General features: G+C 36.5%; 202 protein-coding genes, 2 pseudogenes, 4 riboswitches and 2 other annotated features (2 of these 210 cut by a window edge). Of the genes and pseudogenes, 151 read left to right on the top strand and 53 right to left on the bottom strand.

Translation table 11 applies throughout. From position 1 onward, the window contains the following. The 8 genes from KDN24_RS02405 to KDN24_RS02440 all read left to right on the top strand — a co-directional run. Positions 1 to 596 carry the 3' portion of a DUF418 domain-containing protein gene (locus KDN24_RS02405; RefSeq protein ID WP_409975104.1) on the top strand. It extends 613 nt beyond the left edge of the window, so 596 of the gene's 1,209 nt are visible here — the last part of the coding sequence; its start codon lies off the left edge, out of view; it ends in the stop codon at positions 594 to 596. A 121-nt stretch (positions 597 to 717) separates the two neighbouring features. Next, complete coding sequence (locus KDN24_RS02410) at positions 718 to 1,635, top strand: DMT family transporter (RefSeq protein ID WP_409975105.1); 918 nt, start codon at positions 718 to 720, stop codon at positions 1,633 to 1,635. A gap of 83 nt (positions 1,636 to 1,718) precedes the next feature. Beyond that, positions 1,719 to 2,210 carry a GyrI-like domain-containing protein gene (locus KDN24_RS02415; protein WP_409975106.1) on the top strand — a complete coding sequence of 164 codons (492 nt, stop codon included), beginning with the start codon at positions 1,719 to 1,721 and terminating at the stop codon, positions 2,208 to 2,210. A 455-nt stretch (positions 2,211 to 2,665) separates the two neighbouring features. After that, entirely contained in the window at positions 2,666 to 3,598 is a 933-nt protein-coding gene (locus tag KDN24_RS02420; protein WP_409975107.1) for a helix-turn-helix transcriptional regulator, read from the top strand. A 254-nt stretch (positions 3,599 to 3,852) separates the two neighbouring features. Next, on the top strand, positions 3,853 to 4,407 hold the full coding sequence (locus tag KDN24_RS02425; protein WP_409975108.1) for a sigma-70 family RNA polymerase sigma factor: 555 nt from the start codon (positions 3,853 to 3,855) through the stop codon (positions 4,405 to 4,407). Continuing rightward, complete coding sequence (locus KDN24_RS02430) at positions 4,394 to 5,680, top strand: DUF4179 domain-containing protein (protein WP_409975109.1); 1,287 nt, start codon at positions 4,394 to 4,396, stop codon at positions 5,678 to 5,680. Before KDN24_RS02425 ends, KDN24_RS02430 begins: the two co-directional genes overlap by 14 nt. 125 nt (positions 5,681 to 5,805) lie before the next feature. Continuing rightward, positions 5,806 to 7,410 carry an AraC family transcriptional regulator gene (locus tag KDN24_RS02435; RefSeq protein WP_409975110.1) on the top strand — a complete coding sequence of 535 codons (1,605 nt, stop codon included), beginning with the start codon at positions 5,806 to 5,808 and terminating at the stop codon, positions 7,408 to 7,410. Between the two features lie 97 nt (positions 7,411 to 7,507). Next, complete coding sequence (locus KDN24_RS02440) at positions 7,508 to 8,326, top strand: alpha/beta hydrolase (RefSeq protein ID WP_409975111.1); 819 nt, start codon at positions 7,508 to 7,510, stop codon at positions 8,324 to 8,326. Positions 8,327 to 8,681: 355 nt separating this feature from the next. Here the strand turns inward: KDN24_RS02440 and KDN24_RS02445 are convergent, their stop codons facing one another. The 3 genes from KDN24_RS02445 to KDN24_RS02455 are packed head-to-tail and all read right to left on the bottom strand — an operon-like array spanning position 8,682 to position 11,720. Continuing rightward, the gene (locus KDN24_RS02445) at positions 8,682 to 9,704 is read right to left on the bottom strand and encodes a FecCD family ABC transporter permease (protein WP_409975112.1); all 1,023 of its coding nucleotides are present in this window, start codon (positions 9,702 to 9,704) and stop codon (positions 8,682 to 8,684) included. Further along, positions 9,697 to 10,707 carry a FecCD family ABC transporter permease gene (locus tag KDN24_RS02450; protein ID WP_409975113.1) on the bottom strand — a complete coding sequence of 337 codons (1,011 nt, stop codon included), beginning with the start codon at positions 10,705 to 10,707 and terminating at the stop codon, positions 9,697 to 9,699. The genes KDN24_RS02445 and KDN24_RS02450 overlap by 8 nt, the downstream gene beginning before the upstream one ends. A 17-nt stretch (positions 10,708 to 10,724) precedes the next feature. Further along, the gene (locus KDN24_RS02455) at positions 10,725 to 11,720 is read right to left on the bottom strand and encodes an ABC transporter substrate-binding protein (protein WP_409975114.1); all 996 of its coding nucleotides are present in this window, start codon (positions 11,718 to 11,720) and stop codon (positions 10,725 to 10,727) included. Between the two features lie 295 nt (positions 11,721 to 12,015). Here KDN24_RS02455 and KDN24_RS02460 point away from each other — a divergent pair, with 295 nt between their 5' ends. The 3 genes from KDN24_RS02460 to KDN24_RS02470 all read left to right on the top strand — a co-directional run bounded on the left by KDN24_RS02460 (position 12,016) and on the right by KDN24_RS02470 (position 17,120). Then, positions 12,016 to 12,882 (top strand): DUF2167 domain-containing protein, encoded by an 867-nt coding sequence (locus tag KDN24_RS02460; protein ID WP_409975115.1) that lies wholly within the window; start codon positions 12,016 to 12,018, stop codon positions 12,880 to 12,882. A 762-nt stretch (positions 12,883 to 13,644) separates the two neighbouring features. Beyond that, positions 13,645 to 15,387, top strand: a complete 1,743-nt coding sequence (locus tag KDN24_RS02465) for an ABC transporter ATP-binding protein (RefSeq protein WP_409975116.1) — start codon at positions 13,645 to 13,647, stop codon at positions 15,385 to 15,387. Next, the gene (locus tag KDN24_RS02470; RefSeq protein ID WP_409975117.1) at positions 15,384 to 17,120 is read left to right on the top strand and encodes an ABC transporter ATP-binding protein; all 1,737 of its coding nucleotides are present in this window, start codon (positions 15,384 to 15,386) and stop codon (positions 17,118 to 17,120) included. The genes KDN24_RS02465 and KDN24_RS02470 overlap by 4 nt, the downstream gene beginning before the upstream one ends. Positions 17,121 to 17,469: 349 nt before the next feature. Here the strand turns inward: KDN24_RS02470 and KDN24_RS02475 are convergent, their stop codons facing one another. Then, positions 17,470 to 18,846, bottom strand: a complete 1,377-nt coding sequence (locus KDN24_RS02475) for an amino acid permease (RefSeq protein ID WP_409975118.1) — start codon at positions 18,844 to 18,846, stop codon at positions 17,470 to 17,472. A 481-nt stretch (positions 18,847 to 19,327) separates the two neighbouring features. Between KDN24_RS02475 and KDN24_RS02480 the strand changes: the two genes are divergently transcribed. The 6 genes from KDN24_RS02480 (at position 19,328) to KDN24_RS02505 (ending at position 24,989) form a co-directional block, all read left to right on the top strand. After that, on the top strand, positions 19,328 to 19,978 hold the full coding sequence (locus tag KDN24_RS02480) for a TetR/AcrR family transcriptional regulator (protein ID WP_409975119.1): 651 nt from the start codon (positions 19,328 to 19,330) through the stop codon (positions 19,976 to 19,978). 50 nt (positions 19,979 to 20,028) lie between these two features. Continuing rightward, the gene (locus KDN24_RS02485; RefSeq protein ID WP_409975120.1) at positions 20,029 to 20,943 is read left to right on the top strand and encodes an ABC transporter ATP-binding protein; all 915 of its coding nucleotides are present in this window, start codon (positions 20,029 to 20,031) and stop codon (positions 20,941 to 20,943) included. Between the two features lie 5 nt (positions 20,944 to 20,948). Then, positions 20,949 to 21,785, top strand: coding sequence for an ABC transporter permease (locus KDN24_RS02490; protein ID WP_409975121.1), 837 nt, complete (start codon positions 20,949 to 20,951; stop codon positions 21,783 to 21,785). Between the two features lie 175 nt (positions 21,786 to 21,960). Then, positions 21,961 to 22,608 carry a response regulator transcription factor gene (locus tag KDN24_RS02495; RefSeq protein WP_409975122.1) on the top strand — a complete coding sequence of 216 codons (648 nt, stop codon included), beginning with the start codon at positions 21,961 to 21,963 and terminating at the stop codon, positions 22,606 to 22,608. 2 nt (positions 22,609 to 22,610) lie between these two features. Then, positions 22,611 to 24,011: a sensor histidine kinase gene (locus KDN24_RS02500; RefSeq protein ID WP_409975123.1), complete on the top strand. Its 1,401-nt coding sequence runs from the start codon at positions 22,611 to 22,613 to the stop codon at positions 24,009 to 24,011. A 90-nt stretch (positions 24,012 to 24,101) separates the two neighbouring features. Beyond that, positions 24,102 to 24,989 carry a hypothetical protein gene (locus KDN24_RS02505; protein WP_409975124.1) on the top strand — a complete coding sequence of 296 codons (888 nt, stop codon included), beginning with the start codon at positions 24,102 to 24,104 and terminating at the stop codon, positions 24,987 to 24,989. A 45-nt stretch (positions 24,990 to 25,034) separates the two neighbouring features. Here KDN24_RS02505 and KDN24_RS02510 read toward each other — a convergent pair whose 3' ends face one another. Next, positions 25,035 to 25,751: a class I SAM-dependent methyltransferase gene (locus tag KDN24_RS02510; protein ID WP_409975125.1), complete on the bottom strand. Its 717-nt coding sequence runs from the start codon at positions 25,749 to 25,751 to the stop codon at positions 25,035 to 25,037. A gap of 292 nt (positions 25,752 to 26,043) precedes the next feature. Between KDN24_RS02510 and KDN24_RS02515 the strand changes: the two genes are divergently transcribed. The 9 genes from KDN24_RS02515 (at position 26,044) to KDN24_RS02555 (ending at position 37,254) form a co-directional block, all read left to right on the top strand. Next, the gene (locus KDN24_RS02515) at positions 26,044 to 26,787 is read left to right on the top strand and encodes an SDR family NAD(P)-dependent oxidoreductase (protein ID WP_409975126.1); all 744 of its coding nucleotides are present in this window, start codon (positions 26,044 to 26,046) and stop codon (positions 26,785 to 26,787) included. 300 nt (positions 26,788 to 27,087) lie between these two features. After that, on the top strand, positions 27,088 to 27,792 hold the full coding sequence (locus tag KDN24_RS02520; RefSeq protein ID WP_409975127.1) for a response regulator transcription factor: 705 nt from the start codon (positions 27,088 to 27,090) through the stop codon (positions 27,790 to 27,792). Positions 27,793 to 27,823: 31 nt separating this feature from the next. Further along, positions 27,824 to 29,245 carry a sensor histidine kinase gene (locus KDN24_RS02525; RefSeq protein ID WP_491348280.1) on the top strand — a complete coding sequence of 474 codons (1,422 nt, stop codon included), beginning with the start codon at positions 27,824 to 27,826 and terminating at the stop codon, positions 29,243 to 29,245. Between the two features lie 288 nt (positions 29,246 to 29,533). Next, positions 29,534 to 30,292 carry an ABC transporter ATP-binding protein gene (locus KDN24_RS02530; protein ID WP_409975130.1) on the top strand — a complete coding sequence of 253 codons (759 nt, stop codon included), beginning with the start codon at positions 29,534 to 29,536 and terminating at the stop codon, positions 30,290 to 30,292. Between the two features lie 5 nt (positions 30,293 to 30,297). Further along, complete coding sequence (locus tag KDN24_RS02535) at positions 30,298 to 32,706, top strand: ABC transporter permease (RefSeq protein ID WP_409975131.1); 2,409 nt, start codon at positions 30,298 to 30,300, stop codon at positions 32,704 to 32,706. A 78-nt stretch (positions 32,707 to 32,784) separates the two neighbouring features. Further along, complete coding sequence (locus tag KDN24_RS02540; protein WP_409975132.1) at positions 32,785 to 32,937, top strand: RAxF-45 family protein; 153 nt, start codon at positions 32,785 to 32,787, stop codon at positions 32,935 to 32,937. A 146-nt stretch (positions 32,938 to 33,083) separates the two neighbouring features. Continuing rightward, complete coding sequence (gene abc-f / locus KDN24_RS02545; protein WP_409975133.1) at positions 33,084 to 34,952, top strand: ribosomal protection-like ABC-F family protein; 1,869 nt, start codon at positions 33,084 to 33,086, stop codon at positions 34,950 to 34,952. A gap of 223 nt (positions 34,953 to 35,175) precedes the next feature. Then, positions 35,176 to 36,057 (top strand): MerR family transcriptional regulator, encoded by an 882-nt coding sequence (locus tag KDN24_RS02550; RefSeq protein ID WP_409975134.1) that lies wholly within the window; start codon positions 35,176 to 35,178, stop codon positions 36,055 to 36,057. A gap of 174 nt (positions 36,058 to 36,231) precedes the next feature. Further along, positions 36,232 to 37,254, top strand: a complete 1,023-nt coding sequence (locus KDN24_RS02555; RefSeq protein WP_409975135.1) for a serine hydrolase domain-containing protein — start codon at positions 36,232 to 36,234, stop codon at positions 37,252 to 37,254. Between the two features lie 135 nt (positions 37,255 to 37,389). Here KDN24_RS02555 and KDN24_RS02560 read toward each other — a convergent pair whose 3' ends face one another. Beyond that, positions 37,390 to 37,800, bottom strand: coding sequence for a ClpX C4-type zinc finger protein (locus KDN24_RS02560; protein ID WP_409975136.1), 411 nt, complete (start codon positions 37,798 to 37,800; stop codon positions 37,390 to 37,392). Between the two features lie 179 nt (positions 37,801 to 37,979). Then, positions 37,980 to 38,250 (top strand) — a binding site (T-box leader). 242 nt (positions 38,251 to 38,492) lie between these two features. Between KDN24_RS02560 and metG the strand changes: the two genes are divergently transcribed. Beyond that, the gene (gene metG, locus KDN24_RS02565; RefSeq protein WP_491348281.1) at positions 38,493 to 40,124 is read left to right on the top strand and encodes a methionine--tRNA ligase; all 1,632 of its coding nucleotides are present in this window, start codon (positions 38,493 to 38,495) and stop codon (positions 40,122 to 40,124) included. A 108-nt stretch (positions 40,125 to 40,232) separates the two neighbouring features. Here the strand turns inward: metG and KDN24_RS02570 are convergent, their stop codons facing one another. After that, positions 40,233 to 41,069, bottom strand: coding sequence for a TetR/AcrR family transcriptional regulator (locus KDN24_RS02570; RefSeq protein ID WP_409975138.1), 837 nt, complete (start codon positions 41,067 to 41,069; stop codon positions 40,233 to 40,235). Between the two features lie 100 nt (positions 41,070 to 41,169). Between KDN24_RS02570 and KDN24_RS02575 the strand changes: the two genes are divergently transcribed. From KDN24_RS02575 to KDN24_RS02590, 4 genes are all read left to right on the top strand, one after another. Beyond that, positions 41,170 to 44,253: an efflux RND transporter permease subunit gene (locus KDN24_RS02575; protein ID WP_409975139.1), complete on the top strand. Its 3,084-nt coding sequence runs from the start codon at positions 41,170 to 41,172 to the stop codon at positions 44,251 to 44,253. Positions 44,254 to 44,555: 302 nt separating this feature from the next. Next, positions 44,556 to 44,852 (top strand): hypothetical protein, encoded by a 297-nt coding sequence (locus tag KDN24_RS02580; RefSeq protein ID WP_409975140.1) that lies wholly within the window; start codon positions 44,556 to 44,558, stop codon positions 44,850 to 44,852. Then, positions 44,849 to 45,547 carry an ABC transporter ATP-binding protein gene (locus KDN24_RS02585; protein ID WP_409975141.1) on the top strand — a complete coding sequence of 233 codons (699 nt, stop codon included), beginning with the start codon at positions 44,849 to 44,851 and terminating at the stop codon, positions 45,545 to 45,547. Before KDN24_RS02580 ends, KDN24_RS02585 begins: the two co-directional genes overlap by 4 nt. A 6-nt stretch (positions 45,548 to 45,553) precedes the next feature. Continuing rightward, positions 45,554 to 47,275, top strand: a complete 1,722-nt coding sequence (locus KDN24_RS02590; RefSeq protein ID WP_409975142.1) for an FtsX-like permease family protein — start codon at positions 45,554 to 45,556, stop codon at positions 47,273 to 47,275. Positions 47,276 to 47,503: 228 nt separating this feature from the next. Here KDN24_RS02590 and allD (KDN24_RS02595) read toward each other — a convergent pair whose 3' ends face one another. Then, a complete protein-coding gene (allD, locus tag KDN24_RS02595) occupies positions 47,504 to 48,553 on the bottom strand; it encodes an ureidoglycolate dehydrogenase (RefSeq protein ID WP_409975143.1) in 1,050 nt (349 codons plus the stop codon). Between the two features lie 67 nt (positions 48,554 to 48,620). Beyond that, complete coding sequence (allE, locus tag KDN24_RS02600; protein WP_409975144.1) at positions 48,621 to 49,385, bottom strand: (S)-ureidoglycine aminohydrolase; 765 nt, start codon at positions 49,383 to 49,385, stop codon at positions 48,621 to 48,623. A 322-nt stretch (positions 49,386 to 49,707) separates the two neighbouring features. On the opposite strand from allE, the gene KDN24_RS02605 reads away from it, so the two are divergent. From KDN24_RS02605 to KDN24_RS02675, 15 genes are all read left to right on the top strand, one after another. Next, positions 49,708 to 49,956: an ATP-binding cassette domain-containing protein gene (locus KDN24_RS02605; RefSeq protein ID WP_409975145.1), complete on the top strand. Its 249-nt coding sequence runs from the start codon at positions 49,708 to 49,710 to the stop codon at positions 49,954 to 49,956. A 38-nt stretch (positions 49,957 to 49,994) separates the two neighbouring features. Further along, positions 49,995 to 50,450, top strand: a complete 456-nt coding sequence (locus KDN24_RS02610) for a hypothetical protein (RefSeq protein ID WP_409975146.1) — start codon at positions 49,995 to 49,997, stop codon at positions 50,448 to 50,450. Between the two features lie 117 nt (positions 50,451 to 50,567). Then, the gene (locus KDN24_RS02615) at positions 50,568 to 51,038 is read left to right on the top strand and encodes a DinB family protein (protein WP_409975147.1); all 471 of its coding nucleotides are present in this window, start codon (positions 50,568 to 50,570) and stop codon (positions 51,036 to 51,038) included. 144 nt (positions 51,039 to 51,182) lie between these two features. After that, on the top strand, positions 51,183 to 51,389 hold the full coding sequence (locus KDN24_RS02620) for a helix-turn-helix transcriptional regulator (protein ID WP_409975148.1): 207 nt from the start codon (positions 51,183 to 51,185) through the stop codon (positions 51,387 to 51,389). Beyond that, entirely contained in the window at positions 51,386 to 51,817 is a 432-nt protein-coding gene (locus KDN24_RS02625; protein WP_409975149.1) for a hypothetical protein, read from the top strand. Before KDN24_RS02620 ends, KDN24_RS02625 begins: the two co-directional genes overlap by 4 nt. Positions 51,818 to 52,110: 293 nt before the next feature. Further along, positions 52,111 to 52,482 (top strand): DUF2089 domain-containing protein, encoded by a 372-nt coding sequence (locus tag KDN24_RS02630; RefSeq protein WP_409975150.1) that lies wholly within the window; start codon positions 52,111 to 52,113, stop codon positions 52,480 to 52,482. 11 nt (positions 52,483 to 52,493) lie between these two features. After that, a complete protein-coding gene (locus KDN24_RS02635) occupies positions 52,494 to 52,871 on the top strand; it encodes an SHOCT-like domain-containing protein (RefSeq protein ID WP_409975151.1) in 378 nt (125 codons plus the stop codon). A gap of 9 nt (positions 52,872 to 52,880) precedes the next feature. Continuing rightward, complete coding sequence (locus KDN24_RS02640) at positions 52,881 to 53,171, top strand: hypothetical protein (RefSeq protein WP_409975152.1); 291 nt, start codon at positions 52,881 to 52,883, stop codon at positions 53,169 to 53,171. Between the two features lie 322 nt (positions 53,172 to 53,493). Continuing rightward, positions 53,494 to 53,814 (top strand): antibiotic biosynthesis monooxygenase, encoded by a 321-nt coding sequence (locus KDN24_RS02645; RefSeq protein WP_409975153.1) that lies wholly within the window; start codon positions 53,494 to 53,496, stop codon positions 53,812 to 53,814. Positions 53,815 to 54,038: 224 nt separating this feature from the next. Then, positions 54,039 to 55,313 (top strand): L-cysteine desulfidase family protein, encoded by a 1,275-nt coding sequence (locus KDN24_RS02650; protein WP_409975154.1) that lies wholly within the window; start codon positions 54,039 to 54,041, stop codon positions 55,311 to 55,313. Positions 55,314 to 55,688: 375 nt separating this feature from the next. Beyond that, on the top strand, positions 55,689 to 56,333 hold the full coding sequence (locus KDN24_RS02655; RefSeq protein ID WP_409975155.1) for a TetR/AcrR family transcriptional regulator: 645 nt from the start codon (positions 55,689 to 55,691) through the stop codon (positions 56,331 to 56,333). Next, the gene (locus KDN24_RS02660; protein WP_409975156.1) at positions 56,333 to 57,241 is read left to right on the top strand and encodes a class I SAM-dependent methyltransferase; all 909 of its coding nucleotides are present in this window, start codon (positions 56,333 to 56,335) and stop codon (positions 57,239 to 57,241) included. Before KDN24_RS02655 ends, KDN24_RS02660 begins: the two co-directional genes overlap by 1 nt. Positions 57,242 to 57,461: 220 nt before the next feature. Further along, positions 57,462 to 58,205 (top strand): MerR family transcriptional regulator, encoded by a 744-nt coding sequence (locus KDN24_RS02665; RefSeq protein ID WP_409975157.1) that lies wholly within the window; start codon positions 57,462 to 57,464, stop codon positions 58,203 to 58,205. A 50-nt stretch (positions 58,206 to 58,255) separates the two neighbouring features. Further along, entirely contained in the window at positions 58,256 to 59,209 is a 954-nt protein-coding gene (locus KDN24_RS02670; protein ID WP_409975158.1) for an ABC transporter ATP-binding protein, read from the top strand. After that, on the top strand, positions 59,187 to 59,918 hold the full coding sequence (locus tag KDN24_RS02675; protein WP_409975159.1) for an ABC transporter permease: 732 nt from the start codon (positions 59,187 to 59,189) through the stop codon (positions 59,916 to 59,918). Before KDN24_RS02670 ends, KDN24_RS02675 begins: the two co-directional genes overlap by 23 nt. An 81-nt stretch (positions 59,919 to 59,999) precedes the next feature. Here the strand turns inward: KDN24_RS02675 and KDN24_RS02680 are convergent, their stop codons facing one another. Beyond that, entirely contained in the window at positions 60,000 to 60,509 is a 510-nt protein-coding gene (locus tag KDN24_RS02680; RefSeq protein ID WP_409975160.1) for a DUF2165 family protein, read from the bottom strand. Positions 60,510 to 60,717: 208 nt separating this feature from the next. Between KDN24_RS02680 and KDN24_RS02685 the strand changes: the two genes are divergently transcribed. The 5 genes from KDN24_RS02685 to KDN24_RS02705 all read left to right on the top strand — a co-directional run bounded on the left by KDN24_RS02685 (position 60,718) and on the right by KDN24_RS02705 (position 64,192). Beyond that, positions 60,718 to 61,290 carry a TetR/AcrR family transcriptional regulator gene (locus KDN24_RS02685; RefSeq protein WP_409975161.1) on the top strand — a complete coding sequence of 191 codons (573 nt, stop codon included), beginning with the start codon at positions 60,718 to 60,720 and terminating at the stop codon, positions 61,288 to 61,290. Positions 61,291 to 61,508: 218 nt separating this feature from the next. Beyond that, on the top strand, positions 61,509 to 61,658 hold the full coding sequence (locus tag KDN24_RS02690; RefSeq protein WP_409975162.1) for a hypothetical protein: 150 nt from the start codon (positions 61,509 to 61,511) through the stop codon (positions 61,656 to 61,658). A 179-nt stretch (positions 61,659 to 61,837) separates the two neighbouring features. Further along, positions 61,838 to 62,344, top strand: coding sequence for a cupin domain-containing protein (locus KDN24_RS02695; RefSeq protein ID WP_409975423.1), 507 nt, complete (start codon positions 61,838 to 61,840; stop codon positions 62,342 to 62,344). Positions 62,345 to 62,369: 25 nt separating this feature from the next. Further along, entirely contained in the window at positions 62,370 to 62,978 is a 609-nt protein-coding gene (locus KDN24_RS02700) for a histidine phosphatase family protein (protein WP_409975163.1), read from the top strand. Between the two features lie 14 nt (positions 62,979 to 62,992). Next, positions 62,993 to 64,192, top strand: coding sequence for an MFS transporter (locus KDN24_RS02705; RefSeq protein ID WP_491348282.1), 1,200 nt, complete (start codon positions 62,993 to 62,995; stop codon positions 64,190 to 64,192). A 68-nt stretch (positions 64,193 to 64,260) separates the two neighbouring features. On the opposite strand, the gene KDN24_RS02710 is transcribed toward KDN24_RS02705, so the two are convergent. Continuing rightward, positions 64,261 to 65,046 (bottom strand): class I SAM-dependent methyltransferase, encoded by a 786-nt coding sequence (locus KDN24_RS02710; RefSeq protein WP_409975165.1) that lies wholly within the window; start codon positions 65,044 to 65,046, stop codon positions 64,261 to 64,263. Positions 65,047 to 65,206: 160 nt separating this feature from the next. Between KDN24_RS02710 and KDN24_RS02715 the strand changes: the two genes are divergently transcribed. Further along, positions 65,207 to 65,443, top strand: a complete 237-nt coding sequence (locus KDN24_RS02715) for a DUF1648 domain-containing protein (protein WP_409975166.1) — start codon at positions 65,207 to 65,209, stop codon at positions 65,441 to 65,443. Positions 65,444 to 65,823: 380 nt separating this feature from the next. Here the strand turns inward: KDN24_RS02715 and KDN24_RS02720 are convergent, their stop codons facing one another. Further along, positions 65,824 to 67,029, bottom strand: a complete 1,206-nt coding sequence (locus KDN24_RS02720) for a YhgE/Pip domain-containing protein (RefSeq protein ID WP_409975167.1) — start codon at positions 67,027 to 67,029, stop codon at positions 65,824 to 65,826. A 54-nt stretch (positions 67,030 to 67,083) separates the two neighbouring features. After that, the gene (locus tag KDN24_RS02725; RefSeq protein ID WP_409975168.1) at positions 67,084 to 67,665 is read right to left on the bottom strand and encodes a TetR/AcrR family transcriptional regulator; all 582 of its coding nucleotides are present in this window, start codon (positions 67,663 to 67,665) and stop codon (positions 67,084 to 67,086) included. Between the two features lie 200 nt (positions 67,666 to 67,865). Here KDN24_RS02725 and KDN24_RS02730 point away from each other — a divergent pair, with 200 nt between their 5' ends. The 3 genes from KDN24_RS02730 to KDN24_RS02740 all read left to right on the top strand — a co-directional run bounded on the left by KDN24_RS02730 (position 67,866) and on the right by KDN24_RS02740 (position 73,640). Then, positions 67,866 to 68,648 carry a cytochrome c oxidase assembly protein gene (locus tag KDN24_RS02730; protein ID WP_409975169.1) on the top strand — a complete coding sequence of 261 codons (783 nt, stop codon included), beginning with the start codon at positions 67,866 to 67,868 and terminating at the stop codon, positions 68,646 to 68,648. Positions 68,649 to 69,190: 542 nt separating this feature from the next. Further along, complete coding sequence (locus tag KDN24_RS02735) at positions 69,191 to 71,410, top strand: heavy metal translocating P-type ATPase (RefSeq protein ID WP_409975170.1); 2,220 nt, start codon at positions 69,191 to 69,193, stop codon at positions 71,408 to 71,410. 658 nt (positions 71,411 to 72,068) lie between these two features. Then, complete coding sequence (locus tag KDN24_RS02740; RefSeq protein WP_491348283.1) at positions 72,069 to 73,640, top strand: Vga family ABC-F type ribosomal protection protein; 1,572 nt, start codon at positions 72,069 to 72,071, stop codon at positions 73,638 to 73,640. Between the two features lie 128 nt (positions 73,641 to 73,768). Here the strand turns inward: KDN24_RS02740 and KDN24_RS02745 are convergent, their stop codons facing one another. Beyond that, a complete protein-coding gene (locus KDN24_RS02745) occupies positions 73,769 to 75,709 on the bottom strand; it encodes an endonuclease MutS2 (protein WP_491348284.1) in 1,941 nt (646 codons plus the stop codon). A gap of 588 nt (positions 75,710 to 76,297) precedes the next feature. Here KDN24_RS02745 and KDN24_RS02750 point away from each other — a divergent pair. From KDN24_RS02750 to KDN24_RS02785, 8 genes and pseudogenes are all read left to right on the top strand, one after another. Next, positions 76,298 to 77,983 carry a glycoside hydrolase family 13 protein gene (locus KDN24_RS02750; RefSeq protein WP_409975172.1) on the top strand — a complete coding sequence of 562 codons (1,686 nt, stop codon included), beginning with the start codon at positions 76,298 to 76,300 and terminating at the stop codon, positions 77,981 to 77,983. 11 nt (positions 77,984 to 77,994) lie between these two features. Next, a complete protein-coding gene (locus KDN24_RS02755; protein ID WP_409975173.1) occupies positions 77,995 to 78,879 on the top strand; it encodes an ROK family protein in 885 nt (294 codons plus the stop codon). Positions 78,880 to 79,160: 281 nt separating this feature from the next. Further along, positions 79,161 to 79,784, top strand: a pseudogene (locus KDN24_RS02760) (carbohydrate ABC transporter permease); the annotation flags it as partial. Further along, a complete protein-coding gene (locus KDN24_RS02765) occupies positions 79,784 to 80,599 on the top strand; it encodes a carbohydrate ABC transporter permease (RefSeq protein ID WP_409975174.1) in 816 nt (271 codons plus the stop codon). The pseudogene KDN24_RS02760 and the gene KDN24_RS02765, both read left to right, overlap by 1 nt. A 24-nt stretch (positions 80,600 to 80,623) precedes the next feature. Continuing rightward, positions 80,624 to 81,643 (top strand): LacI family DNA-binding transcriptional regulator, encoded by a 1,020-nt coding sequence (locus KDN24_RS02770; RefSeq protein WP_409975175.1) that lies wholly within the window; start codon positions 80,624 to 80,626, stop codon positions 81,641 to 81,643. Positions 81,644 to 81,671: 28 nt separating this feature from the next. Next, on the top strand, positions 81,672 to 83,339 hold the full coding sequence (locus KDN24_RS02775) for a glycoside hydrolase family 13 protein (RefSeq protein WP_409975176.1): 1,668 nt from the start codon (positions 81,672 to 81,674) through the stop codon (positions 83,337 to 83,339). A gap of 207 nt (positions 83,340 to 83,546) precedes the next feature. Continuing rightward, a complete protein-coding gene (locus KDN24_RS02780; protein WP_409975177.1) occupies positions 83,547 to 83,744 on the top strand; it encodes a helix-turn-helix transcriptional regulator in 198 nt (65 codons plus the stop codon). A gap of 3 nt (positions 83,745 to 83,747) precedes the next feature. After that, the gene (locus KDN24_RS02785) at positions 83,748 to 84,140 is read left to right on the top strand and encodes a hypothetical protein (protein WP_409975178.1); all 393 of its coding nucleotides are present in this window, start codon (positions 83,748 to 83,750) and stop codon (positions 84,138 to 84,140) included. Positions 84,141 to 84,261: 121 nt separating this feature from the next. On the opposite strand, the gene KDN24_RS26335 is transcribed toward KDN24_RS02785, so the two are convergent. Next, positions 84,262 to 86,010, bottom strand: a complete 1,749-nt coding sequence (locus KDN24_RS26335; protein WP_525931270.1) for a methyl-accepting chemotaxis protein — start codon at positions 86,008 to 86,010, stop codon at positions 84,262 to 84,264. Positions 86,011 to 86,123: 113 nt separating this feature from the next. On the opposite strand from KDN24_RS26335, the gene KDN24_RS02800 reads away from it, so the two are divergent. The 3 genes from KDN24_RS02800 (at position 86,124) to KDN24_RS02810 (ending at position 91,173) form a co-directional block, all read left to right on the top strand. Next, complete coding sequence (locus KDN24_RS02800; RefSeq protein WP_491348285.1) at positions 86,124 to 89,192, top strand: non-ribosomal peptide synthetase; 3,069 nt, start codon at positions 86,124 to 86,126, stop codon at positions 89,190 to 89,192. A 110-nt stretch (positions 89,193 to 89,302) separates the two neighbouring features. Next, the gene (locus tag KDN24_RS02805; protein WP_409975181.1) at positions 89,303 to 89,905 is read left to right on the top strand and encodes a 4'-phosphopantetheinyl transferase family protein; all 603 of its coding nucleotides are present in this window, start codon (positions 89,303 to 89,305) and stop codon (positions 89,903 to 89,905) included. A gap of 215 nt (positions 89,906 to 90,120) precedes the next feature. After that, a complete protein-coding gene (locus tag KDN24_RS02810; RefSeq protein ID WP_409975182.1) occupies positions 90,121 to 91,173 on the top strand; it encodes a beta-carotene 15,15'-monooxygenase in 1,053 nt (350 codons plus the stop codon). A gap of 422 nt (positions 91,174 to 91,595) precedes the next feature. On the opposite strand, the gene KDN24_RS02815 is transcribed toward KDN24_RS02810, so the two are convergent. Then, positions 91,596 to 92,480 (bottom strand): helix-turn-helix domain-containing protein, encoded by an 885-nt coding sequence (locus tag KDN24_RS02815; protein ID WP_409975183.1) that lies wholly within the window; start codon positions 92,478 to 92,480, stop codon positions 91,596 to 91,598. A 168-nt stretch (positions 92,481 to 92,648) separates the two neighbouring features. Between KDN24_RS02815 and KDN24_RS02820 the strand changes: the two genes are divergently transcribed. Beyond that, positions 92,649 to 92,771, top strand: a complete 123-nt coding sequence (locus KDN24_RS02820; protein WP_409975184.1) for a hypothetical protein — start codon at positions 92,649 to 92,651, stop codon at positions 92,769 to 92,771. 199 nt (positions 92,772 to 92,970) lie between these two features. Here KDN24_RS02820 and KDN24_RS02825 read toward each other — a convergent pair whose 3' ends face one another. After that, positions 92,971 to 94,143, bottom strand: coding sequence for a YbfB/YjiJ family MFS transporter (locus tag KDN24_RS02825; RefSeq protein ID WP_409975185.1), 1,173 nt, complete (start codon positions 94,141 to 94,143; stop codon positions 92,971 to 92,973). 142 nt (positions 94,144 to 94,285) lie between these two features. Here KDN24_RS02825 and KDN24_RS02830 point away from each other — a divergent pair, with 142 nt between their 5' ends. The 3 genes from KDN24_RS02830 (at position 94,286) to KDN24_RS02840 (ending at position 96,053) form a co-directional block, all read left to right on the top strand. After that, a complete protein-coding gene (locus KDN24_RS02830) occupies positions 94,286 to 95,155 on the top strand; it encodes a LysR family transcriptional regulator (RefSeq protein WP_409975186.1) in 870 nt (289 codons plus the stop codon). Positions 95,156 to 95,325: 170 nt separating this feature from the next. Beyond that, positions 95,326 to 95,733, top strand: coding sequence for a GNAT family N-acetyltransferase (locus tag KDN24_RS02835; RefSeq protein WP_409975187.1), 408 nt, complete (start codon positions 95,326 to 95,328; stop codon positions 95,731 to 95,733). Between the two features lie 86 nt (positions 95,734 to 95,819). Continuing rightward, the gene (locus tag KDN24_RS02840; protein ID WP_409975188.1) at positions 95,820 to 96,053 is read left to right on the top strand and encodes a class I SAM-dependent methyltransferase; all 234 of its coding nucleotides are present in this window, start codon (positions 95,820 to 95,822) and stop codon (positions 96,051 to 96,053) included. Between the two features lie 66 nt (positions 96,054 to 96,119). On the opposite strand, the gene KDN24_RS02845 is transcribed toward KDN24_RS02840, so the two are convergent. From KDN24_RS02845 to ileS, 4 genes are all read right to left on the bottom strand, one after another. Beyond that, complete coding sequence (locus tag KDN24_RS02845) at positions 96,120 to 96,857, bottom strand: cyclase family protein (protein ID WP_409975189.1); 738 nt, start codon at positions 96,855 to 96,857, stop codon at positions 96,120 to 96,122. A gap of 80 nt (positions 96,858 to 96,937) precedes the next feature. Then, positions 96,938 to 97,060: riboswitch (SAM riboswitch) on the bottom strand. Positions 97,061 to 97,241: 181 nt separating this feature from the next. After that, positions 97,242 to 97,877 carry a superoxide dismutase gene (locus KDN24_RS02850; protein ID WP_409975190.1) on the bottom strand — a complete coding sequence of 212 codons (636 nt, stop codon included), beginning with the start codon at positions 97,875 to 97,877 and terminating at the stop codon, positions 97,242 to 97,244. Positions 97,878 to 98,205: 328 nt separating this feature from the next. Next, positions 98,206 to 98,475: a VOC family protein gene (locus tag KDN24_RS02855; protein WP_409975425.1), complete on the bottom strand. Its 270-nt coding sequence runs from the start codon at positions 98,473 to 98,475 to the stop codon at positions 98,206 to 98,208. Then, positions 98,450 to 101,530 (bottom strand): isoleucine--tRNA ligase, encoded by a 3,081-nt coding sequence (gene ileS, locus KDN24_RS02860; RefSeq protein WP_491348286.1) that lies wholly within the window; start codon positions 101,528 to 101,530, stop codon positions 98,450 to 98,452. Before ileS ends, KDN24_RS02855 begins: the two co-directional genes overlap by 26 nt. 176 nt (positions 101,531 to 101,706) lie before the next feature. Further along, positions 101,707 to 102,006, bottom strand: a binding site (T-box leader). Positions 102,007 to 102,362: 356 nt separating this feature from the next. On the opposite strand from ileS, the gene KDN24_RS02865 reads away from it, so the two are divergent. Together KDN24_RS02865 and KDN24_RS02870 are read left to right on the top strand one after the other, a co-directional pair. Then, the gene (locus tag KDN24_RS02865; RefSeq protein WP_409975192.1) at positions 102,363 to 103,448 is read left to right on the top strand and encodes a metallophosphoesterase; all 1,086 of its coding nucleotides are present in this window, start codon (positions 102,363 to 102,365) and stop codon (positions 103,446 to 103,448) included. Positions 103,449 to 103,930: 482 nt separating this feature from the next. Further along, a complete protein-coding gene (locus tag KDN24_RS02870; protein WP_409975193.1) occupies positions 103,931 to 104,803 on the top strand; it encodes an NAD-dependent epimerase/dehydratase family protein in 873 nt (290 codons plus the stop codon). Positions 104,804 to 105,350: 547 nt separating this feature from the next. Here KDN24_RS02870 and KDN24_RS02875 read toward each other — a convergent pair. Beyond that, positions 105,351 to 106,796 (bottom strand): amino acid permease, encoded by a 1,446-nt coding sequence (locus tag KDN24_RS02875; RefSeq protein ID WP_409975194.1) that lies wholly within the window; start codon positions 106,794 to 106,796, stop codon positions 105,351 to 105,353. Between the two features lie 157 nt (positions 106,797 to 106,953). Beyond that, positions 106,954 to 107,133: riboswitch (Lysine riboswitch) on the bottom strand. Between the two features lie 232 nt (positions 107,134 to 107,365). Further along, positions 107,366 to 107,661, top strand: a riboswitch (cyclic di-AMP (ydaO/yuaA leader). Between the two features lie 229 nt (positions 107,662 to 107,890). Between KDN24_RS02875 and kimA the strand changes: the two genes are divergently transcribed. The 7 genes from kimA to ppdK all read left to right on the top strand — a co-directional run bounded on the left by kimA (position 107,891) and on the right by ppdK (position 118,616). Next, positions 107,891 to 109,717 carry a potassium transporter KimA gene (gene kimA, locus KDN24_RS02880; RefSeq protein WP_409975195.1) on the top strand — a complete coding sequence of 609 codons (1,827 nt, stop codon included), beginning with the start codon at positions 107,891 to 107,893 and terminating at the stop codon, positions 109,715 to 109,717. Between the two features lie 178 nt (positions 109,718 to 109,895). Beyond that, positions 109,896 to 110,426: a GNAT family N-acetyltransferase gene (locus tag KDN24_RS02885; protein WP_409975196.1), complete on the top strand. Its 531-nt coding sequence runs from the start codon at positions 109,896 to 109,898 to the stop codon at positions 110,424 to 110,426. A 79-nt stretch (positions 110,427 to 110,505) separates the two neighbouring features. Further along, positions 110,506 to 111,546, top strand: coding sequence for a DUF1835 domain-containing protein (locus KDN24_RS02890; RefSeq protein ID WP_409975197.1), 1,041 nt, complete (start codon positions 110,506 to 110,508; stop codon positions 111,544 to 111,546). A 459-nt stretch (positions 111,547 to 112,005) separates the two neighbouring features. Further along, entirely contained in the window at positions 112,006 to 114,219 is a 2,214-nt protein-coding gene (locus tag KDN24_RS02895) for an ATP-dependent helicase (RefSeq protein ID WP_409975426.1), read from the top strand. A gap of 250 nt (positions 114,220 to 114,469) precedes the next feature. Next, on the top strand, positions 114,470 to 115,105 hold the full coding sequence (gene ccpN, locus KDN24_RS02900) for a transcriptional regulator CcpN (protein WP_525931282.1): 636 nt from the start codon (positions 114,470 to 114,472) through the stop codon (positions 115,103 to 115,105). Positions 115,106 to 115,128: 23 nt separating this feature from the next. Beyond that, positions 115,129 to 115,944, top strand: coding sequence for a pyruvate, water dikinase regulatory protein (locus KDN24_RS02905; protein ID WP_409975199.1), 816 nt, complete (start codon positions 115,129 to 115,131; stop codon positions 115,942 to 115,944). Between the two features lie 2 nt (positions 115,945 to 115,946). After that, positions 115,947 to 118,616, top strand: coding sequence for a pyruvate, phosphate dikinase (gene ppdK, locus KDN24_RS02910; protein WP_409975200.1), 2,670 nt, complete (start codon positions 115,947 to 115,949; stop codon positions 118,614 to 118,616). A gap of 589 nt (positions 118,617 to 119,205) precedes the next feature. On the opposite strand, the gene KDN24_RS02915 is transcribed toward ppdK, so the two are convergent. Further along, a complete protein-coding gene (locus KDN24_RS02915; protein ID WP_409975201.1) occupies positions 119,206 to 119,595 on the bottom strand; it encodes a DUF2500 domain-containing protein in 390 nt (129 codons plus the stop codon). A gap of 204 nt (positions 119,596 to 119,799) precedes the next feature. On the opposite strand from KDN24_RS02915, the gene KDN24_RS02920 reads away from it, so the two are divergent. The 3 genes from KDN24_RS02920 (at position 119,800) to KDN24_RS02930 (ending at position 123,296) form a co-directional block, all read left to right on the top strand. Then, positions 119,800 to 120,252: a GNAT family N-acetyltransferase gene (locus KDN24_RS02920; RefSeq protein ID WP_409975202.1), complete on the top strand. Its 453-nt coding sequence runs from the start codon at positions 119,800 to 119,802 to the stop codon at positions 120,250 to 120,252. A gap of 146 nt (positions 120,253 to 120,398) precedes the next feature. Next, positions 120,399 to 120,905, top strand: a complete 507-nt coding sequence (locus tag KDN24_RS02925; protein ID WP_409975203.1) for a YcxB family protein — start codon at positions 120,399 to 120,401, stop codon at positions 120,903 to 120,905. Positions 120,906 to 121,133: 228 nt separating this feature from the next. Next, the gene (locus KDN24_RS02930) at positions 121,134 to 123,296 is read left to right on the top strand and encodes a bifunctional diguanylate cyclase/phosphodiesterase (protein ID WP_409975204.1); all 2,163 of its coding nucleotides are present in this window, start codon (positions 121,134 to 121,136) and stop codon (positions 123,294 to 123,296) included. 225 nt (positions 123,297 to 123,521) lie between these two features. Here KDN24_RS02930 and KDN24_RS02935 read toward each other — a convergent pair whose 3' ends face one another. Continuing rightward, the gene (locus tag KDN24_RS02935; RefSeq protein ID WP_409975205.1) at positions 123,522 to 123,842 is read right to left on the bottom strand and encodes a 2Fe-2S iron-sulfur cluster-binding protein; all 321 of its coding nucleotides are present in this window, start codon (positions 123,840 to 123,842) and stop codon (positions 123,522 to 123,524) included. Between the two features lie 194 nt (positions 123,843 to 124,036). Here KDN24_RS02935 and cdaS point away from each other — a divergent pair, with 194 nt between their 5' ends. Further along, entirely contained in the window at positions 124,037 to 124,657 is a 621-nt protein-coding gene (gene cdaS, locus KDN24_RS02940) for a sporulation-specific diadenylate cyclase CdaS (RefSeq protein WP_409975206.1), read from the top strand. Positions 124,658 to 124,789: 132 nt separating this feature from the next. Then, a complete protein-coding gene (locus KDN24_RS02945) occupies positions 124,790 to 125,212 on the top strand; it encodes a VanZ family protein (RefSeq protein WP_409975207.1) in 423 nt (140 codons plus the stop codon). On the opposite strand, the gene KDN24_RS02950 is transcribed toward KDN24_RS02945, so the two are convergent. Beyond that, entirely contained in the window at positions 125,165 to 126,805 is a 1,641-nt protein-coding gene (locus tag KDN24_RS02950; RefSeq protein ID WP_409975208.1) for a PucR family transcriptional regulator, read from the bottom strand. The two genes, KDN24_RS02945 and KDN24_RS02950, sit on opposite strands and share 48 nt — an antisense overlap. 199 nt (positions 126,806 to 127,004) lie before the next feature. Between KDN24_RS02950 and allD (KDN24_RS02955) the strand changes: the two genes are divergently transcribed. Both allD (KDN24_RS02955) and KDN24_RS02960 read left to right on the top strand, forming a co-directional pair. Continuing rightward, entirely contained in the window at positions 127,005 to 128,054 is a 1,050-nt protein-coding gene (gene allD, locus KDN24_RS02955) for an ureidoglycolate dehydrogenase (RefSeq protein WP_409975209.1), read from the top strand. 307 nt (positions 128,055 to 128,361) lie between these two features. Further along, on the top strand, positions 128,362 to 129,135 hold the full coding sequence (locus tag KDN24_RS02960; RefSeq protein WP_409975210.1) for an RluA family pseudouridine synthase: 774 nt from the start codon (positions 128,362 to 128,364) through the stop codon (positions 129,133 to 129,135). A 214-nt stretch (positions 129,136 to 129,349) separates the two neighbouring features. On the opposite strand, the gene KDN24_RS02965 is transcribed toward KDN24_RS02960, so the two are convergent. Together KDN24_RS02965 and KDN24_RS02970 are read right to left on the bottom strand one after the other, a co-directional pair. After that, positions 129,350 to 130,348, bottom strand: coding sequence for a nuclease-related domain-containing protein (locus KDN24_RS02965; protein WP_491348288.1), 999 nt, complete (start codon positions 130,346 to 130,348; stop codon positions 129,350 to 129,352). A gap of 227 nt (positions 130,349 to 130,575) precedes the next feature. After that, a complete protein-coding gene (locus KDN24_RS02970) occupies positions 130,576 to 131,061 on the bottom strand; it encodes a GNAT family N-acetyltransferase (RefSeq protein WP_409975212.1) in 486 nt (161 codons plus the stop codon). A gap of 115 nt (positions 131,062 to 131,176) precedes the next feature. Between KDN24_RS02970 and KDN24_RS02975 the strand changes: the two genes are divergently transcribed. From KDN24_RS02975 to KDN24_RS02985, 3 genes are all read left to right on the top strand, one after another. After that, positions 131,177 to 131,650 carry a DinB family protein gene (locus KDN24_RS02975; protein WP_409975213.1) on the top strand — a complete coding sequence of 158 codons (474 nt, stop codon included), beginning with the start codon at positions 131,177 to 131,179 and terminating at the stop codon, positions 131,648 to 131,650. Positions 131,651 to 131,718: 68 nt separating this feature from the next. Beyond that, positions 131,719 to 132,285, top strand: a complete 567-nt coding sequence (locus KDN24_RS02980; RefSeq protein ID WP_409975214.1) for a nucleotidyltransferase family protein — start codon at positions 131,719 to 131,721, stop codon at positions 132,283 to 132,285. A gap of 28 nt (positions 132,286 to 132,313) precedes the next feature. Further along, positions 132,314 to 132,559, top strand: a complete 246-nt coding sequence (locus tag KDN24_RS02985; protein WP_409975215.1) for a hypothetical protein — start codon at positions 132,314 to 132,316, stop codon at positions 132,557 to 132,559. 39 nt (positions 132,560 to 132,598) lie between these two features. Here the strand turns inward: KDN24_RS02985 and KDN24_RS02990 are convergent, their stop codons facing one another. Then, the gene (locus KDN24_RS02990; RefSeq protein ID WP_409975216.1) at positions 132,599 to 133,024 is read right to left on the bottom strand and encodes a hypothetical protein; all 426 of its coding nucleotides are present in this window, start codon (positions 133,022 to 133,024) and stop codon (positions 132,599 to 132,601) included. A 141-nt stretch (positions 133,025 to 133,165) separates the two neighbouring features. Then, positions 133,166 to 133,390 (bottom strand): hypothetical protein, encoded by a 225-nt coding sequence (locus KDN24_RS02995; protein ID WP_409975217.1) that lies wholly within the window; start codon positions 133,388 to 133,390, stop codon positions 133,166 to 133,168. A 435-nt stretch (positions 133,391 to 133,825) separates the two neighbouring features. Here KDN24_RS02995 and KDN24_RS03000 point away from each other — a divergent pair, with 435 nt between their 5' ends. The 4 genes from KDN24_RS03000 (at position 133,826) to KDN24_RS03015 (ending at position 138,722) form a co-directional block, all read left to right on the top strand. Next, positions 133,826 to 134,902 carry an endospore germination permease gene (locus KDN24_RS03000; protein ID WP_409975218.1) on the top strand — a complete coding sequence of 359 codons (1,077 nt, stop codon included), beginning with the start codon at positions 133,826 to 133,828 and terminating at the stop codon, positions 134,900 to 134,902. 18 nt (positions 134,903 to 134,920) lie between these two features. Next, complete coding sequence (locus KDN24_RS03005) at positions 134,921 to 136,405, top strand: spore germination protein (RefSeq protein ID WP_409975219.1); 1,485 nt, start codon at positions 134,921 to 134,923, stop codon at positions 136,403 to 136,405. After that, a complete protein-coding gene (locus KDN24_RS03010) occupies positions 136,402 to 137,547 on the top strand; it encodes a Ger(x)C family spore germination protein (RefSeq protein WP_409975220.1) in 1,146 nt (381 codons plus the stop codon). The genes KDN24_RS03005 and KDN24_RS03010 overlap by 4 nt, the downstream gene beginning before the upstream one ends. Before the next feature lie 257 nt (positions 137,548 to 137,804). Further along, entirely contained in the window at positions 137,805 to 138,722 is a 918-nt protein-coding gene (locus KDN24_RS03015; RefSeq protein ID WP_491348289.1) for a diguanylate cyclase domain-containing protein, read from the top strand. Positions 138,723 to 138,780: 58 nt separating this feature from the next. On the opposite strand, the gene KDN24_RS03020 is transcribed toward KDN24_RS03015, so the two are convergent. Next, positions 138,781 to 139,896 (bottom strand): BTAD domain-containing putative transcriptional regulator, encoded by a 1,116-nt coding sequence (locus KDN24_RS03020; protein ID WP_409975222.1) that lies wholly within the window; start codon positions 139,894 to 139,896, stop codon positions 138,781 to 138,783. Positions 139,897 to 140,061: 165 nt separating this feature from the next. On the opposite strand from KDN24_RS03020, the gene KDN24_RS03025 reads away from it, so the two are divergent. From KDN24_RS03025 to KDN24_RS03065, 9 genes are all read left to right on the top strand, one after another. Further along, the gene (locus tag KDN24_RS03025; protein WP_409975223.1) at positions 140,062 to 143,118 is read left to right on the top strand and encodes a hybrid sensor histidine kinase/response regulator; all 3,057 of its coding nucleotides are present in this window, start codon (positions 140,062 to 140,064) and stop codon (positions 143,116 to 143,118) included. Continuing rightward, a complete protein-coding gene (locus tag KDN24_RS03030; protein WP_409975224.1) occupies positions 143,115 to 144,239 on the top strand; it encodes a response regulator in 1,125 nt (374 codons plus the stop codon). Before KDN24_RS03025 ends, KDN24_RS03030 begins: the two co-directional genes overlap by 4 nt. A gap of 377 nt (positions 144,240 to 144,616) precedes the next feature. Further along, positions 144,617 to 145,540 carry a response regulator gene (locus KDN24_RS03035; RefSeq protein ID WP_409975225.1) on the top strand — a complete coding sequence of 308 codons (924 nt, stop codon included), beginning with the start codon at positions 144,617 to 144,619 and terminating at the stop codon, positions 145,538 to 145,540. A gap of 44 nt (positions 145,541 to 145,584) precedes the next feature. Beyond that, a complete protein-coding gene (locus KDN24_RS03040; RefSeq protein ID WP_409975226.1) occupies positions 145,585 to 146,583 on the top strand; it encodes a HEAT repeat domain-containing protein in 999 nt (332 codons plus the stop codon). Next, entirely contained in the window at positions 146,580 to 148,004 is a 1,425-nt protein-coding gene (locus tag KDN24_RS03045) for a glycosyltransferase family 2 protein (RefSeq protein WP_409975227.1), read from the top strand. The genes KDN24_RS03040 and KDN24_RS03045 overlap by 4 nt, the downstream gene beginning before the upstream one ends. Next, complete coding sequence (locus tag KDN24_RS03050) at positions 148,001 to 151,186, top strand: hypothetical protein (protein WP_409975228.1); 3,186 nt, start codon at positions 148,001 to 148,003, stop codon at positions 151,184 to 151,186. Before KDN24_RS03045 ends, KDN24_RS03050 begins: the two co-directional genes overlap by 4 nt. Positions 151,187 to 151,470: 284 nt before the next feature. Further along, positions 151,471 to 152,109, top strand: coding sequence for a class D sortase (locus KDN24_RS03055; protein WP_491348290.1), 639 nt, complete (start codon positions 151,471 to 151,473; stop codon positions 152,107 to 152,109). A 13-nt stretch (positions 152,110 to 152,122) separates the two neighbouring features. Next, complete coding sequence (locus KDN24_RS03060; protein WP_409975230.1) at positions 152,123 to 155,734, top strand: collagen binding domain-containing protein; 3,612 nt, start codon at positions 152,123 to 152,125, stop codon at positions 155,732 to 155,734. Positions 155,735 to 155,778: 44 nt separating this feature from the next. Continuing rightward, complete coding sequence (locus KDN24_RS03065; protein WP_491348458.1) at positions 155,779 to 156,618, top strand: SpaA isopeptide-forming pilin-related protein; 840 nt, start codon at positions 155,779 to 155,781, stop codon at positions 156,616 to 156,618. Positions 156,619 to 156,776: 158 nt separating this feature from the next. Here KDN24_RS03065 and KDN24_RS03070 read toward each other — a convergent pair whose 3' ends face one another. Then, positions 156,777 to 157,895: a transglutaminase domain-containing protein gene (locus KDN24_RS03070; RefSeq protein ID WP_409975231.1), complete on the bottom strand. Its 1,119-nt coding sequence runs from the start codon at positions 157,893 to 157,895 to the stop codon at positions 156,777 to 156,779. A gap of 41 nt (positions 157,896 to 157,936) precedes the next feature. Continuing rightward, a riboswitch (cyclic di-GMP riboswitch) is annotated at positions 157,937 to 158,023 on the bottom strand. A 160-nt stretch (positions 158,024 to 158,183) separates the two neighbouring features. Between KDN24_RS03070 and KDN24_RS03075 the strand changes: the two genes are divergently transcribed. Next, entirely contained in the window at positions 158,184 to 158,696 is a 513-nt protein-coding gene (locus tag KDN24_RS03075) for a YbaK/EbsC family protein (RefSeq protein ID WP_409975232.1), read from the top strand. A 37-nt stretch (positions 158,697 to 158,733) separates the two neighbouring features. Here KDN24_RS03075 and KDN24_RS03080 read toward each other — a convergent pair whose 3' ends face one another. Both KDN24_RS03080 and KDN24_RS03085 read right to left on the bottom strand, forming a co-directional pair. Next, entirely contained in the window at positions 158,734 to 159,198 is a 465-nt protein-coding gene (locus tag KDN24_RS03080) for a CD3072 family TudS-related putative desulfidase (RefSeq protein ID WP_409975233.1), read from the bottom strand. Continuing rightward, positions 159,188 to 159,763, bottom strand: coding sequence for a CD3073 family putative ECF transporter S component (locus KDN24_RS03085; RefSeq protein WP_409975234.1), 576 nt, complete (start codon positions 159,761 to 159,763; stop codon positions 159,188 to 159,190). The genes KDN24_RS03080 and KDN24_RS03085 overlap by 11 nt, the downstream gene beginning before the upstream one ends. Positions 159,764 to 160,027: 264 nt before the next feature. Here KDN24_RS03085 and KDN24_RS03090 point away from each other — a divergent pair, with 264 nt between their 5' ends. The 3 genes from KDN24_RS03090 (at position 160,028) to KDN24_RS03100 (ending at position 163,043) form a co-directional block, all read left to right on the top strand. Beyond that, positions 160,028 to 160,867 (top strand): YitT family protein, encoded by an 840-nt coding sequence (locus KDN24_RS03090; protein ID WP_409975235.1) that lies wholly within the window; start codon positions 160,028 to 160,030, stop codon positions 160,865 to 160,867. Between the two features lie 185 nt (positions 160,868 to 161,052). Continuing rightward, on the top strand, positions 161,053 to 161,853 hold the full coding sequence (locus KDN24_RS03095; protein ID WP_409975428.1) for a DUF2935 domain-containing protein: 801 nt from the start codon (positions 161,053 to 161,055) through the stop codon (positions 161,851 to 161,853). A gap of 260 nt (positions 161,854 to 162,113) precedes the next feature. Beyond that, positions 162,114 to 163,043 carry a C40 family peptidase gene (locus tag KDN24_RS03100; protein WP_409975236.1) on the top strand — a complete coding sequence of 310 codons (930 nt, stop codon included), beginning with the start codon at positions 162,114 to 162,116 and terminating at the stop codon, positions 163,041 to 163,043. Positions 163,044 to 163,274: 231 nt separating this feature from the next. Here the strand turns inward: KDN24_RS03100 and KDN24_RS03105 are convergent, their stop codons facing one another. From KDN24_RS03105 to KDN24_RS03125, 5 genes are all read right to left on the bottom strand, one after another. Beyond that, positions 163,275 to 164,663, bottom strand: coding sequence for a Mur ligase family protein (locus tag KDN24_RS03105; RefSeq protein ID WP_409975237.1), 1,389 nt, complete (start codon positions 164,661 to 164,663; stop codon positions 163,275 to 163,277). Positions 164,664 to 164,792: 129 nt separating this feature from the next. Beyond that, positions 164,793 to 165,257: a hypothetical protein gene (locus KDN24_RS03110; protein WP_491348291.1), complete on the bottom strand. Its 465-nt coding sequence runs from the start codon at positions 165,255 to 165,257 to the stop codon at positions 164,793 to 164,795. A gap of 18 nt (positions 165,258 to 165,275) precedes the next feature. Next, complete coding sequence (locus tag KDN24_RS03115) at positions 165,276 to 166,571, bottom strand: YheC/YheD family protein (protein ID WP_491348292.1); 1,296 nt, start codon at positions 166,569 to 166,571, stop codon at positions 165,276 to 165,278. 52 nt (positions 166,572 to 166,623) lie between these two features. Next, positions 166,624 to 167,061, bottom strand: coding sequence for a hypothetical protein (locus tag KDN24_RS03120; RefSeq protein WP_409975239.1), 438 nt, complete (start codon positions 167,059 to 167,061; stop codon positions 166,624 to 166,626). A 75-nt stretch (positions 167,062 to 167,136) separates the two neighbouring features. Further along, a complete protein-coding gene (locus KDN24_RS03125) occupies positions 167,137 to 168,516 on the bottom strand; it encodes a Mur ligase family protein (RefSeq protein ID WP_409975240.1) in 1,380 nt (459 codons plus the stop codon). 198 nt (positions 168,517 to 168,714) lie between these two features. Between KDN24_RS03125 and KDN24_RS03130 the strand changes: the two genes are divergently transcribed. After that, complete coding sequence (locus tag KDN24_RS03130; protein ID WP_409975429.1) at positions 168,715 to 169,938, top strand: ATP-grasp domain-containing protein; 1,224 nt, start codon at positions 168,715 to 168,717, stop codon at positions 169,936 to 169,938. 117 nt (positions 169,939 to 170,055) lie between these two features. On the opposite strand, the gene KDN24_RS03135 is transcribed toward KDN24_RS03130, so the two are convergent. Continuing rightward, on the bottom strand, positions 170,056 to 170,805 hold the full coding sequence (locus tag KDN24_RS03135) for a hypothetical protein (protein ID WP_409975241.1): 750 nt from the start codon (positions 170,803 to 170,805) through the stop codon (positions 170,056 to 170,058). A gap of 275 nt (positions 170,806 to 171,080) precedes the next feature. On the opposite strand from KDN24_RS03135, the gene KDN24_RS03140 reads away from it, so the two are divergent. Genes KDN24_RS03140 through KDN24_RS03155 form a run of 4 tightly spaced genes read left to right on the top strand, consistent with a single transcriptional unit; the run spans position 171,081 to position 172,780 of the window. After that, positions 171,081 to 171,752, top strand: a complete 672-nt coding sequence (locus KDN24_RS03140) for a BMQ_0737 family morphogenetic spore coat protein (RefSeq protein WP_409975242.1) — start codon at positions 171,081 to 171,083, stop codon at positions 171,750 to 171,752. A 29-nt stretch (positions 171,753 to 171,781) separates the two neighbouring features. Beyond that, positions 171,782 to 172,372, top strand: a complete 591-nt coding sequence (locus KDN24_RS03145) for a hypothetical protein (protein WP_409975243.1) — start codon at positions 171,782 to 171,784, stop codon at positions 172,370 to 172,372. A gap of 19 nt (positions 172,373 to 172,391) precedes the next feature. Beyond that, the gene (locus KDN24_RS03150) at positions 172,392 to 172,655 is read left to right on the top strand and encodes a hypothetical protein (RefSeq protein ID WP_409975244.1); all 264 of its coding nucleotides are present in this window, start codon (positions 172,392 to 172,394) and stop codon (positions 172,653 to 172,655) included. Further along, the gene (locus KDN24_RS03155; RefSeq protein ID WP_409975245.1) at positions 172,652 to 172,780 is read left to right on the top strand and encodes a hypothetical protein; all 129 of its coding nucleotides are present in this window, start codon (positions 172,652 to 172,654) and stop codon (positions 172,778 to 172,780) included. Before KDN24_RS03150 ends, KDN24_RS03155 begins: the two co-directional genes overlap by 4 nt. 65 nt (positions 172,781 to 172,845) lie before the next feature. Here KDN24_RS03155 and KDN24_RS03160 read toward each other — a convergent pair whose 3' ends face one another. From KDN24_RS03160 to KDN24_RS03170, 3 genes are all read right to left on the bottom strand, one after another. After that, positions 172,846 to 175,011, bottom strand: coding sequence for a YheC/YheD family protein (locus KDN24_RS03160; protein ID WP_491348293.1), 2,166 nt, complete (start codon positions 175,009 to 175,011; stop codon positions 172,846 to 172,848). Positions 175,012 to 175,197: 186 nt separating this feature from the next. Further along, complete coding sequence (locus tag KDN24_RS03165; protein WP_409975247.1) at positions 175,198 to 175,656, bottom strand: CotY/CotZ family spore coat protein; 459 nt, start codon at positions 175,654 to 175,656, stop codon at positions 175,198 to 175,200. 204 nt (positions 175,657 to 175,860) lie between these two features. Beyond that, a complete protein-coding gene (locus tag KDN24_RS03170) occupies positions 175,861 to 177,069 on the bottom strand; it encodes an ATP-grasp domain-containing protein (RefSeq protein ID WP_409975248.1) in 1,209 nt (402 codons plus the stop codon). Between the two features lie 448 nt (positions 177,070 to 177,517). Between KDN24_RS03170 and KDN24_RS03175 the strand changes: the two genes are divergently transcribed. Next, positions 177,518 to 180,628: a hybrid sensor histidine kinase/response regulator gene (locus KDN24_RS03175; protein WP_491348294.1), complete on the top strand. Its 3,111-nt coding sequence runs from the start codon at positions 177,518 to 177,520 to the stop codon at positions 180,626 to 180,628. A gap of 78 nt (positions 180,629 to 180,706) precedes the next feature. Here the strand turns inward: KDN24_RS03175 and KDN24_RS03180 are convergent, their stop codons facing one another. Next, a complete protein-coding gene (locus tag KDN24_RS03180; RefSeq protein WP_409975250.1) occupies positions 180,707 to 180,913 on the bottom strand; it encodes a twin-arginine translocase TatA/TatE family subunit in 207 nt (68 codons plus the stop codon). A 109-nt stretch (positions 180,914 to 181,022) separates the two neighbouring features. Further along, positions 181,023 to 181,391, bottom strand: a complete 369-nt coding sequence (locus KDN24_RS03185; RefSeq protein WP_409975251.1) for a rhodanese-like domain-containing protein — start codon at positions 181,389 to 181,391, stop codon at positions 181,023 to 181,025. Between the two features lie 284 nt (positions 181,392 to 181,675). Here KDN24_RS03185 and KDN24_RS03190 point away from each other — a divergent pair, with 284 nt between their 5' ends. The 4 genes from KDN24_RS03190 to KDN24_RS03205 are packed head-to-tail and all read left to right on the top strand — an operon-like array spanning position 181,676 to position 186,738. Next, positions 181,676 to 182,908 (top strand): methyltransferase domain-containing protein, encoded by a 1,233-nt coding sequence (locus tag KDN24_RS03190; RefSeq protein ID WP_409975252.1) that lies wholly within the window; start codon positions 181,676 to 181,678, stop codon positions 182,906 to 182,908. Between the two features lie 32 nt (positions 182,909 to 182,940). Then, positions 182,941 to 185,316 (top strand): molybdopterin-dependent oxidoreductase, encoded by a 2,376-nt coding sequence (locus KDN24_RS03195; RefSeq protein ID WP_409975253.1) that lies wholly within the window; start codon positions 182,941 to 182,943, stop codon positions 185,314 to 185,316. Between the two features lie 3 nt (positions 185,317 to 185,319). Beyond that, the gene (locus KDN24_RS03200) at positions 185,320 to 185,868 is read left to right on the top strand and encodes a 4Fe-4S dicluster domain-containing protein (protein ID WP_409975254.1); all 549 of its coding nucleotides are present in this window, start codon (positions 185,320 to 185,322) and stop codon (positions 185,866 to 185,868) included. 15 nt (positions 185,869 to 185,883) lie between these two features. Continuing rightward, a complete protein-coding gene (locus KDN24_RS03205) occupies positions 185,884 to 186,738 on the top strand; it encodes a dimethyl sulfoxide reductase anchor subunit family protein (protein ID WP_491348295.1) in 855 nt (284 codons plus the stop codon). A gap of 228 nt (positions 186,739 to 186,966) precedes the next feature. On the opposite strand, the gene KDN24_RS03210 is transcribed toward KDN24_RS03205, so the two are convergent. Further along, positions 186,967 to 187,398, bottom strand: coding sequence for a hypothetical protein (locus KDN24_RS03210; protein ID WP_409975257.1), 432 nt, complete (start codon positions 187,396 to 187,398; stop codon positions 186,967 to 186,969). Positions 187,399 to 187,660: 262 nt separating this feature from the next. On the opposite strand from KDN24_RS03210, the gene KDN24_RS03215 reads away from it, so the two are divergent. The 6 genes from KDN24_RS03215 to KDN24_RS03240 all read left to right on the top strand — a co-directional run bounded on the left by KDN24_RS03215 (position 187,661) and on the right by KDN24_RS03240 (position 194,971). Beyond that, positions 187,661 to 189,544 carry a sensor histidine kinase gene (locus tag KDN24_RS03215; protein WP_409975258.1) on the top strand — a complete coding sequence of 628 codons (1,884 nt, stop codon included), beginning with the start codon at positions 187,661 to 187,663 and terminating at the stop codon, positions 189,542 to 189,544. Continuing rightward, positions 189,541 to 190,233, top strand: coding sequence for a response regulator transcription factor (locus KDN24_RS03220; RefSeq protein ID WP_409975259.1), 693 nt, complete (start codon positions 189,541 to 189,543; stop codon positions 190,231 to 190,233). Before KDN24_RS03215 ends, KDN24_RS03220 begins: the two co-directional genes overlap by 4 nt. 538 nt (positions 190,234 to 190,771) lie before the next feature. Next, positions 190,772 to 192,325, top strand: coding sequence for a flavocytochrome c (locus KDN24_RS03225; protein ID WP_491348296.1), 1,554 nt, complete (start codon positions 190,772 to 190,774; stop codon positions 192,323 to 192,325). 15 nt (positions 192,326 to 192,340) lie between these two features. Beyond that, entirely contained in the window at positions 192,341 to 192,799 is a 459-nt protein-coding gene (locus KDN24_RS03230) for a cytochrome c3 family protein (protein ID WP_409975261.1), read from the top strand. 19 nt (positions 192,800 to 192,818) lie between these two features. Further along, entirely contained in the window at positions 192,819 to 193,433 is a 615-nt protein-coding gene (locus KDN24_RS03235; RefSeq protein ID WP_409975262.1) for a cytochrome c3 family protein, read from the top strand. Continuing rightward, complete coding sequence (locus KDN24_RS03240; RefSeq protein ID WP_491348297.1) at positions 193,430 to 194,971, top strand: flavocytochrome c; 1,542 nt, start codon at positions 193,430 to 193,432, stop codon at positions 194,969 to 194,971. The genes KDN24_RS03235 and KDN24_RS03240 overlap by 4 nt, the downstream gene beginning before the upstream one ends. A gap of 89 nt (positions 194,972 to 195,060) precedes the next feature. Here KDN24_RS03240 and KDN24_RS03245 read toward each other — a convergent pair whose 3' ends face one another. Together KDN24_RS03245 and KDN24_RS03250 are read right to left on the bottom strand one after the other, a co-directional pair. Further along, positions 195,061 to 195,978 carry a DsbA family protein gene (locus KDN24_RS03245; protein WP_409975264.1) on the bottom strand — a complete coding sequence of 306 codons (918 nt, stop codon included), beginning with the start codon at positions 195,976 to 195,978 and terminating at the stop codon, positions 195,061 to 195,063. Between the two features lie 8 nt (positions 195,979 to 195,986). Further along, positions 195,987 to 196,340: a winged helix-turn-helix transcriptional regulator gene (locus KDN24_RS03250; RefSeq protein WP_409975430.1), complete on the bottom strand. Its 354-nt coding sequence runs from the start codon at positions 196,338 to 196,340 to the stop codon at positions 195,987 to 195,989. Positions 196,341 to 196,935: 595 nt separating this feature from the next. Here KDN24_RS03250 and KDN24_RS03255 point away from each other — a divergent pair. Further along, positions 196,936 to 198,357, top strand: coding sequence for an NAD-dependent succinate-semialdehyde dehydrogenase (locus tag KDN24_RS03255; RefSeq protein WP_409975431.1), 1,422 nt, complete (start codon positions 196,936 to 196,938; stop codon positions 198,355 to 198,357). A gap of 617 nt (positions 198,358 to 198,974) precedes the next feature. Here KDN24_RS03255 and KDN24_RS03260 read toward each other — a convergent pair. Beyond that, complete coding sequence (locus tag KDN24_RS03260; RefSeq protein ID WP_409975265.1) at positions 198,975 to 201,200, bottom strand: MMPL family transporter; 2,226 nt, start codon at positions 201,198 to 201,200, stop codon at positions 198,975 to 198,977. Between the two features lie 186 nt (positions 201,201 to 201,386). Here KDN24_RS03260 and KDN24_RS03265 point away from each other — a divergent pair, with 186 nt between their 5' ends. The 5 genes from KDN24_RS03265 to KDN24_RS03285 all read left to right on the top strand — a co-directional run bounded on the left by KDN24_RS03265 (position 201,387) and on the right by KDN24_RS03285 (position 204,555). Then, the gene (locus KDN24_RS03265) at positions 201,387 to 201,965 is read left to right on the top strand and encodes a TetR/AcrR family transcriptional regulator (protein ID WP_409975432.1); all 579 of its coding nucleotides are present in this window, start codon (positions 201,387 to 201,389) and stop codon (positions 201,963 to 201,965) included. 65 nt (positions 201,966 to 202,030) lie between these two features. Then, complete coding sequence (locus tag KDN24_RS03270) at positions 202,031 to 202,378, top strand: DMT family transporter (RefSeq protein ID WP_409975266.1); 348 nt, start codon at positions 202,031 to 202,033, stop codon at positions 202,376 to 202,378. A gap of 1 nt (position 202,379) precedes the next feature. Then, a complete protein-coding gene (locus KDN24_RS03275) occupies positions 202,380 to 202,694 on the top strand; it encodes a DMT family transporter (RefSeq protein ID WP_409975267.1) in 315 nt (104 codons plus the stop codon). A gap of 91 nt (positions 202,695 to 202,785) precedes the next feature. After that, positions 202,786 to 203,922, top strand: coding sequence for a sensor histidine kinase (locus KDN24_RS03280; protein ID WP_409975268.1), 1,137 nt, complete (start codon positions 202,786 to 202,788; stop codon positions 203,920 to 203,922). Then, positions 203,923 to 204,555, top strand: a complete 633-nt coding sequence (locus KDN24_RS03285) for a response regulator transcription factor (protein WP_409975269.1) — start codon at positions 203,923 to 203,925, stop codon at positions 204,553 to 204,555. Between the two features lie 65 nt (positions 204,556 to 204,620). On the opposite strand, the pseudogene KDN24_RS03290 reads toward KDN24_RS03285, so the two are convergent. Further along, positions 204,621 to 204,674, bottom strand: a pseudogene (locus tag KDN24_RS03290) (hypothetical protein); the annotation flags it as partial. A gap of 214 nt (positions 204,675 to 204,888) precedes the next feature. On the opposite strand from KDN24_RS03290, the gene KDN24_RS03295 reads away from it, so the two are divergent. From KDN24_RS03295 to KDN24_RS03315, 5 genes are all read left to right on the top strand, one after another. Next, positions 204,889 to 205,821, top strand: coding sequence for an ABC transporter ATP-binding protein (locus tag KDN24_RS03295; RefSeq protein ID WP_409975270.1), 933 nt, complete (start codon positions 204,889 to 204,891; stop codon positions 205,819 to 205,821). 11 nt (positions 205,822 to 205,832) lie between these two features. Beyond that, positions 205,833 to 207,107, top strand: coding sequence for an ABC transporter permease (locus tag KDN24_RS03300; RefSeq protein ID WP_409975271.1), 1,275 nt, complete (start codon positions 205,833 to 205,835; stop codon positions 207,105 to 207,107). Then, a complete protein-coding gene (locus tag KDN24_RS03305) occupies positions 207,107 to 208,204 on the top strand; it encodes an ABC transporter permease (RefSeq protein ID WP_409975272.1) in 1,098 nt (365 codons plus the stop codon). Before KDN24_RS03300 ends, KDN24_RS03305 begins: the two co-directional genes overlap by 1 nt. 4 nt (positions 208,205 to 208,208) lie before the next feature. Next, entirely contained in the window at positions 208,209 to 209,141 is a 933-nt protein-coding gene (locus tag KDN24_RS03310) for an SDR family oxidoreductase (protein WP_409975273.1), read from the top strand. 147 nt (positions 209,142 to 209,288) lie between these two features. Continuing rightward, complete coding sequence (locus KDN24_RS03315) at positions 209,289 to 210,404, top strand: mechanosensitive ion channel family protein (RefSeq protein ID WP_409975274.1); 1,116 nt, start codon at positions 209,289 to 209,291, stop codon at positions 210,402 to 210,404. A gap of 422 nt (positions 210,405 to 210,826) precedes the next feature. Here KDN24_RS03315 and KDN24_RS03320 read toward each other — a convergent pair whose 3' ends face one another. Beyond that, entirely contained in the window at positions 210,827 to 211,984 is a 1,158-nt protein-coding gene (locus tag KDN24_RS03320) for a pyridoxal-phosphate-dependent aminotransferase family protein (protein ID WP_409975275.1), read from the bottom strand. 141 nt (positions 211,985 to 212,125) lie between these two features. Here KDN24_RS03320 and fosM point away from each other — a divergent pair, with 141 nt between their 5' ends. The 8 genes from fosM (at position 212,126) to KDN24_RS03360 (ending at position 217,056) form a co-directional block, all read left to right on the top strand. Then, entirely contained in the window at positions 212,126 to 212,545 is a 420-nt protein-coding gene (gene fosM, locus KDN24_RS03325) for a FosM family fosfomycin resistance protein (protein WP_409975276.1), read from the top strand. 24 nt (positions 212,546 to 212,569) lie between these two features. Then, positions 212,570 to 213,334, top strand: a complete 765-nt coding sequence (locus tag KDN24_RS03330) for a helix-turn-helix transcriptional regulator (protein ID WP_409975277.1) — start codon at positions 212,570 to 212,572, stop codon at positions 213,332 to 213,334. Between the two features lie 66 nt (positions 213,335 to 213,400). Next, positions 213,401 to 213,757, top strand: coding sequence for a VOC family protein (locus KDN24_RS03335; protein WP_409975278.1), 357 nt, complete (start codon positions 213,401 to 213,403; stop codon positions 213,755 to 213,757). A gap of 57 nt (positions 213,758 to 213,814) precedes the next feature. After that, on the top strand, positions 213,815 to 214,201 hold the full coding sequence (locus tag KDN24_RS03340; protein ID WP_409975279.1) for a VOC family protein: 387 nt from the start codon (positions 213,815 to 213,817) through the stop codon (positions 214,199 to 214,201). Positions 214,202 to 214,432: 231 nt separating this feature from the next. After that, positions 214,433 to 214,948: a DUF6773 family protein gene (locus KDN24_RS03345; protein WP_409975280.1), complete on the top strand. Its 516-nt coding sequence runs from the start codon at positions 214,433 to 214,435 to the stop codon at positions 214,946 to 214,948. Between the two features lie 12 nt (positions 214,949 to 214,960). Continuing rightward, positions 214,961 to 215,164 carry a helix-turn-helix transcriptional regulator gene (locus KDN24_RS03350; RefSeq protein WP_409975281.1) on the top strand — a complete coding sequence of 68 codons (204 nt, stop codon included), beginning with the start codon at positions 214,961 to 214,963 and terminating at the stop codon, positions 215,162 to 215,164. An 18-nt stretch (positions 215,165 to 215,182) separates the two neighbouring features. Then, on the top strand, positions 215,183 to 216,097 hold the full coding sequence (locus tag KDN24_RS03355) for an ABC transporter ATP-binding protein (RefSeq protein ID WP_409975282.1): 915 nt from the start codon (positions 215,183 to 215,185) through the stop codon (positions 216,095 to 216,097). 2 nt (positions 216,098 to 216,099) lie between these two features. After that, positions 216,100 to 217,056 (top strand): ABC transporter permease, encoded by a 957-nt coding sequence (locus KDN24_RS03360; protein ID WP_409975283.1) that lies wholly within the window; start codon positions 216,100 to 216,102, stop codon positions 217,054 to 217,056. Between the two features lie 246 nt (positions 217,057 to 217,302). Here the strand turns inward: KDN24_RS03360 and helD are convergent, their stop codons facing one another. Then, the gene (gene helD / locus KDN24_RS03365; protein WP_491348298.1) at positions 217,303 to 219,573 is read right to left on the bottom strand and encodes an RNA polymerase recycling motor HelD; all 2,271 of its coding nucleotides are present in this window, start codon (positions 219,571 to 219,573) and stop codon (positions 217,303 to 217,305) included. Positions 219,574 to 220,391: 818 nt separating this feature from the next. Between helD and KDN24_RS03370 the strand changes: the two genes are divergently transcribed. The 5 genes from KDN24_RS03370 (at position 220,392) to KDN24_RS03390 (ending at position 223,511) form a co-directional block, all read left to right on the top strand. Continuing rightward, on the top strand, positions 220,392 to 220,775 hold the full coding sequence (locus tag KDN24_RS03370) for a GntR family transcriptional regulator (protein WP_491348299.1): 384 nt from the start codon (positions 220,392 to 220,394) through the stop codon (positions 220,773 to 220,775). Continuing rightward, positions 220,772 to 221,674, top strand: coding sequence for an ATP-binding cassette domain-containing protein (locus KDN24_RS03375; RefSeq protein ID WP_409975285.1), 903 nt, complete (start codon positions 220,772 to 220,774; stop codon positions 221,672 to 221,674). The genes KDN24_RS03370 and KDN24_RS03375 overlap by 4 nt, the downstream gene beginning before the upstream one ends. Further along, a complete protein-coding gene (locus tag KDN24_RS03380; RefSeq protein ID WP_409975286.1) occupies positions 221,655 to 222,398 on the top strand; it encodes a hypothetical protein in 744 nt (247 codons plus the stop codon). Before KDN24_RS03375 ends, KDN24_RS03380 begins: the two co-directional genes overlap by 20 nt. Further along, positions 222,395 to 223,102 carry a hypothetical protein gene (locus KDN24_RS03385; protein WP_409975287.1) on the top strand — a complete coding sequence of 236 codons (708 nt, stop codon included), beginning with the start codon at positions 222,395 to 222,397 and terminating at the stop codon, positions 223,100 to 223,102. The genes KDN24_RS03380 and KDN24_RS03385 overlap by 4 nt, the downstream gene beginning before the upstream one ends. Positions 223,103 to 223,190: 88 nt before the next feature. Beyond that, positions 223,191 to 223,511 (top strand): ArsR/SmtB family transcription factor, encoded by a 321-nt coding sequence (locus KDN24_RS03390; protein ID WP_409975288.1) that lies wholly within the window; start codon positions 223,191 to 223,193, stop codon positions 223,509 to 223,511. Here the strand turns inward: KDN24_RS03390 and KDN24_RS03395 are convergent. Further along, positions 223,508 to 224,431 (bottom strand): cation diffusion facilitator family transporter, encoded by a 924-nt coding sequence (locus KDN24_RS03395; protein ID WP_409975289.1) that lies wholly within the window; start codon positions 224,429 to 224,431, stop codon positions 223,508 to 223,510. The two genes, KDN24_RS03390 and KDN24_RS03395, sit on opposite strands and share 4 nt — an antisense overlap. A 193-nt stretch (positions 224,432 to 224,624) precedes the next feature. Here KDN24_RS03395 and KDN24_RS03400 point away from each other — a divergent pair, with 193 nt between their 5' ends. Further along, positions 224,625 to 225,554, top strand: a complete 930-nt coding sequence (locus KDN24_RS03400; protein WP_409975290.1) for a nuclease-related domain-containing protein — start codon at positions 224,625 to 224,627, stop codon at positions 225,552 to 225,554. A 307-nt stretch (positions 225,555 to 225,861) separates the two neighbouring features. Here KDN24_RS03400 and KDN24_RS03405 read toward each other — a convergent pair whose 3' ends face one another. After that, a complete protein-coding gene (locus KDN24_RS03405) occupies positions 225,862 to 227,709 on the bottom strand; it encodes an LTA synthase family protein (protein ID WP_409975291.1) in 1,848 nt (615 codons plus the stop codon). Between the two features lie 266 nt (positions 227,710 to 227,975). Here KDN24_RS03405 and KDN24_RS03410 point away from each other — a divergent pair, with 266 nt between their 5' ends. From KDN24_RS03410 to KDN24_RS03425, 4 genes are all read left to right on the top strand, one after another. After that, positions 227,976 to 228,893: a DUF4003 family protein gene (locus KDN24_RS03410; protein WP_409975292.1), complete on the top strand. Its 918-nt coding sequence runs from the start codon at positions 227,976 to 227,978 to the stop codon at positions 228,891 to 228,893. Positions 228,894 to 229,089: 196 nt separating this feature from the next. Further along, positions 229,090 to 229,854, top strand: a complete 765-nt coding sequence (locus KDN24_RS03415; RefSeq protein WP_409975293.1) for a GntR family transcriptional regulator — start codon at positions 229,090 to 229,092, stop codon at positions 229,852 to 229,854. Positions 229,855 to 229,875: 21 nt separating this feature from the next. Beyond that, positions 229,876 to 230,394, top strand: coding sequence for an ECF transporter S component (locus KDN24_RS03420; RefSeq protein WP_409975294.1), 519 nt, complete (start codon positions 229,876 to 229,878; stop codon positions 230,392 to 230,394). Between the two features lie 20 nt (positions 230,395 to 230,414). After that, a protein-coding gene (locus tag KDN24_RS03425) for an AIR synthase related protein (RefSeq protein WP_409975295.1) crosses the window boundary here: on the top strand, positions 230,415 to 230,686 show its start. Its footprint extends 511 nt past the window's final position; only the first 272 of its 783 coding nucleotides appear in the window; the start codon lies at positions 230,415 to 230,417; the stop codon falls past the right edge of the window.

The raw sequence follows: 230,686 nt of genomic DNA on the forward strand, positions 1-230,686 counted from the left end.
AATTAAATGAAGTGGTATGGAATATTCCATTAACTTTGCCTGATATCCTTGGGATGTTTTTAGTTGGTTTATTTGCTGGAAAAATCAATTTGTTTCGAAGAGTAGCAGAGTTGAAGCGGAAACTTCGCATCACTCAGCTGATTACATTTATTATTAGTGTTCCTCCGCTAATAGCAATTGCCTGGGGCTATTCACAGCATGAAGAAGTTACGTTCATGTACAGTCTAGGAAACTATTTTTTCGTTCATTTTAGCGGCTTTACGCTATCAATATTTTATATTGTGACCATTGCACTTCTGCTAGAAAAAGAGACATGGCAGCGTATATTAAAGCCATTCCGTTATGTTGGACAAATGGCGCTTACGAATTATTTATGTCAAACATTTTTCGGTGTCATTGTATTTTATGGCTTCGGTTTGTTTGGTCAAGTATCCTTAGTAGAAGGACTCTTGTATGCCGTTATTTTCTATTGTGTGCAAGTTGTCTTCAGCTATCTTTGGTTAAAGAAGTTCCAGTTTGGCCCATTTGAATGGTTATGGCGAGTTATGACATATGGTAAGGTTCAGCAGTTCAAAAAAGAAACAAGTAGAGAATAACTCATTTTTAATAGCTTACTTACAAACATGAAAAAGACTAGACCTAATGGAGGGCTAGTCTTTTTTTCACATAGATTTTCTACAGATAAAGTTTAGCATTTTATTAAGAAGGAGGGAGATTTTGAGAGTAGCATATTTACAGTTAGCTTTATCCATGGCTTTTGTTGGAGCTAACGTAGCAGTTGGGAAAATCATTGTTGAAGAAGTTCCGATCTTTCTTTTTTCTGAAATACGCTTTTTAATCGCTTTATTATTTCTAGTTCCTATGTTAGTCATTAGTCGGCCACAAGTGGTGCGACTGGAGAAAAGACATGTTGGCTATTTATTTTTACAATCGTTTTTTGGTGTATTTTTATTTAGTGTTTTAATGCTTTATGGCGTTCGTTTCACGTCTGCTGCTGCCGCGGGAATTATTACAAGTACTGTGCCAGCCGTCATTGCTTTATTGTCATTTTTCTTTTTAAGAGAAAGGATGTCCAGTGCACAATCATTTTCTATATGTCTTGCTGTACTAGGAATATTGATTATTACATTGCAAAAGTCCCCATCAAATATTGATAGTTCTCCAATGGTAATCGGGAATATTCTTGTGTTCGGTGCAGTTGTATCGGAAGCACTATTTACCATTTTTGCCAAAAAACTATCGACAGTGTTTACTCCAATTCAAATGGCGACTGCTGTCAATGTCATTGGCTTTATCTTATTTCTTCCTTTTGCAATAAAGGAGGCACTATCTTTTGATTTTATAAATTTAAAATGGTCAATTTGGTTTCTTATTGTCTATTATGCGATTACTGCGAGTGTACTGTCGTTTATTCTATGGTATCAAGGAGTTAAAAAAGTAAATGCAAGTCTTGCTGGAATTTTTACGGGATTTATTCCAATAGCAGCAACATTAGTCGGCATTTTTTTATTAAAGGAATCTTTTGGATGGCATCAATTCTTAGGAATTTTGTGCGTATTAGGAGCGATCTTCCTTGGCACAAGAGGAAAGGCAATAAAAAAAGAGGAACCATTACAGCAACATATTTCTTCCTAAAAATAACAATAAACAAGCTTAATATATCAGAAAATTCTTGATATAATAGAGTACATGAGGAATTTTATAAAGGAGGATGTAATATGGAAAATTTCCACTATGAAATTGTAGAGATTCCTGCTTATCGTGGAATCGGATTAAGATGGGATGGAGCTTACACAGAAATTAGTAGTTTGAAGGAACTGATTAATCAGATGAGTAGTAGAGTAGGAGAGTTAGAAGATGCTGTAGATCCTAAGCTTCAATTAGGATTATCCTATCATGTAAGAAGTGATGGATTTGTTCATTATTCTGTTTATGAAGTTAGTGAAGAACAACAAATTCCAAATGAGATGATAGAAATAAACATACCAAAGATGACTTACTTAATGATCAAGCATAATAAGGGTCAGGACATTGGGGAAACGTACGGAAAGATTTATCAATGGTTTAAGGAAAATGATTATTTGCCATATAAAGAGACGAATGTTGAATATTACGATGATTTGCCAATCAAACACGAAAGATATCCGAATGATCGTGATCTAAATGATCCCCATTTTGATATATTCATTCCGATTACAAAGAAATCATAAGCTTGGAGACTTATCCAAGTATTGTCATAATGAAAAAAGGATTAAGCGGTAGCTTGGCGTATCATGGGTCGAGCCCCTCTTAATCCTTTTTATTAGTTTAAACTGACATAGTTTCGTTATATGTAAATTTATGGGACCGTTGGCTGATAAAAGCGTGAATTCGGCTGATAAATTGCTAATTTGGCTGATAAAAAGGCGAGGATGGCTGATAAACAAACGAATATGGCTGAAAAGTCAGTTTTTAGTTAGAAGACTAGGTTTCGCTTATTAACTATGTGTCTTAATCAATCGATTGAATGAAATCGGAAACTCTCAATAATAATGTTGAAAAGCAGCATTCTTAGGATGGCTGCTTTTTCTTTGGCTACTAGTCTATTTTCCTCTAATTATTATTACTGGATCAATTGATTGTTCCAAAAGTTTTCTGTAAGAAGAACCGCAAAAGAAATCAAAAAATGCCTTTTTCTATTTGTTATTCTATTCATGAGAGGAGGGAACAGGCTGTGGGCTATGAAATTATCCTTCAAAAAACAATTAGCTATATTGAAGAACGTTTGCATGAATCGGTGACGATGGAGGATATTGCGGGGCAGGCGGGTTTTTCAAAATTTCATTTTCATCGAATTTTTCAAGCGGAAATTGGGATGTCTGTAACAGAATATATTCGGATGAGAAGATTGGCCAATGCTTCAGCTACTTTGCTTTATACAAATGAGCGCATACTTGATATCGCCCTTCATTATCAGTTTGAGTCCCAGGAAGCTTTTACAAGAGTATTTAAAAAGTATTATCATTTGCCACCTGGCAAATACCGCAGACTGATGTCAACGGTACGAAAAAATAAGGAGGAGAATCATATGGATAATCAAATGAAAGGTTGGTTTTTAAGTGGTTCAGACCCATTTAATTATGAAATGGGGACTGATCGTGAAGTGGTTCATCAAGGGAAGGCATCAGGCTACCTGAAATCTAAAACAGTGCTTGACGCGACAAATTTTGCGACGATGATGCAACAATTTAAAGCAGATAAATTTATTGGTAAGCGTATTAGATTATCTTGTTTTCTGAAAACAAAAGATGTGGCTTTTTCTAGTATGTGGATGAGGGTTGATAATGCTTCAGATGATGTCTTGCAATTTGATAATATGAGTAACCGTCCAATCGTCGGGAATACGAACTGGAATCGTTACTCAATTGTTTTGGATGTTCCTACAGGAAGTTCAATGATTGCCTTCGGAGTTATTTTGTCGGGCCAAGGTCAAGTATGGGTCGATCAATTCACCTTTGAAGAAGTGGATAAGTCGGTTGAAACAACAAATTTGGAGATACAATCGGAGTTACTGGATGAACCAATTAATTTATCTTTTGAAGAAGAGATTGGGTCCTGACAGCTTAGTAGAAATAATGGACCACATCATAAATTGAAATCGGATAATTTCTTTGCATTACCGAGCTTCAATCAATTTAAGGATTAAGCGAAAATAGACGTTTCAGACGTTTGCTTCGCTTAGTCCTTTTTTTGCAAGGAGCCTGACCTGTTTTTAAGTAAAATAGAATTATCAAACAAAAAAAGCTAAACTTATTTCAAAAAACAATGAACTTTCTTCCACAGTCAATACTCTTATAGGAGAGAGGTGAGGGCATGAATGTTGTTCGGTTAGTGAAAAAGGCAAAAAAGGGCAGTAAGGAGGCGTTGCTTCAGTTAGTTATGGTTGAAAAGGATGCTTATTATAAGCTTGCTCTCACTTATATGGGGAATTCGCATGATGCGATGGACGCGATGGAGGATATGATTGTAAAGCTATATGAAAATATTGCTCTGTTGAAGAAGGAGGAAGCGTTTTACAGCTGGAGTAAAACGATTTTGGTAAATGGTTGTAAAACGCTGCTTCGAAAACAAAATAAATTAGTGCTTATGGAGCAATGGCATTCCGCGAATGAGAGCGGAAGTGATGTTGCTTTAGCTGGCAGTCTAAGCGACCCATATAAAAATAGTGAACAGCAAATGGATATTCAAGCAATGCTATTGCAGGTAAATGAGCAGCAAAGAGAGGCAATCCGACTAAAATATTTTCATGATCTGGATTATGAATCAATCGCAAATATGACGAATGTTTCGGTAGGAACTGTTAAATCAAGAATCTTTCAAGGATTAAAAAAGCTAAGAAAATACTATGGGGGTGATGACGGTGAATAATGTTGAGGAACGATTACTTGAAGAGAAGAAGCGTTTAGACTCTATATCAGCACCCGAGGAGTTAGAAGAAAGATTAAGAAATGCACTAAATACAGCTCCGAGAAAAACAAAACGAATAGCCGCCATTTGGAAGATAGCAGTGGTAGCCTTATTTTTTATCGGGATAGCGAGCTATCAATATAATGCCTTAGCTTTTTATGGCAAGAAACTATTTGGTTTTGATGATGTGATCACGGGTACGTTAAAAGAGCTAAATGATCAAGGAATGGGCCAAATGGTAGATAAAAAGATGAAGCTCAAGAATGGTGCTGAGTTGACGATTAACGGAATTTTGACAGATGCCAATCAATTAGTGATGTATTATACGTTATCGAATCTAAACGGGCTCGATGAAAGTTTTAGTTTGAACCCTTCAAGAATAACCGGTTTTTTAACAGAATCAAACGCCGTTAGTGGTACGTATTTAATGAATGAGGATAAAACGGAGATGAAAGGGATGCTGTCCTTTGAACCGGTGAGTCCATTTTCGAAAGAATTGACACTGCGTTTTTGGGAGAATCCACAGAGCAACTCGATGACAGAAGGAAGTATTTCATTCTCTTATAATCCAAATAAAGCGATGCAAACAGAGATTAAGCAGTCGATAAGAAAGACGCTTAGTGTTGACAAAGGTAAGATAACTTTCCAGACAATAACAGCTACACCAACATCGACAGTCATCACTGGTGTAATGAATGTGAAGAATTTTGATCGGGTTCGTCTTGGGTTAGATGGTATTCAGTTACTTGCAAATGGAAGCCCAGTTCCCATAATGGGCAGTGGCATTCACTCTTCTATTAGGGGTTCAAAGTTTGATATTCAATATGATTCATTACCAAAAAGGCTTGATTCACTTGAACTAGTCGTGAAAGAATTTGTCGGTTATGAAAAGCTTAACGAGAAGATCTCCCTCGCTTCAATTAGTGAAGAGTCCATTCATATAGGAGGGAAGGAATTGTGGGTAAAAACAGTAGCAAAAACGTCACAAGGAATGGAAATCACAATCGCTACAGATGAGGATGTCTTGCTTGATGGAGTATCGATAGCAGCGCAAAATAAGAAAACGCCTTTAAGAACGACTATTAATCAAATTGAAGCAAAGGGGAAAAATGGAAGGATCCTAAAGGAGCGCACCCTTTTATTCGATTCAATGGCTGAGCCAGAATACCTTTTGATTGAAGGGATGCACTATATGAAGCCTTATAATAAAAAAATTGTTATTCCCGTTCAATAAGAAAAAACAATGGTTATCTTGTTAAAGGACGTTACCAGTCAGTTAGACAAAGGGGTGTAAATATAGTAAGATGTTAATTGATAATGATTATCAATTCCGCTTCCTTTGAGGTAGTAAGATATGGGGTGAGTAGAATCCAATCTATAGCAATCTCCACTGACTGGTGGATCGATCAAATCACTGTTAAGCTACGTTCAATAGAATATTTGGAACAAGATAGTGAACAACAATCCGTTCATCAGCTCATTCAGTCCCATGCCTTTTTTATCATGATAGAAGGTGAAGCTCTTTTAGAAATTGATCAGGAGCGAATCGAAGTAGGAAAAGATATGGCGATTTCTTGTATGCCAGGTCAAACGATGGGACTTTTACAGGCAAGTGAAGATTTCAAAGGATATGTGTTTTTCTTCGGATTATTTGTAGAAGATAAAAATCACAGTTTACAATTGAGTGAAAATATTTGCCTTTTTTCAAATGAACATCGACTTACTATTTCAGAAAAGGTTGCTATTCTTTGTCATAAGCTTTATCAAGAATGGAAGTCTGATGAAAGCTTATGTAAATTTCGCTGTCAAATTGATTTTCAAGAGATGATGTTTTTAATTATTGCTCATTCTTCAATTGAAAAAGAAAAGATGTACTTATCATTAGTAGGTGTAAAGCAATATATAGAGGCAAATTATAAGAAAGACATAACGATCCAGCAGCTGGCTAAGCTGGTGAAACTGAGTCCGAAATATTTTGCAGATTTATTTAAAAAGAAATTCGGAAAGACTGTGATGGACTATGTTTCAGAGCTCCGTCTACAAGCAGCTAAGTGTTATATGCATAAAGGAAAGATGAAAATTCGTGAAATTGCACACGAAGTAGGATATACGGACGAATTTTATTTTAGTCGGAAATTTAAGAAAGAAATTGGTCTTACCCCTTCAAACTATATGAAGAATTCCAAGAGGCGGATTGTTGCTTATTCAACAAATGTGTTAGGTCATTTATTGCCAATGAATTTGATCCCGTATGCTGCACCACTTCATCCTAAATGGACGTCCTATTATTATCAATATTTTCGCAGGGAAATTCCAGTCCATTTAAGTGCGTATCGGATTGATGAGGATTGGCAAAAGAATATTACTTGTTTAGAGAGTTTTGATGCAGATATTATTATCGCCTCAGATACAATTCAAGCTTGCGAAAGGGAGGAGCTTGAGCAATTAGGAAGAATCATTTACATTCCCTCCAAAATGACATCTTGGAAGGATCAGTTTCTATATACTGCGAATCAGCTTCAAGAAACATGGTCGGCAGAGCAATGGTTACAATCATATGAATTAAAGGTTGAGGAAGCACGTGAAAAACTTCATCAAAGCAATGAGAATAATCGCATTGCAGTTGTCCGTATGGTTGGCAATCAACTTTATTTGCAATCAAACGACCGACTTGTCGATTTTTTATTCAAAGATTTGCAGCTCTCACCAGCTTGCTCGTTGAAAGTAGCGGATTATCAACAAGTTTCCTTAGACGATCTTTATGCTTTACGAGCAGATTGTTTATTTATTCTTATTCGACAGGATAATCTGACGAGATCATATTGGCGGGCATTACAAAAAGAAGATCGATGGAAAAGGCTTCATGCAGTTCAAAGACAAAATGTTAAAATCATTACGTCTGATCCGTGGCTGGAAAATTCCCCACATGCCTATTTAAGAAAACTCGAACAAATGATGTCCTAATATTCGCCGATCATCCAGTTAAATATCTGACATCGGTCCATGTTTCTTTCGTAAAGGAGTCGATACAATATAGTAAACGATTGCTGGAGGGAATAAAATGTCAGTGATAGAATGTCAGCCTTTTCAAATTCCAGGGGCTTCGCAAAGGGTCATTCGAAGTAAGGAAGGAGACACCTACCGCATTATGTTATGGAAGCCACAAGGGGAAGCCCCGCCAAATGGCTTCCCCGTATATTATATTCTAGACGCGAATGCCGTATTTGGAACGATAACGGAAACGATTCGTTTACAAGCAAATGGACCGAGAAAGCAAGAAGCCGCGGTTATCGTAGGGATTGGCTATGATTCGGATTTGCCACTAGTCACTGCTCGACGCTTCTATGATTACACGATAGAAGCAAGGAAGGAGGAGCTCCCTGAACGGAAGGATGGAACAGATTGGCCGAAAACTGGTGGGATAGAAGCTTTTCTAGCCTTTATTGAAGAGAATCTAAAACCATTTGTTGAGCAAGAGATTCACATTAATCAGGAGCGGCAAACTCTATTTGGTCATTCACTTGGTGGGCTCTTTGTCTTATATACATTGTTTACGAGGCCTAATTCTTTTCACTATTATGCGGCAGGAAGCCCTTCTGTCTGGTGGAAAAATGAGGTGATTTATCAGTTTTTAGAGCCATTTATTATGAATCATCAACTGGATCAAATCGGAGAAAAAAAGCTGTTTATCGGTGTAGGGAGTGAGGAGCGTCAAGATATGATTGAGGGAGCTGAAGCAATTTATAATCGTTTAAAGGCAGCGAATATAACGGGGCTAGATGTTCAGCACGAATGCTTCCAAAACGAAAATCATATCTCTGTATTATTGCCTTTTATCTCACGTGTAGTCCGAAGCTTTCGAATTGAAAAGAAATACTAAAAGAAGCTGACCAAAAAGATCGTGAAAAACGACTTTTTAGGGTCAGTCTTTTTATTTGGAATAATTACCCTTTTTGTCAAAGTCCATCCTAATTTTTGCACTGAGTTGATTGGAGTGAAAGACGCGAAGACTCCTCGAAAATGCATACGCTTTTTCTCGTGCGGAGTTAATTCCGAGATATTACTCAATGTCCTGCTGGAAAAGCGGACAGGTGAGACCCCGCAGGAGCGTGAGCAACGAGGGAGGCTCACCATTTGCCCCGCGGAAAGCGAAGCATCTAGAACAGAAATCAACGGGCAGGTTAATAAGAGTATACAAAACAGGGTGCCCCTATTTAAATTGGGACACCCTCTTTCTAAGCTTTCGCTTTAAATAGTAAGTAGACAAAATAAGGTACGCCAATAATGGCAATAACAATGCCAACAGGCATTTCTGCAGGTAAGACAATTGTTTTTGCGATTAAATCTGCCATAATGACAAGTGCTGAGCCAATGAGCCCGCTAATTGGCAAAATATATCGATGGTGAACACCGACAAGTCTGCGCGCAATATGGGGAGACATGAGCCCGATAAAGCCAATGCTGCCTGATACGGATACACAGGTTGCAACTAAGGCTACACTTGTTAATAGTAAAATAAGCTTCTGCTTCTCGGTTTGGACTCCAAGACTTTTTACGGCTGTTTCTTCAAGCTGAAAGATATCAAGTAAGTGTGACTTTAAAAATATAATCGGTACAAATAATAGAAACCAAGGTAGAATAGTCATAATAAAATACCAATTGGCATTCCAAATTGAACCGGTTATCCAAACGGTCGCCATTTCAAAGTCTGATGCTTTCATTTTCAAAGATAAGAAAAGTGAAATGGCTCCTAGTCCGGCTCCAACGGCAATTCCTATTAAAATGAGGCGCTGCGGGTCTAGTCTTCCATTTTCCCATGCTAATAAAAAAATAATTAGCGACGCACCGATACCACCAACAAAACCAAACAATGGCATTAGAATGGCTGCTGCCCAACCATTAACGGCCGTTTGTCCAAGGAAGAAAAACATGAAAACAACAATCGCGAGACCTGCCCCAGCATTAATTCCAAGGATGCCCGGGTCAGCAAGTCCGTTTTTGGAGATCGCTTGGATAACGGTTCCAGCAATTGCTAAGCCAAAGCCAACTAAAGCTCCTATTATGATTCGCGGCAAGCGAAATTCTAAGATAACAAGGTCAAGCTCAGCGTTTGTCTCTATTCTAAATAACGTATGCCAAACATCTGCTAAAGAAATGGAATATGTTCCACTAACAAGACTTATATAACTGAATAGGATGCAAAGAAGGAACAAGCTTGTGGCAATCCAATAAAATCGTGTGCGTTCACGTCTATACATGACTTTTCCCTCCGTTTCGTTTAATTAAATAAAGAAAGAAGGGAATCCCAATAAACGAAGTGACAACACCAATTGGTGTTTCAAATGGATAGTTTAAAAATCGGCTGCCTAAGTCAGAGAGTACGAGAAACAATCCTCCAATTATGCCAGAGCATGGAATAATCCATCTGTAATCTGAACCGACAAGAAACCGTGTCATATGTGGAACTAATAATCCGACAAAGGCAATTTTTCCAGCTAATGCGACCGCTATTCCCGTTAGAATAGAAACCGTTGCCATCGTTAAAATTTTGATCGTAAGTGTTTTCTCCCCTAAACCAATTGCAACTTGTTCCCCTAAAGAAAGAATCGTAATGGATTTAGATAAATACAAGGCAAGTAGAATCCCTACAATGGCAAAAGGAATGCTAAGCTTAATAAGTGTTGGATCGAGCTGATGAAGTCTAGCATTATACCAAAAGCTCACATTTTGTGAGGTTTGGAAATAAATTGAGAAAGCAGATGCCAAACTGCTTAAAAAAGTGCCAATAATCGTTCCAATAATCGCAAGGCGAACAGGTGACAGTCCATTTGGTAATAATGAGGCAAGCCCAAAAACGATTGAAACGCCAACTGCTGAACCGATTAAGGAGAAAAAGATTAGCTCTAGAGAAGAAGCATTTGGTAAAAAAACCATGCAAAGTGTAATAAAAAACGCCGACCCATCTGAAACCCCCATAATAGAGGGGGAGGCAAGATAGTTTCTTGTCATCCCCTGCATGAGTGAGCCAGAAATGGCTAGGAAAGCACCGATTAAAAATGTTCCGACGGCTCTTGGAATACGAGAGTGAACGATAATTTGCTGATCTGAATTATCACGATCAAATGAAAAAATAGCATGGACAATTGTTTCAATAGATATCGATTTTGCCCCGAATAATATTGACAATGCTGCAACAAGTAAAAAGGCGAAGGGCGAAAGAATGAGTATAAGTTTTGCAGTTGAAATCTTTGAAGCATTCATCTAAGATTCACCTTCAATTACTGTGCGAACTTTTCAACAATAGCTTTTAATAGGGCCTCTCTACTAAAGAGTGGACCGCCTTCAAGAATCGGGTCAATTGTATTAACATATACTTTATCTTCCTTCACGGCACGCAAGCTTTGCCAGATCGGATTATTTTGCAAATCTTCAAGTGCGTTTCCATCATCTGTATTAGATGAAGTTTCAAATTGTACAAAGATCCGGTCTGGATCCATTTCCGTAATTTTTTCAAGTGGAATCATTTCTTGAGCTGGTGCTGCTTTTACTTCTTCTGGTATGGTAAAGCCTAAATCATGATAGAAAACGGTATTTAGGAAAACATTATCTGGATAAATAAAGAGGTCCCCGCGGCGAATACGGATTGCCAATACTTTTTCATCCTGAATGGCATCACTAATTTTTTCTTTTGCTTCAGCTAAATTTTTTTCATATGTTTGTAGAGCTTCTTTTGCGATATCTTGTTTCCCAGTTAGATCAGCAAGTACCATTAAATTATCTACTCCATGCTCTGATATATGGGAGATCGGAATCATTGGAGCAAGCTTTTGCAATTTTTCTTTCGTTTCATCAGGGAACTTCGTGCTTACTAAAATAACATCTGGTTTTAACTGTAAAATCGATTCTAAATTTGGTTGCGTTTTTTCTCCAATGGGTGTGGCATCGCTCAAAACAGTGGAGAAAATCTCAGGGAATTCGCCTCCTGTCGTATTCGCCCCAATTGGTTTCACACCTAATACCATAGAATCTTCCATTGCCTCAATTGCCCCGACAATAACAATCTTTTCAACTTTTTCAGGTACGGTATATTCACTACCAAGATGGGTAATGACACGTGTTCCATCACCAGATGCTTCCTCTTTTCCTTGTTCTTCCGTCTTGACTGCTTCAGTCTCTTGTTCTTCCTCTTTTGCATTTTCTTTCTCTTTACTCTGGCATGCTGTTAGAGCAAGAAGGAAACAACAGACTAGAAATATTGAAAATAGCTTACGCATACGAATTAGAGCCCCTTTCACATGTTTAATTGATAATCTTTATCAATTAAGAGTATAACGAGATTTTACGGTGTGGAACATGGACAATTTCCTGTTTCTATACTGGACGAAAGGTGGGCATTGGATTGCTCTAAGCTCCGCCTTATTAATGGTTAAGCTATAATAAATTTGTCGATATTTAGGAAACTAAGTCGTAATACCTATTTAATTGTAAAAATAGTATGATAAAATCAGGAATGGATTCTTTTGGTAGATGATCCAATGAATAATAGGGATATTAGGAGGAACTTTTTGAATGAAACGTTTAGTATTAATGATGTTCGTACTATGCATGGTGTTTAGTACAACAGCAGCTGCGGAAGAAGCTGAATTTGAATGGATTGAAGGAGGACAAACGGTTGAACTAGGGGATATAGCTACCATCGACCTTGATCCAGAATTCATCTTTCTCGATGCAGAAAATACGCAGAAAATGAGTACATACTATGGAGATCCAGTTACGGGACTTGAAATCGGGACCATATTCCCGATGGATGAAAACGAAACTTGGGCGGTCTATTTTGAATATGAAGAGTCTGGTCATATTAAGGATGCTGAAAAGGAAAAAATAGATGCGAAAGCGATATTAAAAAGCTATAAAGAAGGTACAGAAGAAGCGAATAAGGAACGGGAGCCAGGAAATCATATTTTCGTAACTGGCTGGGATGTTGAACCGTTTTATAATGAAGAAACAAATAACCTAACTTGGTCTATGAAGGTTGAAGATGAGAACAAGGACATTTATTTAAATTACAATACACGAGTTCTGACAAGAGTCGGAAATATATCAGTTGTGCTTGTAACAAGTCCAGAACATCTTGAAGCAGATAAAAAGATGATGAATGACAAGATTATGCCGAAGTTAAACATAAAAGAAGGGAACAGATATGAGGACTTCGACAAATCCACTGATAAAGTAGCGGATTATGGGTTGTCTGCGCTTATTCTAGGTGGGGCTGGTCTAGCTGTTGCTAAAAAAGCAGGATTGTTAGCTGTTATTCTTACCGTAGGGAAGAAATTTGGTGTCTTTATTGTCGCAGGTATTGTGGCATTATGGGGCATTATTAGAAGGAAGAAGAAAAATAACCAACCAACTGAATCAAATGAAGAAATAAATCAGTAATAAATATAGACAATTAATAAAGTGAGACTGACTCAAAAGGTCGTTAATAACGATTTTTTTGTCAAAGTTCATCCTAATTTTTACGCAGAGTTGATTGGAGTGGAAGATGCGAAGACTCCTCGAAAATGCATACGCATTTTCTCGCGTGGAGTTAATTCGGAGATGATTACTCAACGTCCTGCGGGAAAAGCGGACAGGTGAGACCCCGCAGGAGAGCTCTTCGACGAGGAGTCTTACCGCTTGCTCCAAGGAAAGCGAAGCGTCTGGAACGGAAATCAACGGACAAGTTAATAAGAACATAAAAAATGAGAGTGGCCCTAAAAGTTATACTTTTGGGATACACTCTTTTTTTGAATATTTATTTATCAAACTGTTGACAATTATCCGAATAAAATGGTAATCTTCAATAACACTAAACAATTTTTTACAGGTAGATGAAAGGGGATGTGGACAATGCGAGATCTTGTTTTGAACGTTAATATAATAAATTCCATATATTGTCCATACCGATTGTCTGTCAAATAGTGAATTTCTAACATGATGAAAGGTATTGACGCGATTTCTATACCTTTTTCGAGATGATGCATGCTCCTTTATGGTATGCATCTTTTTTGTTGGAATCGTTTAGTGAAAGGGGGATCTTTCCCGAGGTAAAAGGAGTAGATGAAGGATGAGCATACAAAAAACATTAATTTTCAAAAAGGAATTGCTAGACAGTGGGTAGCAATGTTTTACAGATGGGAAAGAAAGAAGGTTTGATAGATGTTTGATGTATTAGGAAAATTGAGCTGGTTTTTTAAACAGTACTGGAAACAATATACAATTGCGATTTTTTTATTGATGGTTGCCAGTGTGTTGGAAGTCGTTCCACCTTATTTACTAGGATCTGTTATTGATATTTTAACAGCAGGTGAAATGACTAAAGCTGTATTGGGACAATATATCCTTATATTTATTGGGATTATAGTTTTCGGCTATTTATTAAATTTTGTTTGGCAATACCGTTTATTTCAAGGAGCTATTAATCTCGAAAGAATCATGCGCCGTAAATTAATGCTCCAATTTTTAAAAATGACTCCGACCTTTTATGAAAAAAATCGTACTGGTGACTTAATGGCACGAGCAACAAATGACTTAAATGCGGTTTCATTAACAGCAGGATTCGGGATTATGACGTTAATTGATTCCACATTATATATGAGTGCGATTATTTTTGCGATGGGTTTTATGATCTCATGGAAATTAACATTGTTTGCCATGCTGCCAGTTCCCATTATGGCTATTTTAATTCAGTATTTAGGCAAGCTTGTACATGAAAGGTATATGAAGGCACAGGATGCATTTGGAGAATTAAATGATAGTGTCTTAGAATCAGTTGCCGGTGTGCGGGTTATTCGCGCCTACGTGCAAGAGAAAAAGGATGAAGTGAATTTTGCTAATATGTGTGAGGAAGTTTATGAGAAAAACATGCATACAGCCAAAATAAATGCTTTATTCGGGCCAATTACAAAAGTAGGAACAGGGATAAGCTATGTTGTTGCTCTAGGTTATGGTGCATTTCTCGTATCAAACGGTGAAATGACTGTTGGACAGCTCGTTACCTTTAATGTGTATTTAGGGCTTGCTGTTTGGCCGATTTTTGCGATTGGTGAATTAATCAATGTGATGCAGCAAGGGAATGCTTCACTTGATCGTGTACAGGAAACCCTTAACTACGAGGCTGACGTTCAAAATACGGATAAACCGATTGCCATTGGAACACCAAATGCAATTGGCTTTGATGACTTAATGTTTCAATATCCAACGAGCCAAGTGAAAAACTTACAGCAAATCTCACTGAAACTAATAAAAGGGGAAACACTCGGGATCGTTGGAAAAACAGGTGCAGGTAAAACGACATTCCTTAGACAATTGTTACGGGAGTATCCACTCGGTGAGGGGCAATTGAATATTGATGGTATTGATATTGCTGCACAAACGAAGGAGCAAATTCTTGATTGGATCGGGTATGTACCTCAGGATCATGTGCTGTTTTCACGTACGATTCGTGAAAACATCTTATTTGGGAAAGAGGATGCAACAGCGGAGGATTTACATGAAGCTGTTCGCCTTGCTGATTTTGAAAAGGATTTGAAAAACTTGCCAATGGGGTTAGAAACCCTTGTAGGTGAAAAAGGGGTATCTTTATCTGGAGGACAAAAGCAGCGGGTATCCATTGCTCGTGCGTTAATTAAAGATCCGGAAATTTTAATTCTTGATGACTCTTTATCAGCAGTTGATGCGAAAACAGAAGCAAAGATTATTAAAAACATTCAAAAAGAGCGAAGCGGTAAAACAACGATTATTACAACACATCGTTTATCTGGTGTGCAGCATGCGAATCAAATTATTGTGCTAGACGAGGGCCAAATTACGGAACAAGGAACACATGAGCAGCTTCTCAAGTTAAATGGATGGTACAGAGAACAATTTGATCGTCAGCAGCTAGAGGGAGGTGTGTCATGAGTACGGGTAAAAGATTAACGAAATATGCTTTGTATTTTAAACGGCCAATTTTTCTTGGGTTATTTTTCTTATCAGCTGCTGTTTTTACAGAGCTTGCTGGTCCATTTATTGCAAAGTATATTATTGACGAGCATATGATAATTGGAAAAATTAAAATTGAGCCGATCGCTTGGTTGCTTTGTTTATATTTAATCTTAGCGATTGCCACAGCGATTTTACGCTACTTCATGTATATATATTTGCAAATGGGCGCGAACCGGGTTATCCAGAAGCTGCGTCAGGATGTGTTTGGTCATATTCAAACATTGCCAATTCAGTATTTTGATAATCTGCCAGCTGGTAAAATTGTTGCCCGTGTAACGAATGATACAGAAGCACTTAGAAATTTATATGTACAAGTGCTTGCTAACTTTGCGACAAGCTTTATTTCTATTGCTGGTGTATATATCGCATTGTTTATCTTAAATTGGAAAATGGCTATGATTGCATTAATCATGATTCCAGTTATTTATCTTTGGATGATCTTATATCGAAAATATGCTTCAAAATATAATCATGTGATTCGCAGGAAGATCGCGGATCTAAATGCGATGATAAATGAATCAATTCAAGGCATGACTATTATTCAAGCCTTTCGTCGTGAAAAGCAAATGACGAAGGAATTCGATGAAATGAATGAAGAACATTATGCCTATCAGCGGAAATTATTGTTTTTAGACTCGGCGACATCATTTAACTTAGTGAATGTGTTGCGTCTCATCATGTTTACGATTTTTATTGTTTATTTTGGAACAAGACAAATAGCGACAGTTGAAATTGTAACCGCAGGTACTTTATATGCTTTTGTCGATTATTTAACGAAGCTTTTCAACCCGATTACGAATGTCGTTAATCAGTTTTCACAGCTTGAACGCTCACTTGTTGCAGGAAGACGCGTATTTAAAGTATTAGATACAACCGGGGAACATGTGTCTGAAGAGACGATGCCGAGATATGACGGACATGTCATATTTGAGGATGTTTCATTCGCTTACAAAGACAATGAATATGTTTTGAAAAACTTGAATTTTACAGCAAATCGCGGGGAAACAGTGGCACTTGTTGGACATACGGGGTCTGGAAAAAGCTCCATTATGAATTTGCTATTCCGTTTCTATGATCCTTCTAAAGGAAAGATTTATATTGATGGTGTAGACGTAACGGACGTACCAAGACAGACAATCCGTCAGCATATGGGGATTGTTTTGCAAGATCCATATCTATTTACAGGTACAATTTGCTCGAATGTTAGCTTAAATGACCCTAGTATTACGCGGGAAAAAGTGAAGGAAGCATTGGAAGCAGTTGGTGCTGAACGTGTTCTTAAGAATTTAGAAAAAGGCATTGACGAGCCCGTTATTGAAAAAGGCAGTACATTATCCTCTGGTCAGCGTCAGCTTATTTCATTTGCTCGGGCACTCGCATTTGACCCTGCAATCTTAATATTAGATGAAGCAACATCTAATATTGATACGGAGACAGAAGAGATCATTCAGCATGCAATGGAAGTATTGAAGAAAGGACGTACGACGTTTATTATTGCTCATCGACTTTCGACGATTAAAAATGCTGATCGCATTCTTGTATTAGAACGCGGTGTTATTAAGGAACACGGTACTCACGATGAATTATTAGCACAAGGCGGTATTTACGAGCAGATGTATCAAATGCAAGCGAAATCACTGCAAATTTAAATTGGAAAAACTGGGCATTCGCTAAGTCAGAACGTTTATAACGATTTTTTTGTCAAAGTTCATATTAATTTTTGCGCTGAGTTGATTGATTGGATTGGAAGACGCGAAGACTCCTCAAAAATGCATACGCATTTTCTCGTGCAGAGTTAATTCGGAGATGATTACTCAACGTCCTGTGGGGAAAAGCGGACAGGTGAGACCCTGCAGGAGTGTTCGCGACGAGGAGGCTTACCGCTTGCTCCAAGGAAAGCGAAGCGTCTGGAACGGAAATCAACGGACAAGTTAATAAGAACATAAAGGGAAAGAGGGTGGCCCTAAAAGTTATACTTTTGGGATACCCTCTTTCTTTTTACGCGATTTCTTCGCTTTCGCTAGTTCGATTTATTCTTGTTTGACGTATTTTATAAATGACGATTAGCAATATAAACCAAACTGGAGTGATGAATAGGGAGACACGTGTATCTTCCGCAAGTGCAAGTACGACAAGAACGAATGCTAGGAAAACAAGAATTAAATAATTTGAGAATGGGTAGAGCGGCAATTTAAATTTATTCTTTTTCGCTAGTTCTGGTCTTGTTTTGCGATATTTCAAATGGCTAATAACTGTAATGCCCCAAATAAAGATGAAGCATACGGTAGAAACACTAGTAATTAACGTAAATACACCTTCAGGCATAACATAGTTCAAAATAACAGCAATTAAAATAACGACTGTTGAAAAGTATAATGCATTAGCAGGGACCTTGCCCTTTGTAAGTTTAGTCATTGGAATAGGCGCATTTTTTTCTTTGGCAAGAGAATATACCATCCGGCTCGTACTGAAGATCGCGCTATTACATGCAGAAGCAGCAGATGTGAGAACGACAAAATTGACAATACCAGCTGCGGCAGCAATCCCGACTGCCATGAACACTTGTACGAAAGGGCTTTCAGATGGGTTTATAGCATTCCAAGGATAAATACTCATAATGACAATAAGTGCGCCAATGTAGAAAATAATAATCCGAATTGGGATATTATTAATAGCCTTCGGAATAACTCTTTCTGGATCTTCTGTTTCACCGGCAGTAAGTCCAACAAGCTCAATTCCAACAAATGCAAATACGACCATTTGGAATGAGAGAATAAAGCCGTTTAAACCATTTGGAAACATGCCACCATGGCTCCATAGATTGGTGAAACTAGATGTACCCGAATCTGTAGAAATGCCTTTGATGATCATAAAAGTTCCGATAACGATTAGTGCCAGTATAGCAATAACTTTAATTAATGCGAACCAGAACTCCATTTCGCCGAACAGTTTTACAGTTGCAAGGTTCATGAATAGCAGGATGACTAATGCAATTAATCCTGGAACCCACTGTGGCACATTAGGCAGCCAAAACTGGGTATATAAACCAACTGCTGTTAAGTCGGCCATTGCAATTGAAATCCAGCAAAACCAGTAGGTCCAGCCTGTAATAAAGGCTGCCATATTACCTAAATAGTCTTGTACAAAGTCAACAAAAGAATGATAATTTAAATTGGATAAAAGCAGTTCTCCAAGTGAACGCATTATTAAAAAGCAAATAACACCTGTGATCATGTAGGCAAATAAAATGGATGGTCCTGTTAAATGAATAGATTTACCTGCCCCTAGAAATAATCCTGTACCAATTGCCCCCCCAATGGCAATTAACTGTACATGTCTGTTCTTTAATCCCCTTGATAGTTGTTGTTCCTGCATAAGATCTCCCACTTTCTACTAAGTTTAGGTTGCTTGCAGTTTTTTGTCGATTTAATATTTTAATAATATATTTAAATCAGACAATTTTAAATTCTTAAGTAAGCTTAACACATAATTTGTCGATTCGAAAAGTAGTAATTGCTATCTATTTTGGTAAATTGTTAGTATTTGTCGTTTATTCAGTTATTATGATAATAATATTGCAAAATAGTATTCACTTCTACATGTCTTTATGTACCAACATATTTAGCAGTTGAAAGGGATGGTTTCTGTTTTAGTTTAGGAATGTTGGCACGATTAATCGGAATAGGCATTTACTAGTTTTCGATAGGCTCAAAAAAATACCGTAACTTCTGTCATGAAGGGTTTACGGTATTTTTCTTTTTTGTTTGAAAATGGATAAAATTTCTTGACTTTGAATGTAAAGCAGTATTTAATAAAATTAAACCGACCGTCGGTCTAATTTTGAAGGAGGATATAAATGAGTGTCTCAAAAAAACATGAAGAACGTAGAAATGAAATTGTAAATATCGCAGAAATGCTTTTCAGTACGAAAGGATATACAAAAACAACAGTAAATGACATTTTAAAATCTGCAGAAATAGCAAAAGGGACATTCTATCATTATTTTCAGTCAAAAGAAGAGGTGATGGATGCAGTAGTTATGCGTTTTATTGCTAGTGGGGTAGAAGCTGCGCAAGTCATTGCGAGTGACCCATATCTCAATGCACCTGAAAAAATATTTCAGATCATTATGGCTCAAAACCCAGAGGCTAGCCGAAAGGAACAATTGATTGAACAGCTGCACCAAATAAACAATGCCGAAATGCATCAGAAGAGCTTAGTGGAAACGATTCTACAGCTAACGCCTGTTTTAACAGAGGTTATTGAACAAGGAATAGAAGAGGGCAAATTTAAAACCCCCTATCCAAAAGAAACGGTGGAATTTTTATTAGTGTCCTCCCAATTTTTATTTGATGAAGGTATTTTTCAATGGGAGCCACAGGAGCTTATGCAAAAAGCTATCGCCTTCACCCATATTTTTGAAACTTCGTTAGGAGCTGAGAAAGGAAGCTTTAACTTCTTGCTTCACAAGCTCATGCATAGTGAAGATGGAGAAATGTATGAGTGAACATATGATTTTTTGGAAATACAGATGGAAAAATTAAAAAGGGTGATGACATGGAAAAGATCATTGAAGTGAAAAATTTTGTGAAACAGTACGGTGAATTTACAGCTGTTGACCATGTTTCCTTTGAAGTAGAGCGAGGCAGCATTTTTGCTTTTTTAGGCCCTAATGGAGCAGGTAAAAGTACGACAATTAATACTTTATGTACGATCATAGACAAAACATCAGGTGTTTTACGAATTGATGGAAAAGATGTAAGTGAAGAGAAAGACGCTGTAAGAAGTGTCATAGGTGTTGTTTTTCAAGAATCGACTTTAGACAATAAAATGACAGTTGAAGAAAATTTGAACATGCATTGTACTTTTTATGGCTTGCCGAAGTCTATTTTTCAAGAGCGAATTCATTTTGTTCTAACATTAGTTGATATGTTGGCATGGAAGAAAGCGATGGTAAGCAATTTATCGGGTGGGATGAAAAGACGTATAGAAATAGCAAGAAGCTTGCTGCATTTTCCTAAAGTATTGTTTCTAGATGAACCGACAACAGGTCTTGATCCACAGACAAGAGCAAGTATATGGGCGTATATAGTAAAACTCCAAAAAGAAAAAAAGATGACGATTTTTTTAACAACCCATTATATGGAGGAAGCAGAAATTTGTGATCAAGTAGCCATTATGGATCAGGGAAAAATTATCGCATTTGATGAGCCGAATGTATTAAAGCAGCAATTTACAAAAGATAAAGCTCGTATCGTAAGTGAAGAAGGACATGAGCTAGAAGCGTTATTTAATAAGTATTCACTTCCTTATGAGCAAGAAGTTGGCGCCTATCTAGTGGAGTTCGCTGATTTAGCTTTATTGATGGAACTCCTTAGCGAGCATAAGTCAGCGATTAAGGAGTTGGAAATTAAAAAAGGAACATTAAATGATGTTTTTCTTGAGATTACCGGAAAGGACATAAGGGGGTAGAATAAATGCGAATCATCGGTGCACTTTGGTTAAGAAATGTAAAGCTTTTTGTCCGAAATCGAGTTCAGCTCGTTTTAATAATCATTATGCCATTTTTCTATTTGTATTTATTAAGCACCATTTTTAAAAGTACGGCTGTCAGTAATCCAATCAATTATGTATTAGCTGGGATCGTTATTATTGTTGTTTTTCAAACATCTTTAAATATTGCGACCTCGACGATTGAAGATATTGTTTCCGGCTATATGAAAGAGGTGCTTGTCAGCCCAGTAAAAAGAATCCATATTTCTTTAGGGCAAATACTCGCATCGACCACGATTGCTACTTTTCAAGGCATCATTATTCTTATCGTAGGCTATTTTATTGGAATGAAATATTCATCCGTGATTACTCCGTTTGCCATTATTGGTTTTATGATTTTTGTTGGTCTTGTCTTTTCAGCTTTTGGCTTATTTTTAGCAGCGGTCGTAAAGAATTCACAAACCTTCCAAATTACTTCAGTAGCAGTTACGACACCAATTACCTTTTTATGTGGCGTCTATGTACCTCTTAGTCTACTTCCAAATGGGTTACAATATTTAGCGCTATTAAATCCGATGACATATGCAACAGCGTTTTTTAGAACGATTAGCTTAGAAAAATTCTCATTATCGACTGATGAATTACTGGCAGAGCAGCTTGCATTTAAAATCAATCAGTTTATTATTACCCCGCAAATTAGTGTCCTCATCATTTTTCTTTTTGGAATCATCTGCCTATTCCTTGCTACATTTGCCTTTTCAAAGGTTGATTTTTCTAGAATGAACCGTACAAAAGCGGCGAAAGATATTTTTCAACAATAAGGGGCTGTCCGATAAGTGCCTGGCTCTCTCCACACAACACAATATATAGAGTAGCTTTAACTACTTTTTATCTATATAAAGTGTTGGAGGTGCCAGGCTCTTTGTTCGGACAGCCCCCTAAGATTTTTACAACTCTATTACATCCCGATGCTATGCTAATGATGAGGTGATTTTTGTGGCGACGATTTTGATTGTTGAGGATGAAATTCCAATTAATGAATTGATTAAAAGAAATCTCCAGTCGGTTGGACATATATGTATTTCTGCTTTTGATGGCTGGGCGGCAATTAATGAGCTCCGACAGCAAGCAATAGATCTCGTATTATTGGACATTATGCTGCCGGAGATGGATGGGTACGAGGTTTTTCAGCAGCTACGAGGGACGCCTACGATTTTCTTGACGGCACGAAGCAGTCTAACTGATAAGGTAAAGGGCTTAACCCTAGGTGCCGATGATTATTTAGTTAAGCCATTTGAGATGCTTGAGCTGTTGGCACGAGTAGATGCTTTGTTAAGACGCACTAAAAAGGATGATAAGGGATTTAAATTAGATGGGATCAAGATCGATTTTGAGAGCAGACAAGTTTACCTACATGAACATCCTGTTGAATGTACACCGAAGGAATTTGATTTGCTTGAAGTGCTGGTGAATAATCGCAATATTGCTTTATCACGAGACAAGCTGCTCGAACTTGCTTGGGGCTATGATTATCTAGGAGATACAAGAACGGTAGATGTTCATATTCAAAAACTAAGAAAGAAACTAAATTTGGAAACTAGAATTAAAACAGTCTATAAAATGGGCTACCGTTTGGAAGTGTAGAAATGAAATTACGGACTTTTTTACTCACACTTACTCTTTTTATTTTGTTTTTTTACAGCGGCATTTTACTCATTTCTTCGATGACGCTAATAAGCAATCTCGAAAGTTCTAAAGAGCGCAGTTTAAGAGAACATTATTTTATCGCATCATCGTATGCGAAGGATTTACATGCATTAGAAAATAGAGGCATTTCTATTGATAATGGAGTCGAATCTCTTTATCGATCTTATTTTAATTTTTATAACAAGCAAAAAGTAATATTGACGATTTCAAAGGATAGCAAGCAACTTTACACAAATGTAATCGGAGAGTCTAATAAGCTTCCTAAAATGCCAAATCATATGAAAGTAAATGAACGGCTTATTTCAATTGAGAAGTTTGCAGATAAGGATTACATCAGAGTGACTGGCGCCTTGCCAGCACCCTATGATTCATATACACTTGCCTATTATTATCATGTATCTGATATCATTTCTTCATGGAATAAAATGACGATTATGCTCTTTCTAATCGGGATGCTACTTTGTGGATTGTTGGCAGTAAGTTTGTTATTCGTGCTGAACCGTGTGTTTAAGCCCCTGCAGCTCATTTCTTCTGCTTCCAAAAGTATTGCCCAAGGTCAGTACCGAAATCGGATTGAGGTGAAAGGAAATGATGAGCTTGCTGAAATGGCACATAGCTTCAATCATATGGCTGAGGAAATCCAAAGTCAGATGCAGCAGCTAGCTATGGCAGCGGAACAGAAACAACAATTTGTAGATAATTTAGCACACGAACTTAGAACACCTTTAACATCGATTTATGGCTATGCAGAATATATTCAGAAGGTCGTTCGTACAGAAGAAGATCGGCTGTTTGCAACGAATTATATTATGTCAGAAAGCCGCAGACTGCAAAATATTGCGAATCGATTGCTGGAGATGGCAACTCTTCGCACAAGCGAAAGTGAGCGGAGAAAAGTTGAAATGAGCAAGCTAATTCATGATGTTGAGCAATCCTTATCGCTGAAAGCAAAGGAACAACAAATTGAGATTTCCTATGAATATCATTTTAATACTCTGTTCTGTGATCCAGACCTCATGCATATTTTACTCATTAATTTAATTGATAATGCACTCAAAGCTTGTCGTCCAGGCGGGTTTATAAAACTCATTGCCTACATAGAGAATGAACATAAAGTGATTGCCGTCCAAGATAATGGAAAAGGGATGTCAAAGGAGCATCTCCTTCATATAACAGAAGCATTTTACCGAGTAGATCCTTCTCGTAGTCGCTCAGGTGGAGGAGCGGGTTTAGGTTTAACACTCTGCCAGCAAATTGCAGTTAACCATCATGCAGAGCTAAGCTTTTTATCGGAAATAGGGAAAGGGACAACAGCTAAATTAACTTTTACAAGTTCATAATAAGTTCGTGATAGTTTGATAATCTTCTGTTTTTATACTAATAACGGTGAGAACACCATACAACTAAAAACGAAAAGGAGATTGAATGAGATGAAAATGGCAAAAGGAAATGAAATGAAGAAGCTTATCTTTGGTTCTGTAGGAGCAATTACTGTGACGACACTCGTATTTTGCGGAATAAGTCAAAGTGTTAAAGCGGTAGAAGTCAATAAAACACAGGTAGTTCCTACTAGCTACAGTATCCCTTATGCGAATACAGATAATAGCAGAGTACCGAAGGACTATGTCAAGAAAGATTATAAAGTTGAACTAGTTGGGGAAGACAAACCAACAGTGAACGATTTAAAAATGGAAGAGGCAGCTGAGCTTGCAAGTCAAAATTTGTGGGAGGTTTTCAAAGTTGATTTAAATGGTAAAACATTGAAAATGACTTATAATCCAGCTAGTTCAACACAGCAGCGTGCTATATGGGAGGCAAATGTTGAAATCAATGATATGCTGTCATACGCTTTTCAATTAGATGCCGTAACGGGAGAAAATCATATGATAGCAAAATGGATTTACCATAAGGAAAAAGATATTCGTGAAGGCATGGATATAAATCTATTGAAAAATAATGAAGAATATCAAAGTTTAGCAAAAGAAGCAGTCGAAAAATATCAATTATTATCAGGTAAAGTGACTTCTGTTGAGTATAGTGGACAAGGGTATCAAGAAAACAAACTAGGAGGCAAAAATACGGATATTTTCTTCCGTGTACGGTCAGATGAAGGTGAGGCTGTTCAAATCGGTTTCTCTAGATATAATAAAGAACTCCTTACGGTTGGGTATAACAGCTGGATGAAGGAAACGGAGCGACATGAAAAGCAAATAGAGCAAGAAATGAAAGAGAACACGTCAGATTTAATCCTGACAGACGAAATGATTAAGAAAATTGAAGAAAGTGGAACACCACTTCTAATAGAATTAAAGAACTAAGTAAGGGGATAGGTTCCCTAATCTCTAAACATTGGGACAAGGGACCTATCCCTTTGTCCCGAAAGCAACGATTATTAATGCCTGTGCATTCATTGAATAGTCATCACGTTTGAAGTTTCCATAAAGATAAACCGTTTGAAAGCCGACTTTATTAAGTAAAGGAATTAGTTGTTGGGACGTAATTGGATACAACGGTACAGTGTTGATGATCGAATCCTCGCTAGCAGCCAACTTTGTTGTAAAAAGGATTTTTTCGTCTTTCTTTTCATATTCCCTTGTAAATATGAAATCTTCTTTCTGTATGACAGGAAAGGAGAAATGTTGATTAGAAAGGACGTGATCATAATTCACAGTTTGCAGGATGAGCTTACCATTCTGATTTAGTTTTTTATAGCATTTGCTTAAAAAGCCTTCAATCTCCCCTAAATTTTGCAGGTGGGCGATTGTATTTCCAATACAGTATATGCCGTCATAATGCTCTTGTAATAAATCGATCTCTTCCATAGATGTTGTGTTAACAGCTATGTTAAGTCCGCTTGAAACGGCTTTTAAGCGGATTTGTTCTGCCATTGTTTCTTCAGGTTCTAGCGCTGTTACTTGTAACCCTTTATCAGCGAGGGCAATAGCCATACTTCCTGTACCAGCACCAATATCGAGGACAGCTTCTCCATTATGGAAATAACTTGATAAGAAGGAACATGCGAGCTGATTTAATGGAAAAATTCGATCATAGTAAGGTGATAAAGCTTCGTAAAAAGACATGACTTCTCCTCCTTGTTTTCCACACATTTCGGTCTCTTCATTTGAAAATGGTGTCTTCCAATTTCTATCATAATTCCCATCATGATGAGGGGCAAGCAATCCTGTCAATTTACTTTAAATATGTAAACGAATCATTTCAAACTTGATAAAAATGAAAGAAATTTGTCACTTATTTAAACGATGGAAGGAAGATTATTATGTATAATTTTATTTGAGAGGATCATTGTGAATATTTTCACAAACAGATTCTAGTTTGACTCAATTTCAACATAATTGACTGGAGGAATTGGCTATGCGTTTACATGAAAAAGTGGCAATTATTACAGGAGGAACGTTCGGAATTGGCGAAAGTACAGCACTATTATTTGCTAAGGAAGGGGCAAAGGTAGTTATTGCAGCCCGCAATATGGAAAAAGGAGAAAACGTTGTAAACCGAATCAAAGAGCAGGGCGGAGAAGCTATTTTTGTTCAAACAGATGTCTCGAACGAAGAAGATGTCGCAAATCTCGTTAGGGAAACAGTAGATACATATGGAAAATTAGATATTTTATTTGCCAATGCCGGTGTAGGCTCTATGGGTGATATTCATGAAACGAGTGTGGAAGATTGGAATAGAATGATTAGCATTGATCTTACAGGTGTATTCCTTTGCAGTAAATTTGCGATTCCTGAAATGCTAAGAAATGGTGGAGGATCTATTATTAACTGTGCATCCATTTTAGGACATGTTGGGCAACCATCAGTGTCGGCCTATGCAGCTGCCAAAGGTGGGGTTGTGAATATGACCCGTTCTGCAGCTGTCACTTATGCACATAAAGGAATTAGAATTAATGCTGTTTGCCCAGGTTATATTGATACACCAATGTTAAAGGATCTTGATGAAGCAACGAAAGAACATCTGATATCCTTACATCCAATCGGACGTCTTGGCAAACCGGAAGAAATCGCGAATGCCGTGTTATTCCTTGCGAGTGATGAGTCCTCTTTCATTACAGGTGCCAATTTATTAGTAGATGGAGGCTATACAGCGCAATAAGTAAATTTGCTTAGCGATTCAAGGTTGGAAAAAATATATTATCATCATATATAAGAGCGTGTATGAGGATTTTCTTTCAAGCACGCTCTTTTTTCGTGTTAAAATTCCGCATTTCTCCCTCGCATTCCCACTATTAAGCTTTATTTTCCTGAATTTATAAAAATTTGATACACTTTAATGTGTAAGCTAAAATTGAATCATTTTACATAAGCATAATACAATGCTACACGCTTGCATAACTGGATAAAAAATAATACTAAAAATAACAATACTCCTAAATGATGGGGACGGAGAGGTCATATGAACCGAAAAAGAAAATTATTGATGATTGAAGATGAGAAAGACATTGCTCGGATTGTTCAAGATTATTTGCATGTGAACGGGTTTGAAGTAGTGATTGCGGAAAGTGGCAAGGATGGGAAAAGGCTGATTAATGAAGTACAGCCTGACTTAATTATTCTAGATTTAACTCTTCCAGATATGGATGGTATTGAGCTTTGTCGTCAAATCCGCGATGAAAATGAAACACCCATCCTCATTCTTAGTGCAAGAAGCAGTGATACAGATAAGGTGTTAGGGCTTGGTTTCGGTGCGGATGATTATATGACAAAGCCATTTTCCTTTAGTGAGCTTGTTGCAAGAATTCATGCACATATTAGAAGAAGTGAGCGAACAGAGCAGCAAAAGATAAATAAGCATGTATTGAAGTTCAATCATATTGTCATTGATAAACAAGCTTATACCTTAACAGTTGACGGTGAAGAAATCTCATTATCTGCTAAAGAATTTGACCTGCTCTTTTTCTTAGCCGATCATAAGAACCAAGTATTTTCAAAGAGCCAGTTATTGGATGCGGTTTGGGGGTATGCCGAATACGGTGATGAAAATACAGTGACAGTATATATTCGTAGATTAAGAGAGAAATTTGAGATCGATCCTTCCAATCCGACATATATTAAAACGGTTTGGGGGATTGGATATAAATTTAGTTTAGAAAGCGAGTGAGCTAGTGATACATATGTATTTCAAAAGTTGGATGAAAAGATGGCTTACCCTTGTTAGTAGCTGTGTACTAATCATGATGGGGTGCGGAACGTATTTATTCATCAATGAATTCTCTAATAAGAAGGAGACAAATCCTTCATATGTCATTAATCAAGTTCGTGTAAAAGTAAGTAGTTTGATGTATTATTTAGAGCAAAATTATGCTGATATTTCAATGAATGGGCGCGTACGTAGCACTCTTCATGAGATGTGTGAGGAGAATGAAGTTGACTTAACCGTTGTAAAGCTGGATGGAAGCATTCAGTTTACTTCTTCTGAAAATATACTTGAGCAAAAATTGGATGTTAAGCATTCAGTTCATTACGATCTATATCATTCCATCGTTGAAAATGATCGAATCAAGATTGCGTTTCCGTTAGTTGATGACCAAATGGGAGTTCAAATAGGGAACGCCATTTTTTCGATGCCTACAAAATTTATTATCGTTGAAAAATCGAACACCTTAACAATGCTTGCTTATATCATTCTAGTCTTAACGGCACTCGCATTATTTGTTTTATTCAAGAAATTAAGAAACAAAATAGATAATGGAATGCTTTTGCCAATTTCTAAATTAAAAGATCATTCAGAGGCCATTCTTAAAGGGGATTTTGAGCAAAAGCTAGAGTATACAGAATTGGATGAAATTGGTGAAGTCTATAGCATGTTTGATCAAATGAGAATTGAAATGAAGCATCTCAATGAAAAAAGAGATGAGCAAGAGCGTGCTCAGAAGGAACTGATTTCTTCGATTTCCCATGATCTAAAAACACCACTTACAACTGTTAAGGCTTATATTGAAGCGATCCTCGACGGGGTGTGTCCTAATCAAGAAGCAATGCAAGCTTATATTGAAGTGATGAGCGTCAATACGGATAAAATGACAAGATTGATCGATGATTTGCTGCTTCATTCGTTAAGAGAATTAGGGCAAGTTTCCGTTCGTCCTACTGAGCAATATAGTAAAAAGGTCTTTTCACAAATACTGAAACCTTTAAGTCATGTTGTTCAAACAATGGGGATTACGTTTATGGGCCCGAAAGAAATTCCCAATGTATTAGTAAATATAGATGTCAATCGATTAGAGCAGGTTATCGCTAATCTTGTGGCCAACGCATTAAAGCATACTTCTTCAGGGGATTCAATTTCTATTCAGATCAAGCAGGAGGAAAAAGTATTACGAGTAACGATTGCAGATACAGGGGAAGGAATTCTTCAAGAGGACATGCCGTTTATTTTTGAACGCTACTATAAAGGGCAAACGAGTTTCATACAGGCAAAACAAAAAAATGAAGGAAATGGTTTAGGGCTATCCATTTGTAAATATATTATTGAAGCCCATCACGGAACGATTTCTTTTTCAAGTAAAAAAGGTCAAGGGACTACTTTCTACTTTACTCTTCCATTAAGTTAGAAGCGTTTGGATCTCATAATATCAGAATTTATATCTTTGGAATTGGATGAGTGTCTAGCTCCAGCGCCTAGCGACTAGTAAACTTCCCTCCCTCTCCCTACGATAAGTCAACATCGACTCGTTATCACTCGTCGTGTTTCCTTTATCTCAGTCGAGGTCAGTCCAGTTTATACGTCGCTGAGCAAGGCGCTTACGCTTTTAATTGTAATAATTTATTAATAACTTCATAAGTGTTGTGAAAGGATTGCCCGTTACACTAAAGCTATCATATGTTCAGGAGGGCCGAAGATGTCAAGAATGACTATTATTCATGGGGCAAACCTTTGTAAAACTTATTCAACTGGGAGTGAACAGTTCCACGCCATCAAAAATCTCGATTTAGAGATATACGAAGGCGATTTCACCGTTATTATGGGGAATTCGGGATCGGGAAAATCTACGCTTCTTTATCTATTAAGTGGACTAGATAATATTACAGCGGGTGAGGTGTATTTTAATGATACACGCATTGATCAATACACTGAAAAGGAAATGGCGGAGTTTAGAGCGGAAAAGATTGGCTATATTTATCAAAATATTAATCTCGTTCCTGATTTAACGATTTTCGAGAATATCGCTTTGCCAGGTTTTATTGCGAATGGACGAAAGCAGGATGTTAGGCAAAGAGCGTTGTCGCTTATGGAAAATATGGATATTGCGCGCTTAAAGAATCGTCTCCCTTCCCAGACGTCCGGCGGCCAACAGCAAAGAGCCGCCATCGCTCGGGCTCTCATCAATTCACCTGATATTATTTTTGCGGATGAGCCGACTGGGAGTTTAAATTATGATCATGGTGTTGCAGTATTAGATATTTTAACGGAAATGAATCGCAAAGGGCAATCTGTTGTGATGGTTACACATGACATCAAGGCTGCTTGTCGAGCAGATCGGCTTATTTTAATACAGGATGGAAAGGTTGCGGGTATATTAGAGTTTGAAAAATATGTGGATGGCGGTACTCAGGACAGAGAAAATCTTATCTTTTCGTTTGTTTCTGAGAAGAGGTGACAAAAATGTATGCGATTTGGTTGCTTTGCTTATCTCATTTACGAAAAAAGAAAATGCAAAATGGGTTAATCTTCATCTTAATTATGCTATCAACTCTACTTCTTGCCACCTCAATCACTGTAATTGTAAATACTGAAAATTCGTTTGAAGAAATGCATATGAAAACAAATGGATCTCATCAGCTTTTGAGCATTGAAAAAGGATTGCATGACCCACAAATCGTTCATTCATGGTGGGGGGATCAAGAGGAAGTTAGTGCCACTGAACTACTACGCTATCGAAACCTTTCTAAAGTCATGTATAAAAATGAAGAAATTCCGAATTTATATTTGTACATGATGGATACACCGACAGTGCCAATGGCCGTAGATGAGCTTATTTTTGCGCAAGGGGAGGAACAAGCTAATCCATTAGTGGGCTCGATTTGGATCCCGACTTCGATGGCAAATTCAAATGGAATTTCAGTTGGCGATTCAATCCAGTTTAATACTGGCAAAATCGTATTTGAGCTCCAGGTATCTGCTATTGTTGTTGATATTCCTTATGTAGCCCCATTTTCAAATAGTGCTCGTATATGGATGAATAGTCAAGATTATGAAGAATATATAAGCACAATGCAAGGTGAAGACTTATATATGATCGGACTCAGGTACGATGATTATCGTCAAAATATGAAAATTTGGAATGATTTTGAGGAATTTCTTGGCACACCTTATCTCGAAACCAAAAGGGATTTCGGAGAAATATCATCGTTTTACCTCATCATTAATAAAATGATTGGTTTTATTATGATTTTTCTAGGAGCGGTCATGATGGCTGTTGCCTTATATACGGTTGGTTTTACGATTTCTGATGCCATTTTAGAAAGCTATAAAACGATTGGAGTACTTAAATCACTTGGTTTTTCGTCATTTCGACTTATTAGCACATATATAATCCAATATGCATTCCTTGCTGCTGTTTCAATTATTCCAGGCTTATTATGTGGTCGCTTTATTTCCCAGCTAATCGTGGAAAGTTCGTTATCCAATCTGAAGACTGACAAAACAGAGGTTATCATAAATGGAATAAATTCATCCGTAGCTGTCGGAATAAGTGTCCTTGCCATTGTCATTTTTTCTGTGTTGTTCTATGCAAATAAAGCTCGTTTTATTGAGCCGGTACAGGCGATCAAATTTGGGATGTCAGAAATAGACCATACGAAAATGACAAAAAGATTACGCTTTAAAGAGAAGGATACATCCGAATTTAAAAGTCGTTCAATTTATTCAATGATTGGACTTAGGAATATTGCAAAAAATCGTAAAGGTACCTTGCTAATGTTTGCATTAACGGCCATTTCTTCGGGAGTTCTCGTTTTTGGTTTTAACATCATTACAAGTGTTGTATTCATTAATCAGACTGCACCATTGTGGGGATATGATGCTTCTCATATTGCAGTAACCATTTTTAACAAAGATACCTTTTCACAGGAAGAGTTTGAGAATGATGTATTAAATGATGACAGAGTGAAAAACATTGGCTGGTTTGGTGGGAAAAACGGAGTGATTCCTTCTACAGGGAAGACGAAATCCGAAAATCACATGAAGGAATCGATGAATATAAGTCTAGAGGTGATTGAAGGGAATTTTGATGAGCTGGGATTTGCTACAATACGGGGACATAATCCCACAAATAAAAATGAAATTATCGTTGGTGTCAATGTAGCAAGAGCGGCCCAAAAAGAAATTGGAGATATAGTCGAGATTTATATTGATGGTCATCTGCATTCGTTTACCATTACCGGTATTTATCAAGCCATTTCAAACAAGTCCTATTCAGCAAGAGTACCTGCTGATGCACTGAAGGAGACATCTACAAACAATGAAATGGAAATATGCTATATTAATTTGCACGACGTACAGCAGGCAGATTTAATTGTTGACGAGCTTAATGAAAAATATAAAACTTCGGTTACAGCGTACACACAGCAGACGTTATTAGATACTGTGTTTAAAGAAGCAGTCGCAGTTTTAATTGCTCCAATGAGTATGATGGGATTATTATTCCTTCTTGTCACAGGCATTATTATTTATAGTACTTGCCGTATGAATATTCGAAAAGAAAATAAAACATATGGCATTTATAAATCAATTGGAATGCCATCCTTTAAAATAAGATGCTCCATCACAGGAGGTATTATTATACTGTCCTCGCTTGGAGCTGTAGTAGGGATTTTTGTTGGAGTGTACGTTCTACCACTTACACTTGAGCGTGTACTTTCTGAATATGGAATTGTCCAGCTTCCACTAATCTTAAATTGGCAAGGGATTATCCTCCTTGCAGTCGCAAGTATTGTTTCAGCAGCTCTCGGTTCTTGGGTTTCATCGAAGGTTATTAATAAAACGTCCCCAAGGATTTTAGTTTCAGAATAAAGGAAGTAAGGAATTTCTTGAAAAATAGAAAAAGAACTGATAATATGAAATGGAATATTTAGGAGACGGAGGTGGGGAATGATGTGTAATCAGGCTGTTTTAGCGAACGGTTTTTGGAATGAGTTTTTACTTCTTTGCCGTTCAAAATTTGCTGTTTTGGCTGCTAACGGGATACGTGTGTCCATTTTTAGCAACTTAATAGTAAGGATAAAACAGCAGAAACATCTCTAACCCACCAATTATGATTTAGCACGGTTGAAAAGAGGAGCTTTCATGCTCCTCTTTTTTATATTCAAAATCAGCCAATTAACAGCCATGGGGAGTGTTGTATTCTCTATGGCTTTTTTGTGTGTATTTATTGAAGGAGGAATATCACAATGATTGCTTGCAGTGTGAATCAAGTAAAGAAATTATACGGAGGAAATACCATTTTTGAAAATATATCATTTGAAATTCAGGAAAAAGAACGGGTTGGTTTAGTCGGTCGGAATGGAAGTGGCAAAACAACATTGTTCCGCCTCCTTTCTGGTGAGGAATTACCTGATTCAGGTCAAATTCATTGGAAAAAAGGATCTCAAATTGGCTATCTGGAACAAATTCCAGATATTCACAATGAATTAACAACGAAGAATATTTTAAAGACAGCTTTCTTCGATCTTTTACGAATGGAAGAAAAGATGAAGGAGCTTGAAATGGATATGGGTAGGAGTGAAGACAATCTCGAAAAATTAATGAATGAATATGGAGATTTGCAAGATCAATTTACATTAAAAGGCGGATATGAAATCGATGCAAATATCGAAAAAATGGTTAATGGATTAAATATAAATAGCTTATTAGAAAAACCTTTTTTCACTTTAAGCGGTGGAGAAAAAACAAAGGTGAGTCTAGCATACATTCTTCTTAAAAATCCAGATTTTTTATTGCTTGATGAACCTACGAATCATTTAGATTTGATGGCAGTAGAGTGGCTAGGTGATTTTTTACAAAAATATAGTGGGACGGTTATTGTGATTTCACATGATCGCTATTTTCTAGATGAAGTGACAAATAAGATTTTGGATTTGGAGGACGGGGAAATTGAATGCTACCAAACAAATTTTTCAGGATTTGTAAAAGAAAAAGAGGAGCGTCTCCTCAGAGAATTTCATGCCTATGAAGAACAGCAGAAGAAAATAAAGAAAATGAAGGAAGCGATAAAACGTTTACGAGAGTGGGCAAATAGAGCCAATCCCCCGAATGAAGGGCTTCATAAACGAGCAAGAAATATGGAAAGAGCCTTAGAAAGAATGGAAAAGCTGAATCGTCCCATCATAAATCGAAAGAAAATGAGTCTAGAAATGGGGGCTTCGGAGCGAAGTGGGAATGATGTTATTATGCTCCAAGAAGTGGAAAAACGATTTGGGGAGCAGCTACTTTTTCAAAAGGTTAACATGCATGTACATTATCAGCAGCGAGCAGCAATCGTTGGAGAAAATGGAACGGGAAAATCGACTTTAATTAAATTGATTCTTCAACAATTACATGCTGATGAAGGGACAGTAAGAGTAGGTAGTAATGTGAAAATTGGCTATTTATCACAACATATTTTTTCCGATATGGTTGATGAAACGATTATGGAGGCGTTTCGCAATGAAGTAAAGGTGACAGAGGGAGAAGCGAGAGGAATTTTGGCGAGATTTTTATTCTATGGGCATACCGTCTTTCGCAAAGTTGCTCAGCTCAGCGGCGGAGAAAGGATGAGACTTCGCTTAGCACAGCTCATGTATCAAGATATGAATTTACTTATTTTAGATGAACCAACGAACCATTTAGATATTGAGTCGCGTGAAGTTTTAGAAGAAGCACTTGAGGATTTTAATGGAACGATTTTAGCTGTCTCACATGATCGTTACTTTCTTAACAAATTATTCGAAAAGATTTATTGGATTGAAGCCAAACAAGTGCATGGCTTTGAAGGGAATTACAATTGGGCGAAGGAGAAAATGGCTGAAAAGAGGATGAATCAGAAACAAAACCAGCCCGCGGTCAAAGGAAAAGATTTAAATAATCAAGTACATGATAAAAAAATTGATGTGAAAACGAGAAATCTAGAGCAGAATTTAGAAGTAGTCGAACAAAAAATTGCCAAGCTCGAGAGATTGTTAATGGAAGTTGAAAATTTGGACCAATTACAGCAATTGTATGTTGAAAAAGAGGAACTAGAGAACGAGTGGGAATGCCTCTATATTCAACTAGAAAAATAATCATGAGCCCCCATTTTAATTTAAAGCGGGGGCTTTGCCTTATTCATTTTTTCCGGGAACATAGTTAGTTGGTTCTAATTCACTACATTAATGTAGTGTGTGTCAACTGGGAAATGTAAAAATAGTGGAAGAATTGGAAAATGGGCTTTTAAATAGGTGATTGACTGGAACCTTAGGGGTTCGTTTACTATTAAATATATCATCTGAAAATGAGGTGCCTACAATGCGAATAGGTGAAGTGTCAAAACGCTGTAAGTTAACGAAGAAGGCAATAAGCTATTATGAAAAAGAGGGATTACTTGAGAAGAAATACGATTCGAATGGCTATCGAACATATGATGATATTGATGTGATTTTATTAAAAAAGGTTTTTATCCTTAGAAAGCTAGGCATGGGTGTTTCTGATATTAAAGCTATCATTCTTCACGGTGATATGCATGCTGCTTTACAAGCTTTTCAAGAAAAGCAAAAATTTCAAATCTCTCAATTAAAAGCCCAACATGACTATATATTGTATTATTTAAATCATTCTCTTTCTGTTGATGAGGCATTCAATGATATTGAACAAAAATTAGATCATTATATGTTAATTAAAGATAAATTATTGCAATGCTTTCCTGGGTATTTTGGTAAATACTTATACGTTCACTTTGGACCGTTTTTAGAGGGAGAAATAGACAGCAGTGAGAAACTGGCTGCATTTAATAGAATTGTTGACTATCTTGATAATGTCAAAGATGTAAGCTTTCCACATGATATCCAAGAGTATTTAACTGAGCAAATTGGAAGCCTTACTGAAATAAGCAAGATTGATACAGGAGTGTGTGAGGCATTAAAGGACTATGATCATTTCAAAATTGAAAATGATGATTGGATTAGAGTGTACTTAGAGTATCGGAATTCAGAGGAGTATAAATTAAGTCCTGCCTATAAATTGCAGCAGCTTATGATAAATTTCCAAAAAAATAGTGGTTATTCCGATATTTTTATTCCTAATTTGAAAATATTAAGTGAATCTTATAAGAACTATCATGATCGACTAAATGAGTTTAATGAGAAATTTATCGCAGATTATCCAGAGGCAGAAAAATTGCGGACTGAATAATCTCAAGTAATAATTTTCCTTATTATACAATAAATTACTATACTTATGTTATGCTTTATGAAAGGAGGATGATCGTATGATTCGTTATCAAATGTGAATGCTCTAACTAGATGTCCTTTTTCCTTTAACTCATACAATAAAACTAGTAAATAGGACATTTAGGAGGAATTTAAAATGAATAGTAGAGAATCAATGAGTAGAATAGAAGAAGTACAAGAGAATATACAATTTTCAGGAACGTTCTATGCAAAATCAAAAGAGAAAGTTTTAACAGGAAGCTATGGCTTTGCTAACCGTTCAGAAAAAAGTGATAATCAAACAAACACACGATATTCAATTGCTTCAGGTTGTAAAATCTTTACATCAATCGCGATTTGTCAACTTATTGAGGAAGGGAGAATCTCCTTCGATACGAAATTAAAAGAGTGCTTAAATATCGACTTTCCTCATCTTGATGAAGAAATCACAATCCACCACTTACTAACTCATACATCTGGGATGCCGGATTATTTTGATGAAGCTGAAATGAATGATTACGAGGAGCTCTGGATATCAACACCAATGTATCATATTCGTACGTTAAAGGATTTTTTGCCGTTATTTAAAAATAAAAAAATGAAAACAAGCGTAGGTAATTCTTTTCACTATAATAATTCTGGATATATTGTTTTGGGTCTTATCGTTGAGCATATTAGCGGACTCGTTTTTAGTGATTATGTTCAAGAATTCATTTTTCAAAAGGCAGGAATGATTGATTCTGGATATTTTGAAATGGATGAATTGCCTGAGAGAGTCGCACTTGGTTATATTCAGAAGCCTGACGGAGGCTGGAAAACGAATATTTATTCGCTTCCTGTTAAGAGTGCCTCTGATGGAGGAGCTTATGTGACGGCAAAAGACATGGTTACTTTTTGGGATGCACTTATGAATCACCAAATACTTACGAAAGAAATGACGCAGATTTTGTTTATCCCCCGTACAAAGGTAGTAGCAGATATTTATTATGGATATGGGGGATATATGGAAGTAAATGAAGATAAAGTTGTAAAGTATATTTTAATGGGCTATGATCCTGGAGTGAATTTTCGCTCAGTGTATTATCCAGATTCATGTCTTACTATCATTGTTTGTTCAAATAAATCCGATGGTGCTTATGAAATGCTCAAAGCAATTGAAACTGTAATGTTATTAAAATAAGCGAGCTAATCGGGATTTTCGGACTTAGTCTTTTCTTTAAAAAAAGATAAAATATGAAGGAGAACACAAATGACTTGTTCTCTGTGTTCTCCTTATAAAATTTAGAAGGAATGGCTACCTAGTATTGGGCAAAAATTATTTTTCCTGTGAACTGGATTTTATAACAGCTTCACCAAATTTTAAACATTCACTACAGATGGATACACCAGGTCCTAATGCTAATTCTCCAACTTCTTCCTTACTCTTCCCGCAAAAAGAACAAGTCTGAATATATTCATTGTTATTTGTCATGTTTTCACCCTCTCCTCTTGTAACAGCCGTGTAAAAATGCTCGATTACATCATGATCGGTGTAATCAAAATAACCCTTTAGCTTGAGTGCGATTGACATATAGGCCATTGACATTCCTTCGTAAAAACGTTGTCTATCTAGTTGTTCACTGGTTTTTACCTTTTCTTCACATAGGTGGCTTAAATTTTCTAATTCTTTAATAGTGTCTTCAATTTTTGCACCTCGAAATAGCTTTTTTCGAAAGTCTTGTTCCATTCCACATCACCTCCATTTCTTAATCATGTAAACAATTGTATACATGATCAATAATATATATTCTCCAAATGGATAAATGTTCCTTTATTTTTAATAAATTTTGGATTCTAAATTTTATTAATAAAACCACTTTTTGAATTTACAAATTGTAACAACTCAAATATAATAGTAGAAATATCTTAAAGGCATTGAAGGGAAAAAGTAAATTGAAGTTGTTTTTTACAGAGAGCCTCGGCAGCTGAAAAGGGGTAAAATCACTCAATTGAACAATGGTCTCTGAGCCTCGGTCTGAACGTTTCGAGATGCTGAAATCAGTAGGATGCGACAAGTGTTGGCACTTGTTATCAAAGCCACAGTATAAGGGTAGAAACCCTTTGTACTTGTAGAGACTAATAGTGTGAGCTATTAGTAAAGTAAAGTGGAACCACGAATGAATACCTCGTCTTTATCAATTTTGATAAAGGCGGGGTTTTTTATTTGAAATTATAGGCTCTGTTAACCTAGGCTGTTGATTTCCGCTCCAGGTTGCTTAGCGATCGCGGCGGTCCGGAAGCCTCCTCGGCGCTATCGCACCTGCGGGGTCTCCCTTGTCCCTTCCTCCCGCAGGAGTCTCGCACCTTCCGCTCCAATCAACAGGTGCAAAAATCAACAATTCCCTTTAACAGAGCCAAATTAAAAAAGGAGTGGTAAACATGGGTGTTTTTATAGGTGGAGCTTGGCCATATGCAAATGGTTCTTTACATCTTGGACATATTGCAAGCTTATTGCCAGGAGATATTTTGGCGAGGTATTTTCGTATGAAGGATGAAGAGGTTCTCTATGTATCAGGGAGTGATTGTAATGGGACACCAATTGCAATTAAAGCAAAGCAAGAAGGCGTAACCCCGAAGGCAATTTCTGATCATTTTCATAAGGAGTTTAAAGAATGCTTCTTAAAGTTAGGCTTTACTTATGATTGTTACACGAGAACCGATACAGTAAACCATCATAAAACCGTACAAGGGATTTTTCTTACACTGCTTGAAAACGGTTATCTTTATAAAAAAGAAATTGAACAAACGTATTGTGATAGCTGTGAGCTGTTTTTACCGGATAGATATGTAGAAGGAAAATGTCCCCATTGTGGCCAATCAGCAAGAGGTGATCAGTGTGACGCTTGCTCCAATATTTTAGATCCGATCGAGCTTTTGGGGAAATCTTGTAAATTATGCGGAAAAACGCCATCTATCAAAAAGACAGAACACTTTTATTTTGCTTTGAGCTCTTTCCAGTCAATGCTTGAGCGCCTTGTAAAACAAGCAAAAATAAGTGGGAAATGGCGTCATAATGCCATTCAATTAACGGAACGATATTTAAATGAAGGCTTACAGGATCGTGCAGCATCAAGGGATTTAATAAATGGTGTTAGCATTCCGGTAAAAGGATACGAAGAAAAGAAAGTTTATGTATGGATAGAAGCTGTTTCAGGCTATTATTCAGCAAGTAAGCAATGGGCAGCAGAACATGATCAAAATGAAAATAACTTTTGGAAGGAGGGAACAAAAGCATATTATGTTCATGGGAAAGATAATATCCCTTTTCATACGATTATTTGGCCAGCCATTATAAGTGGCACGGAATTAAAAGGATTACCGACCCATATTATTTCGAATGAATACCTTACAGTTGAAAAAAAGAAGCTATCAACAAGTAGGAATTGGGCAGTGTGGATCCCTGACATAGTAGAGCGATACGATCCAGATTCAATTCGCTATTTTCTAACAATCAATGCTCCTGAAAATAGAGATACTGACTTCTCCTGGAAGGAGTTCATTTATAGTCATAATAGTGAACTACTTGGTGCTTATGGGAATTTTATTAATAGAACATTAAAATTTATAGAAAAAAATTATCATACTATTCCAAAGGGAACTATCGATGAAGAAATAAAAGCTAGCATCATAGAATTGTATGACCGTACAGGCAAAAATATTGAAGCCGGACATTTTAAACAGGCGCTAGAGGAAATTTTCACCTTTGTTCGCTATGCAAATAAGTATTTTGATGAAAGAGAGCCTTGGAAGGATATAAAGATAAACCCAGAATCATGTAAGAATACCATATCAAACTGTGTACTCATCATTACAAATTTAATTCAACTATTAAGTCCTTTTTTACCTTTTTCAAGTGAGGAAGTAAAGAAGCTGTTAGGGCTTAAAGAGCTGAAATGGCAGTTTATTCAACTAGAAAATGCTCAAATAACCAATGTAAACCCATTGTTTGAACGAATTGATGTGAAACAGATTGAGGAAGAACTTGCTAAACTAAATCAAGCAGCAAAGTGAGAGTTCATTCCGTTGAACATCTAATAATTTATAATCGTGCTTATAAATAATGTGATTAAAATTAAAAATATATGAGCGGGCTTAGTCGGGGAACTGAGCCCATTTCTACTAAAATCGAAAATAACTCCGCAACAAATAAGAAATCCATTTGCATTGAGGATGATTTCGAATGTTTTCATACAGCCCTTTCACGATTGCTGGGCTGAAATTCGGATCAAGCAGCTGTTGATTTAGGAGGATTAATGACTCCTTCTCAATCGGTTCTTCAATTTCTTCGATTTTTTCTTTAATTAGGTTAACGATTTGTTCCTTTGGTATTTCTTCATTCATTGGTTGCTTATACATTTGGATAAGCTCCTCTGAAATAAATGGTAAGGTCGTATGCTTCGCAAGCAAATTTGTTTTTTCTACAAGGGATTTTGCTAGTAGATCCAAATCTAGTGGTAACGTAGAAAAGAAAAATAATTCGGTATACGTATTCATAAATCCCTTAATGCAATAAAGTAAATCAAATTTTGTTTCTTCTACAGTTTCTCCATATAGACGATCAATCATGGAAGAAATAATATTCTCCATTATGCTATTGTAATAGCGAATTTTAATAAGGAGTTCCTCATTATTACATGACTGGGTTTGCTCCTTGACGAAAACTTTGGCGAAATCTGAATGCTTATGGAATGACTGGAAGGTTGTGTAATAAAATTTATATAAAAGCTCATCATCATCCTTCATGTTTGCGACTTGATAGTCAATATCTGAGATGATTTGCATCATGAAGTAGTCAATTAAGGCTGTAACTAGCTCGTCCTTTGATTTGAAGGACAAGTAAAAAGCTCCTTTCGAAATGCCGCAATAATCGGTTATATGTTGGACAGGAGTGGCTTCAATCCCTTGCTTCGCAAAAAGCTCCAAAGCCTTTTCCATAATCAATTGTTTTTTATTCATTATTTGATATCGCTCCTACCTCTTATTGTTTGACAAATGACCAATCGGTCATTATTATAAGAAATTGAGTTAGAAAAGTCAATAAAGGGTAGGTGTCATAGTGAACGGTCTAGTCAATTTTGTCCTGAGAAATAAATTAGCAGTATGGTTGCTGACGATTATTATTACTGTGTCAGGTATTTACTCAGGCACACGAATGAAAACAGAAACGATCCCGAATATATCGATTCCATATTTAATGGTTATGGGCGTTTATCCTGGAGCAACTCCTGAGAAAGTGATGAATGATGTTTCAATGCCTTTGGAGAAGGCGGCAGAAAACCTTGAAAATGTAAAAGCTGTTTATTCAAATTCATATTCTAATATGTCAAGTATTCAAGTGGAATATGAATATGGCATAGATATGGATGAGGCAAAGCGTGCATTACAATCTGCATTAGATAATGTGACATTACCGGAAGGAGCTCAAAAACCGACCATTACCGCAATTAGCATGAATATGATGCCAGTTGTTGCTCTGAGTGTTAGTAGCTCTAAAGAGGATATTGTTGAACTAACTTCGACTGTAGAGGATGTAGTACTTCCAAAAATCGCAAAAATCGACGGGGTTGCATCTGCAACCATTACAGGTCAGCATATTGAAGAAGTTCAGCTCGTCTACAATGAAGAGAAAATGAAAGAGCTTGGTTTAACTGAAGATACAGTTAAACAAATGATTCAAGCGAGTGATTTAGCTGTTTCCCTAGGTCTTTACGAGTTTAAAGACGGTGAGCAGGCTGTAGCGGTTGATGGTAAGTTCATGACAGCTGATGAATTAAAAGGAATGCTTATCCCTGTAACACCATCAGCAACCAATCCATCTCCGTTTGTGAAGCTTAGTGATATTGCTGACATTGAAGTAGTTGGGAAGGTTCAATCTGTTTCACGTACAAATGGCAAAGATGCCATTGCGATTCAAATTGTAAAAGGACAACAAGCAAACACTGTTGATGTTGTGAACAGTGTGAAGGATTTAATTGATGAAGAACAGAAAAAAATCGATGGTCTGAAAATCGATGTTTCCCTTGACCAAGGGAAGCCAATTGAAGATTCGATTAGTACGATGATCGAAAAAGCTTTATTTGGTGGTTTAATTGCCGTATTAATTATTTTGTTATTTTTACGAGACTTTAAATCAACCATTATTTCAATCGTATCTATTCCAGTTTCGCTCTTTATGGCTTTATTGCTATTAAATTGGCTGGATATTACATTAAATATGATGACACTCGGAGCGATTACAGTTGCGATCGGTCGTGTCATTGATGACTCAATTGTCGTAGTTGAAAATATTTATCGTCGACTGCATTTAAAGGAAGAGAAGTTATCAGGTCGTGCACTTGTTCGCGAAGCGACAATTGAAATGTTCCGACCAATTATGTCTTCAACTTTAGTAACGGTTGCCGTATTTGCTCCACTTATTTTTGTAGGTGGAATGGTCGGAGAATTGTTCATGCCGTTCGCATTAACGATGTCGTTTGCGCTCGGAGCTTCATTAGTTGTTGCAATTACAGTTGTTCCTGCACTATCACACTTCTTATTTAAGAAGAAATTATATAGTGAAAAGACGGAAAGCAGCCATAAAGAAGCTGGAAGATTATCTAAATGGTATAAAGGAGTTCTTGAAAAGACACTTAATCATAAAGTGATTACTTCCCTCATTGCCATTGTATTACTAGGTGGCAGTTTGGCGCTAACTCCATTCATTGGTTTCAGCTTCATGGGCAGTGAAGAAGATAAAGTAATGTATTTAACCTATACTCCAGAAGCAGGTGAGCTACGTGAGGATACATTAGCCAATGTTCATGAGGTAGAAGAGAAATTATTGAAACGCGACGATATTGATATCGTACAAGTATCGGTTACAGAGAAAGGCGATACATCATCTGCAATGATGGGTGGTAATGGAGGCGGTGCATTAATGTACCTAATCTTTGACCCAGAAATGGATAACTTCCCAGAAGTACGTAAAGATATTGAAGATTATGTGTTCAATATTGGGCAATCAGGCGAATGGAAGAGTCAAAACTTCTCTTCAATGGGAATGTCGACAAACGAGTCAAGCTACACATTCTACAGTGAAGATTTAGACAAACTAAATGAAGCTGTAAAGATGGTAGAAGATGTCATGAATAAAAATGACGGCATCGAGGATGTTTCTTCAACTGCTGAAGATGCATATGTTGAATATACCTTCAAAGTTGCCCAAGATGAATTATTACAATATGGTTTAACAACAGGTCAAATCATTATGATGTTAAACCCGAATAAGACAAAAGAAGTATTAACGACAGTTGAAAAAAATGGAAACTCTATTGATGTGATTGTTCAGCAAGAACAAGCAGCACAACCGAAGTCAATAGATGATATTTTAGCAACAGAAGTACCGACAGCTTTAGGTACGAAAATGCCACTTTCTGAACTAGTCAAAGTTGAGAAAGGGACAACATTAAATACGCTTGCACGTAGTAAAGGTGAATATTATGCAACGGTTTCAGGGAAAATCATCGGCAACGATATTTCCAAAGCAACTTCTGAAATCGATAAAGAAATTGATAAGTTAGATTTGCCTAAAGGTGTTACGGTTGGAGTAGCGGGTGTAGCTGCAGATATGAATGAAACCTTTACACAGCTAGGTGTAGCGATGCTGGCTGCAGTAGCGATCGTATACTTCATTCTTGTCGTCACATTTGGTGAAGGGATTGCACCATTCTCCATTCTATTCTCCTTGCCGTTTGCGGTCATTGGTTCATTTGTCGGATTATTAATCGCTGGTGAAACCATTTCTGTTTCGGTCATGATGGGGTTATTAATGTTAATCGGAATCATCGTAACGAATGCCATCGTATTAGTCGATCGCATCGTACGGATGGAACGAAGTGGTATGGGCATGCGTGAAGCCATTCTAGAAGCGGGGGCAACACGTTTACGTCCAATCCTTATGACAGCTATTGCAACTATCGGAGCGCTTATTCCATTAGCACTTGGAAACGGCGGTGGAGGTCTAATTTCGAAAGGCCTTGCCATTTCCGTAATCGGCGGATTAGCAAGCTCAACATTATTAACATTAATCATCGTTCCAATCGTTTATGAAGTATTATCGAAGCTCTTTAAGAAAAATCGTAAAGAGATAGAAGAAAACTAATAGGGACAGGTTACTCGTCCCAGAATAAATCAAATCGCACCTAAAAGGCACTCACTTTGTAGTGAGTGCCTTTTTATGTGCGAATGAGTCTCAAAAAAATCAAAGTAGATTTCAATGATGAAGTTAGATAAATATCCAGTTTTTACATTATCACCCAATGAATGTCACTTTTCTTACTTACAATTGCTTTGACTCTCCATTATAATGAGGTGGAAATTTGTATTTTGGTTGTTTGCCATGGCATCTTAGTTCATTACGAGTTGAAGGATAAAAAACATCTTATATACTTGGAGGGAGAATGATTGATTATCCATTTGGAAGAGCTTGCTAAGCAGCAAGAATTAGAGGTAATTGTGAAATATACGCAAATGAATGATACGGTTCATCAGCTTATTACTACCATCAAGTCACATGACAAACGAATAAATGGAAGTTATGAGGATAAGCAGTTTCGCATTAAAGCATTTGATATTTATTATATTGAGAGTGTTGACAAGAAGACATTCATTTACTGTGAAGATAGTGCATTTATTAATAGAGAAATAGAAAAAAACGCCCATAAGAGGAATGGAAACTCGGAAAGGGGGCTTCCGGTATGAGCTCTATTATCACAACACAAAAGATTATAAAGAAGTTTAATAACTATGAGACCATTCTGAAAGGGATCGATTTATCGATTGCCGCGAATTCCTTTACCGTTATATTAGGCCCGAGTGGTTCTGGGAAAAGTACTTTGCTTAATATTATGTCTGGGCTATTGCAGCCAACTTCTGGTTCTGTCCTTTATAAGGGTCAAGAGATAACGAAGATGAATGACAAAAAGCTCGCATTATGGAAACGTAATGAAGTAAGTCATATTTTTCAAAACTATTTATTGTTGTCGAATTTAACTGCAGCGGAAAATATTCGGCTAGGTTTGTCTCCTAAAACAACCCCATTGCCTTATAAGGAGCTGACAAAAACGCTGGGGATTGACACCATTCTTGATAAGTTCCCTTCACAATTATCGGGGGGTCAGCAGCAGCGGGTTGCTATTGCGAGAGCTGTCATTAAGAAACCCAATCTATTATTTTGTGATGAGGCAACCGGTTCACTTGATGAAGAAAATAGCAAGGGAGTTATTGCTCTTTTACATGAAATAAAACAGCAATATGGGGTAACGACGATTTTTATTACCCATAATTTACGAATTGCCGATACAGCAGATCGCGTAATTACGCTAAAGGATGGGCTTGTTATTAAGGATGAGCATAATGAGAACCCAATAACTGCACATAAAATGGTGTGGGGGTAGATAAAGATGAAGCTTTTATGGAAGCAAACATTTAAAAATATGTATCAAAACAAGAGCTATGTGATGATCTTGTTTTTGCTAACTAGCTTGACATCCTTTATGTATTTTTTTGTCCGTTTTTCGATCGATATGAATCTTCCAGCGATAGAGCAGCTGTTGCAAACGGGAGTTGATTTAAGCGAGAATCAACAAAAATATGTAACAGCCTTACAATCAAACACGATTTTAGCCAATAATTTTTTAATTGTGTCGTTACTATTAAGCGCGTTTGTTTTTTATATGTTTTATAAGCGTTACTTTACACTGCATCAAAAAGAAATCGGCTGTTATAAAGCTCTCGGATTCACAAATACTGAAATTAGTCGTCTATTTGTCCTCTTTTCGTTCATGATTTGTTCAGTAGCTACGCTAGTCGGACTAATAGGGGGCTGGTTTGGCTCAGATATTATGATTGATGCCAGTAAAGCGTCCTATAATATTGAAGAAGTACAAAAAGGAATAAATCTTATTAGTTTCTTTTACGGTGTTTGTTTAGTCATTATTGTATTAGCTGTCATTACACTTTTGGCGTGTAGCCAATTTTTCAAAAAGGATGCAGCACTCCTGATTTCAGGTAAAGATAGTCAAAAGGAAAACCGAATCATTATCGCCATTTCAAACAAGCTGGCAAATTTGTTTCCAGAGAAAAGTCGATTTTCAATTAGAATAGCGCTGAGGAAGCCTATGACAATTCTTCTAACAATTACTGCTGTTGGAGCTGTTACGACATTATTTATCATGAGCTTTTCGTTAAATTTAAGTAGTCAAAAGGTATTTTCCTCGCAGACGAAGGGACATCATTATAACTATAATACAAGATTCGATTCTTACCAGTATGGCAGTCTTGAGGATAGTGAAATCGTCTATTACTTACGAGCCCCTATTGAGGAAGAAGCAAAAACGGGCTTAAGGCAAGTGATTGGGGTAAATGCGACTGGTACACTGCTTGAACTAGAGAGCATGAACAATGAACGGTTAGCCATTCCTAAAGGGGAGTATGTCATCATTAACCCAGCACTCGTGGAATTATACGGATTACAGATCGGGGATACGATGACGTTCATGATTAATGGGCAGGTAAGAATAGCCGTTATAAGCCATATTGCCCAAAATGCAGAAGCAGATACGGTTTATATCTCAAAAACACAATTAGCAAAATGGTTGAATGTCCCAAATGATGCCTATTCGGGGGTGTGGAGTAAAAAGCTAATAAAAGGCGATCACGCAAACGTGATCACAAAGGAGCAACGGTTGGATGAGCTTGATCAAGCAGCCGTATCCAATCGGATAAGCGGGGTCATCAATCAAGTGATCGGATGTGTAATTGGCATCCTATTAATCTATCTCGTTCTTCTCCTTAATTTTCAGGATAGCTTGAAAGATATTTTAGTTTTGAATCTGCTAGGTTATTCACCAAAGAAAATAAATAACATGCTTATTACTGTTTATCGTCCCATTATATGGATAGCATTTATTATTATGCTCTATCCAAGCATTTGGATGGTGAAATCTATCCAAAAGGGACTCTCAATACAAACGGAAGATTATATGCCATTTCAGACGAATCTATCTATCATCCTAGCGGTATTTCTAATAATCAACATGATTTATTCGATTGTTCAGATCTTTTTCCATAAGAAAATAAGAAGGATTGTGAAGCAGGAAAAAACGGCTGATTATGTTAATTAAGATTACCTATTGTTTAAATTATTGACTCGATATGCATATGAAAAGAGGGAGTGCCAAAAGTATAACTTTTGGCGCGCCCCTCTTTGTATAATCCTATTAACTTGTCCGCTTTTCCCGCAGGACGTTGAATAATCATCTCCGAATTAACTCCGCACGAGAAAATGCGTATGCATTTTCGAGGAGTCTTCGCGCCTTCCATACAATCAACTTAGTGCAAAAAATTTCATTTTATTTCGCAAAAGGATCTTTATGATCAAAGCTATTATTGTGAATCGTCTCGGACATGAGATATTCGTAAACCTCATCAACAATCTCAATTCCGTTTTTATCGCTTTCCATTTCACTTATTGTATTAATTTGACCAGGGTAGAAAACTTGCTTGAAGCCTGGCGCTGGTTTTATCGCTGTTAAATCACTCATTGTTTTTGTGATATTCTCCATAAAAGCTGTTGAATTTGTAAAAAATGCTGGATTTATGACGATCAGAAGCTGCCCTAAGTTTCTATCTTCAGTTAGATCATGATACATGGAAGTTACTTTATTGCCTGAAGGCAGGCCAAGAAGTACACCTGCTAAAATATCAACCATCATCATTAATCCATAGCCTTTAGGTCCGGCTATCGGCAATAAAGAATGTACTTGGAACGGGTCTGTTGTAGGTTCGCCATTTTTGTCGACTGCCCAGCCTTCTTCTATCGGGGTATTTTTCGAGCGGGCATGTAATACTTTCCCCCAAGCCTGTACAGTTGTTGCCATATCAAAAATGATATTCTCGCCATTATTGCCTGGTGCTGAAAAAGCAATTGGATTTGTACCGTAATAAGGTTCTGAGCCCCCATAAGGCACGACCATCGGATCAGATTGGCAGACGGAAAGACCAATTAATTTTTCCTTTGCAGCCATTTCAACATAATAGGAGAGAGAACCACTATGACCAATTCTTCTTACCCCAACAATCGCAATGCCATTTTCCTTTGCCATTTTTATAGCTTCTTCCATAGCTTGTTTTGCTGCAACATGTCCAGCTCCATTGTCACCATCAAAAATGGCAGAGCATGGTCCAGTTTTTTCAAAAGTAAAATTTGGGGCTGTATTTGTTCCGCCCTTTGAAATTCTTTCTGCATAATATTCAACACGCATAGCTCCGTGTGAGTGAACACCTCTAGCATCAGCATGGGCCAGCACATCTGCTACCACAGCTGCATGCTCCTCTGTTAAACCTGCACGGTGAAGTTTCGTTGTCATTAAATTCTTTAATTCTTGTCTCGTTACCTTCATCTTTATACTTAATCCCCTTTGTTTTCGTTAAATTCTTCTTGCTGTCACTATCTTTAGAATATACAAGTTAAAGCTCTTCATCCCGATTGCAATCTTTCGAATAAACATAAGTTAAGTTTTCTCTTCCAACTGCGTAAGCTGCCTGCTGTACATAAGCGCCCATAAAAATATAATCCCCTTTTTTCACAGGAATCCAGTTATTATCTAGGTTGTACATTCCTTCACCTGATAAAAGATAGGCACCATGCTCTTGGACATGTGTTTCGATAAATGGATGGCATGCAGCCGGATCGAATGAAAGGATATGGAAATTCATATCAAATGTTAGCTCCGTTGGTAACAAGTCCTTCATTCCAACATTGTGCATGTCATCATATTGTCTAAAGGCAATGTTATTCGCATGGTCAGAAACAACCCAAGGCTTTGAGCCATCAAGTGGACGATACTTTCTCTTATATAGGAAAAGCTTCGAATCACTATCATGAAGATTCTCTAAATACATTTTTACCCCTGGTGGACAATATAAGTATCCGCTTTCTTCAAGCGTAAAATCCTCTTTCCCTGCCGCAGCCTTCACCTTTCCTTCAATGACATATACGAAGGTTTGGATATCAGCTTGACCGCCAAATCCAGTAAGATTCTTTCCGCCTTCCTTCATTGTCACAATATAATCGACAAAGTTAGCTCCTAGCTTTGGAGAGCCAAGGATTGAAATGAGGCAATTTTCAAATCCTGGTATGACATTGTTAACTAACCCCTCAGGTGCGATGAGCGCAAATTGCCCATGCTTAATAATCGATCTACTTGCTAATAAATCTTTTGGATAGCCCATATTCCCATTCCCCTTTCGATTTAAAAATATCCTCCTACTAGAAATTTTAAACTTTAAATATGAGTACGTCATTATTGAAAATAGCCAAAAAACTTATCATATTTTGTCTATTTTGAATAAAGAATTAGGCTACCATAATTATTTTCTAGGATTGATTTAACATTCATTAAAGAAAATTTGCACAATCTTAATGAATCTTTACCTTCTCTTAAATTTTCGTTAATAGACGAGAGATACAATGAAATACTGCACAACATGCAGTGAAGAATGCTAAAGCTGATTATCGTTAACTAAAAATGCTTCGTTTCGGGAGGAAACTGTCATGAATGTGAAGTTAAACAATCTTTCGATGGAATTTCAAGATGTTATGGCTGTTAAGGAGTTAAATTTATTAATTGAAAATGGAAAACTAGTCTCCATTCTAGGTCCAAGTGGTTGTGGGAAAAGTACAACACTGTACATGATTGCAGGCATTTATAAACCAACAGATGGCGAATTGTCTTTCAATGAAAAAGTAGTGAATGGTCTTGAACCAGAACAGCTGTCTTTGAACCAGAAACGGCATATTTAGCTAGTAAGCATTTATGTGAGCATGATTTTCTCGTTTATTTGCCAGAAGAACTAGAAGGCAAGAAGAAGGAGTGGGAAAATCGTTTAAAGTCGATTAAATGGATAAGGAAGCAAGAGCTTATTCAAAACAGTCATTTATATTTTATTCAAAGCAGTTATCGTAGAATTCTTGAACTACTCGACTTCGAAGGGAAGAAGGGCCTATATATTCATTCGAACGGTGTTCCACTCGGAGATTTTGATCCGAGCTACTACCGGATGGAACAATTTCTAGAAAAGCTTTCTTTCGAAAAAATATCCATTTCTTGTTCTGGTCACGCAGCACCGAATCATCTTCAATGGATTGTGAGTGAAATTGATTCGCCTTATCTCGTTCCCTTACATAGTTTTTTCCCTGAAAAGCTAAAGAGTCATAGTGGAATTCAATATCTACCAGAGTATGGCAGTGTATATATATTAGATGAACATGGCAAATTGCAAAGTGAGCAATCATAAGCTTCCTTTGTTGACTTAACATGCTTCACGAATTTTGAAGTCTACTAATTGAATTTATCATGATTCATTCGTTAAAATAAGATATGCAACTTATTTTTATAAGATGGAGTGATAAATATGTATCGTAAAGTGGAGGATTTTTTAGAGGATTGGACAAATTCGTCAGCAGGAACATTAAATGTCATGAAAGCTATCACAAATGATAAATTGGATCAATCGATTGTTGAAGGCCATAATTCACTTGGGTGGTTAGCATGGCATTTAGTTGGGGCAGCTGGTGCATTTGGTCATTTTGCAGGGCTGTCCATTCCAGGTCCTAGCCGTGAACAAGCAGCTCCAACAGATGTGCAGGAAATTGTGGAAGCCTATGAAAAAGCAATGGAAGCGTATAAGAATGAAGCAGCTAAATTAACAGATGAGGCATTACTTGAAGAAGTATCTGGATTTACAGGCCCAACTGCTCGCGGCAAGCTTTTACGTGCTTTAATTGATCATCAAACACATCACCGTGGACAAATGACGGTATTGCTTCGTCAAGCTGGCTTAACAGTTCCTGGTGTGATGGGACCGACAAAAGAAATGGCATAACTTATTTCGCCTCCTCATGAGCGCTCATGAGGAGGCGTTTTTTTATTTATATGTTCCATGTTCATTTAAAAAAATCAGCTTAATATGTAATTTATAATTTACATAGAGGAATATATATGTTACATTAATGACGGAGGGGTGGCAATGAAAAACTATGTAAAGGTCGCTCGTGTAAAAGCAGATTTAACGCAGCAGCAGCTTGCTGATGCGGTTGGGATTACAAGACAAACTGTTAGTTTAATTGAGAAAGGGAAATATAACCCGTCATTAAAGCTCTGTTTACAAATTTGCTATGCCGTAGATGCAAAGCTAGACGAAATATTTTGGGTAGAGAAGGAGGATTTTCAGTGAAAAAAATAACAGATGAAAGACTGATTTTAAGGAACTTACAGCATATTCGAATTGCTTATATTGTACAAACGCTAGGGATCATATGTATTCTAGGGTACGAATTCTATCGTGGTGGACTAGATGGAATGCGTGAAAACCCACTATGGATGGTATTCATGGTAACAACTATCGTGTATTTATATTTATCAATGAGTGTTAGTGTAGAACATGAAAAGGAATTAAAAAACCCGAAGAAATCATTTATTATTAGTTTAGCCGTACTCACTGTCATTGTCCTAGCGGTTGCCTATTTAATCTCCATTACCCCAAACTTTGGTTGGACAGAGGGTCTAATACTAGGTGTTGTATTATTTATTTGTGGACTTATACCAATGTATTATGTGTACAAATTAAGGATAAAGCAGGAACAGGATTTAGAAGATGAATAATGGAAGAACTTTAAAGCATCCCTAAGGAAGAGAAGGTGATGCTTTTTTTATATTTTGGCTTTGCTAAAGGGTATTGTTGATTTTTGCACCTGTTGATTGGAGCGGAGATCAATAGCCAAGGTTAACAGAGCCTATATTTTAATACGAAATCGAAGTAGTTTAATTAAAATAATTAATTATCAAATTAACTTTTTTAATTAAATAAATAAAAAATATTAATAAAATTAATTTATATATTGACTCCAGAGATTTACGATCATATAATTAAGTCAAATCTTAGAAAGGACTATTTTATGACATATACTGCGATAACAAATTGTCCCGTTTGTAGTCATTTGCTTCATATTACGAAGCTACAGTGCTCTTATTGCCATACGACAATTGAAAACAAGTTTAAATTGTCAAAGATTGCTTCCTTGTCTCAGGAGCAGCTTGAATTTGTTGAAACATTTCTCATTTGTCGAGGAAGCATTAAAGAAGTAGAAAAAGAACTTGGTATTTCTTATCCAACTGTTCGCGGAAAATTAAATGATATTATTTCTGCTCTTGGATATGAAACGGAAGCAGCGAAGAAAAATGACCGAGACGAGGAAAAAATCGTTTCAATGCTGGAAAATGGTGAAATCACACCAGAAGAAGCCATTAAATTATTAAAAAATGAATAGGGTGATCAGAAATGAAAGAAGAAATTGCAAAAGTATTAACGATGGTGCAAGAAGGAAAAATTGATTCAGAAAAGGCAGCTGAGCTTATTGATGTGTTAAAAGAAAAAGATTCGCCACAACTAGGTTCGACTTCCTATTTAGATAAAACATTAAAAATCAGAGTTAAATCTGAAGAAAATGATAATGTAACAGTAAATTTACCGATTAAACTCGTGAAAGCTGTATTAAAAGCTGGCCACGGCATCGCCTCAAATGTACCACAAGCTAAAGACTATGTAAAAGATTTGGATATTGATTTATTAATTGATGCGATTGAAAATGAATTAGATGGAAAAATTGTCGACATTCAGTCTGCTAACGGTGATACTGTAGCCGTCGTTATTGAATAGGTTATAACAATGATAAAAGTAAAAGTTCAAACAAGTAATAAACGACGATTTACGATTCCCGTCCCCTATGTTTTTCTCCACCTTTGTCAGTCGTTTCTTACTTCCAACTTTCTTTGGGAGCAAATAAATAAGAAGATACATGAGCAGTCCAAAAAAAAGGCGTTTCCAAACATCACGATAAATCCCAAGATAGTAAAGCATTTTCTTACTCCAATTCTCGAAGAAATCCAGAATTACAAAGGCCTTGTCATTGTTGATGTTAAATTAAAAGACGGTACCGAAGTCATGGTCAAAATATAAAGAGAATTAGAAGAGGGTGTCCCAAAAGTATAACTTTTAGGGACTCTCTCATTTTTTATGTTCTTATTAACTGTCCGTTGATTTCCCGCAGGACGTTGAGTAATCATCTCCGAATTAACTCCGCACGAGAAAATGAGTATGCATTTTCGAGGAGTCTACGCGTCTTCCACTTCAATCAACTCAGCGTATAAATTAGGATGAACTTTGACAAAAAAATTGTTATTGACGACCTTCTTTTTCATACAAATCATATTTAGTTGACAATGAAAATCATTATCGACTAAGATAGGTAGTATAAGTATACGGATTGGAGTTGTGTAGATTGTTCGTTCAAATTAAGAAAATAGTTGTGACAGAGGGAAATGCTCATAAAGTTGTTGAACGTTTTAGTGGTGAGGGAATTATTGAACAGCAGGAAGGATTTATTGACTTAAGTGTTATGGTGAAAAAAGTCCGTCGTGGAGATGAAGAGGTTCTTGTCATGATTCACTGGGAATCAGAAGAATACTGGAAAAAATGGGAAACAAGTGAAGTACATATTGCCGGACATAAAGCAAATTTAGGAAAACCAAAGCCTGAATATATCGTCAGTTCAGAAGGCGGATTATATGATGTGAAGGCTGTCAAGCAATCAGTGAATTAAAATTTATAGTATTTAGTTGAAAAGTAAGAAGCTGCCCGAAGCGATTAATGGGTAGCTTCTTATTTTTTAGGGAGATTCCTTTTTCACTACAATCACCTTTAAAATGTATTGAAGTCCTACCTGAAAGATGTTAATGTTTCTTTGTGTATGTTCTGAATTTTTTAATAGTAAAAGAAAAAATAGGATTACTTGAGTATTTTATATAGAAAGTAGTTGTGAACATAATGAATAACAATAAATGTAGAGCGATCTTAGAAAAGGAATTAGTCGTTGCGCTTGGCTGCACAGAGCCAGTTGCGATTGCTTTAGCAGCTGCAACCGCAAAATCACAAGTAAGCGGGGATATTCTCGAAGTTACTGTGAAGGCTAGCGGCAATATTATAAAAAATGCCAAGTCGGTTGGAATACCAGGCATGTCAGGGAAAGGACTTGATTTCTCTGCAGCACTCGGAGTTGTTGCTGGTAATCCAGAGAGAAAGCTGGAAGTCTTAGAAGGGCTTACAGAGAAGGATGAATCTTTAGCTTTCAAGCTGCTTGAAGAAGGAAAAGTAAAGGCTAGTCAAGCAGATACGCCGAAAAGATTATATATAGAAGTTTTCGTGCAAACCGATCAGCAAAATGCAAGAGTTGTCATTTCTGATAATCATAGCAATATTACGTTAATTGAAGTAGATGGGAAAGCCATTTTTCATGGCGGATGTGAAAATATTGGAATTCAAACGGCAGAGGAAGATTTAGACAAGCTTACATTGGATGAAATTTATGAGTGGATTTTACAAGTAGATGTGAAGGATTTAGGACTCGTAAAAAGAAGTATTGAATTAAATCGAATAATTGGATTGGAGGGCCTTTCAGGCAACTACGGTTTAAATGTCGGAAAAACAATTCAAGAAAACATAAAAAAAGGAATATTATCAGATGATTTAGCAACTGCTGCTATGTCGCTTGCGGCTGCAGGCTCAGATGCTAGAATGGCAGGCTCGACATTACCTGTTATGGCGAATACTGGGAGCGGCAATCAAGGAATTGCGGTTACATTGCCGGTGGTTGCTGCGGCTGAAAAGCTTCAAGTATCAGAAGAGAAAATGATTCGGGCAGTCGCACTTAGCCATTTAGTGACCATTCATATTAAATCGAAGTTTGGCCGACTATCGGCCTTATGTGGTGTAACGGCAGCAGGGATGGGAGCGAGTGCTGCCATCGTATATTTGCTAGATGGGTCACTTCAGCAAGTGAAGGCTGCGGTTCAAAATACAATTGGCAATGTTTCCGGAATGATTTGTGATGGTGCTAAAGCAGGCTGTGCCATGAAGGTATCTACATGCTCAAATGTCGCGGTTCAGTCAGCTTTATTAGCGATGAGCCATCAAGAAATCCAATCGACTGATGGTTTTATACATTATGATGTAGAGAAGAGCATCGAGGCGTTCTGTACCCTGGGGAATGAAGGAACGCGAGTAACAGATGAATGGATTTTAAAATTAATGATGGAAAAATAAATAACGAGATCGTGTTTAATGCAAATCAAAGATGCTGACCCAAAAGATCGTAAAAAACGATTTTTTTGGCTAGTAGGAAAGTTTAAGTTTATTAACGTATTAAAGTAAAATAAAGTTCAAATAATATTAGCGTATTATAATACCGCATAAGAAAAGCTAGGGCATTCGCCGAAAGGACTCGGCGAATGCCGAGTTTTTCTAATCAGAGTCCATACCTATTTTTTCGCTGAGTTGATTGGAACGGAAATCAACAGACAGGTTAATAAGATCATACAAAAAATATACTAATGTTAGTATGTTTTTTATTTTTGAGTTTGACAACATTTATTTTACTTAGTATACTAATGATATACTATATAAAAGGAGAGTATTTTTTTGGGACGACAAAATAAGAAGGAAAGTGTAGCAGCCCTTCACAAAGAAAATATTATGCTTGCGGCAGAACAAATTTTTTCTGAAAAAGGATTTCAGGCTGCAACAATTGCGGATATTTCAGAAGCCTCACAATATAGTAGGAGAACGTTGTACGCTTACTTTGAAAGCAAAGAAGATATTTTATATCATGTCATTTTGAAAGGTTTAAACATATTAAAAGCAAATATTGAAACAGGTTTAGCCACCCATCATGATTTTTTTGCCCAATATAAAATGATTTGCGAAGCAATGAAAGATTATCAATTAAATAGCCCTCATTCATTTGCTTCCGTTAATAATATGAAAAACAAAGACATGAATATGGAATCCATTCCTCCAGTTGTCATGCAAATTTTTACAATAGGGACAGAAATTAATCAAATGCTGGCCAGTTTTATTGAAAATGGCAAAGCAGAAGGCATTGTCCGGCCCGAAATAAAATCCATGCCAACAGTCTATATCTTATGGTCTAACCTTTCCTCTTTAGTATCCCTCGTTCAATCAAAAGGACCATTTATTTCACAAGAGTTTCATACAACTGAAGAAGAATTTTTAGCATACGGTTTTAATCAAATTATTAACTCTATTTTGAAGGAGCGGATTTAATGGATAAAAAGCAATCAAGTATAACTGCGTTAATATCATCTTTTGGTCGAGCTTATCATGCACAATTTGATGAGCCAAAAATTTTCCATGACATGAAAGCACGAGAGCTAATGAATGATGAAGAATACAATCGGATTAGCGGTTATATGATCGGGGGGATTAATTTTTTTGCTCCTGATAAAAAAGCTGAATTTGCAAGCGCACATGAGGCATTGAAATGGATTGTCCAAACACAGATTGCGCCAACCCCACTTGCTCGGGCAAAATATTGCGAGCTTATGTTAGAAAACGCTGTTCAGCTTGGGGTTACTCAATATGTACTATTAGGGGCTGGCATGGATACGTTTGCGCATTGCAATGATGAACTGCTTGAGAAGATTCATGTTTATGAGGTCGATCATCCGAATACACAGCATGATAAAAGGGAAAGAGTGAAGGCTGCCGGTTGGACGATTCCTGAACATTTACATTATGTTCCGATGGATTTTACGAAGGATAGCTTGCAGGATGAATTAAAAAAAGCAGGCTTCGATTTCAGTAAGCGTACGTTTTTCAGCTGGTTAGGAGTTACTTATTATTTAACGAAAGAGCAAAACAAAAACATGATCAGTTCGATTTCATCCTTTGCTCTTAAAGGAAGCAGCTTGATGTTTGATTATGCGGATGAGTTGCTTTTTGAATCGAATGTGAAGAGGGTTCAAAATATGCTTACGATGGCACAGGCTGGTGGAGAACCAATGAAATCCTGCTATAGCTATGAAGAATTAGAAAAGATGCTGGAAGAATGCAGATTCCTCATTTATGAGAATTTAACGACAGAAGATATTGAGCAGCAATTTTTCTCGAATCGAGATGATGATCTCCATGCTTTTGAAAACATCCATTATGCATTGGCAGTAGTAAATTAGATTAATAGCTTTACGATCATTATGTTGATCACATTGTATATGGAATATTGGCAAAAGAATGGAAAGGTGCTTTATAAGCACCTTTTTTCATTGTTTAATTCATTTCAGTCCTCACACTGAATATAGATTATTGTTGTAATTTTTTTTACATATATACTTGAATCGCACGTTACGTGTTGTTTTATAATGGAGGAAATTAAAGGGGAGGGAGGGATAAAAAGTGTTTACAATTGGGCAAGTGTCTAAAAAAACGGGTGTTACGGTGAGAACATTGGATTATTATGATGAGATCGGCTTAATCACACCTTCTTCTACTACAAGTGGAGGCCATCGATTATACGATGAAAGCAATGTAATGCGATTAGAACAAGTTTTGGCTTTTAAATATATGGGCTTTACATTAGATGAAATTAAAGAGATGTTAACGGATTCAACAGCGACATGGAAAGAATCAATTGAACAGCAACTGATTGCGGTTAGGCAGAAACAAAAAATTTTGCAAGCGCTCGAACAGGCGCTTGAAGGAGTGTTGTATTCGATTCAATTCGAGAAAGAAGTGAAGTGGGATAAAATTTTTAACATTATCCGAATGTTTCAGGAAGACCCAGAGGTGACCTTGCATATTTTTGAAAAGTATTTTTCAGGAGAAGAATTAAATAGTGTTTTATTTCGAAATGAAGAAATACCCAAGGAAGAACTTATTGCATACGGTGACATTATTATAGAAATCCGCAATCATTTGCATATTGACCCAGGCTCGGAAAAAGCACTGCAATTAGTACAAAAATGGCTTGATCAAGTTCATCGAATGTTCGGGAATGATGAGGCATTACTAGATAAAATGTGGGGGCTGATTACCGATCATAAGGACGATATGTGCTTTTATCCAATGGAAGCGGATGTGATTGAATTTATCGAGCGTACAATAGAAATTATTCAAAAAAACGAAGGATTAAAAGAATAACAAAAGGATGAACAGCATCCATTAAATGATAGAAAGTTGGAGGGGAAACGATGATATTACACGTAGAAGCGTTAACAAAAACGTTTCGTGGTCCGAACAAGACAAAAATAGTGGCAAATAATGACCTTCATTTTCAATTAAGAGAAGGTGAGATATTTGGATTATTAGGGCATAATGGAGCAGGAAAAACAACACTCGTAAACCAAATTGTAGGCTTGCTAACACCTGATGAAGGGGAGATTACTTTATTAGGCAAGTCAGTTTTACAATCACCTACTCGAGCAAGAGCCATTTGCTCTGTACAACCGCAATCTCAAGTTCCGTTAGGCTTTCTAACCCCAAAACAAGCGGTTTCTCTTATGGGAAAACTGAGAGCAGGAAAAAAGTTTGATCCGAAAAGAATGGATATGCTTTTTGAAAGACTAGATATGGGGAAATGGGTGAATATGGCAGGCGAAAAGCTTTCTGGTGGTGCAAGACGGCTCGCTGCATTTTGTATGGCCATCATCGTTCCTGGGAAACTAGTCATTCTAGATGAACCAACCAATGACATTGATCCTGTTCGAAGACGCTATTTGTGGCAAGTGATCCGTGAACTAACAAATGATGGAACATCAGTCATATTAGTAACTCATAATGTAATCGAGGCTGAAAAAGCAGTAGATCGCCTAGCCATCCTGCATCAAGGTAAATTCCTTGTTCAAGGCACACCTGCAGAAGTGAAAAGCTCTGTTAGCAATCAAATGCGTGTAGAGATGAGTATGACAAAGCACGTATCAGAAGCAGATCTACCTGAGTGGGCGCTTTCTTCTCATTTTCAAGGTACACGCTTAGTGTATTCTGTTAATCCAGCAACCATCCCTGCAACGATTGATTGGGCAAGAAGGCAAGTTTCAGCCGGGGATGCGATTGATTATTCGATATCTCCTGCCACCATAGAGGATGTATATGTAGAATTAACTTCGGGGAAGGAGCTCACCCATGAATGTATTTCATCAGTATAAGTATATTTTTCAAATGCAGTTTCTAAGAAATTCAGGCTTCTATATCTTTTTCATGCTTATTCAAATATTGATTGCTATTGGGATTGTTATAGGCTTTACTTATTTAATCCCAACCCCTGATAAAGGAACCATTCTTTACTTAGCTACAGGAGCACCCACACTTATTCTAATCATAACGGGATTAGTTATTTTACCTCAACAAATTGGAACGGCTAAGTCTGACGGTTATATGGAATTTATGCGAACTTGGCCAGTGAACCGAGCTGTTATTCTCGGAGCAGATACAACACTATGGCTGCTAATCGCAGTTCCAGCTATTGCGGTTGCATCGATCGTTGCACATTTTATGTTCCAACCAGGCTATGAGGTATCTTGGACTGTAATTCCAGCCATTCTCATGATTGCTCTCACATCAATTGGCGTCGGATATGGCTTTTCATATGCACTTTCTCAAACTACTTCACTCGCAATCTCACAAATCGTCGTATTTGGTGCACTTATGTTTTCTCCCATTAATTTTCCGATGGAAAGACTGCCAGAATGGCTGCAAACCCTCCACATCGTACTGCCAATTTACTCAATGGCTGAAGTGATGCGTGCTTCATTAGCTGCATCGACCTTTACGGCAAGTGCCGGGAACTATATTAATTTATTAATCTGGTGTATTGTCGGTTTTGGAGGAGCTATTGTGATTTTGAATAAAAAATAAAGACCAATACAGTTTGTTAAAAGAAAAAGCTGATTCGAGAAAGCTAGGTTAGAATCAGCTTTTTTAAGATATTTGAAAAGTTTAGTCATTTTTAAGCGTAATATATACTAAAGCGATAGCTTGATAGGTTACGAGACGAAATGCATCAGGAAGTCCATTCCAAATGCTGTTCATCCACATTCCAAACCATTCTCCTGCAACAACTTGGAACCCAAAAAACCATAATAAGCAGCAGGCTGTTAAGCCTAAAATGCCTAATTTTTTTGCTTCATGAAACTCATCTGCACTGGCATTCGTTTTCCTTAGCATATCTATACCGCCTTTAAGGCAAAGGAACATAATTAACGCTTCAACTAAAATAATACAAATATATGAGAAATGTTGAAACCAAACACTGCTAATGGCACGATAAGCAATGGTATTGTCTTGAACTTTATCGACATTATCCATACTTAACACATGTTTGATAAATTGGAAGTTCGTATTATAGTCTGTTGTATTTCCAATAACGACAACTAAAGCTAATAAACCCACTGTTAAGACAATAAGGGCTTTAGAAATGCGTATTGTTTTTGACGTTGTTAAACTCATTTTCACTTCTCCTCCAATAAGATATTTTTATAAAATGCGAGCGAGTACTCTCTTGCATCTACAAAATATCATAGTAATATATGGAAATCAATACAATTTTATTAAATGCTCAATATTTCACAAATAAGTAACATATCATTCATGAATTGATTATTTTTGTTAATTCATGTAATGATAGATAGTAGATCAACATAATGGAGAGGATTGTATGTCAACAAAAAAACGCATATTGAGCAGTGCTTTAAAGGTGTTTGGGGATAAGGGTTATACCCGTGCAACGACAAAAGATATTGCAAAAGAAGCAGGGATCCATGAGAGCACTTTATTTCGCCATTTTGAGCAAAAGCAAAAAATTCTATTAGATGCTTTAATTGAATTTTCTCTTAATAAAAGCGATACACCAATCTCCTATTGTGAGGATATTGAAAAGGATTTGTATATGCTTGGGAAAACTTATATCGAGCAGGCGCTAAATAATGTTTCATTAGTTCGAATTTCCCTTATGGAGTCTCCAGTTAATCCAGAAGTGGCAAAAATTATTTATGAATATATTAATGTACGAGAACAAAGATTAGTAGAATACTTTCAAATGATGCATGAGAAAGGGAAAATTCCTGGACAAAATTTTTTGATTTTAGCTACCATGTTTTATGGTGTATTGTATTCGTATGTTTCATCTAAAGTGAAGTTTGAAGAAATTGGTGCCACTTATATTGAGCAGGAGGAATTATTGAAGGAAACGGTTATTCTCTTTACGAAATATTTGAAGACTTCAGGATAAAAGTCGGCTTGAAATAAGGAATATATTTTATTAAATAAAGAAATAATAACCTTGTAAAATAACAAGGGTGTAAGAAGATGCCTTAATTGGCAAAAGACAATAAAAAGAAAATTAATGTCGAATTTCATTAGTTTTAAAAATTGATATAGAAGTGTTTTACCACCTCGATAAAAGCCATGATTTTTCGTGTAATTACTAAGATAAAGGAGGTTTTTATAATGAAGAGACGAGAAAACGAGAAAAAATTATTAAGTGAAGATTGGGATACAGATGCTTCTGCAAGTGACAATGAATCATATGAAATTGAGATGCTGCAGGATGATTCGATAAAGGCATCTTCAAAGAAAAACTCGCCGGAAAATAAATGAGCAACATAGTAATTTACCTAACACCGTTCCTTAATCGAACGGTGTTTTAAAATGGTGTAAATCAAGGACAAATTATTCTAAATTCGGACAACAAAATTATTTCCCGGACAATATTATCCAAATTCGGACAAGAAAGAGTTAAAATGAATAATATCACATAAATAGAGAGGAAACTGATGATGCAACAAAACGACATACAATACTTCATTACGAAATTAGGGTTAGAACCGCATCCTGAAGGTGGTTTTTATAAAAGAACCTTTGCCTCTGAGGCTGTTATATCCGGCCAAAAAATAATAAGGGATGATAAGGAAAGAAAGCTTTTTACGAGTATTTACTTTTTATTGCGCTCCCAGGATATTTCTCATTTTCATCGCTTAAAATCGAACGAGCTTTGGTATTATCATGGCGGGAGTTCATTAACTATACATGTTATTGATGAGAATGGGGAATACAATGAAATGAAATTAGGACTAGATCTTGAAAACGGGGAACAACCACAAGTTTTAGTACGAAAAAATACAATCTTTGGATCATCTGTAAAAGAGGAGAATACATTCTCACTTGTAGGTTGTATGGTGTCACCAGGCTTTGATTTTGAAGACTTTGAACTTTTTAAACAGGAAGAATTACTACAAACATATCCACAGCATAAAGAAATTATTATGAAAATGGCCTACCGTTAACATTTTTTGGATAGAGGGTAATCATATGAAGCAAATCATTTATTTAATTAGACATGGGGAGACAGTGTTTAATACGGAAGGAAGATACCAAGGAGAGCTTGATTCTCCATTAACGAGAGATGGAATAGAGCAAGTGACAAATGTTTCTAGGTTGTTAAAGGTGTATATTGAAGATCCTCATGAGTGGGATATTGTTACAAGCCCATTAGGAAGGGCAATAAAAAGTACAGAAATCATTTGTGACATATTGGGATTTGAACGTCAAAAGGTGAGGATAGATGATCGTTTAAGTGAGGTGTCAGTAGGGAACTGGGCGGGTTTAACGACGAGTGAAATTGAAAGGTCATGGTCAGAGCTTCTTCAACATACAAATAGCTATAATTGGTATTTCAATTCTCCAAATGGCGAGAGCTATCAAGCCGTTGTGGAAAGGGTATCCGATTGGCTAGAGAGTATTAAAAACCAACCGAGAGTCATTGCTGTCTCACATGGTTTGACAGGAAGAATATTACGAGGTGTATATGCTAATTTAAAGAAAGAACAAGCTTTAAAGTTAGAAGTATCTCAAAATACGTTTTTCAAATTATCAAATCAAACGATTGAACGCTTTTGCTGTGAGTATGATGAATTTTAACTGGAGAGAATGATTTGAACAATTATCGCAATATGCTAGTAGCTTTTTTCTTTTCGGAATTTAGTGCAACCGTTTATTTTATTACGATAACATGGATTCTTTATGAGCAAACAAACAATGCTCTTTATACAGGCGTGCTCGTAAGTATCGGTTTTTTACCTGGGCTCCTTTTAAATTTATTATTTGGTGTTTTTGTTGATCGCTTTCAGCGCAAGAAACTAGCTATCATTGCATTATCATTTGGTACGGCTGCGATTGCAGCTTTATTATTAGGCAGCTTGTTATTTGGCTTCCTCCCATTCGTTATCATTGCTGTGCATATGGCTGTTCAAGTTTCCGGCTCTCTTTTTCGCCCTGCTGTCCAAGCGTTAATTGCTGAAGTTTTTCAGAAAGAGGATTTGCCAAAGGTTTTCTCCAAAACTTCTTCATTTTCAATTATCGGAGGTATTGTAGGTGCGAGTATAGGTGGGTTTTTATTAGCTTTTATCGGTGGTCATGCTACTTTAATCATTGTCATAATTGGTTATGCAATAGCGATAATAGGGTTGATGTTTGTACCTTATGATTCTACAAAAATTGAAAAGGAAGATACAAAAACAAATTCTATTTTCATAGACTTAAAAAATGGTTTTCAGTATTTGAACCGTCATCGGTTTTTATTATCTCTGTTTTTTGTCATGTTTAATGGGCAATTAGTTTTCCATACAAGTCTAGGATTTTTGTCTGTTTATACGCTGGAGTATTTAAAGAAAACAGCCACGACATATGGCTTTCTAGATGTATGCTTTTCTTTAGGCGGTGTGCTGGCAGGAATTTTTGGTTCCTTATGGTGGTCAAAAACAAAAAATAAGTTTGCTGTGTATGCGCTCATGATTACAATGCTGGGGCTAGGAGCTATCGGCTATTCACGTTATGTTTGGGTTTCCTTCATTGGAGTATTTTTAGTAGGGATAGGCACTACTTGGATTCGAGTTTTAATGCAGGCTGTTCAACAGATGGCGACGGAAAAAGCTTATCATGGAAGGATGGCAAGCTATCGAATGATATGCAATCAAGGGGCAGTTGTCCTTTCAGGGCCAATATTAGGGTGGATTTCCGCGAGCTATGGCTCAAATATTGTTTATGTTTCATTAATGCTGCCTATCGTTTTATGCATTTTATTTGCCTATTATTTAGCTAAAAATGAGCATTTTAAAGAAATAACCTCTAGGTGAAGCTTGAAGATAGAGTATGAGGTGGATGAGGCTGCCGCTTATCTATCTTCACTCACCCTGTTGTTTTTTTATCTTTTTTCCATAACGATGCTTACCGCGCTTAGATGTTCTTCATATTTCCTAAAAGTCGCACGCATAGCTTCGATGCGCTTTCTAGCTCCTACATTTGCAGCAATATTTTTTATCATTTTGACAAAACCCTTTACACCTTCATCTTGAATCATGCGCTTTTTTTCTAATAAATGCATCGGGCGTATTTCAATGACGGTAACATCGAATCCGTTATTTTCGAAGAGTGATTTCCACTCAATTACAGTTAAGGGCTTTGTATTTACCCGAATGACTTCTGCTAAATCACGGCGAATCGTATTTTTCAACTCTTCATCCATTTCATTCGGTTTTAAGCAAAGCTCATGAACTGCATATCTGCCGCCCTTTTTTAAGATCCGGTGAGCTTCTTCAATAATTTTTTCCTTTTGTTTTGGGGATTGCATTGTCAACATTGCTTCCCCATATAATACATCTATTGATTCGTTAGGCAGCTGCGTATTTTGTGCATCACCAACAATACATGTTCCTCGATCTTTAGGTAAATACTTTAATACTTGTTTGGCTGCTTCTTCGTTTTGTTCAATGGCAATATAGGATTTTGGCCCTTTTTCTAGTACGATTTTTGCAGTGACTCCAAGACCAGGAGCGAATTCTGCCACATCATCTTCTTCGCATATATGTAAATGTTCAAGCATTTTTTCTGTTAATTCAATTCCCCCAGGACGTAGAACTCGTTTGCCCATTTTAGCTAACACCCAATGACCAGGCATTTTAGAGAAATCAGTTTGCAAACTTATAGTCAAAAATGGTACCTCCTTATAATTGATAATGATAATTATTTTCAATTAGATTATAAAGAAAAGAACTCAGCTATGTCAAGTACTGCCTGAATTGTTATGAAACATTTGAGCTGTAAAAACGTATATTTTACTAATTAATTCAGTGAATAGATGGAGGTATATGATGGATAATTATTATCGTCCAATATTAAAAATAAGAAAATCAAAATCCGAATGGGTATGGGATATGATTGGTGGAGGATTGTTTATTGGGGCCATTGTTTATTTAGTCATTTCATGGAGTCTAATTCCTGAGCAAGTGCCAGGACATTATAATGGTGCAGGTGAGGTCAATAGATGGGGTTCAAAATATGAACTATTTATCTACCGATTGTCGGCTTGTTTTTATGGATCCTTTTAGGTGTTTTGGAAAAATTTCCACATGCACATAATTATCCTGCACGACTGAATGAATCGAATGTAGAAGCCTTTTACAAGAACAGTAGAAAACTATTAAATTCTTTAAAAAATATCTGCCTCATCACATTTGCATATATTATGATTCAAAGTATTCGTGTAGCCGTCGGCGATTCACAATCACTTGGACTTTGGTTTTTACCGGTATTTTTACTTGCTATAGCCATTCCAATAATTAGAGGGATAATTATAAATACAAAAATTAAGTAATTCATTTTTCAATAGAAAGTTAAATAGTTAATGTTATAAAGAATAGAAAGTATCGCATAAGAGAAACTAAGCATTCGCCAAAAATATTTGGCAAACGCTTAGTTTTTTTATTATTTATTGTACAGCAGTCGGAGCAGCTTGTTTGCTTGAAGCTTTTATTCTACTCTTTATCGCAACAGCGCTGAATGAAATGACTAATGTTGACCCAATTATTATGCCTAGTGAGCTGATATTATTGACAATGCTTTCACTGCTCCCACCGAAGATAATGGTATAATAGCCATCCGCACCATATGTTGCAGGGAAAAAAGCAGCTAATTTACTATAAAAATTAGATAGCATTGTTGTTGGAACGAGCACACCGGATGTAACGAGCTGGAGTGACAGGGCCAAAATATTGAATATCATACCAAGATTGCCGAATATCATCACAAATACTTGTGCTAAACATAAAAATGCCCAAAACATTAATGACTGAAAAAGATAGATTGTTAACAGTGATTGTTCACTTGAAATATTAAAAATATTCATAAGCCCAATTGTTAAGAATGGAAGTAAAAATGCAACTCCGATATTAATAAGTTGCCTAGCAAAAAATAGTTGCCAGCTCGAGACAGAAGGATTCACTAATTGAGTTGCTTGCTGGTGCTGCATAATCATAATCATTGCCCCTGCAAATGAAGAAATAATGACCATTAATGGTACGAAATTTGCGGCAAAACCTTCAACATCATTTGTTTTTATAATGGATGGCTGTATTGGTTTGTCTTGCATATTACTTATAGTGGAAACGACTGCTTCTTTAATGACAATAGATATCTCTTGTTCAAGCGGGAATTGCTCGAATTGCTGCGAAAAACCTTGGATTACTTTTTCTTGCTGAATAGGGTACATGTTGTGATTAATTTCCTCTGTTACTTGTTTGGCCACTCCCTCCATCAATGATTTTGAGAGACTTGCATTTGCTTGATTAATCCAATAATGAATCGTTGCTTTTTTTCCATCCTGAATTTGAGCTGTGAAATTAGCGGGAATTTGGATAATCATATTTACATTTCGTTCATTTAATTCATTTTTGGCTTTATCAATTGAATGATATGTTTTTACATGAAACGGTAATAATTCATCCAATTGCCCCTCTAGCTCCTTGCCAATGGCTGTGTCTTCACTAATTAATCCTACATGTAAGTTTTCTGTTCTTTCATTCACTCCAGCATAAGCTGTCATCCAAATGGTAAAGAAAATTAATTGAAACGCAATGGTTGCAAAAATACCTATATACGTTTCACGAATGCGAAATAATGCTTGTAACCCTTTCATGATTTCCCTCCTAGTTAAGTAAGTGCTTACTTGCATTTGTAAGAAAAATTTTTTCTAGGGAGTCAATCCCCTAGAAAAAATAGAAATACTCGTTTTGAAAAACTCTTCAGTAGGCAGCTGTGAAACAGTTGCGCCTAAGCGTGCACGTGACAGGAAATAACCAACGTTTAGCGCAAGTAAAGACAATGCAGTTGCCTCATAATTGACCTCGATTATTTTCCCTTTCCTTTGCATTTCTTCGAAATAATGCATTAATTCCTTTTTGATGAAAAGCGGGATATTTGCAATTTCCTCACTGATTTCGGGAAATTGAATCGATTCTTTAAATCCAATCATGATGAAATCTTTAATAGACATCATATATTCAAAATAGTTTTTTGAAAAGCTTAATAAATCTTTCTCTAAGTCCCAAACAACATTTTCACGAATTGTTTTTTGCAGGATCGGATTATAGGAGAATTTGTCAATAATGGCTTTTAATATTTCATGTTTACAGCCAAAGTGACGGAAAATCGTCACTTCATTGACCCCTGCTAATTCAGCAATTGCTTTCGTCGTTGCAGCGGTATAACCCTTTTCACTAATTAATTGAAGTGCAGCTTCAATGATTCGATCAGAAGTCTTTTTCGCCGTCATGTGAACACTCCCTTTCACAGAATGAAAGTAATCACTTACATGCTAACATATCGAAGAAGGGCGTGCAACTAAAACTAAAAATTCAGGTAGTCTAAGTTCTAATTAATAAGCGATAAACATAATTTTTATAAGATTATCTATGCGCTAGCCAGGGGACAGATAGCTGTCCTACATTGGAAAGGAAAGGGGGAGGGAGTTTCATGATTTATGCAGTTTTGCTAGATAGTCAAACGGGATGGAATCTTCCTTTATTAATCGGACTTGCTTGTATAGCAGCTATATATATAAAACTAACTTTAAATAGGAAAATTCATCATAAATTTCCTTTGCTATTTTTCCTAGGCTTACTCTTATTGTACATGACAATTGGCAGCCCTTTAGCGACTATGAGTCATCTTTCATTTAGCACGCATATGATTCAAATGAGTATTCTCTATTTTATTATCCCTCCAATCTTAATATTGGGAATTCCCCTTGCGTTTTTTCAGACGAAAAACATCATTCGCGTTTCCTTAATGCCTACAATTGCCTTATTTATATTTGCTTTCTTATTTTTCATGTACCATATGCCAGTCATGCTACATGTTTTGTCGCAAAGCCAACTACTGCATAATGGGTATTTATTATTGCTGTTTGTTCTTTCATTTGGCATGTGGTGGCCACTTGCTGCTCCTAACTTACAAGCGTCCATTTTCGATAACAATCGACGGAGAAACCGATTTGCTCATTTAAGTGGACTAGTTATCATGCCTGCCTGCCTCGTATTCATTGTCAGCGCGTTTTTCGGGGGAATGGAGAACCCTTTCATGACCCATGCTGCAGCTGAGCTATGTCTGCCTCCACATATCGATGCCATGGATATAGTACCACCCATCTTTAATTCAAAACTTGATCAGCTGCTAGCTGGCATCGCCATGCTTGGCCTGCATAAATTAGGGATTTTCATGACCCTTCACATCGGAAAGATAGTGAATGACGAATAAAATCCATTTTAGTAGACTGATACAAAAGCTATTGAGACCATAGCTCTTCATAAAATCTCCAAGCAGTGGTCTCAAACCTACTCATTGAGACCATAGTTCTTCATAAAATCTCCAAGCAGTGGTCTCGAACCCACTCATTGAGACCATAGCTCTTTATAAAATCTCCAAGCAGTGGTCTCAAACCTACTCATTGAGACCATAGCCCTTCGAAAATCTCCAAGCAGTGGTCTCAAACCTATTCAATTGAGACTATAGCCCTCGAAAAATCCACAAGCAATGGTCTGTTAGCTTACTCTTCCTTTTTTAAGAGTAAAACGGTAGAAGTTTTCTTAGCCACGGAATCGCTCTTAAAGCCAGTGTTAAAGGTCGATTTTAAGGGAAGTAGTCACAGAATCGCCCTCCAAGCCAGCGATAGAAGTCGATTCTACAGGAAACAGTCCTAGAATCGAACTTTGCCAAAGTAGGGTTATCCACTAATTTACTTCTAAAAAATACTAGTCGCTAATAGAATATAAAAAACAAATAAAGTGGTGAGAAATGCAATGGAAGTGACAAACTATTTGGCGATTAAAGGGATGCATTGTGCTGCTTGTGCTGTAAGAATTGAGAAGGCTGTTGCAAAAATCGATGGCGTCACAGACGTTAATATAAATTTAACGACGGAAAAAGGTCGTGTTATTTTTCAGGAAGAGCGGACAAGCATTGCAGAAGTTATGAAAAAAATTAATAACATCGGCTTTGAAGCGAATGAAATAAAGGTAGAAAATGTCCCATCAGATGATGAAAAGAGCAAAGAAATACAAATGCTTCAAATGGAATTTTTTCTTTCTGCTTTGTTTACTTTCCCTTTAGCATGGGCAATGTTCGCTCATTTCGAGTGGGCAACATTCATTCAAGTTCCCAAGCTTTTTCTTAACCCGTGGTTTCAATTAGGCATAACCATTCCGATTCAGTTTATCATTGGTTTTCAGTTTTATGAGCGAGCTTGGAAGGCGATAAAAAACAAAAGTGCTAACATGGATGTACTAGTCGTATTAAGTACATCCGCTGCTTTTTTTTATAGTCATTATTTAACCATTACTTCTTTTTTAATGGGACAGCCCGCTCATTCTGTTTGGCTTTTCTACGAAACGAGTGCATTTATTATTACCTTTGTTTTATTAGGAAAACTATTAGAAGCAAAGACGAAATTGAAAACAACTGAGGCGATTAAAAAGCTCTATCAGTTACAAACGAAAACAGCAACATTGTACGCAAACGGGAAAGAGTCTACATTACCGGTTGAACAGCTTTCAATTGGAGATGTGATTATTATCAAGCCTGGAGACAAAGTTCCGATAGATGGACAAGTTGTGAAAGGGAATTCTTTTATTGATGAATCATTGTTAACGGGTGAGAGCATTCCTGTCGAAAAAGAGGCAGGAAATTTCGTTTATGCTGGTACCATTAATCAAAATGGGAGATTAGCGATTAAAGTTACGAAAAGAAATGCTGAAACGACATTATCGCAAATTATCCGCATCGTGGAGGAGGCTCAATCATCTAAAGCTCCTATTCAGCATATTGCTGATAAAATTACCGCAGTCTTCGTCCCTATCGTGATGATGATCGCACTTGTAACCTTTATTGCATGGTATTTTGTCTTTTTGCCAGGAGATTTTTATGAAGCTTTGGAAAAGGTCATTACCGTATTAATTATCGCTTGTCCATGTGCACTCGGCTTAGCAACACCTACTTCTGTTATGGTAGGCAGTGGACGAGCTGCTCAATTAGGCATTTTGTTTAAGGAAGGCAAGTTTCTTGAAATGCTTTGTAAAAGCAATGTTGTTGTTTTTGATAAAACAGGAACGATTACGAAAGGAGAAGCAGATGTAACAAATATTTATGTCGAGCATTATAGTGATAATGCATTTTTGGAAATAATTGGTGCAGTAGAGAGTGCCTCCAATCATCCTTTAGCAAAAGCAATCGTGAAAAATGTGAAAAACAAAATAAAAAACTTGCCAACTGCTCATCAAGTACAGAACATACCTGGGTATGGGGTGAAAGGTACGGTTCATGGGAATGAAGTTGTCATTGCCAGTCCAAGGTATTTTATGAAAAATAATAAAGTCATACCTCTAAAAGCAATGAAGCTTGTGAATGAATTTGAGAGTGAAGGGAAAACGGTTATGGTTGCCACGATTAATTCGCGCTTTGCAGGGATGATTGCCGTTGCGGATGAACTAAAACCAACATCTCAACAGGCTATTTCTCGTTTGCAGCATGCTGGGTTTGAGGTGATTATGCTGACAGGCGATAATCAAGCTTCGGCAAGAACCATTGCCAAGAAGGTTGGAATTAAAAAATTTCGTGCGGAAGTCACACCGCAAGAAAAGGCAGAAATCATTAAACGTTTGCAAAAAAACGGTAAACGAGTTGTGATGGTAGGGGACGGAATTAATGATGCCCCTGCATTAGCTGTTGCGAATATTGGAATCGCAATTGGAACAGGTTCAGATATTGCAATTGATACTGGCAATATCACGATTATGACAGGGGGTTTAATGAGAGTTGTTGATGCCATTGCGATTAGCAAAAGAACAATGGTGAATATAAAACAAAATTTTCTATGGGCATTTTTTTATAATATTTTTATGATTCCTTTTGCTATGCTTGGGTTTATGGCACCTTGGCTGGCTGGAGCGGCGATGGCGCTGAGCTCCGTTTCAGTCGTATTGAATGCGTTGAGATTAAAACGAGTGAAGCTTTATTCGTTTTGACTGCGGGCTTTTCGCTGATAAATGAGCTAGTTTGGCTGATAAATCACAAAACTTGGCTGATAAATGATCAAATCCGGCTGATAAAACAACAAATTCATTTCTCGTTGACAATTTATTGTCAGATCGCGTAAGCTTAAGATAATTATAAATCGGAAGGGTGACCCAATTACATGAAGTACTAATCCTATTTTTCGAAAACATTAGATTGAAGGCAATGTTGTTAGCAGATACTATATTTGCTTTAATTTTGTTATGCCATCAATCGCCGTTTTTCAGAATAGGATTGGCTGATTGTAGTTGGACTAAAGGGAGCAGTCTCTTTCGCCCAAAATAAGAAAACATTCATTTATCAAGGTTAATGAATGTCTAGCTTTAGCGTCTAAGATAAAGGATAACACTTACGTATGTTTATTACTCTAAGTTATCCGCGGGCGCGATCGCTTTTCTTATGCACTTATGCCTCCTATTCTGAAATGAATAGGAGGCTTTTTTGGTAGTAGGAAAGTTAAAGATTATTTAATGTGCCTAAAGTAAAATTACATTCAAATAATTTACTGCTTATAACATCGTATAAGAAAAGCTAAGACATTCGCCGAAAGTACTTGGCGAACGCCAAGTTTTTCTAATCTTCATAAAAAATAAGAATGGAGATGAGTTTGTGCTATTATTAGAAGCTAATCAGCTTGAACTATATATAAAGGATCGATTATTAATTAATATAGAAAAATTGCAAATCCATCAAAATGACCACATTGGCTTAGTTGGGCGAAATGGCAGTGGCAAAACAACTTTGTTAGAAGTTATTGCTGGCAAGAAGCATCCTGATAGCGGGGGAATGACCGCTTATACTTCATGTGAGCTTTTGCCACAAATAAAAAAGACGGACACAATGAAAAGCGGTGGAGAGGTTACACAAGAATATATTAATAAGGCACTTATTAGCCATCCGGGTATTCTGCTTGCAGACGAACCAACTACAAATCTTGATACGGAGCATATTGAATGGCTTGAAAAAAAGCTCGCCAATTGGCAAGGCGCATTTGTCCTTGTTTCTCATGATCGAGCATTTTTAGATGCTTTATGTACGACGATTTGGGAGGTTAATGAAGGAAAAATAACAGCGTATAAAGGAAATTACTCTGAATATGCGGAGAAAAAGGAGCTTGAACATAAACAGCATGAGGCAGCCTATGAAAAATATGAGAAAAAGAAGAGACAGCTTGAAGAAGCATTAGTGTTGAAAGAGAAAAAAGCAGCAAGGGCAACGAAAGCACCAAAAAATCTCAGCTCTTCAGAAGCTAGAATTACTGGGGCGAAACCCTATTTCGCCAAAAAGCAAAAAAAGCTGCAGCAAACAGCAAAAGCCATTGAAACTCGCTTAGAAAAGCTAGAAAAGGTTGAGAAGCTTAAAGAACTACCTGACATTCAAATGAATTTACCGAATGAAGAAACAGTAATAGGGAAGATTGTGATTCGTGTTGAGGATGTGAAGGGAGTTATCGGGAACCGTATCCTTTGGCATAACGCTAGCTTTTCTGTACGTGGTGGCGATAAACTTGCCATTATCGGGTCAAATGGGAGCGGTAAAACAACTCTTATTAAAAAAATCATCAATCGAGAAGAGGGGATTTCTGTCTCACCCTCAATAAAAGTCGGTTATTTTAGTCAGAATATCGATATTTTAAATACGGAAAAAACAATAATCGAAAATGTCAGCTCCACTTCGAAGCAAACGGAAACCTTCATCCGCACAGTACTCGCTAGACTGCATTTTTTCAGAGAGGATGTTTATAAGAAAGTAGGTGTATTAAGCGGAGGTGAACGGGTAAAGGTAGCATTAGCTAAATTATTTGTGAGTGATGTGAATACATTAATTCTGGATGAACCGACGAATTTTCTTGATATCGAAGCGGTTGAGGCATTAGAATCGCTATTGCAATCCTATCCAGGAACGATTGTTTTTGTTTCCCATGATCGTCGATTTATCGAAAAAATTTCAACTCGTGTTTTGGAGATCAAAGAGTCTGAGATTCACCTTTTCGATGGAACATATCGAAACTATAAACAATATGTACCACGGGAAAAACGTGATGACCTAGAAGATGAAATGCTCATTTTAGAGACAAAAATCTCTGAGGTGCTCAGCCGCCTTAGCTTGGAGCCATCTGAAAAATTAGAAAGAGAGTTTCAAACTTTATTAGCGAAGAAGCGGAAGATGAAACAAGAATAAGTTGAGATGGTCCAGAAAAATGACCCAGAATTTCACCTAGCTTGCTGGTAAAATTCTGGGCCCATTTCAAAGGAGATTTTCCTATAATGCACTTATCTGAATATCGCCCACTTTTTATACTTCATTCATCAATCTTCACTATCTAGCCAAATACCCTCCACATGCCTTTTCTTTTGTTGTTTATTTATTTTGCGATAGTCTTTCGACTTGAAAATAATGTCGAAGTCATAATGATCTGGATACAAATCCTTCCCTTTAATATAGAGCTTCAATCGTTTATGATTTACGGTCTGCTTCGTATCTTGGATTTGCACAATATAATGACCGTTTACGTCTGGGCCTTTATAGACAATTCCCATTTCATTTGTTTCAGTTAACAGGACATTATCTCCTTGTTCAAAAAGAGTATGGGTTTTCGTTTCCTGATGAGGAAATGGTTTCTTACTTGTCTTTCTTGCGTATTTATTAACAATGATTTGTTTTTGATAATTTGGCTCCTTTAATAAATTGATGTCGAGCTCTTGACGATAGTCGCGTTTATGTTTATACGTAATTTCATGTGCCTTTTCGATTAATTCTGGATGCATGCCTAGTTTTAGCGCAATATCGAATGCTTGACTGTGTCCGCTTTGTCCAAGCATAAGCCTATATGTTGGTCTTAGCGTATTTAGATCAAATTCCATCATCCCATTGAGAAATCCGCTTGTTTTTTCAGCAAACTCTTTCATTTCGCTATAATGGGTCGTAGCAAATAAGGTGGCTCCTTTTTCGTAGAGCTGTTCTAGAATGACGATTGCTAGTGCCATGCCCTCACTAGGATCTGTCCCTGAACCTAATTCATCAAGTAAGACAAGCGAACGATCATTTGTCACTCGCAAGATTTCAATGATATTCACAAGTCTTGAACTGAAGGTGCTTAAGTTTTGTTCAATGCTTTGTCCATCCCCGATGTCGACAAAAATATGTTGGAAAATAGCAATCTCACTTCCGGGATTCGCTGGAATAGGCAATCCTGTTTGCGCCATCATGGTGAGTAAGCCGACCGTTTTTAATGTGACTGTTTTTCCGCCAGTATTGGGCCCAGTTATGACTAGGGCTCGATGTTCATCACCGAAACGGACGGATAATGGTACAGCCTTTTCACCAAGCATCGGATGACGTGCTTCCTTCAAATGAATGAGATAGTCTTCGTTTAGTAACGGTATGGAGCAGCCTTTTTTGCGGCTATAGGCTGCTTTCGCAAATAATACGTCATAATGGTGCATCGTTTCGATCGCGATATTTATCGTTTGCTCATACTGAAGTACCTTTTCGGTTAATTCGTATAAAATCCTTTCAGTCTCCTGCTCTTCTGCCATCCGCAATAGCTCAATTTCCTCTTGAATGGCGCTAAGCTCAGTTGGTTCTATATATAGTGTAGAGCCTGAAGCAGATGTATCAAGAACGGATCCATTCACCTTTGTTCGATATTGTCTTTTCACTGAAAGGGCAATTCGGCCATTTCGTTCAACGAGAACAGAATCTTGTAAATATGCTGCATATCGTTTTGATTTCACAAGCTGGTTTGCTTTCTCCTTTAGCTTATCTGCTTGGATGGATAGCTGCCTTCTCAAATAAGCTAAGTCATTTGAGGCATGACTATCCACTTGACCATGTCGAATGCAGCGATTAATTTCTTCCTCCAACGGTCGTACATCACCAATCGATTCAGCATATAAACTAACATTTGGTGCTGCATACTGCTTATCCTTCATAAACTGCTTCAATTTCGAACAATGGTTCAAAAATGAATGGACATACGTAAACTGATCAGCGCGAATATAAAGTCCTTTTTTTGCCTGAGTTAAATAAAGCGCCATTTCATCGAGCGTGTGTATAGGGATACTGCTGCTCATTTTAATGATTTCTTCAGCTTCCGCCACTTCATTTAAAGCATGCTCGATTTTCCGTTTATCCTGTAATGGCTTCAATGATTGAAGGGTATTCTTTCCTCGATTTGTTTTTGCAAATTGAGCGATTTCTGCTAAAATCTCCTCAAACCCTAATACATCAATTGTTTGTTGATTCATTTTGAATCCTCCTTTTTATTTTTGATAAGAGTCTGTTAAATTTGGCTGTTGATTTCCGCTTCCATCAACAGGTTTTAAAAATCAACATTTCCTTTTAACAGAGTTTTTGATAAAAAAAACCGCCATGAACATATCGCTCATGACGGTTAGAAGAAAATGTAAACATGCAGTGACACCTTATTTTGCGTACATTAATAGAAACGTGGAAATCCATCGTTCTTTTCATTTTTTGTACACAAAAAAGCTATGACAAAACATGCCATAGCTGGTTCACGGATCTTCTATGCTATGATGCTTGTTCTTAACATCCTTGAAAAAAGTGCAAACTTAATAAACCAGCAGATATACCGGTTTTTTGCTGTAATCAAGGCCGTATGAAATTACGGTTTAGTTAAGAACACTCACACTCATAAAACAAACTCCTTTTGAGTTTACATTTTTTTATACATATCCAGTATACTGTTTCGTGTTCCAATGGTCAATATAAGATAATGCTCATATAGGGATTAAAAATATAGTGCAAGCGTTTGCAACATAATTGGAAAAAGTTTAAAATAATGCCAAATACGTACATAAGGTGGTGGGGAAATGACTCAATTAAATGAGCCATGGTGGAAACGGAGTGTCGTTTATCAAATTTATCCACGGAGCTTTATGGATTCTAACGGTGACGGCATCGGTGATTTACAGGGCATCATTTCAAAGCTTTATTATTTAGAAAAATTAGGTGTTGATGTTATTTGGCTAAGTCCAGTCTATGATTCTCCGAATGATGATAATGGCTATGATATTCGAGATTATCGCATGATTATGCAGGAATTTGGAACAATGAATGATTTTGAAAGATTAATAGATGAAGCGAATAATCGAGGGATTCGAATTGTGATGGACCTCGTCGTTAATCACACTTCAGATGAACATATATGGTTCGTGGAATCACGTTCCTCCAAAGATTCTCCATATCGTGATTATTATATTTGGCGAGATAGTGATGATGAAACCCCTCCGAATAATTGGGGCTCCGTTTTTTCTGGATCTGCTTGGGAGAAAGATAGTCTGACAAACTCTTATTATTTGCATTTATTCTCAAAAAAGCAGCCTGACTTGAATTGGGAATATGAACCACTAAGAAATGAAATATATGACATGATGACCTATTGGCTAGATAAGGGCATTGGTGGCTTTCGGATGGATGTCATTAATTTCATTTCCAAAGATGAACGATTACCTAATGGAGTCGTCCACCATGAACAATTGTATGGGGATGGGAGTCCGTATTTTATAAATGGACCGAAAATCCACACGTATTTACGTGAAATGAATGAGAGGGTATTACGTCATTATGATGTGTTAACAGTGGGAGAAATGCCTGGAGCAACGACAGAGGATGCACGAATTTATACGAATCCGGAAAATGAAGAAGTGAATATGGTCTTTACATTTGAGCATATGAATTTAGATAATGGTCCATATGAGAAATGGGATATTCAATCATTGGATTTAGTTGAATTAAAGCGTAACTTTGAGAAGTGGCAGCATGCCCTTTATCATACCGGCTGGAATAGTCTTTATTGGAATAATCATGATCAACCTCGGATTGTATCACGATTTGGAGATGATAAGCAATATCGCGAGAAGTCTGCTAAAATGCTGGCCATTTGTCTACATTTCCTTCAAGGAACACCTTATATTTATCAAGGGGAAGAACTGGGCATGACAAATGTAAAGTTTGCCGCCATTAGTGACTATCGAGATATTGAAACACTTAATATGTACAAGGAAAAACGGAAGCTCGGAGTCCCGCATGAAACCATTATGTCAAGCATTTATGCGAAAGGTCGAGATAATGCAAGAACTCCGATGCAATGGACTTCAGATGGGGGATTCACGACAGGAACACCTTGGATTCAGATGAATCCAAATACTATAGACATTAACGCCGAACAAACACTTTCCGATCCATCATCTATTTTTTATACGTACCAAAAGCTCATTCAATTAAGAAAGAAATATGACATTCTGACGTACGGAAGCTTTCAATTATTATGGCCAAATCATCCACATCTTTTCGTTTATAAGCGAATAATCAAGGAAGAGGAATGGTTAATCGTTACTAATTTTTCAAAGCATACAGAAAAAATTGCTTGGGATGATTGTGAAGTGAATAGTCAAAACATACATATAATAATAGCAAACTATGAAGCTCCATTAATAGGTGATGAGATAATAGAAGTAAGACCTTATGAGGCATTTGTGTTAAGAATATATAAATAGGGGGATGTCAATTGAAGAAAGTATTAGGTGTTGATATTGGAGGAACGAAAATCCGTCTTGGTGTTGTCAATGAAATTGGTGAGGTTCTAGAAGATAGAACGATCCCTACAAAATTGCCGTTATATCCTTATTTGGAGGAACAGATTTTAAAAGTAAAGGCAGAATATCCTGAACTAGAAGGCATTGGAATTGGTACGCGAGGAATGGTTGATGCGAAGACAGGTGTCGTTACTTTCGAAAAAGAGCTGGAAGGCTGGCAAGGGACGCCGGTTAAATCTCTATTAGAAAAGGCAACTGGAATACGTGTTGAAATTAATAACGATGCGAATTGTGCAGCTCTTGCTGAAGTCGTACTCGGGGCAGCAAAAGGCTTTGAACGGGTCGTTTGCTTGACAATCGGAACAGGGCTTGGAGGAGGATTAGTATTTGACGGTCAAGTGATGAACGGTATGCATGGAGGTGCTGGAGAAGTTGGGCATATGATTTTGTATCCTAATGGACTTGCCTGTGGTTGTGGAAGAAGTGGCTGCAGTGAACAATATGTTTCGGGGACGGCATTAAGAAGAATGATTCAAGAGCAGCAGATTATCGATCCGAAAACAGGAGAACTCGTATTGCCACAAAACATCTTTCAATTAGCAGAGAATGGTGTCTCAAATGCAATTGCTGTTCGTGAGCGCTTTCTTTCAGATTTTGCGATTATCATCGCTTCTCTGCAAGCAGTATTAGATATAGATTGCGTTGTTGTCGGTGGGGGTGTTTCAGAATCTGCAGATGATTGGTGGGAAATTCTTATTAAAAAAGTCGACCCATTAAAACTTAATCCTTTACAAATAAGGCGTGCGGCTTTCGGAAATGAAGCGGGAATGCTAGGGGCGGCAATGCTTGTTAATTAAAAAAACAGAATTGTGAATAAATTAAAACTTGTTATTGCTTGGGCGGTATGTTAGGATAAATTCAACAACTTTTGTGCAAACGTTTTCGCAAAAACTTTGCATTCTTTTTTGGGCTAGTAGGAAAGTTAAAGTTTATTATCGTACTCAAGTAATATATAGTTCAAATAATTTTAGCGTTTGCAATACCGCATAAGAAAAGCTAAGGTATTCGCCGAAAGGACTTGGCGAATACCAAGTTTTTCTAATCATTTGTGCAAACGTTTTCACAGATAAATGATAAAAATTTAATTGGCTTATCACTCGCACTCCTTGTAACAGCTAAATTAAAGACGAATAAAGCATTGCGTACGATTTTCTTTATGCCGAATTTAATCGGAGGATTAATCCTCGGGTTTATCTGGCAATTTATTTTTATGAAAGCATTTGATGGGTTTGGTGCTATGATCGGGATGGAGAGCCTGCAAGGATGGCTGTCAACGCCTCGAACTGGCTTTTGGGGACTAGTCATTGTCATGAGCTGGCAAATGTCTGGCTATATTATGGTCATTTATATTGCTTATTTGGAGGGTGTTTCAAAGGAATTACTTGAATCAGCTGAAATTGACGGTGCAAATGCCTTTCAAAGATTTCGCTATGTTGTATTTCCACTCGTCGCCCCAGCGTTTACAGTTAGTATGTTTTTAACGCTTTCAAACACATTTAAGCTATACGATCAAAACTTGAGCTTAACTGGTGGAGGCCCTTTTCATTCTACACAAATGGTGGCGATGGAAATATTCAATACTGCATTTGGTCGCTATGATATGGCATAAGCTCAAGCAAAAGCTGTCATATTTTTCATTATCGTTGCCGTAATTGCATTAGTTCAAGTGTATATTAATAAGAAACGTGAGGTGGAAATGTAATGCGAAAGCCGTATCGCATCCTTCTAGAATTAATCGGAATTTTTTTAGCGCTTGTTTGGCTTGCTCCCTTTTATTTAATGATCGTGAACTCTTTAAAAACAAAGCGTGAAATTTTCGAGGATACATTAAAACCACCAAGCACTGTAACATTTGATAACTATGTGCAAGCATTTGTGGAATTCGATTTTCTGAGAACATTTGCAAACTCATTAATCATTACGATCATTAGTGTCGCCCTTATTATTATTTTTTCGGCAATGGGAGCTTACGCGCTCTCACGTGCAAAGAGCAGGATTAGTACGATTATTTTCTTTGTGTTTGTGGCGGCAATGCTCATTCCTTTTCAATCGGTCATGATTCCACTGATAACGATTTTTGGGAAGTTTGAAATGCTAAATCGTTCAGGTTTAATCTTTATGTATTTAGGATTTGGTGCGAGCTTATCCATCTTTTTATACCATGGTGCTTTAAATTCAATACCACGCTCTTTAGACGAAGCTGCTACAATTGATGGAGCGAATAAATTCCAAGTTTTTTGGTATATCATTTTTCCAATGCTCAAACCTATTACAGTAACGGTGGCCATTTTAAATACAATTTGGATATGGAATGACTACTTATTACCGTCTTTAGTGATTAATAAACAAGGGATGGAGACGATCCCATTAAAGATGTTCTTTTTCTTCGGAGAATATACAAAACAATGGCACCTTGCATTGGCTGGACTTACAATAGCGATTATTCCAGTCATTATTGCCTATTTCTTCGCTCAACGAGAAATTATTAAAGGTGTGTCTGAAGGGGCCATAAAGTAAATTAGTGAAAGGAGGGAGTCTTAGTTGGCTGTTACAATCATCGATGTGGCAAGAGAAGCAAAGGTCTCACCATCTACGGTCTCCCGTGTTATCGCAGATAGTCCGCGAATTAGTGAGCAAACGAAGCGAAAAGTAAGAGAGGTAATGGAGCGCTTGGAATATTATCCAAACTTTCAAGCGAGAAATTTAGCTGCCAAAAGTACAAAAACGATCGGCGTTATTATGTCGCATTCGACTTCAATGGCATTTCAAAATCCGTTTTTTCCAGAGGTTATTCGGGGAATTTGTGCAAGCGCTCATTCTAGTCAATATGGAATTTATTTATCAACAGGTGGGACTGAGGAAGAAATTCATCAAGAAGTTGTCTCAATGGTCCAAGGGAGAAAGGTGGATGGGATTATTCTGCTTTATTCTCGTGTAAATGATCGGACGATGAACTATTTAAAGGCTGAGAAATTTCCGTTTACAATGGTAGGCCGTCCTTATAAATATGAGAATGAGATTACATATATTGATAATGATAATCGAAAAATTGCTCATGACGTCGTGAATTATCTTTATCAATTAGGTCATCGGCAGATTGCATTTATTGGAGGAGATCTCGATTTTGTCGTTTCAAGAGATCGTTTAGAGGGTTATAAACAAGCATTAGAAGATGCAAATCTTACTTATTCAGATGCGTACTTTATCCATGATCAAGCATTTAAAGCAAAGGAGAATGAAGAGTTACATAAAATGATGCAGCTTGCGGCGGCGCCGACAGCTATCGTGGCACATGACGATTTGATCGCCTATGAAATTATTCGTTGTTTAGAAGAGCTTTCTATTCACGTTCCGAATCATCTTTCCATAATAAGCTTTAATAATCACTCGTTATCCGCATATGTGAGCCCACCATTAACTTCTGTCGATATTTCGATATTTGAGCTTGGTTTTGAAGCAACAAACTTTCTATTAGAAAAAGTCCGTGATCCGAATGCAGCTGTTACTCATCACTTTGTACAAACGACTCTAATAGAACGGGAATCTTGTAAAAATATTTAAAACTTCTGAATAGAAGAAGGAGGCCAATATGGAGAGAATATGGTGGAAGGAAGCGGTTGCCTATCAAGTTTATCCCCGCAGCTTTCAAGATTCTAATGACGATGGAATCGGGGATCTGAATGGACTGATTACTCGTTTAGATTATTTACAGGATTTAGGGATTGATGTCATTTGGATATGTCCAATGTATCGATCACCTAATGATGATAATGGTTATGATATTAGTGATTATCAGGAGATTATGGAAGAGTTCGGAACAATGGATGATTTTGATTTGCTCCTAAAAGAAGTGCATCGTCGAGGGATGAAGCTCATTATTGATTTAGTGATTAATCATACGAGTGATGAGCATCCATGGTTTATTGAATCAAGATCTTCCAAAACGAATGATAAGCGTGATTGGTATGTTTGGCGAGATTCTGTAAATGGTGAGGCTCCAAATAATTGGGGAAGTATTTTCGGGGGTCCAGCTTGGGAATTTGATAAAGAGACGAAGCAATATTATTTGCATTTATTTTCAAAGAAACAACCAGATTTAAACTGGGAGAATGAAGAAGTCCGACAGGCCTTGTATAAGATGATGAATTGGTGGCTTGATAAGGGTGTAGACGGCTTCCGATTTGATGCCATTAGCCATATTAAAAAAGACCCTACATTCACAAGCATGCCGAATCCAACTGAGATGTCTTATGTCCCTGCTTGGGAGAAGTATATGAATGTCCCAGGTATTATGCCGTTTTTAGCGGAAATGAAGCAAGAAACATTTGCGAAATACGATATTATGACAGTCGGTGAAGCAAATGGAGTTGGTGTGGATGAAATTCATGATTGGGTAGATAGGAAAGACGGAAAATTCGATATGATTTTTCAGTTTGAGCATTTAAGCTTATGGGATGTTGAAACGAAAAAGCTGGATATTCTTAAGCTTAAACGAGTATTAACAGAGTGGCAGAAGGCATTAGAAGGAAGCGGCTGGAATGCCTTATTTATCGAAAATCATGATAAGGCCCGATCTGTATCAACATGGGGAAATGATGAACGGTATTGGCGAGAAAGTGCAACAGCATTGGCAACGATGTACTTTTTTATGCAAGGTACACCATTTATTTATCAAGGCCAAGAATTAGGAATGACAAATGTTAAATTTCCTGTGATTGAAGATTATAATGATGTAGCGACGAAGAATCTATACACGAGCAGATTAGCACAAGGCGATTTACATGAGCAAGCGATGGAAATGATTTGGGCGACAAGTCGAGATAATGCCCGAACGCCGATGCAATGGTCTGCAAGAAAAAATGCTGGATTTACGAATGGAACACCATGGATCGGTGTGAATCCGAACTATTCAAAAATAAATGTAGAAGCTCAAGAAAACGATCCAAACTCAATATTGAATTATTATAAAAAGATGATTCAGCTGCGCAAAAAGGCTGAGCTCTTCACATATGGGATTTATGATATTTTGCAAGAAGCTCATCCTTCTCTTTATGCGTATACTCGTACTCTCGGAGATCAAAAGGCCATTATATTATGTAATTTATCTCCGGAATCGGTTACGGTTGATAAAGTAGACGACATTGTTTACAAGCGTTCAGAACTGATTCTTTCAAATCTTGAAGTGGTGGATCATGAACAAACGGAAACCCTTCAGCTTTCTCCATATGAAGCTAGGATTTACGCTCGCATAATCTAAAAAAGGATGAATTTCAAAAAAATAATAACGGCTAGGGCTCTCACTGAAAGGATTTGGTGTTTGCGCTAGCTTTTCCAATTGGATTAAATTTGGATGTTGATTTCCCCTTCAATCAACAAAAAATGTAAAGTACACTTGACTTTTTGAAAAAAGATTTGTAAAGTATACTTAACATAAAGTTTGTTTTCCTTTTTGAGTAGGTGAAAAATGAAGAATAATATTAAGCATTTTCGAGTGAAATATAATTTCACGCAAGATGAGTTAGCTGAGAGATTAAATGTATCACGGCAAACGATTATTTCATTGGAAAAGGAACGCTATAATCCATCCATTACACTTGCTTTTAAATTGGCGCGATTATTTAATTGCCAAATTGAAGATATATTTGTTTACGAGGAGGAATAAAGAATGAAAAAGGCAAATCAAGCAGTGACGAATCGTTATACGTTTCTTTTTTCTGCTATCTTCATCACAATAGTTTCTATGTATACGATGACGACCGATCTTTTACATAACCGATTTCCAAACTCCATTATGCTGTTTGCACTTGGATTAAATCAATTTATGATGGCTTACCTTTCTCCCCATCTATACCCAAGTGATGAGCGTTCAAAATCCATTGTTGGGAAAGCGATGTTTATTAACTATTTTGTATTATTTGGAACTCTGCTTATATTAAGCTATTTCACTTTTTCATTCAGTGCTATAACGCTCACATCCTTTCAAACCATTATCATAATCGGCAGCGTTATTAGCTTTTCTGTCCCTTTCACAATGGTGATTTATTCAAAGTTGTTATAATGTAATTGTTTATTATAAAAATAAAACAAAATCCCGTAACAAAATGCACCCAAAGATTAGCCGAAACTAATGAGCGGGTGCATTTCATTTGTGAAAAGATGTTTTCTATTGTCTTTAAATTTTATTTAGAAACGGTGAAATCCTCAACTAACATTTCCAGCTCCCCAGCTAATACATTTAAGCCTTCAGAGGAATCAATTAAGTTAGAAACGCTATTATGATGGTGCTTAGCATTTTCAGAAATATTATTTGAAAAAGCAGTGTTCTCTCTAGCAATATTTTTAAGCTGCTCAGCCGTAGCTGCAATTTCTTCGGCACTTGCCGATATTTCTTGAGCAGAGCCAGATACGTCTATGATGGTAGTTGAAACATCCTTGGAGCAGTTCTTTAATTTGTTAAATATTTCTCCAGAGTTGTCAACAAGCTCTGTCCCTTTTTGGATTTCAATATTGCCTTTTTCCATCAGTAAAAAGGCTTCTTCTGTTTCACTTTGAATTTCATTGATCAAGCTTGCAATTGAGTTAGCTGATTGATTAGACTCTTCTGCTAGCTTTCGAACTTCCTCAGCTACAACCGAAAATCCTTTTCCAGCTTCTCCTGCACGTGCAGCCTCAATAGCTGCATTTAAAGCTAACAAATTCGTTTGCTCCGCAATACCTGTAATAATATCCAGAAGTTTTCCAATTTCGATTGAACGACTTTTCAATGTTTGGATCGAATTCGTTGTTAACTCAAAGCGAGTTCCGATGACTTTCATTTGCTCTTCAAGCTTTTGAACAGATGCATTTCCTTCTTCTGTTATGTTATCCATATCGATAGAAACGGCGCTAACTTGTGTTGAGCTTGAGGCAATGGATTGTATAGCTTTCGTTACCTCATCGATGGCGATCGCAGTATCGGTAATGGAATTCTCTTGATTTGTTATCGATAAAGACATTTCTTCCGTCACTAAAGTAATTTCGGAAGAGTGCTTATCGGTTAATACCGCTGTTTCATTCAGAACGTCAGAAGATGTTTTTATTTTTTCAGCGGACTCTTTTACCTTTAAAATCATTTTATTAACACCTTTAACCATTTCGTTAAAGGATTGATTTAGTCTTCCTAATTCATCAGTACCTATATTTGTTAATTGAACAGTAAAGTCTCCACTGCTTACTTGATTTAATCCACTCATAAGCTCTCGAAGAGGACGGAAGCCTCTTCTTGTAAAGAAGATTTGTAGGATAATCGCTACAATTAACCCTGGCAGAAGAATGGAAACGCTAACCATAATTAACTCATGTTGTGAAGTTTTGATTAAGCTTGCATCAAAATCGATGCCGAAATAAGCAAATACTTCACCATGTTCATTTTTCAGAGGATATAATTCTGTCACCCAAGTCCCGATATCATCAGAATAAATATCAGTCGATACGAGTGTTTTTTTCTCCACTAACTCTTTGATTCCTTGAACAATTTGTTCTGGCTGTGGAAAAGGATCTGCAACATTCACTCCCTCTGATGTTAAATACTCCACTAAATGTGAGGGAACAGCATAAACAGGAGTATAGCTTCCATCAACTAGTTCGGTGCTAAAGATATACCCTTGAGCAACTTTTGGATTGTTCGCTGAAATCGAATCAAAAATTTCTGTTAGTTCTTGCTGAGAGGCTGTGGTGAAATCTTTGGATCTCATCGCATCCAAAACGACATCCATTTCGAGTGTTTCACCCCAGGATGTAGCGAGTGTTTTAGCTTCATTTAGAATAGACGACTTCATCGTGTTTGTTAAAACAAAGAAGCATGAAGCTGTAATTAATAGGCCGATACAAATAATCATGGTAATTGAAATAAACAAATTTTTAAAAATAAAGGATTTTTTGTTAAACATTTGATTATATCTCCCGATTAATAAATTGACTAACTACAACTATTTTACCATAATGAATATTGGATAAAATGTCAATTTTTGATGGATTTTGTAAAAAAATAAGGAGAAATGTAATGAGCTATAGTCAAAATAGTTTTGATCTATCATATGTACCTAGGACTAAAGGACTATACAAAAATATGAATAACAGTGAAAAATGGTTCTCAGGTCAAACGATTGTAGACAGGTTTTACGAGCAAGTGTCCAAATTCCCATCTAGAATCGCTTTATCAAATCAAAATCAGCGACTAACTTATGCAGAACTGAATGAATATTCTAATGGGGTGGCTTTAGAGTTACTTAACAAAGGTGTAAAGAAAGGAGATTTTGTCGGCGTTTTTTTGAACAGAAGTATAGAAGCTGTGATGGGATTATTAGGTGTGTTAAAGACCGGTGCGATTTATGTTCCAATTGATCCAGCTTATCCTGCAGAACGAATTGATTATATGATCAGTAATACGAATTGCGCAGTTCTTCTTACTGAATCAGAAGTCCGTAAGAAACTGCCGATTTTAAAAAATGATCCAATCATTATTGAAGTGAATGATATGAAATGTGTAAAAGAAAATATGACATGCAAGGAATTGGTTAATGAAGATATCGCTTATGTCATCTACACATCGGGATCTACGGGAACGCCAAAAGGAACATTGCTAAAGCATGTTGGAGTGCTCAATTTAGCTGAATGGCTCTCAGATCATTATCAATTCCATGAACATACCGTCATATCTGAATTTGCTTCCTTTAGTTTCGATGCTTCCATTATTGATTTATTTCAAGCGTTGCTTAACGGTGTTCAGCTCCATCTCTTATCTGAAAAAGCAAGAATGGATCATGCAGCACTATTGGAAGAAATTCATGCGCATAAAATAACAAATATGATTTTGCCTACTGCCTTTTTTAATAACATGGTTCCGATGCTTGAAAAGGAAGCAATAGAAAAGCTTTCTTCCCTAGAGGTTTTAGCATTAGCAGGTGAAGCATTGACTGGAGAAATGGTGCGAATTTGGCAAGACAAATTTGGACTGTCTCCAATGTTGAGTAATTTCTATGGACCAACTGAAACGACTGTTATGGCAAGTTATTATGATTTGAATTTTCAGCTGCCTAAAAATGTGGCGAATGTTCCGATCGGAAAGCCTATTCAAAATGTGAAGCTATACGTCGCTAATGAGGAGGGTCAGTTATGTTTGCCAAACGAACCAGGTGAATTAATTATTGAAGGTCCTGGTGTTTCTATTGGCTATCTTAACCAGCCTGAAAAGACGAATGAGGTTTTTATACAGCGAAATGAAACAAATGCTTACTCTCTCTATAAAACTGGGGACATTGTAAAGCTATTGCAAGAAGGGACAATCGAATTCCTCGGAAGGAAGGATGACCAAGTAAAAATTAGAGGTCACCGTGTCGAAATAGGTGAAATCGAAAATTTCCTGCAAGGGTTAGACTATGTTCATGAGGTAGCAGTCGTTGCTAGGGCAAACAATGGAAATAAAGAGTTGTATGGCTTCTATAAGCTTAAAGAAAATGTAGATGTTTCGAAGCAATGGCTAGAAAGCGAAATGAAAAAGGCTTTGCCTGAATATATGATCCCTGCTTATTTAATTAAGCTTGAGGAAATGCCGATTGCACCGACAGGTAAAATTGATCGGAAGAAGCTAGAGCATATTGATATCCAGTCATTTTTTATGCAAGATATTACAGGTCCTCGTAATGAAACAGAAGAAATTTTAGTAAAAGAGTTGGGTACAGAGCTCTTGTTAGAGATGTTCGATATTAAAGAGGATATTTTTACGATTGGGGCAAGCTCGTTTAAAATATTAAATGCACTGGCAAGATTGAAGCCGCATTTTCCAATGTTAAGTATTCAAGACTTTTATCAAAATAGGACCGTTGAGAAACTAGCCCTATACATAAACGAAACAAAAAAATTAGAAAAGAAACAGACAACAAAGATCGCAAAAAGCTTGAAAGAGTACCCGGTTTCAATAGAACCAAAAAGCGGGTATTCTACATACAAGCATGAGAAAAGTGAAGAGCAAATTTTGCTGACTGGATCGACTGGCTTTCTAGGAACCCATATATTGCTTGACTTACTGAATGAAACGAATGCAAAAATAATTTGTTTAGTCAGAGGGAAAAGTGAAATTGAAGCAAGAGCTCGTCTTTTCGATAATCTTGCTTATTTTTCAAATGAAGAGATCGATATGACAAGAATTGAAATTATGCTCGGTGATCTCGGAATAGATCAATTAGGATTGACTAACGAGATTCATACCAAACTAAAGAATTCCTTAGACCGTATCATCCATTGTGCGGCTGATGTTCGCCACTTCGGAGATGAAGAGCATTTTCATAATGTCAATGTAAAAGGAACTCAAAGATTATTAGACTTGGCTTACGTAAATAAACATATTCCATTTACGTATATTTCAACGATCGGGATACCAGAAGAGCTTGCCGAAGAAGGGCTATGGGAACATTATTGCGAAGTGCTTCCATCTGCGTTTTCTACTTGCTTAAAAAGTGTTTATACAAATAGCAAATTTGAAGCGGAAAAACGAATCCATCAAGCAATGGAGGATGGCATTCAAGCAAATGTTTTCAGAATCGGTAATTTAACGGGACATTCTACCTCTGGGGCATTTCAAAAAAATATTGATAGTAACGCATTTTACCGCATGATTAAAGGAGGAATACTCCTTGGTAAAATGAAACAGTCAAATGCAATTGTTGACTTGACGCCTGTTGATATTGCAAGTCATGCCATTTTGAATATTTCAATGAATGAACAGTCCTACGGAAAGACCTTTCATATCGTCGATCCGAATCCACTTAAATATAATGAATTTATTCAAGCATTAAGAAAAGATGGATACTTCATTGAGCAAGTAAGTGCAGAGGATTTTTCCAATTGGGTATTTACGAATGAATTATCACAGGAATCAAAGCAATTAGCCATTTCAATCATTGAAGGTGAAGGCATAAAAGATACATTATGGGAATGGGATTGTACGCAAACGAGGCAATTTGTACGTCAATATGACTCTTACTTTACGCAGCGTGAGGAATACATCAAAAGCATCATAAAATACGGACAAGAGGTAGGATATTTCCCACTGCCCAACCATGTTTTTGCTTAATTAAAATGCCTACTTATATGACAAATCGATTTAAGGTACACACAAGCTGTGTATTAATCAAAAAAGTATCGATGGAACGTTTTTCCTTGTTATTGCAGGAAATGACTCCATTGGAACGTGATGAAATTTATAAGTATAAATATTTTCCTGATCAATTTGCAGCGCTTCTCTCATATTATGAAGCAAAGAAAAGTGTGAAAAATCATTTTGCACATACATCAACGCTTTCTTTGAAAAAGGATCATCAAGGCAGGCCATCGTTAGAAGGGTGGTCAGGAGATATTAGTCTCTCACATACGGAAGGCTGCATACTTATAGGGGCTGTCAACCAAGGGAAAATAGGCGTTGATATACAGAGAATTGAATCTATAAACGATGGGGTAGAGAATTTTTTCTTATCTAAGAGAGAAAGAGATTATCTCTATTCATTGCCAAGTGAAGATAAGCAGAAGTACTTATTTACAATCTGGACATTAAAAGAAGCGCTTCTTAAATGGCAAGGCTCAGGCTTTTTAGTTAAAAGCCCGATAGACATATCCTTATCATTGAATCATGCTTTTAAAGAGGTATTGGCTATTGAAGGAATGGAGCAGATTCAGGTGAAATTTAAACTGTTTACACTTTTTAATCGTTACCAAGCGGCCATTTGCTATAATGATTTGGAGGGTGTAGCAGGAATTTCTACTTTTGAAGATGATTGTCGTTTTACATGATGATATTAATATCGAGTTTATAGGGAGTTGCATAAGTTGAATTCCGACTTTGTGACGCCCCTTAGTCTATAAGGCAAGAAAGTAAAAAATTGTGATGCACAATTTAATGGATGTGATTTATAGACAATTAATCAACAAATTTGAAAATAAATGGTACTATATAGAGAGAAGAAATGGCTTATTGTACAAATTAAATGAAAGTTTAGGTGGGGAATATGGTTGTTAAGAAAAGCTCAATCCATTTTGCGTGGCCTTGCTTATTATTGCTTGTGTTGGCTTCAAATCTAACTCTCTATCGTTCCTCTTTTGGAATTAGTCATTTACCTGAAAATCCGAATGGAATTGTAATCGCCTCAATCATTGATTTAACGATAGTGGCTCCTCTTTTGTTTTTAGCGTGGAAGCGTAAAATGAACTGGAAGAATCTTATCATCTTAATGGGTTTGGGATTAATATTGGCAAGATTCATTATCCCGATGGAATATTTCGCTCCGTTCAAGATGGTCACATGGGTTGGGTTTGGAATAGAGAGTGCAGTTGTTTTATTGGAACTGCTATTGCTAATCACCCTTTTTAAATATTTGCCTGAAATTATTCGAGAAGTAAAGAAGAAAAGTCAAATCCCACTCTTATTTTCCTTTTCGTCAGCTGTAGAGGAGAAGGTGAAGAAACATCCAATTATTCAAGTGATCTGCTCCGAACTGCTCCTGTTTTACTATGCTTTTGGAATGTGGAGAAAGAAGCCGCAATCGAAAGAAAATACGTTTACTCTTCATAAAAATTCTAGTTTAATTGCTTTTCAATTGATGCTCATTCATGCGATTGTCATTGAAACGATCGGCATTCATTGGTGGCTTCATGATAAAGCTTTTATTTTATCGATCATTTTGCTCGTGCTAAATATTTATTCAGCCATTTTGTTTTTAGGTGATATTCAAGCAGTGCGCTTAAACCCTCTCCAAGTTGAGCATGATCGCATGTATATTTCTCTAGGTTTAATGAAGCGAATGGAAATACGGTGGGATGATATTGCCGAAGTTATAGAAGAACGAGAAATATTAGAACAAAAGCTTTCAAACAATACGATTGATTTCGTTGCTCGTGATTTAGAGAAAGTTTATCCGACTGTCATTTTAAGATTAAAGCAGCCTGTTAAAGCAACATTACTGATGGGAATAAAGAGAGAATATGAGCAAGTGGCAATCAGAGTAGATGAGGCTGGAAAATTTAAAGAAGTGCTGCAGGAAAAGCTCGGAAAATTTAGTTGAAATGAACGAGACTGTAGATAAATCAAAAAATGATTATTCTACAGTTTTTTTACACGGAAATGGTATAGAAAAGAATAAAAAGCATCCGAATAGACGTATTCGGAATGCTATTTGTTTGAAGGCAATTTTATCATGCTATTATTATTGGGAGAAATAATAATTAACAATTATACTAGTAGTAAAATACTTATAACCAGTCACTGGGTGCTATGTCCATAAAACGGGTATCACCTTCAAAAGCCAATATAACTAGTTTCTTCTCATAGTAAACCTCCTTTAAATTGCATTTTATATGATTGCTTAATTATCTCAATGTTGATAATCTCGCAAATTATCGATTCATTTCTTGTTTTCATTAAATAAACTTACCTAACTTCTTCAAATTACTTATTTTAATGTAAAATATGTTGATAATCATAACCTTATACTGTTTGTTGGTGTTCTTCATACAGACTTATTTCAGATTCGATAATTTTTACAAGTTCTGTTTTATCATCAATCTTAAATATTTCAACTGACTTTTTCCAAAAATGTAAACCAAGTTGCTTATTTCCCTTTTTAATCCAATTACGCCCACATTGATAGTGAAGTTCTGCATATAAATACATATCCTCATTTAACTTACAAAGCCTTATTCCGTTCTCACATAACAGTAATGATTCATCATATTGATGAATATCTGTATATAATTTTGATAAATTATAGCTAATTTTCGTAAACAAGCGATCCCTATTCGTAAATGGAAAGTCTTTAATGGAGTTTAAAGCTTTTTCAAAGTATAACTGTCCTTCCTCGTACCTTTTCTCATTTCTGCAAATAATCCCCATACTATTCAATATCTCAATTTCTAAATCTGAGTATACGGCTTCGTTTAAGTCTAGGGATGAGTTTAATAATTTTAAAGCAAGCTCGGCATTTCCATGTAAATGGTATGTAATAATTCCCCTATGCCAGTTCATATAATCTATCATATACTTACAATTAATAATGGCAGGACTATTTGCTTCTTGTTTAATGATTCGTTCAATTTCTAAATAATTTCTCTCTCTGCGATTTCTTTCTAATAGTTTCTTTACTGTTTCTTTGTAATCATCCCTTACTGAATCAGTAGTATGATTGAAATAATCGATAGAAACCCCAAATTTCATAGCAATTTGCTGTAATATGTAAGAGGATGGATTGATTTTGTTATTTTCGATTCGACTAATTTCAGATTGTGAACAAATATTTTTGCATAAGTCTTCTTGTGACATTCCTCTTTTTTTTCTTAAATTTTTTATTTTGTCCCCAATATTTTCAATCCCCATTATTTGCCCTCCTATGATTATTTTCATAAAATAAGCGTCTTATATAGAAGATAACATATAAAACAAGAAATATAGTCGTTAATAGGCTATAAATTCTAAATATTCCTTTTTACAACAAATAATAACTAGTATAGGATAATAGTATCATCTAATTTAAGGAGGAGTAAAATGAAAAATAGTGTTATTAAATTATTAATGCTTTTATCGTTTGCTTTCGTATTAGTTGGAACTCCAGTTGGAGACGCTGACAACAATCCAATTAGAACATTAGATATACCAGACCAACACTAATCAATCATTTTTAAAGATTAGTAGTAATTGAGTAGCTTTGAACTGTGAAAAGTATAAGAAAAATTAGACATAAAATGATAAAGGGTATTCCGAATATGTTTATTCAGAATACCCTTTCTTGATAAACGAAGCTCTCTAAGCAGAGAGCTATTTTTATTTACAAATTACTCTTTCTCATCCTTTCTTTCATTTCGTCTCCTTACTGTAATGATTTCTTTTCATATTTTAATCCTCCAAATAGCAGGCTTGCTCCAAATAATACAGTTAAAGTAGCACCAACTAGAGCATAATGAAAGCTATTTGTCATCGTAGCCAACATTCCAGCAAGTGAGGGTCCTAGCAGCTGCCCGAGCGCATAGCTAGCAGTTAAATAGCCGAGCAAACGATGACTATTAATAGGAGACATTTGTTTTGCTAAAGTTGTAACAAGCGTCGTAATTCCCATAAAGGTCACACCAAACAAAAATGCACTTATAAAGAGTAATCCCGCTTTCTCTTCGAATATGGGTAGCACGATCCCGATTGCTTGAAGGAGCATAGCAATCATTAATGATTTTATAAATCCAATTTTTTCCCCTAAATAGGTCCAGATGATGCAGGAAGGAGAGGCAGATATTCCAACAATAAGCCAAACTGTCGTTGCGTCTCCCTGAAAATGTGCAGAGCTTTCAGCAATCGAAACAATGAATGTACCTGTGACGATATAGCCTAATCCTTCTAACCCATAAGAGATAACAAGCCATATTATCCAGCTACTCGGTGGAGCAGATGTGTGCTGCAACGGTAAATGACTAGATGAAGGCTTGGGATTTGCGTCTTCTCGAATGAAGAACCAAATGATTATAAACAATCCACTGCACAATAAAGCTAGACCAATCCAAGTACCATTCCATTGAAATAATTTGTTTAATTTAGAGACAACGAGACTGCTTAATATGATGCCTAGTCCTACACCTGAATAAAATAAACCGGATAAATGTAATCGATTTTCATATGCAAGTCGATCTAGGACAATGCTGGAAATGAGAACGAAAATATATGCACTTGCAACGCCTGAAAGAAACCTTGCCATATACCATATAGGGTAAGATGGGAAAATGCCGATCATAGCAGTAGTCATAATGCTAATCACTAATCCAATACGGAGCAAGCGTACTTTATGACATTTCGTGGTGATTTTACTTGCCAGTAATGCTCCGAAAAAATAGCCTAAATAATTACAAGTAGCTAAAAAGCCAGCGGTCAAGTTTGAAAATGAAAAAGCATCCTGCATAAAAGGAAGAATAACGGTATAGGAAAATCTCCCAATGCCCATTGCAATGATTAAAGCGAGAATGCCTCCAATAACATATGGATTGGATTTTGTATTCATCTTCCACCCCTTAGTTAAGATTTCAAAAATAAAGGTGAAGCAGATAGTCGATACACTAATTTTACTAGTAAGTTTGGTATCAGGAGAAATACATAAATGTTATAATTGATATCAATATTATTGATGGCAAGAGGTGGAGAAATTGAACATCCATGATTTATATGCTTTTAAAAGTGTTGTAAAAAATGGGAGCTTATCGAAGGCGGCATTAGAGCTGAACTATGCACAATCAAATATTACGATGAAAATTCAAAGCTTGGAAAAGCTCTATAATACTCAATTGTTTTACCGCCATAATCGCGGGATTACTTTGACACCGAAGGGTGAATTATTATTTGAAGAAGTGAATAAAATGATTCAGCTCTACGAAGATACGTTGAAAATGATGGGGGACAGTGAAAAAGCGAGCGGTCCATTACGAATAGGCTCAATGGAAACGACTGCTGCGATTCACCTTCCACCATTATTAACAAAGTTTCATATGGAAAATCCTGATGTAGATATTGTGATTTCTACTGGCCCGACAAGAGAAAACATAAAAAAGGTAGAAGACTATGAATTAGATGGCGCCTTTGTGGCAGGGCCAATCTCTCATTCTCATCTACAATCTACAAAGCTCATTGTCGAAGAACTAGTGTTAGTCACCTCATTCATGCATGCTCCTATTCATTCATTGGAAAATTTAGCAGACTGTACATTAATTGTTTTTCGAAATGGCTGCTCCTACAGAGCATTATTTGAGCAATGGCTGCAAATGGATGGAATTATTCCGAGAAAAGTAATGGAACTTGGTACACTGGATGGACTTTTAGGCTGTGTATCTGCAGGGCTAGGAGCGAGTTTACTTCCATTATCTGTGGTGAAGAAACAGGCTAAATATCACCAAATTCAATACCACCGAATTCACGAAAAACAATCGCTTATCCCAACATTGTTTTTATACCGAAAAGATGAATACCAATCTAAAGCACTTGCCCATTTTTTGAATGTGATTGAGAGCTATCATTACTGAAAAATAAACTTATGTGGTGTGTGAATTTCAATTTAATTGGAATCAAATGGAAAGATTTTATACTACTGTAGAAATTTAATGAGCTAAAATTGAAAAATGACGGGTGATGTAAAATAATTATTTATCGAGAAGCACAATTAACTGATTACGAAAATTTGCAACCGTTATTCATGAAAATGGGACTTGTATTAGAAGAAGGGTTAAATGAGCGCTTCAATAATAGTATAAAAAATAAAGATTACTTCATTCTAATTGCAATGGTCGATGAAATAATTGTCGGGTATTGCCTCGCACAAGACTTTGGTTTTCATCTCCGCACAGGTAAAAAAACATGTCGGTTACATGATTTATTTGTAGATTCGGCTTTCCGAGAAAAGGGAATTGCGAAAAAAATAATGGAGCATGTGTATACATGGTGTCGAAAAAGAAATACGAGTTGGCTTCAATGGAATTCAAGCAAGGATGCAATCCAATTTTATAAAAAGATCGGTTGTGAAATGCTAGATTTTGATAAAGACCATCCAGAGTTTGAAATGGAGTTTCAATACGAAGAGAGAAAGAGAAGTAAAGAAGATTAATGATTGGAAAGGAGCGACGTTTATGGGGATTCTGAATTTTATTCTTCTTTTGTCATAGATGAAACGATGACTAGGAGGAATAAATAATGAGCCAATCATGGGTAAAAGATTTTTATAAAAATCAATTTGAAATGTTGAACCTTAGGATAGATAGTGAGATGGAACGTGAGCTTACTATTCAGGCAGAAGAAATAATAGAGCAAGTCGGAAGAGAATTTCATAAAATGCTAGAATTAGGAGCTGGCATGGGAATATTAGCTCATGCTTTGACACAATTAGGAGTCAGTGTAACGACAATAGAGTTAGTTCCTGAAAAGTAAAGAAAAAATAATTTCGCAAGAAGGGGCACAAATCATGAGGAGATTTGTGCTCTTCTTAATATTTTCTTAAGGGAGAATGGCGAATGATCTTACTGGAAACCCTGAAGCTTTTTCAGGCTTCGGAACAATATTGAGAATAACGGCACCTTTAGGGGGGACTTGATCTAAGTTTGTTAGAAGCTCTACTTGATATGTATTTTGTTCAAGTACGTAGTATTCTCCAATGAGCGAACCATTTCTTTGATAATCAATACTTGGATCTGTATCAAAGGTTTCATGCCCTACGGCTTTAATTTTTCTTTCCTCGAATAAAAATCTCAGAGCGGAAAAAGACCAACCTGGTGCATGATTATTTCCATCTGCATCTTTATTATTGAAAGCGTCCTTGTTTGGCCAGCGTTTACTCCAGTCTGTTCGCAAGGCAACGAAAGTACCTGCCTCTATTTGACCATGCTCTTTTTCAAAGTCCAAAATATCATTCACTGATAAGGTGAAATTATGATCAATTTCCGCTTCTTTTGACTTATCAATCACTACGAGTGGTAAAACGAGTTCTTTCAATTCAATTTCATCTAAATATCGGGTATTTCGAACGAAATGAATGGGTGCGTCAATATGTGTTCCGTACTGTCCAGGGAATGTAAAGCTTTGTGCAAAAAATCCGTCTTCATGGGTAAAAAGTGTTTTAAATTCTGCTGACTCGAAAGCTGAAAAGTGTGGGGAATCCGGTCCAAAAGTATGGGTCAAGTCAACCCAGCGTTTTTCTTTTAACACGTTAATGGCATTGATTAATTCGTTCGTCATCATACATTCTCCTTTTGATTTAATTAAAAAAACCTCTTCTTAAAAATAAGAAGAGGTTATAGCACCGCTACGATTATCCCTTCTTATCTTCAAGCATTTTGCTTCTGGAATTAGCACAGTACTGCTAAACAACGCCTTGGCGAAGTTATAAGTCTGTTGCTGAGGCTTCAAAGGGCCAGTCCCTCAACCTCTCTTGATAAGAAAATTACAAATATTTAATTTAATGTTTATTCTATCCTGTATCTTGATCGTAGTCAATCCTAAAAAACAAAAAGAGCTTTTGGTTATACAGTTAACCAAAAGCTAAAAAATTTGTATGGAACTTACCACAAATTCCATACGCGATAATTACCACAATTACCTTATGCTACGAATAAATAAGACTTACTTAGATTGCACAGCATTCTCCATTAACGCTTTCAAATATTGCTCATTAACTGTGTCCCAATTCACTAGGTTCCACCAGTTGGTAACAAATTCAGGACGGCGATTTTGATACTTTAAGTAATAAGCATGCTCCCACACATCAATGACAAGGAGGGGAATTAAGTCATCTTTCAGAGGAGTATCTTGGTTCGGAGTGCTGATGACCGATAGGTCTTCACCATCAAGGACAAGCCATCCATATCCACTCCCAAACCTTCCAATTGCAGCCTTTGATAATTCATCCTGAAATCGATCGAATGTTTGGAAATAATGATCAATGGCTTTTGCAATATCAGCAGTCGGTTCTCCACCGCCTTTTGGGCTCATGACTTCCCAAAAGAGGCTATGACAATAATGGCCTCCACCGTTATTTTGCACTGCTGTTTTTACCTCGACAGGCAATTGCTCAAGATTCTTTAATAATCCTTCAAGCGGCCTTGACTTTAGCTCTTCATAGTTTTCCAATGCGACATTAAGATTGTTTACATAGGTCGCGTGATGTTTACTATGATGAATTTCCAATGTACGAGCATCAATATAAGGCTCTAGTTCATCATAAGCATAGCCAAGACTTGGTAAAGTAAACGAAGACAAGCTATCACCTCCAATTATTTATTTCTCTAGGTAAATAAAGTTTACCTAATGCAACTTTAATGAAAAATTAAAGAACTGTCAACTCTTATTAGGCTAAATCATTCAAATTAAGAATAAAGAACGATCCCTTATTAAAAGTTGGGAGTAATTTAGAGGATAAAATCGATACCTTCTTTTTGTGCTTTACACCCTAACTCCATGTTTCGATAAGCCTTAATCATAGTATGGCCTTCAATAGCAACTTGTAAGGTAGCCTCTCTTCCTATTCCGAATTGGCTCCTGTATCATTACGATGCGATCCTCTTAGCTTTTTTTTGAGCTCTTATATTTATATTTGGCAAATCATCAATATATTTCCATACGGATCTTTAATAGTAAAATAATGCCCATTATCCTCAAGGTGATTTACAATTTCAATGCCCTTATTTTTCAGAAATTGATAAGCTTCGTGAATATTATCAGTATTAAAATGAAACATGGGCACCTGAAAGCAGAAAAATTGAAGAATGCTAATGATAAAAGTTAATAAAATAGAAAAACTGGTCTGTTTAATACAAACCAGTTTTTCTATGTCATAGCATATCGATAAAAACCTCATACTCCCCAATCAATAATGTCTCCATGTCTTTCGTTTTTTCATAAAAAATATCATTTAATAAAATGCCTTTTCTTATTAAGGAATCGAATTGTTTCATGATTTCAATGAATTCATTCGAGGCAGATACATATAGGAAAATGCGTTTGTCTACAGGTAAATTTCTTTTCTTGCGAATATCTTGAACTGTCCGGATAAAATCTCTAACAAGTCCTTCCTGTACCAAATGATCTGTTAAAGTTGTGTCTAAAAATACGGTAAAAGCTTGATTTGCTGCTTCTGAGAAACCTTGCAATGCGGTCTTTTTCTGTACAAGTATATCTTCTTCTTCTAACTTTACGGTCTCTCCATTTTCTAATTGTAAGGTTAAGGCTCTGTTCACTAGAAAATCATCAATTTTCTCAGGTGAAGCATTTTGGAGAAGTTGATTAGCATTATTTACATGTTTTCCAAGTTTAGGACCAGCTGTTTTAAAATTTAGTTTGAGTTGGTGGTCAATTAAATGATTAGAGGAATCCGCCCACTCCAAAGATTTAACATTTAGCTCATCTTTAATAATTTCCTCAAAAGGTACTAGTGTATCATGATCCAAGAAATTAGAAATCATGATCATTTTAGCTAACGGCTGCTTCGTTTTTAGCTGCTCACTATGGCGTACACTGCGTCCTAATTCGACAATCTCTAAGACGGCCTGCATTTGTTCTTCGAGTAATGGCTTGATTAACTCTTCATTCAGATTAGGGTAATCAGCTAAATGAACACTTTCACCTTCTAAGGAATAGTAAATCGCATCTGTTGTAAATGGGATAAACGGTGCTAACAGCTTTGATATATTCGTAAGCAGCGTATACAAAGTATGAAAAGCAGCAGCTTTATCTTCAGTCATCCCTTCACTCCAAAATCGTTCGCGATTTCTTCTAATATACCAATTGCTTATTTCTTCAACTAGCTGCCCAGCTAATCTTGCTGCATTTGTTAGCTGATACTCATTCAATTCTTTTTTCATTTGTTTTGCTGTAGTAGCCAATCGAGAAAGGACCCATTCATCCATTATGGAGAGCTTGATCCCTTTACTTGCATGTGGGTTGAACTCATCAATCTCTGCATAAAGCTGATAAAAATAAAATAAACTTATCATTGTATCAACTAGCTTGGACTTTGCCTCTTGAACATTTCGTTCTGAAAATCTTTTCTGATTCCATGGGGCACTATCCTCGACAAGCGCCCATCTAAGTGCATCTGCACCGTATGTTTTAATTAGCTCAACAGGATTGAGGGCATTTCCTTTACTCTTTGACATTTTTTGTCCATGCTCATCAAGGACATGTCCTGTAGCGAGTACATTTTTGTAAGGAGCTCTCCCTGTATATAAAATAGAGACTGCAAGCAATGAGTAAAACCAGCCACGGGTTTGATCAATGCCTTCGACCACAACGTCCGCAGGAAATTGATTGTTCAAAACATCATTGTTTTCAAATGGAGTATGATATTGGGCAAATGGCATTGAGCCACTGTCAAACCATACATCGATAACCTCAGAAGTTCGATGCATCACTCCGCTACATGAAGGACAATGTAGGGTAACTTCGTCGACATATGGCTTATGAAGCTCAAGATCCATGAAAGGTTTTGCGGCTAACTCCTTTAATTCATGCATGCTTTTTGGTGCGTATTCTTTTTGACAAGAGGAGCATATCCATACATTTAAAGGAGTTCCCCAAAAGCGGTTTCGACTAATATTCCAATCGACTAACCCTTCAAGAAAGTTGCCGAAGCGTCCATTTTTAATATGGTCTGGAAACCAGTTTACCTGCTGGTTCTTGGCAATAAACTCATCCTTTAGAGCAGTTGTTTTAATGAACCAGCTGTCAGTTGCATAATAGAGCAATGGAGTGTCACATCTCCAGCAATGTGGATAAGAATGTTCATATCGTTCTTTATGGAATAACAGCCCTTTTTCATGAAGCAGCTTAATAATTTCGACATCACAATCTTTCACAAACTTTCCTGCGAGGGGAGTCACAACATCTATATATTTTCCTCTTTCATCAACAACATTTACGAAACTGAGATTATGTTCTTGAACGAGACGATAATCATCTTCCCCGTAAGCTGGTGCGATATGGACAATTCCTGTTCCACTCTCTTCGGTTACGAAGCTAGCGCTGACAATGTAATGCCCTTTTTCTACTTCAATAAATTGGAAGGGAGGCTCATAAGCGAGTCCGATTAATTCCTTCCCTTTCACTGTCTCGACAATCTCACCATCTCCAGAAAAAATATGCTTCGTTCTTGAGGCTGAGACAATATAGATGTCGTCCTTTACTTTCACCTTTACATAATCGAAATCTTTATTTACGGCTAGTGCTACATTGGCAGGCAGCGTCCAAGGAGTTGTCGTCCAGCCTAACACATATTCATTCGCTTTATCTTTCAGCTTAAATTTGACCGTAGCACTTAAATCCTTTACATCTTTATAACCTTGGGCGACCTCATGGGAGCTTAATGACGTTTGGCAGCTCGGACAGTAAGGTGATACACGATGCCCTTTATAGAGCCAGCCTTTGTCATGAATCGTTCCGAGGATATGCCAGACAGATTCAATATAATCATTACTCATTGTCATATAAGGATTATCCATATCAACCCAATAGCCTAAAGCATTTGTAAACTCCCGCCATTGCTGTTCATAGGAAAAGACACTTTCCTTACATTTTTTAATAAAAGCCTCTACCCCGTACTCCTCGATCTCCTGCTTTCCCGAGATGCCTAAAGCCTTCTCCACTCCTAATTCAACAGGCAATCCATGTGTATCCCAGCCTGCTTTCCGAATCACCTGCTTGCCTTGCATCGTATGATAACGAGCAATAATGTCTTTAATTGTTCTGCCAAGAGCATGGCCAACGTGAGGAAGGCCATTTGCTGTTGGCGGCCCTTCATAGAAAACAGAGGACTCAGCATTTTCTCTATTCTCAATCGATTTTTGAAAAATATGCTGCTCCTCCCAAAAATGTAGGACTCTTTTTTCACGCATTGTCGCTGTTTCCTTTTGCTCCATTGATTCTTCCTCCTTTTATATTAGAAAAACTTGGCATTTGCCAAGTCCTTTCGGCAAATACTCTAGCTTTTCTTATGCGGTGTGATAAATGCTAATATTATTTGAACTTCATTTCACTTAAGTACGTTAACAAACTTAAACTTTCCTATTAGCAAACAAAAAACACCCGTCCCTATGAAAGGGACGAGTGTTATACCCGCGTTACCACCCAAATTCTGCTGCAATAATAGCAACAGCACTTTGCCAACGTACAATCATACGCGTTCCTTGTAACGGCGGAATCCCGTCAAGACTTACTTGTAAAAAGGCCATCAGTATGGAGTGCAGTACACACGCTCACTGATTCGTTTCACTCTATCGTTCAGTCTCGCATCTCAGAGATGATTATTCCGTCAGGCCTTCCTCGCTGGCTTCCACCATCCCCAGCTCGCTGTAGAGTATCTCCAAAACGTACTTGTTCTCTTCATTGATTTGTATTTATTTAGGATATTTCAGTTATATTAGCATGAATTGATGGTGGAGGCAAGGATGTAATGAAGTATAAAGGAATTTTTAAAAATAAGATGCCGAAATATGTATGTTTGGACTTTTTTGGCTAATAGGAAAGTTTAAGGTTATTAACGTACTAAAGTAAATTTACATTCAAATAAATTACTGCTATATAATACCGCATAAGAACAGCTAAGACATTCGCCGAAGGACTTGGCGAACGCCAAGTTTTTCTAATAAGTTTTATGTAAAGCTCAATGATCCTAACATTCATTCCGCCATGAGGATGGTATAATAAAATGTATTCGGAGATTTTTAACTATTTAAAATTTAGGAGATTCAAATGTTAAATATTCAAAAAGTAACGTTAAATCCAAATCGAAGAGTTATTATTATATCTGATATTCACGCTAATTTATCATTATTTAAGAGACTATTAGATAAAGTAAATTATTCAAATGATGATTATTTGTTTATCAATGGTGACTTATGTGAAAAAGGAGCGAACAGCTTAGAGGTTGTTCGCTATGTTAAGAAGCTTATGGAACAAGCGCCCGATGTTTTCGTGACGAAAGGAAATTGCGATGTTTTGTATCGCTATGTGTTTGAAGGAAATGAAGATATTTTAAACTATATGAAAAAGAGGAGAAATTCAGTATTAAATGAGCTGCTGGCAGAGCAACAACAATCTGTAGAAGATTTTCGTGATGTAAAACAGCTTGCTCAATTTTATAAAGAACATGCTCAAGAGATAATTGATTGGTTTGAATTTTTGCCTATTGCTTATGAAACAGAGGACTTTATTATCGTTCATGCAGGAATAGAGAATCGTACCGATTGGGAGCAAACTTCTGAAGGGAATGCGTTAGCAATCGATTCATTTTTGAACAAAGGACATCAAGCAAAGAAAAATGTAATTGTAGGACACTGGCCAGCCGTCAATTACCGTGATAATGTCGAAAGCTCGAACAACCCACTCATTAATTTGGAGAAAAAAATAATTGCGATCGATGGTGGAAACCAGATTAAAGCAGATGGCCAGCTGAACGCACTAATTATTGAACAAAATCAAATTTCATTTCAGTTTGTTGACGAGCTATTAGAAGAGCGTACTGTGAAAAGCGGTTATGTAGATCAAACAAATCGCGTCGGCACCGTAACCTATCCAAATTACAAAATGAGCGTGATGCTTAGTGAGCGTTATTTTACACTCTGCAAAAATATCACTCTCGGCATCGAACAATGGATAAAAAATGAATATTTAGTTGAAAAGGATGACGCTGTGTACTGTAAAGATGATCTAAGCACAACATTTTTATCGGTCCAGAAGGATGAAGTTGTAAAAGTGCTGGATGCACAGCAATCTGGCTATGTACTAGTTAAAAAGCAAAATGGTCTTGTAGGATGGGTGCCTGAATATGTTTTATAGGTGGCGTTTATTTTTTAAAAAATTATCTTTTTGAGACCATGGTTAGGTGAAACTGAGTATCTGGTGGTCTCAAAGTAAGTGAATGCGACCACAGCTCAGAGAAAACTGTGTACCTAGTGGTCTCAAAGTAAGTGAATGCGACCACAGCTCAGGGAAAACCGAGTCCCTTGTGGTCTCAAAGCAAGCCAAAGCGACCACAGCTCAGGGAAAGCCGAGTATCTGGTGGTCTCAAAGCAAATGAAAGCGACCACAGCTCAGGGAAAACCGAGTCCCTTGTGGTCTCAAAGTAAGTGAATGCGACCACGGCTAAGTGAAAACCACATATCCGGTGGTTTCAAAGAGTACCACACAGTAAACTGCAACCTAGTGTACTCAAAATTTCTTAATTATTAGGAAGAGTAATTTTGCTCTGCCCCTTTTTCTTGCTAAAAAATGGAAAATTGAATTAAAATTGTTAATAAGTTGGAAGGGAGATGAACCTATTGAAAAAAGTACTAGTGTTAGGTGGAACTAGATTTTTCGGTAAAAAGCTTGTGAATCTTCTATTAGAAAACGGACATGATGTAACGATTGCAACGAGAGGGAGAACAAAAGATCCTTTCGGAGATAAGGTAAGTCGGTTGAGCATTGATCGAGAGGACTATCAATCTTTAAAATCAGCAGTTGGAGACACAAACTGGGATGTTGTTTATGATAATATTTGTTATACATCAAAGGAAGCTAGTGAAGCATGTGAAGTTTTTTCCGGAAAGGTAAAACATTACATATTAACTTCAACTCTATCAGTATACGAATTTGCAGATGGTAGTAGGAAAGAGGAAGATTTCAATCCTAATTCTTATCCGATTAAAATTGGAACGAAAACGGATTTTTCTTATGGAGAGGGCAAACGCCTAACAGAAGCGGTCTTTTATCAAAAGGCGGATTTTCCAGTTAGTGCTGTCCGTTTTCCGATTGTTCTAGGGGTAGATGACTATACGAAGCGACTACATTTTCATATTGAGCAAATAAAAAATGGCAAACCAATTGGTATTCCAAATTTGAATGCATTACTCTCGTTTATTTCTTCAGATGAGGCAGCCTCATTCCTTAATTGGCTCGGTAATCAACAAATAGAAGGGCCAATAAATGCTTGCTCCAAAGGGGAGCTGTCTTTGCGTGAGATCCTCTCTATCATTGAAGAAGCTGTTCAGAAACAGGCAATTGTTGAACAGCAAACAGATGAGGAAAATCAATCTCCTTTTGGCGTTCCTGCTGATTGGTATATGGATACAGCGAAAGCAGAAGCAGCAGGCTTTCAATTTCAAGATTTGAAAAAGTGGTTCACGAAACTTGTTCAGGAAATTTCAAATTAATTGGACATTATATAAGTTGATTTAGGAACCATTTTCCCCTGTTCTTTCGTAAAAATGCGTATCCGTTTTTTGCTAAACACGAAAGAATCATCTCATACAATACCCATTGAGATCGATTCTTTTGTTGTTATTCAGAGGAAATCACTTTTATTAGGTTGTGCGAGACCGTTTCTATCGTATGATAACTGAGAATCGCCTTTAATAATGTCAACGAAGTCGAATCTTTTGTATGAATCTCTCAAATCGACCTTAATCAAGTGACCGAGGTCGAATCTTTTGTATGAGTCCTGTAAATCGACCTTAACAGTTAGAACGAAGCCGATTCTTTTGTATAAGTTCTGCAAATCGACCTGAATCAGTTAGAACGAGGTCGAATCTTTTATATAAGTCCAGTAAATCGACCTTAATCAGTTTGAAAGAGGTCGATTCTATCGTTGACTTCTGCGAACCGACCTCAATCAAGCCGAACAAGATCGTTTTTCATTAGATTCCCGTGAACCGCCTTCATCCACACTCTTTTGAGAGAATTATTTCCATTGAAAATGATCTAATTCTCAAAATCACATTCTTTCAATGGAATGAGCTTTGTTTTATGTTTGATTTTATAACTAAGCCAAACAATTAAGAACAGTGGTAAGCCGATATAGGCTGCGATAATGCTGTGCCAATCAATTGTTCCATCTGTGAAGGCTTGGAAGTTTTGGCCTAAAATAATAATGATACATAGAATTAATGCGAATAATGGCCCGAATGGGAACCATTTTGCACGATAGGGCAGTTTGTTTAGGTCACCGCCTTGAGCGATATAGGCTCTGCGGAAGCGATAATGACTAATGGCAATACCTAGCCATGTTACAAATCCAGCCATCCCTGAAGCATTTAATAACCAAATATATACTTGACCATCGCCAAAGATCGTCGTTAAAAAGGCAAGGGATCCAACTAATGCTGTAACGATTAGTGCGTTGACAGGTACGCCTCTTTTATCAAGCTTTGCTAAGAATTTCGGTGCGTTTCCATCACGTGCTAAGTCCCAAAGCATTCGGGTTGACGCATACATGCCTGAGTTACCTGCAGATAATACAGCAGTTAAAATAATGGCGTTCATGACGGACGCTGCAAAAGCAAATCCTGCACGTTCGAAAACGAGTGTGAAGGGGCTCACGGAAACAGCTTCACTTAATAGCCGTTCATCTGTATAAGGAATAATCATGCCGATGACAAATATCCCTAAAATGTAAAACAGTAAAATTCGCCAAAATACGGAGTTTATCGCTTTTGGAATTGTTTTTTCAGGATTTTCACTTTCTCCAGCAGCTACCCCGAGTAATTCTGTTCCTTGGAATGAGAAGCCTGCAGCCATAAAGACACCAAGAATGGCAAAGAAGCCTCCATTAAAAGGTGCATCTTCAATAGTGAAGTTCTTAAAGCCAATGGTTTCTCCCCCCATAATGCCAAAAATCATGAAAAATCCAGTAATGATAAAAATAATAACCGTTACAATTTTAATAAGTGCAAACCAAAACTCTGCCTCTCCAAATCCTTTAACAGATAAATAGTTGAAGCCGAACATGAGCAGGAGTGCGAGGCCACTCCAAATAAATGAAGGACTTTCAGGAAACCAAAACTTCATAATTAGCACAACGGCTGCTAGTTCAGCGGCAATAGTAATGGCCCAGTTATACCAATAATTCCAGCCAATCGCAAAGCCAAATCCTGGTTCAACGAATTTCGTTGCATACACTTTGAATGAACCAGCAACTGGCATATATGCGGCCATTTCAGCAAGGCTTGTCATAAGAAAATAGACCATGATTGCTACGGCTGCATAGGCAGCTAAGGCACCTCCTGGTCCAGCTGTATGTACAGCTCCTCCACTTGCTAAAAATATCCCTGTCCCGATCGATCCACCGAGAGAGATCATCATAAGATGACGTGCTTTCAGTGTTCGTTTTAATTGTGTAGGGTTTGATGATGTTGCTGTTTTTGCCAACTTGTACACTCCTTTTGTGTAACACATAATTTATCATTTTGAAGTGAGAGAGCTATTTAGCAATTGTTCTTAAAATGTATCGGAGGCACATTCGTACAAAAAATAAAAACAGCCGTCGAAAAAGATCGACGGCTGTTGAATAGGTCCGTTAAATCCTTCCGAAGATAGCTCTCCACGTGAAAAACGTGACAGTGGTGTTCCTGTTCGAAAACACCCCCAGCAAGGATATACAATGATTTATCCAAGCTTCGGCAGCTTATCCTTTCAAAATCGGAGTCATCAATTTCATTGAATCTCGTCCGCTTTACTCTTATAAGCCGCAGCCTCTACCCCATCGGTGAATGGGAATATTATATTAATATATTGAATTATAGTAAATTATTGGCCAACTTGCAATGGATAAATTTGTCTTATTCGTGCGAAAAAATGTATAAAAAATAGTATTTACAATCCGTAATTACAGGAGTATTATAACTAACAGTTTCATATTTCACATTCAGTGAATGACTGCATGCAACATGTTGCCACAAGTCTTTTGAGTGTAATCACATTCACTGATGGTAGTTTCACTAATTAAATCGCTGAAACCTTTGGTGCGGGGGAACCGAACTTATGGATTATGAATAATCCAAGGGGTGAATCCTATTTAACTTCATTCAGCAATTGCTTCGTGTGGAGAAGGGTGTAAAGTTTTTACTTTACGCTCAGCTGAATAAGGTTTAAGCCTTTGGCAAATGCCTCAGATATGTAAAGATATTCGTAAAAATCTGGGAGGCATAAATACGCTAAGGCAAATTTGATAGGTAGGGCTACTCACAGGTCCGAATCCGACAGCTAACCTCGTAAGCGTTATATGAGAAGGAAGGTGGAACTTGTATGACTTTAAAAAATTAACGTCTACAGGTCTATTTGCTAATGGCTTGAAGGCGTTTTTTTGATCCATGAATTGGGGCTTTTATGTTTTTTAGTTATCTATTTCGCCGATCGTGTCGTTTAAACAAGTGTGAACGCCAAGTTTTTCTAAGTGGAATTGACCTAGGCATTTAAAGTCAAACTAAGTTTTACTACATTATTTTTTAAGAGGGTGAATAGCATTGTTGTCTTCTATCAAACGTTTATTAATCGGACGTCCATTAAAATCAACGGAATTAGGCGAGCAGAAACTTAATAAAAAGAAGGCATTAGCAATACTTTCTTCTGATGCTTTATCCTCTGTAGCCTATGGTCCAGAACAAATTTTGATTGTGCTAGTAACAGTTAGTACAACAGCATTTTGGTATTCTATTCCGATCGCAGTTGGTGTACTCATTTTGTTAACCGCTTTAATTTTATCCTATCGGCAAATTGTTTTTGCTTATCCACACGGCGGCGGAGCTTATATCGTATCGAAAAATAATTTAGGCACTAATGCAGGCTTAATCGCTGGGGGCTCACTTTTAGTAGATTATATTTTAACGGTGGCAGTTAGTGTATCAGCTGGTACAGATGCCATTACATCTGCCTTTCCGATTTTACACGATTATAATGTAGGCATTGCCATTATCTTTGTCTTTATCATTACAATTTTAAATTTAAGAGGAGTTACGGAGTCAGCTTCAATACTAGCTTATCCAGTATATTTATTTGTCATAACATTATTTATTTTAATCGGAGTAGGGCTTTATCGGATTATGACAGGCCAAGTTTCTCCTGAATTGCATACTTCTATCGGAACACCAGTGGCAGGAATAAGCTTATTCATTTTACTAAGAGCATTTGCTTCAGGAAGCTCTGCATTAACAGGAGTAGAAGCTATCTCCAATGCGATTCCGAATTTCAAAAATCCTGCTCCTAATAATGCAGCTAAAACATTAATTGCGATGGGAACTTTGTTATGTATTTTATTTTCTGGAATTGTATTTTTAGCTTATTATTACGGCATTGCGCCAAGTGAAAAAGTAACCGTCGTTTCACAAATCGCAGAGGGCGTATTCGGTAGGAATACCATGTATTACTTCATTCAAGGTACAACCGCATTAATCTTAATTCTTGCGGCTAATACGGGCTATACAGCTTTTCCAATGCTTGCCGTTAACCTTGCTAATGATAAATTTATTCCGAGAATGTTTAAGATTCGAGGGGATCGTTTAGGCTATTCGAATGGAATTATCATTCTGGGCCTTTTCTCCATTTTGTTAATTATTGCTTTTGAAGGAAGGACGGAACAGCTTATTCCCCTATATGCAGTAGGGGTGTTTATCCCGTTTACCTTATCGCAAACAGGAATGATGGTAAAATGGATTCGAGAAAAACCAGCTGGATGGATACCAAAGCTTATCGTGAACACAATTGGTGCATTCATAAGCTTCACAGTGACAATTATCTTCTTTATTACGAAGTTTACGCATGTATGGCCAGTACTCATCTTTTTGCCAATAATTATTTATTTGTTTCATAGAATACGTAAACATTATGAAGCAGTAGGCGAACAGTTGCGTCTGACAACAAGTGAACAATGTGAACCGATTGAAGGAAATGTCATTATCGTGCCTGTAGCAGGCATTACCCATGTAGTAGAAAACTCGTTAAGTTATGCGAAATCTTTATCTGCTTATCAAATTATTGCTGTTTATGTTGCATTTGATCGAGAAGAGGAAAGAAAGTTTGCAGAGAAGTGGAAAAAGTGGCAGCCAGATATAAGACTCGTTACGTTGCATTCACAGTATCGTAGTATTATTCAACCATTAACTAAATTCGTGGATACGGTTGAACATAAAGCAAACGAAGCGAATTATAAAGTAACGGTCGTGATTCCACAATTTATACCAAAAAAGGGCTGGCATAATATTTTACACAACCAATCAAGCTTATTAATACGCACATTTTTGCTATATCGAAGAAATGTCGTGATTACGACAGTACCGTATCATCTTAAGAAATAACATGTTACGATTGCCTGTAGGATATGTGAGTAGAATGATGTTCTATCATTAGGAACAGCTTCTGCTCGTGTGTCCTTCAGGCTTTTTTGGTATGAAGGGAAGGATATTCATACAGTAACAAGAATTAGTAATATGTAAACTAGTTTGTAATCTTACTTTGAGATGTGTGGAGGACATAATGAAAACAGTTGAAAATGAACGAAATGTCAAGGTTCGTACAGGTCAATTAGATGATGCTGAATCGATCTTACGTATTCAGCGAGAGGTTATTTCAGAAAATGATTTTTTGATTTCAGAGCCAGAAGAATTTACTAATACGGTCGAGCAGCAAATTGATTGGTTGAAAAATATTATTGCTAATGATAGAGAAACAATCATTGTAGCTGAAATAAACAGTAAAGGGATCGGTTGGATCGTATTTCAATCCCATACTCGTAAAAGATTATCACATACGGGCTCATTCGGGGTCATGATCGATAAGGAATATAGAGGATTAGGGATGGGTAAATTGCTTATTCATGCACTACAGGAGTGGGCAGAAAAGAATCCTTTAATTGAAAAGGTAAGTTTAGGCGTTTTCTCAACTAACCATAGAGCGATCGCATTATATAAGAGTCTTGGATTTGTTGAAGAAGGCCGAAAAGTGAATGAAATCAAAATGAATGACAATGAATATGTTGATGATGTTTTAATGTATAAGCTTGTTTAACGATCTTTAGAAAAATAAATTCATAGAGACGAAGTGAATTGGTCTTTTTCTACTTTATTGTGCTTTAGGAGGAATAATAATGGAAATTGAAAAACTGAAACAGGTTATTACTGAATTGCCGGAGGAAGAAGCAAAATCTTTGTTGTTTCATTTCCTTCTTAACGTTCAATTATTGTCTGAAAAACAATACTCAGAAGCAGAATTTATCACTAAAGTTAAAGAAATGTCCAAAATGGTTTTTGAACTATCAGATAAACGAAAAGTGATTGAAGATAAACATACGTATAAAATGATTCATATTTTATTTGGAGCTTCTCCCGCGGGAAGTTTAAAAGTAGCGCTGAAAGAATTGGGCGTTAATCATGAGGAAGCGGTGATCTCGTTTTGGGACATTTTTTCCGTAGGTCCTATTTGGCAGCTGCATAAGAAAAGTGGTATGGAGGAAAGATTTGCTTGGAAGAAAAATAGCATGAATGATGAGTTTGACGAACTGGATGAATACATGAAAGGCTTTAGGAAAACAGTTGATCAAATCGAAAAGATTCCAGAAGATGTACCTGTTACGATATGGGTTGCGAATAATGCTCATGAACAAACGGGGCTAAGATTTGCTCTATATCTTTTAAAAAATAAAGCTCATAACATCAAAGTTATTAATTGTGCAAATATATTTGTTCAACAATTTTATCAACCTAATATAGAATTCTTCCCCTTACATGCAGGTGAAATCTCTCCTGAAAAGCTTAAAGTGATTTTCGAGCAGGGCAAGAAACAGCCTCTATTATCACAGCTGGAAAAAGAGCAATATGTTCAAGAATGGCTTCAACTTTCAACACATCAAGAAACATTAAGAATTTGGGAGGACGGAAAAGTCAGGTTTGTGTCTGAAGATTATTTTGATGAACTTCTGATTTCAACAGCACAATACTTGCATAGTCAGCAAGAAGTGAAGGACTTCATGAAGTCAGCTAGACTGATTGGTGAAGTGTTAGGACATATAGAGCAATATGTTGGAGATGAATTTTTAGAATATCGGGTAAGAAAGCTGATTGAAAAAGGAATTTTCGATGTAGAAGGCAGTTTAGAAGCAATGAGATATTATAGTGTGAAACTAAAATAGGAGAGAAGAAAATTGAGTTCTGGATGGGGAATGAAAAAGAGTCAATAGCCCACTTGTAATGGCAAAAAACTGAGCAAATTGAGTATGAAAGAGTCAATAGCTTGCTTGTAATGGCAAAAAACTGAGCAAATTCAGTTGAAATAGGTCAATAGCCCACTTGTAATGGCAAAAATCTAAGCAAATCGAGTAAGAAAGCGTCAATAGCCCGTTTGTAATGGCAAAAAGTTGAGCAACTACAGTTAAAAAGCGTCAATAGCCCGTTTAGCAAATGCAAAAAGTCCTTTACACACACAGAACGAAGCAAATTCTCATAACCAAATAGGGAAAATAACCTTAAAAACAGAGGCTATGCTACAATAAAAGATACATGTAAAAGGACCATAAAGAAAAACTTTATGTTTTTTGAAAGAATAACCGGAAAAGGATAAAGTTTTCCAAGGATTAGAAAGGGTTATGAATATGAAAGAAAAGGGAGAGTTTTTTGCCCGAAAGAAGCGTGAAATCGGCGTTTTTTTAAATGAAACTCAGCAAAAGGCAGTTCTCGAAACGGAGGGGCCACTCCTATTATTAGCTTCACCAGGTTCAGGGAAGACGACAACGATCATTATGCGGATTGGGTATTTAATAGAAGAAAAAGGTGTTAGTCCTGCAAAAATCAAGGCGATTACCTTCAGTCGGGCATCTGCAAATGATATGAAGATAAGGTTTAGTCGGTTTTTTCCCGATCTTCCACAAGTCAATTTCTCTACCATCCATAGCTTTGCATTTGAAGTGGTACGAGACTATTTTCGAAAAAAGGCGATCCCTTACCAAATTATTGAGGGAGGCGTCGATTTAGAGGAAAAAGAAGCACTAGGTGCAACCGAAATCCCATTACATAAAAAGCTCATTTTAAGGAATCTGTATAAAACGATAGTTGAAGAAAATATAACCGATGATCAAATGGAGGAGCTGACGACTTATATAAGCTTCATCAAAAACAAGATGATTCCAACGAGTGAGTGGTCAACCGTTCGAATCGATGTTCCTAAGGCAGAGGAAATATTTTGTGAGTATGAGACGTTTAAAAAGTCTGGCTATCATAAATTGCTCGTTGATTTTGATGATATGCTAACACTGGCAGACGAAATACTTAATGAGAATCCCTCGCTTCTTCAGAAGTACCAACAAAGGTATGATTATATTTTAACGGATGAAAGTCAAGATACTTCATTAGTCCAGCATAAAATTATTGAAAAGCTGGTAGCAGAGCATAAGAATCTCTTTGTTGTAGCAGACGATGATCAATCGATTTATAGCTGGAGAGGGGCGGAGCCCTCTTATTTGCTCAATTTTAAAGAAGTTTATCATCATGCGAATACTTTATTTTTGGAGCAAAATTATCGCTCCTCTAACAATATTGTCAACATCGCGAATCAATTTATTAAGCGAAATAAAAATCGCTATAACAAAAATATGTTTACGAATAATCCCCCGAGTAATCCAATAGTTTTGAAGGAATTTGCTGATTATATTTTTCAGGCAAAATATTTAGTTCAAGAAATTCGGAGGAAAGACAGCTTAACAGAAATCGCAATCTTATATCGAAATAATTCATCCTCGATTGCGCTTATCAATGAATTTGATCGGGCTGGTATTCCTTTTTATATGAAAGATGCCGACAATCGCTTCTTCTCTCATTGGGTAGTAGCGGATATTCTCAATTTTATGCGCATGACTTTTACAGATAAAAGGCCAGATATTTTGGAGAAAATACATCTGAAGCTTCATGGCTATATTAGTAAGAAGCAAATGGCTGCATTAAAAGAAATTAAGAATCATGAATCCGTTTTTGATAATTTGCTCAATCATATTGAATTACAAAGCTATCAAATAAAACAAGTGAATGAAACGAAGGAAACTTTTCAGCAAATGAAAGGAATGCCGCCATTGCAGGCTATCGAAGTGATTCGTGAAAAATTAGGGTATGAGAAGGCTCTTGAAAAGATGTGTGAGCGACTAGGATTTCGCAAAGACTATTTAATTGGGATTTTAAATACATTGGAAGAGATTGCAGATACATTGGAGACGATGGAGGAGTTTGCGAGCAGACTCAAACATTTAGAACATGTACTTAAAACATCGAAATCTAAAAAAGGTCAAAATGCGGTAACTTTTTCTACGTTTCATAGTGCAAAAGGTTTAGAATTTGACCATGTATATATGATGGACTTAGTAGAGGGAGTAATCCCATCCTCTGATGATGCTGGTTTGGGAGAAGGGGATGCACTTGAAGAAGCGACTAGGTTATTTTATGTTGGCATGACGCGTGCTAAGAATCATCTAGAGCTTCTCTCCTATGGGGAGCGGGATGGTAAAAAAGCAAGAAAATCACGATTTGTGACAGCTGTAGAAAATATGATGGAGCCGCCGAATAAAGTTGAAGAGCTTGCTTCTTCACAGCATACACCTGTAAAAGGTATACAAGAAAAAACGGTTGAAATCTCCTATAATCCTAATGCACTTCGAAATAAGGAAGAGCTCGTTATCGGTAGATTTGTGAAGCATCGAGTTTTTGGCACCGGAATTATTACAAAAATAAACACGGAGCAAATTTGTCTTCAATTTAATAAAAATGAAAAAACATTTTTAGTTTCAACATGTTTGGAGCTAGGATTGTTAGAGCTAGTATAATATAGAATCATTTTTCTAAAAAAAGAAGGTTGTTTCCAAAGCCGTAAAGGCGAGGGGACAACTTTTTTTGTTAAAAAAGAGTTTTAAAGTTTTGCAAGTTTTCGTTGAATGCTACTCATGTTGTTTTCAACTTTGTCATAATTTAATTAAAAAATGGTTTTTAATGTGATACATTATATACAAATGAGTATGACACATTTATAATGAATTCATAGAATATAACACACTTATTGTCGTAAAGAGGGTGGTAATAATTAAACTATCCAATCGTCAGGATGAAATCCTTCAGATTGTAAAGCGAAATGGACCGATAACAGGTAATGAAATTGCTAAGAAATTATCTGTTTCGAGAGCTGCGTTAAGACCAGATCTTGCGATTTTAACAAGGACTGGAAATATCGATGCAAGGCCTCGAGTTGGTTATTTTTATAATGAAGAATATCAAACCATGTGTCAGGCTGAACAGTTTGTCCAACAAACGGTGAATGAATTTAAAGCACACCCGATTGTCATCGAGATATCAACGTCAGTTTATGATGCGATTGTTCAGTTGTTTTTAGAGGATGTTGGAACGCTTTATGCAGTTGATGCAGAAGGATATTTAGCTGGTGTTGTTTCACGGAAGGATTTATTAAGAGCCTCGCTCGGAAATAAAAATCTTCAGGAATTGCCAGTAAGTGTGATTATGACGAGAATGCCAAATATCACGACCATTAAACCCGATGAAACGTTGCTAGAGGCAGCCAAGAAAATGATTAATTATCGAATTGATTCCTTACCTGTCGTAAAGGAAGTGAGAGGCAAGAAAAATACGTACTCCCTTTTAGGAAGAATTACAAAAACGACAATAACGCGAGCGTATTTGGAAATGATAGAAGGAAAATAAGACTCAGAGGAGTTGCGCATAATTTGGAACGAAAAGAAGTGGTCTATGTAGTTTCTGACTCGGTTGGGGAAACAGCTGAGTTTGTTGTAAAAGCAGTAGCAACACAGTTTAACGGCAGCCAAATTGAAATTCGCAGAAGCTCATATGTTGATGACATGGAAGATATAGAAGATGTCATTATGCTGGCGAGTAAAGATCATTCAATCATTGCTTATACGATTGTCATCCCTGCTTTAAAAGAATACTTAGATAAAAGAGCACAGGAAGAAGGGATTTTTGCGGTTGATTTACTTAACCCGTTAATGAATGCGTTTGAAACTAGGTTTAATAAGGAGCCATACCATAGTCCAGGTTTAATGCGTAAATTAGACGAAGAATATTTTCGGAAAATCGAAGCAATTGAATTTGCAGTGAAATATGACGATGGCCGTGATCCAAGAGGAATCACGAAGGCGGATATTGTGTTAATTGGTGTTTCAAGGACTTCAAAAACACCTTTATCCATGTACTTGGCACATAAACGGTTTAAGGTTGCAAATGTTCCATTAGTTCCAGAAGTGCCGCCACCAGATGAATTATTTCAAATTCCAAGAAAGAACTGTGTTGGCCTAATCATTTCACCAGATAAATTAAATGAAATTCGCATCGAGCGGCTAAGGGCATTAGGCTTAGGCTCACAAGCAAATTATGCAAGCCTTGAGCGCATTTTAGGTGAACTGGATTATGCAGAAAAAATTATGAAACGTGTCGGCTGTCCAATTATCAATGTTTCAAATAAGGCAATTGAAGAAACAGCAGGATTAATTCTAGAAGCGTTAAATAAAGAGAGGAGCTTTTAATAATGGGAAAATTCGTTTATTTATTTCATGAAGGTCAGGAGAATATGAAAGAACTATTAGGAGGGAAAGGGGCAAATCTAGCAGAGATGACTAGAATTGGCTTACCAGTCCCATATGGTTTTACGATTACAACAGAAGCTTGTAATGCATATTATGAAGCAGATAAAACCATCCCTACAGCAGTTGTAGACCAAACATTTGAAGCTCTAAGCCGTTTAGAAGAGAAAATGGGCAAAAGATTAGGAGATTCTGAGAATCCTTTACTCGTTTCTGTCCGATCAGGTTCTGTTTTCTCGATGCCAGGGATGATGGATACAATATTAAACCTTGGTATGAACGATGAAACAGTTGTCGGAATGGCGAAATTAACGAATAATCCACGCTTTGCATACGATTCTTACCGCCGTTTCATTCAAATGTTTAGCAATGTCGTTCTTGAAATTGATACTTATTATTTTGAACAATTATTAGAAGAAACTCGTGAGCAAAAGGGCTATTCCTCTGATACTGAATTAACGGCTGAAGATTGGCAAGAGGTGATTGTAGGCTATAAGGAACTTGTAAAAAAGCACACGAGAAAAGAATTTCCACAAGATCCAAAGGAACAGCTTTTCCTTGCGATTAATGCAGTGTTTAATTCGTGGAATAATCAACGTGCGATTGTCTACCGCCGTCTGAACAAAATTCCTGATCATCTAGGAACAGCTGTTAATATTCAAAGCATGGTTTTCGGAAACATGGGAGATGACTCTGGTACTGGGGTTGCTTTTACAAGAAACCCATCGACTGGTGAATCCGTTCTTTACGGTGAGTATTTAATTAATGCCCAAGGCGAGGACGTTGTTGCAGGTATCCGTACACCTCAGCCAATTGCTACTTTACAAAAGGAAATGCCGGATGTTTATAAGCAATTTACAGATACATGTCATCAGCTTGAACAGCATTATCAGGAAATGCAGGATATCGAATTTACAGTGGAACGCGGAAAATTATTCATTCTTCAAACACGTAATGGTAAGCGTACGGCACAAGCAGCCATTCGTATTGCAGTAGAGATGGTGGAAGAAGGCCTTATTGATAAAAAGACAGCACTCCTTCGTGTTGATCCAGATCAATTAAATCAGCTCCTTCACCGCCGTATTGATGATTCTGTTGAAAAGGAAGTTTTAGCAAAAGGGTTGCCAGCATCTCCAGGTGCAGCGACAGGTCAAGTTGTATTTGATGCCGATGAAGCAGAGCAATTAGCGAATGAAGGTAAAAAGGTTATCCTCGTTCGTCCTGAAACAACGCCAGATGATATACATGGAATTGTAGCGGCTCAAGCGATTTTAACAAGCCGTGGTGGAATGACTAGTCATGCTGCAGTAGTTGCCAGAGGAATGGGGAAAGCTTGTATTTGCGGCTGTGAAGCTATAAAAATTGACTTAAGAGAGAAACAATTTGCAGTCGGAGAAATCGTTGTTCATTACGGAGATCTGATTACAATTGACGGTTCTACTGGACAAATTATTCTTGGAGAAGTACCAATGATTGATCCGGAATTATCAGATGAATTCCAACGTTTACTTAAATGGGCTGATGAAGAGCGCAAAATCGTTGTCCGCGCCAATGCAGATAATCCAGAAGATGCGAAAAAAGCATTTGAATTTGGGGCTGTTGGAGTTGGACTATGCCGTACGGAACATATGTTTATGGATAGCAAGCGAGTACCAATTGTGCAGAAAATGATATTAGCCGAAAACTTTGCAGAACGAAAAGCTGCGCTTGAACAGCTATTACCAATGCAGCAAGACGATTTTGAAGGAATTTTTGAGGCGATGCAAGGATATCCAGTGACAATCCGTTTATTAGATCCACCGCTTCATGAGTTTTTACCACATAAAGATGAGCTTCTAGTTGAGGTAACAAAGCTGCAAATATTGGAGCCACAATCAGAGGAATTAAAGGAAAAAGAATTGTTGCTGAAAAAGGTCCGTCAATTGGATGAGTATAACCCAATGCTTGGCCTACGCGGCTGCCGTTTAGGCTTGATGTATCCAGAAATTTATGAAATGCAGGCAAAGGCGATCTTCTATGCAGCAGCAAAGCTAGCTGAAAGAAACATCGACGTACAACCAGAAATCATGATTCCACTTGTAGGTCATGTAAATGAATTAAGACAAATGCGCCAAGTAGTTGTTGAGGCAGCAAATCTAGTACAGGGAGAAACGGGAAAAACAATTGCATACACGATCGGAACGATGATTGAAATCCCGCGTGCTGCACTGACAGCAGACCAAATTGCTGAGGAAGCCGACTTCTTCTCATTCGGAACAAATGATTTAACCCAAACAACATTCGGCTATAGCCGTGATGATGCAGAAGGTAAATTCCTACAAGCATATGTTGAAAACAAAGTTCTTCCAGAAAATCCGTTTGCTGCACTCGATCAAACAGGAGTCGGAAAGCTTGTTGAAACAGGCGTTAAGCTAGGCCGCACAACAAAGCCTAAATTAAAAGTCGGAATTTGTGGAGAACATGGTGGCGAGAAGAGCTCAATTGAATTTTTCTACAAAACAGGCTTAGACTATATCAGCTGTTCACCATACCGTGTGCCACTTGCTCGCCTAGCGGCAGCACAAGCAACGATTCGCCATGAACTGAACAAGGAAGAAGTTTATACAAACGCATAATTTGATTTTGGCAGGGGGCTATCTCATTTATATGGGAGCCCTTTTTCAATTGGGTGAGAATGGGGGATTTTACTTGAGTGTGGTCAATAGCCAACTTCTATCGGACGAAAAAGCGAGAGAATTTACTGAAAGAGGTTAATAGCGCATTTCTATCGGTGGAAAAGCGAGAGAATTTACTCGAAAATGTCAATGGCGCATTTCCATTGGTCAAATAGAGAGAGAATATCTATAAAAATGGTAAATAGGGCATTTCTATTGGTCAAAAAGTGAGAGAATATTTATGAAAGTGGTCAATAGAGTACTTCTATCGGTCAAAAAGCGAGTGAATATCTACGAAGATGGTAAATAGGGCATTCTATTGGTCAAAAAGTGTGTGAATATCTATAAAATTGGTATATAGCGCATTTCCATCGGTCAAAAAAAGAAATCTCATCCCTAAAATGACCAATAGCCCGATCTTTTCAAAAAATCAAACACGAAAAACAAAAACGAGGTTGATTTTTGAGCGAATCGTAAGAGAATCAACCTCATTGCTAGAGATAAAGGTAGATATTCATATGAAACAGAAGAGAATCAACCTTATTGAGTATTAAATATCTCGTTTAAATCCTAAGTATCTTGTTCCTTGAAAACTTAAAACCCCATAATCTCCTTCTGCGAGCTGTCCGTATTCTTGACCAGACATATGAAGTTCCATACGATCACCGCTTTCGAATTCAAATGTGGCATAATAAGATGTTGATGTGCTGTGAGTATGGTGAGTATTATCATGGTGGTGTGTATGTCTACTGACATTTGTTCGCTTCGTTTTTACAACGGCTGGAACGGATAGTCGTGGGGATTGCTCATTTTTTTTCCACTGTCTAATATTGCCGAAGACTCTTACAATAATGGTTCCAAAAACAATAATAAAGCCAATGCCGATGATTATTGGCACAAGTGTAAACATAAATCCCCCTGAATCAAACGGATCAAACATGTTCTTCCCTCCATTCTGAGCTGTTGTTTTTTTTACGAAAAATAGTTGCAAAAGGTTTCGTCATTTGTTGTAAATATATACGGTACTATACCATAATTTGCTTCTTTCGTGTGTAGTGAAAGTTAATTAAAGGAAAATGACGATTTGTGCAGAAAAGATTAAGGAATCGTTTAAAAGGATGTAAAGTGTAAAGGAGAGAGTTAATTGAAGGTTTATAAAGCAACATTAATAGATTTAGAGCATGTTTCTCAGTTATTTGATTTATATCGAGTGTTTTACAAACAATCGTCTAATATTGGAGCTGCTAAAGAGTTCATTCGGGAACGAATGGAGAAAGAGGACTCTGTTATCTTTATTGCTGTTGAAAATGGCAGTTATTTAGGATTTACGCAATTGTATCCTTCCTTTTCATCAGTGTCCATGAAACGACTTTGGATATTAAATGATTTGTATGTTACGAGAGAAGCTAGAAATAAAGGTGTCGCAAAAAAGCTGTTAGACGCAGCTAAGCAATTAGCCATCGATACGCAAGCGAAAGGCTTAAACTTACAAACGGCTCTTGACAATCTTGCAGCACAATCGCTGTATGAAGCTGATGGCTGGGTGAAGGATGAAGCTTTTTATTCCTATGAATTAATCTTATCACAGATTAATTGATTTCAATTATTGTAAGTTCTCGATTCGTTCATCTAATAGCGAGACCTTCTAACATATGCTATACTTCTGAAAGCGTTCACTGCTTGAAGATTTATAGGTTCGCCAAAAAAATAAGATTAACAGAAGACTAGAACAAGGAGACAGCAATGGAGATTAAGTATCATTTAACAGAAGAGGATTATATAAATTTTAATATGTTTCACATTAGAAACTCGAAAACGGCTATGCGATCATTAACGATCCAAAGATTTATTGGACCGATTATATTTATTATTTCTTCGTATGTGTTTTCTAAAATTGGTGATGTGCCTTTTCTTGGGCTATTTATTACTTTTCTCATTTTAAGTATTTTATGGGTGATCTTTTATCCGAAATATTTCTATAGCCACATTATTCGCCATGTGAAGAAAATGATTAAAGAAGGGAAAAATGACGGTTTATTAGGAGAGCATCACATGATGATGACTGAGGATGGAATTGTAGATTCAACAACTAATGGCGAGACAAAGGTTAATTGGTCTGGCATTCAACAAGTCAAGGAAAATGAAGATTATTTCTATTTATATAATAGTTCTGTAAGTGCATATATTCTTCCGAAAAGAGAGTTACATAATCTTGATGAAATAAATAGTTTTTTAAAATCGAAAATATAAAAATAAGACAAAAACCACTAATGGCTTATGGGAGTAAAATCCTATAAGCTTATTTTTTATTTGTATTTACTATCAATTTTAAGTCAATTAAATAAGTTTAATTTCTATAAATATATTAAAAATTTTTTGTGACTACTGTGTTATTGATCTTTAGCAGCAGTATAATGGAAGGGAATTTGATTTTTTTGTCATTATTAGTAAAAAGAGATATTGAACGGACGTGTTGACGTGATTAAGCGTAGAATTTTAGTTTATTGCTTACTTTCGATTCTTTTGATAAGTGTTTTTTCAATTTCGGTCTTCAACTATCAATCTACGAGAAAATATATTTCTGCAGCTGTGGAAAGAGAAACAAGTGAATTACTATCAAGCTTTACAGCTGAAGCAAAGAGGTATTCAAATGAAAGGGTCGTGGAGCTCGAGTTAATTGCGGGACATTTGGCATTACTCCCCAATAATAAAAATGAGATTGTCTCATTTCTTCATGTACAAAATAATAAAATGCCATTTTTTACGGGGCTTGGATTTATTACACTGGAGGGCGAAATTTTCGCTGCCGATGGCTCACGTATTCCGGTTAAACAAAGAGAGTCATTTAAAAAGGCACTTTCAGGGGAAACGGTGTTTAGTGAAATATTTCCGTTGTATCAAGACTCGGCACAGAAAGTAACTGCCATTTCAATACCTGTCCACAAGGATGGAGAAATTATTGGCGTTCTATCTGGTGTAGTCAATATGGCAAACATCATTGGAGGGCTTTATGAAGAATCTCGTTTACCAGGGACGGTATTTTTATTAAAAGGAGGCGAGGTTGTTTTTTCTTCATCAAGTGAAAGGGAAATTGAGGATGTAATCCCGAATGTCGAAACTCTCCTGAAAGAGATTGATCAATTAGATGTTGGCAACTGGTTAATTAATAGCAATTCAGCTCATTATGTCATGTACCAACACATATGGGATGATTGGATTGTTGTTGTGGATTCAAACGCTAACCCTGATACAAAAACCATTTCTGATACTTTTTGGCGAAACACATTATTCGTTTTAATTACATTGTTTGTCATTATCCTTGTATTATTGTATGTTCACCAGCTAGAGCTGCGAGAAAAAAATATGCTCAAGAGGGATTTATTGACAGGCTTAGGAAATAGAACACAACTTGAAGAAGATTTAGAATTTCAATTACAGCATTTTCCGCAAAAAAAGTTTGCCTTACTATTTATTTGCTTAGATCGTTTTATAGAAATAAATGAACGTGTAGGCTATCAAATGGGTGATCGAATTGTATTTGCCTTAAGCAAAAAGTTAAAGCAAATTGCTTCAAAGGAAAATTTGTATCGTGTTGATGGAGATGAGTTTGTCTTTATTTCATATACAGAAACTGAACAAGAGCAAAGGAGCATCGCCTCAAAAATTGTCCACTTGATGGAAGTGCCTATTCCAATAAATAAAGAAGGTTCTGTATGGGTAACGGTTAGTGTTGGGGTTCGTTCCTCTTTGGAATGTGATGAGGCAGATTTGATGATGCAAGATGCAACATTCGCTGTTCAGGAAGCAAAGAGGAAGGGCGGAAATCAGTTTGTATACTTCACCGCTCAATTGGCCATTTTAAATGAGCGCCACCGACAAGTGGCAAATCACTTAGATAGTGCGCTTGAAAATAAGGAATTTTATTTAGTTTATCAGCCGATCTATCGTTTTTCGTCACAGTCCGTCGTTAGCTTTGAGACACTACTACGATGGAAGTCCCCTATTCTTGGAGAGGTGGGACCAGTGGATTTTATTCCGTTACTTGAGGAAAATGATCTTATTATTCAAACGGGACGTTGGTTAATTCGAGAAGTTGCATCCCAAGTAATCCGTTGGGAAAAGGAAGGATACAAAACTTTCGTTGTTACATTAAATGTTTCCGTAAAACAGCTGCTGCATCCGAATTTTTTAAGTGATGTCTATTCGATCATTAAAGAGACAGGTGTCAAACCTGAAATGCTCGTATTTGAAATTACGGAATCGATTGTCGTGCAAAATATCGAATTGGCTTCGCAAATATTATTAACGCTTAATTCGCTAGGCATTCAAACAGCCCTTGATGATTTTGGAACAGGCTATTCTTCCTTTTCAATTTTGAAAACATTGCCAATCCAATATTTGAAAATTGATCGTGCATTCGTTGTTGAAATTGAAAGTGATGGTGGAGTATCGAAGAAGATTTTAAAAGGGATAGTTGACATTGCAAACGGACTCAACTTAACTACGGTTGTAGAAGGAGTTGAAACAAATGAACAGCTAGCTATTTTAAAGGAGATGGGTGTTCATCGAGTCCAAGGGTACATTATCAGTAAGCCAGTCATACCAGAGGCTGCCATCCAAATGGTGGAAGGAAAGCGATAGAGTGCAAAATGCTCCGTATTGAATTTTGGATTACTTTATGGGGTTTGAACATTCATTGAGGATTAAGAATCGACGAGTACTATTTATCATAATAATAGCTTGTCGGTTTATGAGCAAAAAGAGGAACTACGAATGAATAAGGGAACTTTTAGTGGAAATAGCCAAACTTCTTATTGTTGTGAACAAGAGATTTGGCTTTCTTTTATGCACGTAATAGTAGGATCTTTAGTCGGCAGGTCTAGGTCCAGCAGCCATTCCAGAACTTTCAACTGTCATGATTGGACGAACGGTTATGTCACCATCTACAAAAATTTGGCAGGATAAACGCAAATGATCTTCAATTCCTTTATCCGCAAATGCATTCCTTTCTTTTTTAGTCACTTCATAATAGTCACCTGCTAAAACCTCTATTCTGCAAGTCGTGCATTTTGCCTTTCCTCCGCAGCGATGGAGAATATTTACACCGTTATCCTCTAAGGCTAAAACTAGTTTTTTTCCTTGTTCTACTTCAAATGTTCCTGTCCCTAAAACCGTAATAATCGCCATGTTTTTCCCCCTTTACGAAAAAATAAAATGAAAATGTTATATCCATATTATCGCCTTTTTTAGTCAATTATAGACTGTCAACGGACTTCTGTTGATCATTCCTATCCATCCTTTAATAGATGAATAAATTATGCTCATGTACACAAACTGAAAATAAAGGCAGAGAGTGGTTTGAAAAAGTGAGGAGTGTTCCAATGGATCATGCGAATTGCGATTTTTCTCCAATGAAACAATCATTGAAGGAAGATATTCGCCACGTTATAGATGAGCTTCAATATAGCTTGGAAACAATGGATAATGAAAACAACTGTCTACTTGGAAGCTTTGAAAAAGTAAAAAATGAATTTGTATATATTGAAATGAAGGCTGCAACTTTTTATTTAAATTGTTATTTGGCGCCATTTACAGATAAGTACCCAGAAATATCCCTCTGTGTACAAAATATGTCGGAGCGAAGACACGGAGGTTTAATTATTATTAAGCGTGAGGATGCTCTTGAATCTTTCATTCATCCCGGCATTCCCATTGGCGCAAACTTGAGCCATTCTTTATTAGAATCGATCTTTTTTCCGGGGAATCCATTGCATGATGGTGCTGTGATGGTCAATCAAAATCAAATCGTTTCCGCGGCAAATGTTCTGCCGCTTTCAGATAGATTTACAGGTGATAAGAAATTAGGTACACGTCACCGTGCTGCACTAGGCTTAACGGAACGAAGTGATGCCCTTGTACTTGTTGTCTCCGAGGAAACAGGAAGAGTTTCCTTTGCCTTAAATGGAAATTTACATCCCATTACATCACCTGAAACTCTGTAAAATAGGAGGGTAGACATCCATTGTCTACCCCATTTCATTTTATCGAATTTCATTTTGAATATATAATATGGAGAAGGGCGATTAGAAATAGCAGAAATGGCCCTAGATTAATTAAATTAAGAGGAATTCAAAATGAAGAAAAAACATGTTTGGTTTACTGCGGCAATCATCTATTGTGTCGCCATATTTGTCACAACGGCATCGCCTGCTTCTACAGGTGGAAATACGTTTTCCCTATTTGTAGATTTCATCCACTTATCAGAAGAGCAGGCAGCCGTTGTCAATTTACTATTTAGGAAATGCGTGCATTTATCAGCATTTGGCTTACTTGCTATCCTATTTTACAATAGTTTTGAAAGGAAACCATTTTTTCTCGCATGGCTATTGACGACAATTTATGCAGCAACAGACGAGTTTCATCAATACTTCCTTCCGGATCGGACTGGTTCCATCATCGATGTTGGCATCGACTCGATAGGCGCCTTAATTGCTTTGCTTCTATTAAAGTTAATTCACCTTCGTAAACATCGAACGCATCAGCAAAGCCATGCGTAAATGAAGAGAGTTTTCTGAGTCATGAACAGAATAGTTTAACATATCTTCACATTTTGCAATTCGATATTTAACCGTATTGCGATGGACATATAGCTTCTTTGCTGTTATGGCAATTTCGCAATTATGATCTAAGTAGACGATTAATGTGTTTACTAAATCTTCCTCATCCTTCGATTTCGGATAGGACAGTGAGCGTAATGTGTTTTCATAAAACTTTTGTAAATTTTCCGCAGGGATGAGACGAATAAGCTCTTTTAACTGCTTCGTTTCATAGAAATTGATAAATTTATGATGGTAAATATCAAAGCCATGCTCCCATGCCTCAACCGCTTCACTATATGTAATCGGAATATTCGTTATCTCATTGACGAAATGGCCGACACCAAAGGAAAGTGATACGGTTAAATTAGAGAAAAACTTTTGTTGAAACTCCTTTAGCCTTTCCTCGATAACACGTTTAGAAGGCTCTTCCATTTTCGAAGGAAACTGCAACAGAATGACAAAATACGCATCCTTCAAAAAGACTATATTACTTAATGACGTTTTCATAAAGGTTCTTTTCACATATTCGCTTAAATAGTCATAAATTCTGTTTAAGATTTGGGAGCTTTGTTCACCATCAATTTTGCAGACGATACAAACATATTTTTGTTGATCAATTAACCCGTGCTGTTTTCCACGATGAATTATTTCCTGCCTTGTTGCAATATTGCCATCGACGAGTGAGCTGAAAAAGGTATTTTCTAGCATGCGATTATTCTCTTTAATCGCTTCGTTTTTGAGTATAGTAAATGAAATAACAGTTGATGCCTGTTCGATAGCTAATTGAGATGATGGATATGGCAGCTTTTCCGGGTCGAATATGATTAACAAGTATGGGTAAGGATTCATCGTTTTGACTGGGAAAATATGCAGGGAAACATTTCTATCCTGTTCATTTGGATGATGAATGGTTAGCGATTTTTTATCACGGTATGCATGAATGTCACCTTTAAACAGTTCAGCAACATTTTCTTTCATATTTATCATTTGCTGTTTTTCAAAATACTGAGAAAAAGAAGTAATATCTCCTATTGGATTAAGGAGTAGGACAGGACATTGCAGCAAAGAGCTAAGATTTTCAATGAGGGAGTGCAAATTATATCCCTTCATCATCATATTCGTAAATTTTTTATGAACATGAATGGCATAAAACAATTCTTCAATTTTATTGTCCCATAAAAAGCCTAATGATTGATGGGAGACTTCTCCTAAAGTTAATGATTCCGGTATTTGAATAATGGGAAATTGTAATATATTTGCTAGATCGATAACCTCTTTCGGTATCTCATCAATAAATCGCTTTAATTTAATTGCCATCCCTGCACATGGTCTGCCATTAATCTCAGAAATGAATTGGCAAAGCTCTTGAGGATTATCTTTAAAGGCATATCCTGTCGTTAAGACTAATGAATTTTCAGCCATAAAATGAACAATATCAGGTGTTTCAGTAATTTCAATTGTATCGACTCTTCGATTTAACCCTGCATGTCCAGCAAGTATTTTCGCTTCTTGGAATACATCGACAATAAATAAATCACGAACACGTTTCATTCATACACCTCACTCTATTAAAGATAGGCAGATTGATATATATATAATTGTATATAAAAAGAGGCTGCAATGGAATTGCTGTTTGTTGAAAATCAACAAAAGTGAATAATATCTTTGTCGATTTGTCATAATGACTATTCTGTCGATTATCTTTAAAATTTTAAGGAGGAAGACAATTCAAGAAAGCAGGTGCGAAAAGATGAGAGTAACGAGGCAAGAGCTTAAGGATTTAATGACAAAAAAGCTTCACCGTGCAGGCTTAACAGAAGAGCATGCAGAAGGTGTTGCAGACGTACTAGTTCATGCTGACGCAAGAGGTGTTCACTCACATGGCGCAATGCGCGTAGAATATTATGCTGAAAGAATTGCAAAGGGCGGTACAAATACAAACCCTAATTTTACTTTTGAAAAAACAGGTCCATGTTCAGCTATTTTTGACGGAGATAATGGTGCAGGTCATGTTGCTGCAAAATTAGCGATGGATGAAGCCATTAAAATCGCAAAAGAAAATGGAATCGCTGTCGTTGGAGTTAAAAGTATTGGCCATAGTGGTGCCCTTTCCTATTTTGTTGAAATGGCTGCTAAAGAAAATCTTATCGGTATTTCAGTTTGCCAATCCGATCCAATGGTCGTTCCTTATGGTGGTGCTGAACCATATTATGGTACGAATCCGATTGCTTTTGCTGCTCCGGGGGAGGATGGCAATAATATTCTTTTTGATATGGCTACAACTGTACAAGCATGGGGAAAAATTTTGCATGCGCGTTCTAAAAATGAACCAATCGGTGAAGGTTGGGCAGTAGATAAGAATGGGGAACTAACAACCGATCCATTTAAAGTAAATGCACTATTGCCAATCGCAGGTGCAAAGGGATATGGACTCATGATGATGGTTGATATTTTATCAGGTGTTCTTCTAGGGCTCCCTTCAGGAAATAAAGTCACTTCTATGTATCATGATTTGACTGAAGGCCGAAACTTAGGACAGCTCCATATTGTGATTAATCCTGAGTATTTCACCGGATTAGCTACATTTAAACAAAGCATTTCGACGAATATGAAGGAAATAAATGAGCTAAAACCAGCTCCAGGCTTCGACAAAGTATCATATCCTGGACAAAGAAGTGCGAAAAGGGAAGAAGAAAGCGAAAAGAATGGCATTGAAATTGTGGATGATGTATACAATTTCCTTGTTTCTGATGTAATTCATAATAATAACTATGATCATAAAGATCTTTTTGCCAAATAATTAATAATAAATAGGAATGATTGGAACAGACTAGAATTTTTAGTCTGTTTTTTTGTCAGTATATGTGAAAGAAACTTATATCGGTGGGGAGCTTGTTTTTGAGCCAAAAGAATAGTATTGAGAAGGTCTGTTTTTCATAGGAAAAACAGGCTTATATTTTGTTTATGAGAGACATATAAGTATTGCTCATACCATGACATCTAGCAAAATAACAATAGTTACTTACCAAAAACATGGGAAGGGTTCCAAATATTGATAGATTGCGATACAATCGGTGTTAACATCGTTGAAGGAGTCTTGATATTAAGTGAGAGTTCCAATTTTGTATGAAGACAATCATTTGCTTGTCGTTCAAAAACCGGTGAATGTGCCGGTTCAAGAGGATAACACAGGGGATATGGACGTACTTACCTTTTTAAAGAATGATTTAAAAATCCGATATGAAAAGCCAGGCAATGTATATTTAGGGCTCGTCCATCGCTTAGATCGTCCAGTTGGAGGAGTGATGCTATTTGCGAAAACATCAAAGGCTGCCTCTCGACTATCTGATCTATTACGCAGGCAATGCATTGACAGGGAATACCTCGCAGTTGTTAGGGGAAATCCTCCGAAAAACGAAGGAACATTGGAGCACTATTTAGTCAAAAACACGAAGGAAAATAAAGTCTATACGCTGCCTGCACATCATAAAGATGCCAAACAGGCCATTCTTACATATAAAACAATCGAAAAAACGAAAAATATGAGTCTTGTAGCGGTCAAGCTTCTAACCGGCAGATCCCACCAAATTCGCGTTCAGCTTTCTGCAGCCGGCTGTCCGCTTTATGGAGATCAAAAATACGGATCGAATGTGAATCGGCCAGGCCAGCAAATTGCTTTATGGGCACACTCGATTCAATTCGAGCATCCTACGAAAAAGGAAATAATCAAGATTAGATCTAATCCGCCGATGGAATTTCCGTGGAATCAATGGTCGGCTCTGTTTACGGATCAGCCTCAATCGGAGACCGGCCGATATAAGAGGGAATCGACCGATATATATAGTAGACCGGCCGATATAAATGGAAAAAGACCGATATAATTGCAGTTCGGCCGATATAAGAGGGAATCGACCGATATATATAGTAGATCGGCCGAAATAAATGGAAAAAGACCGATATAATTGCAGTTCGGCCGATATAAGAGGGAACCGACCGATATATATAGTAGATCGGCCGATAAAAGTGGAAAAAGACCGATATAATTGTAGTTCGGCTGATATATCTAGAAAGTAATGACAATTTCATTGAATAGAATTATATCTCAGTAAGATTATTTTTATATTCTTGTAGTAATGGGCTCAAATGATAGATTCGCCTTTTATTTGAACCAGAATTAGGTAAATTTGTAGAGCGAAGTAGCTTTTTTGCTATATTTTCTGAGGAAAGTTGAAGAAAATTGCGGAATTTCTGGTTAGAAATTGGTGAGTCAAATAAAAGCAGGTAATCAATTAATGCTTGTTGATGGGCAGTTCTATCTTTTAGCTGACAAATTGTACAATACCAAGTTCCATGTTGACGTTTCATTGGCAGAGCACAGCAATTTCGACATTGAACACCAGTGAAGATATCCTCTTGACGTATTTTATAGAACTCAAGTATATTGATTTGCTGATGAATGTGCTTCTTCAAGAGATGTCTTTTTATTTTAGTTATTTCCTTAAAAGATAAAACTTCCTTGTTTAATTTTTTTTGAATATGAGCGATTTTATCAAATATATTATGAGCGTGTGTTACTCTTTTGAGTGCCTCGAAATTATGTTCGTTTGTTTTTATGATTGTGGAAGGATTGCTGATGACTACTAAATAATCAATAGGAATTGAAATCTCCATTGAATTAAGCCATTTTCTAAATGCATTTTTTTGCTGTTGCGCTTGTGAAAGCGGGTCAAGAAAACCTTCCTCATTGCTATCATTCATCCTGAGGAGTTGCTTAAAAGTGGAATCGAAATAGAGGGTACCCTTTATATTCTTAATTTCAAGAATAAGAGCAAAGGTAGAGGATATGATTAAAGTGTCTAACTGGAAAAAATGTCCTCCATTACGAAGACGAAGATCGTGGAAAATGGTGAATTCTTTATCGGGGAGCCTATTTACATAATAGTCTGAGGCTTTCTCACCAGCGTATCCTGCTTTTCTTTTTGCGAGCTCTTGTTCAATTAGGGAGCGGTTTGCATAATTTTGTGGCAGTCTCTTTAATAGGGCCTCCATTTTTAATAATCTGAGTGGAACAATTCGTTCCTTCGCAATCAACATAATCCCTCCTTTTACGGTTATGAATAGCTAGTTCAATTAAAACAAAAGAAATCCCTGCATATTTTACGAATTTCTTTCATCATTTTCATATAATACATTTTTATATAAAAGTTGAAAGTATATTGGGAAATGTTTGAAATTCGAAATATGTACAGTCTAAATGCCGCTATTTTTTGTCTTAAAGCAGTATTCGTTTACTTTAGTCAATAAACTTAGTTTGATGGGTGTTATACATCTAGATGATAAATAAACAATTCCCCTTTTGACCCCATTGCCCGAATGCCTTTGTCGATAAATCCGCATTTTAAATAAACTTGCTGAGCCACTTTATTCGTTGCGTTTACTGCAAGAATGACTTCATTTATTGAAGAAAAATGCTCTTTCACAAATAGCGGTAATGATTGAAGTGATTTTTTGGCAATCCCATTTCCTTGAAAAGAATGATTGACAGAATAAGCTCTTAATAGGAGTGCATTCTTGTTGTCCCAGTATTCCTTGACACCTTCCCATCCATGGAGAACAAAAAATCCTGCTGGTTCATGATTAAATAAAATGACAATCGGGTAGCGACTGTCATCTAATTCACATTTTTTGATAGCGTCTAAAGGCAATCCGGTATAGTTTAGTTGCTCTTCGGGTAAAAAATAGTTTTCTAGTGGCAATTCATATTCTTGTTTATAGAAATCTAAAGTTACTATATGATTATTTTTCATTCGTAATCTCCTTCAAAATCGGTTATAATAATATCGAACATACGTTTGAAGTTATTATAATCCTATCTAATTATTTTTGCAATTTTAAACATGAGAAATATGAGGAGGCGTTATTTTGGCATTAGAACAGGAATTAATTATTTTGCACTATGAGCAGTCGATTGAAAGAGTAAAAGATTTAAGAAAGCTATCTGAAGAGCAGTGGAGAAGGCCGATTGATGAAAATAAATGGACGATCGCTGAAATTATTGGTCATTTCATTCCATGGGATGAGTTTGTGTTAACAGCCCGTTTACCATATTTTTTTCAGGAAGGCAGCTTGCCAAAAGGACCAGATGTACAGCAAATAAATAACGAAGCAGCTAGTAAAAGCAGAAATCAAACGAAAGATAAGACAATCGAAGAATTTATTGAAATAAGAAGAAGGCTGATAAATGCTCTAAATGATTTGGATGAAGAAAGATGGCAGCAAGTATTTTATATTGGTACGTCAGAGCTCACATTATATAAATATCTTTCTAATATGAGAGAGCATGATGACCATCACTTTGAGCAAATTCGATATGCATTACAAGAGCGACCAAACTGAGTACATCAGCCATTGATATGTTCACTAATAAGGCTTGTTTAGACGGTAATAGAAAAGAGGAGACTCTGATGTTAATAAAAACCGAGGACGATATTCTTTCGTTAATACGAGAAGATAAGTGGATGATGGACATTTTGCAGACTGCGAAATTATTAGAATTACCTGATTGGTGGATTTGTGCTGGATTTGTACGTTCGAAAATATGGGATGCTTTACATGATTTTAGTGAACGAACACCTCTTCCCGATATTGATGTTATTTATTTTGACCCTGTCAATATAGATGAATTCTCTGAAAAAAAGTATGAAGAACGACTAATGACCCTTCTTCCTCATGTTCCTTGGTCTGTAAAGAATGAGGCAAGAATGCATATGGCAAATAATTTTCCACCTTATGATTCTTCTGTTGATGCCATTTCGAAATTTCCTGAAACCGCCTCAGCTTTAGGCATAACAATTGATAGTGAAGATAGCTTGATTTTGGCTGCCCCATGGGGAATTGCCGATGTTCTCCATTTTGAAATAAGACCAACTCCTTTTTTTGCAGAAACGAAAGAGCGGTATTTCATGTATGAACAACGAATAAAAAACAAGAATTGGTCATTTATTTGGAAAAAGGTTAAAATCATTCAGTAAAATTATGTAAAATGTAAAGGGTCATGAAATGAATATAAATGTTGATTTTCCGATTCATGTTGCCGCTATTTTTTCTGGACTTTTAAGCTGGATTGTCATTGGCGTGTTGGCCTATCGTTCATTTGCTTGGCTCGGCTTTTTTAGTAATTTTATTTTCTTAACAGCAGCCTTCATAACCATTCCTGTACAACAGGCTATTTATCCCGAAAATAAACTAGCTAATATATTTCAACCTTATAATATATTTGTTGCCGATATCGCACAAAATAGCTAGGACATTCGCCTAAATAACTTGGCAATCGCCCTAGCTTTTCTAATCATCCTCTTGTTCTTTTTTCTCTTTCTTTCCTTTTTCTCCTTCTTGTTGTTTAATAGTCACTGCTACTTCTTTTGAAAGTTCATCATTGTTTTTGACAAATGCTGGCTCAGCTTTATCGGTTTTTACATGGTTCTCCTTCTTTTTCTGCTCGATATCGTCTATTTTTTTCTTTGGTTGCTGAAGGGTGAATTTTTTAGAAAGGAATGTTTTCCGAGATTGTACATCGTACGTATCAATTGCTCGATTGAAGGCAAGTAAACCGATACTAGCTTCTTCATCACTCCATGTCATATATTTTCGACAAATATGACCAACAACGTTTATAATATAAGGCTGATAATGACGAATGAGCCTTTCTCTAGCAAAATCATCTCCATTTGCTGCTCTTGGAATATGATTATGTAAATCTGTGTCGTGCATGATGTTCCCCCTAGAAAACGTTCGTTCCTTTAATAGATTACGTTTTTTCGACAAGGGGGTAAAGGAATATTTTCCAATCCTAGAAAAAATAATTAAGAGTGTAAAGCCTTGTATTTATAAAGGGGGATCTTCTAAACGAAGTTAAAGTATAGATTCCGCAGGATCAATATTATCAATTTCTTTAAAATAGTATGATTCAGTTGAAGCTTGATCTTCGTTATAAAATAAAACAATTTGTTCCTCTAAGGAGAAGTGGATGATTCGGCCATAAAAAGTTCTCCTACCTTTCTTTTGAATGACGACCGTTACATATAATAATCGTTTTTCCTCCATCCATATTTCAAACATTTTACTGATTTTATCCATATTGCCAACTCTTTCTAAAAAATTCTTTTTTCACGTTGCCAGCGTAAAACGGCTTCAAGCGAAATATTCATGTTCGCGATTAAATCCTGAATAGTTGTATGAAGATGTTTGCAGATATAATTTGTCACACTTTTAAAGTGTTCGAAATCAGCTTCAAAACATTCCTTACAAGTAGTAGCATATCCATTTTTCTTAATAAAAATCTTATGACAGATTTCGCAGTTTTCCAAAGTCAATTTCAACACATCCTATTGCCCGTCATTAATATGTATTTCATGTTCAATTCAAGCATCTCCCTTTAATAAGATAATCTTTCTAGCTAATAAGTACTACTATTTATACGGGAGTTTGTCGAATTTTGAGAGGGGATTTGGAAAAAGAATAAAAAATAATATTTTTTGTCATATTAATACAATAGAGAGAGGATTGTTGCTGATGATACGACCGATTACAACTGGACAGGCGATCATGATATTAATGTTATCGATGGGATTAATGAATCATGTGATTGTACTGCCATCGATATTAGGTGTGGCACATAGAGATTCTTGGATTAGTGCTATTTTTACAGGGGTCATTTACTTACTATGGATACCGTTAGTATATTACATCATAAAAAAAGCAAACAAAAAACATTTAATTGAATGGTTGAAAGAAAGCTCACATCCGATCGTTGCCATGATTGTAAAGATCATATTACTTTGTGTATTGCTTTTAAGTACGTTTGTAACTCTTTTTAGTACATTCACATGGGTAAACAGTTCATATATGCCACAAACACCAAAGCTCTTTTTAATTATTCCGTTCATCATCATTTGCTTTTTTGCTGCAGAAGCAGGAATAAAAACAATCGCGGTAATGGCAGGCTTGTTATTGCCTTTTGTTATCATATTCGGCTTCTTTATTATGACTGCCAATATTCACTATAAAGACTATTCTTTGCTTTTTCCTATTTTTGAACATGGTTTTGGGCCAACATTAAGAGGGGCTATTTACTTAGGAGGGGGACTTGTAGAAATTTTTTTCCTTGTCTTAATGCAGCAGCACGTACGGACAGAAATAAAATTTAGCGGGATCTTATTTTTAAGTCTTTTCATTATTGGGATTAATTTTGGTCCAATTGCCTCAGCAATCGCTGAATTTGGTCCACAGCAGGCAGCTGAATTTAAAAATCCCGCCTATACACAATGGAGAATGTTGACGATCGGGAAGTATTTAAATAGATTAGACTTTTTGTCTATTTATCAATGGCTTTCAGGTGCGTTTGTTCGTGTATCTATATCATTATTCCTAATAGCAGATTTATTGCAAATAAAATCCAAAAGAAATAGGACGATTTTTTTAAGTATCATTTCAATTGGATATATTATCGCGAATGCTTTACCGATAAACGATCCTGCTTTCAAATCATTTTTGAACACATATTATTTTCAAGCAAGTCTTATTGGGATCGTATTTATTACTTTTTTCATTTCAATCACCACCATTTTAAAGAAGATTGTGAGGACGTGAAAGGGGTAAAAGGCATCTATGAGTGAAAAACAAGAAGCATTATTCAATATGAATGTTCACTATTTCAAATCACTTTTTTCGAATAGCTCAGATGTGAAATTCGCAAACCATTTTTTTACGTCTGATCATAGTAATGATGTGATTTCATGTACCATTTTTTATTCAAATGTAATGATCGATTCGGAAAGGCTAGCTGAAACGATTATTAAATTGGAAGATTATTTTCTAAGACAAATGAAAATGAAACGAATGAGAGAGTGTTTCGAAGAGGATTTACAATTTACTTTAGTTCCGCCAACAACTGATAAGGAAGAGATTGCAGAGAAACTTTTTTCTGGCTATGTGTTTGTTCTTTTTGAACATTTAGGAGCCTTATTTGCTTTCAACTTGCAAAAAATCCCGAATCGTCAAACAGAGGAAACAGGTTCAGAAGTCTCTTATCGAGGGCCTCGAGATGGCTTAGTTGAAGACATCTGTACGAATATCGCTTTAATTAGAAAACGTTACAAAACCTCAACACTTGTAAATGAATCATTTGAACTAGGCAAAAGAGGAAAAACGAAAGTTTCACTTTTATATGTAAAAGATGTAATAAATAATAGTATTGTCGAGGAAGTAAGAAGAAAGTTATCTTCGATGGCTGATGTTAATGTTGTACTAGGAACAGCTGAATTAGAAGACACTTTAATTGAACATAAGTTTTCAATAGTTCCTCTTTTAGATTATAGTGGTAGACCAGATTTTCTCGTTGCGAGCTTAGACATAGGAAGGTTTGTCATATTAGTTGATGGCGCAGCAAATGCCATTGTTGGGCCTGGGAATTTAACCCATCTCCTATCAGCGGCAGAAGATCGTCATGTCCCATACTATTATGTTAATTTTGAGATGATTTTAAGATTTCTTGGATTGACTGTATCGGTACTTTTACCAGGCTTTTATATTTCTTTAGTCTCCTTTCAACTGGAGCAATTGCCTTTTCCGTTTTTGGCGACAATTACGATTTCTAGGCAAGGGCTGCCATTATCGCCACCATTGGAAACTTTCCTTGTTTTAACTTTGTTCGAGCTTTTTCGAGAAGCAGGGATTACTTTACCGCGAGCTATTGGACAAACCCTTGCAGTAGTAGGCGGATTGATCATTGGCGATGCAGCAATAAGAGGGGGGCTAACTTCGCCTACCATGTTAGTTGTATCTGGTGTGACAGCTGTTGCAACTTTTACACTCGTTAATCAATCTTTAGCCGCTTCCGTTAGTATCATGCGTTTATGGATATTACTTCTTTCATCGATTTTAGGACTTTTTGGTTTTTTTCTAGGTATATTTTCAATTGTTCTGTACGTTTCAAGATTGCAATCATTCGGGGTTCCATATTTAGCTCCAATCTCTCCTATTTTTTTTAAGGATTTATTTACAGGTGTTTTTATAAAACCGTATTTATTAAAGAAAAAGCGTGCAGACATACTTCGAACGAAAGACAAGACAAGACTAGAGGATAAAGGATGATGAAAAGGTTTGTAAGCTGGACGATAATCATTTTTACAACCTTAACGTTATCTGGATGCTGGGATGCGAAGGATGTACAAAATTTACTCTATATTTCAGCTATTGGGATTGATCATGAAAATGATCATTACGTTATATACGGTCATGTTATGTCATTTTCGGGAATCGCGAAGCAAGAAGGGGCTCAAGCTGTTCCTACCCCAGTATGGGTGACGAAAGGATATGGAAAAACAATCAATACAGCAATGAATGATTTTTATCAAAAATCAAATCAGCCCATCTATTGGGGCCATATTGCGGTCATCATTTATTCTGAAAAGGTTTTGAAAATGGGGATTCATAAAGTGAATGACAGTCTTTTAAGATTCCAGCAAATAAGAGAGACCGCTTGGGTATATGGTACAAGTGAACCGATGGATAAAATCCTTTTAGTCACTAGTTTGTTTGGTTCACCTTCCCAAACGAGCCTCTACAATCCAAGAGAAGTTTATAAGCTCCATTCCTATTTACCACCGTTAAGAATTCAACGATTTTTTGTAGACTATAATGAGCCTGGCATGACGGTAAAGCTGCCATTACTAAAATTAGAAAAAGCTGTGTGGAAGGGTGAAAAGGAAGAGAGGAATACAGCAAAGCTTGATGGAGTTTATTTATTAAAAAATAAAGAACTAAAAGGCAAGCTTTCAAGTAAAGAAATGGTTGGTCTTCGCTGGGTTACAAAGAAAACAATAAGAGCGCCCCTCATCTTAAAAGGGGAGGAACATCAAGATGTAGTCGTATCTATTACGAGGCCTAAAGTGAAGATTAAACCGGTTTTCTCAAATGGAGGCGTTCGATTCAATATAAAGATAAAAGCAAAAGCGAACGTTGTCAATATGGAGGAAGATGTCGCTTTATCAACATTGAATAAAGAAATTAAGAAGCGAGTAAAGAAAGAAATAAGAGACTCCTTGACATACGGAATTCATAAGGGAGCAGATGTATATAATTTAGAGGAAGTCGTTTATCGGAAAAATTTTAGAAAATGGAAAAAGCTTTTTGAAAATCAAACCTATCACTTAACGCCTGAATCAATTCAATCAATAGATGTCAATGTTAAGATTTCCCATACAGGCGATTTTAAATTTAAACATTTTAAATAAAAGGCTAATGATATGAATGAATGGCGATACTTCAATAGGAGGTATCGCTTTTTCAAAAGTTAAGGTTTAGTTCGTATGACGCAGACCAAGGCGCTTTGGCTTTTATGATGTTTAAGAGAAGTTTAAGAAAAATTTAAGAGGACTGCAAGTATAAAATTATATGATAAAAGGCAATAGGTAAATATAAATATAACAGCAAACGGAAGCTATAGATCATTTTATGATATTAAGGAAAAGATGAAACCATAGGGGGTACGATGGTGGAGCAACATGACTTTTTTGATACTTTAACAAATAAAGAACTACAAATAGTTAATCAAGCAATAAATCAGTTAATCATGCTCATTTTGCTTGATGCTGAAGGACAAATCTTGAGAGTGAACAACTTGTTTTGCAACACGCTAATTTACTCCTTCGATGAATTAATGGAACAAGATTATAAAGTGCTGCATTCGGGCTGTCACACTGAAATCTTTTATCAGGAAATAATAGAAAAAGTTAGCAAAGGGCAAAACTGGACAGGGGAAATATCGATAAAAGGTGGGAGGGGAGAGGTGTTTTGGGTAAATGCTACTATTTACCCGCTGCTAGATGAGTCAGGGATACCGTATCAATACTTACTATTTCTAACTGATGTAACGAAGGCTCTAAATGCCGAAAAATGGAAGTATATGGCGTTGCATGATGAATTAACAGGTTTGTCTAATCGTCGAAGGTTAAATCTTGCTTTTAATTCATCCATTTTATTCGCTAATGATAAAAAATCAAAGTTTGCTGTTTTATTTATGGATATTAATCACTTTAAATATATTAATGACAGTTATGGACATTTAGTAGGGGATAAATTATTAAAAAAAATCGGCTCGCGATTAAGAACTCTTTTTCCTAATAATGATTGTGTATTTCGTTTTGGCGGCGATGAATTTGTCATTCTGCTGGAGGAAATCGAAAAATTAGAGGAAGTGGCTGAATCGATTATCGATTTGTTTAAAAAACCGTTTGTGATTGATTCACACCGATTTCATGCTAGTACGAGAATAGGAATTAGCATTTACCCTGAGCATAGTATTTATCAAGATCAGCTAATGAAGTTTGCAGATAGCGCTATGCTTTATGCAAAAAAACATTCGAAAAGCTACCAAATATATTACTTTTCAATGGAAAATAGTGAATAAAGGAGGGTGAGAAGATTAATACATATCTCATCCTCATATGAATTTGTGCTTTTCTAATTTAACAAATTGAATCATAAAGAGATGTAGTAGAACTGTCAGGAGAAATGCCAAGTTCCTGTTGTAAAAGGGTTGAAAATTCTTGATAGACTTTCACAGCCTCTCCACGATTTCCTAATTCAATATACATGAGCATTAATTGCTTAAGTGCGTTTTCAGAATAAGGGCTGTATGCTAAAAATTTTTGTAAATATTGTATGACTTTGTAAGGTTCTTTCATAAGTGTATAATGATCAATTGCTTTTTGAACAAGCTGAAGATGAGCTTGATTTATTTCTTGTTTTTTCTTTTCGGCCCATTCATATCCATTTCGTTCCAAATACATACCCGTATATAATTGAATCGTACTTTCGATCTCATTAATCGTAAGATTTTGGAGATTATGAATGGATTTTTCTAATTCAATCGCATCACAGTAAAAGTGATCGATGTCTAACATATAGCTTTGGTTTGAAAATTTTAGCGCTTGACTATAGCCTTTGGAATCTAACGCTTTTCTTAAATGAGAAATAGTCGTATGAAGTAGGATTTTTGCTTTATTATAATCAAGCTCTGGCCATAGTGAATGGATAATTATATCTCTATTTACATATGTGTGAAGATGTGTAATGAAAAAAGCTAAAAGCTCCTTTACTTTTGCAGTCTTCCAGTTAACGGGTTCCTCCTGACAATAAACAGTAAAGTCATTAAAACAAAGTACATTCATTAGAGGAGGAGTGATTTGTTTTTGCAGAATCGGTTCCTTTTGCTTCCTTTCAATCGCTGTTTGGATTCGACTAATTGTCTTTTCAAGCCGTTTCTTAGAAACGGGCTTTAGTAAATAATCGATTGAATGCAGTTCAAAGGCTTGAACGGCATAATCCTTGAATGCGGTAACAAAAACAATGTGAATATTGCTATCCCATTCCTGAATGATTTCAGCTAGATCTAGACCACTTAATCCAATCATTTCAATGTCTAAAAAAACCGCTTGAAAGTTAAGCTCTTTTAGTTCATTTTTTACGGATTCTGCATCTGAAAAGGTTTTAATAATTTCTACTCCGCCTACTTCTAAAAGTCTCCTTTCCATAAGCTCAAGCGATATATTTTCATCATCTACGAGAATGGCTCGGATCATAATAGAACCTTCTTTCAAAAATAGTAATCTATTATCTTTTATTAGGAGAAATGGACTAATTAACAATAATTAGTAATGTGTATACAATCGTAGTATTAGGGATCTTATTTGTCAATCGTATAAAAATGACCCATTCATTTTTAAAAATATAGGTTGTGATTCATTTTGTCGAGGAAAATATCAATAATAGGATCCATTTTTATTTTTATCATTACCATTTTTAGTTTAATCGATTTTCATACGGTATTTAGCCCGAATCAACCTACAGCTAAAGATGGTGTTATCGATTTAAGCGCTTGGGATTTTGATGAAGATGGGACCATACAGCTTAATGGAAGCTGGACTTTATACCCTGGAAAGTTAATCATTCCAAATGCAAGCGATGAAAAACTAAAGGTAGAAAATATTGATGTCCCTGGAAATTGGAATAAGTATATTTCTAGTAACCATCCATATGGTACATATCATCTTTTGATTGAAGTTCCTGTTGATTGCACATATGGCTTAATGGTCGGAACCATTCGATATTCTAATCGAATATATATTAATGGGGTTGAAGCTGGAGCCAGTGGGAACCCAACAGAAGACCGAAATGCTTATCGGTTTGGTGATACTAGATATATGGTGCATGCGGAAAGCATTAATAAACGTATTGAGGTAGTTATTCAAGTTGCTAATTATAAATATCCAACAGGAGGCATTGTTAACTCAATCATTTTTGGCAAAAATGATCAAATCATTGCCAAAAATGATTTAAATAGATTGTTAGATGCCATCCCTATTTCTGGTTATTTATTATTGTTCATCATTAATTTTTCCGCTTATTTCCAACAAAGAAAGAGCTATGAATTATACTTTAGTATTTTTTGTCTATTGTTAGGATTATATGGGTCTATTATTAATGAGAAATTATTACTTTCATTATTGCCTCATTTAAGTCCGATATTTCAAGTGAATTTACAGTTGTTTTTGATTCATACTGCAGTATTGTTCTTGCTGTTATTTATTAATAGCTTTTTTAAGCCTTATGCGAATAAAAGGGATGTTACGCTTATATGCATCATGCTAAGTATTCAAGTTTTCCTTTTTGCTCTACCAAAACCATTTAGCTTTGATAGCATTCCATTAAAATATATCCAAATTGAAATTGTGTTTGTTTTAGTCATTAGCTATATTTATATCCTTTCGATCTTAATAAATGCTCTCTTAAATAAGATAGAGGGATCTGAATATGTATTTGTTATCGTTACGTCTTTTTCATGTTATGGGGTTTTACTTGGCATGAATTTTCTTTTTGATACTGATATTGGCATTATTCCATTTTTCTTATTTTTAACGACGGTTGTTAGTATATCATCCCTTATAGGTTTCCGTTCTCAGGCTGCATATAAGAGGGGAGAAGAGCTTTCCAAAGAATTGCTTTATTTCGATGAACTGAAAGATGAGTTTTTAGCAAAAACTTCTCATGAATTAAGAACGCCATTGCATGGGATAGTAAATCTTTCACAGTCGTTAATGGAAGGCGCTGAGGGGCCACTTATGAGAAAACAACAAGAAAGTGTTTTGTTAATTCATAAAGTAGGAAGGCGACTAGCTAGATTAGTAGAAGATCTTTTATATGCCAGAAATAGTAAGAGAGGAGAAGTTCAGCTTTTCCCTACACCTGTTAACGTTCATATCGTAGAGAATATTATGAAAGAAATGTCATATTTGCTGCCTAATCGTCATACAGTCAAGCTAATAAATAACATACCACAGGATCTGCCGCTTGTTTTTGTAGACGAATCTCGATTCAATCAAATTTATTTTAATCTTATCCATAATGCGATTAAGTTTACGCTATTCGGGGAAATCATCATCTCTGCAGAAGTTGTTAATAAGGAAATGCAAATCTCTATTAAAGATACAGGAATTGGAATGGATAAAGGAAAGCTTGAGCGGATTTTCTCTGCTTTTTATCAAATTGAAAATAGTGAATTCTTAAAAACGGAAGGTCTAGGGCTAGGCTTAAGTATTACGAAACAATTAGTTGAACTTTCGGGCGGTCGAATTTGGGTGTCCTCTGAAGTTGATAAAGGCTCCTGTTTTACGTTTACTCTTCCTTTAGCAAATGAGCAGCAATTAGCAAATATTGAAAATGTCCCATTAACGAGACAACGTCCACTTATCCAAATGGATAAAACTGATAATGAAGCTGTACAGTTAGTCCTTCCGCAAAAAAGAGAAGGGAAACGAGGGTTTACTATTTTAGTAGTTGATGATGAACATGCAAATTTGAAGGTTATTCTTAACGTCGTAAGTTCATTAGACTATACAGTCATTGCCGTTGAAACTGGAGAAGAAGCTCTTGAAATAATAAAGCAGGAAACGATCGATTTAATGATTATCGATTTGATGATGCCTGGAATATCAGGCTTTGAAGTGTGTAAAAAAATTCGCCAAGACTATGACCTTGTTGAACTTCCGATTTTAATCTTAACGGCTGCTGGGCAAATGTCAGACTTAATTACATCCTTCCAATTAGGCGCAAACGACTTCTTACAAAAGCCCATTAATATGGAAGAAATAAAAATGCGAATAGAGTCGCTTTTATTAGTGAAAAAGTCTTCGCAGGAAGCGATAAATTATGAATTAAGCTATTTTAATGCGCAAATTACGCCTCATTTTTTATACAATACATTAAATACGATCATTGGACTCAGCTATAAAGACGAAGAAAAAACACGAGAAGCATTGCAATATTTAGCGATTTACTTCCGAGCGAAGCTAGATTATAAAAACCATCATAGTCTCATTCAGCTAGAAGATGAGTTGGAATTAGTTTATGCCTATATGGCGATTGAAAGAATGCGGTTTGGTGAAAGATTAACAGTCGAGTATGACATAGATGAGACGATTGAAGGACTTATCCCATCGATGACGATTCAGCCTCTTATTGAAAATGCTGTTCAACATGGAATTGCTAAAAAGAAAGATGGGGGCACTGTCCGCTTATCTATTAAAAAGCCCAAAAATGATATTGAAATTATCATTGAGGATGATGGGGTAGGAATCCCTCTTGAAAAACAAGTTGAACTGCTGAACGAACGTTATACTCGGATTGGATTCACAAATCCTTTTAGAAAATTAAAATTAATCAAAAATGCGACATTTGAGCTTGAAAGCACTGAAGGGAAAGGCACGAAAATATTAATACGATTGCCCGAGGTGAAAAGTGGATGAGAGTGCTGTTAATTGATGACGAATTGCTTGCTTTAGATGTGTTGGAAAGGCAATTGATTAAAATGGAAGGCATTGATATCGTTGGAAAATTCCAAGATCCGGAGCTTGCCTTTCAAAAGATAGAAAAGTTAGAAGCGGAAGTTATTTTCTTAGATATGAATATGGGAGATGTTCATGGAATTGAATATGCTGAAAAAATAACGGCAATATACAGCCATATTGAGATTATTTTTGTCACAGCATATCCAGAATTCGCATTAGAAGCTTTTGAGGTTAATGCGATTGATTATTTATTGAAGCCTGTTCGTCTGGATCGTTTAAAAAAAGCAGTGTTAAAGACAGAAGAAAAGCTTGCTTTAAATAAAGCAAAAAAAGACTTAACACCGCAAACAGCGAAGACATTATACGTTTATACGATGAAAAGCTTTCGACTGATTGATTCTATGCAGAATGTCGTTAAATGGCGAACTAAGAAGGTGAAAGAGTTATTTGTTTTCCTCTGGCATTATCGAGAAAGTCCTGTTCACAAAGATCAAATAATAGAAGAGCTTTGGCCAGAAATGGACATAAGCAAATCGATGGTATTGCTTCATACAACTGTCTATCACTTGAGGAAAGTATTGAAAGAAAATAATGTTGAGAACCCAATTAAATTAGTAAATGAATGTTATATTCTATCTGTTCCTTTTCATAGCGATATTTATGAATTAGAAGAAATAGTAAAATCTACAGAAATTAGTTCTGAATATGTAAAAAGAGTTCTCGAAATATATAGTGGAGATTATTTAGAAGAAGAAAACTATGCATGGGCCATTAAAGCTCAACAACGGATCAGAAAGTCCGTCCTCCATGCCCTTGAAAAATATGTCGAATTAGAAAAGTATGTAGATGATCAAAGCCCATTGTTAGAGGCAAGCTTAGAAAAAATGTTGGCGCTGGATATTTATAATGAAACATATATGTACGAGCTTTTGGCGCACTATGGCAAAATGGGCAGCCTCCAAAAGCTTGAGGAACTATATGAACTAATTAGTGAAAGATTAATCAATGAATTAGGAATTATCATACCTGATAAAATCGAACAGTTGTATAAACGTTTACTTAAAAAAATGGCAAGATAAGCCTTCTCAAAGTTCATACTAATTTTTGCGCTGAGTTGATTGGAGTGGAAGACGCGAAGACTCCTGCGGGAAAAGCGGACAGGTTATGGTCATCTTACAGCTAATTAAAGGGAAAATCGATAGGAGATACCGCTTGGCAAGTCCAAGCTTTTTTGCTATTAGGAAAGTTTAAGTTTATTAACGTATTAAAGTAAAAATGAAATTCAAATAAAATTACGGCTAATAATATCGCATAAGAAAAGCTAGGGCATTCGCCGAAAGGACTTGGCGAATGCCAAGTTTTTCTAATGTTTAGATGTTGTTTATTTTAGTTGTTTCGTATAAAAATAGTAATATGAACATAGGGTTTTCTAACAAAAAAATGATAGGTGAAAAATATGAATAACAATCATGCAAAAAAGGATTATGTTCAACCGACTGAAAACTCGTTTAATGAAAGACAAATGAAGGCATTTTTTAATGTCTTAAAAGCGAATGTTGTTCGCTCTCGTACGACCATTACGGCTATCTTTCTTACTGTTTTTGACGAAGTCGTTTTTAATGAAGATGATGTCAATGAAGCAGAAAAGGGAATAACCGGATTTTTACAAAAGATGACTAGACAAACAGATGTTTTATACAAATTACCAAACCGACGATTGGAATGGTGCATTTTCTTAGCACTAAGCGGAGAAGAAGAGGCTAATGCCTTTTTCCAAAGGATCTCTGCAGCTAGAAGCAACAAGAATATTCCACTATTTGAAAAATATGAAATAGCCTTTTCTGCAAGTATTGCTGAAATAGGGAATGGAAAGGTAGAGTTAGAGCAATTAATCCTTAATGGGCAAAGAGCACTGCTCGCTTCTCGTAAAAAAGGTGCATGGAAAGTTGAATATATCGTAGAACATAAAGAAAAAGAACCGGAAAAAATAAAAATTAGCATTATTGAGGAAAATGAGATTTTTCGTCAAGTCCTTCATTCATCTTTAGAAAACTTAGCAGTCAAACATTTCAATCTCGTAATCAAAGCATTTCAAGATGGTTATGAATTTCTTCAAACAGAGTGGTTTACCTCTAGCCATACTCATATTATCATCATGAATGATATTCTCCCGCGAAAAAATGGTTTAGACATTTTGCATAGGATACAAAAGCTCCCTAATCATGAGCGATTCCATATTTTTATGATGACGAAGAGAAAGTCTGAGGAGGATATGATTTATGCTTATGAAAATGGGGTTGATCATTATTTAATTAAACCATTTAATTTACGATTATTTGAAGCACAAATAAAAAGAACATTTGAAAGGCTATGGTCATAATGATTATCTCTATTAACATATTGATAAGGGTAATTATTTCGCTAATGATTATGCTAATTGCCTTTAGTATGTATATGGCCTATAAGCGCATAGTGGAAGGTTTTCATACAAAGCAAAAAGAGAGCTATATGAATGCAACAGAAGACAAATGGTATCGCTATTTCCGCGGTACAATCGAATTCGCGCCTGAATTTATTCCAAAAAATATATATGAAATTGCTGGGGTAGAAGAAATTTTTCTTGCCTATTTAAAGAATATATCCAATGAGGAAATTCAAGAAAAAATTAAACGGTTTGCGAATCAATATTTAAAGCTGCATTATCAAAAGCTGCTTACACATAGAAGATGGAGTGTAAGAATGAACGCATTATATCGAATTATTGATTTCCAGATGACAAGTCTTAGTCATGAATGTGTAAAGCTTGAAGAAAGGCGGTTATCAAAAGAAGAAAGCTTTCAACTATTGAAAATCTACTCCTTGCTTCAGCCAGAGCGGCTTTTGAATAAAGTTCTAAACTTATCAGCAACCTTTTCTGAATATGAATTTAAAAAACTGCTTATTAGTGTAAATAATCGAACTCTCCAAAAACTGATGAAGTGTATGGAAGAATTACCTTTGTCATGTCAATATTCAATTATTGACCTATTAGGTGTCAAACGGGATGCAGAGTATCTGCCCTTTTTAGAATCACGGTTAGAGCATGAAAATGCTGAGATTCGTATTCGGGCATTGAAAGCGATTGTGCAAATTGGCTATATTGAAAAAATGGACAAGTATTTACCTTTTGCTTCCTCGCCTATTTGGGAGGAAAGATTAATGGTTGCGAAGTTATTGGGGAATTTACCGCTCTCTAATACATTTCCAATATTGCAAAAGCTGCTGCAAGACGAATCATGGTGGGTCCGTTCACATGCAGCGAAAACAATCGGAAGCGGCAAGGATGGGAAGATAAGGTTGCAGTCCTTTATAGAAACAGCAACAGATCCATATGCAATCGATGCTGCATATGAGGTGCTGGAGAAGGGGCGTCATATAGAATGAATACAATATTAAATTTTTTCATGCAGTTTTTCGGGGGCTTCATTTTTTTCTATATGGTCATTGTGATTTTGATATATAGCAGTATGCTAGTCTTTGCGATTGCGCGATTAAGAAAGCAATATTTACTCGATAAAGAGGAGCTTGATGAAGATTATATTGATGTGATCTATACGAAGCCTGTTTCGATTATCGTTCCTGCCTATAATGAAGAAGTTGGCATTATTGACAGCATTCATTCATTAATTAGTCTGCGCTATCCACAGACTGAAATTATTGTTGTAAACGATGGTTCGACAGACCTTACTCAGCAAACTGTTATTGAGCAATTCAAAATGAAGTGGATAAATAAAACAGTGAGAACGCAAATAACAGCGAAACCAATTAGGCAAATATTCCAATCTGAAATTCACCCTAATTTGTTTTTAGTTGAAAAGGATAATGGCGGCAAAGCGGATGCGTTAAATGTAGGGATTAACATTGCTAAATATCCTTATTTTTGTTCCATTGACGGGGATTCTATCCTAGAAGAAAATGCCCTGTTACGAGTGATGAAGCCGATTATTTTATCAAATGAAGAAGTGATTGCGGCAGGTGGAAATATTCGCATTGCGAATGGGCTTAATGTTAAGCTCGGTGCCATTTTTGAAACAGGGCTGTCAAAAAATTACCTTGTGGCCATGCAGGTTGTCGAATATTTGCGTGCATTCCTGATGGGAAGAATTGCGTTAAGCAAATTTAATTTAATTCTGATTATTTCAGGTGCCTTTAGTGTGTTCTCGAAAAAATGGGCTGTGGAAGCAGGCGGCTATTCGCAGGATGTGATTGGTGAGGATATGGAATTAGTTGTTAAACTCCACCGCATGCTTAAGGAGAGGAAGCTTAAGAAAAGAATTGAGTTTGTTCCAGATCCAGTATGCTGGACAGAGGCGCCGCAAAATTTTGCTGTTTTAAGAAAACAGCGTAGACGATGGCATCAAGGCTTAATTGAAAGTTTATGGACGCATAAAAAAATGACGTTTAATCCGAAATATGGGGGAATCGGAATGATTGCTTTCCCTTATTTCTGGCTTGTTGAGTGTTTTGGTCCAATTATTGAATTGGGCGGATATGTGTATATTGTTATTGCTTATTTCCTCGGAGATATTTATTTTGAGTTCGCAATTTTATTAATTTTACTGTTCGTCTTGTATGGGTCTGTTTTTTCTGCAGCTTCCATTTTATTGGAGGCATGGAGTATGAATAAATATCCGAAAATCCGTGAAGTATTTCGCCTACTCATATTAGCTTTGTTAGAAATCTTCTGGTATAAGCCTTTAACTTTATTATGGAGATGTGAAGGAATTATTCGCTTTATGTTTAGAAAGAGGGAATGGGGCAATATGCAGCGAGCAGGGCTTTCCAAGAGAGGAATGTCATCATGAAACGCTTCTATATCTATGGAATCTGTTTACTATTAATTGTACTATTACCAATAATTATATGGGCTATTGAGCCAGAGAAGAAGCTGCAAATGGCGATTATCGATAAAACAGTTCCAGATGAAACGTATCGGGAACATTTAGGGATTACTTGGTTATTAAATCATTTTAAATATGATAATAACGAAAAAAAACAATACCAATCGAATGTGGATTACTTCGGCTTTGTTCCAAAGATGAAAGAGAAAGACTATGAGATTCGTACTCTTCCGGAAAACTATGATAGATATGATGTGATTTATTTAGCTGATACTTACGGAGTATATGAAGAGGATTTTCCATGGATTGAGAAGTCTCGTGAAGGTGCACGATCAGGGAAAATATATGGCGGGCTTGAGGCAAACGAATGGTCTGCGATTGTTGATCGCCTAAATCAAAAGAAAAAAAGCCTGCTTATTGCTGAATACAATACATTTGCTTCTCCTACGAAGGAAAGTGTAAGGGAGAGTGTCACCGATTATTTAGGAGTTGATTGGTCAGGTTGGACAGGACGTTATTTCAATGAATTAGATCCAAAGAAAAATACGGAAATTCCGAAATGGATCATGGATGAATTTGGTGAATCATGGTCATATAGCGGTGAGGGCTTTCTGCTAGTGAATGACTTCAGCTATGAAGTTGTCGTGCTAGAGTTGGACAAGCATGTAACGAGTAAAGGCATTAAGCTCTCATTTACGGAGGAGGGGAAGAAGCTCTTTCGCATAGCTGATAGCACCGTTTATAAATATTGGTTTGATATTGTTGAGCCGAAAAGTACATCAACAGTGCTGGCTAATTATGATTGGGATTTAACGAAGGAAGGCAAAAGATTACTACAAGAGCATGGGATTCCTCAGAGCTTTGCCGCAGTGCTAACGAGTGAGCATGGTGCAGCAGAAAGCTATTATTTTGCAGGAGATTATAATGATATTGCGGGAGCTCCAAAGTTTTTTCAATTGAGTGGGTTAGCAACATTCTATAAATATGCACAAAAGTTTTCGGATCATGCTTTTTATTGGTCGGTGTATGTGCCAATGGTACAAACGATTTTGGAGAAATTTTCTGAACCGCAACAAGAGGAGAAGAAGGCTTCAGCAACTGGATTGAAATACAATGCACGGATTGAAAATGATTCGTTTGAAATTTTAAAAGACGGAAAATGGACAAAAATGACGATTAAAGGTGTCAATATTGGGATGGCGAAGCCAGGCCATTTTCCTGGAGAAGCGGCGATTACAGAAGAGGATTATTATCGATGGTTTGAAGATATTGGGAAAATGAATGCGAATACTATTCGTGTATATACACTCCATCCACCAGGATTTTATAATGCCTTAAAGCGTTATAATGAAACACATGAGGAAAAAATTTATGTGTTCCATGGTGTATGGATTAATGAGGAAGCATTAGAAGAAACGAAGGAAGCCTTCAATGAAGAAACGATGGCTGATTTTCAAAATGAAATGAAGCAAATGGTTGATGTCATTCACGGTAACAAAATTGTTGAAGCTAAGCCTGGTCATGCTTCTGGTGTATATCGCGCTGACATATCTGAGTATGTAATTGGTTGGATTCTTGGGATCGAGTGGTACCCCCATATGGTGCTGAATACGAATGAAGTCTATGCTAATATAGGCGATTATAAAGGAACATTTTTCGAAACGAAAAATGCAACGGCATTCGAGCATTGGCTGGCATTACAAATGGATGCGATTACAAAATATGAATGGGACCATTACAATTGGATTCGCCCGATGAGCTTTACGAATTGGGTGACGACTGATATTTTGGATCATCCGGCAGAGCCAAATAAGGACGAGGATTTAGTTAGTGTCGATCCGAATGTCATTTATACAAAAGGAGAAGCGAATAAAACGCAGCAATTCGCTTCCTATCATATTTACCCGTACTATCCTGACTTTTTTAATTTTGAAGATTCCTATCAAAAGTTTGTTGACCATCGTGGTGAGCATAATAGTTATGCCGCATATTTAAAAGAATTGCATGAGGTTCATCGAACACCCATTTTAGTTGCTGAGTTCGGTGTGCCAGGCTCTCGTGGATTAACGCACGAAAATCCTTTCGGTTGGAATCAAGGCTATTTATCTGAGCAGGAGCAAGGGGAAATTGTCAGCCGCCTATTTGAAGACATTACCGCAGAAAAACTATTAGGCGGACTAATTTTTACATGGCAGGATGAATGGTTTAAACGAACATGGAATACGATGGATTACGATAACCCGAATCGACGTCCATTTTGGTCAAATGCACAAACGAATGAACAGCAATTCGGTTTGTTAAGCTTTGATCGTCATAAAATTAAAGTAGATGGCCATGTAGATGATTGGAAGAACGGACCACTTTATGAAAAGCAAGCGGGAGATTTAAAAGCCTTATATGTTGATCATGATGAACGTTATTTATACATTCGTCTCGATATGGAAAAGAAAACAAAAGGCTATCCAATGCTGCTATTAAATATCGTTCCGAATCAAGGAAATCACTTTATGAGTGGCAATGATGATCTAACCTTTGAAGATGGGATTGATTTCATCGTTAATTTTGATGAGAAAGAATCCCGCGTATTGATTGACAATTACTATGACTTTTTTACGTTTCAATATGGCTATGAATTGAAGCTTCTTCAAGTCGACCCGATAAAGTCTGAGAAGAACAGTGGAAATTTCAAACCGATCGAATATGCATTAAACAAAGAGCTAGCTCTGCCACAACAAGGCACTACTCTCCCTTTCAGCGCTTATGAAACAGGAAAGCTTAAAGAAGGAAATGGAAATCCTGCTGCAAAGAACTATGACTCATTAGCTGATTATTATCTAGATAAGCAAGGACTACTAGAAATAAGAATTCCATGGCTATTAATTCAAGCAAAGGACCCAAGCCAAAAGGAGTTTATTGGAGATATATATGAAAATGGGATGAACGCAAGCACAATTGTCGATGAAATCTATATTGGTGCACTTTATTTTAATGAAAAAGATAAAGTGATCGATACTTTCCCTGTCATGAATAGCCATCATTTAGACAAGCTGAAAGGATATTCATGGGAAAATTGGGACTTGCCTCAATATGAGGAACGGCTTAAGCAGTCATACTTTATTATAAAAGAGCTGTTTTCCCAGTATTAAGCTATTTACATTGAACTAATCTACACGTACTAGTTTGTGATAAGGAATATTGTTAGGTTAGGCCTAATTTGACATTATTTATAGTGCTAACGAAGGATATATGCTCTCGAAATTGATGAAAATCAATTTTTGAGAGCTTTTTTTGTTCAGAAGTTGTTCAGTATGAAAATATAAACTAAATTAGGTATTTCTTTACAGCTATTACAATGGCACTAAATTTACTAGAAATACTATTACTTAGCCTATTTTTAAACTTGATAGAGAGAGAAGAGATAGGAGGGGAGATGATCCAAAACATAGACTGGAAGAGAGTTTTTCATTTACGTCTTGTAGCTGGCCTTGTTTCCGTCATTGTAGGTTTGATTTTGGTTTTTTATCCTCAAATTGAAAAAGAAGCATCAGATGTACGACAAGAAAAGCTTATTCAAGCTTTTCAGCAACTAGGTGATGAAAATTTACAAGAAAATGCTGCACAAATGACAGAACTACAAGTAAACGATAACCAGCTACAGATTTTAGATGGAGCAAGAGGAGTTATCCGGATTCCAAAAATCGATTTGGAAATGCTCATTTTTGAAGGTGTAGAGGAAACATCTTTAAGTAAAGGAACAGGCATAATTGAACCGGAAAAGGAATTCGGGGTTCATAATGTCGGGCTAGCAGGACATCGTGGAATTGTTTATGGAAAACAATTTAATCGATTAGATGAGTTAGAGTCATATGATGAAATTGAAATTGAAACAAAAACGGGTAAATATGAATTTGTCATTGTCAAAACTTCTGTTGTTAACCGTACAGAAGTAGGAGTTCTTTCAGATAAAAAGGAACCATATCTTACTTTAGTTACATGTACACCAATTGGCAAAAAAAATCCGGAAGATCGGCTCATCGTCCAAGCAAAGCTTAAGCAGAATGGTGGATAGTAAGGAGGTTTCTATGAAAAAGTTAAGTATTATTACGTTAATGGTTCTATTAGTATTAAATAGTTTTCTTGGATCATTGCAAGCAAGTGCAAATACAGATGTTAGCAGCCAATCATTTACATTAGGCGAGGCACAAATTGATGCAGGTGCAGCTGACGAAACGAAAGTAAAAGTAAAGTTTAATTGGCTGTTTACAGCAGGTGAAAAAGAAACTGAGGAGATCTATACATTTCATCTTCCATCCGAAGTGAAATTGGAAGCTGAGCAATCCGGAGATTTAACAATCGATGGAGAAAAGATTGGTTCTTATAAAGCATCTCTTGATGGCACGATTACTGTTACGATTTTACCAGGAAAAACAGTAAGTGGTGTGGGGAGTTTGGAGTTTCTTGCTGTTAAAGCAATAGCTGCAGAAAAACAGATTGAAGAAGAAGCAACAAAAACTGAAGATGAAACAGAAGCAACAGAAGGAAACAAAGCAGAAATAGAAGAAGGTAAAACAGAATTAGAAAAAGAAACAGATGTAAAAAAGCAAACGAAAGCGACTATGCAAGCAGCTAGTACAGAAATAACGAAAAATATTTTAACTGATGCTGTATTAAGCTTCGAGGATAAGAACGGAAATCCAATTACTGGTGTTGACCGAGAGTCGATTATTGCAGTGAACTATAAATGGGCTCTTGAAGATGGTCATGGTTACAAAGCTGGTGCAACATTTAAATTCAATTTGCCACCTGAGCTTAAAGTATATGAAGAGGTAACAAATGAACCGCTTAAATTTGGTGCTGATACTTTAGGAACGTTCACTGTAAATAAAAATGGACAAGTAACGGTTATTTTTAATGATTTCATTGAAAATCACTCCAATATAAGCGGTACGATGGAAGTTCTATCAAAAATTAGTGAAACAGTCGTTGTAACAGAAGACAAAATTGTTAAAGTCACACCCATTCAAGATGGAGTCTCTAAAAATATTCCGATTATTTTTCATCCTAACGGTTCAACCATTGATAAAAATGGGATTCCGAACAGAGCGTATAATACAGAAACAATTGAGTGGACAGTTAATTTCAATAAAAGCTTAGAAACAATCAAAAATGCAGTATTAAGCGACCCTATTCAAAACGGTCAAGAATTGCGAGCAGGATCAATAAAGGTTTATAAGTTGATTACGAGATTAGATGGAAGTGTTACATTAGGAGACGAGCTAACAACTGGATTTACTATTGGGAAGACTGATGGTCAAGATTTCGAAATCAGCTTTGAAAATGATATTTCTACCGCTTATCGTGTTGTTTACACAACAGAGATTACCGATCAAAATGGAACAAAGTTTGATAATAAAGCGATTTTATCAGGTGCTGGTTTTACGAGTAAAGAAGCAACTGCTTCAGTAGGTGTGAAACGTGGAGTTGCCTTAGCAAAAACATCAGCACATTATGATGAAGCAAAACAAACAATTACATGGGAGATCAAATACAATTACAACGAAAAGTCGATTGTAAAAGCAAATGCTTTATTAAAGGACTACTTTAATAATACGCAGGAGCTTGTTGACAATTCCATTGAAGTAAGGAAAATAACGATTGATGCTGATGGGAAAGAAAGTGGCCCAGGTGTAGTGGTTTCGAATTATACAGTGACACAGAAATCTAAAGGCAATCAAAACGGTTTCGAGCTTCAATTCAATCAAGATATAGAAGAAGCGTATAAAATTACTTACAAAACGAAAGCCATCAATCGTGTATTTGATGGAGTAACAATAACGAATGAAGTTGAAGCAGTAGGGATAGAAAAGACGACAGGTACAAGGGATATTTATCAGCAAATCCTTTACAAATCTAATTTCAAAGACTATCCAAAAACGGATTATGGAAAGAAAACGACAACTTGGGGCATTTCTTTCAATGTTGACAGCTACTTAATGAAAAATGTGAAGCTAGTCGATACATTTCCAAATAAGGGTCTTACATTAATTCCTGAAACTTTAAAAATCACTTCTCAAGGCAAAGAGCTAGTAGAAGGTACAGATTATAAGTTTACGAATAAAGGTGAAAATGGTTTTGAAATTGAGTTTTTAAATGACATAGATAAACCACACTATATCGAGTATCAGACAAACTTTAATTATGATCTTCGAGATGATAAGAGTACAAACTTTTTAAACAATAAAGCAAGTATGACATGGATGGATGAAAGTAACTCAACAAAGTCCAAAGAATCTACTGCTACATTTACACCAGATACTTACACACAGGCAAACGGCTTCAAAAATGGTTCATACAATGCTGTAACAAAGGAAATTACATGGAATATAGGAATTAACTATAATCTAAAAACGCTTGAAAAAGCTTCTGTAGTGGATGAAATTCAAGGCGATCAAGTAATGGATAAAAATTCCTTAAAAGTGTTCAAGATGATTTTAACTGGTGGAGCAAATGGTACCAAGCAGGAAGAGGCAGTTGAAAATAGTGATTATGAAGTTGTCTGGAATCCGACAGGTCAGCCGGGCTTTAAAGTCAACTTTCTGAAAGAAATTGATTCAGCTTATTTAATCGAGTATCAGACAAGCCTTAAGGATCAACTGATTGTTGATAAGTATGCTAATAAGGCAACTTTATACAATGATACAGAAAAAGTTACAGACTTAAATGCAAGTGTTTCGGTTCCAAATGGAGGAAAGTATACGGGGAAATCTGGGGAGCAAAAAGGGAAAATTATTGATTGGGCGGTTAATATCAACTTCGGACAATCAAAAGTGTCAAATGCGAAAGTCATCGACAAGCCTAGTGAGAACCAATTGCTTCTAGAACAATCCTTCCATCTTTACTCAACAACTGTAGCAAAGAATGGAACAGTAACGAAAAGCCTTGAATTAAAGCAAGGTGAAGATTATACACTTGAGTTTATTAATGATGGTTTTGAGCTTGCTTTCAAAGGAGAGATTGACAAACCATATATTTTAGAATATCAATCTCTTATTTTAGCAAAAGTTGGTGATACGGTTAATAATGAAATTCATTTTACTGGAGACCAAATTACGACTGAAGTAACACAATCAAAATCAACACTAACGGTAAAAAGGACGACAGGACTTGGAACAGGAACTGGTGAAGTTGGGAGTCTTGAAGTAAATAAGGTTGATGCTAACGATTCCGAAAAGTTCCTAGAAGGTGCGACATTCACATTAATTGATGAAACAACTGGGGTAATTATTAAAACATTAACGACAGGTACTGACGGAAAAGTTAAATTTGATAAGCTCCTTTACGGTGAATATGTATTAAAAGAAGATAAAGCGCCAGAAGGATATGTTGTTGGAATTGATAGTACGAATCCACTGATAGTCAATGTAGGGGATCCGAAAATTACGAAAGATAAAGTAACTTCAGTAACAATCAAAAATGCAAAAATCCATCAAGCAGTCGAGTTAACTAAACTAGACAAAGATGACAAGACTCTTTTCTTACAAGGAGCAGAATTTGAGCTTCAGCGTGAAGATAATGGAGATTTTGTTAAAGTAAGTACACATATGACGAATGAAGATGGAAAGATAATCATTAATAACTTAGAGCCAGGCGATTATCAATTTATCGAAACAAAAGCACCAGACATTACTTATTAGATAAGAACCCAGTAGCTTTTACAATTGTCGCTAATCAAACGGCTATTGTAAAAGTAGAAAAGGACAATGAGAGAGGAAATGGTAATCTAGTCGTTGTTAAAGTAGATGGTTCTACTAATAAACCGCTAGAAGGTGCAGAATTCGAGCTTTATAATAATAAAGATGAGAAAATTGCTACCAAAACATCTGACAAAGATGGGAAAGTGATTTTCGAAAACTTGCCTTACGACAATTACAAACTGAAAGAAATAAAAGCACCTGCAGGCTATGTCATTCAGAAGTCTTCTGAGAATATTTCGGTGAAGCTTGATGAAGTGGAAAAAACGGTCACCGTTAAAAATTATCGACCAGGAAATCCAGGAGGACCAGGGGAACCAGAAGAACCAGGTAAACCAGGAGAACCAGGCAAACCAGGAGAGCCGACAGAAAAGCCAGGAGAACCGGGAAAACCAGGTGAACCAACAGAAAAGCCAGGAGAACCGGGAAAACCAGGTGAACCAACAGAAAAACCAGGGGAGCCAGGTAAACCAGGTGAGCCAGGTAAACCAGGAGAGCCGTCAGAAAAGCCAGGAGACCCGAATAATCCAGGGAATCCGAATAAGCCAGGAGACCCAAATAATCCGGGTAATCCAAATGGCACAGGCAATTCAAATAATCCGGGAGATCCGAATAATGCTGGCAACCCGAATAGCGATCATGCAAATAATCCGGGTAATACAGCTGGCCTAGGAGATCCAAACAAACAAAACAAACCAGGCAAACAGTCAACAAATGTATTGCCGCAAACAGGGGAAGAAGCAAATGCTGCTTTACCATTAGCAGGGCTTACATTCATTCTTATTGGAATTTGGATGATATTTAAACGAAGAAAAGCCATTTCATAAAAAAGAGTGAGGCTGTCCGAAAACAAAGAGCCTGGCACCTCCAACACTTTATATAGATAAAAAGTAGTAAAAGCTACTCTATATATTGTGTTGTGAGGAGAGAGCCAGGCACTTATCGGACAGCCTCACTTTTGTGTTTCACTTATATAGTTAGTAGATTAAGATATTTTCAGTGAACCTTTTGCACCTGTAGTTTTATTCGTATAATTGAGTTTATTGTTTTCAATATAAAGATCGATAGAGTGAATTTTATTGAGCTGCTTTTGCTTCGAACCGTCGATATTCGAGCGATATAAGTAGCCTCCATTTGAATAGTTACTAAAATAAATAGCTTGATTCGTAACGACAAAATATGGTGAGCTCACATTAAGTAATTTTGTTTTCCCGCTGCCATCTTTTTTCATTCGGTATAGCTTATTTTGATCCTTGCTGTTTGAGTAGTAGTAATACGAGTTTAATTCTTTAACTGAAAAGAATTCTTGAAAATACGCGTATTTATTGCTCTTTGCTTCAGGATACAGTTTCTCATTCCATGTATGATCTTTTTTTAGAACAGAAGCAGGAACAAGAAAATATTGATAGCTTATCTCTCCAGCTCTATTCGGAACGGGATCATCCCAAGTAGTATCAATATAGAAATATTTTCCATCCACTTTGACTAAATTCCATGCATGATCCCCTTCTTTGGCCTTGCCAGTAACATAGTGGGTTTCAATTCCGACTTTTTCTAGTAATAGTTTCATTGTTTTGGAATAGCCTTCACAGACAGCCATGCCATTCATTAACAGTCCATATGGAGTATACGAAGCTTCAGGCACTTTGTTTTGATTATAATTTTCCCAGTCATAGGCAGTATGCAAGATAATATAATCATGAATTGCTTTCACTTTATCAAAATCAGAGAAACCTGATTTTATCGTATCTTTAAGAATACTATTTATTTTAGCATCTTGATTTTTTACCATTTCGTTTATTTTACTAGTAGAATATTTATATTTCAGTTCAATTTTGCCATCGGAATAGATTTTTGTTCCGTCATGCTGAAAATAAAAGATTTCAGGATGATCAGCAAGAACTTCATTTATGATCGAACCAACATCCTTATAGGAAATAGATTGAGAGGGAAAAGTAGCCGTGCTTTTGTAACTAGTAATAGCATCTAAGAGATTTTGATAAGTTACTTCATGAGGATCAAGCTCTTTTGCAGAAGTATGTGAGCTTAGTGTAAATAGAAGTGTAAATAAAAATGGAACGACAAAAAAACCTTTCTTGAACATATTGAATCTCTCCTTTACGATATAATTCTTTGCAGAATTAATACGGTAACCCAGCCATCCTAGCAATATTTTGCCTTAGACCTGTGGCTTTGCGTCCCAATTTTTCAATTGGTTTGCCGTTACTATTATTATAGTATATTGAGAATTTTGGGACAAGGGGGGCAGGACTCTTGACCTAGACGAATAATTCATGTAATAGGGATTTAGATTTCAAAAGAATTTATTTTGCCTATTATGATTAAGAAATGATATTATCTCAATAATAATGATAATGAAAGGATGAAGAGGATGTCGTTGGAGAATGTGAAAACGCATTTTAAACAGTGGAATCGAGATAAAGATATAATGGAGTTTGATGTTTCAAGTGCGACAGTAGAACTAGCGGCAATTGCCATCGGCGTGATTCCAGCTCGGATTGCCAAAACTTTATCCTTTCGGGGTGAGGATGACAAAGCGATCTTAGTTGTTGCAGCTGGCGATGCAAAAATTGATAATAAAAAGTTTCGCCAAATGTTTAATCTAAAGGCGCGGATGCTGTCACCAGAAGAGGTTTTAGAGCAAACGGGACATGCAGTTGGGGGTGTTTGTCCATTTGGATTGGCCAATGAATTGGATGTTTATTTAGATGTATCTTTGCAGCGCTTTAAAACGGTTTTTCCTGCATGTGGAAGTGCAAATTCAGCTATCGAGTTAACATGCAATGAAGTGTTTGAATATTCATACGCTAAGCAATGGATTGATGTTTGTAAAGGCTGGGAAGAAGAACAGATGAGAAAAGCAGCTGTAAGTGAGGAAATATGAAACTAAAATAGGGACAAGGGATCTGCTCCCTTGTCCTTTATTTGATTGAATGTTCTTTATGATTAAAGATCGGTTCTTGTTGATCGGGTAGAAACCATTGAGTTTCAATTGGAATTTGCTGTTCCAGTAGAAGTTTCTTCAGTTCTTCCATAAAAACACCTCTTGTCATGTCACAGGAAGGGCTGCTTTGAATTCCAAGAATGCCTGTTATTTCATATCCGCATCTTTTGTATTCCATTAATTGTTCGATAATGGGCTGTAAAATTTTTCGGCAATGCAAACGATATTTTTCATGATCATATTCTTCGTATGTCATGGGTGGCCGATCAAGTCCAAGAAAAGTGAATTCAGGGCATGGCAGCTGAAGGACTCCTAAGCCTTCAGTTTGAATCCAATCGACTGCTGATGAAATGGCTCCTAAGCTCCGTGCCTCTCCTTCAATAACAGTGTTTTGGTTCATGATGCAATGGGAAACAAGAAGGATTCTTTTATTACGCAGCATGGTGATGTTTTCCTTTATATACTTTTTGGAAAATTGGCAGCTTAACAATGATAAACATAACAAGTAAGCAAGTAGTAATTTTATCGACAATATTCCCTGTAATTCTAGAAATAAAAGTAGAAGCAAAAACAGTTTCACCAGATGCTCTTAGCCATAAGACAACTACATCAAAGCCACTTCCATTTAATCCCTCGAAGAGCGCAACTGCAATGGGTGTTCCAATAAGTGGTGCAACAATTGATAGAATTAAGCCTGTTATGAGTGCAATATACCATTTAGAAAAATTAAATCTTCTTGCCATAAATCCAACGACAATTGCGATGGCGACATTGACTAAACCAAAGAAAATAGCTGTAGGGCTCGTTGTCATACCTAAAACAACATTCGTTAATAAGCCTGTTAGTGCCCCCCACCAAGGACCAAACAAGACAGCCATTAAAACCGTTCCGATCGTATCAAGAAATAATAGTGGGATTTTCAAAGCGGAAATAACCGTCCCAAGCACGACATTCATCGTAATACATAGCGCTCCATAAGTTAAAATGACCGTTTTTCGATTACTCATACTAAATTTCCTCTCCTTATCCAATTTGCAAACAATTAATTAGTATCATGATCGTTTTATTAGCGGGAATGACATTTATCACGAAAATGACTAGAACTTCTCTTGTATCGAAAAAAACTATAAATTCTTATTTATATTATCGATATATAAGATTAAAATAGATTTTTTTATTGAACCCTACAGAAGTTTAAAAAGATATGTGTTGTAATGGCTATCAAAAAATGATAAATATATATATATTTGAAAGGATGAGGATGTTTTGGAATGAAAAAAAGGATAGTTGATCTTAGTTTTATCACAATTGGTGCTTTGCTTTTTGCATTAGGGGTTAATTTGTATATTATTCCCAACGAGCTTGGAGAAGGCGGTGTTACGGGGATAACGATTATTGCCTACTACCTCTATAAGTGGTCGCCGGGATTAGTAAACTTAGTTCTTAATGCATTTTTATTAATTGTTGGCTATAAATTTTTAAGTAAAATGACAACGATTTATACGGTCATTGCCGTCATCCTTAATTCCTTGTTTCTGCATTTAACAGAGGGCTGGACGATTTCATCAGATGAAATCATTATCAATGCGATTTTTGGTGGCGTCTTTGTCGGGATGGGCATAGGTTTAATTATCCGTGTTGGTGGTACAACAGCAGGCACGACTATTTTAGCGAGAATTACAAATAAATATCTTGGCTGGAGCATAAGCTACGGATTATTGTTTTTCGATTTAATTGTCGTTTTCTCATCGTACTTTATTATCGGTGCTGAAAAATTGATGCTGACGATTATGATGCTTTATATCGCGACGAAAGTAATGGAATTCATAATAGAAGGCTTTAACTCAAAAAAAGCAGTGACGATCATATCACAGGAGCCGGACAAAATAGCACAGCAAGTAAATGAAAAAATGAATAGAGGAGTAACTGTATACGAAGGGAGTGGCTACTATACAAAAACACATAAGGATATTTTGTATATTGTGATAAGCAGTCAAGAAATTGTGAAATTGAAGAGAATTGTGAAAGAAGCAGATAAAAATGCCTTTGTTGCCATACATGATGTTCGCGATGTATTTGGAGAAGGATTTGGAGAATTATCGAAAAACTGAATATGAATAATTCGTTGAAAGATGTTTGAAGTAGTGAAAGAATCACAGCTCCAAACATCTTTTTGTATCCTCTCGTAGCATTTTCTATCACCAACGATAATAACCTAATATAGATGAATATTTTTTCAGGGGGGAAAACAGTGGATAGCAACGAGAGAGTACAAAATGTAGGGGCATCAGGAGGAATGTTTGTAGCGCGGTCATTGGATGAAATCCGCTTTTGGTCAAGAATAATGAAAGAGCATTCCCTATTTCTACGCCTAGGTTTTAGATGTGATGATACACAATTAATTCAGGAAGCGAATCAGTATTATCATTTATTTGAGCAAATTGAACAAAAATCGCATTCCTTCACAAACCAAACAGATCCCGAGCAAATAAGAAGATTCAATTCAGAGGTTCAACAAGCAGCAACAGGGATATTTGCTTTTAAACGAAAGGTTCTCGGCTTAATCCTCACCTGTCAATTACCAGGTGCAAATAATTTTCCTCTTTTAGTTGACCATATTAGTCGGGAAGCAAATTATTTCAGAAAACGTTTAATTGAATTAAATGAAGGAAAATTAAAACCACTTGCAGATGCGATTATTAAAGAGAATGTTTTCTTTTTGAGAATAATGGCCGATCATGCTAAATTTATTGGTCATCTTCTTGATCCGTCAGAGAGAAAGCTTGTTGATATGGCGCGCAATTTTAGCAATGATTTTGATCAGTTAGTTTTCCAAGCTGTCGATTTAGAAGGAATGAAGCCACAGTCCCAAACAGTCCCTCTCCTAGATCAATTTTTAGATCAAAATCGTGTCTCAGTTGCATCTTTGAAAGATTTTAAGAAAACAGCTAGAGATTTAATAGAAGAATGTAAGATTAAAAGTATTATCCATCCATTACTAGCCGATCATGTTTTCCGTGAGGCTGAAAGATTTCTTGCCATAATTGATATGTTCGAAGCACATCTTACAGGGATGAAAGCACAGCCAAGATCATAAAATGTAAATGACAGTATGAGCCGCGTTTAAAAGTAGAATTATTATTCATTATAAAACGAAGCATTTGCCAAAAGAACTTGGCAAAACGCTTCGTTTTTCTATTTTTCTTCGTGTAAACAAACTGTAAAGAAATCAGCAAAACCCAGTAGTGATAATACTTCACCCCTGTAACAAACTGTAATGGAATATTTTGCATCAATTGAAGCCTTTGCTTGTTTGTTATAATCGGACCATACCATAAAAACAGCAGGAGGTAACAGATGAAAAAAATATTAGTTACAACTACATTAGCAGTCACACTTGGTTTTAGCTCAATAGGAGCAGTTCCAGCTTTGATGAATCCGATTGAGGCGCAAGCCGCTACAGTAAATGCTTATAATAATCAAGCAGCAGTCGAAGCGAAGGCAAATCAATTAATTCAAACAGCTAAAAGCTTAATAGGGAAAGCAACATACAGCAATACGGTGTACAAGTCAACATACCCATATAAATTTTCATGTGCCACTTTCCTTATGTATATCTTTGAAAAAAATGGAGTGGATCTTGCTACATATAATGAAGATTACATGATGAAGCAAGGGACTTATGTCCCAAGAAGCCAATTGCAAAAAGGGGATCTTCTTTTCTTTGATAGTAAAGGAGGTTCGGTTCCAAATCATGTTGCCATGTATATCGGTGATAATAAAGTGATTCATATGGCAGACCCTAAACAAAATATTGTCATTTCTGATTTAAATAGTAAGCCATATTATAAAGACAGTTATATTACGGCACGACGAGTATTGCCAACATTGCTCCCGGCAAACCCATCAACAAAAGGGGATAAAATTGTTGGACTATCCTATGATTTAATGAAAAAAGCGAAAATGGGCAGTGTAAATAATGAAGCGTCATTGAAGTTTACGAGCACAGGCTTTGTTAATTACATCTTTAAAAAGAATAGCGTAAATTTAGGTACAACAAGTGTGAAAGAACTAATGAAGCGAGGCACAACCGTATCAAAAGCAAACTTGAAAAAGGGTGATTTAGTCTTCTTTAACAGTGTAAAGGGATCTAGCACTCCATCATTAGTAGCGATTTATGCTGGCGATCAACGAATTATTGTCCCAACATCTTCTGGTATTCAAACACGCGTGCTTTTAGTAGATTATTATAAGCAGCATTATATTACAGCAAAACGTGTCTTTTAATTAAAAGGGGCAGTTCATAATTCACTTGTTGATTATGAACTGCCTTTTACTTACTCTAATATGCAAAAACATTGAATTGGCCGATAAACCCTGAAAGTGACCGATAAAATTGAAAATTAGCCGATAAATTCGAGAAAGTGACCGAAAAATCCAGAAAATCGACAATATATCTAGAAAAATAGTACATTTAGTATTGAAAAAAGCTTTCTATCAACAAAAAATTGTGTTTCTTTACTTATTCACTTTTAAACCATTCGCAAAGTCAATCATTGAGCGGCTAGACATAGGACCTTTAATAAGTAGAATGGTATTATTATCAAGGAGGGGATCTAAAATCTCATGTACGCCTTTCACATCTTTAAAGGAATGAACATTTGCTTTTGTTCCGTCAGCAATAGCTTGTCTCGCAATTTCTTCTGCCTTGCTCCCGATTGTTATTAGAGTATGGATTTTTCTTTTCGCAACGAAGCTGCCTATTTCACGGTGGTATTGCTTTTCAAAATTACCTAATCGTTTAATATCACCTAAAATAAGAATAACTTTTTTGCCCTTGCCAATAGAATCAAGAACCTTTAATGCGGCTTCAACAGATGTCGGGTTATTTGTCCATGTGTCATCAATAAGCGTGCTTCCTTTAATCCCTTTCGTAAACTCAAGATGCCTAGTCATATTCTGAAAGGTTGCTAGACGAGATATTGCTTTCTCTATATTTATGCCAATTTCGTTTATAGCAGCAAGTGCTGCAAGTGCATTGAAAACTTGATGCTCCCCATACCCAGGTACGAATACATTATATTTTTTATTGCCTACATGTAGGAGGAAGCTCATTCCTTTTTCTACAAACATAATGTCGGAAGCTCTGAAATCAGCCTTGTTGTCCAAGCCAAAATAAATAATTTTTCCCTTAAACGAACTAAGGGAGATTTTTTTCGTATTTTTATCATCGGCATTTAGGATTAGTGTTCCACCTTGTTTAATACCATCAACAATTTCTGCTTTCGCTTTAATATACCCATTTAAATTTTTACAACCATCTAAATGGTGAACACCAATGGTTGTAATTATCCCGATCGTTGGCTGGTAAATCATGCATTGATGTTTAATATTACCGGAATTCCCCAATCCGTGCTCAAATACAGCGGCATCCGTGTTTTTATCAATCCCCATTAAATATGGAAATGACCTTCTTGGCTCATTTTTGCTGCTTTCAGAAGCATGGACATTTAGTTGTTTAGTTAACATATGCTTAATCATTTCTTTTGTTGTTGTTTTTCCACATGTTCCTGTAATCGTGACGACAGGGATATTAAAAAGATTACGGTAATACTCAATGAACTTCCAATAAGCTTGAACTAAACTTTGAACCCTTATGATTGTCGTATTTTGAAGTGTTTTATTAAGATTTGAGGAAGGAATATCGGTAATGACAAGGGAGGGCCCCTTTTGATTAATTTCATTCCAATCGATCATCTCGTGTTTACTTACAAATAGAAGCGTATTTTTTTTGTTAAACTCATGTCGTTTATAATAAATGGCATTTGATACTTTCCAAAGTTCTGAGCCGCAAATTAATTCGCCATGCAGCAGAATTCGAATATCTTTAACTAATAAAGGCTGCAATACGATTCCTCCTTTCTTCTTTCATATTGTATGAAAGTGAAATTCACATTGTTTGGGTAATCATTCATTTTGATTTTATGAATTAAATAATGAAAACTCTCGACAGAATTAACCGAGAGTTTCAAGCTATTAAACTTCTTGACAGCCTAAGGCAATAATGGAGCCTTGATCAATTGGAGCGGCGCCAGTTTGGTTAAAGAATCCAGTGATTTCAAAAGCTTGGACTTCATCAACTTCACCTTGGCCAACTTGATCTCTAAAAATAGCTTCAAAAGGAAATTGCATTCCATTTACGATTCCAGTACCTGTTACAGTAATACTGCAGTTTTGTCCTTCTGGCTTACATATAACAGAAGTGATCGCATTGGCGGTAAACGTGAAGTTATTAAGATTAGGCGTTTCTGTGTCTTGAAATCTTAATGTTAGAGTTGAAGATTCGAGTGTTGTTACGCAAATTCTTGCTTTATAAAATATATTTCCAGTTATTGTCCCCGTTTGACCTTCAAATTGTACGTTATTATTATTTGAAACCGCCTCATTATTAGGATTTAATGGATTACGGACAATAACGCCACAAGGGCACATAACACCCATCTATATCACCTCCTTTCATTAAGATTTGCTTTCTTTCGATAGATTCATATAGATTGTTTTATCATTAGCTCGAAAAAACATAGAGAGATCTGGCTGATAATTCCCTTCGATAATCCAAATCTCTCCATTAAGTGTAATTCCTACATCAAATCCAATGATTGTGATTCCTTGTTTTGTATTTTCAAGCACCTTCGCAGCAGTTAAACAAATACTTTCAATTTTAGCTTTAAGCATTTTTTTATTGAGATGAGCAATGTTCGAAGCTTGTAGAGCGTTCATAATTGACAGGAGCTTTTGGGCTGCATTTGTAATGATGAAGTCGTTTGCTGCAACTTTTACGATTTCTCCTGTTATCATCCATAACTTTCTCCTTTTTTGCATAAGGATTCTAACATCCATCGGACAATTATTTATAGTAGCTAAAAGTAATTTTGGCTGAATTAGATAATCCTTTTTAAATAGATAGATTTTTTGTATATACTGATAGGTTTCGGCAAAGCTTACTATCGTTTTTTTGTTTCTTCCAGCATGAATTTCGAATGTGACGGAATCAATTTTTGTAATCTGAACAATGCCAGTCCCTTGTTGCCCTTGACAAGGTTTAATAATGACTTCTTTAAATTGATTTAGAAATTCATACATTGTACTATGGGTTAATAGTTTCGTTGCAGGAAGATAGGGAGAAAGTGTTGTAGCTGTATTAAGTGAATGAAATTGGCTCCATTTACTAATCGGTAAATGTAAAACGATATCCTGAATCCAAATACATTCGTGGATAGTGTTTATTTCGAACACGATTGTATTGCAATCAGGATAGCTATTACTTAATTTTTCGGCTGTCAAGATGGAAAGATGATGAATTACTTGAATGAATGGTTCAGAAAGTTCTTGTTGGAAAAGGGAGTTGTTTTTTTTTATTTTCGATACGATCGTCCATTCAGCGGAATGAGCTTGTCGATGAGCGGTAATCAAATAGTGGAAAGGATTCGAATGTGATTGAGAATACAATATATTTGGCTGAATAATATAATGAGTCTGCTTTAATTTATATTGGATTAAATAGTCATAAACTTTTTCTTTGTTTAGTGCGGTTAATTCTCCCGTTTCAGAAACAATTTTAAACCGAGTATTTATCGAAAATATGCTAATCTTACTCGGTCCAAATGCAGGCTTGATAGTAACTGATGAATATTTCTTTAAAAAATAGAACAGTTTTGATTTTGAGAATAATGTTGTTTCTAATAGATGCTTTGAAATGTATTCATCAGTTTTTAATTGTTGATATATACTTAGTCTGCCTCTACTGGCCTTCAATTTTGCCAGCCTCCTAATGGGTGTTCGCGTTCTTTCATATTAAAACATTCATTTACTGACAGCCTTTTGCAGCGATGGAACCATTCGGAACGGATACGATTCCATTTTGATGGAAATATTTCTTTATGACGAATTTCTCGATGATGTCTTCTTCATCTTGAGCTTGGTTGTCAATAAATATTGCTTCAAAGGAATATTGCGTATTGTTAATCATTCCAGTTCCTTTTACTGTGACGATACAGCTCAATCCTTCTTGTTTGCAACAAATGGAAGTGAAAGCATTCGCCGTGAATAAGAAACTATAAATTTCTCCTTCTGTTTTTTTATCTTCATATTTTAATGAGAGTGTGGAGATTTCCAATGTGCTTGTACAAAGATCGGCCTCATACGTTAAGTTTCCACTAATAGGTAAGCATCTTTGAGCGAATTTTACTTTCTGATTTTCCTTGAAAGCATGAACATTAACGCCACAAGGACAAATAACGCCCATATTAATTTATCCCTCCTTTCATATAAAGATAGAAATAGTATATGAAAGTCTTTTAATAAAGCCACTGTGTTTGTCCTATTTGACTTCGCGCAATTTAGCAGCTAATTCGAAAATAGGTTTACTGTACATATCTCCTTTAATCAGAATAATCGTATTCTTATCTGCAATTTTTTTAATCAGGTCATAGACGCGAATACTGTTATTAAATACATAAGTTTCCGACTTTGAACCAAGCTTCTTCGCGTGTTGAGCCATGATGCGAGCGTGGTAGCCGATCGTAATGAGTACATTTACATCTTGCTCATAAATTAGTTTCCCTGCTTGTTCATGAATAAATTGCCCCCAAGCACCCACATCCGTAATGGTCCCTACTATAGCAATTTTCTTTTTCCCTTTACCTATTTCATTTAATACTTTTAATGCTGCCTCAAGTGAAGTAGTTGTCATACTCCACGTATCATCAAGAATAGTCGAGCTATTTATCCCATCATATAATTGAAGATGCTTATTTAAATTTTGAAATGTTTTAAGGCGATTCGCAATTTCCTTTAGATCTAACCCGATTTCGGATACTGCAGCAATGGCAAAAAGGGCATTATACACTTGGTGGGTCCCAAACCCAGGTATGAACATAGAGTATGTTTTTTTCTCGAATTCAACATCAAACTTCATCCCATTTTGACTGTATTTAATATTGCTTGCTCTAAAATGACAGGATGCACTTTGACCAACAACAATAATTTTTCCGCGAAATCTTCTCAAGTCTATTTTTTTTGTGTTTTCATCTTCTGAATTAATAATAAGCACACTTGAGTTGTCTAATATATCTACCATTTCCGCTTTTGTTTTTAAATATATTTCTGGGGTTCTACAATAGTTTAAGTGATGTTCTCCAATATTTGTAATCATTCCAATGGTAGGCTTGAAATATTCCCCAGCCTTTATAATGTCTCCTGGTGCTCCTACAGCTGTTTCAATAACTGCAGCTTCAGTTTTTTCATCAATACTAAGAAGATATTGTAAATGTGCGGTGCGTGAATTATTTGTGCTATTTGTGGCCGTAATGTTTTTATCAAATGAGAGAATATGTCGAATCATTTCTTTTGTTGTTGTTTTTCCTGAAGTTCCTGTGATCGCGATAACAGGAATTTGAAATAGGCTTCTATAATATTTGACAAATTTCCAAAATGCCTCCTCTACATTATTAACTTTAATGACAATCAAATTACTTAATTGATCATTTGGGCTAAATGCCTGCTCCGTTACAAGGATTAATGGAAAGTAAGGATGAAGTTTTTCCCAATTGAAAATGACTTTTTTAGAGAAAAAAACAGTATTTGGATGTTTGATTTGTTTTAGTCGGTAAGCTCCATAATGTACTACTGCATCATCAGACCCTTGGATTAAATTGCCGGCAATGATCGTTCTTATCTGCCTAACTAAGAGGGGCTTCATAAATGTTTACACTCCTTTCTGTTGTATTATATGGAGTTTTTTTCATTGTGCTTGTACAAAAATGAAACATGAGCAATTAGATTTTGACTTGTTAATATTGGGCAATTTGATTTTTTCTTGTAAAGATACACGTCTATACAAAAGGTTGTTTACGTCATAAACATATAACTAGGTATTTAATTGAATCAAATGTTAGGAGTGAACCTTTTGAAAACGATCATCTTTATTGGTACAAATAAATCAGGCTCCAGTAGAGAAGCCGTTAAAGCAGCAGAGAAAATGGGGTATTTTACTGTGCTGTTTACTAATAATATGAAGCAAATTCAGCAAAGGGAGCAGTATTCAGATGTTCATGAAATGATTATGATTGATACACAAAATGTTAATAAGATGAAACAGGAAATAAATAAATTGAAGTCAAGGGGGAATGACATAAAGAGTATTGTTAGCTTTGTGGACGCTAATGTGCATATAGCGTCCATTTTATGTGATGAATTCTGTAAAAATTACGGATCCTCAAAGGCTATTTATGTTATGGAAAATAAAGAAGAAACAAGATTAGCACTTAAAAATCATTCCTTTACCCCAAAATTTTCAATTATTAATCCAGAAGAAAAGTTTAATGCAAAGCAACTTCCGAGTTCTTTTCCGTTAATTGTTAAATCCCCTACTTCAACTGGTTCAAAAGATGTATTTTTGGCAGAAAATAAGGAACAGCTGAAAAAGCATCTGATGAAGCTACAAGAGAAAAATGAAAAAGAAGCTGTAATTGTTGAGGAATTTGTTGAAGGGGATCAATATTTAGTAGAAGTCCTTATCCATAATCAAAAACCATTAATAGCTGGAATTATAAAACAGGAAATTACGAAAGGAAAAAGATTTATCATCACTGGCTATAGTGTATTAGCAAAAACCTCAAACACATTAAAGAGTGAGATTGATGAAGTAATAAACTCAATCATTACATCCTTCAAAATTAAGAACGGAGCTCTACATCTTGAAATAAGAAAAACAAAAAACGGTTGGAAACTAATTGAGATTAATCCAAGGGTTTCTGGAGGAGCTATGAATAAAATGCTGTTTGCTGCATTTGGATATAGCTTAGTAGAAGAATCACTGAAATTATTTTTGGGAGAAACTCCATCCTTAATACCGAAGCATCGACATTACGTATTTACGCAATATGTTATTGTTTCAAAAAAAGGAATTTTAGATCGGGTAACTGGAAAAGGAAGGGCACGGAAATCTCAAGGTGTCGTAGAAGTATATATTAAGCCAAAAAAAGGAACAAAGCTAACCCCTCCCTACTCAATGGGACATCGATATGCTTATGTAATTGCGAAAGGAGAGACCGCAGAAGAAGCGCGACGTTTTGCTAAGGCTGCAGCAAATGAGATTACCTTTCATATGACAGAAGAATAAATAGAAGGACCTTGGCTTTTGTTGCCTAGGTCCTTCTTTAACTTTTCTATGCAAGACGCTTCTAATATTTTTATAACCTGTCCGATCTTTACTAATAAATAAACGGAATTGAAAGGATCATTCACTTTTTTTTTTCAAAAAGGAAAAGGCTGATAATACATTTTTCTCTTTTTGAGTTACTTGGGAAGACTCAGAAGCATGGCGTTCACTGCCGTGGTCTTCAGACTTCGTTTCAGTAACAGGTGCTATAGGATTAACGGAGTTGTTAAAGCTAGTTACATTCGTATTGATGACATTCGTATTTTGGTTCATTTGCGGTGAAAATTTGGGGCTATGCGATTTATTATTATTCATATTTGAGGTCATATTAATTCTAGATGCATTTTGCAAATCTCTGAATGTATACGATGATTTTCTTATTCCATAATTTACGGGATTCATAGAAGGAGGAACCGCATTGTTATTTTTTATTATGAAGCTTTGGATGTCTGTTAATTGTTGCTTTAATTCTAGGAGCTCATCTGTCTCTGCTTTCGGCTGTTTGCTTGGAGCGTGATTAATTTCTATTGGCTTATTCATGTTAATGGTTTGTTCATCACGTAGTGTTAGCAGCTCATTTTGAATAGCTTTCAATTCTACTTTCATACTATTTATTTGATTTGTTAATTGCTTTAAATTTATTTCAGCTTCTTCATATAACTTCTTTACCATTTCATTTTCTTTATTCAATATATTTATCACATCCTCTTTTTCAGTTAATAGCTTTTCTAAAATAGCTATACTCTCTGATTCTCCAGATTGGTCAGATCGTTCTTTTTCTTTTTTTTCATAGAGCTCTAATTCTCGTTTGTATTTCTTGACACGCATCTCTAATATTCGAATATAATTTTCACGATTTTTATCGGCGATGCTCAGTTACATCTCCCCCTTTACAAAAAAATAAATAATGATAAAGCATTATATGAATAGGTTAATTCGAATGTGAAAGAGGAATGACATGTTGGGTACGCTTCATGATTAATAGGGAAAACACCCAATTTCATATGATAATCGCGTAAATATGCACTTGTCCTATTTCCGTTTTCATGTACAGAACATAGAGTAAAAGTGTAATAAAAAAACAGCGAAAGGAGAAATGGAGATTGGATAATAAACCATTTCAACAGCCAACCGAGCTTCTATGTATTAACACAAACAAGGTATATGACTGGATTTTGGAGGAGACAACAGTTTCGCAAACCGTTTTAGCTGCGACTTTAGCATTGCCAGCCGCGATTGCAGCTGTATTATGTCTTCCAGCAGCATTAGTTAAAATTACACCAATTGTTACGGATGCAGCGGGAAACCCACTTCCTTTAAATTCAGAGGTAGATGTAACAGAATCTTTACCGAGAGTTGATCGCCAATTTGAAGTTGATGGTGCATTAGTTACTCTTCAAAGAGTTTCTTTTACAAAAACAGTTTTCGTCGTCTTAGAGATTTCTGGTGTTATTCCGGCTACTGGTATCCCATTCTTAGTGAGAACTCCTGTTATTCCGTTTTCAGTGAATGAATCAGCTTTCCTTTGTGCTCCAGCTGGAACTGAATTGCTAGTAAGAATATCTGATTTTGAAGCACAATCGATTGTAAACTGTGATGCAGCAGGCGTTTTCGTTAGCATTGGTTTGTCAATTGTTGTTTGCCAAAGCATCCAAACAGTTACACCAGTAACACTTGAATTGACAGCAGGCTTCTGTAGCCCACGTGAGCCTTTATTTGAAAACTGTCCATCACCAACAATTCCACCACAATGTCCTGTTGTTTTTCCAGGGTAATAAAGAATGTTCTTAAGGAATAAAAATGAATGAGGGAGCACTGCTCCCTTATTTATCTTTATTCAAGGGAAGGTGATAAAGTGTATTCACATATTGAGGAGATTCGAAACGTATGCAGTCAAATAAAAGATACTCACACGGAAAATATACATAGGATTGAAGAAATCCTATTAAAACACAATTCATCTAGTAAAAACTGTCTAGCTTATTTTACGAATTCAATTTCTATTGCACCTCGTTCGAATGAAGAAACGATTATTATTGGGAAATTTCATATTGTCAATTTGGGACATGCAGCCATTCATAAACCAGTTATCCTTTTTACGATTAAAAGTGACTCAGATATTAAATTCTCTGGAAAATTTGCTAGTGAGGGAAAAGGGTCTCTAGGTATGTTTGAATGGGAGAGAGTGAAGACGAAAGGAGACGCTAAGAAGGAATATTGCTTTAAGTCATTGAAATTTGAAGAACTTCCTTCAGGTGAAAAAATGGAGTTTCCTGATTTTCAATTGAAATTTGTACATCGCAGCAAAACAGCCGTTTCCATGGAGGGCTTCTTATATTATGAAGAAAATCCTGAAGGCATAAAATCATTGAATTCTATTCATATAACAACATAAAAAAGGGAGGTCATAAAATATGAAGGAATGGGAAGAGATGCTTCTCATTAAAATAGATGAAATGTTGAATAGCATTGTGAGTGGGGAAAGAGGAAGGCACCCTCATAGCTCTCAGCTTGATTTAATGCTTCTTTATTTAATGATGCGGGTAAAACAATATGATACTAGCGTTTTTGATGGTCAAGAGGAGCAGTTAAAGCAGGTTCTAAATGAATTGAAGGAGTTTCAAATAGAACAGGAAGGAAGCTTTGCACGTATTCTTCAGGGAGGTGATAAAAAGTGAACAGATGGAATAATTCTAGTCTTTCAAATGAATCATCAGGAAAAATAAAAAGAAAGCAAACTAGAAAAAATGTAAGAGTGCTTTCATCTGGAGGATGTATGTGTGGGAAGTTAAGAAAAAAATAACTTAACGAATAAGGGGCTTCTCAAGGTTCGATATGGACCTTGAGAAGCCCCTTATTATACGGTCATTATTGAAATGTTTGATCAATAAACTTTACAGTTTCGAACATATTTGTCTTGCTTGCACCCTTAACTAAAATGGTATCATCATTTTTAATGATCTTTTTTAGTAAATTATGCAGATGGTCTCTATTTGTGAAATGATAAATATTTTGAGAAGGAAACCCTTTCAATTTTGCTTGTTCCCCGATTTCTTCTGTGCGAAATCCGTAGGTGATGAGAATATCAATATTTTTTTCCTTTACATATTCTCCAACCTTACGATATTCTGCCTCCCTCAAATCACCTAATTCCCTCATTTGGCCAATTATGGCGATTTTTCGTTTCTTGCCAATGTTTTCCAGAACATTGATGGCAGCCTTTACTCCTTGTGGATGGGAATGAACAGTGTCATCAATTAAAGTAATGTTGTTACGGCAATGATAGATTGTTAATCTTCTCGGCGGCTTTTTAAACAGAAGCCCTGCTTTTATTTCCATCGGGGAGAATCCTAATTGGTCAGCAACTGCTATCGCATTTAGGGCATTATACACATGATGTTCTCCTAAAATAGGGATGAATAAATTTATTTCTTTTCCTTGAAGGTTCATTGTAAAACTCATGCCATCATTTTCATATTTTATCCGATATGCCTTGTAATCAGCGGCAGATGTGATGCCAACTGTAATAATCTTTCCTTTGAATTTTTTTGTTTCTAAATATCTTGAATTGGCGTCATCCTTATTGATGATGAGTAAACCTCTCTGGTCCATTCCATGGATTAATTCTGATTTAGCATGTGCAACTCCTTTAATATCACTATTAAAGTTTCCGACATGTGCCAGTCCGATGTTTGTAACAATGCTAATATTAGGTTTAATAATGCTGCAATGTTCAGTGATGACACCCGGATAGGCCATCCCATATTCTAACACAACCGCTTTATGCTTATCATTAATCTCATCAGCATGCTTCTTCGTATGCTCAGTCGTATTCCAATAGTCTTTTGATTCGAAAATATTCCATTTTTTCGCTAAGATGGAGGCGAGGAATGCTTTAGACGTTGTTTTCCCAGCACTACCTGTTATCGCAATAATAGGAAGAGTTCCTTTTTCCTTCAATTTTTTCTGCTTTAGCTCCCTGATTTTTGCTTTAATAGCCTGCTGATTTTTCACTAGAAAAATAGCATATTTTATCGTATTAATAACGACATCAAGCTCAAGGTAAAAAGCAGGGGGGCATCCAGGGCGCCAATTGATTTCATAGATCCATATTTTATGGTTTTCATCTAACCCGATATCAACGCCAATCTCATCAACGATTTCTCCGTATTGGATCATTTGCAGTTCATCAATATGATTTGCTAATGCTAAGGAGAAATGCTCTAATGTTCGTCTAATATTAAAGGCCTCATCTTTAAACTCTTGTTTTAAAAAAGGGTCTAAATAGTTCGTAAAGCCTCCATTATTAATATTCGGTATGATGGAGCCCTTCGGAGCAACACGTGGATAGATTGTCGTAATAACCCATTTACCTTCGCCATTTTTTTGGATGTGAAGCCTGAAATCGAATATTTGCCCTGACTTTGTAACGGATTGGATATATGGCTGTAGAATGTGGGTGCCATTTGAAACCATTGTTTTAATCAGTTGCTCTAGTTGCTGCCTAGAGTAGTACGCGACATTAGAATCCTTTATTACTTCGTAGCCGTCCCCATTTTTCGAAATAAAAAGAATTCCTTTCCCCTTTCTTCCATCGATCGGTTTAAAAACAACCTTTTTGTAACCAGAAACAAATTTAAAAAAGGTTTCGGTGTTTTTAATGATTTCAGAAGGAATAATATAATTAGAAAATTCTCCTGCCTCCTTTAATCGTTCACTCATATTCCACTTATTTCCGATAGAATGGGTCGTAAAGGGGATCTCATTTTTTAATTTTTGAATGATATCTTTAGATTTCGCGAGTTTTTCTGGGCTTCCTGCATTGTATATGACATCTGGAAAAGGCATGACTCTTGAAATCCATTTTCCATCTTCATATACTTGTCCTCTAATTGAACGATTAGTAAAGTTTACGGTTCCAGGGGAGAAATAGAAAAATTTTGCTCCTTCTGCTTGTGCAACTGCTGCATACGCATATGATTTAATGACAGTTGTCGGATCTTTCCGATGGTGTAGCATTCCTATTAATGTCATAGATTAGTCTCCTTTTTATCTCTTAATTTAGTAAAACTCTTTGCAATCCCTATGTATATTACATTCAAGTAAACAAGTATTTGATACGGACAAGAGTTTAGATTCATGGAAATAAGCGAAATAAAAAAACATTCACCGAAGGAATCGACGAATGCTTTTTTTTATCACTGTTTAGATAGAAACTAATTACCATTTTGGTTCGATGACAATTTGTCTTTTCAATAATTCCGTATCCAACGGCTGTATAGCACATATGCTTGCTAAATGGACATCTGTACAAATGGAGGTTTTGGTGAGTTTAATAACATCACTTAGCTTCGGATTTTGATCGCCTCGTAAATTTAATGGACGGAGTAATGTGATGTGGGCACTGCCTCTTTCTTCATCAATTGCTTCAATTCGAAAGAATGTTGTTTCGAAGTACTCGATTTTTCCGTTATCTTCATTTATTTCTGTCCCTTTATGTGAAAGAAGTCCTTTCTTTGTCAATAAGAGAAAGGGAATCGTATCAGTGCCTACTAATTTAGCTAGTAATTTTCCGAAGTATTTAGTTGAGTTATTTGATAAAAAGTCCTGTAATGATTTCAACTCGAAGAGTGCTTCACATAAACAGTGACTATGCTCCTGCTCCTTTTCTTTATCCATTCAGCCATCAACTCCTCTCTTCTTTCCCTAATTAAAGAATGGGCTGTTATCTCCCACTTTAAGCTATATTTATAGGATATTTGAATTCTGAGGAGTTTGTGCGAATGGCGAGGAAATATAGACTTGGCCAATTCACCCATTTAATCAAAAGGACATCAAATTTTAAAAAGCCTAATGAAAATATTGAAGGCACCTATAAGAGACTTAAAAAGGTTCTAAATAAAATTTGATTTCCATTGCTGCCGCTAATGCGCTTGATTTCGCCTCTTCTGGAGAAGTGGAGGCAGCGATAATGCTGGCATAGCGATGTCCCATTGAAAACGGAGCAGTCATGATTCTTCCTTCGAGTGGTTTGATATAAACATCTTTCACATTTTCATGCTGTAATGCGATCTCTTTTCCAATGACTTTTAGTAACTTGCCTCGAGTATTAATGGTTAAATATCTTGCATATACATGATACATTTTTGTTTGATTTAGAGATGGTTCTTCTCCCAAATGCAGCTTTATAATTTCTTTTATTAAATTTATCCCAGTTCCTTCATTGATTATTCGATTCATTACGCCGCCTGACATTCTCGGATTAATCTCGATTAGCTTCCACTTTCCATTAACATTCCTCATTTCTAAATGACAAGAACCATTTAAAAGACCAAGCTGACTAGTAATGTCCCGAACAGATGCAATAAGACTTTGATGCTCTTCTTCACTTAACAAAGCAGGAAACTGATAGCCGATTACGATAAAGCGATCATCCTCAGAAAATTCCTGGGCAACAATACCGATAATATTCAATTCATTATTATGTGTTAATACTTCGATTAAATATTGTGGACCAACTAAATATTCTTCAACTAACAATGGATGTTTTGGATGTTTCTGTTGAATTAAATGAATGGCGTTGCTCATTTGATTAGCCGTTTCGACGAGGAATATATCTTTTGATCCATTTAAAGCGGGTGGTTTTATAATTAATGGGAGAGAAGAGCTGTGCATTTCAATAAACAAGTCGACAGGTTCATCATCATGTAAGATTGTAAAAAAAGGGGAACTAGAAAGGTCTTTCAATTTTTCACGAAACGTTATTTTATTTTCCATCGCAATTAGAGCATCAATGGATACTTCCTTTAAGTTGAAATGCTTTGCAAGCTTTGCAGAGTAAGAAATATATGGATCGATAAAGCTGAGACATGCACAAATTTCATGTCCCTGCTCCTTTAGCATGGATATGGCATCGATGCTTTTTTCGAAGTCCATTAAATGATTTGTATAAATACATTTGTCGACAGCAAAGAAATCGTGTTTTTGTTTATCAGTTAGCAAAACAATGTAATAGCCCATTTCTTTTGCAACCGTAAGTGCTTCATTACTAGTTCCAAATTGATTGCTGCCTATAAAAACGATTGTTCTCATTTATCATTCATCCTGACTTAATTCCATCATTTCGTATATATTTTATGAAACTGCTGATGGAATGCCCCATTTTTCAGGCAGGAAAAAATTAATGATAGTGGGAGATTGTGGAATGAATAATTTTACTTTATAATACGATCATCATTATAATTATTATAATTAAGAAAACTTAATAGACGATAAGTGACGAATACATCCAATATGCCGTAACACCTTCACTGATTGAGTTTCACTCTATCGCAGATTAACGGGCTGTAAGAACCCCATTTTAAGAAGTTAGGTTAAAAAAATTCTAAGTGGGGGATTAACAGCCCGTAAAGGCCCGATTGGTTCAGCTAACAATCAGTGCAGACTAAGTGAGCGACGTTCTGTCGCAATATCTGCACTAGCTACATCCTTGAGCATCGGAAAACCTTGACTGATTGAGTTTCACTCTATTTGAAAGGGAATGAAAAAAGTCGTTTCGACTAAGCATATGTCAATCAAAAAAATCATTTTTATTGTCATAATATTTTTGTTCGTTCTGACGGGTTGTCGCTTATTATGGATGAATTTTTTTACAACTCGTGAGCATCCACATCCTGTTCAAGGCGAGCTGGATTTACGGGAGTGGGAAGATTTATCGGAATCCTCGATAACACTTGATGGCGAGTGGGAATTCTATCCACAGACTTTTTTGATAAAGAGTCAGTTACATGGTGATGATTTACTCAATCATGAAAAAGGTTATATTCAAGTTCCAGGAAATTGGGCTGAGTCCAAAGAGGATGCAAGTACATATGGTTTTGGATCTTATCGATTGAAAATACAAGTGGATCCGGAAGAGGATAAAACTTACGGACTTTACATTCCGTATATTGCAAATTCCTCAGACGTGTATGTGAATGGGAAGCTACTATCAAGTATCGGGAAACCTGGTGAAAATAAACAACAATATACACCATTAAATGCTCCTAAGACGGTATATTTTACGTTGGAGGAAACGAACGAAATCGAACTTATTATTCAAGCCGCAAACTATGATGATCCATTAAGTGGTGGAATTGTTCGTTCAATGAAATTTGGGTTGGCAGATCCCCTTTATAAGGATATTGGGTTTGCCACGAATATCGTGCTAGTTTCTATTATTATTTACTTATTTCACGCCTTGTATATTTTTATCTTATTTTTGATGGGCAATCAAAATAAACTATTACTCTATTTTTCTTTTATGACCATTTGTATTATTGTGGGGACTCTCATTGGTGAGCGTTTATTATTTGCGTGGTTTCCCTTAAACTTTGAATGGGGAATAAAAGTTATATATTTAACGATCATTACCGGGGGATATTTATTGCTGCAATGTATAAGAGAACAGCTGCCGGTCATATTACGTATAAAAATAATTAAATGGTACGCTGTTCTATGTAGTATTGCCGTGTTCATTATCTTGTTATCCCCAGCTACTCTTAATATAAAGCTTACTGCATTTTATATCTTTGTCATGCTCATTCCGTGTCTATTAGCACCGTTCGTTATGTATCGTGCAACTCTTAAAATAGATAAGGACAGCATCTTTTTATTGTTAGCATTAGTCGCTTCAATAGGTAGTTTGATATGGCTCATCATCATTTATTTATTACAGTTAGACATCGTTTCTTATCCATTTGATCTAATGATTGCGATTATTTGTTTTTCCATGTATTGGTTTAAGAAATATTTTCGCGTACTTGGGGAATCTCAAAAGCTGACGAAAAAGCTGCAAGAAGCGGATAAACGAAAAGATGAGTTTCTAGTAACGGTTGCACATGAGATGAGAACACCTCTTCATGGCATAATAAATATTTCACACTCAATTATGGAAAAGGAACATGCGCTACTTGATAAAAAAAGTGTTCAAAGCTTAGATTTAATTATGACTGTAGGCCGTCGAATGTCACTCTTATTAAATGATTTGCTTGATTTAGCAAGATTTAAGGAAAATCGCATCACGATACATCCGAAAGACGTATCCGTTCACAGTGCTGTAGAAGCAGTCATTGCTATGCTAGTGTCAATGTCCGAAGGAAAATCGATTAGGCTAGTCAATCGAATTCCAGTTCACTTTCCACTTGTACAAGTAGACGAAAATAGGCTGACGCAAATTTTATTTAATCTCCTATATAATGCTCTAAAACATTCACATGCAGATGAAGTGCTTGTCGAGGCTGAAATTGAAGAGGAGAAGGCGAAAATATCGGTTGTAGATAATGGGATAGGCATAGAAGAGGAACATTTGGGTAAAATTTTTGAACCGTATGAACAAGCCTCTAATCGAAATACAACATCGACTGATGGTGGTTTTGGATTAGGATTAAGCATATGCAAACAATTAGTCGAATTGCATGGTGGGGAGCTAGCAGTTAGTTCAAAAGTAAATCAAGGTTCAGTGTTCACATTTACCCTTACATTATCTGATATTGCTGCACAGCAAAAAGGAATTGAGGCATTTACAGCAAATGTAATTGAGCAAAGTGCTTCCGCTGAAGCTTTCGTTTCGAATAATCTCGTTAAACATCAAGAGCTGAATTCAGAGTCTATTCACATACTAGCTGTTGATGATGATCCGGTGAATTTAAAAGTGTTAGAAAGTATTTTTTCAGTACCACCTTATCAAATTTCCACGACAATAAGTGCGGAGGAAGTACTGTTAATGTTAAACATCGGTAAATGGGATTTAATCATTGCGGATGTGATGATGCCGAAGATGTCGGGGTATACATTGACTTCGCGGATTCGAGAACGCTATTCCATGTTTGAACTTCCGATTTTGCTATTAACCGCCTACAATCGTGATGAGGATATCGAAACAGGGTTTCGATTGGGGGCCAATGATTATGTTACAAAGCCCATGAATGCGGTAGAACTGAAATCTAGAGTGAAATCATTGACGAAACTGAAAAGATCAGTAAGTGAACGATTACAAATAGAAGGTGCATGGCTGCAGGCGCAAATCAAACCACATTTTCTAATCAATACATTTAATGCAATTGTTGGCTTGAGTAGAACTGACTTAGATAGAATGGATGATTTGATCGAAGAGTTAGCAAATTATACACGTCTAAGTATTGATTTTCAAAATGCGGATGGGGTCGTTCCCTTGAAGCATGAACTTCAACTCGTTCGTTCTTATTTGCACATCCTAAAAGAACGCTTCGGAAATAGAGTGGAAGCAATATGGGAAGTAGATGACAATATTCAATTAGATTTACCTCCGCTAACTATTCAAACACTTGTTGAAAATGCTGTTAACCATGGAATATTAAAGCGTATGAATGGTGGAGAAGTTTATATTTGCATTAAAGATAAGGAACAATTTGTTGAAATATCTGTAAAAGATAATGGTGTAGGAATGGATGAAGAAACACTTAAACATTTACTTACTAGAGGGGAAAAATCAGACAAACGGTCAGGGATTGGTCTGCTTAATACAGAACGACGCTTGAAGCAGCTTTTTGGCAACGTATTGAAAATCGAAAGTAAGCTAGGGGAAGGTACGACAATTTCGTTTACGATTCCAAAGACGAGATTAAGTGTTTAAACAACGAAAGAGTAGCCATTTTTTAGGGCTACTCTTTCGTTAATGAATTATATAAAGGGAAACTTCTAATTTTGAAGATTAGTTTGATTTTGTTTCATCATTTGCCGTTGCTATTTGTTGACCGCTTTCTTTTTCGTCGTCTATTAGCCCTTTAGTTGATTTTTTGAATTCTTTCAATGTTTGTCCAACTGAACGACCTAATTCTGGCAGCTTCTTAGGTCCGAAAATAATAAGAGCGAGAACGAGAATAATAATTAATCCAGGAATACCAATGTTAGATAGCATAGTCAAATCTCCTTTTTGTTACTTTAAATTTGTCTAACACCTTTATGATAACGCTCTCTTCATTCCATTGGTATGCTATTAGTCACAAAAAGCAGCAAAAAGATGGCATTTATTTCTCAATATCATACGGCCATTGATTCATGCCTGTTGTTAAATTATATACGTTTTTAAAACCATTATCGATCAATATTTGGGCAGCTTGACTTGAGCGGTTGCCACTCCGACAAACGAATAAATAGGATTTATCCTTATCTAATTCAGAAATACGTGCCTCTAGTTCATTGAGCGGTAATAATGTAGCAACTGGAATACGACCTTCTGCAAATTCCTCTGCTGTTCGAACATCAATAACTTCAACTTTATGATCTTCAATCAGTTTTTGAGCTGTTTCATTATCAATATCTTCATATGAAGCTTTGCTTGAACATGCAGCGAGTAACAATATTGAAGCAAATAACAAAACAAGATATTTCCTCATTCTACACTCTCCCTATATTTTCTGTCAGTTCAGCTAGTCGCTTTCCTATATTGATTATAGATAATGGCAATAAAAAAATAAATGAACACAATTCGAAAATACTGCCCATAAAAATACAAAAATAACATAAATAGACAAATATTTTCTTTCGCTTTTTTTAAAACTTCTTAAATGTTTTAGTTATTTTCGAAGTATTTGTGAAAATATTCACAAACCATTGTTTGTAAAAATACTTCATTCTATCATAAAAGTATGAAAGTGCTGAAAAGAGGAGGTGAAATAAAGTGAATAGCAGCACAATATATGAATGTTTTTATGAGGATGTATATGAGTATATTTTTTTTCAAGTAAAGGACGCTGACATTGCAGAAGATTTGACACATGAAACATATTTAGAAGCATTTGAAAAGGGGATGAATCTTCATTTTATCAAAAAGGAAAAGCTTATTGGCAGGCTGCTAGCGATAGCTCAAAGCTTATGCAATAAATATTTGGAAAAACAAACGGATAGCCCATCTTTTGATGAAGCTATGAGTAATACTAAATGGCCTTATTTTCAAGATGAGAGATTAGAAGAAGAAGAACTCTTCCAATTTATTAGCAGAATCATTAAGAAGATGAAACATGAATATCAGCAAGCAATCATTCTTCATATTTTCAAAAAAATACCTTATAAGGAATGTGCAGAAATATTAAATATTTCCATAGAAGCATTTACTTCCAGATTGAAACGAGCAAAACAAGCGTTTATTCATCAGCTTATAAGAGAGTTATATCCAGAATATAAAAAGGGTCAGCTTGAAGAGGATGAAATAAAAATCTTGATGAAGTGGTTTCATTTACTTGATAAACCAAAAGATCTTTCCGAAGCAATCTCCCGTATTTCAGCAAATTTTTTCAATGGAATGCATGACTATTACAAGACTTTTAGATTGGACACTTATCCATATGGTTTAGATGAATTCTTATTAACAAGAATTCCGTTAAAGCCTCATTATATTTGTGCAGATTTTGGTTGTGGCAACGGCCATTTATCGATAAAGCTAAGCTCAAAAGTTAGGAAAGTGTATGCAATTGATAATTCGAGTGAAATGATTTATTCCTTGTCAAACATAGTTGAAGATAGAAATTACAATAACATTCAGCCCATCTTTGCGAATGTAAACGACTTAACAGAGTTGAAAGAAGATATTGATATTGGCTATTGTAATATGCTGTTACACCACATCTTTGAACCAGAAAAGGCTATTAGGGAAATGGCCAATGCTTTAAAGCAAAACGGTCAGTTAATAATTGGAGATTTACATAGAACGAAAGATAACTGGCTATATAAAGAAATGCATGATTTCTGGTCAGGATTTGAGATAAAACAACTGCAGGAATGGTTTGAAAAAGCAAATTTAGAAACGCTCTGCCTTGAGAAAAGCAATGAATATATTTTTAATTTCCGCGATACAAAAAAACCGCACAAAAGAATCAGTGTTCCGTTAATCTTTGCACATTGTATAAAACGTTAATGATCCTTATTAATAAAACGGGGTGGTCAAAAATGGCTCATCAAGATGGGATAAAACAAAAAATAACAAGAAGAACATTCCTAAAAGCATCGGGTGTGGCAGGTACTTCATTAGCTACAGTTGGTGTTGTAGGCACGACAAAAAAAGTGATGAATTCTCCTGAAAAGGTTCTCGCAGCAGAGAAAATAGACTATGAAACATTTCGATCTACGTGTGCAATGGAATGCCTTCACTGTAATTTAACAGCTTATGTTCATAAAGGAAAAGTAGTCAAGGTTGAGGCTAGTAAAGATTTTAATGTTACTGGTTGTTTAAGAGGAATTAGCCGCTCCCAATGGGTTCATAATCCGAATCGTCTTAAAGTACCATTATTGCGAACAGGAAAAAAAGGTGAAGGGAAATTTGAAGAAATTTCTTGGGATCGTGCATTAGATTTAATCGTTGAAAAGATAAGTGAAACGAGACAAAAACTAGGAAATAAAGGGATTCTATTCGAAGCCGCTTCTGGAAATATGGACTCAATAAAAAACTCAATCGGTGGAACTTTCTTTAATTATCTTGGAGGTGTAACAACACCATCTGGAAGTCTCTGTTGTTCAGCAGTGAGTGCAGCCATGAATCCGATGGTCGGATTTAGATACATTGATACGAGAGACACGATTAAAGATAGTCGCTATATTCTTTGCTGGGGAAATAACCCCGCTGTGACGATGCAAGCATATTTCAAGGAGTATGAGGAAGCGAAAAAGCAGGGTGCTAGAATGGTCGTCATTGATCCTAGATACAGTGAAACAGCTGCTAAAGGGGATGAATGGATTCCAATTGTACCGAGCACAGATACGGCATTAGCATTAGCGATGTTAAACATTATTATTAAAGAAAAGCTTTTTGACCGAGAATTTCTTATCAATCATACGGGTGCAACATATTTAGTCGATAAAAAGGGCGACTTAGTAAGAGAAAATGTAGAGGATCCTGATTCTTACTTAATCTATGACTTACATACAAAGTCAGTAAAAAGGCACGATGCAGAGGGTGTGATGCCACTGTTAAGTTTGATTGATGAAAATATACCTCATGAATATATTACCGTATTCGATTTAATTGCTAAAGAGGCAGCGATATGGACGGTTGAGAAGGCAGAAGAAGAAACAGATGTACCGAAAGAAACGATCTTGAGATTAGCTCGAGATTATGCAACAACTAAGCCAGCCATGATTATTCAAAATATGTCTGGCGCACAACGCACAGAATATGGAACATACACGGTAGCGAGTCAGTTTTATCTTGCTTTATTCACTGGAAACATCGGAAAAGCAGGTGCTGGTGTATGTGATGCTGGTGGTGCAACACAATTAGCTAAGTTTAATTCAGCTATAAAAGTGCCTGAAGATGTTGCTAGTATGCCGCATAATCGAAATTTCAATTTAGAAACAGCAAAGATCCCACATTGCCATCTTGGAAAAGCGATCGTGAACGAGGATCCAGTGAAAATAGATTTTTGGTATATGATGACCTGTAGTCCAATGACACAAGTTCCTAATACGAATTTAGTGAAAAAGGCATTAGAAAAGGTTTCATTTGTAGTCGTTGCCGATAATTTAATGACTTCTACCGCCATGTATGCCGATTTAGTTCTCCCAGTTACAACGATTTTTGAAGATACAAGCTTAATGGCTGGCACTAGAAGTCACTACGTACAATTAATGGAGAAAGCGGTAGAGCCTCCAGGTGAAGCAAAACCGGATTACTGGATTTTTAGTGAGCTAGCAAAACGATTAGGATTTGGTGAGGCATTTGATAAGCCAGTAGAAGAACATATTAGTGCCGTTCTTTCGGATACAAATATAACGTTGGATCAATTGAAGAAAGGGCCTATTAAGCCAGTCGAAACACCATATGTTGCATTTGACGGCGGTCATTTCCGAACATCAACAGGCAAAGCCCATTTATATATTGAGGAATGGAAAGAACTTAATTATAAACCGATTGTTACGTATATACAGGCAGATGAATTAATCAAAAATAAATCAACTATGCTCGTAAAAAAATATCCGTTAATGGCCGTTCAAAGGAAATTAGCAAGAAGCATTCATTCTAGCTTTAGCACATTGCCGTGGATAAACGAAGTTCATACTAGTGAGCCTGAGGTGATGATTCACCCTAATGATGCAAAGAAAAGAGGAATTAAAGCGAAGGATTGGGTCATTATTTTTAATGATCGTGGTGAACACCGAGCAAAGGCAGATGTTACTTCACACATAAAAGAAGGGATTATCAGCTTAGAGAATGGCTGGTGGGAGCAAAGTGGAGGAAGCAGTAGTTATGTGACGAATGATAAGGTTGAGCCTCTCGGAAATGGACATGCATGCAATAACACATTAGTTGAAATAAGAAAGGAGTCTTAAAGCATGGCAACCCAATATGGATTTTTAATAAATATGGAAGACTGCTACGGATGTAAAACATGTGCGGTTGCATGTAAGTCAGAAAATCAGACGCCAACTGGTGTGCAATGGCGACGTGTAAGAGAATTTACGACCGAGGGACCAAACTCAATTTCATTTCTTTCAATGTCATGTAACCATTGCGATGAACCGCAATGTATGGAAGTTTGTCCAGTATCAGCTTATTCAAAACGTGATGATGGCATTGTCATTCAAGATCATGATCGTTGTATCGGCTGTCGAATGTGTATAATGGGTTGTCCATATGGTGCACCTCAATATGATCCAGTAGAAGGAAAAACAAGTAAATGCAATATGTGTGTTGATCGTATTGATAATGGACAATTGCCGCGATGTGTAGAAGCATGTCCAGCAAAAATCATTAAATTTGGTGAGATTAGTGAGCTTAGGAAAGAATATGGCGCTGATCTCCAAGTCATTGAGGATCGATTTAACTTCCCAGATCATACAGTAACAGGACCAAATATTGTTATTATCCCACCAAGATGTTAAGGAGGTTGTAAAGAGATGGAAGAGTTCGAATTACCATTAGTATTTTTCACCGTTTTTAGTCAATGGGCGGTAGGTATTGTTTTAGTCATTACATTATTAGAGTGGATTAAACCAGAGTATCTTGAAAAATATAAAATAGAAATTTTCCGAAAGCCAGCTTTAACCGCATTTCCACTTGCTGTCATTGCTACAGTCACTTCAATGCTGCATTTAGGCTATCCGTATAAAAGTTATCTATCCATTACAGGTTTACAACATTCATGGTTAAGTAGGGAGATTATTGCTGTGATTGCTTTTAATGCTGTATTAGCAGTATTCACATGGATTTGGTGGAAGCATATCAGTCATTCTTCTCTAAGGAAATGGTTCGGCACATTAAGCTCTGTCATTGGAGTGGCCATGATTTTTGTATCTGCTCAAGTATATTATCAAATGCCTATTCATCAGACATGGCATTCTTGGACAACCATTGCTAGTTTTATTCTAACTGGTGTAATGATTGGGACAGTTTATATTTATTATTTTATTAGCCGTACTAAAGAAGGTGAACATCCGCTTCAATTATTTTCTATCCTCATTAGCGGTGTATTAATTCTGATGATAATCGTCTTCGGCGTTTATAGCCAAAATTTATTTAATGGGATAGAAGCTGCTTCAGCAGCTAGTCTTACCCTTAGCTCTAGTTTATTTTGGGTAAGAATAGTATTCAGTTTAATTGTACCTGCCAGTCTTTTGCTCTATTTATTTAAATCAAAGAAACCAACTCATTCAAGGTTTGCATTCATGACAGCACTGCTCGTTATAGTTGGGGAATTTTCTGGAAGACTATTATTTTACTACACTGTCATGAGTCAGCAGCCTTGGTTTTAAAAAACAGATCGGAGTGTGATTGCAGATGTCATTATTTACGAAGTGGATCGAAAGCCTTGCTGAAACAGTCGAAATCAAGGAAACTTGTTTACGCAAGATTAAGTCCTTTTAGTAAATGTACAAAATGCATAAATGTTTGTAATGACGATGCAATCTCCTTCAAAGAAGTTCAATTTACATTAATTAGGCTGAAAATGATGAGGACTAGCAGATGAAGTCTGCTAGTCCTTATTTAAATATTACTGTTTCGTTAATATAATCCAATACCATTTTCACATTGCTTGCTTGACCGAAAAGAGTGGAGTATTTATAAGGAGACTTCTCATAATCTTCTCTGCACATGTCAGGTAAATTAGAAAGCTGTTGGTAATTGTCTTTCACATTTTTCTCTGCAGCCTTGGAAATTTTTATTTTGCTTATATCCTTTTCGAATTGATCATAAATTTGATAGATCTCCTTACTTGTTGGTCTTTCTGGAAGAGCTTGCAAATGTTCATATAAATTTTGATAAGGCTTCTGAATGGCTTGTAAATATTCTTCGTATGTCACAATCCCCTCTGAATCTGACCGGGAAAAAACAAGGATGAAACAAGCAATTAATAAAATGAATCCCGCTAAAAGCAATTTACTGCGTTTATTTAGAGTAAGAATATACTTCATTCTCCATCTCATCCTCATCAAGTAGTAGATTATTGTTTATGCTCAATATTTCACATGAATGCATATTGATGAATTCGTATTTTAAGGAAATTATATAATGGATCATAGAATGATGATGACATAGCTTTCAACTATTTTATGAATCTTTTTCACAAAGTTTCATAATGTGTTCAAGTATCGCCGCGTTTATACCGTTTTTTTTATTTATACTATTTTTAGAAATGTGTAATGGAATAAAAACAGCGGGAAAAGGATTATCGATATGAAAAACATGACAATCAAAAAACAGCTAGCGATTATTTTTATCATAATTACACTCCTTCCCATTAGTTTGCTAGGAATTTTTCATAGTATCGAAATAACAAATTTTATTAATCAGTCCTCTAAAAACCAAAAATATGCGACTCAACGCCTTGCAGAAGCTGTTGAAACATATGTAAATTTTCATGTTAACTATATCGAGTCGATCAGTTTTAATCTCTCACAATCTCAAAATATGAGTCTCGATTATATGACGACGCTATTAAAAGGGGGAAAAATAAAGCTCCCTGGCTTTATTGAATTATATGTTGGAAATCGTGAAGGGAAGGTTATAGCGTCTTATCCCCGCAATAGCCAAGATGGTGAATTCCAATTAGGTGAAGATATTAGCGGTCGTAATCATTTTAACGAAATAAAAGCGACAGAACGAACTGTTATTACTCCTATCCTCTTAGGGAGACATTCGAAAAAGCCGCTCATCATGATTGCAGCCCCTATTTTATATGAAGGTCAATTTAGAGGCTATGTTCTTGGAACATTAGATTTATCAGCCCTAAAAAAAATTATTATTGATTATGACTATGGAGCGGGGGCTTATCCTGTTGTGGAGGATCAAGATCATAAAATCATTTACCATCCTGTTCTCCCATTAATAAGCAAAAACTATGAACTGAAAAATTTTAAACAGCAATATCATTATGAAGACCATCTGCTTGGTGATGGTGAGTTTTATTCAACAGTCCATCATCGTTATGAATATGTAAACTTCGAAACAATCCCATCATTAAACTGGAGTGTTTATGTTTCAAAGCCCGCTTCAATAAAAACGGAAAGCATCCGTAATGCGATGATTCTGCTAGTTGCTGTGTTAATTGTGACACTTATTTTTACGCAATATTTATCAAGATTGCTAGCCCAAAGAATGCTGGAGCCCATAAATGTTCTCATTGATTATTCAGGAGCGATTGAGCGAAAATCCTTTTCGTTAGAAAATTTCGATCGCATACAAATGACGAATGCAGCGAAGGAATTTAATTTACTGTTAAACCGTTTTTATGAAATGGGGAAAAATGTGTTTCGAAACCGAGAAGAGCTTATGAAGCTTAATCACGATTTAGAAAAACGAATTGCTGAAAGAACAGAAGGGCTTGTAAAGGATATAACGAAAGAAAAAGAAATGGATCAATTGAAAAATCAACTAATCTCGTTTACTTCACATGAATTCAAAACACCGATAACAACATTAAGTGGAAGTATTGAGACGCTTTTGCGGAAAGATGTTGAATGGGATGAGGAGTTTGTAGATGAAATTTTGCTTGGGATGAAAGATGATGTTCAAAGATTAGAACAGCTGACGAGTGATTGGATTGATATTGTAAAAATCGATTCTAACGCTCTCGTCCTAATTAATGAGCAGATGAGGATCGGTTCATTTATTGAAGGTGTGCTTCAAGGGTTAAAAAAACCTCCTTATCATATGGCGAAGATTATCTTTAAACGAAGCGAATCATCAGAGCATATAGTAGCATTCGATATTAAGAGGCTAGAACAAGTAGTAAGAAATATCATGACGAACGCAATTCGCTATAGCAAGGCGAATCCAATCATTTTTATTAAGGTGTATGAAGATAGAGAGTACATATATATTGATTTCAAAGATAATGGGATCGGAATGGCTGAAGAACATCTTCCGAAAATATTTGATAAGTTTTACCATGTTGATGCTTCACGGACGAGAAAAACAGGTGGGACGGGCCTTGGTTTAGCAATATGTAAAGGGATTATCGAAGCCCATGGCTGGAAAATCAAAGTGGTAAGTGAAATCAATAAAGGCAGTACGTTTACGATCGTTATTCCAAAAGGTGAGGAGGAAAAGGGATTATGAAACAAAAAATAATTGTAGTGGATGATGAGCCGAAAATTTTAAGATTTGTTTCAGCAAATTTACGGGCACAAAAATATGATGTATTCACTTATGCGAATGGGTACGAAATGCTCGGAGAGTATGATCGCATCATGCCTGATTTAATCCTTCTTGATATATTAATGCCTGAAATTGATGGATTTGAAGTACTTGAAACTTTACGGTCTTTTACGAACGCTCCCGTCATTATGCTATCTGCTTGCCATGATGCTTCTGATAAAGTAACAGCCTTGGATCTAGGGTCGGATGATTATATGACGAAACCGTTTACGTTAGAAGAGCTTTATGCTCGCATACGTGCTGTGTTAAGAAGGACAGGGAATCAGCTTCAGCATACAATTATTGCTACTTCAAAAATAATAAAAAACTTAGAAATTGACTTTCAAAAGCGAAGAGTTTTTGTTGAAGAGAAAGAAACGGATGTTTCTAATACAGAATATAAGCTCTTTGCCTATTTATGCAGCAATCAAGGGAAGGTCATTACCCATGAAGAATTGCTAACACAAATATGGGGTCCAGAATATCGAAATGATATCGACTATTTACGGGTTACAATTGCAAGACTTAGGCAAAAACTAAGAAAACCAAATGGCGACAATAAGATAGAATACATTGTTACTTATCCAGGAGTTGGATATATGGTTGAATAGAAATGAAGAGGCGTCTCCAAAAGGAGGTGCTTTTTTTATGGATGAGAGAGTACATTTTTTTGAAGTTAGAGAAATGTCCAGCTCCAGCGCCTAGCGAACTTCCCTTCCCCTCCTACGATAAATCAACATCGCGAAGCACAGGATGTGCTAGCGCAGGCGTTGTCACAGGACGTGGTGTAATTAGCCTGCGAATCCTGTCACTCGTCGTGTTGTCTAGCTTCGAGTACCATCGGCTCGAGTTCACAAGCCAAATTCTCACAGATAGGCAAAGAACGCCTTTCCGTGATGATCGTCTTGTGCTTGTCGCCGATAAGCAGGCACTCTCAGCATTTCAGTTTTCCTTTATCTCGTTGGGGTCAGTCCAGTTCGTACGTCGCTGAACAAGGCGCTTGAGCTTTTCGGATTGTGACAGCTTTTTGACTGTAATGTTTTTGTAAGTTCTTTTTCAGGTGCTGTTATGAGGATGTAAGTAGGAATTGATTATGATACATACATATAGTAAATTGTGAAAAAATTCACAAATAGGAGTGTCGAAAAAATGGAGGAAAAAATGGAGGAAAAAACGACTCGTCTTGAATTATTAAAGAAGGGAGCTGCTGTTTGTGTTGCATTAGCGGCTGGAGGACTTATACCTGTAAAGGTATTTGGCAAGGTAAAAAATAAATCTGTTCAATCTTCAAGTCGTTTTCAATATGACGAAATATTTGATGTCATCGTTGTGGGGAGCGGATTGTCTGGAACAGTGGCAGCCATTACAGCAGCTGAAAAAGGAAATAAAGTTGTAATGGTAGAGAAAATGGATTTTTTAGGTGGCAGCACGATGCTGCAGGAATTTCATTTTGCTTGCCCTGAAAGTAAAGAACAAAAACAAAAGGGTATAAAAGACAGCCATGAAATACTCGTTAAGGATGTGCAAAAAGTTGGAGAGAACTACGGCAATCCTGTATTAGTGACGGAAATGGCAAAGAACAGTATTCAGTTTTATCATTTATTAGAAAAATTAGGATTGAAATTTGATTTACTGAAAGAGCTAAGAGGACACTCTGTATCTAGAACATTATGGGTGAGTGGCGGCGGGAAAAAAGTGATTGAAAAAATGCATGCCTATTTAAATGGAAAGTGCAGCATTCGCAAGCAGGTCAAAGTTGATGAAGTATTACTAGATAGCAATGGACGCGCTGTTGGCGTAAAGGTTCGAGAACAATATGTTTGTTCAAATGAGCAAAATGATGACTTCGTAAATAAAACGGGGATTGAAAAAGTGTATGGAGCAAAAAAAGGCGTGATTCTCGCAAACGGAGGATTTGCTTTTGATAAAGAATTTATTTCAGGAGAAGCAAAATATTTTGGTGGATTATCGGAAATGTCTACTAGTGCCCATCCTGGCTCAACGGCAGGATTGTTAAAATCAATGATTTTAAAAGGTGCTCATCCTGTAAATACTTCACTTTATCATTTCGCCTATCCGCTTTATGAACGTGATTTTTATTTTAGCTTAATGGTTGATGCTGATGGTGAAAGGTTAGCGGATGAGGGAAATCCAAATAAGTTTGGTCGCATTGCCTATAAATCAAAAAACAAAAATGGGGGGAAACAGCCAATATGTATATTCGATCAAATAGGCTTCGAGCAAGTATCTGATAAGCAAAGAAGAGACGCAGCATTGCAAGCTGGAATACTTATGAAATTTGATTCGCTCGAACAGTTAAGTAATGAATATGGGATTCCATTTGCAGCACTGACAAAAACAATTACCGATTATCATCAGGCAATTGAAGCGAAGAAAGATGAACAGTTTATGAAAATGCTTGATCAGCTGAACGGAGCTGCGATAAAAAAAGCACCATTTTATGCAATAAAAGTAGACCCAGAGCTTAATTATACAACAGGTGGTCTTAGAATTGATAAAAAAGCTAGAGTTTTGAGAATGGCTGATGAAACTCCGTTTAGTGGATTATTTGCAGCTGGAGAAGTAACAGGTGGCATTCATGGTGCACAAATATTAGAGGGAGCTTCTACACTTGATTGTGGTGTATTTGGAATAATCGCTGGTGAAGGGGCTTCAGCTATGGAAGCGGCAAATTTGATTTAGCAAGGAGGGACAAACATGAAAAAACTATTAATTGTACTTGGTGTCATACTTGTAGCTGGCATTGCATTTTTATATGAGGGGATGAATACAGCGGAGAATAGTAAAAAAACAGATGTTAAAATGCCCGCAACAACACTTGCTGCCGCTGATTTAATTGAACTTACGAAAGACTATCCATCCAATAATGATGAACATAAAAAACTCGGGTTTGATTGTGTTACTTGCCATGGTGATTTTAAAGATCCGAATGAAGTTATGCCGTTGCAAAATGAGCAATGCTTAACTTGTCATGGTGATTATCAAAAAGTAGCAAAGAGGACGTCATTTTTAGATGAAAATGAAGTAAATCCGCATGATGGATTTCACCATAAGGAAGATTTAGATTGTGCTGATTGCCATCGTGAACATAAACCATCAACAAACTATTGTGCAAACTGTCACGATACAAAAGTTTGGATGAATGATACTCCGTAAGGAAAGGTGGTCTATCGATATGAACGAAAAAAAAGGATTGAAGATTCGAAAATATTTTAAGGGAAAAGCAGGACTTTATACGACAATGCTTATCACGTCATTTGCTACGATTCTATTTGCGTTTCTGTTCACAGAAGTTATTCATGCAACGGGAAAGGTTGAATTTTGTAGTAGCTGTCATGAGATGGGGACGTTTGTAGAAACGTATGAGCGGGATACTCACGGAGGAGCTAATAAAGTCGGCGTAAAAGCAGATTGTACAAGCTGTCACTTGCCACAGGATTCACAAATTGATCATGTAGCAACAAAAGTCGTGTCAGGTACGAAGGAAGTTGTTATGCATATAACTGGCAATTATTCAGAAAAAAAATATTATGACAATCGCAAAAATAGAGAGGATTTCGTCTACTCTAGTGGTTGTATTTCTTGCCATCAGGAAATAGAAAGCGGCAAAGTAAAAACGGACAACGAAAAGGCTAAGAAAATGCACACATATTACTTAAGTAAAAAAGGGACAGATATAAAGATAGAGTGTGTTTCCTGCCATACAGATGTTGGGCATAACGGAGAGCTGCGCAAAGAGCTAATAGATATGGATACATATCCGAATGAGAAACAGAAGGAGGAAGAATGATGGACCGTCGCACCTTTTTAAAGGCTAGTGCTATCTCTGCAACTGCAACAGCTCTCTCGATTTCTAGCTTTGCTCCTTTAGTCGATGCAGAGGAAAGTACAGATGTTAAGTTTGATGAAGTATTCGATGTTATTGTTGTAGGAAGTGGAATTGCAGGAACAACCTCAGCGATAACAGCGGCAGAGCGTGGAAATAAAGTGCTTGTTGTTGATAAAATGAATATTTTAGGTGGAACATCTTTAATTAGCGGACTAAATTTTTCATGTGTCGGCAGTGATGAACAGAAGGCTGAAGGAATTGTGGACAGCCCTGAATTAATGGCTCAAGACATGAGGAAAGTATCGGAAGATTATGGTGATCCTGAATTAGCTCTTACAGTTGCCACCATGACGACAAGATTCTATCATTTTTTGAAGGATAGAGGGATCGTTTTTAAACAATTTAAACAGCTTGGTGGACATTCTGTTGCTCGCGCTGTGTGGGCAGGAGGAGGGGCTTATGTGATCAGACCTTTACATGATTATATTCGCAATAACCTTCAAGATAAGCTTACAATGCGTAAACGCTGTAAAGTAGATGATATTGTTTTTAAAGAAGGTCGAGCCATCGGCCTTAAAGTAAGAGAAAACTATTACTTTAACTTTGATGATCCTGAGCGTGATGATGAAACAAATCAAACAGGCAAGGTGAAATATATCGGTGCTCGCAAAGGGATTGTATTCGCAAGTGGTGGATATTGCCGAGATAAGAAATTATTAGGTGCTGAAGCTGACATTTTAGCAGAGACGAATAGTGATGCGAATCCTGGTGCACGTTCAGGGACATTAAGAATGCTGATGGCACATGGCGCGCAAGCTGTAAATTTATCATTATTCCGTTTAGCCTATCCAATTCCAACAGAAGATCTTATGTGGGGAATGTTAATAAATCCAGACGGCAAGCGGTTTGTGAATGAGTTTGGTAATCGGAATACGATCGGAATGACGATTTTAAAAGAGAAACAAAAGTTTGAAGGAAAAGCCCCACTGTTAATATATGATCAAATGGGTGCAGATAATTTCCATGACAAACAGCGTTTTGAATTAAGCATGGAAGCGAAAAATGGGTATGAAGGGACGATGTATAAATTTAATACACTCGAAGAAGTAGCGAAATTTTTCGAATATGATCCAAACGTATTGAAGAAGGCAGTCGATGATTATAATTCAGCACATGATAGTGGAGTAGATAAAGAGTTTGGAAAGGATTTTTCTGAAATGAATGGAGCGGCATTGAAGAAGGCCCCTTTCTATGCTATGCGCTTAACACCTAAGTGTACATATACCCCTGGAGGAGTGAGAATAAATAAAGATGCACAAATGATTAATAGTAAGACAGGAGAAGTGTTTGAAGGATTGTTTGCAGCGGGAGAAGCAACAGGTGGCGTTCACGGAGCCATGCGCTTAACAGCTTGCTCAATGCCAGATTGTGGTGCTTTCGGGCTGATTTCAGGAGATAATGTTTCAGCAATGAACCCTGTAGAATTATCAATAAAATGAATGAAACAATTAATCAATCGATTGAGACCCTTTCAACCGATTGATTAATTTTTTTTATCCAAGTATTGAATCGAATGCAAGGAAGATGATTAGATCATTTCAATATATAATTCGCCAAGGATTTCCTTCGCTTCATAGTTGACGCTTTTTAGCTCTTTTTCTAAAAATAAAGGCACCTCATTTTTAGTCAGACCATACATTTCTTCGATTTCTTTTGAGAATAAACGCACCTCTTTTTTGAGAAGCTCAGCTAAAGGAGGCTGGGAAACCGGCAGAAGCTCGTCAGTAGTGGACAAGGCTTGCTTCAGTCCATTCACATAGTAATCTAATGGCCGTGCACCAACAATTTTGATCCCTTTGTTTTCTTCATTTACCATAATGATGGTCGGAAATCCCCGAACTCCGAGGCTTCTAGCAAGGCTGAAATCTTCATTCAATCGTTCTTGACCAGTAGGAAGCTCTGCCTCTGCCATGATTTTTTGTCCATCTAGACCAAGCTGATTGACAATATCGATTAATACCTCATCCGTTCCGATGTTTTGATTAAAAACAAAAACAGCTTCTCTAGCGCGGCGTAAAAATTCTTTTGCAAACTGTTCATTTTCCTTTTGGACCACTTTATAAACACGTGATGGGATATATGATGATTGAACAGGATTAGTAAGCCAAAGAGATCCATCAATCGGCATTCGAGAATGCTCCCCAACTTCTCGCCAATGAGCAGCCACATCAGAAGGTGATGAGATGCCATTACTTACATCTGCAAAGCCGTCCCAACTTTCCAAAAGCCCCCCCATAACTGTATGGAAATTGAAATAGTGGCCATATTGTTCTTCAAAACGGCGAAGAACGGGTTCAAGTGCCCAGCAGTGGGAGCAGATCGGATCTGTTACATAATAAAGAGTTATTTTTTTCTTTGGTGCATTCAAATCAATGAATTCCATTTCTTCGTCGCCAGCTTCTCCACAAATGCCTGTTTCTAAATCACAAATCATATTATTCTTCATCGATCTATTTACAGCTCCTTTTCATTATTCATTAAATGGCATGGCAAATGACTCCCCATAAATTTCAAAGCCCATTCTTGAACAGGCTGAAGGGCAGAAGCAAGTTCTTTCCCTTTTTCTGTTAATTCATACGTTATCGTCACAGGGGTAACTCCATTTACTTGTTTTTCGATTAATTCGAAGTCTATTAATTCAGTTAGCTTTAATGATAATGCCTTCGGTGTAATATTTGGAATGTCTCTTCTCATCTCTGTAAACTGTGATTTACCATTTGGGCACAGAGATAAATAGTGAATGATTAGTCCATTCCATTTTCGGCCAAGTATTTGAAAAGATACCTCTAAATACGGACATACTTTAATAAAGACCACCACCTATATGCGATATAAAAAGTATATCAGATATAATTATTATACTAGTTGATTTGATTTTCGCAATAAATATGTATTCACTTTCGAAGCTTAAAAAATAGACTTCAAGAATAGGATAAAATGGAGTGATTTTACTTGATAAAGGTCAATAGCTGATGTTTATTGAATGTTAGAAAAAGGAAAAAGGGGATATACGTAGAATCAATTCTTTAAGGATGGTGAAAATAAGATGAAAAATATGCAAATATTAAAACGTCTATTCTAGGACCGAAATCGCAAATGCTTTTAGAAAAAAGGAAAAAGTTCGTTCCACAAGGAATTAGCAATGGCTGTACAGTATTTGTTTTTTAATGCCATCCACGATTACCGACGAACAGCTTGAGGAAGGTCTATCCATTTTAGAGGAAGCGGTTGAAGCTGTTCTTGTTCCACAATACAATTAATATTATTTTATAAAAGTATGAATGTAAAATTGGTGCTGAGGTAAATGAAAGTATTCGATTTTTTTAGCTATATGTGAAAGGAAATTGAGTAGAGAGGTGAGAAAACGGTGGAAACGATTAATATGAAAAATCTGTTGAATAAAATGTATATTGATGGCAATTGGATAGGCGAGCATTGTGAGGCATTTATTCATGTGACAAATCCTGCAACAAATGAAATTGTCGGGATTGTTCCAAAAGGGGGTGCCGATGAGGCTAAACAAGCAGTTGATGCAGCCTATGCTGCATTTAAAGTGTGGTCAAAGAAAACGGCAGAAGAACGCAGCCGTTTGCTAATGAAATGGTTTCAACTTATTGATGAAAATAAGGAAGAAATCGGAAAAATCATGACGTTGGAACAAGGAAAACCATTAAAAGAAGCAATTGGTGAAGTCGCATACGCAAACAGCTTTATTTCTTGGTATGCAGAAGAAGGAAAGCGTATATATGGAGAAACGATTCCGTCGAGTCATCCAAATAAACGGATACTAATTCGTAAAGAGCCAGTCGGGGTCATTGCCGCCATTACCCCATGGAATTTCCCAGCGGCCATGATTACCCGTAAAGTTGCACCAGCCCTAGCAGCTGGCTGTACAGCTGTTGTAAAACCAGCCCAACAAACACCCTTAACTGCATTAAAACTTGCAGAGTATGCAGAAAAAGCTGGAATCCCGAAAGGAGTAATCAATGTCATCACTGGAAAATCAAAAGATATCGGTGATGCTTGGTTAAACGATTCCCGAGTAAGAAAGCTTACCTTCACTGGTTCTACTGAGGTTGGCAAACTCCTGATGAAGGGTGCAGCTGAAAATGTGAAAAAGATTTCACTTGAACTAGGTGGCAATGCCCCATTCATCGTCATGGATGATGCTAATTTAGAAAAAGCAGCAAAAGGATTAATTGGTTCGAAATTTCGTAATGCAGGGCAAACATGTATATGTACGAACAGAATTTATGTACAGGAAGCTGTACTAGATGAGTTTGTTGACATCTTTAAACAGGAGCTTCGTCATTTAAAGGTAGGCAATGGACTTGAGGAAGGAACGGATATTGGTCCATTAATTGATCAAGATGCTATTGATAAAGTGGAGGAACTACTGACTGATGCCGTTGCAAATGGCGGAAAAATTGTTTATCAAGGCAATAAACCCGAATTGGCTGAGGGCTATTATTATGAGCCGACAATTATTACGAATATTAATGAAAACATGCTATGTGTTAATGAAGAAATATTCGGTCCCCTCGCACCAATTGCGACGTTTAAAACAGAGCAAGAAGTCATTGAACGTGCGAATGATACAAATTACGGTCTTGCCGCCTATGTATTTACCGAAAACCTAAGCCGTGCCTTCCGTATAAGTGAGGAGCTTGAATATGGAATTGTCGGAGTAAATGATGGATTGCCTTCAACAGCGCAAGCCCCTTTCGGCGGATATAAAGAAAGCGGTCTTGGAAGAGAAGGCGGCCACCATGGAATTGAAGAATATTTAGAAATAAAATACATTTCAATTGCATTAAATGAGTAATTTTTGGGCCTGCTTTTATTTTTGAAGCAGGCTTTTTAAATCGGGGTTGAATTTATCGAACTAAGCCCCCATTTTTACCGTCATACTGGATAAATCTATCTTTTGTAAATACATATTTGTTAGCATTCTCGATATATAATGGCGAGTTTCTAGATAAATCAGCGAGTTTCAGAAGATATCGGTCGATTACCGGAAATATCGGTCAATTACTGAAAATATCGGCCAATTTCGAAAAATATCGGTCAATTACTGAAGATATCGGTCAATTTCGAAAAATATCGGTCAATTACTGAAAATATCGGCCAATTTCGAAAAATATCGGCCAATTACTGAAAATATCTGCCGATTACCGAAAATATCGGTCACGGACGATTGTAAATGCAGGACGATAGTCAATAAGTAGCAATTACCTATGCTTACATTGAGCAAATTGAGCAAACGTCATAAACGAAGAAAATTTAAATAGGCAACTTCTCGAAAACATGAAAGATGGGACGGTCTAGAAAGACAATGTCGATTACCTTTTAAAGACTGTCCCACCTATTTCAGTTAAAATATGAATGTGAAAATGAAATTCGATTTACATGACTGTGTAAGGCAAAAACTTCTCTAATATACTATTTCATACTTAATTCTGATTCTACATAAACAGTTGAATGCTTCTTTCTTTTCCTATATATCAAAATCAAAATGGATGGAAGGAAGATTCCTCTTATTAAGAAAGTATCAAGCAAGATCCCGACTGCCATTGTGAAGCCGAATAAAAATAATTCTTGCAATGGCTGTGTCATAAGGACGGCAAATGTTGCAGCAAGAATTAAGCCGGCGGAAGAAATGACGCCTCCTGTCACTGCGACCCCTCTACCAACTGCTTCTTTCCAAGGAAGCTTCATGGCTTCTTCTCGAATCCTTGAGACAAGCATAATATTATAGTCGATGCCAAGGGCCACCATGAAAACGAATGTGTAAACAGGCAAACGGTAGCTTATCGCGTCAAAGCCCATAACATGTTTGAAAATCAACCAACTAAAACCAAGTGTTGAAAAATAAGACACTAAGATCGTTGCCATCATGAAAATTGGCATAATGATAGAGTGCGTTTGAAAACCTAGAATAATCGTTAGCAAAATCGTTACAAGTGAGAATAAGACTATCATATCACGCTTGTTCATATCGTTTACATCGACCTGATGAGCCGTTTGGCCAGCAAAATGAAGATGGACATCACTTGTTGAAAATCCACTGTCTTTAATTAGCTTTTCTTCTGAATCCCGCAGCTTCTTAACAATATCGATTGCTTTTTGTTCATATGGATTGCTGTTTAAGATGAGCTGCAGCCGAACTGCTTTATGGGAATCAGCTAGAAAGTTTCGTGGCAGCATCTTTTGTTCCTTCATTGCTTCTTTTGGAATGGTCGGTGTAACGGAATCAACACCATTCTGTTCAGAAAGCTTTTCTGTTAGTTTATTTATTTTATTAAAAAAATCTTCATCAAGTTCAAATTTCTTGTTTGCTTCAATCAAGATTGTCACTGGCGCCAATTGCCCCGCTGGATAATGCTCTTCTAGCAGCTCAAAGCCTTGGCGAGAAGGCATGTCCTCTGGAAATGATTTTAATAAGTTAAATGAATATTGGATAGATGTAAAGTTAAAGATTCCAATTAACAAAATGACCAATAAGCTTCCTGCTAATAAAGCAGGTTTTTTTATTACTTGCTTACTAATTTTTACCCAAATGCGATTTTCGCTTTTATTTTCTTTTTCAACTTTTGGGATAAAAGGCCAAAAGGCTTTACGTCCCATTAAGGCAAAAATACTAGGGATGAGTGTTAGTCCAGCCATGAGAATAACGACTACAGCTACTGAAAAAACAGGAGCGAAATGGTTGTAAGGTTTAAAAATGGTAACGAATAGTGTCAGCATCGCTAGAATAATTGTTCCCCCACTAAAAACGATTGGTTCGGAAACATGATGAATCGCTTCTTGCATGGATGAATATTTCGATGCTTGTTTTTTTAATTCTTCCCGATAACGTGAGAAAACAAAGAGACTATAATCGGTTAATACCGCAAAAAGTAAAATAAGCATGATAGAAACGGCAGAACTATCAATCGTAAACCAATCATTTTTTCCAGCTAGGCCTAGTAGGCGATCAACCACTCCATATACAATTCCAGCAATGATTAACGGTGTAATGGCGAGTAATGGCGAGCGGTAAATAACAATTAAAATGATAAAAATTAATCCAACTGTTGCAAGCATTAGGACAAGATCGGCACTTTTAAATAAAGAAACTGTATCAGCAGCAATTCCTGCGGGACCAGTTATTTCAAATTTCATACCATCCATATCAATCGCTTTCACTTTATCCCTAATTTTGTCCATCGTCGCAAGTGCTTCATCAGACTCTAAATTAGGATCCATTAATAAATTGATTAATAGAGTTGATTTATCCTCTGAAAACATTTGCTTTTGTACGGTTTGTGGAAGCTCATGAAATGGCAGTGCACTTATTATATGTTCAGGCTTTGCCCCAGAAGAAAGCCATTCACTTAACTCATTTATTTTTTCTATATCTTTATCTGTTAGTTTTTCATCATGGTGGAAGACAAGTAAGGCAGGCAGACCTTCTGTAGACGGAAACTGCTCCTTCAATAGTTTGTCAGCCACTTCAGAGGGTGTATTTTCTTCTACACTCCCTTCATTACTATTCACTTTATAATCATTTGCAGATGGGGCAAATAAGCTGAAGAGAATGACTGCTAAAATCCAAGTCATCACCGTGAATTTTGCTCCTCTTGAACTGCTTGTATATTTAACTAATTTGCGAAAAGGCTTAAGCATATTGATTCAACTCCTTATTTTTTCCCTGTCCTTATTGTAAAAAGTGATTGTGAACGGAGAATGAATGCAATATGTCAATATTAGAGGTTTAAATATTGAAAATATCCTTTTTGTTTGGACAATTTGTTGAATGTCCTGTACAATATAAAATGAATGATAGTCAGTCATTAAGTTGAAAGGATTTTGATCATGGATAAAAGAGAGAAAATTATTAAAGCGGCTATAGAAGTTTTTAAAGAAAAGGGGATTGAAAAAACGAAGATTTCGGACATTGTGAAACTGGCAGGAATAGCTCAAGGCACTTACTATTTATATTTCCCTTCGAAATTATCGGTTATGCCAGCTATTGCCGAGGTAATGGTCGAAAAGACGATTGCAGCGGTAAAGGAAGAAGTACATGATGATGCTCCTTTTTCAGCAAGACTCGCTCAAGTCGTTGACGCCATTTTTATGATTACGAGAGATTATCGTGAAATTCTTGCACTTATATATGCTGGGCTCGCCTCAACTGAGCATATTAAAGAATGGGAGACGGTTTATGAGCCTTTTTATTCTTGGATCAGTCAATTTTTAAGCGAGGCGAAAGCTTCAGGAATCATTCGTGATTCAATTCAGGTTGAACGAACTTCTAAGCTGTTTATCGGTCTTGTTGAATCAGCAGCAGAACAAATTTACCTTTATGATAATCGACAGGATGATCAGGCTGAAGTACAGAAAGCAGAAGTATTAGATTTTTTAACGCATGCCCTTAGGATTCAAGAATGATAAGCGAGAGAATTCCAACGTCATGCAAATAAATGATTGAAGGCAGTCATCAGGAGGATTATACAATGAATAAGGCTTGGATTTATGTATTACTAACTTGTTTTTTTGAATTAATTTGGGTTTATGGATCTAACAAGGCTACAACATGGTGGCATTGGTTGATTGTGATAGCGGTTATTATTATTGACTTTTATTTCCTTCCGAAAGCCTGTGAAACCCTTCCAACGGGAACTGTATATGCAGTCTTTGCTGCAGTCGGAACAGTTGGAACGGTGTTAATGGATGTGTTTTTATTTGGAGGAAGCTTTAGCATAGGGAAACTTTTCTTCGTTGCCGTTTTAATTACTGGTGTTATCTGTTTGAATATTGCTGATAATGTTGAGGAGAAAAAAATGGTAAAGGAGGTCTTGTAAAATGGGCTGGTTACTCGTCTTTTTTGCTGCCTCCAGTGAAATTGCAGGTACGATCGGGTTGAAATTGTATAGCCAAAAGAAAACGTTAAGAAATGGTCTTCTTTATGTAGGAGGATTCGGTGCTTCGTTTGTTCTTTTATATGAGTCTTTCAATTTCTTGCAAGTCAGTATTTCTTATGCGGTTTGGATTGGAATCGGAACGGCAGGAGCGGTCTTATTGAATATGCTCTTTTTCGGCGAATCAAAAAGCTTGGGGCGCATCGCTAGTGTCTTGTTAATTGTCATTGGAGTCGTAGGATTGAAAGCTTTATCATAAAAACAATAGAAAAAGCTTGTAGGTCTTTAGCCTACAGGCTTTTTCTGCTGAGAAGATATGGTAAAATATAGCTATGAAAGTTGATAATATAATGTTTTACAACATGTTAGGAGGAAATGCTATCTTTGCCTTTTTTATGCGACTATTGTTTTTTCTAGGCTTATGGGCTGGCTTAATTGTTTCTCCTGATCCTATGGAAATGAAGAAGCTATCTTTTTTGCTGCTGCTTTGCGCTGGAACGATCATTTTTTATTTTTTTATCCCAATCTTTAAAAAAAGGAATCTTCTTTTTTCGCTTATGCTTACCCTTGTATTCGTTTCAAGCTTTTTTATTGACCAAATAGGCTTACCCTTTGTGGAGCTGCTTTTTCTTTACATTATGATAGAAGCTGTTTTCGTCATTCGTCATCATTCATTCTATTTAATTTTAAGTATGTATCTCTCTTTTTCGCTTATCACAATGTATTTACACCATCAATTTAAAATGGAGTTTGTATTATCGCTTATTTTAACAAGTGCTTTGCTCTATTTAATGTGGAGAAAGATTGTGGAACGAGAAGACTTGCATTTCGTATACAATGAAGTGGTTACAGAATACCGACATCTTAAGCGCAAGGCGCTTGAAAATGAAAAGATGGTACGATTAGAGGAGCGAACTCGAATTTCTCGGGAAATTCACGATTCTGTGGGACATAAATTAACAGCTGTTCTTATGCAGCTTGAGATGATGTCAATGGAAACGAATGACCCACGAATTGAAACGATTAAGAAAGAAGTTCGCGCTAGTATGGAAGAAATAAGATTAGCTGTTCGAACATTGAAACAGGATGAAGCAGCTGGTTTATCTTCTGTACTTCAGTTAATTCGCAAGCTTGAGGTAGAAAGTCATATGTCGATTCATTTAACGACAAAACATGGTGTTTTATCTATAAAGCTATCAAATGAGCAAAGCATCGCTTTATATCGCGTTCTACAGGAGGCACTAACGAATGCGATGAGGTATGCTTCATCAAATGAAGTTATTGTTATTATTGGCAGAACAGCTGTCGGCGATTTTCATATTATTGTACAAAACCGGATTAAAAAAGCAAAAGCTTTCCAACTCGGCTTTGGCTTAGAAAATATGCAGCAAAGACTTGCGGAAATTGGTGGTGCGGTGAATGCGTATCAAACAGAAGATCAATTCATCGTTGATGCGTCCTTTCCGTTGGAGGGAGATGACATATAAATGAAGCGAATTTTACTCGTTGAAGATCAAGTGATCGTACGTCAAGGAATTAAAATGATGATTGAGCAAGAGAAAAGCTTGAAAGTCGTAGCGGAAGCAGGGAATGGCATTGAAGCGATTTCGAAAATGGAGCTTCATCCAATTGATTGCATAGTGATGGACATTCGAATGCCAGAAATGAACGGAATTGAGGCAGCACGGCTCATTAGACAACGATGGCATGACGTGAAAATATTAATGTTAACAACCTTTAATGATGATGAATATGCGCTGCAATCGTTAAAGGATGGTGTTAATGGGTTTTTACTAAAAACGACAGAGCGGGATGAGTTAATAAAAGCAATTTTAAGCTGTATGGATGGGGGCATGCCTCTTGATAAAGAAGTAACGGCAAAGGTGATGCCGCGCCTGCTGCACCAAACAAAAATCAAAGCACCAGATATCCCTTTAACCCCGAGAGAGTTGGCCATCGTCCAACAAGTTGGAAGGGGGATGACGAATAAGGAAATTGCAGAAGGGCTTCACTTATCGATTGGAACGGTAAAAAACCATCTAACAACCATTTTACAAAAGCTCGAATTACGCGATCGAACACAGCTCGCGATTTATGCTGTTAAAAATGATATTTGCTAGAAAAGCCTATCCAAGCATTGTTGCTTAAGATAGGCTTCTTTTGCGTTTCCCTTCGGATAATTTATTCAAAATAGATTTGGAAAGTCAGTAAAGATGGCTGTTACCCCTGCCTCTTGGAGTGTCTTTGCAAGCTTTACATCATTTACCGTATATACCCATTAATCTTATTCTAGTTTATAAATATAAAGTGAATATTAATGAATTGTCTTCATTTGTTAAACCTCTGTAAAAATGACGGAGGTCATAGTGAGTAGATTGATTTTGTGACGGAGGTTAGTTGGAGCTTAAAGGTAATAAGAATATGATTAGGATAACAAGGAGAGTGAGTAAAACATGCTAGAAGCTATTAATATTACGAAGCAGTTCAAAAAAAATAAGGTTGTTGACGAGCTTAATATGTATATTGAAAGTGGTGAAACGGTTGGTTTGCTTGGACCGAATGGGGCAGGGAAGTCGACGACCATTTCAATGATTTCTTCATTAGTTGCTCCAACTTCTGGTGATATCCGTTTTCAACGTGAAAGTATATTAAAAGATGCGCAAGGATTAAGGCGTGTTCTCGGTGTAGTTCCACAGGAAATTGCCATCTATACAGATTTGTCTGCACAAGAAAACCTGCTTTTCTTCGGACGAATTCATCGATTAAAAGGGAAACAGCTTCAGAAGAAGGTGGATGAAGTACTTGAGCAAATTGGCTTAACTGATCATAAAAAGGAAGTTACTAAACATTTCTCTGGTGGGATGAAGCGCAGATTAAATATTGGCGCAAGTCTCATGCATAATCCAGAAATGATTATTATGGACGAACCAACTGTAGGAATTGATCCACAATCACGTAACTATATTCTGGAAACAGTAAAAAGATTGAATCAAGAAAAAGGAATGTCGATTTTATACACGAGTCATTATATGGAGGAAGTTGAATTCCTTTGTGATCGTATTTATATCATGGATAAAGGACGGATTATCGCTGCTGGAACGAAAGAAGAAATTAAGAGCATTATGTCTGCAGAAAAAACGGTCGTCATCAAGGTAGAGCATACAAAAGAGGCTTTCATTGAGCGTATTCGCCAAGAAGGAGTCGTAAAGGATGTTCAAAACTCTGGGCAAGTTATCTCGGTCGTACTCCCGAAAGCCGTTAATTTCTTCACCCGCCTATTCCAAATAGCTGAAGAAACAGAAACAACGATTATTTTGACTGAAGCAAAGACTCCGACACTTGAAGATGTATTCCTGCATCTAACGGGTCGAGCCTTGAGGGACTAGGAGGGATTCGTATGATCGGAGCATTTTTAAAAAAGCAATTACTCGTATTTGTACGGAATCCACAAGTAATCATTTTACAGCTTGTCATGCCCCTTGTGTTAATTTCGATATTAGGATTTGCTCTCAAAGGGATGTTCGAGGGGGAAAAATCACCCATTGAAGCGAGAATTGCTTATGTTTCACATGGAAATGAAGAAAAGGATGTTGAGTTATTTCGGGTTGAGCTTCAGAAGAGTGAATTGCCGGCAGAGGTAAAGGGAGTAATCGATAGTGAGCTTGAAAAAACGCTCCCTCTGAAGCTAATGAAGGAAGCAGTATTTACAAACAGCAAAGTTAGGGATTTTATCGACTTTGAAGAATTACAGCCTCAGAAATTAGCCGCTTTAAAAAAAGATAAAGATTACGCTGTCATTATTGAAGTTCCAGAGAACTTCACTTATAACCTATTAATGACTGTATTTTTACCAGAACATAAAGATAGTGTGAAGTCAGAGCTCACTCTTTATCATAATGAAGATCAAGAGCTTGCAGCTCAATTAGTTGCAGAAATGACTGAACAATTTCAGCATCAATACACACTACGAACTGTTTTAGGGAAAAAGGGAATAAATTTGGATGAAGCAGTTCAGCAAGAAGTGGGAATGACCATTTCAAAGCAGGCCATATCTGCTGTTAAGCCTGTTTCTGCAATGGTATATTATTTGATTGGGATTAGCATGATGTTTGTTCTCTATGTTGCTTCTGATACAGGAACATTTGCCTTTGCTGAAAAGGAATCAAATGTATTTATTCGGATTATGTTATCTGGCGCTTCAAGTTTCTCCTATTTACTCGGTACATTTTTTTCTGCCGTACTTATTGCCTTATTTCAATTATGGATTATTTTTGGCTTTACCCGAATTGTCTATGGGGTTGTATGGGATGATTTTGCAGGATTTTTCGTTATTACATTATGTATCGCAATCGCGGTTGGAGGATTTGCTGTTGTTGTGACAGCGTTAAATTATCGCTTTCATTCACAAGCAGTTTCCAACTTTTTCTCCTCTGTCGTTGTGACAATTTTAGCATTGTTAGGTGGAACATTTGTCCCAATGAAAGCTGTATCTGAAATCATTGCGACGATCGGAAAGTATACGCCTAATGGTGCAGCAATGAATGCGTATTTGCAAGTGTATCAAGGATATGGGCTTCATTCTGTTACTTCGCAGCTTGTGACGCTTTGCATCTTTGGAATCGTGTTCATTATGATCGGTGCTTTTATTTTTCCGAAAGAGGTGAGGCATTAATGGGTGGACTGCTTTTAGCAAAAATACAAAGGTTTGCTCGCAATCCATGGTTGTTTGTCTCCATGGTTGCCTTTACACTTGTATTTGCTTATTTAATGGGAGGAAATAATAGTTATCGTACGATCCCGATTGCAGAGGATGGAAAAAAGCTGACAGATTCCTTTCTAGAGCAATTAAATACTTCAGATGACCTTGTTTTTGAGCAAAAGTCTAAGGAAGAGCTGCTTGAAATGGTGCGGGGCAATGAGGTAGAGGCAGGGATATTACTTGTAGATGATGGGTATAAACTAGTGTATACCGTAGAATCACATAATATTAGTTTAATAGAACAGAAGCTTTCAAAATTAATGATGAGCCAGTATGAAAAAGAGCAGCTCATTAATGCCGGTTCTCATCATGGATTAACAGAAAATGACGTTGATGAATTATTAACTCAGGCAAACAAGGAACCAATCTTTTCGCTTAAATCAGCCATGTTTGAAGCAGGAAAATCATTTACCTATGATAGCAGATTGCATAGTATTTTTGGTTTTTCGCTCTTTTTTGTTATTTATACGATTTCGACCTTTGTGTCGGAGTTGTTTGTCGAAAAACAAATGGGCATTCGTGATCGCATTATTTTATCTCCAGTTCGGAAATGGGAGATGTACGGTGCGAACTTAATTTACAGCTTCGTTCTCGGTTATATTCAGCTCGTTCTTATTTTCCTCTTTTTCCGATATGTAGCGGGGATTGATTTTTATGGTGGAATAGGGAAAGCGTTAATCGTGTTAATTCCTTATGTATTTACCATTGTTGCACTCTCCATGTTTATTACGGGGTTAGTGAAAAGCAATCGGCAGTATAATGCGTTCATTCCACTTGTTTCTGTTAGTATGGCGATGCTTGGAGGAGCTTACTGGCCTATTGAAATTGTCTCATCCCCTATTCTACAAGCGCTATCGAAAATTTCCCCGATCACATATGGGATGGAAATATTAAAGGGAGTGACAATTTATCAGATGCCACTTTCAGACCTGCTCTTTCCAATCAGTATGCTTATGTTGATTGGTGTTGTATTAATGGGAATCGGAATCAATGCGATGGAGCGGAGGTAACGAAATGAATAATGAATTACATGTCATTGTTGGTACAGGTCCACTTGGAATTGCATTAATGGAGGAGCTGAAAAAAAGGAATAAACAAGTAAGAATGGTAAACAGAAGTGGGCAGGCAAACATCTCTGTTGAGGTTGTTAAAGGTGATGCGACTTCTTATGAAAGTATATTACAGGCTTGTACAGGAGCGAGTGTGATATATCATTGTGCAAAGCCTCCTTATTCTCAATGGCCTGAAAAATTTCCCCCAATTACAAAAGGATTAGTGGAGGCTGCTTCAGCGATTAACGCGAAATTTGTTTATGCTGACAATCTGTATATGTATGGACCGACTGAGGGAGTTTTGACAGAAAATCTAAAATATAATGCGACAGATCAAAAAGGTAAAACGAGAGCGGAAATGGCTGAATATGTTATGGAAGCTCATAAGAATGGAAGAGTAAGAGCGACAATTGGAAGGGCTTCAGATTTTTACGGACCAGGTGTTTTAGAGTCTTCTCTAGGGATTCAAGTAGTAAAGCCCGCGATTGAAGGAAAAACGGCATCTTTTTTAGGTAAAATGGATCTTCCTCATACGTATACGTATATCCATGATTTTGCTCGAGGTTTAGCCACATTAGGTGATAGGGAAGAAGCATTAGGCGAAGTTTGGCATATTCCAAGTGCTGAAACGCTCACGACAAAGCAAATGATGTCACTGATTTATAAAGAGGTTAACAGAGAACCAAAGTATAGAGTGGCTTCCAGAGGACTTGTTTCATTGATTGGATTATTCAATTCATCCATGCGTGAGCTCAAAGATACCTTTTACCAAAATGAAACTCCGTTTATCGTTGACCATCGTAAATATGAAAAGGTTTTCGGAAGTGAAGTAACGCCACACGAGAAAGCTATAAAGGAAACGGTTGAATGGTATAAGAAATATTTAGCAATGTAATCCAACCCCTTCTACTTTTCAGATAACAAATTTATTTGTTATCATAAATGTGAAACTTAATCACTCCTGTTTGGAGTTTTCACAGGGAGAAACATAACTTGCGATAAACAGTAGCTTTTTGTTATGAGGAAAAGGAGCATTGCTAGTATGGGAAAAAAAACGGTTGAATTTTGGGAGTTTATCTCTTCATATGAAAATCTAGAGGATATCGGGATTTCGATTGGTATTTTCCTGCTGTTTTTAATCTTTCGAAAAATCTTTACGAAATATGTGTTTGCCCTTCTATTGAAAATAGGCAGAAAAGCGCCAGGGGATTTGCTTTCACAAGTATTGCTCGCATTTGAAAGGCCCCTTCAATGGTTGTTCGTTGTTATCGGGATATACGTATCTGTACAATACTTTCCACATTTTGATGAGAAAAATTTGTTATTCTTAAAAATTGTCCGTTCATCGATTATCATTATTATTACTTGGGGTTTGTTTAATCTTGCTTCCGTATCATCCATGCTTTTTGCGAAAATAAATGAGAAAACGAATATTGAAATTGATGAAATTCTTATTCCGTTTTTATCGAAGACATTACGATTTATTATTGTAGCCATTAGTATTAGTGTAATCGCACAGGAGTTTAGTTATGATGTGAATGGGTTTGTCGCAGGATTAGGCCTTGGTGGACTTGCTTTTGCCTTAGCTGCGAAGGACGCGCTTGGTAATTTATTTGGCGGAATTGTCATCATTACGGAAAAACCCTTTTCAATTGGCGACTGGATTAAAACACCTAGTGTTGAAGGAACAGTGGAGGATATTACGTTTCGCAGTACGAAGGTGCGGACATTCACGCAAGCACTTGTCACGATGCCAAATGCAACACTGGCGAATGAAGCAATTATGAATTGGAGCAAAATGGGGAAACGGCAAATTACCTTCAATTTAAAAGTAAATCATGAAACGTCAAAGGAAAAATTACAATCGATCATCGAACAAATCGAAAGTCATTTGAAAAATCATCCTGGCGTCCATCAAGAAACGATATTTGTTAAATTCAACCAATATTTAGACAATGGCTTAGAAATTTTCGTATATTTCTTTACCAAAACAACCAACTGGGGCGAATACCTCAAAATCAAAGAAGAGATTAACTTCGAGATGATGACTATCCTTGAAAAGGAAGAAGTGTTTGTTGCCCTGCCAAGTCGAAAAATTTATCTTGATTCTGAAGCAGGAGCACAAAAGAAAGCTGAAGAGTTGCGGCAAAAATCATAATGTTAAATTGAAAAAAATGCTTTTTCCAAAGTAATATATACGTGGAAGCAGCGTTTTTTGTGTGTGAGTAGTGAAAACTATTTGTTGTTTATATAATCTTGTGTCAGAACAGTTTATTTACTATTAAATGGAGTCAATTTTTGAGGGAAGAAAGGAGGAATCTTCCTTAGAGAACATGAATAAGGTCGATTCTGGAATTGAAGAATGAAAAAATCGACCACAAAGAACATGAATAAGTCGATTCTCGAATGAAGAAAGCAAAAATCGACCCAAAGTGCATGAATAAGTTCGATTCTCGAATGAAGAAAGCAAAAATCGACCCAAAGTGTATGAATAAGGTCGATTTTCGAATGAAGAAAGAAAAAATCGACCTCAAAGTACAAGAATAAGGTCGATTCTTCTGTTAGATGAAAGATTAAGAGTTATTTCCGCTGAGCAGCTAAAAACACTTCTTGCGCCGCTTTCACGCCTGCACCAGCTTCAAAGGAATATGAGAAGTCTTGCAGCCCGGCCTCCATTAAGGAAACAGCCTGAAGAACATCGCTTGGGAAGCAATAGCCCATATGGCCAAATCTGAACATTTTTCCTTGCAAATGACCGAGACCGCCAGCGAAATCAAGATGATATTTTTGTTTTAAGTGACCCATGTAGTCTACAAGATTAATGTCTTTTGGTGCGAGAATTGCAGTAATCGTTGGGGAAGCATAGTCGTCACTTGTCAGTAAACCAATGTTCAGAGCTGTCATTGCTGCACGAACCATGTTTTTCATTAATTCATGTCTTGCAACAGTTTGGGCAAACCCGCCTTCTTCATCAATTAAATCACAGACAGCCGAAAGTCCATAAATGAGTGTAACAGCAGGTGTATTAGGCGTCATTCCCTTTGCAGCCCAATCACGATAGCTTAATAGATTTAAATAATAGGCAGGTGTTTTGTTTTCCTCGATTACTTTCCATGCACGCTCACTTACGCTTAATAAAGCAAGTCCTGGCGGAAGCATCATCGCTTTTTGTGATCCGGTTACGAGAATGTCGATACCCCAATTATCCATTTCAGCTGGTGCCCCACCAATACAGCTTACTCCATCCACAATAAATAGCGCATCTGTTTGTGAGTGAACAACCTTAGCTAGTTTTTCGATTGGATTTAGAATTCCTGTTGATGTTTCATTGTATGTAGCAAAAACGGCTTTTACATTTTTCAATGGCTTTAAAAACTCAGTTAAATCTTCTTCTGTACAAGCTTGGCCCCATTCCTTTTCAAGCTTATGGACGTTGAAGCCGTATTTTTCACAAATGGAAACGAAATAATCTCCAAATGCGCCAACCGTTATGACCACTACATTTTCACCAGGAGAAACAGCGTTAACAGCTGCGGCTTCTAATGCAGCTGTACCACCAGAAGGAAGGAGTAAAATATCCTGTTCCGTTCCAAAAAGCGGCTTTACTCGATTTGTCGTTTCGTGGTATAGCTCAACAAATTCTCCACTCCGGTGACTAATAATATCATGACTCATCGCCAGTTGAACTTTCTTTGGAATTGGAGTAGGGCCAGGATGTCTTAAAATATTTAGATACATATTATTTCCCTCCATTAATTATTGTTGTGAATTGGTAATTTTTTAATTTTCTAACTATAATAATAGCATATTCGTTATCATTAAGACGAATTGTATAGATTGATATGGAGGGACAATAATCCGCAATAAGATGGTGAACGAATGAAAATAAAAGGAATAAATCATTTATTATTTTCTGTATCGAATTTAGAAAAGTCGATTGCTTTTTATCAAAACGTTTTTGAGGCAAAATTGTTAGTCAAAGGAAGAAATACAGCCTATTTCGATTTAAATGGACTATGGTTGGCTTTGAATGTGGAGAAGGATATTCCTCGTGAAGAAATTCAGCAATCATATACACATATTGCATTTACGGTTGAAGAGAAAGACTTTAACGACTTATATAAAAAGCTTACAGAGTTAAATGTAAATATTCTATCAGGCCGGCAAAGGGATGAAAAAGATAAGAAATCCATTTATTTTACTGATCCTGATGGACATAAATTTGAATTTCATACTGGAACTCTACAAGATCGTTTAAATTATTATAAACAAGAAATGAGTCATATGGAGTTTTATTAGATCAATACTTTAGGGTGATAAAAAATGGACAAAGATCTGTTGAAAGCTGTTGAAAAGTCGATTGAATTTATGAAAAATCATTTAGAGGAAGATATAACGTCTGAGGAATTAGCTGCAAAGTATGGCTATAGTACTTATCATTTCTTAAGAGCTTTCAAGGAAGTAACAGGTATAAGCCCTCGACATTTTTTATCAGCATTAAGGATTGAAGCGAGTAAACAAATATTAATTCGACCCTCAAACTCGATACTAAAAACCTTGTTAAGTGTCGGCTATAAAAGTATTGGATCTTATAGCTCCAAATTTAAACAATTTGTTGGACAATCTCCAAGAAAATTTAGAATAGAATACGAGTTATTATACAAATTCATTAATCATTACAAAAACAAGAAAAGTCATCAAACGATAACGACTACATCTTCAGTTATTACATGTCAGATTAAGGCGCCCTCAAAATTTAAAGGGCTCGTATTTGTAGGACTTTTCCCTCGACCCATTCCGGATCAAAAGCCTATTGCAGGTACAGTTTTACATAATGGAGGGATTTGTACATTTACACATATTCCAAAAGGCACTTACTACATATTAGCTGCAGCTATCCATTGGAGTAAAAATCCTAAGGATTATTTCATCTTAGATAAGGCATTACGAGGAAAATTTGAGTTTCCCATTAAAGTAAGAGATGACGCAATTATTGAAGTTGCGATTGCATTAAGAGAGCCAGAACCATTTGATCCGCCTATTTTAATTAACTTACCGAAGCTTCTTTTTGAGCGGGACGGAATATAGCAATCTAGAAGAAATAGACTGAAAGGAAACTCGATATAATAATTTTACATAAAGGAGGAGAATGCTATGTTAAATAAGGTTTGTGTCCTTACTATTCGTGTTCCTAATCTAGAGGAAGCGATTGACTTTTATTCAAATGTATTGCGTTTCAAAGTTTCGAAGTATTATGGTGCAAATATTGCCAGTCTTCAACACGGTGATATACCTATTGTGTTGGAAAAGAGTGAAGGGGTTTATCAGAAGCCGCAGCAAAATGTGTTGCTTGGAGTTATCTCAACCGATCTTGATAAAGATACTGTTTATTTTAAAGAGAAAGGAGTTACTGTTTTGTTTAACGAAGCAAGACCATGTCCTCCAGGACGCTACAATATTATTGAGGATCCGGCTGGAAATCAAATTGAAATAGTAGAGTTTACTAATTAAGGGGAAATTCCATCTCTATTCATTTGATTATAGTTTCTGTAAGGAGGACTTAATAAGTTGATATACGAGGTAACGTTTCAGATTCGAGTAGGAGATATAGTAAAAGCCCAAAAATGGTATAAAACGTTGTTAAATCGAGAACCAGAGTATATTCCACACGAGGGCTTTCTGGAATGGGAGTTGATTCCTAGCTGTTGGCTGCAAGTAGCTAAAGGGACTCCTTCAGCAGGGGGAGGACCTGTTCGACTCGGTGTAATGAGTATTGAAAAAGAGAGAGAAAGGTTAATGAAAGAATTAAAAATTGTTCATTTTGAGATCTGTGAAAGAGATGAAGTTCCTGTAAAATGGGGGACATTTCATGATCCGTGGGGAAATCAGATAGGTTTTTTCGAATATGAGAATGAGAGCGAAAAGCGTAGAAAAATTCAATCAATCCTAAGTTAATAAAAGAATAGGGATTTTATAAAGAATCGATTTCGATTATTTTTTCGAAACAGATTCTTTTTTTGTGTAAAACAAGATTGTTTATCCAACGTGGATGAAATAGCAGATTAGTAAAAGAACGATATTGTGGTTTTGATTGTTAAATATATATTGTAAAATGTAATATATATATTGCTTTTTGATTATAATATTGTACAATGGGAATATATAGGTTTGAGGGAGGAAATAAAAATGGGTTTGTTTCGAAAGAGAAAAAAAGTAGCTGATGAACGGATTACGCATATTCAAAATAAAATTTATCGAGAAATTTATCATATTGTATCGGCCATTTCTTTATTATCAATCATTACAAAATTTTACTTATATGAAATAAATATAAAGCTAGTGATAACGGAGCTAATTATTATATTTATTTCAAGTATTTATTACTTTGTTCGTGCTGCAAACCTAGGAATATTCTCAGATGAAATTGAGATTCACGATCGCCAAAGCACAACACCGATGAGTTCAAAAAATATTTATATTGGAATAGGTTTAGGGGTGGCGGTTGGTCTATTCTTTGGCGTTAGAAGCGCCATTATTTATGGTGATGGCTATGCAAATAGTATGTTTACCTTTGCGATCGTCTTTTTGGCATCCATTATGATTTATTTACCGTTTTTTCTTGTCGTGATCTGTGTTCCTTATTTGGCAGCAAAAAAAGCAAGCTTGAAGGCAGCTGAGAGAGATTTAGATGTCGAATCGTAAGTGAGGCAAATGATGAAAAATTTAAAGCTAAAGGTGGCAAGGGTTGAAAAAGATTTATCACAAGATGATCTAGCAAAAGTTGTCGGCGTTTCAAGGCAAACCATTGGGCTGATTGAAGCAGGAAAATACAACCCGAGCTTAAACTTATGTGTTTCAATTTGTCGGGCGTTAGGTAAAACATTGGATGAGTTATTTTGGGATGAGGGAGAAGAGTGAGAATAGGAGGAAAAATGCTTGGAAACGATACTTGAGTTAAAAAATGTGAAGAAAACGATTAATGGCAAGGAGATTATTAAAGGATTGAGTTTTGCGGTGCAGAAAGGAGAAATATTTGGCTTTTTAGGGCCAAATGGAGCTGGGAAAACAACGACCATTCGCATGATTGTTGGACTAATGAGAATAACTGACGGTGATATTATTGTGTGCGATAAAAGTATAAAGGATAGTTTTAGGGAAGCAATTAGTCAGATTGGGGCAATCGTTGAAAACCCAGAGATGTATAAATTTTTAACAGGCTTTCAAAACCTACAGCAGTATGCACGCATGCAAAATGGGATTTCTAAAGAAAAGATCCGTGAAGTTGTTGAGCTTGTCGGTTTGTCAGAACGGATACACGATAAAGTTAAAACGTTTTCTTTGGGAATGAGGCAAAGACTTGGATTGGCTCAATGCTTACTGCATGATCCGAAGCTTTTAATTTTAGATGAACCGACAAATGGACTTGACCCAGCGGGAATAAAAGAAATTCGCGAGTACTTAAGGAAGCTTACGCGTGAAAGAGGGATAAGTGTAATTGTTTCAAGTCATTTACTATCTGAAATGGAAATGATGTGTGATCGGATTGCGATCATTCAAAATGGGGAATTAATTGAGGTTCAGGAAGTGAAAAATTTTGTTTCTGAAGAGAAGCAAGTCGTGTTCTTCTTCGAAACAGGAGTTATGGGGAATGCGACAGCCCAATGGCTTGAAAATAAATATGAAATGAGATTGGTAGAGACAGGTTTCACATTAAAATGTGTACGAGAAGACATCCCAATTATTATAAAAAAACTAACTGAATCTAATGTAGCAGTATTTAGTGCAAAGCCAGTTACAAAAACACTAGAGGATCGCTTTTTAGAAATGACTGCGAAGGAAGGAGGAAAGTGAAAATGGGGAAATTAATTATCAATGAATGGATTAAAGTGTTCAAGAGGATCGGGACACTCGTTATGATTGCATTAATTATCCTCTTTGTCATCGGCTTTGGGGGATTGTCTAAAGTGCTAGAACAGCCAAATCCTTCTCAAGTGAATACTCAATGGAAACAAGATTTAGAAAAGCAAATCATTAATGATAAAGCGTCATTGGAAGACATGGGTCAAAGAAATTCTAATTTAAAGATGTACTATGAAAGACAAATTGCCATTAAAGAATATCAAGTGGAACATGATATTCCTCCGCAAACAGAAAGACATATGTGGACATTTGTGAATGAAGCCCAATCTTTAATTTCGTTTGCTGGTTTATTTACGATTATAATAGCTGCCGGAATTGTAGCATCTGAATTTTCCTGGGGAACGATAAAATTACTTTTAATCAGACCTTTTGGCAGGTCTAGTATTTTATTATCAAAGTATGTAACAGTTATATTATATGGCTTGTTCTTTTTAGCTATTTTATATGCTTTATCCGTTCTCGTTGGATTCATCTTATTTGGTGCCCCGTCAGAAGAAGTATCCCATCTTGCGTATGTAAATGGGGAAGTCATTGAAAGAAATATCGTTTTTCATTTAATTGGTCAATATTTATTAAGCTCGATCGATGTTCTATTAGTTGCGACGATGGCCTTTATGATCTCCACCGTATTCCGGAATAGCTCGCTTGCCATTGGATTATCATTATTCCTTCTCTTTACAGGGAATACCGTGACAATGCTGCTTGCAAGTAAATTTGCATGGACGAAGTATTTTCTATTTGCGAATACAAACTTAACCGTATATTTTGACGGTGTTCCACCAGTAGAAGGGATGACATTATCCTTTTCAATCATCATGTTAATCATATACTTTGTCGTTTTTCATTTGCTTTCATTTTTAGTGTTTCATAAACGGGATGTAGCCGCCTAATTTTATTCTGAGAAAAGAAATGCCCTGCTCCAACACAACATAGTTGTTTAGAAGGAGCAGGGCTATTTTTAAAAAGATAAGAAAGTATAATATTTTGAAGTTAGAGAACTGTCTAGCTCCAGCGCCTAGCGCCTAGCGAACTTCCTTCCCCCTCTCTACGATAAGTCAACATCGATTCGCTTCCCTCGTCGTGTTTCCTTTATCTCATCGGGGTCAGTCCAGTTCGTACGTCGCTGACCAAGGCGCTTATGCTTTTATAATAAAATCACTTTCTTTTAAGCCATAAAAATATAAACGATGCAAAGGCCGCGTCATCGCTACATAAAGGAGTTTAATATCAAGCTCAGAGTCTTTAGAAAATACTTCATCAATCGAAATGATGATGACGGCATCAAATTCTAATCCCTTTGCTAAATAAGTTGGAACAATGACAATTTCATCTTTTGGAATTTTCTCTTGTTCCTCAAGCAGCTTGACTGGCGTGTTCGCATGCTTCTCGCAGAGAGAATATAGCAGCTTACAATCCCTCATCGTTTTTCCGATAACCGCAAATGTTTTAAAATTGTCTTTTTTTAATGAGTCAACATGAGCTTCGATTTGCTGAACAAGCTCTTTTCCTGCTTTTCTTTTCATAAATATTGGACTTTCTCCGTGGCGAACAACTGGCTCAACCTTAGGAAAAGAGTAGGGAAGGATCTGTAGCAATTCGTTAGCCCTTTCCATAATTTCAACGGTTGTACGATAGCTTTTTTGCAGCTCTGTATATGTGGCGCGTGGGAAAATATACCCTAGCACCTCGTCCCAAGATGTCAGTCCGCGATAGGAATGAATTCCTTGAGCAAGATCGCCGACAAGGGTGAACATATCTGTATCAAGGGCTTTCTTTAATGAAAGTAGCTCCATAAAGCTGTAATCTTGCGCCTCGTCAATGACGATATTTTTGGCTTTAAGTTCCTTATCGATTCCAAATAAATGTACTTGTAAAAACAGCAATAATGCTAAATCTTCTCTTTCGAAATGTTTTTTCTGCCGGTAGGCCTGCTGATATGCACATAAGCGCGCTGCTTCACTCTCTGTCAGTCTTCCTTCAGAAAACTGGCAAAGTCGTTCTGGGTCGAGAAACAGCTCCTGATAATATTGAATAAGTGATTTTTTTGGAAATTGCTTCATATAAGCAGGCACGGCATTCCGAATGGCTTTCTTTATTTCTGCTAAGCGTTCTGCTTTTTTATCAAGGGCTTCGGAAACATATTGCTTTCGTTTCTCAGGATCTTTTCCGTGATAAATTGCTCGCTCAATACGCTCATCATAATAGTCTTCTATTTTTTTGATCATGTTTTTCTTTTTTTTAGCTAAGTCATTTTGTAATATTGCTTTTAGTTTTTCAAGTCGCTTAAATAAAGGGAGATAGCTGTAATCATTTTTAAAAAGATGAATGAATTTTTTATGCCCGAACAAGCGAAATTTATCGACTGAAAAATCTTCTTTCGGAAAAAAAGTTTCATAAATAAACCGAATGTAGTTGGATAAGATGATATGAAAGGCCGCCGAGCCTTTAATAGAAGAAAACCATGCAGCATTTTGACTTGCATCTTCTGCTGAATGTTCAAGAATTTGAATTAATTTAGTATCTTTTTGCAGTTTCAGCCTTTGCCCGAGACAAGCCTGAACATATTCTTCATACGTTGTTTGCCGGACTCTTTCCACTCCAAGCTCAGGAAGCGCTTCTGAAATATAATCAATAAATAGCCTACTTGGAGCGAGGATCATAAGTTGCTCAGGAGCAAAGTTCTCTTTGTATTGATAAATAAAGTAGCTAATCCGATGAAGAGCAATCGTTGTTTTTCCGCTTCCAGCTGCTCCCTGAACAATAATCGGTTTATGCAAGTCAGCTCGAATAATTTGATTTTGCTCTTCTTGAATCGTTGAAATGATTTCAGTCAGCCGATTACTAGAGCTTTTCGCGAGCGAATCTTGCAGCAGCTCATCTGTCGTTGTAAGGTCAATATCACGTATTTCTTCCAGCTCTCCATTTTCAATCATGAATTGTCTCTTCAGTGATAAATTGCCGCGAAAGCTTTCTTCGTACGATTCATAATGAACCTCACCAAGTCTGCCTTCATAATAAAGGTTTGCAATTGGTGAACGCCAATCGACAATAATCTGCTCTTGATTTTCCCTTGAGTACAACGATGTTTTTCCTATATACAAAATTTCTGTTTGGTCGAGACCATCTCTGAGGAAGTCAATTCGCGCAAAATAAGGTTTAGTACGTGAGCGTTTAAGACTATTTAATTCATCCCGCGACATTTCGAAAAACCTTGCATTTGTTAAAAGGGATGTATAGCTTAAGCTTGAGTCCCCCCAATCAACGTCTTGAAAGGTTTCCATCATGTTTTCTTGAAATTGATCCTTACTTGTTTCAGCCGTTTTAATGACGACATCCATATACTTTTTTGTGAAAGATAATCTTTGAATTTCTTGTTGAAAATCGGGGTGCTGTTGTTGTGATGGCATAACGTCTCTTCCTTCCATTTCATTTTCAGCCGCAATGTGGAAGTGCTAAGGAGCGTGAGTGACAAGAAATTTATATTATCAGAAAAATCGGGCGAATGCAATACTCGAAATTCAATCCTTTGCAAAAAAATAACCTCTTGCCTTTTCTTTGGAATAGGAAGAGGTTATTCATATTTTGAAACATATTTTTAGTTGATCATTTGTTTCAGCCGTATTTTAATCCCGCAACTCAGGAAGATTGTTCATAATATCAGCCATTGCAGCTTCTCCTTTTGTCCACAAGCAGTGGTCTCAATCAGTGTCACTGAGACTACAGCTTCCCCTTTTGTCCACAAGCAGTGGTCTCAATCAGTGTCACTGAGACTGCAGCTTCCCCTTTTGTCCACAAGCAGTGGTCTCAATCAGTGTCACTGAGACTGCAGCTTCCCCTTTTGTCCACAAGCAGTGGTCTCAATCAGTGTCACTGAGACTGCAGCTTCCCCTTTTGTCCACAAGTAGTGGTCTCAATCAGTGTCACTGAGACTACAGCTTCCCCTTTTGTCCACAAGCAGTGGCCTCAACCGGAGTCAAGGAGCCTCCATTTTCCTTTTTTTCACAAGTAGCAGTTCCAATCAGGCTCCTTCTATTCGTTTTATGCCCAAGTACAACCCCAATGCGCTCCTAATTTCCCCTTTATCCACAAGAAATAGGCCCAATCCACACCATCTTGCTGCATAGGAATAGGAATAGCGGTAACTTTTATGTTATCTTCACTTGCAAAATACAAAAATCCATAGTATAGTACATTACAACAGTAATGCACTATGTTGGAGGAGGCGGTGACGATTCTTAATACAGACGGAACAAAGCCTATATATGTTCAAATTGCTGAGTGGCTTGAGACAGAAATAATGAATGGCCATTTCAAATGTGATGATAAAGTATATTCTCAATATCAATTAGCCGAGATGTACACAATTAATCCTGCGACTGCTGCAAAAGGGCTCAATCTGCTCGCTGACGAAAGTATTCTCTACAAAAAAAGGGGATTAGGTATGTTCGTTTCAGCGAATGCGAAAGAGCGGATTATGGAGAAACGAAAAAACCAAACATTAAAGCAATTAGTGATCGATGTCGTGTTAGAAGCAAGAAGGCTGCAAATAAGTGATGATGAATTAATTCAAATAATTAAATCGATCCAGCTTAAGGAGGGGGAACTATGAAGGTAGTTGAATGTCGTGATTTGTCAAAATCATTTTTACGAAAAAAGGTGCTGAAAAATCTTACTGTATCTATTTCAGAAAATAAAATAACCGGTTTAATTGGACGAAATGGGGTTGGGAAAACAACATTTTTGAAAATTATGGCTGGTTATATTAAAGCAACTTCCGGAGAGATAAAGGTCTTCTCGGAAAGACCATTTAATAGTTTACTCGTATCTGCTAATTCGGTATTTATAGATGATCAAATGAGTTTCCCTGCTGCTTTGCAGCTTGAGGAGCTATTGGAAGTAGGCGGAAACTTTTATCCGAATTGGGATGCGGAGTTAGCGAATCGATTATTTTCCTATTTTGCTTTTGATCCGAAGCATTATCATCAACGGTTATCAAAAGGAAAAAGAAGCACCTTTAATGCGATATTTGGCATCGCTTCACGAGCACCGCTCACTATTTTCGATGAGCCGACGACAGGAATGGATGCGGCTGTTCGTAAGGATTTTTATCGTGCCTTATTAAAGGATTATCTTGCCTTTCCACGGACGATTATTTTATCAAGTCACCATCTGGAGGAAATTGAAGACTTATTAGAAGAAGTCCTGATTATTAAAGACGGAAAAAACTGCTTGCATATTGAGATGGAGGAATTAAAGGAGTGGGCAATTGGATTTAAGGGAGCTAAGAGTAACGTACTAAATTGGATTGAGGGACAAGAAGTTCTCTACAAAAATCATTTTGGTGCCGACTCCATTTATGCCGTCGTCAGAAATAATTACTCAGAGAAAGCACTTATTGAGGCGAGAGAAGCTGGTTTAGAAGTATTACCAGTTCGTCCTAGTGATCTATGTGTTTATTTAACAGATGAAACGAAGGGTGGAATTGATGATGTCTTTTATGACCGCTAATCCGATAGAAACGGTGAAAAAGCAGTTTGCATTTAAAATGCGTGGAAATATTGACGCATTTAGTTCGCTAATGGGCATTCAGCTGCTCGGATTATTTTTCTCTGTTATAGGAGGAATCGGTTCGGTCGGATCCTTATCTAGTAGAATGATGTTTGAAGCAAAATATTATTCGGCGGATTTAGTCATTTTCTTCTCGATTATTTGGGGCTTTGTTACAGCTATCACCATCACAACGAAACCATACCGGAATCATGATTTTACTTATATAACGAATCGAGTAACTAGTAGTGTGGCAAATATTCTCTTTCTGTTGACTGCTAGCTGCATTGCAGGTTTGACCGCGATGCTTTCTAAGTATCTTTTATTTTTGGCTCATAACTTATTATTCTCACAGCCATTTTATGGTTCTGTATCGAGCGGTAAAGAATTCTTTATCGGTTTGGTTGCGACTATTCTTTATATATTTTGGGCAAGCTCTATCGGCTATTTAATCGGGACATTTGTTCAAGTAAATCGAATGTTTGCCTTTTTAATTCCTGTATTGTTTTTCGGTGTATTGTTTCTAGACTTTATCATGAAGAGTGAACCATTTAGTCAAAATTTGCTTATGTTTTATACGATGGAGCCCTCATTCATCCTATTTAGTTTGAAGACTGTCATTACCACGATATTACTATTTCTTGCCTCTATAAGCATATTAAATCGCATGGAGGTGAGAAAATGATAAAAATATTATTACCGATTTTTATTATCTTTATTTTAATCATCATCCCGATTGTTTTTGTGAAAAAGAATAAAGTAAACAAACGAGTGACAATAAAAACAACTCATTGGCTCTTTTATTTATATTTTAGTATTTTGCTCCTTTCCGCATGCTTCGCGTCTTTTTTTGTTAATGATATCGTGGAAGGACGAAAAGTTTCTTCCGAAACCGAAATCCATGCGAAAAAGTACGAATTTCGAAAAGCATTAAATGAGGGGAAAATAGAAACGATTGCTAGTGAAAATTTGCTTAAACTAAGTAGTTTTCCTTATGAAAAGTCCGCTTTGAAAATTTCTTATGAAGGTCCAGGTTATTCCGATTTATATGTGGAAAGAAAAAAAGTTGATGACGGTACGATTGAAGCTTATGTTTTTGCAAATGGGCTCATTGTCGGAGGGTATGATTTTACAGATCAACTTCAGCCCTTAAATTTTGCAGTATCTGAGGTAGACGAGCAGCTAACGATTTCAAGTAGTATGGAAAGAAAAGAATTGAAAATAGCGCTAATGAAAAAAGAATTTCCCATTAATCAATTTTATGATCAAACAAAATTCTTCGATATTAACATACATGATGAGCCTGTAGTATACTTGAGAATTCCAAAAGATGTTCATGTTGTTGAAAACGAAGAGCTGTCTCTTAATTATGTCGGGGGAATTCGTTAAGTGACGGGATATAAAAAATCATGGGCTTCGCCTCGCCCATGATTTTCTTTTTCCCTTCATGGTATAATGAGCCATGGAGGTGATTATTTTGGAGCATAAAGATCAGCCTAATTCAAAAATTACACTTGATGAAGAAACACTTTTTATCGTTTCACAAACTTTTAAAGCTTTAGCAGATCCAACCCGAATTCGGATTTTACACTTGCTTTCAGATGGAGAACATTCCGTGAATGAAATTGCAGAAAGGCTTTCATTGCTGCAATCAACTGTCTCTCATCAGCTTCGTTTTTTAAAAAACTTACGACTTGTCAAATTTAGACGTGAAGGAACTTCTTTATATTATTCCTGTGATGATAAGCATGTTATGGATGTATTAAAACAAACGATTGAGCATGCCAATCATCATTAATTGCAGTTTCCGTGATGGTTCGGACAGCCATGCTCTCTTTTTTCTACTTGAATGGTACTGTGCTCAATGCCAAATTGATCATGAAGAATGGATTGGGCTTTCTGTAGAGTGGTGTCATGGATGCCGGAGTCCTCGATCGAAATATGACAACTCAACATTGGCATTCCTGATGTGAGTGACCAAATATGAAGGTCATGAACCTCGGCTGCATATGGAATCTGTAAGAGTGCAGCTTTTACTTTCTCTGTTTCAATGTGAGCGGGTGTTCCTTCCATTAAAATATGAAAGGATTCTTTCGTAACTCGAAAGCCGCTAATGATGATGAGAATAGCGACGATAACACTTGCAATTGGATCGGCTATTCCCCATCCGAAGAAGATCATGAGCAAGGCGGCTATGATGGCACCAACGGAACCAAGCATGTCTCCGATGACATGAAGGAAGGCGCTCTTAACATTTAAATTATCATCCTTACCCCCGCGCATTAATATCCAGGCAGCAATAATATTGACAAGTAATCCAATGGATGAAATGATCAGCATGCCTCCACTTTGAACCTCAGGCGGATTTTCGAATCGCTTAAAAGCTTCATAAAAGATATAGAGAGAAATTAGGATTAACGTAATCCCGTTTAAAGCTGCTGCAATAATTTCAAAGCGCTTATACCCAAATGTTTTTGAAGTAGAAGCTTTTCTTTCCCCAAGTTTAATAGCAAAATAGCTTAATCCAAGTGCCGCCGCATCGCTTAGCATATGACCCGCATCCGATAGAAGAGCCAAGCTATTCGTTATAATCCCACCAACAACCTCAACAATCATATAAGATGTGATTATAACGAAAGCTAATAATAATGCTTTTTTGTTATTTGAATGCCCGTGTGAATGGCTATGTCCATGAGAATGTCCGTGATGATGTCCCATAATATATTCCTCCTATATTAGTATATGCATATGTGTTCATATATATTATGTTACATGTTAATGATTTGGTCAACAGTTATTTCTTCAAGTGGAAGATTAGATTGTTTTTTTATGTAGTATGGATAGCGTTTTCTGAAAATATCCTCGTTGTTCCTCTTGTTTTTATTAAAAATTTTTATAGGAGATGTGAAGTATGTTTATTAAACCCCGACTTGAGCCACTTGAATTACTTATACTTAGAAGCCTCAACAATCGAATGGAATTACTAGATAAGGAAAAAAACTATTATAATAACGTTGAAAAAGGGTTTTCCGGCGAGAAAAAATTCGATGAATGGATGGAGGAAATTTTAAATGAAGAATGGCTTGTTTTAAATGATTTATTACTAGAAAGCAAAAATTCAGTTTTCCAAATAGATTCTTTGCTAATAACTGCTGATAAAATTTACCTATTCGAAATCAAAAATTATGAAGGTGATTTTTATATTGAAGCGGATAGATGGTATACACTAGCTGGAAAAGAAATTTTGAATCCGGTATCTCAATCGAACAGATGTGAATCGTTATTCCGATCATTGCTTCACGATTTGGGTTATAGCTATGTAATTGAATCATCCGTTGTCTTTATTAACAACCACTTCTCTTTATACGAAGCACCCCGAAACCTCCCGTTTGTTTTTCCAACACAGCTTCATAAATTAAGAAAGAAATTAATCACGAACAAAGGCATCCTAAACAAAAAACATTCGAAGCTGGCTAAACAGCTATTATCTCTACATTTAAAAGAATCCCCCTATAGCCGTTTACCTCCATATGACTATAATGCCCTTAAAAAAGGGGTGACGTGTTATTCTTGTCAGTCTTTTTTGGAACTATCAAAAACAAAGGAAGCAACAGTACAATGTCATAAATGTGGTAAAAAAGAGGGAATCCATACGACGATTCTTCGAAGTGCAAAGGAATTTAATATGCTTTTTCCAGAGAGGAAAATGACAACGAATGAAATATACGAATGGTGTAAAGGGATTAGATCGAAAAGGCTCATTAGAAAAATTCTTATGGAAAAATATAAACTAAATGGGCTTGGAAAAGGAGCTTATTTTATAAAAAATGAGGGAGAATAGTACAAATTATTTTTTTATATCAATTTCTTCCATGAATTGGAGAGAACGAAAACGAAACTCTTCTACTCCGTAGTATTAAGGTATATTCTAGGTAAGGTAGTAGAAGAATCGCCTTTAATGCGCCTCAATAATGTCGATTCTAGGTAAGGTAGTAGAAGAATCGTCTTTAATCCATTCAATAAGGTCGATTCTCATCATGACAATGCGAAAATCGACCTTACAAATTCGAGGTATAAAAAACAATCATTGTTTTTAGACAAAAAAGTTTAATGTGACTAGTTTTTTCTATATTTCGTATTTGAATTAGTTATTTCCCCAGTTCCCTCCGCACATAATCCGAGTGCTGCATAATTAGGAGTGTGTTGTCAATTTTGGTTTTCATGCCTTTTGTGTTTTTCGTTTTCTTCATTGTTTTTCGGTTATATAAATGTGCAGGGTCTTTGGCGCTAGGAGATGTATAAAGTGTTTTATTGCTAATAAAGGATCCACCTGGCAAGTAATAGCGCATGCCGAGTAAGTTCTTCTTATATTGAAAAAGATTGTGGCCGATCATTTGTGCGTTATGCTCGATTCCTAGCAAGTTTAATAAAGTTGGCATCAGATCGATTTGGCCGCCGAGGCGGGAATAGGATTCGCCAGTAAAAATGCCTGGTGCCGTAAACAAAACAGGTACGACAAAACGGTCGTGTAAATTGTATTTATGGCCTAATATTTCCTTTAAAATCTTTTCATCCTTTTCGGTTACTGGCGCGCCATGTAATCCTGAATGGTCTCCATATATTAAGATAATCGAATCCTCGTAAATCCCTAGTCTTTTCAAAGAATCAATAAATACTCCAATTTGTTCATCCGTATATCTGACAGACTGAAGGTAATTGCCAACGTAAGTGCCTTCATAGTCTTCAGGCAAATGAAGATATTCAAATTCTGCGGGCATTTCAAAAGGCGTATGACTAGTAAGCGTAATGATATTTGAGTACATCAAATCATGCGCTGCTAGCTGCTTCGGCAGTTGAGAATCTACAAAATCAAATAACACTTCATCAGCTGGTCCAAATCCAATTTCTTTTTCCTTCGGAATTTCTTCGCTCGTATACATATAGTCAAACCCGAGTGCAGGGTATAATTTATCTCTGCTCCAATACGTTATGTCATCCGCATGATAGGTCGCTGTTCCATATCCATGTTTTTGCAACGTACGAACGAGGGAAGGGAGCTCGTTGCCGTCAATGACATTAACGGTCGGATCCATTCCTTCTGGATAAAGGGATGTATGCATGAGCCACTCTGCATCTGATGTGTTCCCTGCTCCAATTTGCTGGTAAATATTATTAAAATAAGCACTGTCCTTTAAAAGAGCATTCAAGTTCGGCGTAATTTCTTGTCCATTCACTGTTTGGTTAATCACAAACTCCTGCAATGATTCTACTTGAATTGTAAAAACATGACGATTTTTTGCTAACCCGAATGTGGAATGTTCAGTAAAGGGAACATAGGTATTTCCTTTTAGCTTTGCTAATTCTTCATCTGTTAAATATTCATTTTGGGCAAAGGCTGTTCCAAATCCGCGTTCAAATACTTGCACGAATTGGGACTGAATATAGCCATGCTTTTTCGCGAAGTAAGAAACATCGACTAAAGGATAGAAAAACGCAAGAACCGTTGTAGCCAATCCGAAAATACTAAATCGAATCATCCATATTTTTGCGTGGGCAAAGGAATGCCCATGCCCTTTTGAAAAAATCCAAATGAACGGGAGAATCAGGACAACATCTAAGAAAAATAAAAAGTCATACGGAGTTCCAAGTAGGGCAACCGTCCCACCAACTGAGTTTGATTGATAAATTTGTTTCACATCATAATAAGATGGAACTGTCGAGAAGTAACGTGTATAAAAAATAATGACAATAAATAGGGCAGATAAGCATAAATTGAACACCCAAATAGCGAGCCAAGTCCTTTTTTTGCATAGAAAGATGGTAATGGTTAAAAGGAGTGCCCACATAGGAAATTCAATAAAAAGAATATGTGAGATTGATTTATTATCGAAAATAACCATTTGAAATGCAAAGATTTTTATAAATAAAACAAGCATGATCAAAGTATATGGGTGGGAGGAATAATTCTTCCATTGCAAAAACAAGTTTTTTTTCATTGAAACTGACACCTCTGACTAAAAATGATTCAATTTAAACTTATCAAATAGCCTGTGATCCTTGCAACCAATATATAACAAATTTAAGAAAGTTATGAATGAAAAAGTGTTGCGGAAGATAGAGGTCTCAGATTTTTAGGAGGATATTCCTAATAAACAGAGAAAATACTAGGAAAAATTTCGTTTGATTTCGGGACTAGTAGAAACCTTTTATATTATACTTTCGTATATAAAGATACATAATCTAATAGAACGGAGTGGTGAGTGTGAAGACGGCATTATTTGAGGAGAATGTAGAAATACTTCGACGTGCAGTCGGAAATTGGATGGACAGAAGACTTGTCATTATGACAGCGGCGCAATTTACAGCGAAAGGAAAGCAAATCGATGGAAGTGCCTTTCTTAAAGTTTCAGACTCCTTGAAAAAAAGTGCCTCTTTCTTCTCGCCCTTAAGAAGCATTCATTTTCCAATGACTGGGCTCATATTGACAAGTGAAAGAATGCCAGATGACGAGATTGCCCGTCTGCATCGTAATTATGAATTGCTTCGCACATCAGGATTAAGGAGCTCAAACTTTACTTTTATTGCTGCCTTTTTAATGGAAGAGAGCATGGAGATCGGGCGCATTAAAGCAGCTCATGATGAAATGAAGAAGTATCACCGTTTTTTAACCTCCTATGATGATTATCCTGCAGCTACTATCATCGCGAAGCAGGAAGGGAATGTAGAGGAATTAATAGCAGCGTCAGAACAATATTATGTCACGCTTAATCAGAATGGTTTTTATAAGGGAAATGATCTGCAATTTCTTGCCAATATGCTCGTAATGGACGTAGGATTTAACAAAGGTCTCGTGAGTGAAGTCATCTTCGCAAAGGATGAGCTAAGCAGAAGTGGACTTAAGGTAAAACAGATGCACTATCCTTCCCTTGGCGTAATCGCTCTCTCAGGAAAAATTAAAGAAGCGATCGCTTATGGGCTTGAGCTTAGAGAACAGAAAGCACTAAAATGGTATAAAGATATGGCCATTGCAGCTGCAGCCGTATTCGTTTCACAGGAATTTATTGATGCCTCCCCAGGATTAACAGCTGCAATCCAAGCAATGATTCAAGCTCAACAAGCTACAGCTGCGGCGGCAACGGCGGGAGCAGTAGCTGCTTCGTCATCGTCAGGGAGTTCATAATCAATATTTTAAGAAAGATACCTTGGGCAAGATCGTCTGAGGTTTTTTTTATTCAATGGAACATTGAAAACGGGCATTTAAACCTGCTATATGTTAAGGTTTTACACAAAACGACCAATTAAAATAATTATTGACAGAACATTCCCAAAATATTAAGATATGTCTAGACATATAGATATATTGGAGGATGGATGTGATGCCACAGAGAGAACTTAAAGAAGTACTTCGTGCGAATTATAATGAGGAATCAAAGGTGCCAAAATATTTAAAAATAAGGAGCTCCATTAGGCACATCATCGAAAAAGGGCTTGTCAAGGAAAATGAAGCTTTACCAACTGAAAGTGAGCTTTGTGAAGTTTTTGATGTTAGTCGTATGACAGTGAGACAAGCCATTGATGAGTTAGTAAGAGAGGGGTTCCTTGAAAGACAGTCAGGGGCTGGTACATTTGTGAAAACCCTACGATTAAAAGGTCGGCTTAGGACGATCCAAAGCTTTTCTGGAGAGATCGCACTTATGGGAAAATCGACGAATGCCCAATTAATAAGTGTGGAAGTAGTCGCGCCAAATGACGAAATCAGCAATAAACTTCTATTTACTAGTGATATGAAAGCGCTCCTAATTAAACGAGTTCGGTTTGTAGATGAGGAGCCTATTGCTTTTCTAAATTCATACTTGCCTTTCCACATCTTTAAGGATTTATTAGATGAAGATCTAAATGATCCGTCATTGTATGATTTAATTTCAGAAAAATACAATTTCACCATGTCCCACGGCGTAGAAAATATTCAAGCAATAGAGATGCCGCGCACAATTGCGCCCTATTTGAATTGCCTCCCAGAATCCTCCTGCTTCCATGTTTCAAGAGTTAGTTTTGTGAAAGAACTTGATTTTCCCTTTGAATATGTTGAAACCATTCTCAGAGGAGATAAATTTATCTTTACGAATGAACTAAAGTATTAATAAATTATTGGAGGTAGTTTTATGGCTGAGTTGGATCGAAAAGAGTCTGTCAAAATTAAGAAAGGGTTTTGGACACCAAAGAGAGTAGCTCGAATTGCTATTTTGATTGCTTTAAGTGCTGTCGGTGCCTTTATTAAGATTCCTTCGCCTACTGGGACTGTTGCTCTAGATGCATCTGCAGGATTCTTCAGTGCGGTTGCATTTGGTCCGATTGATGGTGCCATCGTTGGAGGGCTTGGACATTTGTTTACCGCAGCAACGACTGGATTTCCGTTAGGCTTGCCACTACACATATATGTCGCTTTTCAAATGGTGTTATGGACGATCATCTTTTGGTTTGTTGCAACGAAAGTAAATCTTTGGGTTGGAGTCATTGTTGCGATTATTTGTAATGGAGTTGTTTCAGCAGCGCTTCTTATTCCAATTGGAGGGACAGGGATGTTTGTCGCAATGGTTCTCCCACTTCTCGTTGGATCTGCTGTCAATGTGATCGTTGCAGCACTTGCTTATAAGATTGTGAAAAAGAGTAATATTATTTAATTTAGAAGGAGTTCGCTGAAATGGTCTCATACATTCATGATCCCGTCAAACAGCTGAAAAAAGTTCGGGATTTAACCATCATGGCAATCAATGATAAACAGTCTATCGTCATAGCTTGTGATTCGGATGGTGGAATTGGGAATAAGCCGCAGGATGTCGTAAAAGTAAGTGAGGAAACAATTGCCCATTTTGCGACACGAGTTCCACTTTTTGAAGTTATTGCAAGCGGTGCTTCCCCATTTCTAATTATTAATTGTTTATCTTTTGAAATGGAGGACGCTGGTCGGAAGGT

Source organism: Cytobacillus sp. Bva_UNVM-123 (assembly GCF_046351715.2).
Taxonomy (GTDB): domain Bacteria; phylum Bacillota; class Bacilli; order Bacillales; family Cytobacillaceae; genus Cytobacillus.

Coding starts and splice junctions, on each gene's coding strand:
- KDN24_RS02680 (WP_409975160.1), bottom strand. CDS start 60,509: ATGAGTTTAACAACGTCAAAAACAATACGCATTTCTAAAGCCCTTATT.
- KDN24_RS02670 (WP_409975158.1), top strand. CDS start 58,256: ATGATATTACACGTAGAAGCGTTAACAAAAACGTTTCGTGGTCCGAAC.
- KDN24_RS02745 (WP_491348284.1), bottom strand. CDS start 75,709: ATGAATCAACAAACAATTGATGTATTAGGGTTTGAGGAGATTTTAGCA.
- KDN24_RS03090 (WP_409975235.1), top strand. CDS start 160,028: ATGAAAAAAAGGATAGTTGATCTTAGTTTTATCACAATTGGTGCTTTG.
- ileS (WP_491348286.1), bottom strand. CDS start 101,530: ATGGAGCAAAAGGAAACAGCGACAATGCGTGAAAAAAGAGTCCTACAT.
- KDN24_RS03420 (WP_409975294.1), top strand. CDS start 229,876: ATGGCTGAGTTGGATCGAAAAGAGTCTGTCAAAATTAAGAAAGGGTTT.
- KDN24_RS03255 (WP_409975431.1), top strand. CDS start 196,936: ATGTATATTGATGGCAATTGGATAGGCGAGCATTGTGAGGCATTTATT.
- KDN24_RS02775 (WP_409975176.1), top strand. CDS start 81,672: ATGGAGAGAATATGGTGGAAGGAAGCGGTTGCCTATCAAGTTTATCCC.
- KDN24_RS02995 (WP_409975217.1), bottom strand. CDS start 133,390: ATGGATAAAATCAGTAAAATGTTTGAAATATGGATGGAGGAAAAACGA.
- KDN24_RS02780 (WP_409975177.1), top strand. CDS start 83,547: ATGAAGAATAATATTAAGCATTTTCGAGTGAAATATAATTTCACGCAA.
- KDN24_RS02895 (WP_409975426.1), top strand. CDS start 112,006: ATGAAAGAAAAGGGAGAGTTTTTTGCCCGAAAGAAGCGTGAAATCGGC.
- KDN24_RS03345 (WP_409975280.1), top strand. CDS start 214,433: ATGGGTTTGTTTCGAAAGAGAAAAAAAGTAGCTGATGAACGGATTACG.
- KDN24_RS02485 (WP_409975120.1), top strand. CDS start 20,029: ATGGAAAAGATCATTGAAGTGAAAAATTTTGTGAAACAGTACGGTGAA.
- KDN24_RS03350 (WP_409975281.1), top strand. CDS start 214,961: ATGAAAAATTTAAAGCTAAAGGTGGCAAGGGTTGAAAAAGATTTATCA.
- KDN24_RS03240 (WP_491348297.1), top strand. CDS start 193,430: ATGATGGACCGTCGCACCTTTTTAAAGGCTAGTGCTATCTCTGCAACT.
- abc-f (WP_409975133.1), top strand. CDS start 33,084: ATGATTGCTTGCAGTGTGAATCAAGTAAAGAAATTATACGGAGGAAAT.
- KDN24_RS03245 (WP_409975264.1), bottom strand. CDS start 195,978: ATGAAGAATAATATGATTTGTGATTTAGAAACAGGCATTTGTGGAGAA.
- KDN24_RS02540 (WP_409975132.1), top strand. CDS start 32,785: ATGATGTGTAATCAGGCTGTTTTAGCGAACGGTTTTTGGAATGAGTTT.
- KDN24_RS02635 (WP_409975151.1), top strand. CDS start 52,494: ATGAAAGAAGAAATTGCAAAAGTATTAACGATGGTGCAAGAAGGAAAA.
- KDN24_RS03385 (WP_409975287.1), top strand. CDS start 222,395: ATGATAAAAATATTATTACCGATTTTTATTATCTTTATTTTAATCATC.
- KDN24_RS03040 (WP_409975226.1), top strand. CDS start 145,585: ATGATTATGCTAATTGCCTTTAGTATGTATATGGCCTATAAGCGCATA.
- KDN24_RS02675 (WP_409975159.1), top strand. CDS start 59,187: ATGAATGTATTTCATCAGTATAAGTATATTTTTCAAATGCAGTTTCTA.
- KDN24_RS03075 (WP_409975232.1), top strand. CDS start 158,184: ATGTCGTTGGAGAATGTGAAAACGCATTTTAAACAGTGGAATCGAGAT.
- KDN24_RS02750 (WP_409975172.1), top strand. CDS start 76,298: ATGACTCAATTAAATGAGCCATGGTGGAAACGGAGTGTCGTTTATCAA.
- KDN24_RS02965 (WP_491348288.1), bottom strand. CDS start 130,348: ATGTTGATTGCGAAGGAACGAATTGTTCCACTCAGATTATTAAAAATG.
- KDN24_RS03135 (WP_409975241.1), bottom strand. CDS start 170,805: ATGCGTGTCAAGAAATACAAACGAGAATTAGAGCTCTATGAAAAAAAA.
- KDN24_RS03030 (WP_409975224.1), top strand. CDS start 143,115: ATGAGAGTGCTGTTAATTGATGACGAATTGCTTGCTTTAGATGTGTTG.
- KDN24_RS02420 (WP_409975107.1), top strand. CDS start 2,666: ATGCCTTTTTCTATTTGTTATTCTATTCATGAGAGGAGGGAACAGGCT.
- KDN24_RS03000 (WP_409975218.1), top strand. CDS start 133,826: ATGATACGACCGATTACAACTGGACAGGCGATCATGATATTAATGTTA.
- KDN24_RS02990 (WP_409975216.1), bottom strand. CDS start 133,024: ATGCACGACACAGATTTACATAATCATATTCCAAGAGCAGCAAATGGA.
- KDN24_RS02970 (WP_409975212.1), bottom strand. CDS start 131,061: ATGAAAAATAATCATATAGTAACTTTAGATTTCTATAAACAAGAATAT.
- KDN24_RS02840 (WP_409975188.1), top strand. CDS start 95,820: ATGAGCCAATCATGGGTAAAAGATTTTTATAAAAATCAATTTGAAATG.
- KDN24_RS02890 (WP_409975197.1), top strand. CDS start 110,506: ATGGAAATTGAAAAACTGAAACAGGTTATTACTGAATTGCCGGAGGAA.
- KDN24_RS02630 (WP_409975150.1), top strand. CDS start 52,111: ATGACATATACTGCGATAACAAATTGTCCCGTTTGTAGTCATTTGCTT.
- KDN24_RS02615 (WP_409975147.1), top strand. CDS start 50,568: ATGTATCGTAAAGTGGAGGATTTTTTAGAGGATTGGACAAATTCGTCA.
- KDN24_RS03260 (WP_409975265.1), bottom strand. CDS start 201,200: ATGCTTAAGCCTTTTCGCAAATTAGTTAAATATACAAGCAGTTCAAGA.
- KDN24_RS03310 (WP_409975273.1), top strand. CDS start 208,209: ATGAATAATGAATTACATGTCATTGTTGGTACAGGTCCACTTGGAATT.
- KDN24_RS03060 (WP_409975230.1), top strand. CDS start 152,123: ATGAAAAAGTTAAGTATTATTACGTTAATGGTTCTATTAGTATTAAAT.
- KDN24_RS03020 (WP_409975222.1), bottom strand. CDS start 139,896: ATGATCCGAGCCATTCTCGTAGATGATGAAAATATATCGCTTGAGCTT.
- KDN24_RS03225 (WP_491348296.1), top strand. CDS start 190,772: ATGGAGGAAAAAATGGAGGAAAAAACGACTCGTCTTGAATTATTAAAG.
- KDN24_RS02460 (WP_409975115.1), top strand. CDS start 12,016: ATGAAACGTTTAGTATTAATGATGTTCGTACTATGCATGGTGTTTAGT.
- KDN24_RS02885 (WP_409975196.1), top strand. CDS start 109,896: ATGAAAACAGTTGAAAATGAACGAAATGTCAAGGTTCGTACAGGTCAA.
- KDN24_RS03110 (WP_491348291.1), bottom strand. CDS start 165,257: ATGGGTGTTATGTGCCCTTGTGGCGTTATTGTCCGTAATCCATTAAAT.
- KDN24_RS02515 (WP_409975126.1), top strand. CDS start 26,044: ATGCGTTTACATGAAAAAGTGGCAATTATTACAGGAGGAACGTTCGGA.
- KDN24_RS03050 (WP_409975228.1), top strand. CDS start 148,001: ATGAAACGCTTCTATATCTATGGAATCTGTTTACTATTAATTGTACTA.
- KDN24_RS03375 (WP_409975285.1), top strand. CDS start 220,772: ATGAAGGTAGTTGAATGTCGTGATTTGTCAAAATCATTTTTACGAAAA.
- KDN24_RS03010 (WP_409975220.1), top strand. CDS start 136,402: ATGATGAAAAGGTTTGTAAGCTGGACGATAATCATTTTTACAACCTTA.
- KDN24_RS03405 (WP_409975291.1), bottom strand. CDS start 227,709: ATGAAAAAAAACTTGTTTTTGCAATGGAAGAATTATTCCTCCCACCCA.
- KDN24_RS02935 (WP_409975205.1), bottom strand. CDS start 123,842: ATGGCGATTATTACGGTTTTAGGGACAGGAACATTTGAAGTAGAACAA.
- KDN24_RS02950 (WP_409975208.1), bottom strand. CDS start 126,805: ATGAAACGTGTTCGTGATTTATTTATTGTCGATGTATTCCAAGAAGCG.
- KDN24_RS03380 (WP_409975286.1), top strand. CDS start 221,655: ATGTCTTTTATGACCGCTAATCCGATAGAAACGGTGAAAAAGCAGTTT.
- KDN24_RS02715 (WP_409975166.1), top strand. CDS start 65,207: ATGGATAATTATTATCGTCCAATATTAAAAATAAGAAAATCAAAATCC.
- KDN24_RS02845 (WP_409975189.1), bottom strand. CDS start 96,857: ATGACGAACGAATTAATCAATGCCATTAACGTGTTAAAAGAAAAACGC.
- KDN24_RS02415 (WP_409975106.1), top strand. CDS start 1,719: ATGGAAAATTTCCACTATGAAATTGTAGAGATTCCTGCTTATCGTGGA.
- KDN24_RS02555 (WP_409975135.1), top strand. CDS start 36,232: ATGAATAGTAGAGAATCAATGAGTAGAATAGAAGAAGTACAAGAGAAT.
- KDN24_RS02730 (WP_409975169.1), top strand. CDS start 67,866: ATGATTTATGCAGTTTTGCTAGATAGTCAAACGGGATGGAATCTTCCT.
- KDN24_RS02500 (WP_409975123.1), top strand. CDS start 22,611: ATGAAATTACGGACTTTTTTACTCACACTTACTCTTTTTATTTTGTTT.
- KDN24_RS03165 (WP_409975247.1), bottom strand. CDS start 175,656: ATGGATAAAGAAAAGGAGCAGGAGCATAGTCACTGTTTATGTGAAGCA.
- KDN24_RS03055 (WP_491348290.1), top strand. CDS start 151,471: ATGATCCAAAACATAGACTGGAAGAGAGTTTTTCATTTACGTCTTGTA.
- KDN24_RS03100 (WP_409975236.1), top strand. CDS start 162,114: ATGAAAAAAATATTAGTTACAACTACATTAGCAGTCACACTTGGTTTT.
- KDN24_RS02440 (WP_409975111.1), top strand. CDS start 7,508: ATGTCAGTGATAGAATGTCAGCCTTTTCAAATTCCAGGGGCTTCGCAA.
- helD (WP_491348298.1), bottom strand. CDS start 219,573: ATGCCATCACAACAACAGCACCCCGATTTTCAACAAGAAATTCAAAGA.
- allD (WP_409975209.1), top strand. CDS start 127,005: ATGAGAGTAACGAGGCAAGAGCTTAAGGATTTAATGACAAAAAAGCTT.
- KDN24_RS02815 (WP_409975183.1), bottom strand. CDS start 92,480: ATGGGGATTGAAAATATTGGGGACAAAATAAAAAATTTAAGAAAAAAA.
- KDN24_RS02725 (WP_409975168.1), bottom strand. CDS start 67,665: ATGACGGCGAAAAAGACTTCTGATCGAATCATTGAAGCTGCACTTCAA.
- KDN24_RS02945 (WP_409975207.1), top strand. CDS start 124,790: ATGAAGAAAAAACATGTTTGGTTTACTGCGGCAATCATCTATTGTGTC.
- KDN24_RS03275 (WP_409975267.1), top strand. CDS start 202,380: ATGGGCTGGTTACTCGTCTTTTTTGCTGCCTCCAGTGAAATTGCAGGT.
- KDN24_RS03330 (WP_409975277.1), top strand. CDS start 212,570: ATGGACAAAGATCTGTTGAAAGCTGTTGAAAAGTCGATTGAATTTATG.
- KDN24_RS02685 (WP_409975161.1), top strand. CDS start 60,718: ATGTCAACAAAAAAACGCATATTGAGCAGTGCTTTAAAGGTGTTTGGG.
- KDN24_RS02735 (WP_409975170.1), top strand. CDS start 69,191: ATGGAAGTGACAAACTATTTGGCGATTAAAGGGATGCATTGTGCTGCT.
- KDN24_RS03280 (WP_409975268.1), top strand. CDS start 202,786: ATGTTTTACAACATGTTAGGAGGAAATGCTATCTTTGCCTTTTTTATG.
- KDN24_RS02585 (WP_409975141.1), top strand. CDS start 44,849: ATGAGCTCTATTATCACAACACAAAAGATTATAAAGAAGTTTAATAAC.
- KDN24_RS02475 (WP_409975118.1), bottom strand. CDS start 18,846: ATGCAGGAACAACAACTATCAAGGGGATTAAAGAACAGACATGTACAG.
- KDN24_RS02620 (WP_409975148.1), top strand. CDS start 51,183: ATGAAAAACTATGTAAAGGTCGCTCGTGTAAAAGCAGATTTAACGCAG.
- KDN24_RS02810 (WP_409975182.1), top strand. CDS start 90,121: ATGGTTGTTAAGAAAAGCTCAATCCATTTTGCGTGGCCTTGCTTATTA.
- KDN24_RS02480 (WP_409975119.1), top strand. CDS start 19,328: ATGAGTGTCTCAAAAAAACATGAAGAACGTAGAAATGAAATTGTAAAT.
- KDN24_RS03015 (WP_491348289.1), top strand. CDS start 137,805: ATGGTGGAGCAACATGACTTTTTTGATACTTTAACAAATAAAGAACTA.
- KDN24_RS03270 (WP_409975266.1), top strand. CDS start 202,031: ATGAATAAGGCTTGGATTTATGTATTACTAACTTGTTTTTTTGAATTA.
- KDN24_RS02510 (WP_409975125.1), bottom strand. CDS start 25,751: ATGTCTTTTTACGAAGCTTTATCACCTTACTATGATCGAATTTTTCCA.
- KDN24_RS02825 (WP_409975185.1), bottom strand. CDS start 94,143: ATGAATACAAAATCCAATCCATATGTTATTGGAGGCATTCTCGCTTTA.
- KDN24_RS02490 (WP_409975121.1), top strand. CDS start 20,949: ATGCGAATCATCGGTGCACTTTGGTTAAGAAATGTAAAGCTTTTTGTC.
- metG (WP_491348281.1), top strand. CDS start 38,493: ATGGGTGTTTTTATAGGTGGAGCTTGGCCATATGCAAATGGTTCTTTA.
- KDN24_RS02465 (WP_409975116.1), top strand. CDS start 13,645: ATGTTTGATGTATTAGGAAAATTGAGCTGGTTTTTTAAACAGTACTGG.
- KDN24_RS02820 (WP_409975184.1), top strand. CDS start 92,649: ATGAAAAATAGTGTTATTAAATTATTAATGCTTTTATCGTTTGCTTTC.
- KDN24_RS03415 (WP_409975293.1), top strand. CDS start 229,090: ATGCCACAGAGAGAACTTAAAGAAGTACTTCGTGCGAATTATAATGAG.
- KDN24_RS02700 (WP_409975163.1), top strand. CDS start 62,370: ATGAAGCAAATCATTTATTTAATTAGACATGGGGAGACAGTGTTTAAT.
- KDN24_RS03395 (WP_409975289.1), bottom strand. CDS start 224,431: ATGGGACATCATCACGGACATTCTCATGGACATAGCCATTCACACGGG.
- KDN24_RS03200 (WP_409975254.1), top strand. CDS start 185,320: ATGGCAACCCAATATGGATTTTTAATAAATATGGAAGACTGCTACGGA.
- KDN24_RS03145 (WP_409975243.1), top strand. CDS start 171,782: ATGAGGGAGCACTGCTCCCTTATTTATCTTTATTCAAGGGAAGGTGAT.
- KDN24_RS02980 (WP_409975214.1), top strand. CDS start 131,719: ATGTTAATAAAAACCGAGGACGATATTCTTTCGTTAATACGAGAAGAT.
- KDN24_RS02450 (WP_409975113.1), bottom strand. CDS start 10,707: ATGAATGCTTCAAAGATTTCAACTGCAAAACTTATACTCATTCTTTCG.
- KDN24_RS03070 (WP_409975231.1), bottom strand. CDS start 157,895: ATGTTCAAGAAAGGTTTTTTTGTCGTTCCATTTTTATTTACACTTCTA.
- KDN24_RS03160 (WP_491348293.1), bottom strand. CDS start 175,011: ATGACATTAATAGGAATGCTACACCATCGGAAAGATCCGACAACTGTC.
- KDN24_RS26335 (WP_525931270.1), bottom strand. CDS start 86,010: ATGTTTAACAAAAAATCCTTTATTTTTAAAAATTTGTTTATTTCAATT.
- KDN24_RS03180 (WP_409975250.1), bottom strand. CDS start 180,913: ATGCTATCTAACATTGGTATTCCTGGATTAATTATTATTCTCGTTCTC.
- KDN24_RS02785 (WP_409975178.1), top strand. CDS start 83,748: ATGAAAAAGGCAAATCAAGCAGTGACGAATCGTTATACGTTTCTTTTT.
- KDN24_RS02855 (WP_409975425.1), bottom strand. CDS start 98,475: ATGAGGTTTTTATCGATATGCTATGACATAGAAAAACTGGTTTGTATT.
- KDN24_RS02660 (WP_409975156.1), top strand. CDS start 56,333: ATGGATAAAAAGCAATCAAGTATAACTGCGTTAATATCATCTTTTGGT.
- KDN24_RS02505 (WP_409975124.1), top strand. CDS start 24,102: ATGAAAATGGCAAAAGGAAATGAAATGAAGAAGCTTATCTTTGGTTCT.
- KDN24_RS03335 (WP_409975278.1), top strand. CDS start 213,401: ATGTTAAATAAGGTTTGTGTCCTTACTATTCGTGTTCCTAATCTAGAG.
- KDN24_RS02915 (WP_409975201.1), bottom strand. CDS start 119,595: ATGTTTGATCCGTTTGATTCAGGGGGATTTATGTTTACACTTGTGCCA.
- KDN24_RS02520 (WP_409975127.1), top strand. CDS start 27,088: ATGAACCGAAAAAGAAAATTATTGATGATTGAAGATGAGAAAGACATT.
- KDN24_RS02695 (WP_409975423.1), top strand. CDS start 61,838: ATGCAACAAAACGACATACAATACTTCATTACGAAATTAGGGTTAGAA.
- KDN24_RS02560 (WP_409975136.1), bottom strand. CDS start 37,800: ATGGAACAAGACTTTCGAAAAAAGCTATTTCGAGGTGCAAAAATTGAA.
- KDN24_RS03035 (WP_409975225.1), top strand. CDS start 144,617: ATGAATAACAATCATGCAAAAAAGGATTATGTTCAACCGACTGAAAAC.
- KDN24_RS03320 (WP_409975275.1), bottom strand. CDS start 211,984: ATGTATCTAAATATTTTAAGACATCCTGGCCCTACTCCAATTCCAAAG.
- KDN24_RS03235 (WP_409975262.1), top strand. CDS start 192,819: ATGAACGAAAAAAAAGGATTGAAGATTCGAAAATATTTTAAGGGAAAA.
- KDN24_RS02835 (WP_409975187.1), top strand. CDS start 95,326: ATGAAAATGGGACTTGTATTAGAAGAAGGGTTAAATGAGCGCTTCAAT.
- KDN24_RS03285 (WP_409975269.1), top strand. CDS start 203,923: ATGAAGCGAATTTTACTCGTTGAAGATCAAGTGATCGTACGTCAAGGA.
- KDN24_RS02720 (WP_409975167.1), bottom strand. CDS start 67,029: ATGAAAGGGTTACAAGCATTATTTCGCATTCGTGAAACGTATATAGGT.
- KDN24_RS02650 (WP_409975154.1), top strand. CDS start 54,039: ATGAATAACAATAAATGTAGAGCGATCTTAGAAAAGGAATTAGTCGTT.
- allD (WP_409975143.1), bottom strand. CDS start 48,553: ATGAAGGTAACGAGACAAGAATTAAAGAATTTAATGACAACGAAACTT.
- KDN24_RS02535 (WP_409975131.1), top strand. CDS start 30,298: ATGTATGCGATTTGGTTGCTTTGCTTATCTCATTTACGAAAAAAGAAA.
- KDN24_RS03175 (WP_491348294.1), top strand. CDS start 177,518: ATGAAAAAAGTCGTTTCGACTAAGCATATGTCAATCAAAAAAATCATT.
- KDN24_RS03215 (WP_409975258.1), top strand. CDS start 187,661: ATGAAAAACATGACAATCAAAAAACAGCTAGCGATTATTTTTATCATA.
- KDN24_RS02470 (WP_409975117.1), top strand. CDS start 15,384: ATGAGTACGGGTAAAAGATTAACGAAATATGCTTTGTATTTTAAACGG.
- KDN24_RS03205 (WP_491348295.1), top strand. CDS start 185,884: ATGGAAGAGTTCGAATTACCATTAGTATTTTTCACCGTTTTTAGTCAA.
- KDN24_RS02550 (WP_409975134.1), top strand. CDS start 35,176: ATGCGAATAGGTGAAGTGTCAAAACGCTGTAAGTTAACGAAGAAGGCA.
- KDN24_RS03400 (WP_409975290.1), top strand. CDS start 224,625: ATGTTTATTAAACCCCGACTTGAGCCACTTGAATTACTTATACTTAGA.
- KDN24_RS03295 (WP_409975270.1), top strand. CDS start 204,889: ATGCTAGAAGCTATTAATATTACGAAGCAGTTCAAAAAAAATAAGGTT.
- KDN24_RS02865 (WP_409975192.1), top strand. CDS start 102,363: ATGTTAAATATTCAAAAAGTAACGTTAAATCCAAATCGAAGAGTTATT.
- KDN24_RS03150 (WP_409975244.1), top strand. CDS start 172,392: ATGAAGGAATGGGAAGAGATGCTTCTCATTAAAATAGATGAAATGTTG.
- KDN24_RS03095 (WP_409975428.1), top strand. CDS start 161,053: ATGTTTGTAGCGCGGTCATTGGATGAAATCCGCTTTTGGTCAAGAATA.
- KDN24_RS02800 (WP_491348285.1), top strand. CDS start 86,124: ATGAGCTATAGTCAAAATAGTTTTGATCTATCATATGTACCTAGGACT.
- KDN24_RS03085 (WP_409975234.1), bottom strand. CDS start 159,763: ATGAGTAATCGAAAAACGGTCATTTTAACTTATGGAGCGCTATGTATT.
- KDN24_RS02430 (WP_409975109.1), top strand. CDS start 4,394: ATGACGGTGAATAATGTTGAGGAACGATTACTTGAAGAGAAGAAGCGT.
- KDN24_RS02455 (WP_409975114.1), bottom strand. CDS start 11,720: ATGCGTAAGCTATTTTCAATATTTCTAGTCTGTTGTTTCCTTCTTGCT.
- KDN24_RS02765 (WP_409975174.1), top strand. CDS start 79,784: ATGCGAAAGCCGTATCGCATCCTTCTAGAATTAATCGGAATTTTTTTA.
- KDN24_RS03170 (WP_409975248.1), bottom strand. CDS start 177,069: ATGAGAACAATCGTTTTTATAGGCAGCAATCAATTTGGAACTAGTAAT.
- KDN24_RS02925 (WP_409975203.1), top strand. CDS start 120,399: ATGGAGATTAAGTATCATTTAACAGAAGAGGATTATATAAATTTTAAT.
- KDN24_RS03195 (WP_409975253.1), top strand. CDS start 182,941: ATGGCTCATCAAGATGGGATAAAACAAAAAATAACAAGAAGAACATTC.
- fosM (WP_409975276.1), top strand. CDS start 212,126: ATGAAAATAAAAGGAATAAATCATTTATTATTTTCTGTATCGAATTTA.
- KDN24_RS02525 (WP_491348280.1), top strand. CDS start 27,824: ATGAAAAGATGGCTTACCCTTGTTAGTAGCTGTGTACTAATCATGATG.
- KDN24_RS02445 (WP_409975112.1), bottom strand. CDS start 9,704: ATGTATAGACGTGAACGCACACGATTTTATTGGATTGCCACAAGCTTG.
- KDN24_RS02425 (WP_409975108.1), top strand. CDS start 3,853: ATGAATGTTGTTCGGTTAGTGAAAAAGGCAAAAAAGGGCAGTAAGGAG.
- KDN24_RS03305 (WP_409975272.1), top strand. CDS start 207,107: ATGGGTGGACTGCTTTTAGCAAAAATACAAAGGTTTGCTCGCAATCCA.
- KDN24_RS03080 (WP_409975233.1), bottom strand. CDS start 159,198: ATGCTGCGTAATAAAAGAATCCTTCTTGTTTCCCATTGCATCATGAAC.
- KDN24_RS02590 (WP_409975142.1), top strand. CDS start 45,554: ATGAAGCTTTTATGGAAGCAAACATTTAAAAATATGTATCAAAACAAG.
- cdaS (WP_409975206.1), top strand. CDS start 124,037: ATGGATCATGCGAATTGCGATTTTTCTCCAATGAAACAATCATTGAAG.
- allE (WP_409975144.1), bottom strand. CDS start 49,385: ATGGGCTATCCAAAAGATTTATTAGCAAGTAGATCGATTATTAAGCAT.
- KDN24_RS02570 (WP_409975138.1), bottom strand. CDS start 41,069: ATGAATAAAAAACAATTGATTATGGAAAAGGCTTTGGAGCTTTTTGCG.
- KDN24_RS03220 (WP_409975259.1), top strand. CDS start 189,541: ATGAAACAAAAAATAATTGTAGTGGATGATGAGCCGAAAATTTTAAGA.
- KDN24_RS03045 (WP_409975227.1), top strand. CDS start 146,580: ATGAATACAATATTAAATTTTTTCATGCAGTTTTTCGGGGGCTTCATT.
- KDN24_RS03315 (WP_409975274.1), top strand. CDS start 209,289: ATGGGAAAAAAAACGGTTGAATTTTGGGAGTTTATCTCTTCATATGAA.
- KDN24_RS02605 (WP_409975145.1), top strand. CDS start 49,708: ATGAATGTGAAGTTAAACAATCTTTCGATGGAATTTCAAGATGTTATG.
- KDN24_RS03300 (WP_409975271.1), top strand. CDS start 205,833: ATGATCGGAGCATTTTTAAAAAAGCAATTACTCGTATTTGTACGGAAT.
- KDN24_RS03120 (WP_409975239.1), bottom strand. CDS start 167,061: ATGGGCGTTATTTGTCCTTGTGGCGTTAATGTTCATGCTTTCAAGGAA.
- KDN24_RS03005 (WP_409975219.1), top strand. CDS start 134,921: ATGAGTGAAAAACAAGAAGCATTATTCAATATGAATGTTCACTATTTC.
- ppdK (WP_409975200.1), top strand. CDS start 115,947: ATGGGAAAATTCGTTTATTTATTTCATGAAGGTCAGGAGAATATGAAA.
- KDN24_RS03230 (WP_409975261.1), top strand. CDS start 192,341: ATGAAAAAACTATTAATTGTACTTGGTGTCATACTTGTAGCTGGCATT.
- KDN24_RS03210 (WP_409975257.1), bottom strand. CDS start 187,398: ATGAAGTATATTCTTACTCTAAATAAACGCAGTAAATTGCTTTTAGCG.
- KDN24_RS02690 (WP_409975162.1), top strand. CDS start 61,509: ATGAAGAGACGAGAAAACGAGAAAAAATTATTAAGTGAAGATTGGGAT.
- KDN24_RS02640 (WP_409975152.1), top strand. CDS start 52,881: ATGATAAAAGTAAAAGTTCAAACAAGTAATAAACGACGATTTACGATT.
- KDN24_RS03185 (WP_409975251.1), bottom strand. CDS start 181,391: ATGAGGAAATATCTTGTTTTGTTATTTGCTTCAATATTGTTACTCGCT.
- KDN24_RS03360 (WP_409975283.1), top strand. CDS start 216,100: ATGGGGAAATTAATTATCAATGAATGGATTAAAGTGTTCAAGAGGATC.
- KDN24_RS03125 (WP_409975240.1), bottom strand. CDS start 168,516: ATGAAGCCCCTCTTAGTTAGGCAGATAAGAACGATCATTGCCGGCAAT.
- KDN24_RS02985 (WP_409975215.1), top strand. CDS start 132,314: ATGAATATAAATGTTGATTTTCCGATTCATGTTGCCGCTATTTTTTCT.
- KDN24_RS02530 (WP_409975130.1), top strand. CDS start 29,534: ATGTCAAGAATGACTATTATTCATGGGGCAAACCTTTGTAAAACTTAT.